The organism is Microbacterium sp. Y832, from assembly GCF_057669765.1.
Map to the genome: position 1 here is coordinate 288358 of NZ_JBYHFM010000001.1, position 230026 is coordinate 518383.

At 69.3% G+C, this 230026-nt stretch carries 206 protein-coding genes, 1 tRNA gene, 1 pseudogene and 1 riboswitch (2 of these 209 running past the window's edge); of the genes and pseudogenes, 123 read left to right on the forward strand and 85 right to left on the reverse strand.

Annotation, left to right across the window (positions count from 1 at the left end; all coding sequences use genetic code 11):
* The 7 genes from AC25YV_RS01080 to AC25YV_RS01110 all read right to left on the reverse strand — a co-directional run.
* Positions 1-490: the 5' end (the start) of an ABC transporter ATP-binding protein gene (locus AC25YV_RS01080; RefSeq protein WP_488121976.1), read on the reverse strand. Its footprint begins 1421 nt before the window's first position; the window shows 490 of its 1911 coding nt (coding positions 1-490); the start codon lies at positions 488-490; its stop codon lies beyond the left edge, outside the window.
* A gap of 145 nt (positions 491-635) precedes the next feature.
* Positions 636-992 (reverse strand): Fe-S protein, encoded by a 357-nt coding sequence (locus tag AC25YV_RS01085; RefSeq protein WP_488121977.1) that lies wholly within the window; start codon positions 990-992, stop codon positions 636-638.
* A gap of 55 nt (positions 993-1047) precedes the next feature.
* Complete coding sequence (gene ribH / locus AC25YV_RS01090; protein WP_488121978.1) at positions 1048-1524, reverse strand: 6,7-dimethyl-8-ribityllumazine synthase; 477 nt, start codon at positions 1522-1524, stop codon at positions 1048-1050.
* Positions 1521-2798 (reverse strand): GTP cyclohydrolase II, encoded by a 1278-nt coding sequence (gene ribA, locus AC25YV_RS01095; protein ID WP_488121979.1) that lies wholly within the window; start codon positions 2796-2798, stop codon positions 1521-1523. The genes ribH and ribA overlap by 4 nt, the downstream gene beginning before the upstream one ends.
* Positions 2795-3460 (reverse strand): riboflavin synthase, encoded by a 666-nt coding sequence (locus tag AC25YV_RS01100; protein ID WP_488121980.1) that lies wholly within the window; start codon positions 3458-3460, stop codon positions 2795-2797. The genes ribA and AC25YV_RS01100 overlap by 4 nt, the downstream gene beginning before the upstream one ends.
* Positions 3460-4530, reverse strand: a complete 1071-nt coding sequence (gene ribD, locus AC25YV_RS01105; RefSeq protein WP_488121981.1) for a bifunctional diaminohydroxyphosphoribosylaminopyrimidine deaminase/5-amino-6-(5-phosphoribosylamino)uracil reductase RibD — start codon at positions 4528-4530, stop codon at positions 3460-3462. The genes AC25YV_RS01100 and ribD overlap by 1 nt, the downstream gene beginning before the upstream one ends.
* A gap of 79 nt (positions 4531-4609) precedes the next feature.
* A riboswitch (FMN riboswitch) is annotated at positions 4610-4769 on the reverse strand.
* Between the two features lie 53 nt (positions 4770-4822).
* Entirely contained in the window at positions 4823-5782 is a 960-nt protein-coding gene (locus tag AC25YV_RS01110) for a sugar-binding transcriptional regulator (RefSeq protein ID WP_488121982.1), read from the reverse strand.
* 86 nt (positions 5783-5868) lie between these two features.
* Between AC25YV_RS01110 and AC25YV_RS01115 the strand changes: the two genes are divergently transcribed.
* Positions 5869-7581, forward strand: coding sequence for a glycerol-3-phosphate dehydrogenase/oxidase (locus AC25YV_RS01115; protein ID WP_488121983.1), 1713 nt, complete (start codon positions 5869-5871; stop codon positions 7579-7581).
* 63 nt (positions 7582-7644) lie between these two features.
* A complete protein-coding gene (gene glpK, locus AC25YV_RS01120) occupies positions 7645-9177 on the forward strand; it encodes a glycerol kinase GlpK (protein ID WP_488121984.1) in 1533 nt (510 codons plus the stop codon).
* Between the two features lie 24 nt (positions 9178-9201).
* Here the strand turns inward: glpK and AC25YV_RS01125 are convergent, their stop codons facing one another.
* Genes AC25YV_RS01125 through trpS form a run of 3 tightly spaced genes read right to left on the reverse strand, consistent with a single transcriptional unit; the run spans position 9202 to position 11700 of the window.
* On the reverse strand, positions 9202-10062 hold the full coding sequence (locus tag AC25YV_RS01125; protein WP_488121985.1) for an Fpg/Nei family DNA glycosylase: 861 nt from the start codon (positions 10060-10062) through the stop codon (positions 9202-9204).
* A gap of 12 nt (positions 10063-10074) precedes the next feature.
* Complete coding sequence (locus tag AC25YV_RS01130; protein ID WP_488121986.1) at positions 10075-10653, reverse strand: GNAT family N-acetyltransferase; 579 nt, start codon at positions 10651-10653, stop codon at positions 10075-10077.
* A gap of 42 nt (positions 10654-10695) precedes the next feature.
* Positions 10696-11700, reverse strand: coding sequence for a tryptophan--tRNA ligase (gene trpS / locus AC25YV_RS01135; protein WP_488121987.1), 1005 nt, complete (start codon positions 11698-11700; stop codon positions 10696-10698).
* Between the two features lie 213 nt (positions 11701-11913).
* Between trpS and AC25YV_RS01140 the strand changes: the two genes are divergently transcribed.
* Together AC25YV_RS01140 and ppsA are read left to right on the forward strand one after the other, a co-directional pair.
* Positions 11914-12789, forward strand: a complete 876-nt coding sequence (locus AC25YV_RS01140; protein WP_488121988.1) for a pyruvate, water dikinase regulatory protein — start codon at positions 11914-11916, stop codon at positions 12787-12789.
* A gap of 21 nt (positions 12790-12810) precedes the next feature.
* A complete protein-coding gene (gene ppsA / locus AC25YV_RS01145; RefSeq protein ID WP_488121989.1) occupies positions 12811-15192 on the forward strand; it encodes a phosphoenolpyruvate synthase in 2382 nt (793 codons plus the stop codon).
* Here the strand turns inward: ppsA and AC25YV_RS01150 are convergent.
* The 6 genes from AC25YV_RS01150 to sdhC form a co-directional block, all read right to left on the reverse strand.
* Entirely contained in the window at positions 15174-16025 is an 852-nt protein-coding gene (locus AC25YV_RS01150) for an exodeoxyribonuclease III (protein ID WP_488121990.1), read from the reverse strand. The two genes, ppsA and AC25YV_RS01150, sit on opposite strands and share 19 nt — an antisense overlap.
* A 34-nt stretch (positions 16026-16059) precedes the next feature.
* Positions 16060-17292 (reverse strand): YihY/virulence factor BrkB family protein, encoded by a 1233-nt coding sequence (locus tag AC25YV_RS01155; protein ID WP_488122287.1) that lies wholly within the window; start codon positions 17290-17292, stop codon positions 16060-16062.
* A 63-nt stretch (positions 17293-17355) separates the two neighbouring features.
* Positions 17356-18102: a succinate dehydrogenase iron-sulfur subunit gene (locus tag AC25YV_RS01160; RefSeq protein ID WP_488122288.1), complete on the reverse strand. Its 747-nt coding sequence runs from the start codon at positions 18100-18102 to the stop codon at positions 17356-17358.
* Positions 18103-18154: 52 nt separating this feature from the next.
* On the reverse strand, positions 18155-19960 hold the full coding sequence (sdhA, locus tag AC25YV_RS01165; protein ID WP_488121991.1) for a succinate dehydrogenase flavoprotein subunit: 1806 nt from the start codon (positions 19958-19960) through the stop codon (positions 18155-18157).
* A 50-nt stretch (positions 19961-20010) separates the two neighbouring features.
* Positions 20011-20469, reverse strand: a complete 459-nt coding sequence (locus AC25YV_RS01170) for a succinate dehydrogenase hydrophobic membrane anchor subunit (protein WP_488121992.1) — start codon at positions 20467-20469, stop codon at positions 20011-20013.
* Positions 20469-20900, reverse strand: a complete 432-nt coding sequence (gene sdhC, locus AC25YV_RS01175) for a succinate dehydrogenase, cytochrome b556 subunit (protein ID WP_488121993.1) — start codon at positions 20898-20900, stop codon at positions 20469-20471. The genes AC25YV_RS01170 and sdhC overlap by 1 nt, the downstream gene beginning before the upstream one ends.
* Before the next feature lie 173 nt (positions 20901-21073).
* Between sdhC and AC25YV_RS01180 the strand changes: the two genes are divergently transcribed.
* From AC25YV_RS01180 to AC25YV_RS01215, 8 genes are all read left to right on the forward strand, one after another.
* A complete protein-coding gene (locus AC25YV_RS01180; RefSeq protein ID WP_488121994.1) occupies positions 21074-22189 on the forward strand; it encodes a mannose-1-phosphate guanylyltransferase in 1116 nt (371 codons plus the stop codon).
* Between the two features lie 128 nt (positions 22190-22317).
* Positions 22318-23442 (forward strand): BMP family lipoprotein, encoded by a 1125-nt coding sequence (locus tag AC25YV_RS01185; protein WP_488121995.1) that lies wholly within the window; start codon positions 22318-22320, stop codon positions 23440-23442.
* A 110-nt stretch (positions 23443-23552) separates the two neighbouring features.
* On the forward strand, positions 23553-25067 hold the full coding sequence (locus tag AC25YV_RS01190; RefSeq protein WP_488121996.1) for an ABC transporter ATP-binding protein: 1515 nt from the start codon (positions 23553-23555) through the stop codon (positions 25065-25067).
* Positions 25064-26386 carry an ABC transporter permease gene (locus tag AC25YV_RS01195; protein ID WP_488121997.1) on the forward strand — a complete coding sequence of 441 codons (1323 nt, stop codon included), beginning with the start codon at positions 25064-25066 and terminating at the stop codon, positions 26384-26386. The genes AC25YV_RS01190 and AC25YV_RS01195 overlap by 4 nt, the downstream gene beginning before the upstream one ends.
* On the forward strand, positions 26383-27666 hold the full coding sequence (locus tag AC25YV_RS01200; RefSeq protein WP_488121998.1) for an ABC transporter permease: 1284 nt from the start codon (positions 26383-26385) through the stop codon (positions 27664-27666). Before AC25YV_RS01195 ends, AC25YV_RS01200 begins: the two co-directional genes overlap by 4 nt.
* 8 nt (positions 27667-27674) lie before the next feature.
* Complete coding sequence (locus AC25YV_RS01205; protein WP_488121999.1) at positions 27675-28076, forward strand: cytidine deaminase; 402 nt, start codon at positions 27675-27677, stop codon at positions 28074-28076.
* A complete protein-coding gene (locus tag AC25YV_RS01210; RefSeq protein ID WP_488122000.1) occupies positions 28073-29404 on the forward strand; it encodes a thymidine phosphorylase in 1332 nt (443 codons plus the stop codon). Before AC25YV_RS01205 ends, AC25YV_RS01210 begins: the two co-directional genes overlap by 4 nt.
* Before the next feature lie 56 nt (positions 29405-29460).
* Positions 29461-30576: an adenosine deaminase gene (locus AC25YV_RS01215; protein ID WP_488122001.1), complete on the forward strand. Its 1116-nt coding sequence runs from the start codon at positions 29461-29463 to the stop codon at positions 30574-30576.
* A gap of 56 nt (positions 30577-30632) precedes the next feature.
* On the opposite strand, the gene AC25YV_RS01220 is transcribed toward AC25YV_RS01215, so the two are convergent.
* From AC25YV_RS01220 to AC25YV_RS01250, 7 genes and pseudogenes are all read right to left on the reverse strand, one after another.
* Positions 30633-31361, reverse strand: a complete 729-nt coding sequence (locus tag AC25YV_RS01220) for a TSUP family transporter (protein WP_488122002.1) — start codon at positions 31359-31361, stop codon at positions 30633-30635.
* Between the two features lie 60 nt (positions 31362-31421).
* Positions 31422-32573, reverse strand: a complete 1152-nt coding sequence (locus tag AC25YV_RS01225; protein ID WP_488122003.1) for a mannitol-1-phosphate 5-dehydrogenase — start codon at positions 32571-32573, stop codon at positions 31422-31424.
* A complete protein-coding gene (locus tag AC25YV_RS01230) occupies positions 32573-33010 on the reverse strand; it encodes a PTS mannitol transporter subunit IIA (protein ID WP_488122004.1) in 438 nt (145 codons plus the stop codon). Before AC25YV_RS01230 ends, AC25YV_RS01225 begins: the two co-directional genes overlap by 1 nt.
* A gap of 92 nt (positions 33011-33102) precedes the next feature.
* Entirely contained in the window at positions 33103-34716 is a 1614-nt protein-coding gene (locus AC25YV_RS01235; protein WP_488122005.1) for a PTS mannitol transporter subunit IIBC, read from the reverse strand.
* The gene (gene ptsP / locus AC25YV_RS01240; protein ID WP_488122006.1) at positions 34713-36386 is read right to left on the reverse strand and encodes a phosphoenolpyruvate--protein phosphotransferase; all 1674 of its coding nucleotides are present in this window, start codon (positions 36384-36386) and stop codon (positions 34713-34715) included. Before ptsP ends, AC25YV_RS01235 begins: the two co-directional genes overlap by 4 nt.
* A 3-nt stretch (positions 36387-36389) precedes the next feature.
* Positions 36390-36665, reverse strand: a complete 276-nt coding sequence (locus tag AC25YV_RS01245) for an HPr family phosphocarrier protein (protein ID WP_488122289.1) — start codon at positions 36663-36665, stop codon at positions 36390-36392.
* Positions 36666-36842: 177 nt separating this feature from the next.
* Positions 36843-37022: pseudogene (locus tag AC25YV_RS01250) on the reverse strand (PTS sugar transporter); the annotation flags it as partial.
* A gap of 132 nt (positions 37023-37154) precedes the next feature.
* Here AC25YV_RS01250 and AC25YV_RS01255 point away from each other — a divergent pair.
* Positions 37155-39071 carry a BglG family transcription antiterminator gene (locus AC25YV_RS01255; protein WP_488122007.1) on the forward strand — a complete coding sequence of 639 codons (1917 nt, stop codon included), beginning with the start codon at positions 37155-37157 and terminating at the stop codon, positions 39069-39071.
* A 129-nt stretch (positions 39072-39200) separates the two neighbouring features.
* Here AC25YV_RS01255 and AC25YV_RS01260 read toward each other — a convergent pair whose 3' ends face one another.
* From AC25YV_RS01260 to AC25YV_RS01270, 3 genes are all read right to left on the reverse strand, one after another.
* Positions 39201-40574: an MFS transporter gene (locus AC25YV_RS01260; protein ID WP_488122008.1), complete on the reverse strand. Its 1374-nt coding sequence runs from the start codon at positions 40572-40574 to the stop codon at positions 39201-39203.
* Positions 40575-40713: 139 nt separating this feature from the next.
* Positions 40714-42429, reverse strand: a complete 1716-nt coding sequence (locus tag AC25YV_RS01265) for a phospho-sugar mutase (RefSeq protein WP_488122290.1) — start codon at positions 42427-42429, stop codon at positions 40714-40716.
* 17 nt (positions 42430-42446) lie between these two features.
* Entirely contained in the window at positions 42447-43280 is an 834-nt protein-coding gene (locus AC25YV_RS01270; protein ID WP_488122009.1) for a purine-nucleoside phosphorylase, read from the reverse strand.
* A gap of 102 nt (positions 43281-43382) precedes the next feature.
* Here AC25YV_RS01270 and AC25YV_RS01275 point away from each other — a divergent pair, with 102 nt between their 5' ends.
* Complete coding sequence (locus tag AC25YV_RS01275; RefSeq protein WP_488122010.1) at positions 43383-44831, forward strand: NAD(P)H-quinone dehydrogenase; 1449 nt, start codon at positions 43383-43385, stop codon at positions 44829-44831.
* Positions 44832-44876: 45 nt separating this feature from the next.
* Here the strand turns inward: AC25YV_RS01275 and AC25YV_RS01280 are convergent, their stop codons facing one another.
* Together AC25YV_RS01280 and AC25YV_RS01285 are read right to left on the reverse strand one after the other, a co-directional pair.
* A complete protein-coding gene (locus AC25YV_RS01280) occupies positions 44877-46664 on the reverse strand; it encodes an acetyl/propionyl/methylcrotonyl-CoA carboxylase subunit alpha (RefSeq protein ID WP_488122011.1) in 1788 nt (595 codons plus the stop codon).
* A 75-nt stretch (positions 46665-46739) separates the two neighbouring features.
* Positions 46740-47408, reverse strand: a complete 669-nt coding sequence (locus AC25YV_RS01285) for a Maf family protein (RefSeq protein WP_488122012.1) — start codon at positions 47406-47408, stop codon at positions 46740-46742.
* Positions 47409-47458: 50 nt separating this feature from the next.
* Between AC25YV_RS01285 and AC25YV_RS01290 the strand changes: the two genes are divergently transcribed.
* Genes AC25YV_RS01290 through AC25YV_RS01305 form a run of 4 tightly spaced genes read left to right on the forward strand, consistent with a single transcriptional unit; the run spans position 47459 to position 51792 of the window.
* The gene (locus tag AC25YV_RS01290) at positions 47459-48769 is read left to right on the forward strand and encodes a class I SAM-dependent RNA methyltransferase (protein ID WP_488122013.1); all 1311 of its coding nucleotides are present in this window, start codon (positions 47459-47461) and stop codon (positions 48767-48769) included.
* Positions 48770-48779: 10 nt separating this feature from the next.
* Positions 48780-49475 carry a response regulator gene (locus AC25YV_RS01295; protein WP_488122014.1) on the forward strand — a complete coding sequence of 232 codons (696 nt, stop codon included), beginning with the start codon at positions 48780-48782 and terminating at the stop codon, positions 49473-49475.
* Positions 49472-50761 carry a sensor histidine kinase gene (locus AC25YV_RS01300; protein ID WP_488122015.1) on the forward strand — a complete coding sequence of 430 codons (1290 nt, stop codon included), beginning with the start codon at positions 49472-49474 and terminating at the stop codon, positions 50759-50761. Before AC25YV_RS01295 ends, AC25YV_RS01300 begins: the two co-directional genes overlap by 4 nt.
* Positions 50758-51792: a hypothetical protein gene (locus AC25YV_RS01305; protein ID WP_488122016.1), complete on the forward strand. Its 1035-nt coding sequence runs from the start codon at positions 50758-50760 to the stop codon at positions 51790-51792. Before AC25YV_RS01300 ends, AC25YV_RS01305 begins: the two co-directional genes overlap by 4 nt.
* A 406-nt stretch (positions 51793-52198) precedes the next feature.
* Here the strand turns inward: AC25YV_RS01305 and AC25YV_RS01310 are convergent, their stop codons facing one another.
* The gene (locus AC25YV_RS01310; RefSeq protein WP_488122017.1) at positions 52199-52423 is read right to left on the reverse strand and encodes an acyl-CoA carboxylase subunit epsilon; all 225 of its coding nucleotides are present in this window, start codon (positions 52421-52423) and stop codon (positions 52199-52201) included.
* Positions 52420-54009, reverse strand: coding sequence for an acyl-CoA carboxylase subunit beta (locus AC25YV_RS01315; protein WP_488122018.1), 1590 nt, complete (start codon positions 54007-54009; stop codon positions 52420-52422). The genes AC25YV_RS01310 and AC25YV_RS01315 overlap by 4 nt, the downstream gene beginning before the upstream one ends.
* 209 nt (positions 54010-54218) lie before the next feature.
* On the opposite strand from AC25YV_RS01315, the gene AC25YV_RS01320 reads away from it, so the two are divergent.
* The 10 genes from AC25YV_RS01320 (at position 54219) to AC25YV_RS01365 (ending at position 66347) form a co-directional block, all read left to right on the forward strand.
* A complete protein-coding gene (locus tag AC25YV_RS01320; protein ID WP_488122019.1) occupies positions 54219-55016 on the forward strand; it encodes a biotin--[acetyl-CoA-carboxylase] ligase in 798 nt (265 codons plus the stop codon).
* 123 nt (positions 55017-55139) lie between these two features.
* Positions 55140-55706: a PH domain-containing protein gene (locus AC25YV_RS01325; protein WP_488122020.1), complete on the forward strand. Its 567-nt coding sequence runs from the start codon at positions 55140-55142 to the stop codon at positions 55704-55706.
* A 41-nt stretch (positions 55707-55747) separates the two neighbouring features.
* Positions 55748-56884: a 5-(carboxyamino)imidazole ribonucleotide synthase gene (locus tag AC25YV_RS01330; RefSeq protein ID WP_488122021.1), complete on the forward strand. Its 1137-nt coding sequence runs from the start codon at positions 55748-55750 to the stop codon at positions 56882-56884.
* A 144-nt stretch (positions 56885-57028) separates the two neighbouring features.
* Positions 57029-57496, forward strand: coding sequence for a 5-(carboxyamino)imidazole ribonucleotide mutase (purE, locus tag AC25YV_RS01335; RefSeq protein ID WP_488122291.1), 468 nt, complete (start codon positions 57029-57031; stop codon positions 57494-57496).
* Entirely contained in the window at positions 57493-58935 is a 1443-nt protein-coding gene (locus AC25YV_RS01340) for an LCP family protein (RefSeq protein WP_488122022.1), read from the forward strand. The genes purE and AC25YV_RS01340 overlap by 4 nt, the downstream gene beginning before the upstream one ends.
* A gap of 62 nt (positions 58936-58997) precedes the next feature.
* A complete protein-coding gene (locus AC25YV_RS01345; protein WP_488122023.1) occupies positions 58998-60116 on the forward strand; it encodes a glycosyltransferase in 1119 nt (372 codons plus the stop codon).
* Between the two features lie 96 nt (positions 60117-60212).
* Entirely contained in the window at positions 60213-62666 is a 2454-nt protein-coding gene (locus AC25YV_RS01350) for an FG-GAP repeat domain-containing protein (protein ID WP_488122024.1), read from the forward strand.
* Between the two features lie 128 nt (positions 62667-62794).
* The gene (locus tag AC25YV_RS01355) at positions 62795-63673 is read left to right on the forward strand and encodes an ABC transporter permease (protein ID WP_488122292.1); all 879 of its coding nucleotides are present in this window, start codon (positions 62795-62797) and stop codon (positions 63671-63673) included.
* Positions 63670-64413 (forward strand): ABC transporter ATP-binding protein, encoded by a 744-nt coding sequence (locus tag AC25YV_RS01360; RefSeq protein WP_488122025.1) that lies wholly within the window; start codon positions 63670-63672, stop codon positions 64411-64413. The genes AC25YV_RS01355 and AC25YV_RS01360 overlap by 4 nt, the downstream gene beginning before the upstream one ends.
* A complete protein-coding gene (locus AC25YV_RS01365) occupies positions 64410-66347 on the forward strand; it encodes a DUF6541 family protein (RefSeq protein ID WP_488122026.1) in 1938 nt (645 codons plus the stop codon). The genes AC25YV_RS01360 and AC25YV_RS01365 overlap by 4 nt, the downstream gene beginning before the upstream one ends.
* Here the strand turns inward: AC25YV_RS01365 and AC25YV_RS01370 are convergent.
* Together AC25YV_RS01370 and AC25YV_RS01375 are read right to left on the reverse strand one after the other, a co-directional pair.
* Positions 66331-66699 carry a DUF2304 family protein gene (locus tag AC25YV_RS01370; protein WP_488122027.1) on the reverse strand — a complete coding sequence of 123 codons (369 nt, stop codon included), beginning with the start codon at positions 66697-66699 and terminating at the stop codon, positions 66331-66333. The genes AC25YV_RS01365 and AC25YV_RS01370 overlap by 17 nt on opposite strands.
* Before the next feature lie 7 nt (positions 66700-66706).
* Entirely contained in the window at positions 66707-67411 is a 705-nt protein-coding gene (locus tag AC25YV_RS01375; protein ID WP_488122028.1) for a glycosyltransferase family 2 protein, read from the reverse strand.
* A gap of 70 nt (positions 67412-67481) precedes the next feature.
* Between AC25YV_RS01375 and AC25YV_RS01380 the strand changes: the two genes are divergently transcribed.
* The 10 genes from AC25YV_RS01380 (at position 67482) to AC25YV_RS01425 (ending at position 78876) form a co-directional block, all read left to right on the forward strand.
* A complete protein-coding gene (locus tag AC25YV_RS01380) occupies positions 67482-68642 on the forward strand; it encodes a glycosyltransferase family 4 protein (protein WP_488122029.1) in 1161 nt (386 codons plus the stop codon).
* Between the two features lie 71 nt (positions 68643-68713).
* Positions 68714-69322: an acyltransferase gene (locus AC25YV_RS01385; protein ID WP_488122030.1), complete on the forward strand. Its 609-nt coding sequence runs from the start codon at positions 68714-68716 to the stop codon at positions 69320-69322.
* The gene (locus tag AC25YV_RS01390; RefSeq protein ID WP_488122031.1) at positions 69319-70416 is read left to right on the forward strand and encodes a DegT/DnrJ/EryC1/StrS family aminotransferase; all 1098 of its coding nucleotides are present in this window, start codon (positions 69319-69321) and stop codon (positions 70414-70416) included. Before AC25YV_RS01385 ends, AC25YV_RS01390 begins: the two co-directional genes overlap by 4 nt.
* Positions 70416-71402 (forward strand): Gfo/Idh/MocA family oxidoreductase, encoded by a 987-nt coding sequence (locus AC25YV_RS01395; RefSeq protein ID WP_488122032.1) that lies wholly within the window; start codon positions 70416-70418, stop codon positions 71400-71402. Before AC25YV_RS01390 ends, AC25YV_RS01395 begins: the two co-directional genes overlap by 1 nt.
* A 46-nt stretch (positions 71403-71448) precedes the next feature.
* Positions 71449-73230 (forward strand): ABC transporter ATP-binding protein, encoded by a 1782-nt coding sequence (locus tag AC25YV_RS01400; RefSeq protein WP_488122033.1) that lies wholly within the window; start codon positions 71449-71451, stop codon positions 73228-73230.
* Positions 73227-74300, forward strand: a complete 1074-nt coding sequence (locus tag AC25YV_RS01405) for a glycosyltransferase (protein WP_488122034.1) — start codon at positions 73227-73229, stop codon at positions 74298-74300. The genes AC25YV_RS01400 and AC25YV_RS01405 overlap by 4 nt, the downstream gene beginning before the upstream one ends.
* Positions 74297-75448, forward strand: a complete 1152-nt coding sequence (locus AC25YV_RS01410) for a glycosyltransferase family protein (RefSeq protein WP_488122035.1) — start codon at positions 74297-74299, stop codon at positions 75446-75448. Before AC25YV_RS01405 ends, AC25YV_RS01410 begins: the two co-directional genes overlap by 4 nt.
* Positions 75445-76569: a glycosyltransferase family protein gene (locus AC25YV_RS01415; RefSeq protein WP_488122036.1), complete on the forward strand. Its 1125-nt coding sequence runs from the start codon at positions 75445-75447 to the stop codon at positions 76567-76569. The genes AC25YV_RS01410 and AC25YV_RS01415 overlap by 4 nt, the downstream gene beginning before the upstream one ends.
* A 53-nt stretch (positions 76570-76622) precedes the next feature.
* Complete coding sequence (locus AC25YV_RS01420; protein WP_488122037.1) at positions 76623-77777, forward strand: glycosyltransferase; 1155 nt, start codon at positions 76623-76625, stop codon at positions 77775-77777.
* A gap of 22 nt (positions 77778-77799) precedes the next feature.
* Complete coding sequence (locus AC25YV_RS01425; RefSeq protein ID WP_488122038.1) at positions 77800-78876, forward strand: glycosyltransferase family A protein; 1077 nt, start codon at positions 77800-77802, stop codon at positions 78874-78876.
* Positions 78877-78883: 7 nt separating this feature from the next.
* On the opposite strand, the gene AC25YV_RS01430 is transcribed toward AC25YV_RS01425, so the two are convergent.
* Complete coding sequence (locus AC25YV_RS01430) at positions 78884-80317, reverse strand: hypothetical protein (RefSeq protein WP_488122039.1); 1434 nt, start codon at positions 80315-80317, stop codon at positions 78884-78886.
* Between the two features lie 82 nt (positions 80318-80399).
* On the opposite strand from AC25YV_RS01430, the gene AC25YV_RS01435 reads away from it, so the two are divergent.
* Positions 80400-80900, forward strand: a complete 501-nt coding sequence (locus tag AC25YV_RS01435) for a GNAT family N-acetyltransferase (protein WP_488122040.1) — start codon at positions 80400-80402, stop codon at positions 80898-80900.
* On the opposite strand, the gene pseI is transcribed toward AC25YV_RS01435, so the two are convergent.
* Genes pseI through pseB form a run of 3 tightly spaced genes read right to left on the reverse strand, consistent with a single transcriptional unit; the run spans position 80874 to position 84022 of the window.
* Positions 80874-81920: a pseudaminic acid synthase gene (gene pseI / locus AC25YV_RS01440; protein ID WP_488122041.1), complete on the reverse strand. Its 1047-nt coding sequence runs from the start codon at positions 81918-81920 to the stop codon at positions 80874-80876. The genes AC25YV_RS01435 and pseI overlap by 27 nt on opposite strands.
* Positions 81917-83041: a UDP-4-amino-4,6-dideoxy-N-acetyl-beta-L-altrosamine transaminase gene (gene pseC / locus AC25YV_RS01445; protein WP_488122042.1), complete on the reverse strand. Its 1125-nt coding sequence runs from the start codon at positions 83039-83041 to the stop codon at positions 81917-81919. Before pseC ends, pseI begins: the two co-directional genes overlap by 4 nt.
* Entirely contained in the window at positions 83042-84022 is a 981-nt protein-coding gene (gene pseB / locus AC25YV_RS01450) for a UDP-N-acetylglucosamine 4,6-dehydratase (inverting) (RefSeq protein ID WP_488122043.1), read from the reverse strand.
* A gap of 1 nt (position 84023) precedes the next feature.
* Here pseB and AC25YV_RS01455 point away from each other — a divergent pair, with 1 nt between their 5' ends.
* The 5 genes from AC25YV_RS01455 to AC25YV_RS01475 all read left to right on the forward strand — a co-directional run bounded on the left by AC25YV_RS01455 (position 84024) and on the right by AC25YV_RS01475 (position 89467).
* Positions 84024-85151, forward strand: coding sequence for a hypothetical protein (locus AC25YV_RS01455; RefSeq protein WP_488122044.1), 1128 nt, complete (start codon positions 84024-84026; stop codon positions 85149-85151).
* 11 nt (positions 85152-85162) lie between these two features.
* Complete coding sequence (gene wecB / locus AC25YV_RS01460; protein ID WP_488122045.1) at positions 85163-86236, forward strand: non-hydrolyzing UDP-N-acetylglucosamine 2-epimerase; 1074 nt, start codon at positions 85163-85165, stop codon at positions 86234-86236.
* Positions 86236-86937, forward strand: a complete 702-nt coding sequence (locus AC25YV_RS01465) for a cytidylyltransferase domain-containing protein (RefSeq protein ID WP_488122046.1) — start codon at positions 86236-86238, stop codon at positions 86935-86937. Before wecB ends, AC25YV_RS01465 begins: the two co-directional genes overlap by 1 nt.
* Before the next feature lie 101 nt (positions 86938-87038).
* Complete coding sequence (locus AC25YV_RS01470) at positions 87039-88331, forward strand: nucleotide sugar dehydrogenase (protein WP_488122047.1); 1293 nt, start codon at positions 87039-87041, stop codon at positions 88329-88331.
* Between the two features lie 26 nt (positions 88332-88357).
* A complete protein-coding gene (locus AC25YV_RS01475) occupies positions 88358-89467 on the forward strand; it encodes an acyltransferase family protein (protein ID WP_488122048.1) in 1110 nt (369 codons plus the stop codon).
* Here the strand turns inward: AC25YV_RS01475 and rfbD are convergent.
* The 3 genes from rfbD to rfbA are packed head-to-tail and all read right to left on the reverse strand — an operon-like array spanning position 89456 to position 92744.
* Entirely contained in the window at positions 89456-90877 is a 1422-nt protein-coding gene (rfbD, locus tag AC25YV_RS01480; protein ID WP_488122049.1) for a dTDP-4-dehydrorhamnose reductase, read from the reverse strand. The genes AC25YV_RS01475 and rfbD overlap by 12 nt on opposite strands.
* Positions 90877-91875: a dTDP-glucose 4,6-dehydratase gene (gene rfbB / locus AC25YV_RS01485; protein WP_488122050.1), complete on the reverse strand. Its 999-nt coding sequence runs from the start codon at positions 91873-91875 to the stop codon at positions 90877-90879. Before rfbB ends, rfbD begins: the two co-directional genes overlap by 1 nt.
* Complete coding sequence (gene rfbA / locus AC25YV_RS01490) at positions 91875-92744, reverse strand: glucose-1-phosphate thymidylyltransferase RfbA (protein ID WP_488122051.1); 870 nt, start codon at positions 92742-92744, stop codon at positions 91875-91877. Before rfbA ends, rfbB begins: the two co-directional genes overlap by 1 nt.
* Before the next feature lie 121 nt (positions 92745-92865).
* Here rfbA and AC25YV_RS01495 point away from each other — a divergent pair, with 121 nt between their 5' ends.
* Entirely contained in the window at positions 92866-94800 is a 1935-nt protein-coding gene (locus AC25YV_RS01495) for a DUF6541 family protein (protein WP_488122052.1), read from the forward strand.
* Here AC25YV_RS01495 and AC25YV_RS01500 read toward each other — a convergent pair.
* Together AC25YV_RS01500 and AC25YV_RS01505 are read right to left on the reverse strand one after the other, a co-directional pair.
* Positions 94775-95758 carry a glycosyltransferase family 2 protein gene (locus AC25YV_RS01500; protein ID WP_488122053.1) on the reverse strand — a complete coding sequence of 328 codons (984 nt, stop codon included), beginning with the start codon at positions 95756-95758 and terminating at the stop codon, positions 94775-94777. The genes AC25YV_RS01495 and AC25YV_RS01500 overlap by 26 nt on opposite strands.
* Positions 95751-96200, reverse strand: a complete 450-nt coding sequence (locus tag AC25YV_RS01505; RefSeq protein ID WP_488122054.1) for a GtrA family protein — start codon at positions 96198-96200, stop codon at positions 95751-95753. Before AC25YV_RS01505 ends, AC25YV_RS01500 begins: the two co-directional genes overlap by 8 nt.
* Positions 96201-96320: 120 nt before the next feature.
* On the opposite strand from AC25YV_RS01505, the gene glf reads away from it, so the two are divergent.
* Genes glf through galE form a run of 4 tightly spaced genes read left to right on the forward strand, consistent with a single transcriptional unit; the run spans position 96321 to position 100064 of the window.
* Entirely contained in the window at positions 96321-97457 is a 1137-nt protein-coding gene (glf, locus tag AC25YV_RS01510) for a UDP-galactopyranose mutase (RefSeq protein WP_488122055.1), read from the forward strand.
* A gap of 24 nt (positions 97458-97481) precedes the next feature.
* Positions 97482-98291: an ABC transporter permease gene (locus AC25YV_RS01515; protein WP_488122056.1), complete on the forward strand. Its 810-nt coding sequence runs from the start codon at positions 97482-97484 to the stop codon at positions 98289-98291.
* Positions 98291-99034 (forward strand): ABC transporter ATP-binding protein, encoded by a 744-nt coding sequence (locus AC25YV_RS01520; RefSeq protein ID WP_488122057.1) that lies wholly within the window; start codon positions 98291-98293, stop codon positions 99032-99034. The genes AC25YV_RS01515 and AC25YV_RS01520 overlap by 1 nt, the downstream gene beginning before the upstream one ends.
* A 46-nt stretch (positions 99035-99080) precedes the next feature.
* Entirely contained in the window at positions 99081-100064 is a 984-nt protein-coding gene (galE, locus tag AC25YV_RS01525; protein ID WP_488122058.1) for a UDP-glucose 4-epimerase GalE, read from the forward strand.
* 7 nt (positions 100065-100071) lie between these two features.
* On the opposite strand, the gene AC25YV_RS01530 is transcribed toward galE, so the two are convergent.
* From AC25YV_RS01530 to AC25YV_RS01545, 4 genes are read right to left on the reverse strand one after another with little or no spacing between them, the layout of a single operon-like run.
* Positions 100072-101064 carry a glycosyltransferase family 2 protein gene (locus tag AC25YV_RS01530; RefSeq protein WP_488122059.1) on the reverse strand — a complete coding sequence of 331 codons (993 nt, stop codon included), beginning with the start codon at positions 101062-101064 and terminating at the stop codon, positions 100072-100074.
* Positions 101061-102971, reverse strand: a complete 1911-nt coding sequence (locus tag AC25YV_RS01535; protein ID WP_488122060.1) for a glycosyltransferase — start codon at positions 102969-102971, stop codon at positions 101061-101063. The genes AC25YV_RS01530 and AC25YV_RS01535 overlap by 4 nt, the downstream gene beginning before the upstream one ends.
* Positions 102972-103017: 46 nt before the next feature.
* Positions 103018-104343: an O-antigen ligase family protein gene (locus AC25YV_RS01540; protein ID WP_488122061.1), complete on the reverse strand. Its 1326-nt coding sequence runs from the start codon at positions 104341-104343 to the stop codon at positions 103018-103020.
* Complete coding sequence (locus tag AC25YV_RS01545; RefSeq protein WP_488122062.1) at positions 104340-105740, reverse strand: O-antigen ligase family protein; 1401 nt, start codon at positions 105738-105740, stop codon at positions 104340-104342. Before AC25YV_RS01545 ends, AC25YV_RS01540 begins: the two co-directional genes overlap by 4 nt.
* 41 nt (positions 105741-105781) lie before the next feature.
* Here AC25YV_RS01545 and manA point away from each other — a divergent pair, with 41 nt between their 5' ends.
* The 4 genes from manA (at position 105782) to AC25YV_RS01565 (ending at position 111761) form a co-directional block, all read left to right on the forward strand.
* The gene (manA, locus tag AC25YV_RS01550; protein WP_488122063.1) at positions 105782-106918 is read left to right on the forward strand and encodes a mannose-6-phosphate isomerase, class I; all 1137 of its coding nucleotides are present in this window, start codon (positions 105782-105784) and stop codon (positions 106916-106918) included.
* A 165-nt stretch (positions 106919-107083) separates the two neighbouring features.
* The gene (locus AC25YV_RS01555) at positions 107084-107410 is read left to right on the forward strand and encodes a WhiB family transcriptional regulator (protein ID WP_488122064.1); all 327 of its coding nucleotides are present in this window, start codon (positions 107084-107086) and stop codon (positions 107408-107410) included.
* A gap of 98 nt (positions 107411-107508) precedes the next feature.
* Entirely contained in the window at positions 107509-110355 is a 2847-nt protein-coding gene (locus AC25YV_RS01560; protein ID WP_488122065.1) for a glycosyltransferase, read from the forward strand.
* Positions 110352-111761, forward strand: coding sequence for a DUF5719 family protein (locus AC25YV_RS01565; protein ID WP_488122066.1), 1410 nt, complete (start codon positions 110352-110354; stop codon positions 111759-111761). The genes AC25YV_RS01560 and AC25YV_RS01565 overlap by 4 nt, the downstream gene beginning before the upstream one ends.
* Positions 111762-111767: 6 nt before the next feature.
* Here the strand turns inward: AC25YV_RS01565 and AC25YV_RS01570 are convergent, their stop codons facing one another.
* Positions 111768-112208 carry a metallopeptidase family protein gene (locus AC25YV_RS01570; protein ID WP_488122067.1) on the reverse strand — a complete coding sequence of 147 codons (441 nt, stop codon included), beginning with the start codon at positions 112206-112208 and terminating at the stop codon, positions 111768-111770.
* A 319-nt stretch (positions 112209-112527) separates the two neighbouring features.
* On the opposite strand from AC25YV_RS01570, the gene AC25YV_RS01575 reads away from it, so the two are divergent.
* On the forward strand, positions 112528-112734 hold the full coding sequence (locus tag AC25YV_RS01575) for a DUF3499 family protein (protein WP_488122068.1): 207 nt from the start codon (positions 112528-112530) through the stop codon (positions 112732-112734).
* A gap of 28 nt (positions 112735-112762) precedes the next feature.
* Here AC25YV_RS01575 and AC25YV_RS01580 read toward each other — a convergent pair whose 3' ends face one another.
* Entirely contained in the window at positions 112763-113617 is an 855-nt protein-coding gene (locus AC25YV_RS01580) for an RDD family protein (RefSeq protein ID WP_488122069.1), read from the reverse strand.
* A 16-nt stretch (positions 113618-113633) separates the two neighbouring features.
* Here AC25YV_RS01580 and AC25YV_RS01585 point away from each other — a divergent pair, with 16 nt between their 5' ends.
* Genes AC25YV_RS01585 through katG form a run of 3 tightly spaced genes read left to right on the forward strand, consistent with a single transcriptional unit; the run spans position 113634 to position 117485 of the window.
* Positions 113634-114629, forward strand: a complete 996-nt coding sequence (locus AC25YV_RS01585) for a stage II sporulation protein M (RefSeq protein ID WP_488122070.1) — start codon at positions 113634-113636, stop codon at positions 114627-114629.
* A gap of 45 nt (positions 114630-114674) precedes the next feature.
* On the forward strand, positions 114675-115133 hold the full coding sequence (locus AC25YV_RS01590) for a Fur family transcriptional regulator (protein ID WP_488122071.1): 459 nt from the start codon (positions 114675-114677) through the stop codon (positions 115131-115133).
* Between the two features lie 33 nt (positions 115134-115166).
* Positions 115167-117485 carry a catalase/peroxidase HPI gene (katG, locus tag AC25YV_RS01595; RefSeq protein ID WP_488122072.1) on the forward strand — a complete coding sequence of 773 codons (2319 nt, stop codon included), beginning with the start codon at positions 115167-115169 and terminating at the stop codon, positions 117483-117485.
* 63 nt (positions 117486-117548) lie between these two features.
* Here the strand turns inward: katG and AC25YV_RS01600 are convergent, their stop codons facing one another.
* From AC25YV_RS01600 to AC25YV_RS01625, 6 genes are all read right to left on the reverse strand, one after another.
* Entirely contained in the window at positions 117549-118367 is an 819-nt protein-coding gene (locus tag AC25YV_RS01600) for an aquaporin (protein ID WP_488122073.1), read from the reverse strand.
* 273 nt (positions 118368-118640) lie between these two features.
* Entirely contained in the window at positions 118641-119942 is a 1302-nt protein-coding gene (locus AC25YV_RS01605) for a DUF58 domain-containing protein (protein WP_488122074.1), read from the reverse strand.
* 2 nt (positions 119943-119944) lie between these two features.
* Positions 119945-120931: an AAA family ATPase gene (locus AC25YV_RS01610; protein ID WP_488122075.1), complete on the reverse strand. Its 987-nt coding sequence runs from the start codon at positions 120929-120931 to the stop codon at positions 119945-119947.
* The gene (locus AC25YV_RS01615; RefSeq protein WP_488122076.1) at positions 120928-122097 is read right to left on the reverse strand and encodes a DUF4350 domain-containing protein; all 1170 of its coding nucleotides are present in this window, start codon (positions 122095-122097) and stop codon (positions 120928-120930) included. The genes AC25YV_RS01610 and AC25YV_RS01615 overlap by 4 nt, the downstream gene beginning before the upstream one ends.
* Positions 122094-122768 (reverse strand): DUF4129 domain-containing protein, encoded by a 675-nt coding sequence (locus AC25YV_RS01620; RefSeq protein WP_488122077.1) that lies wholly within the window; start codon positions 122766-122768, stop codon positions 122094-122096. The genes AC25YV_RS01615 and AC25YV_RS01620 overlap by 4 nt, the downstream gene beginning before the upstream one ends.
* A complete protein-coding gene (locus tag AC25YV_RS01625; protein WP_488122078.1) occupies positions 122765-124051 on the reverse strand; it encodes a glycerophosphoryl diester phosphodiesterase membrane domain-containing protein in 1287 nt (428 codons plus the stop codon). The genes AC25YV_RS01620 and AC25YV_RS01625 overlap by 4 nt, the downstream gene beginning before the upstream one ends.
* A gap of 156 nt (positions 124052-124207) precedes the next feature.
* Between AC25YV_RS01625 and mtrA the strand changes: the two genes are divergently transcribed.
* The 5 genes from mtrA (at position 124208) to hpf (ending at position 129801) form a co-directional block, all read left to right on the forward strand.
* Positions 124208-124888, forward strand: coding sequence for an MtrAB system response regulator MtrA (mtrA, locus tag AC25YV_RS01630; RefSeq protein WP_488122079.1), 681 nt, complete (start codon positions 124208-124210; stop codon positions 124886-124888).
* 7 nt (positions 124889-124895) lie between these two features.
* Positions 124896-126608, forward strand: a complete 1713-nt coding sequence (gene mtrB, locus AC25YV_RS01635; RefSeq protein ID WP_488122080.1) for an MtrAB system histidine kinase MtrB — start codon at positions 124896-124898, stop codon at positions 126606-126608.
* Positions 126605-128281 carry an LpqB family beta-propeller domain-containing protein gene (locus AC25YV_RS01640; protein ID WP_488122081.1) on the forward strand — a complete coding sequence of 559 codons (1677 nt, stop codon included), beginning with the start codon at positions 126605-126607 and terminating at the stop codon, positions 128279-128281. Before mtrB ends, AC25YV_RS01640 begins: the two co-directional genes overlap by 4 nt.
* A 14-nt stretch (positions 128282-128295) precedes the next feature.
* Positions 128296-129078, forward strand: a complete 783-nt coding sequence (locus tag AC25YV_RS01645) for a ComF family protein (protein ID WP_488122082.1) — start codon at positions 128296-128298, stop codon at positions 129076-129078.
* A 66-nt stretch (positions 129079-129144) separates the two neighbouring features.
* Positions 129145-129801: a ribosome hibernation-promoting factor, HPF/YfiA family gene (hpf, locus tag AC25YV_RS01650; protein WP_488122083.1), complete on the forward strand. Its 657-nt coding sequence runs from the start codon at positions 129145-129147 to the stop codon at positions 129799-129801.
* Between the two features lie 87 nt (positions 129802-129888).
* Here the strand turns inward: hpf and AC25YV_RS01655 are convergent, their stop codons facing one another.
* From AC25YV_RS01655 to AC25YV_RS01665, 3 genes are all read right to left on the reverse strand, one after another.
* Complete coding sequence (locus AC25YV_RS01655) at positions 129889-131235, reverse strand: hypothetical protein (protein WP_488122084.1); 1347 nt, start codon at positions 131233-131235, stop codon at positions 129889-129891.
* Positions 131236-131336: 101 nt separating this feature from the next.
* A complete protein-coding gene (locus tag AC25YV_RS01660; protein WP_488122085.1) occupies positions 131337-133121 on the reverse strand; it encodes a DEAD/DEAH box helicase in 1785 nt (594 codons plus the stop codon).
* Between the two features lie 128 nt (positions 133122-133249).
* Positions 133250-133864 (reverse strand): PadR family transcriptional regulator, encoded by a 615-nt coding sequence (locus tag AC25YV_RS01665; RefSeq protein WP_488122086.1) that lies wholly within the window; start codon positions 133862-133864, stop codon positions 133250-133252.
* Between the two features lie 266 nt (positions 133865-134130).
* On the opposite strand from AC25YV_RS01665, the gene secA reads away from it, so the two are divergent.
* A complete protein-coding gene (gene secA, locus AC25YV_RS01670) occupies positions 134131-136941 on the forward strand; it encodes a preprotein translocase subunit SecA (protein WP_488122087.1) in 2811 nt (936 codons plus the stop codon).
* Positions 136942-137017: 76 nt separating this feature from the next.
* Positions 137018-138241 carry a pyridoxal phosphate-dependent aminotransferase gene (locus tag AC25YV_RS01675; RefSeq protein WP_488122088.1) on the forward strand — a complete coding sequence of 408 codons (1224 nt, stop codon included), beginning with the start codon at positions 137018-137020 and terminating at the stop codon, positions 138239-138241.
* Positions 138242-138309: 68 nt separating this feature from the next.
* On the opposite strand, the gene AC25YV_RS01680 is transcribed toward AC25YV_RS01675, so the two are convergent.
* A complete protein-coding gene (locus AC25YV_RS01680) occupies positions 138310-138750 on the reverse strand; it encodes an Rv3235 family protein (protein ID WP_488122089.1) in 441 nt (146 codons plus the stop codon).
* A 131-nt stretch (positions 138751-138881) separates the two neighbouring features.
* Here AC25YV_RS01680 and AC25YV_RS01685 point away from each other — a divergent pair, with 131 nt between their 5' ends.
* Positions 138882-139466, forward strand: coding sequence for a hypothetical protein (locus tag AC25YV_RS01685; RefSeq protein WP_488122090.1), 585 nt, complete (start codon positions 138882-138884; stop codon positions 139464-139466).
* Between the two features lie 8 nt (positions 139467-139474).
* Here AC25YV_RS01685 and AC25YV_RS01690 read toward each other — a convergent pair whose 3' ends face one another.
* Positions 139475-139756, reverse strand: coding sequence for a helix-turn-helix domain-containing protein (locus tag AC25YV_RS01690; protein WP_488122091.1), 282 nt, complete (start codon positions 139754-139756; stop codon positions 139475-139477).
* Between the two features lie 98 nt (positions 139757-139854).
* On the opposite strand from AC25YV_RS01690, the gene AC25YV_RS01695 reads away from it, so the two are divergent.
* The 3 genes from AC25YV_RS01695 to AC25YV_RS01705 are packed head-to-tail and all read left to right on the forward strand — an operon-like array spanning position 139855 to position 143195.
* Complete coding sequence (locus tag AC25YV_RS01695) at positions 139855-140484, forward strand: CpaB family protein (protein ID WP_488122092.1); 630 nt, start codon at positions 139855-139857, stop codon at positions 140482-140484.
* Positions 140481-141683: a CpaE/TadZ family protein gene (locus AC25YV_RS01700; RefSeq protein ID WP_488122093.1), complete on the forward strand. Its 1203-nt coding sequence runs from the start codon at positions 140481-140483 to the stop codon at positions 141681-141683. The genes AC25YV_RS01695 and AC25YV_RS01700 overlap by 4 nt, the downstream gene beginning before the upstream one ends.
* 24 nt (positions 141684-141707) lie before the next feature.
* Positions 141708-143195 carry a sensor histidine kinase gene (locus AC25YV_RS01705; protein WP_488122094.1) on the forward strand — a complete coding sequence of 496 codons (1488 nt, stop codon included), beginning with the start codon at positions 141708-141710 and terminating at the stop codon, positions 143193-143195.
* Positions 143196-143254: 59 nt separating this feature from the next.
* On the opposite strand, the gene AC25YV_RS01710 is transcribed toward AC25YV_RS01705, so the two are convergent.
* Complete coding sequence (locus AC25YV_RS01710; RefSeq protein ID WP_194425087.1) at positions 143255-143503, reverse strand: WhiB family transcriptional regulator; 249 nt, start codon at positions 143501-143503, stop codon at positions 143255-143257.
* A gap of 203 nt (positions 143504-143706) precedes the next feature.
* On the opposite strand from AC25YV_RS01710, the gene AC25YV_RS01715 reads away from it, so the two are divergent.
* A complete protein-coding gene (locus AC25YV_RS01715) occupies positions 143707-144120 on the forward strand; it encodes a histidine kinase (RefSeq protein ID WP_488122095.1) in 414 nt (137 codons plus the stop codon).
* A 3-nt stretch (positions 144121-144123) separates the two neighbouring features.
* Here the strand turns inward: AC25YV_RS01715 and bcp are convergent, their stop codons facing one another.
* Genes bcp through aroA form a run of 3 tightly spaced genes read right to left on the reverse strand, consistent with a single transcriptional unit; the run spans position 144124 to position 147017 of the window.
* Positions 144124-144588, reverse strand: coding sequence for a thioredoxin-dependent thiol peroxidase (gene bcp / locus AC25YV_RS01720; protein ID WP_488122096.1), 465 nt, complete (start codon positions 144586-144588; stop codon positions 144124-144126).
* Between the two features lie 21 nt (positions 144589-144609).
* Positions 144610-145650 (reverse strand): ribosome small subunit-dependent GTPase A, encoded by a 1041-nt coding sequence (gene rsgA / locus AC25YV_RS01725; RefSeq protein WP_488122097.1) that lies wholly within the window; start codon positions 145648-145650, stop codon positions 144610-144612.
* Positions 145647-147017, reverse strand: coding sequence for a 3-phosphoshikimate 1-carboxyvinyltransferase (gene aroA / locus AC25YV_RS01730; RefSeq protein WP_488122098.1), 1371 nt, complete (start codon positions 147015-147017; stop codon positions 145647-145649). The genes rsgA and aroA overlap by 4 nt, the downstream gene beginning before the upstream one ends.
* A gap of 154 nt (positions 147018-147171) precedes the next feature.
* On the opposite strand from aroA, the gene AC25YV_RS01735 reads away from it, so the two are divergent.
* Both AC25YV_RS01735 and AC25YV_RS01740 read left to right on the forward strand, forming a co-directional pair.
* The gene (locus AC25YV_RS01735; RefSeq protein ID WP_488122293.1) at positions 147172-147774 is read left to right on the forward strand and encodes a sigma-70 family RNA polymerase sigma factor; all 603 of its coding nucleotides are present in this window, start codon (positions 147172-147174) and stop codon (positions 147772-147774) included.
* Positions 147771-148013 carry a zf-HC2 domain-containing protein gene (locus tag AC25YV_RS01740; RefSeq protein WP_488122099.1) on the forward strand — a complete coding sequence of 81 codons (243 nt, stop codon included), beginning with the start codon at positions 147771-147773 and terminating at the stop codon, positions 148011-148013. The genes AC25YV_RS01735 and AC25YV_RS01740 overlap by 4 nt, the downstream gene beginning before the upstream one ends.
* A gap of 16 nt (positions 148014-148029) precedes the next feature.
* Here the strand turns inward: AC25YV_RS01740 and AC25YV_RS01745 are convergent, their stop codons facing one another.
* Together AC25YV_RS01745 and AC25YV_RS01750 are read right to left on the reverse strand one after the other, a co-directional pair.
* A complete protein-coding gene (locus AC25YV_RS01745; protein ID WP_488122100.1) occupies positions 148030-148701 on the reverse strand; it encodes a GOLPH3/VPS74 family protein in 672 nt (223 codons plus the stop codon).
* 54 nt (positions 148702-148755) lie between these two features.
* A complete protein-coding gene (locus AC25YV_RS01750) occupies positions 148756-149925 on the reverse strand; it encodes a sensor histidine kinase (RefSeq protein WP_488122101.1) in 1170 nt (389 codons plus the stop codon).
* A gap of 248 nt (positions 149926-150173) precedes the next feature.
* On the opposite strand from AC25YV_RS01750, the gene AC25YV_RS01755 reads away from it, so the two are divergent.
* Complete coding sequence (locus AC25YV_RS01755; RefSeq protein ID WP_488122102.1) at positions 150174-150836, forward strand: response regulator; 663 nt, start codon at positions 150174-150176, stop codon at positions 150834-150836.
* A gap of 59 nt (positions 150837-150895) precedes the next feature.
* On the opposite strand, the gene AC25YV_RS01760 is transcribed toward AC25YV_RS01755, so the two are convergent.
* Entirely contained in the window at positions 150896-154597 is a 3702-nt protein-coding gene (locus AC25YV_RS01760; RefSeq protein ID WP_488122103.1) for a multifunctional oxoglutarate decarboxylase/oxoglutarate dehydrogenase thiamine pyrophosphate-binding subunit/dihydrolipoyllysine-residue succinyltransferase subunit, read from the reverse strand.
* A 173-nt stretch (positions 154598-154770) separates the two neighbouring features.
* Between AC25YV_RS01760 and guaB1 the strand changes: the two genes are divergently transcribed.
* From guaB1 to AC25YV_RS01775, 3 genes are all read left to right on the forward strand, one after another.
* Entirely contained in the window at positions 154771-156225 is a 1455-nt protein-coding gene (gene guaB1, locus AC25YV_RS01765; protein WP_488122104.1) for a GMP reductase, read from the forward strand.
* 168 nt (positions 156226-156393) lie between these two features.
* Entirely contained in the window at positions 156394-157725 is a 1332-nt protein-coding gene (locus tag AC25YV_RS01770; protein WP_488122294.1) for a hemolysin family protein, read from the forward strand.
* The gene (locus AC25YV_RS01775; protein ID WP_488122105.1) at positions 157722-158780 is read left to right on the forward strand and encodes a hemolysin family protein; all 1059 of its coding nucleotides are present in this window, start codon (positions 157722-157724) and stop codon (positions 158778-158780) included. The genes AC25YV_RS01770 and AC25YV_RS01775 overlap by 4 nt, the downstream gene beginning before the upstream one ends.
* Positions 158781-158807: 27 nt before the next feature.
* On the opposite strand, the gene AC25YV_RS01780 is transcribed toward AC25YV_RS01775, so the two are convergent.
* The gene (locus AC25YV_RS01780; protein WP_488122106.1) at positions 158808-159881 is read right to left on the reverse strand and encodes an NADH:flavin oxidoreductase/NADH oxidase; all 1074 of its coding nucleotides are present in this window, start codon (positions 159879-159881) and stop codon (positions 158808-158810) included.
* A 29-nt stretch (positions 159882-159910) separates the two neighbouring features.
* On the opposite strand from AC25YV_RS01780, the gene AC25YV_RS01785 reads away from it, so the two are divergent.
* From AC25YV_RS01785 to AC25YV_RS01805, 5 genes are read left to right on the forward strand one after another with little or no spacing between them, the layout of a single operon-like run.
* Positions 159911-160735, forward strand: coding sequence for an ADP-dependent NAD(P)H-hydrate dehydratase (locus AC25YV_RS01785; protein WP_488122107.1), 825 nt, complete (start codon positions 159911-159913; stop codon positions 160733-160735).
* Between the two features lie 32 nt (positions 160736-160767).
* Positions 160768-162000 (forward strand): glycosyltransferase 87 family protein, encoded by a 1233-nt coding sequence (locus AC25YV_RS01790; protein WP_488122108.1) that lies wholly within the window; start codon positions 160768-160770, stop codon positions 161998-162000.
* Complete coding sequence (locus AC25YV_RS01795) at positions 161997-162311, forward strand: thiamine-binding protein (RefSeq protein ID WP_488122109.1); 315 nt, start codon at positions 161997-161999, stop codon at positions 162309-162311. The genes AC25YV_RS01790 and AC25YV_RS01795 overlap by 4 nt, the downstream gene beginning before the upstream one ends.
* Before the next feature lie 47 nt (positions 162312-162358).
* Entirely contained in the window at positions 162359-163573 is a 1215-nt protein-coding gene (locus tag AC25YV_RS01800) for an MFS transporter (protein WP_488122110.1), read from the forward strand.
* A gap of 33 nt (positions 163574-163606) precedes the next feature.
* Positions 163607-164347 carry an NUDIX hydrolase gene (locus AC25YV_RS01805; RefSeq protein WP_488122111.1) on the forward strand — a complete coding sequence of 247 codons (741 nt, stop codon included), beginning with the start codon at positions 163607-163609 and terminating at the stop codon, positions 164345-164347.
* On the opposite strand, the gene metX is transcribed toward AC25YV_RS01805, so the two are convergent.
* Positions 164348-165550: a homoserine O-acetyltransferase MetX gene (gene metX / locus AC25YV_RS01810; protein WP_488122112.1), complete on the reverse strand. Its 1203-nt coding sequence runs from the start codon at positions 165548-165550 to the stop codon at positions 164348-164350.
* Positions 165551-165612: 62 nt separating this feature from the next.
* Positions 165613-166935 carry a bifunctional o-acetylhomoserine/o-acetylserine sulfhydrylase gene (locus AC25YV_RS01815; protein WP_488122113.1) on the reverse strand — a complete coding sequence of 441 codons (1323 nt, stop codon included), beginning with the start codon at positions 166933-166935 and terminating at the stop codon, positions 165613-165615.
* A gap of 133 nt (positions 166936-167068) precedes the next feature.
* Here AC25YV_RS01815 and AC25YV_RS01820 point away from each other — a divergent pair, with 133 nt between their 5' ends.
* Positions 167069-167857 (forward strand): SDR family oxidoreductase, encoded by a 789-nt coding sequence (locus tag AC25YV_RS01820; protein WP_488122114.1) that lies wholly within the window; start codon positions 167069-167071, stop codon positions 167855-167857.
* An 8-nt stretch (positions 167858-167865) separates the two neighbouring features.
* Positions 167866-168573 carry a uracil-DNA glycosylase gene (locus tag AC25YV_RS01825; protein ID WP_488122115.1) on the forward strand — a complete coding sequence of 236 codons (708 nt, stop codon included), beginning with the start codon at positions 167866-167868 and terminating at the stop codon, positions 168571-168573.
* On the opposite strand, the gene AC25YV_RS01830 is transcribed toward AC25YV_RS01825, so the two are convergent.
* The 7 genes from AC25YV_RS01830 to AC25YV_RS01860 are packed head-to-tail and all read right to left on the reverse strand — an operon-like array spanning position 168570 to position 174928.
* Positions 168570-168896, reverse strand: a complete 327-nt coding sequence (locus tag AC25YV_RS01830) for a protealysin inhibitor emfourin (RefSeq protein ID WP_488122116.1) — start codon at positions 168894-168896, stop codon at positions 168570-168572. The genes AC25YV_RS01825 and AC25YV_RS01830 overlap by 4 nt on opposite strands.
* Complete coding sequence (locus tag AC25YV_RS01835; RefSeq protein WP_488122117.1) at positions 168877-169941, reverse strand: M4 family metallopeptidase; 1065 nt, start codon at positions 169939-169941, stop codon at positions 168877-168879. Before AC25YV_RS01835 ends, AC25YV_RS01830 begins: the two co-directional genes overlap by 20 nt.
* Positions 169942-169979: 38 nt before the next feature.
* Positions 169980-170765, reverse strand: a complete 786-nt coding sequence (locus AC25YV_RS01840) for an ABC transporter ATP-binding protein (RefSeq protein ID WP_488122295.1) — start codon at positions 170763-170765, stop codon at positions 169980-169982.
* A 26-nt stretch (positions 170766-170791) separates the two neighbouring features.
* A complete protein-coding gene (locus tag AC25YV_RS01845; protein WP_488122118.1) occupies positions 170792-171580 on the reverse strand; it encodes an ATP-binding cassette domain-containing protein in 789 nt (262 codons plus the stop codon).
* A complete protein-coding gene (locus AC25YV_RS01850; protein ID WP_488122119.1) occupies positions 171577-172482 on the reverse strand; it encodes an ABC transporter permease in 906 nt (301 codons plus the stop codon). Before AC25YV_RS01850 ends, AC25YV_RS01845 begins: the two co-directional genes overlap by 4 nt.
* Positions 172479-173429 (reverse strand): ABC transporter permease, encoded by a 951-nt coding sequence (locus AC25YV_RS01855; RefSeq protein WP_488122120.1) that lies wholly within the window; start codon positions 173427-173429, stop codon positions 172479-172481. Before AC25YV_RS01855 ends, AC25YV_RS01850 begins: the two co-directional genes overlap by 4 nt.
* On the reverse strand, positions 173426-174928 hold the full coding sequence (locus AC25YV_RS01860) for an ABC transporter substrate-binding protein (RefSeq protein ID WP_488122121.1): 1503 nt from the start codon (positions 174926-174928) through the stop codon (positions 173426-173428). Before AC25YV_RS01860 ends, AC25YV_RS01855 begins: the two co-directional genes overlap by 4 nt.
* Positions 174929-175082: 154 nt before the next feature.
* Between AC25YV_RS01860 and AC25YV_RS01865 the strand changes: the two genes are divergently transcribed.
* From AC25YV_RS01865 to AC25YV_RS01875, 3 genes are read left to right on the forward strand one after another with little or no spacing between them, the layout of a single operon-like run.
* Positions 175083-175559: a carboxymuconolactone decarboxylase family protein gene (locus tag AC25YV_RS01865; protein ID WP_488122122.1), complete on the forward strand. Its 477-nt coding sequence runs from the start codon at positions 175083-175085 to the stop codon at positions 175557-175559.
* Entirely contained in the window at positions 175556-176296 is a 741-nt protein-coding gene (locus AC25YV_RS01870) for a tyrosine-protein phosphatase (protein ID WP_488122123.1), read from the forward strand. The genes AC25YV_RS01865 and AC25YV_RS01870 overlap by 4 nt, the downstream gene beginning before the upstream one ends.
* Before the next feature lie 54 nt (positions 176297-176350).
* Positions 176351-176833: an SIP domain-containing protein gene (locus AC25YV_RS01875; RefSeq protein ID WP_488122124.1), complete on the forward strand. Its 483-nt coding sequence runs from the start codon at positions 176351-176353 to the stop codon at positions 176831-176833.
* Positions 176834-176857: 24 nt separating this feature from the next.
* On the opposite strand, the gene AC25YV_RS01880 is transcribed toward AC25YV_RS01875, so the two are convergent.
* The 4 genes from AC25YV_RS01880 to AC25YV_RS01895 form a co-directional block, all read right to left on the reverse strand.
* On the reverse strand, positions 176858-177325 hold the full coding sequence (locus AC25YV_RS01880) for a Fe-S oxidoreductase (RefSeq protein ID WP_488122125.1): 468 nt from the start codon (positions 177323-177325) through the stop codon (positions 176858-176860).
* Complete coding sequence (locus AC25YV_RS01885; protein WP_488122126.1) at positions 177322-178143, reverse strand: arginase family protein; 822 nt, start codon at positions 178141-178143, stop codon at positions 177322-177324. The genes AC25YV_RS01880 and AC25YV_RS01885 overlap by 4 nt, the downstream gene beginning before the upstream one ends.
* Positions 178144-178287: 144 nt before the next feature.
* Entirely contained in the window at positions 178288-179025 is a 738-nt protein-coding gene (locus tag AC25YV_RS01890; protein WP_488122127.1) for a PspA/IM30 family protein, read from the reverse strand.
* A 70-nt stretch (positions 179026-179095) separates the two neighbouring features.
* Positions 179096-181087 carry a TPM domain-containing protein gene (locus AC25YV_RS01895; protein ID WP_488122128.1) on the reverse strand — a complete coding sequence of 664 codons (1992 nt, stop codon included), beginning with the start codon at positions 181085-181087 and terminating at the stop codon, positions 179096-179098.
* A gap of 190 nt (positions 181088-181277) precedes the next feature.
* On the opposite strand from AC25YV_RS01895, the gene AC25YV_RS01900 reads away from it, so the two are divergent.
* The 4 genes from AC25YV_RS01900 to AC25YV_RS01915 all read left to right on the forward strand — a co-directional run bounded on the left by AC25YV_RS01900 (position 181278) and on the right by AC25YV_RS01915 (position 185066).
* A complete protein-coding gene (locus AC25YV_RS01900; RefSeq protein WP_488122296.1) occupies positions 181278-182135 on the forward strand; it encodes a DUF3097 domain-containing protein in 858 nt (285 codons plus the stop codon).
* Between the two features lie 107 nt (positions 182136-182242).
* Positions 182243-182920 (forward strand): tRNA (guanosine(46)-N7)-methyltransferase TrmB, encoded by a 678-nt coding sequence (gene trmB / locus AC25YV_RS01905; protein WP_488122297.1) that lies wholly within the window; start codon positions 182243-182245, stop codon positions 182918-182920.
* A gap of 5 nt (positions 182921-182925) precedes the next feature.
* Positions 182926-183792: a CPBP family intramembrane glutamic endopeptidase gene (locus tag AC25YV_RS01910; protein WP_488122129.1), complete on the forward strand. Its 867-nt coding sequence runs from the start codon at positions 182926-182928 to the stop codon at positions 183790-183792.
* Between the two features lie 86 nt (positions 183793-183878).
* Entirely contained in the window at positions 183879-185066 is a 1188-nt protein-coding gene (locus tag AC25YV_RS01915) for a metal-dependent hydrolase family protein (protein WP_488122130.1), read from the forward strand.
* Between the two features lie 223 nt (positions 185067-185289).
* Here the strand turns inward: AC25YV_RS01915 and AC25YV_RS01920 are convergent.
* A tRNA-Arg gene (locus AC25YV_RS01920) sits at positions 185290-185365 on the reverse strand.
* 178 nt (positions 185366-185543) lie between these two features.
* On the opposite strand from AC25YV_RS01920, the gene AC25YV_RS01925 reads away from it, so the two are divergent.
* The 9 genes from AC25YV_RS01925 (at position 185544) to prfA (ending at position 198866) form a co-directional block, all read left to right on the forward strand.
* Positions 185544-188066, forward strand: a complete 2523-nt coding sequence (locus AC25YV_RS01925; protein WP_488122131.1) for a LuxR C-terminal-related transcriptional regulator — start codon at positions 185544-185546, stop codon at positions 188064-188066.
* A 24-nt stretch (positions 188067-188090) separates the two neighbouring features.
* Positions 188091-189752, forward strand: coding sequence for an arginine--tRNA ligase (locus tag AC25YV_RS01930; RefSeq protein ID WP_488122132.1), 1662 nt, complete (start codon positions 188091-188093; stop codon positions 189750-189752).
* 4 nt (positions 189753-189756) lie between these two features.
* A complete protein-coding gene (locus AC25YV_RS01935; protein WP_488122133.1) occupies positions 189757-190533 on the forward strand; it encodes an LmeA family phospholipid-binding protein in 777 nt (258 codons plus the stop codon).
* 182 nt (positions 190534-190715) lie between these two features.
* On the forward strand, positions 190716-192086 hold the full coding sequence (gene lysA / locus AC25YV_RS01940; RefSeq protein ID WP_488122298.1) for a diaminopimelate decarboxylase: 1371 nt from the start codon (positions 190716-190718) through the stop codon (positions 192084-192086).
* A complete protein-coding gene (locus tag AC25YV_RS01945) occupies positions 192083-193423 on the forward strand; it encodes a homoserine dehydrogenase (protein WP_488122134.1) in 1341 nt (446 codons plus the stop codon). The genes lysA and AC25YV_RS01945 overlap by 4 nt, the downstream gene beginning before the upstream one ends.
* A 1-nt stretch (position 193424) precedes the next feature.
* Positions 193425-194513, forward strand: a complete 1089-nt coding sequence (thrC, locus tag AC25YV_RS01950; protein WP_488122135.1) for a threonine synthase — start codon at positions 193425-193427, stop codon at positions 194511-194513.
* Positions 194510-195448, forward strand: coding sequence for a homoserine kinase (gene thrB, locus AC25YV_RS01955; RefSeq protein WP_488122136.1), 939 nt, complete (start codon positions 194510-194512; stop codon positions 195446-195448). Before thrC ends, thrB begins: the two co-directional genes overlap by 4 nt.
* Positions 195449-195632: 184 nt before the next feature.
* Positions 195633-197705, forward strand: coding sequence for a transcription termination factor Rho (gene rho, locus AC25YV_RS01960; protein WP_488122137.1), 2073 nt, complete (start codon positions 195633-195635; stop codon positions 197703-197705).
* Positions 197706-197783: 78 nt separating this feature from the next.
* A complete protein-coding gene (prfA, locus tag AC25YV_RS01965) occupies positions 197784-198866 on the forward strand; it encodes a peptide chain release factor 1 (protein ID WP_488122138.1) in 1083 nt (360 codons plus the stop codon).
* Between the two features lie 73 nt (positions 198867-198939).
* Here the strand turns inward: prfA and epsC are convergent, their stop codons facing one another.
* Positions 198940-199509, reverse strand: coding sequence for a serine O-acetyltransferase EpsC (gene epsC, locus AC25YV_RS01970; RefSeq protein WP_488122139.1), 570 nt, complete (start codon positions 199507-199509; stop codon positions 198940-198942).
* Between the two features lies 1 nt (position 199510).
* Positions 199511-200449 carry a cysteine synthase A gene (gene cysK, locus AC25YV_RS01975; RefSeq protein WP_488122299.1) on the reverse strand — a complete coding sequence of 313 codons (939 nt, stop codon included), beginning with the start codon at positions 200447-200449 and terminating at the stop codon, positions 199511-199513.
* A 101-nt stretch (positions 200450-200550) separates the two neighbouring features.
* Between cysK and prmC the strand changes: the two genes are divergently transcribed.
* From prmC to AC25YV_RS02085, 22 genes are all read left to right on the forward strand, one after another.
* Positions 200551-201420 carry a peptide chain release factor N(5)-glutamine methyltransferase gene (gene prmC / locus AC25YV_RS01980; RefSeq protein WP_488122140.1) on the forward strand — a complete coding sequence of 290 codons (870 nt, stop codon included), beginning with the start codon at positions 200551-200553 and terminating at the stop codon, positions 201418-201420.
* A 44-nt stretch (positions 201421-201464) separates the two neighbouring features.
* A complete protein-coding gene (locus tag AC25YV_RS01985) occupies positions 201465-202160 on the forward strand; it encodes an L-threonylcarbamoyladenylate synthase (RefSeq protein ID WP_488122141.1) in 696 nt (231 codons plus the stop codon).
* A complete protein-coding gene (locus AC25YV_RS01990; RefSeq protein WP_488122142.1) occupies positions 202157-203317 on the forward strand; it encodes an MraY family glycosyltransferase in 1161 nt (386 codons plus the stop codon). The genes AC25YV_RS01985 and AC25YV_RS01990 overlap by 4 nt, the downstream gene beginning before the upstream one ends.
* Entirely contained in the window at positions 203314-203841 is a 528-nt protein-coding gene (locus AC25YV_RS01995) for a Cg1360 family ATP-synthase-associated protein (RefSeq protein WP_488122143.1), read from the forward strand. Before AC25YV_RS01990 ends, AC25YV_RS01995 begins: the two co-directional genes overlap by 4 nt.
* A gap of 130 nt (positions 203842-203971) precedes the next feature.
* Entirely contained in the window at positions 203972-204763 is a 792-nt protein-coding gene (gene atpB / locus AC25YV_RS02000) for a F0F1 ATP synthase subunit A (protein ID WP_488122300.1), read from the forward strand.
* 46 nt (positions 204764-204809) lie between these two features.
* Entirely contained in the window at positions 204810-205046 is a 237-nt protein-coding gene (gene atpE / locus AC25YV_RS02005) for an ATP synthase F0 subunit C (protein ID WP_141882353.1), read from the forward strand.
* Between the two features lie 29 nt (positions 205047-205075).
* Positions 205076-205627 (forward strand): F0F1 ATP synthase subunit B, encoded by a 552-nt coding sequence (locus AC25YV_RS02010; RefSeq protein WP_488122144.1) that lies wholly within the window; start codon positions 205076-205078, stop codon positions 205625-205627.
* Positions 205627-206418 carry a F0F1 ATP synthase subunit delta gene (locus AC25YV_RS02015; protein WP_488122145.1) on the forward strand — a complete coding sequence of 264 codons (792 nt, stop codon included), beginning with the start codon at positions 205627-205629 and terminating at the stop codon, positions 206416-206418. The genes AC25YV_RS02010 and AC25YV_RS02015 overlap by 1 nt, the downstream gene beginning before the upstream one ends.
* 82 nt (positions 206419-206500) lie before the next feature.
* Positions 206501-208141 carry a F0F1 ATP synthase subunit alpha gene (atpA, locus tag AC25YV_RS02020; protein WP_488122146.1) on the forward strand — a complete coding sequence of 547 codons (1641 nt, stop codon included), beginning with the start codon at positions 206501-206503 and terminating at the stop codon, positions 208139-208141.
* Between the two features lie 20 nt (positions 208142-208161).
* Positions 208162-209058, forward strand: a complete 897-nt coding sequence (locus AC25YV_RS02025) for a F0F1 ATP synthase subunit gamma (RefSeq protein ID WP_488122147.1) — start codon at positions 208162-208164, stop codon at positions 209056-209058.
* 22 nt (positions 209059-209080) lie between these two features.
* Positions 209081-210529, forward strand: coding sequence for a F0F1 ATP synthase subunit beta (atpD, locus tag AC25YV_RS02030; protein WP_488122148.1), 1449 nt, complete (start codon positions 209081-209083; stop codon positions 210527-210529).
* A 2-nt stretch (positions 210530-210531) separates the two neighbouring features.
* Positions 210532-210792, forward strand: a complete 261-nt coding sequence (locus AC25YV_RS02035) for a F0F1 ATP synthase subunit epsilon (RefSeq protein WP_488122149.1) — start codon at positions 210532-210534, stop codon at positions 210790-210792.
* A 67-nt stretch (positions 210793-210859) separates the two neighbouring features.
* Entirely contained in the window at positions 210860-211609 is a 750-nt protein-coding gene (locus AC25YV_RS02040; protein ID WP_488122301.1) for a YaaA family protein, read from the forward strand.
* 151 nt (positions 211610-211760) lie between these two features.
* Positions 211761-212594, forward strand: coding sequence for a large exoprotein (locus AC25YV_RS02045; RefSeq protein ID WP_488122150.1), 834 nt, complete (start codon positions 211761-211763; stop codon positions 212592-212594).
* Positions 212595-212723: 129 nt separating this feature from the next.
* Positions 212724-213716: an aldo/keto reductase gene (locus AC25YV_RS02050; RefSeq protein WP_488122151.1), complete on the forward strand. Its 993-nt coding sequence runs from the start codon at positions 212724-212726 to the stop codon at positions 213714-213716.
* Between the two features lie 126 nt (positions 213717-213842).
* A complete protein-coding gene (locus AC25YV_RS02055; RefSeq protein WP_488122152.1) occupies positions 213843-215576 on the forward strand; it encodes an ABC transporter ATP-binding protein in 1734 nt (577 codons plus the stop codon).
* Entirely contained in the window at positions 215573-217648 is a 2076-nt protein-coding gene (locus AC25YV_RS02060; RefSeq protein WP_488122153.1) for an ABC transporter ATP-binding protein, read from the forward strand. Before AC25YV_RS02055 ends, AC25YV_RS02060 begins: the two co-directional genes overlap by 4 nt.
* A gap of 58 nt (positions 217649-217706) precedes the next feature.
* Positions 217707-218477, forward strand: a complete 771-nt coding sequence (locus AC25YV_RS02065; RefSeq protein WP_488122154.1) for a PP2C family protein-serine/threonine phosphatase — start codon at positions 217707-217709, stop codon at positions 218475-218477.
* A 93-nt stretch (positions 218478-218570) separates the two neighbouring features.
* A complete protein-coding gene (locus tag AC25YV_RS02070) occupies positions 218571-221417 on the forward strand; it encodes an FtsK/SpoIIIE domain-containing protein (RefSeq protein ID WP_488122155.1) in 2847 nt (948 codons plus the stop codon).
* 32 nt (positions 221418-221449) lie between these two features.
* On the forward strand, positions 221450-223015 hold the full coding sequence (locus tag AC25YV_RS02075) for an APC family permease (RefSeq protein WP_488122156.1): 1566 nt from the start codon (positions 221450-221452) through the stop codon (positions 223013-223015).
* 23 nt (positions 223016-223038) lie between these two features.
* Positions 223039-224268 (forward strand): saccharopine dehydrogenase family protein, encoded by a 1230-nt coding sequence (locus AC25YV_RS02080; RefSeq protein WP_488122157.1) that lies wholly within the window; start codon positions 223039-223041, stop codon positions 224266-224268.
* A 74-nt stretch (positions 224269-224342) separates the two neighbouring features.
* Positions 224343-224786, forward strand: coding sequence for an N-acetyltransferase family protein (locus AC25YV_RS02085; protein ID WP_488122158.1), 444 nt, complete (start codon positions 224343-224345; stop codon positions 224784-224786).
* A 32-nt stretch (positions 224787-224818) separates the two neighbouring features.
* On the opposite strand, the gene ald is transcribed toward AC25YV_RS02085, so the two are convergent.
* Positions 224819-225934, reverse strand: a complete 1116-nt coding sequence (gene ald, locus AC25YV_RS02090; RefSeq protein WP_488122159.1) for an alanine dehydrogenase — start codon at positions 225932-225934, stop codon at positions 224819-224821.
* A 55-nt stretch (positions 225935-225989) separates the two neighbouring features.
* Positions 225990-226979, reverse strand: coding sequence for an asparaginase (locus tag AC25YV_RS02095; RefSeq protein WP_488122160.1), 990 nt, complete (start codon positions 226977-226979; stop codon positions 225990-225992).
* Positions 226980-227030: 51 nt separating this feature from the next.
* Here AC25YV_RS02095 and AC25YV_RS02100 point away from each other — a divergent pair, with 51 nt between their 5' ends.
* Positions 227031-227528 (forward strand): OsmC family protein, encoded by a 498-nt coding sequence (locus AC25YV_RS02100; RefSeq protein WP_488122161.1) that lies wholly within the window; start codon positions 227031-227033, stop codon positions 227526-227528.
* Here the strand turns inward: AC25YV_RS02100 and AC25YV_RS02105 are convergent.
* On the reverse strand, positions 227497-228273 hold the full coding sequence (locus AC25YV_RS02105; protein WP_488122162.1) for a lysophospholipid acyltransferase family protein: 777 nt from the start codon (positions 228271-228273) through the stop codon (positions 227497-227499). The genes AC25YV_RS02100 and AC25YV_RS02105 overlap by 32 nt on opposite strands.
* A 110-nt stretch (positions 228274-228383) precedes the next feature.
* On the opposite strand from AC25YV_RS02105, the gene AC25YV_RS02110 reads away from it, so the two are divergent.
* Both AC25YV_RS02110 and dxr read left to right on the forward strand, forming a co-directional pair.
* Positions 228384-229331 (forward strand): FKBP-type peptidyl-prolyl cis-trans isomerase, encoded by a 948-nt coding sequence (locus tag AC25YV_RS02110; protein WP_488122163.1) that lies wholly within the window; start codon positions 228384-228386, stop codon positions 229329-229331.
* Between the two features lie 53 nt (positions 229332-229384).
* Positions 229385-230026, forward strand: the 5' portion of a protein-coding gene (dxr, locus tag AC25YV_RS02115; RefSeq protein ID WP_488122164.1) for a 1-deoxy-D-xylulose-5-phosphate reductoisomerase. The gene runs 441 nt beyond the window's last position; 642 of the gene's 1083 nt are visible here — the first part of the coding sequence; its start codon is at positions 229385-229387; its stop codon lies beyond the right edge, outside the window.

Below are 230026 nucleotides of genomic sequence, written 5' to 3' on the forward strand. Positions count from 1 at the left end.
GCAGGGCGTTGCCGATCGCGTCGGCGAGGCCCTGCGTGAGCGCCGAGTAGAGCAGCGTCGTGTCGCTGCCGACGCGCGAGACGAGGTCTCCCGTGCGGCGGGCATCGAACTCGCTGATCGGCAGGTGGAAGATGCGGGCGATGAGTTTGCGGCGACTGGAGTAAACCACGGCCGTGCCCGTGCGCTGCAGCAGGTAATGCTGCCACGCCGTGATGAGCGACGACACGACGACGAAGCCGATGAGCACCCACAGCAGCAGACCGAGGTCGAGGCTGCGCTGCACGCGGTCGATCACCTGGCCGACCAGCAACGGCTGGGCGAGCATCGTGATCGAGCCGAAGACGCTCAGGATCGACACGACGATCAGGGTGCGCTTGTGCTCGAAGAGATAGGGCAGCAGCTGGCCGAAGCTGGCGCGCGGCCCGTCGTCTTTCACGCGGGGCGAGCGACGCGTCGGACGGGCGGGGCGGGAAGGTGCGTCGGAGGACATGCGGCTACCTCGTTCGTGATTCGGTCACCTTCGACCGTACTTCGTGCCAGGGGCGGTTTCGTCGCTCCCGTGCAGATGGCACGGAACCCGCAGGAAAGAACGGATGCCGCGAGCCTGAGGCCCGCGGCATCCGTTCGATCCGTGGTCAGCGCCAGATGACGGCGATGGCGGCGTTCGCGAGGGTGAGGATGCCGATCGGCCAGAACAGCGCGGGCGCGACCGCGCCGTTGCCCTTGCGGGCACGGGCACCGCCGATGCCCATGAGTGCTCCGATGATGAGCAGCACGACCAGCTTGATGGCGATCTTCGTGTAGTTCAGGTCGTACGAGATGCCCCACGGGGCGGCGAGGGCAAGGCCTGCGAGGGTGGCCAGGACCAGACCGAGGCTCATGGCCCGGTTGACCTGGAACCGGCGCGAGAACGCTTCTACGGCCCACCCTCCGAAGAGCAGGGCGAAGCCGGTGATGTGCAGGAAGATGACGATGAGTCGGAGGGTCTCCATGCCGACACGCTAGCGCCGCGCGCGTGCGGCCAGCAACAGGGTCCCGCCGCGTCGCTCAGTCGCGCAGGTCGCGCAGAACGAGCGCCGTGCGCAGGGCGGCGTCAGCGGCTTCGTGGCCCTTGTCCTCTTTCGAACCGGGCAGGCCCGCGCGGGCGAGGCCCTGCTCTTCGTCGTCGAGCGTCAGCAGACCGAACCCGATGGGCTTGCCCGTGTCGAGTGCGACGCGCGTGAGCCCGTCGGTCGCGGACGCCGAGACGTACTCGAAGTGCGGCGTGCCTCCGCGGATGATGACGCCGAGAGCGACGACGGCGTCGGCGCCGGCATCGAGCGCGGCCTTCGCCACGACGGGAAGCTCGAACGACCCGGGCACCCGAACGAGCCTCCAGCTCGCCCCGGAGGCTTCGAGCACGCGCTGCGCCCCCGCGATGAGTCCGTCGGTGATGACGTCGTGCCATGTCCCGGCGACGACGACGACATGGAGCCCTCGAGCGTCGATCGGCTGGCTCGCCTGGGGGGCGCCCTCGCGGCTCATCGCTCGGATCCGTCGTGAAGGGCGGCGAGCGCGTCGCGCAGCTCGTCGGCATCGAGGATGTGGCCCATGCGGTCTCTCTTCGTCTCGAGGTACTGGTGGTTGTTCGGCCCGACGCCGACGATGAGCGGAACCTGCTCGACGACGTCGAGTCCGAGTGCGCGCAGCTGCGCCGTCTTGTTGGTGTTGTTCGTCAGGAGACGCACCTGCTCGACGCCCAGGTCCGCGAGGATGCCGGCTGCCGCGGCGTAGTCGCGGGCATCGGCGGGCAGGCCCAGCGCGAGGTTGGCGTCGACGGTGTCCAGGCCGCGCTCCTGCAGGCTGTACGCGCGGAGCTTGTTGATGAGGCCGATGCCGCGTCCCTCGTGTCCGCGCATGTAGATGACGATGCCGCCAGCCTTCGCGATGGTGGCGAGGGCGGCCGACAGCTGCGGCCCGCACTCGCACTTGAGTGAGCCGAATGCTTCGCCGGTCAGGCATTCCGAGTGCACGCGCACGATCGGGGCCGCCTCGGTCAGATCGCCCGAGACGACGGCGACGTGGTCGGTGCCGGTCGCGCGGTCCTTGTATGCGAGAAAGCGCAGATCGCCGTGCGCCGTCGGCACATTCGCCTCGGCGCGCAGGCTGACCCGGCGACGGCGCACGACCGGGGTGTCCGGGTCGAGCGGCTCGTGCTCGTTGAGGTAGGCGATGAGCTGCTCGATCGTGATGACGGGCACGCCGTCACGTTCGCCGAGTTCCTTGAGGGCGGGCAGACGCATCATGCTGCCGTCCTCGTCGACGACCTCGCCGATCGCGCCGACCGGCTGGAGGCCTGCGAGGCGCATGAGCTCGACCGCCGCCTCGGTGTGGCCCGCGCGCTCGCGGACACCGCCGTCGACGGCGCGCAGCGGCAGGATGTGCCCGGGGCGGATGACGCTCGAGGGTGTGGACTCGGGGTCGGCGAGGACATTGAGCGTGTGCGCGCGGTCGGCGGCGCTGATTCCGGTCGACACGCGATCGGCGGCGTCGACGCTCACGGTGTACGCCGTCGAGCGGGCGTCCTCGTTGAAGGCGACCATGGGCGGAAGATCGAGGCGGTCGGCCCACTCGGCGGGCATCGGCGCGCAGATGAAGCCGCTCGACCAGCGCACCGTCCAGGCGAGCCACTCGGGAGTGGCCAGCTCGGCCGAGATGACGATGTCGCCTTCGTTCTCGCGGTTCTCATCGTCGGCGACGATGACAGGTCGGCCCTCCGCCAGAGCGGCGAGGGCATCGGGGATCGTGGACAGGCTCACAGCGAGCCTCCTTCCGTCGGTGCGGAGTCGAGAGCGGGAGAGGCGAAAGAGAGAAGGCGCTGCACGTGGCGCGCCAGGATGTCGGTCTCGAGGTTCACGCGGTCGCCCACGACGCGCTCGCCGAGCGTCGTCGCCGTGAGCGTCTCGGGGATGAGGGAGACCTCGAACCAGTGCCCTCCGCCGCCCGCAGCTGAGCCTGCTGAGGCGTCCGAGGCGCCGCTCACCGTGAGCGAGATCCCGTCGACGGCGATCGAGCCCTTGTCGACGACGAGCGGTGCCAGGTGGTCGGGGAGCCCGATGCGCACGACGCGCCACTGCTCGCCCGGGCGCACGTCGAGCACCTCGCCCGTGCCGTCGATGTGGCCCTGCACGATGTGGCCGCCCAGTCGTCCGTGCGCCGCCGTCGCCCGCTCGAGGTTGACGCGGCGGCCGGGAGCGACGCCCTCCAGCGTGGACATGTCCAGAGTCTGCTTCATCACGTCTGCGGTGAACCAGTCCTCGCCCTGGTCGATGACCGTGAGGCACACGCCGCTCACCGCGATCGAGTCGCCGTGTGCGGCATCCGACACGCTCTGTGGGCCCCGAACCGTGAGGCGTACGCCGTCGCCGGATGGTGCGACGGCCGTGACCTCGCCGATCTCTTCGACGATTCCCGTGAACATCAGCTGTCTCCTTCTTGCAGAGTGTGAGCGTGTGTCGGTCGCTGGTTCCGGACCGGTTTCTGGGGGGTCGCGACCACCAGCAGGTCGTCGCCGAGCCGTTCGACCGATGCGACGGCCAGCCGCCGCGCGTCGTCGATCGTCTGCACTCCGATGTCGTCGAGCGCGAGGCGCGCACCGCCGAGCAGCACCGGAGCGACGTAGGCGAGGATCTCGTCGGCGAGGCCCGCCCGCACGAACGCGCTCGCGAGCGTGGGCCCGCCCTCGACGAAGACATGGTGCACTCCGAGAGCGCGCAGTTCATCGAGCACCGCGGCGAGATCACGGCCGTCGCGCTGCATGACAGGGAGCGGATGCCGGTGCACGGCCGCCGTCGTCGGGAGGGTGCGCGTTCCGAGGACGACGGGACGCGGCTGGTGGTCGTAGAGCGACCCGTCGCCGCGTCGAGCAGTGAGGGCGGGGTCGTCGGCGAGGAGTGTGCCCGTGCCGACGACGATCGCGTCGACCAGGGAACGGCGCCGGTGCACGTCGTCGCGAGCCTCGGGGCCGGTGATCCACTTGCTCGTGCCGTCGTCGGCCGCCGCGCGCCCGTCGAGGCTCTGCGCCCACTTCACGCTCACGTGCGGGCGCCCGAGGCGCTGCACCGTGAGCCACGATGCGAGCAGCTGGGTCGCCTCTTCGGCACGCAGGCCGGACACGACGTCGACGCCCGCGGCGCGCAGTCGCTCGGCGCCGCCCGCCGAGGCCTCACCCGGGTCATCGACGGCGTAGACCACGCGCGCGATGCCGGCGTCGATGAGTGCTTGCGAGCACGGTCCCGTGCGGCCGGTGTGATTGCACGGCTCGAGGGTGACCACGGCGGTCGCACCGCGCGCCGCGCCCGGCGCGAGAGCGGCGAGCGCGTCGACTTCGGCGTGACGGGTTCCGGCGCCGTGATGGGCGCCCTCGGCGAGCACATCACCCGCCGGCGAGAGGATCACCGCGCCCACTTGCGGGTTGATGCCCCGGGGACCGCGCAGGGCGAGCGCCAGGGCTCGTGCCATGGCCGTGCGTTCCGCGTCGTTCGTCGTCATCCGTCTCACCGCTCAGCAGATCCTGATCGACGGGTCCCGGACAGACGGGTAGGCGAGGCAGGCCGGATACCGGTTCGCCTCACGTGCTGCCTCCCATCCGGACTAGCGGGTTTCCCCGCATCACCGTCGGTTCCGGATTTCCACCGGATCGGTCGTGGCGCGGCATCCTCTCGGATGCGAACCACGACTCGCGGACTGTCACCGCCGGTTCGGATTCTCACCGACCCCGGAGCACGTCGATGCTCACGAGTGTAGTCAACGCCGCGGGCGCCCAGTCATTCCCGCGTGCCGGTCAACTCGTCAGGGCGCGAGCCGTCGCCTCGTCGATCACCAGGTCGGTGACCAGCTGCGCAGCGAGCGCCCCGCGGATGCTGTCGAGCTTCGACTCGCCCGACACGATGCACAGGCGCCGCGGGATGCGTCGGAGCACGTTCAGCGCGGGTCCCGTCGCGCGGTCGTTGAGGGCGATGCGGTCGCTCGACCCGTCGACGCGGAAGAACACCGTCGCGACGTCGCCCACGACCCGCTCGGTCTCGAGCTCGGCCAGGTCGTCGGGTTCGAGGTAGCCGCCCGAGTACACGTGGCTCGGCACGCGCGAATCCGCCGAACCGGTGCTGAAGACGATGAGGTCCATCGTGTTCTGGATCGCCAGGATGCGACGGGTGCTGCGCTCTCGCCACATGGCCTGCTTGGTCGCGGCCTCGTCGAAGAAGGCGGGCACCGGGAACTGCTGGGCGCTGCCGCCGTAGGCCGCCGCGAACCGGCTGAGGATCTCGCTCGCATACAGCAGGCCCGTCGTGCGGGTGTTGCCCGAGCCGTTCAGCTGCACGAACGTCGTGCCGTGCACAGCCTTCGGCACGAGCCGGCGGCTCACGGCGGCGGTCGTCGCGCCCCACGCCACGCCGATCGTCATATCCGGCTGCACGAGCTCGCCGAGCAGGTGCGCACCGGCGGCGGCGACGCGTTCGAGCCGGTCGACGTCACTCGCGTCGTCGGGAACGGGCACGACGTGCGCAACGACGTCGTAGCGCTCGGCGAGGTGCTCTTCGAGCAGTCGGGGCGCGGCGAAGGGGGAGCGGATGCGGATGTCGACGATGCCGGTCGCACGCGCGTGCGACAGCAACCGCGACACGGTGGAGCGTGACGTCGCGAGCTCGGTGGCGATGGCCTCCATTGTGCGGTCCTGCACGTAATAGAGGTGCGCCGCCGTGAGCGCGCGCTGCGCGGTGTTCACGTCTATCGGATCGTCCATCGCTCGATTGTGCACGTATGTGCATTCCGGATGCAACAACGATCAGCGGTGCGAGGATGGAGGTCACACGGGCACCGGGAGGAACCATGCAGCAGCGCGGATTCGACGAGCTGGCGAAGCGGCCGTACGCCGACGTCCTCATCATCGGCGGTGGTGTGAACGGCATCGCCACCTTCCGAGATCTCGCCCTGCAGGGCGTCGATGTCGCTCTCGTGGACCGCTGTGACTTCATCAGCGGCGCCTCAGCGGCCTCGTCGCACATGATCCACGGCGGCATCCGCTATCTCGAGAACGGCGAGTTCCGCCTCGTCCACGAAGCCGTCACCGAACGCAACGTTCTGCTGCGCACCGCACCGCACTACGTCCGGCCGCTGCAGACCACGATCCCGATCTACTCGACCTTCTCGGGCATCCTCAGCGCACCGTTGCGCTTCCTGCGCCATGGTGCGGGCCGCGCGAGCGAACGAGGGGCCGTGCTCATCAAGATCGGCCTCGTCATCTACGATTCGTTCTCGCGCGGCGGCGGCCGCGTTCCGCGGCATACCTTCCGCGGTCGCAAGCGCTCGCTCGCCGACCTGCCGCAGCTCAACCCGAACGTGCGCTACACGGCGACGTACTGGGATGCCTCGCTACACGACCCCGAGCGCCTCGCCCTCGACCTGCTCCGCGACGGCCGAGAGGCCGGCCGCGACCGCGCCCGCGCCGCGAACTACACGGCGGCGGTCGGCGTCGACGGCGAGAAGGTCACGCTTCGCGACGTCGATTCCGGAGAAGAGATCGCGTTCGCGGCATCCGTCGTCGTGAACGCGTCGGGACCGTGGACCGACATCACCAACCTCGCGCTCGGCGATCCCACGTCCTACATGGGCGGAACGAAGGGCTCGCACATCGTCATCGACGACCCGGAGCTGCTCGCCGCGACGGGCGGGCGCGAGCTGTTCTTCGAGCACAAAGACGGCCGCATCGTGCTGATCTACCCCCTCAAGGGGCGCGTGCTCGTGGGAACGACCGACCTCGAGCACGACATGGCCGACCCGATCGTATGCACGGAAGACGAGGTCGATTACTTCTTCGACCTGATCGCCCATGTGCTTCCCGGCGTCGCCGTGGACCGTTCGAAGGTCGTGTACCGCTTCTCAGGCGTCCGGCCCCTTCCCGGGCACGGCGACCTCGCCCCCGGTTTCGTCTCGCGCGACTACCGCATCGAGTCGGCGCCCCTCGCGGGTGACACGGGCCCCCGTGTGCTCAGCCTCGTCGGCGGCAAGTGGACGACCTTCCGCGCGTCGGCCGAGCACCTCGCCGACCGCGCGCTCGAACTGCTGGCCCACCCGCGGCGACGCTCGACGAAGGGTGTCGCGATCGGCGGTGGCCGCGGTTTTCCGCAGACCGAGCGCGCGCGGCGTCAGTGGGTCGAGCTCAACGAGAAGGGCCTCGGCACGGCTCGGGCCGCCGTGCTGCTCGATCGGTACGGCACCGTCGCGGCCGACGTCATCGAGGCGATCGTCTCGGATCCCGACGACCGGCTGCTCGAGGCGGCCGCCGGATACAGCTCGGCCGAACTGCGCCACCTCGTTCGCACCGAGCAGGTCGTGCACCTCGACGACGTGCTGCAGCGCCGCACGAGCCTCGCCTTCACGGGCGCGGCGACCGAAGCGGCCGCGATCGAGATCGCCGACGTCATCGCTCCGCTTCTGGGGTGGGATGCCGAGGCTCAGCGCCGTGAGGTCGACCGAGCCGTCGCGCGCGTGCACGCCGCCGACCCGACGTGGGACGCCTCGCGCTCGACCGCGCGGAACTGATCACACCCCGCGATAGCCTGAGCCGTGCGTCCGCAGACGGGCGCGCGTGACGAGGAGGACGACGTGAGCCGCCACATCCTGGCCATCGATCAGGGCACGACATCGACGCGTGCCATCGTGTTCGACGACGAGGGCCGGATCGTCTCGACGGCGCAGCGTGAGCACGAGCAGATCCTGCCCCGTGCCGGCCGCGTCGAGCACGATCCGATGGAGATCTGGACCAACGCCGAGTGGGTCGTCTCGACCGCGCTCTCCGATGCGTCGGTCGATGTCGCCGGTCTGGGGGTCACGAATCAGCGCGAGACGGCGATCGTGTGGGATCGTCGCACGGGCCGACCCGTGCACAACGCGCTCGTCTGGCAGGACACGCGCACCCAGCCGCGCATCGATGCGCTCGCCGCCGACGGGGGGATCCAACGATTCGCCGAGGTGACAGGGCTGCCTCTGGCGACCTACTTCTCGGCGTCGAAGATCGCCTGGATCCTCGACAACGTCGCCGGTGCGCGCGAAGCAGCCGAAGCCGGACACCTGCTGTTCGGCACCCCCGACACGTGGCTGATCTGGAACCTGACCGGAGGCAGCGCCGGCGGCGCGCTCCACGTCACCGACGTCACGAACGCGAGTCGCACGCTGTTGATGGACCTGCGCTCGCTCGACTGGTCCGACGACATGCTCGCCGCGTGGGGGATCCCGCGGTCGATGATGCCCGACATCCGCTCTTCGTCCGAGGTCGTCGGCGAGGTGCAGCTGCCCGGTGTGGCACGCGGCATCCCCATCGCGGGAATCCTCGGCGACCAGCAGGCTGCGACGTTCGGACAGACGGCGTTCGATGCGGGGGAGTCGAAGAACACCTACGGCACGGGCAACTTCCTGCTCGTGGGTACGGGCACCGAGATCGTTCGCTCTAAGCACGGGCTCATCACGACCGTCGCCTACCGCTGCGGCGACGAGCCCGCTCGGTATGCGCTCGAGGGTTCGATCGCCGTGACCGGATCACTCGTGCAGTGGCTGCGCGACAACCTCGGGATCATCCGCAGATCCGAAGAGGTCGAGGCCCTCGCGAAAACGGTCGACGACAACGGCGGCGCGTACTTCGTGCCGGCGTTCTCGGGCCTGTTCGCGCCCTACTGGCGCCCCGACGCCCGCGGAGCCCTCGTCGGGCTGACGCGCTACGTCAACAAGGCGCACATCGCCCGCGCGGCGCTCGAATCGACTGCCTTCCAGACGCGCGACGTCATCGAGGCCGTCGTCGCCGACGCCGGCCGGCAGCTGACGGAGCTGCGCGTGGACGGCGGCATGACCCGCAACGACATGCTCATGCAATTCCAGGCGGACATCCTCGGGATGCCGGTGGTCCGGCCCGAAGTCGTCGAGACCACGGCGCTCGGCGCGGCCTATGCGGCCGGCCTTGCAACGGGCGTGTGGGCGTCGCGCGACGAGCTGCGCGCGCACTGGCGCGAGGACGCCCGGTTCGAGCCGCGCATGGGCGCGGACGAACGCAGCCGTCGCTACCGCCAGTGGAAGAAGGCCGTGACGAAGTCGCTCGAGTGGGTCGACGAGGACGCACGGGTGCTGATGGGCACGACCGCGGGCTGACCCGCGCTCGCCCCCGAGACCGGTCTACTTCAGCAGGCGCGAGAGCCGGCGGTCGGCGAGAAGCTTGCCGCCCGTCTGACAGGTCGGGCAGTACTCGAGCGAGTTGTCGGCGAAGAAGACGCTGCGCACCTCGTCGCCGCACACGGGGCAGCGCTCGCCGCGGCGGCCGTGCACCTGCATGCCGCGTCTCTTGGCATCTTTCAGGTCGGCGGGAGGTTTGCCCGACGCCTCGGCCCGCGCATCGGCGAGGGTGGACTGCATCGCGTCGAAGAGGCGATCGATGTCGTCGGAGGTGAGGTTCGAGCCGAGGGCGTACGGCGACATGCGCGCCGCGTGCAGGATCTCATCGGAATAGGCGTTTCCGACGCCCGCGATGACCGACTGGTCGCGCAGGAGGCCCTTGATCTGGGTGCGGCGCCCCTCGAGCAGCGCGCCGAACGAGGCGCGATCGAAGCCGGGGTCGAGCGGATCGGGCCCGAGCCGTGCGATGCCGGGCACGTCGGCAGGGTCGCGCACGACGTAGACGGCGAGGGACTTCTTGGTGCCGGCCTCGGTGAGATCGAAGCCCGACCCGTCGTCGAACCCGACGCGCAGCGCGATGTGCGTCTTGCCGGGGCGGATGACGGTCGCCGGCAGCGCGTCATACCAGCGCAGCCAGCCGGCCTTTGCGAGGTGGAAGACCAGGTGCGGCCCTGACGTGGAGAGGTCGAGGAACTTGCCGTGACGTGCGGCATCCGTCACTTCGGTGTCGACGAGCGCCGTGATCGGCGGATCGTACGTCTTGAGCGCCGCGATGTTCGCAACCGAGGCCTTCGTGATCGTGCGTCCGGTCAGGCGGTCGCGCAGAAAGTCGACGAGCCCCTGCACCTCGGGCATCTCGGGCATGCGGACATCCTGTCACGCACCGCCGACGCCGTCGAGCACGGCCCAGGGCTGCGGCGTGCGGTCGTCGTCGACGAGCAGCCCGGCCATCCAGCCGTCGTCGCGACCGAGTGAATTGACGAGGGCGCGGCGGCGCAGACCTTCGTAACGGAAGCCGAGCGTGCGGGCCGCGCGCGCAGAGGCGATGTTGCCGACGGCGGCGTTCCACTCGATCCGCACGAGTGCGGCGCCGTCGGGCGCGAAGCCCCAGTCGATGACGGCGCGGGCGGCTTCCGTGAGCAGCCTGCGGCCGCGCGACCACGGCGACACCCAGTAGCCCAGCTCGCCGTTGCCTTTGCCGTCGAGCCGGTAGAGCCCGATCATGCCGGCGAGGGTCGCACCTTCGCGCATCGCCCACGTGAGATGTGCGCCGCTGGCCCAGTCCTCTGCGACGCGGGGGACGAACTCTTCGGCGTCGCGGCGCTCGTACGGCGAGGGAACCGTCGTGTACCGCTGCGTGTCGGGATCTTGGCACGCCGTGTAGATCGCATCGACGTCGGCGGGCGTGGGCAGGGACAGCTCGAGTCGAGCGGTGCGAAGGACGACGGGTTCCACGCCGTAACCCTACTGCCGGCCTCGTGGTCGGGTCGGTTCGGGTCAGCGGCGGCGGAGCAGACCGACGCGATCGTAGACGGTGTCGAGTGTCGCGTTCGCGACGGTCTCGGCCTTGGCAGCGTTGGCGGCGAGCACGCGATCGAGTTCGGCGGGGTCGTCGAGCAGATCGAGCGCGCGCTGGCGCACGGGGCCGAACTCCTCGACGATGACCTCGGCGAGACCCTTCTTGAAGTCGCCGTAGCCGCGACCGGCGTATTCGTCTTCGATCGAGGGGATCTGGCGGCCCGTCAGGGCGGCGTAGATCACGAGCAGGTTCGACACGCCGGGCTTGTTCTCGCGGTCGTAGCGCACCGAGCCCTCGGAGTCGGTCACAGCCCGCATGATCTTCTTGGCAGATGCCGACGGCTCATCCAGCAGCCACAGCACCCCCGCGTCGGACTCGGCCGACTTCGACATCTTCGCCGTCGGGTTCTGCAGGTCGTAGATCCGTGCCGTGTCGCGCTGGATCACCGGAACCGGCACGCGGAAGGTCTCGCCGTACCGCGCGTTGAACCGCTCGGCCAGGTCGCGCGTCAGCTCGACGTGCTGCTTCTGGTCATCGCCGACGGGCACGATGTCGGTCTGGTACAGCAGGATGTCGGCTGCCATCAGCACGGGATAGGTGAAGAGGCCGACCGAGGTCGCCTCCGAGCCGTAGCGCGAGGTCTTGTCCTTGAACTGCGTCATGCGACCGGCTTCGCCGAACCCCGTGATCGTCGACAGGATCCACTGCAGTTCGGCGTGCGCGGCGACGTGCGACTGCACGTACAGCGTCGACTTCGACGGCTCGATGCCCGCCGCGATGTACTGGGCGGCCGTGCGCCGGGTCTTCTCGCGCAGCTCGGCCGGGTCGTTGGGCTGCGTCAGTGCGTGCAGGTCGACGACCGAGAACACCGCGTCATACGACTCCTGCAGGTCGCGCCACTGCATGAGCGCCCCGATGTAGTTGCCGATCTGCAGGGAGTCGGCCGAGGGCTGCATGCCGGAGTACAGGCGGGGTTTGCTCATCCTTCGATCCTAGAGCGGCGGATGCTCCCTCCCTGCAGCGGCCGCCCGGGCGGTCCGGGGTGGCGGGGCGCGGGGCGCGTTCTTGAGGGTCGCGAAAGAACAATCATTCTTGACGCGGCGGCAGTCGGTAAATCGGCCGAAACCGGCGGCCCCACCCCATACGCTGGGGCCCGTCGGCGCCCGCGTCGGCCTTGTCCGCCGCAGAGGAGCAGCGTGATCGACCCCGACAACATCGACCCGGCCGTGTCCGTCGCGCCGACCACCGGCCCCGTGCCGCTCGCGCGACGTGCCGTCTACTTCGTGTCGGACTCGACGGGGATCACCGCCGAGACGGTCGGCAGCGCCCTGCTGGCCAACTTTCCCGGCGTCGAGTTCGAGCGGCACACGATCCCCTTCGTCGACACGATCGAGGGCGCCCGCGCCGTCGCTTCCGACATCGACCGCGCGGCCGAGCGCGGTGCCTCGCCGCTTCTGTTCACGACGGTCAAGCAGGCGCCGCTGCGCGCCGTGCTCGCCGGCACCAAGGCCGTCACGATCGATCTGCTCGCCGGGCATCTGACCGAGCTCGAGCGTGCGCTGGGCACGACAGCGTCGGAGCAGCTGGGCCAGTACCACGCCGTCGGCGACATGCACCGCTACCTCGCGCGCATGCGTGCCGTCGAGTACGCGATCGAGCACGATGACGGGCAGTCGATGCGCGCCCTCGACATGGCCGATGTCATCATCATCGCCCCGAGTCGCTGCGGCAAGACGCCGACCACGATGTACCTCGCGCTGCAATACGGCCTGCTCGTGGCGAACTACCCGATCACCGACGACGACTACCCGACCGAGGGCCTGCCGCGCACGGTCGCTCCCCATGCCGACCGGTGCTTCGGCCTGACGACCACGCCGCTGCGCCTCAGCCAGGTGCGGCACGAGCGTCGCCCCGGTTCGCAGTACGCGAGCCTCGAGCAGTGCACGCTCGAGCTGCGCCGCGCCGAAGACCTCTACCGGCGCAACCGCGTCCCCTTCCTCAACTCCGCGACGAAGAGCGTCGAGGAGATGTCCGCCGTCATCATGCAGACCATGAGGCTGCGTGGTGCGTAACACCCCCCGAGAGGTCACCGAATGAGCAGCATCCTCTGGTTCCAAGACATCGGCATGCCCGACCTGCCGCAGGTGGGCGGCAAGAACGCCTCGCTCGGCGAGATGGTCTCGCACCTGTCCGAGGCGGGAGTCAAGGTTCCCGGCGGCTTCGCGACGACCTCCGACGCGTATCGGGCCTTCCTCGCACACGACGGCCTGGCCGACCGCATCCGCACCGCCGTCGAGGCGATCGACGTCGACGACGTCGCGGGGCTCTCGCGGGTCGGATCCGAAGTGCGCAGGTGGGTCGAGGCGCAGCCGTTCCCGGCCGACTTCGAGCGGGACATCCGGGCCGCGTACGAGCAGCTGATCGCGGGCGACCCTGAGCCCGACCGTGTGACGTGGGCGGTGCGCTCCAGCGCGACGGCCGAGGATCTTCCGGATGCCTCGTTCGCAGGGCAGCAGGAGACCTTCCTCAACATCGGGGGGATCGACAACGTGCTGAAGGCCATCTCGCACGTGTTCGCCTCGCTGTACAACGACCGTGCGATCGCGTACCGCGTGCACCACGGCTTCGACCACCACGACGTGGCGCTGTCGGCCGGCGTGCAGCGCATGGTGCGCTCGGACGTCGCATCGTCGGGGGTCATGTTCACCGTCGACACCGAGTCGGGCTTCGACCGCGCCGTCTTCGTCACGGGTGCGTACGGTCTCGGCGAGGCGGTCGTGCAGGGTGCGGTGAACCCTGACGAGTTCTATGTGTACAAGCCCGCCCTGCGCGCGGGGCGCCCCGCGATCCTCAAGCGCCAGGTGGGCGAGAAGGCGATCGCGATGCGCTACACCTCGGGCACCGAGGTGGGGGGCACGACGGCGTTCGAGAACGTGCCCGAGGCGGACCGCCGACGCCTGTGCCTGACCGACGCCGAGGTCGAGGAGCTCGCACGCCAGTCCCTCACGATCGAAGAGCACTACGGCCGCCCCATGGACATCGAGTGGGCCAAGGACGGCATCACGGGCGAACTGTTCATCGTCCAGGCTCGCCCCGAGACGGTCGTCTCGCGCGCCGACGGCAACGTCATGCGCCGGTTCGTGCTGCGCGAGCGCTCCGAGGTGCTGGTGACGGGCCGTGCGATCGGGCAGAAGATCGGCGCCGGACCTGTTCGGGTGTTGCGCGACATCGCCCACATGGAGCAGTTCCAGGCCGGTGACGTGCTCGTGGCCGACATGACCGACCCCGACTGGGAGCCGATCATGAAGAAGGCCTCGGCGATCGTCACGAACCGCGGCGGGCGCACGTGCCATGCCGCGATCATCGCGCGCGAGCTCGGTATCCCGGCCGTCGTCGGAGCGGGCGACGCGACTCGGCGGCTCACCGACGGTGCAGCCGTCACGGTCTCGTGCGCCGAAGGAGACGACGGGCTGGTGTACAACGGTGCGCTCGAATTCATCGAGGAGGAGACCCGTCTCGACGCGATGCCCGAGCTGCCGGTCAAGATCATGATGAATGTGGGCACGCCCGACCAAGCGTTCTCGTTCGCGAAGCTGCCCAACCGCGGCGTGGGCCTTGCCCGGCTCGAGTTCATCATCAACCGCCAGATCGGCATCCACCCGCGTGCGCTGCTCGAGTTCGAGTCCCTGCCCGCCGACCTCAAGAGCGACATCGGAGACCGCATCGGCGCGTACGACTCGCCGCGCGACTTCTTCGTGAAGCGTGTCGCCGAGGGGGTCGCGATGATCGGGGCGGCGTTCGCGCCCGAGCCGGTCATCGTGCGGATGAGCGACTTCAAATCGAACGAGTACGCCAATCTCGTCGGCGGCGACCGCTACGAGCCGCACGAGGAGAACCCCATGCTCGGATGGCGCGGGGCATCGCGGTACGTCTCGCCGGACTTCCGGGAGTGCTTCGACATGGAGTGCGAAGCGATGCGCTACGTGCGCGACGAGATGGGGCTGACCAACGTCAAGCTCATGATCCCGTTCGTGCGCACGGTCGCCGAGGGGCAGGCCGTCATCGACCTGCTCGCCGAGAACGGGCTCGTGCAGGGCGAGAACGGCCTCGAGGTCATCATGATGTGCGAGATTCCCTCGAACGCTCTGCTGGCCGACGAGTTCCTCGATATCTTCGACGGCTTCTCGATCGGCTCGAACGACATGACGCAGCTCACGCTGGGCCTGGACCGCGACTCATCGCTCATCGCGAGCACGTTCGACGAGCGCGACCCGGCCGTGCGCAAGATGCTGGCGATGGCGATCGAGGCGTGCACGCGCCGCGGCAAGTACATCGGCATCTGCGGACAGGGGCCCTCGGATCACCCCGACCTCGCGGAGTGGCTGCTCGCGCAGGGAATCGAGTCGATGTCACTCAACCCCGACACGGTCGTCGAGACGTGGATGAGACTGGCGGGTCAGCGCCCCAGCGCGTAGTCGGCGACGACGGGCGCGTGGTCGCTCCAGCGGGTGTCCCACGACGGGGCGCGCACGACGTGATAGTCGCTGGCGCGCTCCGCGAGGGCGGCCGTGGCCAGGTGGTAGTCGATGCGCCAGCCGGTGTCGTTGTCGAACGCCTTGCCGCGGTTCGACCACCACGTGTACGGGCCGTCGACCTCACCGGCGGTGCGCCGGCCGATGTCGACCCAACCCAGGCCCCGGCCGGCTGATCCGTCGACGCCGACGATGTCAGCGCCCTCTTCGCCGAGGAAGCGGTCGAAGTACGCGCGCTCGCGCGGCAGGAACCCGGACTTCTTGACGTTGCCGCGCCAATTGCGGATGTCGAACTCGCGGTGGCCGACGTTCAGGTCGCCCATCACGAGCGCGAGTGGTGATTCTGCGGCCAGGCGCGGCAGCCGGTGTTCCATGGCGTCGAGGAAGGCCCACTTGGCATCCTGCTTGGGGGTCTCGGCTTCGCCCGTCGGCACGTAGGCGCTCACGATGGCGAGGCGTTCGCCGTCGACGTCGAAGTCCACTTCGATCCACCGGCCGGCCGAATCGAGCAGCGGTTCGTCGCCGAGTACGCGGCGCACGTCGACCGAGTCGGTGCGCGATGCCACGGCGACGCCGGCGCGACCCTTCGCGAGCGCTTCGTCGTTGGCGATCTGCCAGCCGGGCAGGGCCTTCACGAGCTCGTCGCGAGGCGCGCGCACTTCTTGCAGCGCCATGATGTCGATATCGGCCTCGGCGAGCCACTCGAGCATGCCCTTGCGCGCGGCGGCGCGGATTCCGTTGACGTTGACAGAGGCGATGCGGATACGGCGAGACACGCCCGCCAGCCTATCCGCGGGCGCCGACACGGGCTCACTCGAACAGCGAGGCCCGCTTGGGTTCGGCGGGAGCATTCGCTTCGAGTTCGGTGAGGTTCGCCTTGGCCTCGTTCACGGCGCGGTCCGCGAGCCATGCCCGATACCAGGGGGCGCCCATGCGGGCATCCTGGGCCTTTCGCAGCTGCACACGAGCCGCGATGACGAGGGCGCGGTGCTCTTCGGCGAGACGCTCGGCTTCGGTCTGGTGCAGCAGCGGTGCGTTCTCATCCTTCGCGGACACGGCCATCCACGCCGACGCGACGAGGATGATGCAGCCGATGATCCGGAACCACAGCAGCAGACCCACGAAGATGGCGAAGGTCGCCAGCAGCGGGTTGCGGGGCGTGTAACCCAGCAGCAGGCCTGCACCGACCTGCAGGGCGGTGACGGCACCGCCGCCCAGCAGTGCGCCGGGCCAGATCTGCCGCCAGTGCAGCGACGTTCCCGTCAGGAACTTCACCAGGGCCGCGAGCGCGCCGGTGTAGAGCGCGAACGAGACGATGATCGACGCGAACCGCACGCCGAACTGGTACCAGAGGGTGTGGGAGCCCACGCCGAACAGGTCGAAGGCGAGGGCGAGCGCCCACGTGCCGACCGACGTCGCGGCCGACCCCAGCAGCAGCGCGACGCCGAAGATGGCGGCCGCGACCAGATCCCCGGCCTTCAACAGCAGATAGCTGCGGCTGTCGGGCGGGATGCCGAAGATGTCGCGCACGGCGCGACGGGCGAAGGTGACGAAGCCGATCGCGGTCCAGATGAGGGCGCCCAGGGCGATGAGACCCGTGATCCCGAGCACGCCGGCGCTCGTGCGGGCGATCTCGGTGACCTGCTCGGTGGTGAACAGGCCCTGGTCCGTCGTGTCCGAGATGAGCCCAGGGATGTAGCCGTTGATGATGGCGATGAGTCCGTTGACAGCGGCTTCGCTCGCCCCGAGCCAGAGACCCGTGCTCGCGAACGCGACGTAGATCGCGGCGAAGATCGCGAACAGCGCCTGATAGCTCACGCCCGCGGCCAGCAGGAAGCCGTTGTGCTGCAGGAAGTGACGCCACACGCGCACGGGGAACCAGCCCAGCGTGCGCTTCGTGATCTGCGTCGCCTTGTTGAGGGGCGTGTCGAAGCGCTCACGCAGGTTTCCCTGCGTGGCCTCCCAGCGCTCGCGGAACGATTCTTCTGCCGTCGCCGACCTGTCGTCGGGAGGTGACGGTGGGCGACGAGAAGACACGATCATCACCCTAACCAGCGTGCGCGGGGGCGATGCACGAGGCGGGGCGCGGTCGCACGCGCGAAACGCTCAGGAACCGCCGCGGAGGATGGCCTGCTTGACCTCGGCGATCGCCTTCGTGACCTCGATGCCGCGCGGGCAGGCCTCGGTGCAGTTGAAGGTCGTGCGGCAGCGCCACACTCCCTCTTTGTCGTTGAGGATGTCCAGACGCACGTCTCCTGCGTCATCGCGCGAATCGAAGATGAAGCGGTGGGCGTTGACGATCGCGGCCGGGCCGAAGTACTGTCCGTCGGTCCAGAAGACGGGGCACGACGAGGTGCACGCAGCGCACAGGATGCACTTCGTGGTGTCGTCGAACACTTCGCGGTCGACGATCGACTGGATGCGCTCCTTGCCGGGCTCGGCCTTCGTGCCGGGGATGAGGAACGGCTGCACTTCGCGGTACGACGCGAAGAACGGCTCCATGTCGACGATGAGGTCCTTCTCGAGTGGCAGGCCCTTGATCGCCTCGACGTAGATCGGCTGCGAGATGTCGAGATCCTTGATGAGCGTCTTGCACGCGAGCCGGTTGCGACCGTTGATGCGCATCGCGTCGGACCCGCAGATGCCGTGCGCGCACGAGCGGCGGAAGGTCAGCGAGCCGTCGACTTCCCACTTGATCTTGTGCAGCGCATCGAGCACGCGGTCGGTCGAGTACAGCTCGACGTCGTAGTCCACCCAGCGCGGCTCTTCATCGACCTCAGGGTCGAAGCGGCGGATGATGAAGGTCACGAGGAACGACTGGATGCCGGAGTCCTGCGCGGCATTCTGTGCGATCTCCTGCGCGTCGGCGTCGGTGCGCTCGATGACGTCAGTGGCACTGGTCACGTCAGTACTTCCTCTCCATCGGCTGGTACCGGGTGATCACGACGGGCTTCCAGCTCAGCGCGATGTGGTCGTCGGCCTTCGAAGAATGCGGGTCGCCCGACAGGTACGCCATCGTGTGCTGCATGTAGTTCTCATCGTCGCGCTTCGGGTAGTCATCGCGCATGTGCCCGCCACGGCTCTCCTTGCGGTTGCGGGCGGTGACGACGACGACCTCGGCGATGTCGAGCAGGAACCCGAGCTCGACGGCCTCGAGCAGGTCGGTGTTGTACCGCTTGCCCTTGTCATCGACGTGGATGTTCAGGTAGCGCTCGCGCAGCTCTTCGATCGTGCCGAGCACCTCGGTGAGCGACTCGTCGGTGCGGAAGACCTGGGCTTTGCGGTCCATCTCGTCCTGCAGAGTGCGACGGAGCACGGCGATGCGCTCGGAACCGGGGTTGTTGCGCAGGCCCTCGATCATCTCGCGGACCTCTTTCGCCGGGTCCTCGGGCAGCGGCACGAACTCGGCCGTCTTGACGTACTCGACGGCCTTGCGGCCGGCGCGCTTTCCGAACACGTTGATGTCCAGCAGCGAGTTGGTGCCCAGACGGTTCGACCCGTGCACCGAGACGCAGGCGCACTCGCCGGCGGCGTAGAGGCCCGGCACGACGGTCGTGTTGTCGCTCAGGACCTCGGCGTCGACGTTGGTCGGGATGCCGCCCATCGCGTAGTGCGCGGTCGGCATGACGGGCACGGGCTCGACGACGGGGTCGACGCCGAGATACGTGCGGGCGAACTCGGTGATGTCGGGGAGCTTTGTCTCGAGCACTTCGGCGCCCAGGTGCGTGCAGTCCAGCAGCACGTAGTCCTTCTCAGGACCGGCGCCGCGGCCTTCGGCCACCTCTTGCACCATGCAGCGGCTGACGATGTCGCGGGGTGCAAGGTCCTTGATGGTCGGGGCGTAGCGCTCCATGAAGCGCTCACCCGACGCGTTGCGAAGGATGGCGCCCTCGCCGCGGGCACCCTCGGTGAGCAGGATGCCGAGGCCGGCCAGGCCCGTCGGGTGGAACTGGAAGAACTCCATGTCCTCGAGCGGCAGGCCCTTGCGCCAGATGATCCCGACGCCGTCGCCCGTGAGGGTGTGCGCGTTCGAGGTCGTCTTGAAGATCTTGCCGAAGCCGCCCGTCGCGAAGACGACCGCCTTCGAGTGGAAGACGTGCAGGTCGCCCGTGGCGAGGTCATACGCCACGACACCCGCGATCTGCGTCGCGCCGGCGGCATCCTTGACCGTGATCAGATCGAGGACGTAGTACTCGTTGAAGAAGTTGATGCCGAGCTTGACGCAGTTCTGGAACAGCGTCTGCAGGATCATGTGGCCCGTGCGGTCGGCGGCGTAGCACGCGCGGCGGACGGGGCTCTTGCCGTGATCGGCCGTGTGGCCGCCGAAGCGCCGCTGGTCGATCTTGCCCTCGGGGGTGCGGTTGAACGGCAGGCCCATGTTCTCGAGGTCGATGACGGCGTCGATGGCCTCTTTTGCGAGGATCTCGGCGGCGTCCTGATCGACGAGGTAGTCGCCGCCCTTGACGGTGTCGAACGTGTGCCACTCCCACGAGTCCTCTTCGACGTTCGCCAGCGCCGCGGCCATGCCGCCCTGCGCCGCGCCCGTGTGGGAACGCGTCGGGTACAGCTTCGTGATGACCGCGGTGCGGGCACCGGGGGCCGCTTCGATGGCGGCGCGCATGCCGGCGCCGCCTGCGCCCACGATCACGATGTCGAACTCGTGATAGTGGACGCCGTCCTTGACGTAGCTGTCAGTGGTCTGGGTAGTCACGTGATGGATGCCTCTGCTGTATGGATGCGTGGAGTGCGGGTGCAGCCGACTCAGGGCTGGGTGCTGCAGAACTCTGCGAGCACGCTTCCGTCACTCAGGTTGGGGATGCACGGGTCGAACGTGAACACGACGAGCGTGCCGAGGACGATGAGGAATCCCGCCGAAAGCCACAGTGCCCACACGAGCACCCGGCGTGTCTTCGGGTGGGTCACGTAGTCGTTGACGATCGTGCGCATGCCGTTCGCGCCGTGGATCAGCGCGAGCCACAGCATGATGACGTCCCACCACTGCCAGAACGGCGTGGCGAACTTGCCGGCGATGAACGCGAAGTCCAAACCGTGGATGCCCTCGCCGAGCATGAGGTTCACGAACAGGTGGCCGAAGATCAGCACGACCAGCAGCACGCCGGACACGCGCATGTAGATCCAGCCGGCCTTCTCGAGGTTCGGTCCCTTGCGGCGGACGGCGGCGCGCGGGGCGCGGGGGTCAGCGATGGTTGCAGCACTCATCAGTGGCCTCCTGTCTCTGCGAAGGCGAGCATGAGGTGGCGCGGCGTGAAGCCGAGCATCGTCACGACCCACAGGCCGAGGACGCCCCACCACAGCTGACGCTGGTGGCGCGTCGCCCACGACCAGAAGTCGACGAGGATGATGCGCAGGCCGTTGTAGGCGTGGTACGCGACGGCGCCGACGAGGGCGACCTCACCGAGCGCCATGACGGGGTTCTTGTAGGTGCCGATGACGGCGTCGTATGCATCGGGAGACACGCGGATGAGCGCGGTGTCGAGCACGTGCACGAGCAGGAAGAAGAAGAGGGCGACGCCGGTGATGCGGTGAAGCACCCACGACCACATTCCTTCGTTGCCTCGGTAAAGCGTCCCCCGGGGGACGCGAGAAGTCGTCTCTGTTATCGACGGTGTCTCGCGGGCTGGTGCCGACACGGCCGTCCTCCCTGGATCGATCTCGAGTGGGGGCGGAATCGATGCCCCGGATGATCGTTCACTGCCGAACCGACCACCGGCGTCACGCGGGCGCTCCTGCCATCATATTGCCGCCTGAGAGGACGAGGCGACGTAGGGCACCCTTAGCCCCCCATCCGGATAGCCTGGAGCGTATGACGGAGCCCATCGCCGACTTCTACGCCGTGATCCCCGCAGGGGGCATCGGCAGCCGGCTCTGGCCGCTGTCGCGTGCCGAAGCGCCCAAGTTCCTGCATGACCTCACGGGCGCGGGCCACTCCCTTCTGCGCGCGACGTGGGACCGCCTCGAGACGATCGCCGGTGCGGACCGGATCGCGGTCGTGACGGGGCGCGCCCACCGTGCAGCCGTCGAGGCCGACCTTCCCGGCATCCCGGATCGGAACGTCTTCCTCGAATCGGAGCCGCGCGATTCCACCGCCGCGATCGGCCTCGCCGCCGCCGTGCTGGTGCGTCGCGAGCCGGACGTGCTGATCGGCTCGTTCGCCGCCGATCACGTGATCCGCGTGCCGCACCTGTTCGACTGGGCGGTGCGTCAAGCCGTCGCCACGGCGCGCGAGGGCTACATCGCGACGATCGGCATCCAGCCCAGCGAGCCGTCGGTCGGCTTCGGCTATATAAAGAAGGGCGACGGGCTCATCATCGACGGTGCGCCCGAGGCGGCGCTCGTGGTGAGCTTCGTCGAGAAGCCCGATCTCGACACGGCCAAGGAGTATTTCGCCGAGCGGTCCTACCTGTGGAACGCGGGCATGTTCATCGCGCGCGCCGACGTGCTGCTCGCCGAGATCGAGGCGAATCGCCCCGAACTGCACGCGGGCCTGCTCGAACTCGCCGAGGCATGGGACGACCGCGAGGCGCGGGGCCCTGCCGTCGACCGCGTGTGGCCGACGCTCGAGAAGATCGCGATCGACTACGCCGTCGCCGAGCCGGCCGCCGCGAAGGGACGCCTCGCCGTCATCCCGGGGCACTTCGACTGGGACGACGTGGGCGACTTCGCGAGCCTGTCCAAGCTCAACTCCGGTGGCCGCACCGAGAACCTGGCGATCCTCGGCGAGAACGCCCGCATCCTCTCGGACACCTCCAGTGGCATCGTCGTGAGCCAGACCGGACGGGTCATCAGCGTCATCGGCGTCAAGGACATCGTGATCGTCGACACGGAAGACGCGCTCCTGGTGACCACGACCGAGCACGCCCAGCGGGTCAAGGGCGTCGTCGATGCATTGAAGCTCACGGGGCGCGGCGACGTGCTCTGACCCCGTCGGGTTGCGTCTTTGTAACCTTTCGGCGTCAACCCCCTCCCGCGGTGTACGAGTGCGCCATCGGCGTGGGTACTCTTTACCGTCCCCGCGAGAGACGCGGGGCTACGGATGTGGAGGCTGAGTTGACCATCTCACGCACCAAGAAGCTGGGCGGGCTCGCTGCAGCAGCCGGCATCGCCCTCGTTCTGGCCGGATGCGGCGCCGCGCCCGAGACCGACGGCGAAGGCACCGAGGCACCCGAGGCCACGTCGGACTTCGTCCCCTGCCTCATCTCCGACGAGGGCGGCTGGAACGACAAGTCGTTCAACCAGTCGGCCAAGGAGGGCATGGACCGTGCCGCCTCGGAGCTGGGCGTCACGCCCATCGAGGTCGAGTCCAACTCTGCCAACGACTACGCACCGAACCTCGAGAACCTCGTCGCCGAAGGCTGCACCTTCATCGTCTCGGTCGGCTTCAAGCTGTCGGCCGACACGATCGCCTCGGCGCTGGCCAACCCCGAGCTCGAGTACGCCATCATCGACGACTGGGCCGACGCCGACGGCGACGGCACGACCGACGCGCCCAACATCAAGCCGCTCATGTTCGACACGGTCCAGGCCGCGTACCTCGGTGGCTACGCCGCCGCCGCGTGGTCCAACGCCGCGGGCGTCGACAAGGTCGGCACGTTCGGTGGTATCCCGATCCCGCCCGTCACGATCTTCATGGACGGCTTCGTCGACGGTGTCGCGAAGTACAACGAGGACAAGGGCGTCGACGTCGCGACCTACGGGTGGGACGTCGCAACCCAGGACGGCGCGTTCACGGGCGCCTTCGCCGCGAACGACGGCGCCAAGCAGACCGCACAAGGCATCCTCGACCAGGGTGTCGACGTGATTCTGCCTGTCGGTGGCCCCATCTACCAGAGCGCGGCAGCAGCCATCAGCGACGGCGGCGGCAACGTCGTCATGCTCGGTGTCGACTCCGACCTCGCCGTGGCAGACCCGAGCGTGGCCGACATGGTCCTCGTCTCGATCCTCAAGCGCATCGACCAGTCGGTCTACGACGCCACGATCCAGGCAGCAGCGGGCGACTTCGACCCGGCCCCCTACGTGGGCACTCTCGAGAACGAGGGCGTGGGCCTGTCCGGCTTCGGCGCTTTCGAGTCGCAGCTGCCCGACGGTCTGCTCGACGAGCTCGACTCGCTGCGTGAGCAGATCGTGTCGGGTGAGCTCAAGGTGACCTCGCCCGCGTCGCCCATCGGCGGCTGAGCAGACGCCAGTACCAGAACAGCGGCCGGGTGGATGCGTCATCCACCCGGCCGCTGTTCTTCCCGGACGCTTCTTCCAGGGCCGCCGAGCGACTAGATAAGGTGCACAGTATGAAGCTCGAGCTCCGAGGCATCACGAAACGGTTCGGCAGCCTCGTCGCGAACGACCACATCGATCTTGTGGTGGAGCCCGGCGAGATCCACGCGCTCCTCGGTGAGAACGGCGCCGGCAAGTCCACCCTGATGAACGTCCTGTACGGCCTCTACCAGGCCGACGAGGGCGAGATCCTGCTCGATGACGTCGTGCAGCATTTCCGGGGCCCGGGCGACGCGATGGCCGCCGGTATCGGCATGGTCCACCAGCACTTCATGCTCATCCCCGTCTTCACCGTCGCCGAGAACGTCATGCTCGGCCACGAAGAGACCAACCGCATCGGGGCACTGGATCTGAACCAGGCGCGCCAGCACGTGCGCGATGTCGCGGCACGCTTCGGGTTCGACGTCGATCCCGATGCCCGGGTGGGCGATCTGCCCGTGGGTGTGCAGCAGCGGGTCGAGCTCATCAAGGCACTCTCGCGCGACGCGCGCGTGCTCGTGTTCGACGAGCCGACGGCGGTGCTCACACCGCAGGAGACCGACGAGCTCATGGGGATCATGCGCCAGCTGCGCGACGAGGGCACCTCGATCGTGTTCATCACCCACAAGCTGCGCGAAGTACGCGCCGTCGCCGACCGCATCACCGTCATCCGCCTCGGGAAGGTCGTCGGCGAGGCATCCCCGACCGCGACCAACGCCGAGCTCGCCTCACTCATGGTCGGACGCGCGGTCGAGCTCACGGTGCAGAAAGAGGCGCCGCGGGCGGCTGACGGCGGGCTCGAGGTTCGCGACCTGCGGGTCGTGACACCCACGGGCACCGTCGTCGTCGATGATGTGTCGTTCCACGCCCGACCGGGGGAGATCCTCGCGATCGCGGGAGTGCAGGGCAACGGCCAGACCGAGCTGATCGAGGCCCTCGTGGGCCTGGCCGCCGGGGTGAGCGGCTCGATCTCGCTGAACGGCACCGAGCTGGCAGGCAAGAGCGTGCGCGCCATCCTGGATGAGGGCGTGGGCTTCGTGCCCGAGGATCGCACGGCTGACGGCCTCGTCGGCACCTTCTCGGTCGCCGAGAACCTCATCCTCGACCGCTCGAATGATCCCGAGTTCGTTTCGGTCGGCACGATCCGCCGCGACGTGCTCGACGACTTCGCCCGCGCACGCATCCAGGAGTACGACATCCGCACGCAAGGAGCACACACCTTCGCCGGCACGCTCTCGGGCGGCAATCAGCAGAAGGTCGTCATCGCGCGCGAGATGAGCCGCGAGCTGTCGCTGTTCATCGCGGCACAGCCCACGCGCGGCGTCGACGTCGGATCGATCGAGTTCATCCACCGGCGCATCGTCGAGACGCGGGATGCCGGCATCCCGGTCGTCGTCGTCTCGAGCGAGCTCGATGAGGTCGCCGCCCTGGCCGACCGCATCGCGGTCATGTACCGCGGCCGCATCATCGGCATCGTCCCCGGTGACACGCCGCGTGACGTGCTGGGCCTGATGATGGCGGGCGAGACGCCCGAGGGGGTGGCGGCATGACCGATCAGACACCGGGCGTAGGCCCCGAAGTGCTCAAGGGGTTGCCGCCGGAACAGCTGCCCGCGGTTTCCGGCCCGCTCACGGGAACTCCCGACGTCGAGCCACCGCCGCGGCAGAACGTCTTCATCAAAGAGCTGCTGCGAGGCAGCGCCGTCACGACGATCCTCGCGATCGTGGCCGCGATGGTCGTCGGCGGCATTCTCATGGCGATCACGAACAGTGAAGTGCAGGCGACGGCGGGGTACTTCTTCGCCCGGCCCGGCGACATGCTCGGCGCGGTCTGGAACGCCGTCTACGGCGGATACGAGGCGCTCTTCCGCGGCTCGATCTACAACGCACGCGCGGACGACTTCGCGACGGCGATCCGCCCGCTCACGAACACCCTCGGCTTCGCGGCCCCGCTCATCGCGGCAGGCCTCGGCGTCGCCCTGGCGTTCCGCGTCGGCCTGTTCAACATCGGCGGCCGCGGACAGATCCTCATCGGCGCCGCGACAGCGGCGCTGCTCACCTTCCACCTCGAGCTTCCGGCGGCCGTGCACATCCCCCTCACGCTCGCGGCGGGTATCGCCGGTGGCGCGATCTGGGGTGGCATCGTCGGCATTCTGAAGGCCAGGACGGGTGCCCACGAGGTCATCCTCACGATCATGCTCAACTACGTCGCGTTCTATCTCGTGACGTGGATGGTGCGCACACCCGGCGTGCTGCAGCGCGCTGCCGAGGACCAGCCGATCTCGGACCCGACTCCTGTCACCGCCCAGTTCCCCGAGCTGCTCGGACCGCGGTTCCCGCTGCTGGACTGGGGCTTCATCATCGTGATCGCCGCGACGGCCTTCGTGTGGTGGCTCGTCGAGCGGTCCTCTCTCGGATTCCGCCTGCGTGCCGTCGGCGAGAACCCGCACGCGGCTCTCGCGGCGGGCATCTCGGTGCAGCGCATGTACATCTACGCGATGCTCTTCGCGGGAGGCCTCGCGGGGCTCGCCGGCATGAATCAGATCCAGGGCGCCGTGACGACCGGCTTCGACGGACTGATCGACGCCGGCATCGGCTTCGACGCGATCACCGTCGCCCTGCTCGGGCGCAGCCGCGCGTGGGGCGTCTTCGCCGCCGGCATCCTGTTCGGAGCACTGCGGGCGGGCAGCTTCACGATGCAGGCGTCGCAGGGGATCCCCGTGGACATCGTGCTCGTCGTGCAGTCGCTCATCGTGCTGTTCATCGCAGCGCCGCCGCTCATCCGCACGATCTTCTTCCTACCCAAGACCGACGCCGAGAAAGCCGCCAAGGCCCGGGCGAAGGCCGCCAAGAAGGCGGTGACGGCATGACCTCGACGACGCAGGACCTCGCGGGAGGCGCGATCCAGCTCGCCACCGTGCGCGTGCGGCACATCAAGTTCGCGGTCACGCTCGCGATCGTCACGGTGCTGCTCGGGCTGCTGTTCCTCTTCGCACCCCGCGACGGCACCAGTACGTTCCGCCTCGGCGACCCGAGCTCGTCGATCGCCCTGCCCAACGTGGGCGTGCCGACGGCAGCCACGTGCTGGGGCGTGTTCGTCGTGCTCGTGCTGCTGACGCTCTGGTCGGTATGGGACGCCTACGGCTACCGGCGTTCGAGCGTGTGGCTCGCGATCGCCTACGGCGTGCTCGCGGTGTTCGCCTTCCTGACGTGGGCGGCGGCGGGCGGGCTCGTGCCCGTGACGGGGCTGCTCTTCGGGGCGGTGTCGCTCTCGGTGCCGCTCGTCTTCGGCGCCCTCGGCGGCGTCATCGGCGAACGCGTCGGCGTCGTCAACGTCGCGATCGAGGCGCAGCTGCTGCTCGGCGCGTTCAGCGCCGCGCTGCTGTCGAGCCTCACCGGAAGCCCCTTCGTGGGTCTCATCGGCGCCATGATCGGCGGCATGCTCGTCGCGGCAGTTCTCGGCGCCTTCGCGATCAAGTACCTCGTCGAGCAGGTCATCGTCGGCGTCGTGCTGAACGTGCTCGTGACGGGGCTCACGGGCTTCCTCTACGGCGTCCTGCTCGTGCCGAACACCGCCGAGCTCAACACGCCGATCCGCTTCACGCGCATCGAGATCCCGCTCCTCAGCGAGATCCCGCTCATCGGGCCCGTGCTGTTCAACCAGACGTTCATCGTCTATCTCATGTACGTCGTCGTCGCGGTCGTCGCCTGGGCGATGTACCGCACGCGCTGGGGTCTGCGTCTGCGGGCCGTCGGCGAGCACCCGCAGGCCGCAGACACGGTGGGTATCAAGGTCAACCCCTCGCGGTTCTGGAACCTCGTGCTCGCCGGGGCGATCGCCGGCATCGGCGGCGCGTACTTCACGCTCGTGTCGGTGCCGCAGTTCGGCAAGGAGATGACGGCGGGGCTCGGCTTCATCGCCCTCGCGGCCGTGATCTTCGGGCGGTGGGATCCGCTCCGTGCGACGCTTGCGGCACTACTGTTCGGGTTCGCGACCAACCTGCAGAACCTGCTGACGGTGTTGAAGACACCGATCCCGAGCGAATTCATGCTCATGCTGCCCTATCTCGTGACGATCCTCGCGGTCGCCGGGTTCGCGGGGCAGATCCGAGGGCCCGCTGCGGCGGGCAAGCCATACATCAAGGGGTGAGCACGGCGATGACCGACATCGACTGGGACGAACTGCGCGCAGCGGCGACCGCCGCGATGCAGCGCGCCTACGCGCCGTATTCGCGTTATCGCGTCGGCGCGGCGGCGCTCGTGTCGGACGGCCGCATCGTGCAGGGATGCAACGTCGAGAACGCGTCGTACGGCGTCGGGCTGTGCGCTGAGTGCGGCCTCGTGAGCGAGCTGCAGATGTCCGGCGGCGGCCAGCTCGTCGCGTTCGTGTGCGTCAACGGCGAGGGCGAGACGATCATGCCGTGCGGGCGCTGCCGGCAGCTGCTGAACGAGTTCGCGCTGCCGGGGATGCTGCTCGAAACGGTGTCCGGCATCCGCACGATCGACGAGGTGCTGCCTGACGCGTTCGGTCCGCGCGACCTCGAGGCGGTGGCCCAATGAGTGCCGGTAAGGTGTCTGAGCCCGCCGAAGGGTCGCCTTCCGCCGTAGAGGCGCACGACGCCGTCGACATCATCCGTGCCAAGCGCGACGGCGGTGCCGTGCCCGAGCGTGCGCTGCGCTGGATGGTCGACGCCTACACGCGCGGCTACGTCGCAGATTCGCAGATGGCATCCTTCGCGATGGCAATCCTGCTCAACGGCATGACGCGCGACGAGATCCGCGTGCTGACCGATGCCATGATCGCGTCGGGCGAGCGCATGAGCTTCGCGGACCTCGGCAAGCCCACGGTCGACAAGCACTCGACGGGCGGCGTCGGCGACAAGATCACGCTTCCGCTTGCTCCGCTGGTCGCATCGTTCGGTGTCGCTGTGCCGCAGCTGTCCGGCCGCGGACTCGGGCACACGGGCGGCACGCTGGACAAGCTCGAGTCCATTCCCGGATGGCGCGCCGCGCTGTCGAACGACGAGATGCTCGCCCAGCTCGCCGACGTCGGAGCCGTCATCTGCGCCGCGGGCTCAGGCCTCGCCCCCGCCGACAAGAAGCTCTACGCGCTGCGTGATGTCACCGGCACGGTCGAGGCGATCCCGCTCATCGCATCGAGCATCATGTCGAAGAAGATCGCCGAGGGCACCGATTCGCTCGTGCTCGACGTCAAGTTCGGCTCGGGCGCTTTCATGCAGGACGTCGACCGCGCGCGTGAGCTCGCCCGCACGATGGTCGCGCTCGGCACCGACTCGGGCGTCGCGACGACCGCGCTGCTGACGGACATGAACACGCCCCTCGGCCTGACGATCGGCAACGCCAACGAAGTGCGCGAATCGGTCGAGGTGCTCGCCGGCGGCGGTCCCGCCGATGTCGTCGAACTCACGGTCGCCCTCGCCCGCGAGATGCTCGCGCTCGCCGGCCAGCCCGATGCCGATGTCGAGCGTGCGCTGCAGGACGGGCGCGCGATGGACACCTGGCGCGCCATGATCCGCGCGCAGGACGGCGATCCGGATGCCCCGCTGCCGCAGCCGAACGAGACGCACACCGTCACCGCGCCCGAAGCGGGCTTCGTCTCTCGCATCGAGGCTCTGCCGTTCGGCATCGCGGCGTGGCGGCTCGGAGCCGGTCGAGCGCGCGCAGAGGACCCGGTGCTGCACGCGGCGGGCATCGACCTGCACGTCAAGCCGGGCGATGAGGTCGCCGCGGGGCAACCGCTCTTCACGCTGCTGGGTCACGACGCCTCGCGCTTCGACCGCGCGCTCGAAGCGGTCGAGGGGGCGTGGCAGATCGCGCTCGAACCCCCCGCGCGCACGCCGCTCGTCTTCGAGCGCATCACGGCGTGAGCCACCGGCAGCCCGATCCGAACTGAACCCACCGCACGACCCGAGGAGCCCACGCCATGCCCATCGAACAGAACGGCGACGCCGTCGTACAGGGCGTCTCGCTCCGCGGACTGCCGAAGGTGTCGTTGCACGATCACCTCGACGGCGGCGTGCGCCCCGAGACGATCGTCGACCTCGCCGATGAGCACGGCATCGATGTGCCCGAGACCGACGCGGCGGACCTCGCCGAATGGTTCGCTGCGCGCAGCGACGCCGGATCGCTCGAGGAGTACCTCACGATGTTCGAGGTCTCGACCGCGGTCATGCAGACACGAGAAGGGCTGACCCGCGTCGCGCGGGAGTTCGTCGAAGACCTCGCGTCGGACGGCGTCGTCTACGGCGAGATGCGCTGGGCGCCCGAGCAGCACCTGACCCGCGGGCTCACGCTCGACGAGGCGGTGGCGGCCGTGCAGGAGGGCATCGAAGAAGGCGAGGATGCCGCCGAGGGTCGCGGTCACGACATCCGGGTCGGTCAGCTGCTCAGTGCGATGCGCCAGACCGACCGCTCGCTCGAGGTCGCCGAGCTCGCGGTGAGCTGGCGCGAGCGCGGAGTCGTCGGCTTCGACATCGCCGGCCCCGAAGAGGGCTATCCCGCGTCGCGTCACCGCGCCGCCTTCGACTACCTCGCCGAGGCGTTCTTCCCCGTCACGGTGCACGCTGGCGAAGCGGCGGGCCTCGATTCGATCCGCGGTGCGCTGCTGGACGGCCGCGCCTTGCGGCTCGGTCACGGGGTGCGCATCGCCGAAGACCTCGAGCTCGTCTCGAGCGCCGGCGACGAGGTGTACGTGCGCTTCGGCGACCTTGCGCGCTGGGTGCGCGACCGCGAGATCGCGCTCGAGCTGTCGCCGTCGTCGAATCTGCAGACGGGGGCGAGCGCGGCGTGGGGGCGCACCCTCGAGGACCACCCGTTCGACCTGCTCTACCAGCTCGGCTTCGCGGTGACGGTCAACGTCGACAACCGCACGATGAGCGGCACGTCGCTGACGCGCGAGCTCGCGCATCTCGTCGAGACGTTCGACTACACCCTCGAAGACATCGAGGCGTTCCAGCTCAACGCCGCCGCGGCGGCATTCCTCGCCGTCGAAGAGCGCGAAGAGCTCATCGAGATCATCGGCGAGGGCTTCACGCGCTGACCGGACCGCGGCATCCGCTCCTGCAGAGACGGGGCGGATGCGCGGCCGGCGCGCGGTCAGGGCAGGCCGAGAAGAGCGAGGATGCCGCGCGCCAGGACGACCGTCGCGCCGGCCCAGGCGATCGCGAGCATCGCCCGACGCGCGGTGCGTGGCGCGACGAACCGGGCGAGCAGGCTTCCGATCAGGATGCCCACAACCGTCGCCGCGACCAGGAGGCAGATATCTCCTGTGGGCGAGACCGGCAGACCCCGAAGCAGCACGGAGACGGCGCTCAGCGCGACGAAGATCACTTGCACGCTCGCCGCGAAGCGGCGCTGCTCCCACCGGTCGCCCACGGCGTAGGCGGCAAGCGCCGGGCCTGACAGGCCGCTTGCGACGTGCATGAAGCCCGCCGCACTGCCGGCCACGACGGCACCCTTTCTGCCCCGCAGCGGCGCCGAAAGGGCGGGCACCCACCCGGCGGTGAGCGCGAAGTACGCCATCCCGGCGATGAGCAGCAGCACCGCGGCATCCGGGATCGCGCGCACGAGGAACGCGCCGAGCGGAGCGGCGAGCAGCCCCGGCCAGATGAGCCACGCGGTGCGACGCCAGTCGACCTCGCGCCACACGAGCGGCACGGCGCTGAGCGCGGCGACGAGGGCCAGCAGCACCGCGATCGTGACGCCTTCGAGCGGCCCGTAGACGAGCACGATGGGGCCGACGAGCACGAGCACGAAGCCGAGCCCGGTGATGCGCTGTATGACGGCGGCGACGAACGCGGCGGCACAGGCGAGGGCGAGGGTCACGGGCGAGGAGTTTACGGCCTCCCGGTGACGCGCCCGTGACGACGCCGAGCCGCGCGTCCGTCAGCCGAGTTCAGCCTGTCGCGCCGCGACGACCTCCTGCACGCGGGCGAAGAGCGGATGCGCGGGTTCCAGGCCCGTGACCGACTCGGTGAACGTCGCGGCATCCTGTTCCCGCAGCTGTCGCTGCATCTCGACCGACTGCGGGTCGTCGGCATCGTCGAAGGCGAGTGCGGCGCCCATCGCCCTGACGAGCGCGTCGACGCCGAGGCCGCGTTCGGCCGCCTCGGCCGCCGGCCCGACGAACCGCTCGTGCCGCGACAGCTTGCGCAGCGGCTGGCGCCCGACGCGCCACACCGTGTCCGGCAGCGCGGGGTTGCGGAAGCGCCGCAGGATCGTGGCCCGATACTGGGCCTGCACGGACGGGTCGAGTCCGTGTTTGGCGACGAGCAGCGCCGACGTCTCTTCGAGCGTCGCCTCGACCTTGGCTGCGATCGCCGGGTCGGCGAGGGCGTCCGAGATCATCTCGACGCCCGCCTGGGCGCCGAAGTACGCCGTCGTGGCGTGACCCGTGTTGACCGTGAACAGCTTGCGCTCGATGTACGGCGCAAGGTCGTCGACGAAGTGCGCGCCGGGTATATCGGGCACGGAGTCGCCGAACGGGCCCCGTTCGATCGCCCACTCGAAGAACGGCTCGACCGTCACGTCGACTCCGCCGCCCGCGGGCTGTCCCGGGACGATGCGGTCCACGGCCGTGTTGGCGAAGACGGCGCGACCCGAAATGGCATCCCACGCGTCGCCGGCCTGCTCGCGGATCTTGTCGCGCAGGATGTCGGTCGCATTGATCGCGTTCTCGCACGCCATGACCTGCAGGGGCGGCGAGGACGGGTCGCGCAGCGCGAGCCCCGCCAGGACGAGCGGCGCGACGAAGGGCAGCACGGACGGCCCCACGGCCGTCGTGACGACGTCGGCCCCGGCGACCTCTTCGATCACCTGGTCGGCATGCTCTGCGCTGTTGATGGCGCGGAAGCCGGTCACAACCGTGTCGCGGCCGCCGTCGCCGACTTCGTGCACGGTGTACTGCGAGACGGAGTTGAGAGCATCGACGAGGGGAGCGGAGACATCGGAGAACACGAGCTCGTACCCGGCCTCGTGCAGCAGCATGCCGACGAAGCCTCGGCCAATGTTTCCCGCGCCGAACTGGACGGCCTTCATCAGACGCCTGCCGCCGAGACGAGGGCGTACAGCTCGTCGGGCGTCTGGGCGGCCTTGAGCCGGGCGACGTCGTCCTCTTCGGAGAACAGGATCGCGATCTGCGACAGGATCTCGAGGTGCTCGTCGCCCTTGCCGGCGATGCCCACGACGAAGGTGACCGGCTCACCGCCCCAATCGACACCGCCGTCGTACCGAACCACCGACAGTGCCGAGTCGAGGATTTCGTCCTTCGTCTCGTTCGTGCCGTGCGGGATCGCCAGCTCGTTGCCCATGTAGGTCGACACGGTCTGCTCGCGCTGCTGCATCGCGTCGAAGTAGGCGCCGGTGACGGCACCGGCTGCTTCGAGGATGTCAGCGGCTTCCTTCATCGCCTCTTCGCGCGTCGCGCTGCCGCTGTGGATCCTGACCTGCTCGGGGTTCAGTACGTCACGTGCCATTTCGGTTTCCCTTCGTCGATGGACGGATGCCGCGCGCCGAGGCTGCAGAACCGGGGGCATGACGCCGGCCCGGCCCTGCAGCGGTCTCGGGGCTACGTCCCATCCTGATGCTGGTCGCGCACCAGGTCTACGACCTCGTCGTACTTCGGGGAGTTCATGAAGTTGTCGACCGACACGTGCATCGCGCCCGGCACCTGCTTGCGCGCGCGGTCGGTGAGCTGGTTCTGGGTGATGACGAGGTCGGCGCTGTCATCGAGGTTCGCGATCGCCTTGTTGGTGACCGCGACGTCGTCGATGCCCGCCTTCTTCATCTTGTTCCGCAGCACACTGGCACCCATCGCCGACGATCCCATACCGGCGTCGCACGCGAACACGACGCTGCGCACCTGCTTCGTCGCGACGATGCCGCCGTCGAGCTGTCCGCCGGTCTCGGCCTCGGTCTCGAGCTTGTCCACGGCCTCCTGCGCTTCGCGGACCGCTTCGGGGTCCTTGCCGTCCGAAACGCGCAGCGCGTCGAGGGCGACAGAGGATTTGCCCTTGATGGCCGCCGTCTTCGAGACGGCGGTCGAGAATTGGTCGGCCTCGGCGAGCAGGTCGCGCTTGCGTGAGGCGCGCAGGATCACCGATGCCACGAGGAAGGTCACGGTGGCCGCGAGCACGACCGACAGCAGCACGACGAGCAGGTTCGGCACACCCGCGCCGACGGCCGCCGCGCTGACGGCGAAGATGCTGCCCGGGGCCGCAGGGAAGACGAGTCCGCCGCCCAGCAGCATGTTCGTCGTGACGCCCGTGGCGCCACCCGCGATGAGAGCGAGGATGAGGGTCGGCTTCATGAGGGCGTAGGGGAAGTACACCTCATGGATGCCCCCGGCGAACTGGATGATCGCCGCGCCCGGCGCCGAGGCGCGAGCCGCGCCGATGCCGAAGAACGCGAACGCCAGGAGCAGGCCCAGACCCGGACCCGGGTTGGCCTCGAGGAGGAACAGGATCGACTGGCCGTCCCGCTCGGACTCGGTGAGACCGAGCGGGGTGAGCACGCCGTGGTTGATGGCGTTATTGAGGAACAGCACCTTCGCCGGCTCGATCAGAATGCTCGTCAAGGGCAGCAGGTTCAGCTCGACGAGCCAGCTGACGGCGTTGCTGAGCACGGTCATCAGGCCGTTCACGAGCCACGCGATCGGGTAGAACCCGACGATGGCCATGATGAACCCCCAGATGCCCGCCGAGAACATGTTCACGAGCATCTCGAAGCCCGAGCGGATCTTGCCGTCCCACAGGCTGTCCAGCCAGCGCATCGTCCACGCCGCGAGCGGCCCCATGATCATCGCGCCGATGAACATGTGCACCTGGCCGAGCTGGTTGTCGGCGGGGAGGTCGGCGTTGACCTGCGCGATCAGCAGGTCAGAACCGGCGATCGCGCCCATCGTCGCGATGACGCCGACGACGCCGCCGCGCTGCTTGTAGACGATGTAGCCGCCCGTGTAGCCGATGATGAGCGGCAGCAGGTAGTGGATGAAGGGCCCCACGATCGATGCCAAGTCGGCATTGGGGGTGAATCCCTTCTCGATGAAGAACATCGTGAAGATGCCCCACGCGATGAGAGCGGGGATGTTCGGCATGATCATGCCGGAGAGGAACGTTCCGAAACGCTGCACGCCTACGCGGGCACCGCCGGCGGCCTTTGCAGGGGTCGAGGCCGTCGTCATGACTCTGTCTCCTTCTTCCGGGTGGCGGCCGTCCGGGCCGCGGTTCGTGCCGATCCCGCGTCGTCCGTGGCGAGCGCGGAGGCGGCGATGTCTCGGGCATCGGCGATCGTGTACTGCAACAGGGTGGCTCGCACGTCGGCCAGCGCCGTCGGCGCCATCGACAGCGACGTCGCGCCGAGCCCGACGAGCACGACGGCCAAGAGGGGGTCGGCCGCGGCTTCGCCGCAGATCCCCACGGGCTTGCCGTTCATCCGACCGGCCTCGCCGACCTCGCGGATGAGCCGCAGGACGGCGGGGTGCCAGGGGTCTTGGAACGCCGCGACCGAGCCGAGCAGCCGGTCGGCCGCCAGGGTGTACTGCGTCAGGTCGTTCGTGCCGATCGAGGCGAAGTCGGCGTGGGCGAGCACGCGGTCCGCCATGAGCGCCGACGACGGCACCTCGACCATGACGCCGGCGGTCTTGATGCCGTAGTCGCGGGCGACGCCGACGAAGTACTCCGTCTCTTCGACCGTCGCGACCATGGGGGCCATGACCCACAGGTCGGCGCTGGTGGCGGCATCCGCTTGGGCCAGGGCCGTCAGCTGCTCGTGCAGGATGTCCTCGCTCGCGCGGAGCGCGCGGATCCCGCGCAGGCCCAGGGCGGGGTTGTCCTCGTGCGCGTCGTTGAGGAACGCCAGCGGCTTGTCGGCGCCCGCGTCGAGCACGCGCACGACGACCTTCTTGCCGGGAAAGGCCGCGAGCAGCTTCGTGTACGCCTCGCGCTGCTGCTCGACCGTCGGCGCCTGGTTCGCGCTCAGGAACAGGAACTCGGTGCGGAACAGCCCGACGCCCTCGGCGCCCAGTGCGACCGCCTCGGCCGCACTCTCGGGTTTGCCCAGGTTCGCCAGCAGCGGGATCGCCGTGCCGTCGGCGAGGGCTCCATCGGTGATGGGCGCCGACGACGCCGCCGCCCGCGCGTCGGCGCGGTTCGCCGCGCGATCGAGCTCGTCGGCGGTCGGCTGCGTCGTGATGACGCCGGCGGCGGCATCCACGATCACCGTCTCGCCGTCGGTCAGATCCTGAGCCCCGACGGCTCCGACGATCGCGACGATCGACTTCTCGCGGGCGAGGATCGCGGTGTGCGAGGTCGGCCCGCCCTCGGTCGTGATGAGAGCGAGCACCTTGTCGAGGTCGAGCAGGGCCGTGTCCGCCGGCGCGAGGTCTTTCGCCACGAGCACGAACGGGTGCCCCGGGTCGGGCACCCCCGGCGCGGGCACACCGCGCAGCCGTGCGATGACGCGCTGCGCCACGTCGTCGAGGTCGGCGGCTCGCTCGCCGAGGTAGCCGCCCATAGCGACGAGCTGTTCGCGGAACGACGCGAAGGCATCGTACACGGCGAACTCGCCCGTCTTGGCGTCAGCCAGGCGGGCGTCGATCTCGGACTCGAGCGACGGGTCCTCGGCCATCATCGCCTGGGCCTCGAGCACGTCCCGGGCCGCGCCGCCGGCTTGCGCGCCGCGTTCCTCGAGCTCGCGTGCGACAGAGGCGACGGCCTCGCGCACGCGCGTCCGCTCTTCTTCGGGGCTGCGCTCGCTGGGTGCGTCGCTCGGCGGGGGGAAGGGCTCGGCCATGCGCGCGACGGTCCCCTGGGCAACGCCCAGCCCGATACCCACTCCGCGAATCTCCGGCATGGCCTACTCCGCGTCGTGGTCGGTCGAGAGCAGCTCGGCGAGCCGGTCGAGAGTGGCTTCGGCGCTGTCGCCGTCGGCGGTGAGGGTGACGTAGTCGCCCTGTTCGATGCCCAGGGCGATGACGCCGAGGATGCTCGCGGCGTTGACCGGCCCGCCGGCATCCTTCGCGATCGTGACGGGGATCGCGGCGTCTTTCGCGGCCTGAGCGAACAGCTTCGCCGGACGAGCGTGAAGTCCGTGCGACGACCCGATCCGGACCGTCCTGGTGATGGAGGGCATGATCTGTGTCTCGTCTCTCTCGTACGGTGCGATGGGCATGGGGCGCAGCGCGGGGTCTCCGACCGAATCGCGGACGATCTGCAGCGTGCGCGAGCCGTCGATGTCGGCGAAGATGTCCGGCGGCAGCAGCACGACGGTGGTCCCGCGATAGGCGGCGTCGAGCTCGATGCGCTCCAGATCGTGTTCGAGATGCGGGCCCACCAGCACGACGTCGGCGGCATCGAGATCGATCGGCAGGGACTTCTCGGTACCGGCGAAGGCGGTGCAGGCGAAGCCGCTGTCGTGCGCCGCGTGGCGCAGGCGCTGAGCGACGAAGGTGCTCGACGCACCCGCACCGCAGACCACGAGGATCCTCATCGACCCGACCTCCCTGTGACGCCATTCTGGTGAAAAGCCGGGGCAGCGACAACCACCCCTTCTTCCGCGGGGGCGGAAACGGGCCACGGTGCGCGTGGTTGACTGGGCGTGGCCTGCCACCGAAGGAGCACCGTGACCAGAGCGCGACAGGACCGCCTGCTCGGCCTGCTCGCGCGCGACGGCCAGTGGGCGACCGCGGCGAGCCTCGCCGATGCGCTCGGCGTCACGCCCCGCAGCATCCGCTCATATGTCACGGCGCTCAACGCGCGGGTGCCCGACGGTGGTGCCGTCGAGTCGGGGCCGCACGGGTACCGGGCGGGGCCGTATGCTGCGGCCGCACTGCGAACGACCGGCGGTGTCGATGCCCCCCGAGACCGGCTGCACACGCTCGTGCGGTCGCTGCTGGATGCGCCCGAAGGCATCGACGTCTTCGAGTCCGCCGACGCGCTGCACGTCAGCCCCGCGACTCTCGACGCCGACCTCGCGCGCGTGCGCGGACTCCTCGGCGGCACCGAGCTGACGCTGGAGCGTTCTGCGGCGCAGGCGCGGCTGCGGGGCACCGAGATGGCGCAGCGGCGGTTGCTGTCGCGGCTCGCGCACGACGAGATGGAGGCGGGCTCGTTCGACCTCGAGGCGCTGCGGCGAACGCTCGGCGAGGGGTCGATCGGCGCGCAGGCGTTCGGGCCGTTCAAAACCGACCTCGTCACGCAACTCGGCGCGCTCGGGTACTTCGTCAACGAGTTCGGCATCGCCGATGTCGTCATGCACATCGCGATCGCCGCCGACCGCGTATCGCGCGACCGCGGACTCGACGGCGCCGGAGCGCAGGGCCCCGCGCAGCAGCAAGTCGCGGAGATCCTCGCGGCGCTGTCAGAGCAGCACCTGGGGGTGACGCTCGGGGCCGGAGACGTGCAACATCTCGCGACGCTCGTCCTGACGCGCGTCGTCGCGCCCGGGGAGGGGGAGCCCGGTGCACAGGCGCGCGCGCGGCTGGAGCCCGACGTGCACGAAGCCGTGCGCGCGGTTGTCGAGGGGGCGGCATCCGAGTTCCTCGTCGACATCGCGCACGAGGACTTCATCCTGCGGCTCGCGCTGCACGTGCAGAACCTGCGGCACCGCGCGCGGGAGCGGGCGTGGTCGCGCAATCCGCTGACGCGGTCGCTGAAGTCGACGTACCCGATGATCTTCGAAGTCGCCGTCTACATCGCGTCGGGGCTGCACGAGCGCCTCGACATCCCCCTGCTCGACGACGAGATCGCCTACATCGCGATGCATGTCGGCGGACGCCTCGAGCGCAGCCGCCGCGCCGACCAGCTGCTGACGGCGACGATCGTGTGCCCCGGATACTACGAGCTGCACGAACTGCTGCGCTCGTCGGTCGACCGCTCGCTCGGGCAGGCGATCGAGGTCGTGGGCGTCGAGACGCGCGCCGACCCCGACTGGGCCTCGATCGACACCGACCTCGTTCTGACGACGATCGACCCTCCGGCACCCGGGGAGCGGACCGTGCGAATCCAGCCGTTCCTCACGGGCGCCGACGTCGAGCGGGTGCAGTCTGCGGCGGTGCGGATCCGGCGGGGACGACGGCTCGCGCGGCTGCGCGACGAGCTGTCGCGGTACTTCTCGCCCGAGGCGTTCGTTCATGGGCTCGGCGGCGGCTCGTCGGAGGCCGTGATCCGACGTCTGGGGGCGCTCCTCGTGGCGAAGGGCGTCATCGACGACGATTACGTCGAGCGGGCGATCCAGCGAGAAGAGCTGTCGTCGACGGCGTTCACCGACGCGCTCGCCGTGCCGCACGCGCTCGGGATGACCGCGACGCGCACCGCGATCGCGATCGGCATCGCCGACCCGTCGATCGAATGGGGCGAGGGCCGTGTGCAGGTCGTCGCGCTCGTGGCGTTCTCCGAGACCGACCGCGAGGCGTTCCAAACCGTGTTCGAGCAGTTCGTCGAGGTGTTCAGCGAACGCGACTCGGTGCAGCGCATCGTGCGCCGCGGCACGGACTTCGCCTCGTTCCTCGATGAGCTGGTCGCTGTCGTGGATGGGTGACGCCGGGTCGGTCGGCGTCTACGGGGCCGGTGGCTCCCGTTCGTCTGCCTCGAACGGTCGGCTTCCGGGCGATTCGAACGCAGAATGTGACATCTGAACGGCCGGGGCGGGCCGAGAACGGCCCCGGTCTCAGGAGCGCTCGTCGTCGTCGTGCATGACGGCATCGACGGCGGCGGCTCCGGCGGCCGGAGTGGCTGCGGCCGCGGCTTGGCGTGCAGCCTGGATCGCGCGCTGCCCGGCCGGCAGGCCGATCGCGAGGCCCACCACGATGAAGGCCAGGATGCCCGCGGCGATCAGCAGCAGCTCGATCGACACGACGTCGGCGAGGGGCCCGAACACGACCATGCCGAGCGGCATCCCCACGGCCATGACGATGCCGACGAAGCCGAACACACGGCCCTGCCGCTCCGGTTCGACGGTCTCTTGCAGGAGCGTCATCGACGGGGTCGAGAAGAACGGCACGGCGAGTCCGACGAGGAACATGAATCCGAAGAACAGCCAGATGTTGAACGACAGCCCGAGACCGATCGACAGCGCCCCGAAGACGAGCGACGAGACGACGATCATCCCGATTCGGCTGCGGTGTGCGAAGAACGAGGCGACGACGATGCCGCCGAGCACCATTCCGACGCTGAACGACACCTCGAGGATCGCGAGGTTGACGACATCCTGTGTCGGACCCGCCGGGAACGAGCGCACGAGCATGAGCGGCGTGAGGTTGGACGGCGCGACGGCGAGCACGAAGATGATCGCGAACAGCACGAGCAGCCAGCGCACGAACGCGTGATGGGCGATGTAGCGCACGCCGTCGACGAGGTCGGCGAAGTACCCGGTCTGCACATCCCCCGTGCGTCGCACGGGTTTGACGGGGATGAACGCGAGCAGTCCGATGCCGAGCGCGGCGGTCACGACGTCGATGAAGAAGATCGGGATGAGCGAGGCGGCCGAGCCTCCGTACGCCACCGACGCCCACGCGTACAGGGCGCCGCCGACCGCGGGGGCGAGCAGAGCCATCGCCGATTGGATCGACCCGTTGATGCCGTTGACCCGCATGAGGTTGCGCGTCGGAACGATCTGCGGGATCAGGGCCGACACGGCCGGCGTCTGGATGCCGGCGCCCGCCGAACGGATCGCCATCGTCAGGAAGATGAGCCACACGGCGTCGTAGCCCCTCATCATGATCAGGGCGAGCGTGAGCGTCGTCACGGCGATGGCGGCGTCGGCGGCCATGATGAGGTACTTGCGGTTGTGGCGATCGGCCCACACACCGCCGAAGATCGACACGACCGCCTGCGGCAGAAAGCCGAACAGCGCCGCGAGGGTCATGATGAGCCCCGACTGGTACGTGATCGTCAGGTACCAGAAGACGGTGTACTGCACGAGCATCGAGCCGAACAGGCTGAAGGTCTGCCCCCCGAGGAACAGGATGACATTGCGCAGCCAGCGGGGAGGATCGGATGCCACCCCCGCGGGCGCGTCCGACGTCGTCGTGTCGTCGCTCATGCCGTGCCCCCCTTGTTGCGTCCTCACCTGAAGACCGGGTGGCACGATAACACGCACCCCGGACACGCGGGGCCGCTTTCCGTCAGGAGACGGCATCCGACCACCGAGACGGCGCGTGAGTGGCGGACCCCCCGCCCGGTCAGCCGAGCGTGTCCAGCAGCGCGCGGGCGCCGGAGGCGAGGGCGCTGATGCGGGTCTGGGCATCGGTGGGGGAGTCGCCGCGCACATCGAGGTAGAGCTTGAGCTTGGGCTCGGTTCCGCTCGGGCGCACGAGCACGCGCGAGCCGTCCGCGAGCCACAGGCGCAGCACGTCGCCCGGCGGCAGGCCGTCCACGCCCTCGAGCAGGTCGTCGATGCGCTCGACGGCGACATCGCCGATCGCCACCGGGGGCTCGGCCCGCAGCGCGCCCAGGATGCGCGCGATCGCCGACACGTCGTCGACCCGGATCGCGATCTGGTCGCTCGCGAACGAACCGAAGGTCTCGTCGAACTCGTAGAGCAGATCGGTGAGCGAACGCCCCTCGGCCCGCGCGTCGGTCGCCAGCCCCAGGATCGCGACGGCGGCGGAGATCCCGTCCTTGTCGCGCACCGTTTCGGGATTGACGAGATAGCCGAGTGCCTCCTCGAACCCGAACACCAAGCCGGGAGCCCGTGAGATCCACTTGAACCCCGTGAGGGTCGCGTAGAAGTCCAGCCCGTAGTGCTCGGCGACGACCGCGAGGCCGGGCGATGACACCAGCGAGCAGGCCAGGGAGGCGCCGTCGATGCCGGCCGCGAGCCGCGCGGCCCGCCATCCCAGAAGCAGCCCGACCTGGTTTCCGCTCAGGCGCCGCCAGCCGCCCTCGGCCTCGGCATCCGGAATCGCGACCGCGAGCCGGTCGGCGTCGGGGTCGTTCGCGATCACGAGCTCGGCGCCCGCGGCGCGGGCGGTCTCGAACGCGAGATCCATCGCACCGGGCTCTTCGGGATTGGGGAACGACACCGTGGGAAACGCGCCGTCGGGCTCGATCTGGGCCCCGACGAGCATCGGCAGGGGGTATCCGGCCTCGCCGAGGATGCGTTCGAGGGTCTGCCATCCGACGCCGTGCATCGCGGTGTACACCCACGAGAACCCCTCGGCGCCCGGCCCCGCGGGGGCGACCGCCGCCGTCGCGGCGACGTACTCGTCGATGACCGCCTCGGACGCCGTCTCGTACGCGAGCGAGCGGGGGATCGCGGCGAGGTCGCCCTCGTCGGCGATGCGCTGGATATGCGCCGCGATCTCGGCATCGGCGGGCGCGACGATCTGCGACCCGCCGTCGGCACCGCCGAGGTACACCTTGTAGCCGTTGTCATCCGGCGGGTTGTGGGATGCCGTCACCATGACGCCCGCCGCCGCGTCGAAGTACCGCACGGCGAAGGCGAGCACGGGGGTCGGCAGCAGGCGCGGCAGCAGGATGACCCGCAGCCCCGCTCCCGCGAAGATCTCGGCGGAGTCCCGGGCGAACACGTCGGAGTTGCGTCGTCCGTCGTACCCGATGATGACCGTCGGGGTCTCGTCGGCGCCGGCGTGCTCGCGTAGATATGCCGCGAATCCCGCGGCGGCCTGCCCCACGAGCACTCGGTTCATGCGGTTGCTGCCCGCCCCGAGTCGACCGCGCAGGCCTGCGGTGCCGAAGGCGAGGCGCGTCGAGAAGCGGTCCGCGAGTGAGGCGGATGCTGCCGGGTCGCCCTCGTCGGCGGCGTCCAGGAGCGCCCGCAGTTCGGCGCGGGTCTGGCCGTCGGGGTCCTGGGCGAGCCAGGCGACGGCTCGCGCTCGCAGTGCGTCGTCGAGTCGGGGGGCGGCATCCGTCCCCGCGGATTCGGACGCGACCATGTCCGGCTCGGCGCCGCTCATAGGGCGCCGATGACGCGGGCGAGCAGCGACGAGATGACGGGCTCGGCCGCGCGGCCCGCCTCGATGACCTCCTGATGACTGAGCGGAGTCGTCTGGATGCCGGCCGCCATGTTCGTGATGAGCGACAGCCCGAGGATCTCCATGCCGGCCTGTCGCGCGGCGATCGCTTCGAGCGCCGTCGACATGCCGACGATGTGCCCGCCGATCGTCTTGGCCATGCGCACTTCGGCGGGCGTCTCGTACTGGGGCCCGCGGAATTGGCAGTACACGCCCTCATCGAGCGTCGGGTCGATCGACAGTGCGACGTTGCGCAGGCGCATCGAGTACAGATCGGTCAGGTCGATGAACGTCGCGCCCTCGAGGGGAGACGCGCCGGTGAGGTTGATGTGATCGCTGATGAGCACGGGCTGGCCGGGGCTCCATGTGTGCCGGATGCCGCCTGCCCCGTTGGTGAGCACCATGATCCGCGCGCCCGTCGCGGCGGCCGTGCGCACACTGTGCACGACGCGACGCGGCCCGTGGCCCTCGTAGAAGTGTGTGCGGGCGCCGATCACGAGCACATTGCGGCCCTTGTCGGTGCGGACACTGCTCAGCGTGCCGACGTGCCCCTCGAGCGCGGGCCGGCTGAAGCCCGTGACCTCGGTCGCGGGAAAGCTCGCCGTCGTCTCGCCGATGAGCTCGGCGGCCCTGCCCCAGCCGCTTCCGAGCGTCAGGGCGATGTCGTGCTGCTCGACGCCGGTGAGCCGCGCGATGTCGGCGGCCGCCTCGGCGGCGACGGCGAACGGATCGGCACTCGGGTCATCGAGCGGGTTCGCGATGGTGTCTGGCATGCCCCCCACTCTAGGAACGCAAGCGCGTCGCGGCTATACACGTCGGTGACCGGAGTGTCGCCCCGGTCATGGGCGCGCCATCCGTCGGGAAGAATAGATGCCATGTCCTTGAGCTTCGAGCGCACCCAGTCCGTCGCGATCCTCGGCGGCGGGCCGGGCGGTTACGAGGCGGCGCTGGCAGCGAGGCAGCTCGGCGCCGACGTGACCCTCGTCGAACGCGCGGGGGTCGGCGGCTCGGCTGTCATGACCGACGTCGTGCCGTCCAAGTCGCTCATCGCGACCGCAGACGCCGCTGTCGCGATCGCCGGGGCGAGCGACCTCGGAGTGCAGCTGTTCGCAAAGGGCGACACCGGGAAGCCGCTCAAGCCCGAGATCGCGATCAACATGCGCGCCGTCAACAAGCGGCTGCTCTCTCTCGCTCGGCAGCAGTCCGATGACATGCGCGCCGCGCTCGTCGAGGCCGGCGTCCGCCTCATCTCGGGGCACGGCCGGCTTGAGGGCGAGAACGCCGTCGTCATCTCGACCGACGTCGGGGGCACCGACTTCGACCGCATCGAGGCAGACACCCTCGTCGTCTCGGTCGGCGCGTCGCCGCGCGAGCTGCCGAGCGCGATGCCCGATGGTGAGCGCATCCTCACCTGGACCCAGCTGTACGACATGAAGGCGCTGCCCGAGCATCTCATCGTCGTCGGCTCCGGCGTCACCGGTGCAGAATTCGCGGGTGCGTACATGAACCTCGGTGCGAAGGTCACGCTCGTCTCGAGCCGCGACCAGGTGCTGCCCGGCGAAGACACCGACGCCGCAGCGGTGCTCGAGCGCGTGTTCAAGCGCGGCGGAATGACGCTGCTGTCGAAGTCGCGCGCCGACAAGGTCGAGAACCTCGGCGACCGCGTCGTCGTGACGCTGAGCGACGGACGCACGGTCGAAGGCAGCCACTGCCTCATGGCCGTCGGATCGGTGCCCAACACGGCAGGCATCGGACTCGAGCAGGCCGGCGTGCAGATGACCGAGTCCGGGCACATCCAGGTCAACCGAGTCGCGCGCACCTCGGTGCCCAACATCTACGCCGCCGGCGATTGCACGACCTTCGTGCCGCTCGCCTCGGTCGCCTCGATGCAAGGTCGGACGGCCGTCTTCCACGCTCTGGGCGATGTCGTCATTCCGCTCGAGCGCCGCCGGATCGCCTCGAACATCTTCACCGCCCCCGAGATCGCCACGGTCGGCTGGCAGGAGAAGGACATCCTCGACGGGCGGATCGCCGCCGTCGTGCACAAGCTGCCGCTCGCGGCGAACCCGCGGGCGAAGATGATGGGTATCAAGGACGGCTTCGTCAAGCTCATCGCGCGGCAGGGGTCGGGCAGTGTCGTGGGCGGCGTCATCGTGGGGCCGCGGGCATCCGAGCTCATCTACCCGATCGCGATCGCCGTCGAACGGCGCCTGACGATCGACCAGGTCTCGCGCGTCTTCACCGTCTACCCGTCGCTGTCGGGCAGCATCACGGATGCCGCCCGCGCCATGCATGTCGTGGATCACACGGTGTACGGGGCCTGAGCCCGCGCATCCGTCTCCCCGCCGGGCGGGGCGTCCCGACCGGCCTTACGGTGCGGTGATCGTGAGCAGCAGGTGGCCGGCCGACACGGTCGCGCCGGCCGCGGCGTTGATCGAGCCGATGACGCCGTCCTTGTGGGCCTGGATGGGCTGCTCCATCTTCATCGCCTCGAGCACGATGACGAGGTCGCCCTTGACGACCTGTTGGCCGTCCTCGACCGCGACCTTGACGATCGTGGCCTGCATCGGGGCCTTGACGGCGTCACCCGAGGCTCCTGCCACAACCGTCGTCGTGTGCGAGCGGCGAGACGGGGGTGCGGCGGCGGGGCGTCCGGTGGCGCCGGACGTCGCGGTGATGCGGTCCGGAAGGCTCACCTCGAGGCGCTTGCCGCTCACCTCGACGACGACGGTGTGGCGCGGCTCGGCGGCCTTCGGAGCCTCGAGCTCCCCGTCCCACGGGGGGATGTCGCCGGCGAACTCGGTCTCGATCCAGCGCGTGAAGACGCCGAAGTGGCCGTCCTCAGCGGTGAAGGCCGGGTCGCGCACGACCTCGCGATGAAACGGCAGCACGGTCGGCAGGCCGGTGATCTCGAACTCGTCGAGTGCTCGGCGCGCTCGCTCCAGAGCCTGGGCGCGGTCGCGGCCGGTCACGATGATCTTCGCCAGCAGCGAGTCGAAGGCGCCCGAGACGCTGTCGCCGGCCGTGACGCCCGAATCGAGGCGGATGCCGGGACCGCCGAACGTCTTGAAGACGTGAATGGGTCCGGGCTGGGGCAGGAAACCGCGCCCCGGGTCTTCGCCGTTGATGCGGAACTCGATCGAGTGGCCCTCGGCGACGGGGTCGTCGTAGCCGATGTCCTGACCCTCGGCGAGACGGAACTGCTCGCGGACGAGGTCGATGCCGGTGACTTCTTCGGACACGGGGTGTTCGACCTGCAGGCGTGTGTTGACCTCGAGGAAGGAGATCGTGCCGTCGGCGCCGATGAGGAACTCGCACGTTCCCGCGCCGACGTAGCCGACTTCGCGGAGGATGGCCTTCGACGATTCGTACAGGATGCGGTTCTGCTCGTCCGTGAGGAACGGCGCCGGAGCCTCCTCGACGAGCTTCTGGTGGCGGCGCTGCAGCGAGCAGTCCCGCGTCGAGATGACGACGACGTTGCCGGCGGCATCCGCGAGGCACTGCGTCTCGACGTGACGCGGCTTGTCGAGGTACTTCTCGACGAAGCACTCGCCGCGACCGAAGGCGCTGACTGCTTCGCGAGTCGCCGACTCGAACTGCTCGGGGATCTCTTCCTTCGTGCGCGCGACTTTGAGGCCGCGCCCGCCGCCGCCGAAGGCGGCCTTGATCGCGATCGGCAGACCGAACTCATCGGCGAAAGCGATGACCTCGTCGGCGCCCGAGACGGGGCCCGGCGTGCCCGGTGCGAGCGGCGCGCCGACCTTCTCTGCGACGTGGCGGGCCGTGACCTTGTCGCCGAGCGCTTCGATCGCGTCGGGGGACGGGCCGATCCAGATGAGGCCGGCGTCCGAGACGGCGCGCGCGAAGTCGGCGTTCTCGGCGAGGAACCCGTAGCCGGGGTGGACGGCGTCTGCGCCCGAGCGGCGCGCGACCGAGAGGATCTTGTCGATCGAGAGGTACGTGTCGGCGCTCGTCGAGCCGTCGAGTGCGTACGCCTCGTCGGCGAGTCGCACGTGCAGGGCGTCGCGATCCTGATCGGCGTAGACCGCGACTGACGAGATGGCGGCGTCACGTGCGGCACGGATGATGCGAACGGCGATCTCGCCGCGATTGGCAATGAGGACCTTGGTGATCTTCGCCGGAGCGGTCTGAGGCATGGATGTCAGCCTACCGAGGGTTGTGGGCGCGCTTTTGAGTACTCCCTACAAGAACCGTCGAAAAACGTGGGAGTCCTACGACAACGTCGGATCGTCGTCGGCCCCGTTCCACAGCGACGTCCACTCGACGTCGAGTTCGCGCACGAGCCGTCGGATCGTCGAGAGCGACATGCCCACGACGGTCGAGGGGTCGCCTTCGACCCGCTCGATGAAGGCGCCCCCGAGCGAGTCCACCGTGAAGGCGCCCGCGACGTGCAACGGCTCGCCCGTGGCGACGTAGGCCGTGATCTCGGCATCCGTCACGTCCTGTGCAAAGGTGACCGACGCCGCCGCCACGGCGTGCACCTCGCGCGGCGGCCGCCCGGGCTCGACGCGCACGACGGCGTGTCCCGAGTGCAGCACGCCCGTGCGGCCGCGCATCGCGCGCCAGCGGGCGACGGCGTTGGCGGGTGTGTGCGGCTTGCCGAGCACATCGTCGCCGAGTTCGAACATCGAGTCCCCGCCGATCACGAGCCCGTCGAAGTCGGGCGTGTCGTCGGCCAGGCGCGCCGCGACATCGGCGGCTTTGCGGCGCGCGAGCAGCAGCACGTGCTCGTGCGGTGACAGCGTCCGCTCCTCTGCCGTCTCGACGGCGGCGACGACGGCTTCTTCGTCGACGTCGGGCGCGAGGGTGTGCGCGGTGATGCCCGCTTGTCGCAGCAGCATGAGACGGGCGGGCGATGTCGAGGCCAGGCATACGCGCATCTCCCCAGGGTAGGGCCCGGACGCCGGCGTCTTTGGGGGAGAATCGGGGGATGGACTCCGGCGAACTGCTCGATCTCGACATCACGGGCGTCGCCCACGGCGGCGTCTTCGTCGCCCGACACGAGGGCCGCGTCGTCTTCGTGCCCGACGCCATCCCGGGCGAGCGCGTGCGCGCACGGCTGACCGACACGTCCAAGAACTCGTTCTGGCGTGCCGAGACGCTCGAGGTGCTGGATGCCTCGCCCCACCGTCGTGCCCACGTGTGGCGTCAGGCAGACGTCGACACGCCGCCCGAACAGCGCCCCGGCGGCGCTGACTTCGGCCACATCGACCTCGCCCATCAGCGCGAGCTCAAGCTCGACGTGCTCACCGACGCGCTGCGCCGTTTCGCCGGGCTCGACCTGCCCGTCGCGATCCGCGCCGCCGACGGCCCCGAGCCCGAGACGGCCGACGGCACCGGATGGCGCACGCGCGTCAGCCTGCACGTCGACGACGAGGGGCGGGTCGGCCCGTATGCCGCGCGCAGCCACCGGGTCATCCCCGTCGACGACCTTCCGTTGGCGACCCCCGCGGTCGCGGAGGCGGCGCGGAACCTGTCGCAGGACAAGCCCGGGCGCATCGACCTCGTACAGCCCGCAGGCGGGCGGGTGCGCGTCATTCCGCGCCCCGAGACGACGCGCACCGGTTCTCGCCGCCGTGGCCGCACTCCCGCGCCCGCGGCCGCCCCGACGCGCGGCAATCCCGCCCGCGAGGTCGTCATCGAGACCGTCGGGGGTCGTGACTTCCGGGTCGACGCCGGCGGCTTCTGGCAGGTGCACCGTCTCGCCGCCGGATCCCTCACGGACGTCGTCGCGCGCACCCTCGAGGGCGCTGTCGACCCCGACGCCTGGCACCTCGACCTGTACGGCGGCGTCGGACTCTTCGCAGCGACGCTCGCGAGCCTCGGTGGCCCCGCGACCCGGGTGACATCGGTCGAGTCCGACGCGCGTGCGACCGACCACGCGGGCGAGAACCTCGCGGAGTGGGTCGGAGCCCGGGCGGAGACCGGCCGCGTCGACCGCTGGCTCACGCAGCTCGAGGGCACGACATCCGCCATGGAACGCGATCGCCTCGCGAGCGGAGTCGTGCTGCTCGACCCGCCTCGCGCCGGCGCCGGGCGCGCCGTCGTCGAGTCGATCGCGGGGCTTTCGCCGGCGACCGTGGTCTACGTCGCGTGCGACCCCGTTGCGCTCGCGCGCGACCTGGCGACGTTCCGCGACGCGGGCTACGAGACCCGCAGCGTCGAGGCGCTCGACCTGTTCCCCAACTCGCACCACGTCGAAGCCGTTGCGACCCTCACCCGGGTCGCGAGTCTGCCCTAAAGTAAGGGGGATGACGCGCGTCGCCCTTATCGACGACCACGAGTCCGTGCGCCTGGGACTCGAGGCGGCTTGTGCACGCGAAAAGACGAAGGACATCGTCTTCTCGGGCTCCAGTGTGACGGAGTACCTCAACTGGCGCGCGTTCAGTCAGTCCGCTCCGGCCGACGTCGTCGTGCTCGACCTCACCCTCGGCGACGGGACGACCGTGACCGAGAACGTCACGAAACTGATCCGCGACGGCTCCAGCGTCATCATCCACTCGGTCGCCGACCGCCCGGCGGCGGTGCGCGAAGCACTCGCCGCGGGTGCCGCAGGAGTCGTGAGCAAGTCCTCGCGTATCGATGACGTGCTCGCCGCGATCCACACCGTCGCGCGCGGCGAACCCCTCAACAACGTCGAGTGGGCCAGCGCCGTCGAGGGTGATCGCGAGTTCGCTGACGCCCAGTTGTCTGCCCGCGAGCGTGACGTGCTGCGCCTGTATGCGGCGGGGCTTCCGCTCAAGGTCGTCGCCGACCGGCTCGGCGTGGCGTATTCGACGGCGAAAGAGAACATCACGCGCGTGCGCGTCAAGTACGTCGAGGTGGGCCGCCCCGCCCCCACGAAGGTCGACCTGCTGCGTCGTGCGATGGAAGACGGCATCCTCGCCGACGCCGGAGGCGACGCCGCTCCCGCAGGCCCCGCGACCCCGCCGAGGCGCTCGCGGTGACGAGCGAAGGTTCCTCGGCCCTCGATGACGCATGGGGCCACATCCCGCGGTCGCGCGAAGCGACGGCCGGTATCGGCGCATTCACGCGCCAGCGCGTCGAGCGCATCATCTCGGTGTCGTCCGGTGTCGGATCGCTCATCCTCGGCGCCCAGGCGGCGGTGACGGCGATCGGTCAGCGCGACCAGATGGGCAGCTGGCAGGTGCCGCTGCTGATCGTCGTGTTCACGCCGCTGATCATCATGGTCATCGCGTGTCTGACCGGCCGAGGCGTGCGCATCGCGGCCGGCGTGTTCGCCGTCGTCTATGTCGCGATGCTCGCTGTCTGGCCGCTTGCGACGACCGACTCGACGCTCGCGCCCACCGAGGCGCCCTGGATCTGGTACCTCGTCAACATCGCGACGCTGGCGGCCGTGCTGGCGTTCGCGCCGCCGCTGCAACTGGTGTGGACGGCGCTGGCCCCGTTGCTGTTCGGCTTCGTGCGGCTCGTTCAGGGTGACTTCAGCCCCGAAGTATGGTTCGCCGTCGGCATCGATGTGTCGTTCGCGCTCATCCTCGGAGGCGTGCTCTTGACCCTCGGGTGGGTGCTGCGTTCCATCGCCATCGGCGTCGACGACGCGCGCGGAACCGCGGTCGAGTCCTACGCGCGTGCCGCGGCGGCCGATGCTGCCGAGCAGGAGCGCGTCGCGGTGGCGGCGCTCATGCACGACAGCGTGCTGGCGGCCCTGATCGCCGCCGAACGAGCAGACGGGCCGCGCGCGCGGACCCTGGCCGCGGGCATGGCGCGCGAAGCATTGACCCGGCTCGCCAATGCCGAGCAGGATGCCCGCGAAGGCAGCGACGCCCCACAGGACTCGGCGTCGCTGGCCGATGACATCGAGGCCGGGGCAGGAGAGGTGGGGGTGCGCCTCACCGTGCAGCGCAGCGTCGCCGAAGACGCCCCCTGCGTGCCCGGACGAGTCGCCCGCGCCCTCGTCCTCGCCACGACGCAGGCGATCGCCAACGCCGTTCAGCACGCCGGTGCCGTCGGCCTCACCGTCACGGTCGCCGGCTCGAACGAGCGCGTGCGCATCGTCGTGCGCGATGCGGGCGAAGGGTTCGACATGGCCGGCGTCCCCGATGACCGGCTCGGCATCCGCGGGTCGATCATCGCCCGGGTCGCCGCCGTCGGCGGCACGGCTCAGCTCGAATCCAGCGCCGCCGGCACGGTGGTCGTGCTCGAGTGGCCGGCGCCTCTCCTGTCCGGTGCGGCTGAGCACGAGACAGCCCAGGGGGAGGCCGACGCGTGAGTGTCCGCAACATCCTGTCGGCCTTGGCTGTGGCGTTCACGGCGTACATCGCGGCGCGCGCGCTGGCGCTCACCGTACCCGTGCCCCTGCCGCTCGCGCTCTTCGCGGCGGTCCTGCTCTACCTCGTCACGACGTGGCTCTGCATCTACTGGTACCCCGCATCCGCCCGAGACGGTGCGAACGATACCGCCGGGCACGGTCGCGCGGAGCGGCTGCCCGTCTGGGCGGCGGTTCTCGCCTTGGGCACGACGGCGATCGTACCGACGGCGATCGCGATCGGTGTCGGCGACGGCAACCGTACGCAGCCGTTCGCGACCTGGTACCTCGGCGGCCTCGGCGCGCTCATGGTCATCGTCATGGTGCGCCGCCGCCCGTGGGTCGCGTGGTCGGGCATCGCGATCCTCGCGGTGAGCTCGATCATCTGGATGGGATTCGGGCAGGCCCTCGCTCTCGGACTCGTGGGCTCGGTCGTGTGGGTCATCGTCGCCCACCTCGTGCGCTTCTCGCTCGACCGCGCCGCGCACGACACGACCCAGCTCGCGCAGCTGCAGCGTGCGGCATCCGCGTGGCAGGCGTCGCAGCTCGTGCGTCAGCGCGAGCGTCGCGTGCAGGTGCAGCGGGCTCTCGCCGTGGCCGGCCCCGTGCTGACGCGCGTCGTCTCGACGCGCGGCCTGCTCGACGAAGAGGACCGGCTCGAGGCCCGGTTGGCCGAGGGGCGCCTGCGCGACGAGCTGCGCGGACCTCGCCTGCTCGATGACGCCGTGCGCTCCGAGCTCGAACGCGCCCGCCGCCGGGGTGCCGTCGTCACGGTGCTCGACGAAGGTGGTCTCGACGGGCTCGACGAAGAGGCGCTCGCGGTGATCCGCGGTCAGCTCGCCGAGACGCTGCGCAGTGCAGCATCCGATCGCCTCTACATCCGCACGTCTCCGCACGAGAGCATCGCCGTGACGGTGGTGGGTCGATCGAGCTCCGAGTACGGACTCAGCGACGAAGACGGCGTCGACCTCTGGCGCGAGATCCCGCACTCCTGACGCAACCGCGCCGCGCTGGGGCGAGTGTGCGAATGGGTAACTCGTTCACTTGACGCAGATTGCGCTGTGCGCCCGGGATGCGGTGCAGATGGCGGCGAACGAATTCCCGCAGCGGCGCGAGCGCGATCCCGGCACAGGGCGGCGCACGCTCGGTGGCAGAGGTTTCACTCCCCGCCTCGGTGGGGGAGGGTAGACCGAGACGAGGAGCGATGAAGCAGAGAGAAGGCGAGGGGCGGCGAAGCCGCCCGCCCCTCGCCAAGTGCGAGCAGTTACCCGAAAACCGCCCGCAAGGTCGAACCTAAGCAACCCACGAAGGGAGTAGATCGACCGAACGCGTAATGCGTTCCAGCAACTCAAGTATCTGTCGCTGTAAACGTGCTGTCTGTAGGTATTTCGGGGGACACGCTCAGAAGGTCGCGCGCCAGCCCAGTTCGCGCGCGAGGGGTCGACGCAGCCCACGGGCGGTCACCGACCACGCCGGACGGCGCGCGATGTCATCGACCACGGCGGTGGCGCTCTCCTGTGTGTACGCGTCGGTGACGACGGCGATGAGGGCCGCCAGTTCATCGGGCGAGGGAGAACCGCGCCGCACGTCCATCGCGACGGATTCGGGACGCTCGTCGCCGGTCACAGCGGGATGTTCCCGTGCTTCTTGGGCGGCAGGGACGCGCGCTTGCCCCGCAGCGCCCGCAGCGCTTTCGCGATCGAGACGCGGGTCTGCGCCGGCTCGATGATGCCATCGAGCTCGCCTCGCTCGGCGGCCAGGAAGGGCGAGGCGACGTTGTACGTGTACTCGTTCGCGAGACGCGTGCGCACGGCGGCGACGTCTTCGCCGGCCTCCTGGGCCTTCTTGATCTCACCGCGGTACAGGATGTTGACCGCACCCTGTCCGCCCATCACTGCGATCTCGGCGGTCGGCCAGGCGAGGTTGATGTCGGCGCCGAGCTGCTTGGAGCCCATCACGATGTAGGCCCCGCCGTAGGCCTTGCGCAGGATCACGGTGACCAGCGGCACGGTCGCCTCGGCGTAGGCGTAGAGCAGCTTCGCGCCGCGGCGGATGACTCCCGTCCACTCCTGGTCGGTGCCGGGCAGGTACCCGGGAACGTCGACAAGCGTGACGATCGGGATCGAGAACGCGTCGCAGAACCGCACGAAGCGGCTCGCCTTCTCTCCGGCTTCGATGTTGAGCGTGCCGGCCATCTGCGACGGCTGGTTCGCGATGATCCCGACCGAACGGCCCTCGATGCGGCCGAAGCCGATCACGATGTTCGGCGCGAACAGCGGCTGCACCTCGAGGAACTCTTCACCGTCGACGATGCGGCGGATGACCTCGTGGATGTCGTACGGCTGGTTGGGTGAGTCGGGAATGACGGTGTTCAGCTTGAGGTCGGCATCCGTCGTCTCGAAATCGAACTCCGACTCGTAGTCGGGCAGTTCGGCGAGGTTGTTGTCGGGGAGGAAGCCGAGCATCGTCCGCACGTAGTCGATCGCGTCGTCTTCATCTTCGGCGAGGTAGTGCGCGACACCCGAGCGCGTGTTGTGCGTGTACGCGCCGCCGAGCTCTTCCATGCCGACGTCTTCGCCCGTGACGGTCTTGATGACGTCGGGGCCCGTGACGAACATCTGGCTCGTCTTGTCGACCATGACGACGAAGTCGGTGAGCGCGGGGGAGTACACCGCACCGCCCGCGGCGGGGCCCATGATGATCGAGATCTGCGGGATGACACCCGAGGCCTGCGTGTTCAGCCGGAAGATCTCGCCGTATTTGCCGAGGGCCACGACGCCCTCCTGGATGCGCGCGCCGCCCGAGTCGAGGATCCCGACGATCGGGATGCCGCTGCGGAGGGCGAACTGCATGACCTTGATGATCTTGTCGCCGGCGACCTCGCCGAGCGAACCGCCGAAGGTCGAGAAGTCCTGCGCATAGACGGCGACCGTCCGGCCGTGGATCGTGCCGGTGCCGGTGACGACCGAGTCGCCGTACGGGCGGGAGCGGTCCATGCCGAACGCAGACGTGCGGTGACGCACATACTCGTCGAGCTCGACGAAGCTTCCGGGGTCGACGAGCAGCTCGATGCGCTCACGGGCGGTGCCCTTGCCCTTCGCATGCTGCTTCTGCTTCGCGACCGCCTCGGGATCGAGGACGGCCTCCTGGTAGCGGGCTCGGAGGTCGGCGATCTTGCCGGCGGTCGTCGAGAGGTCGGGCTGCTCGGTCACGGATTCAACCCTAGTGGGGGGCGTTCGCAGACCGTTGGAGGGTTCGCACAAGCACCCGTGGAATCCCCTGTCGCGATCGACGGATGCCGTGCAGCGCAGCCCGGATCTGCCGTAGCACCGCGATCACCGAGCTGACGTCACTTCGCAGAGGGGTGCCTTGGCGTGTCAACCCGGGGTGGAGCGCGCCATGCGCGAGTAGCGTGGCGTCCATGTCTATCCCTGGCGAGGGCTACCCCCTCACTGCCGCGATCAGTCCCCGCGTGCAGGTCGTCGAGACGACCGACTCCACCAACGCCGACGTCGTCGCGCACGTGACCGAGGCGCCGGGCGAGTGGCCGCACCTGTCGGTGCTGCTCACGACCGACCAGCGCTCGGGCCGAGGCCGCCTCGACCGCACGTGGACGACACCTCCGGGAACGGCGCTGGCGGTGTCGACGCTGATCGACGCGACGCGGCTGCCGATGGCTTCTCGCGGATGGGTGCCCCTCATCGCGGGCGCCGCGATGACCCGGGCGATCGCGGCGCAGATCGACGACAGCACGCACTCGGTCACGCTGAAGTGGCCCAACGATGTGCTCGTCGACGGCGGCAAGATCTGCGGCATCCTCGCCGAGGTCGTGCCGGGCAACCCCGATGCGATTGTGATCGGCGCGGGTGTGAACACCCGCATGCCCCGCGTCGACCTGCCTGTCGACACCGCGACATCGTTCGCGGCGATCGGTGCCGACTGCGACGAGGACCGACTCGTCGCCGACTACCTGACGGCGCTCGACGAGCAGCTCACGGCCCTCGCCGACGCGCTGGGCAATGCGGTGACGGCCGGCATCGCGGGCAACATCGAAGCGCTGTGCTCGACGATCGGGCACGAGGTCGTCGTGCTGCTTCCGGACAGCTCACGTCTCATCGGCCGCGCCGCGCGTCTGGACGCCGAGGGGCGCCTCGTCGTCGTGGGCGGCCTCGCTGTCGAGACCGCCGTGTCCGCCGGTGACGTTCTGCACGTGCGCTGATCGCCCCGGTCGCCGAGCCCACTCGGTTCGCGGGGCGGTTCGGCCGGCGCTGCGACCGGAATTCGTGCCCTCGACCGTCGTGGCGCCGTGGCCGGACGCGTTGGCCCCGCCACAATAAGAGGCATGACCCAGCCGATCTACGGCGGGCGCCCTCTCACGCCGGCGCCGGGAGCGCCGACGCCCGAGTTGCGCGTGGCGCGGTTCCGCTCGCACGCGCGGCGCCTGACGTGGTCGGCGCTCGTGCTGATCGGCGTCGCCGGCGCCACCGGCTATCTCTACGACAACCTTCCGGCCGGCTACGAGAATTGGATGCTGCTGACCGCCGCGGGCGTCACCGTGTTCCTGCTCGTGCTGCTGCCGTTCCTCGTGTGGTGGACGCACGTGTACACGATCACGACGCGTCGCGTCATCGAACGCCGAGGGCTGCTCGTGACGCACCGGCGTGAACTCGCGCACGTCCGGGGGTACACGATCCGGGCGAGGCGCGGCATCCTTCAGCGTCTGTGGGGCACGGGCACGCTCGTGCTCTCTAACGGCATGGACGAACCGCTGCGGCTCGTGAACGTGCCGAACACGGCGCTCGTGCATGAGGCGCTCGTCGACCAGGTCGAGGTGAACCAGATCCTCGCCCACCGCGATGCCCAGCCGCCGCTGCCTCCCGGCACGCCGCCCATGCCGCCGCTGCCCTGACCGCGTCACGCACCCCGCGCCGTCCTGGGATGATGGGTTCCATGACATTGCGCGTCGGAGTCGTCGGTGGCGGACAGCTCGCCCGAATGATGATCGCGCCCGCCGTCGAGCTCGGCATCGAGCTGCACGTGCTGGCCGAGGATGAAGGGATGTCGGCTTCGCTGGCCGCGACCGCCGTCGGGGATTATCGCGATGCCGAGACCGTGCTGGCGTTCGCGCGCGAGGTCGACGTCGTGACGTTCGACCACGAGCACGTGCCGCAGGACGTGCTCGCGCAGCTCGTCGAGGCTGGGGTGCAGGTGCATCCCGGTCCTTCGCCGCTCGGTGTCGCGCAGGACAAGCTCGTCATGCGCGCGAGGCTCGAAGAGCTCGGGATGCCGCAGCCCGACTGGGCCGGCGTGAGCGATGCCGTCGAGCTGCAGGCCTTCCTCGACGAGCACGGGGGTCGCGCCGTCGTCAAGACTCCGCGCGGCGGCTATGACGGCAAAGGCGTGCGCGTCGTGTCCGCGGCGACCGAGGCCGAGGACTGGTTCGCAGCGCTCGCCGAAGACGCACGCGGGGGCGTCCTGCTCGTCGAGGAGCTCGTCGACTTCTCGCGTGAGCTCGCGCAGCAGGTCGCGCGACGCCCGTCGGGAGAGATGCGCGCATATCCCGTCGTCGAGACCGTGCAGCGTGACGGGGTCTGCGCCGAGGTGCTCGCGCCTGCTCCTGCGGCGGCAGCCCGCCTCACCGAGGTCGCACGCGACATCGGCGTCGCGATCGCCGAGGGTCTCGGCGTGACCGGGATGCTGGCTGTCGAGCTCTTCGAGACGACCGACGAACGACTGCTCGTGAACGAGCTGGCGATGCGTCCGCACAACAGCGGCCACTGGAGTCAGGACGGTGCCGTGACGAGCCAGTTCGAACAGCACCTGCGTGCCGTCGCCGACCTGCCGCTGGGCGACCCGTCGCCGCGCACACCGTGGACGGTCATGGTCAACATCCTCGGCGGTCCCGCCGAGGATGGCTTGGACGAACGGTTCGCGGTGGCGATGGCCGAGCATCCTGCCGCCAAGATCCACACGTACGGCAAAGCGCCGCGCCCCGGCCGGAAGGTCGGCCACGTCAACGTGGCCGGGACCGATCTCGACGATGTCGCCTACCAGGCTCGCGCCGCCGCCTCGCACTTCCTGGACTGACCGCGCCCGTCCCGCCGTCGCATGAGGCCGAAACGAGGCACAGCGCGGGGCGTGCCGTTGCGGCGAGTTTTCAGCGACGCGCCCTAGCCTGGTCGAGTGACCCGGCCGCTGCATTCCTCTGATGAGCCCCTGGTCGGTGTCGTCATGGGCTCCGACTCCGATTGGCGCGTCATGAGCGACGCCTCCCAACTGCTCACCGATTTCGGGGTCGCGCACGAGGTCGAAGTCGTCTCGGCCCACCGCACCCCCGACAAGCTCATCCGCTACGGCCGCGAAGCGCGAGCCCGTGGCATCCGGGTCATCATCGCCGGAGCGGGCGGCGCCGCACACCTGCCGGGCATGCTCGCCTCGGTCACCGCGCTTCCCGTCGTCGGTGTCCCCGTGCAGCTCGCGACGCTCGACGGCCTCGACTCGCTCCTCAGCATCGTGCAGATGCCCGCCGGCATCCCGGTGGCGACCGTGTCGATCAACGGTGCGAAGAACGCAGGGCTGCTCGCCGTGCGCATGCTGGGCGTGGCGGATCCTGCGCTCGCAGACGCCGTCGAAGCGTATGCGCGCGACCTCGAGGGGCAGGTCGAAGAGAAGAACCGGCGGCTGAAGGGCTCCCTGTGAGCGTGACGAGTCCGCCGCGACCCGGCGCCGCTGCGCCCCACCGCACCGCGAGGCTCGTCGAGGAACGACCGCTGCGCAACCCGGATCTGCGCTCGCCCGCGTTCATGTCGCGGCGCGGCTGGTGGCTCGTGCTGTGCAACTTCCTGATCCCGGGTTCGGCGCAGGTGCTGGCGGGCAACCGTCGGCTCGGCCGGTTCGGACTCGCCGCGACCGTGGCGCTGTGGGTGGCCGTCGTCGTCACCGCCCTGTGCGCCCTCCTGTGGCAGAGCTTCTTTCTCACGATCGCGACGAACTGGTTCGCGCTGCTCGCGGTGCAGGTCGTGCTCATCGGGTACGCCGTGCTGTGGGTCGTGCTCACGGTCGACACGATCCGGCTCGTGCGGCTGGTCAAGACGGGTGGCTTCGCGCGGTTCGGCATTGCCCTCTTCGCCGTCGTGCTGCTCGTCGTCTCGGGGGGTTCGGCGGCCTATGCCGCCCACATGGCCGGGGTCGCGCGCGACACGATGGGCGACATCTTCGGTCAGAGCGGACCGGCGGTCCCGCCCGACGACGGCTATTACAACATCCTCCTGCTCGGCGCCGACAGCGGCGAAGGCCGAGACTCGATGCGCTTCGACAGCATCTCGGTCGTGTCGGTGAACGCCGACACGGGGGCGACGACGATCACCGGTATCCCGCGCGACATGCCGAACTTCCCCTTCGCTCCCGGCCCGATGCAAGACAAGTACCCGAACGGGCATGCCAGCCATACCGACCCCAACTGCGGGTGGGGCAGCGGGATCAACCAGCTGCGCACCGAGGTCGAGGTGTGTCAGGACGGCAATGCCCTGTATCCGGACGCCGCGGCCAACGGGTCGGCGCCGGGGGTCGAGGCGACGAAGGATGCCGCAGAGGGAATCCTCGGCATCACGATCCCGTACTACGTCTTCATCGACATGCACGGCTTCGCGTCGCTCATCGACGCCCTCGGCGGCGTCGACATCATGGTCGCAGAGCGCCTGCCCAAGGGTGGCGGACCGGCGTACCCCGGGCAGCCGGTCGAGGAGTGGGCGATCGGCTGGATCGAGCCGGGAACCCAGCACATGGACGGTGACACCGCCCAGTGGTACGCCCGCTCGCGGTACACGACGAGCGACTTCGACCGCATGGAGCGTCAGCGCATCCTGCAGCAGGCGATGCTCGCGCAGTTCACTCCCCAGACCGTGCTGACGCGCTTCCAGGATCTCGCGAACGCGAGCGCCGACATCGTCGAGACCGACCTGCCGCAGTCGTTGATCCCGTTCCTCGCCGAGCTCGCGATCAAGGCCCGGGAGCAACCCGTCACCACGATCGAGCTGACACCCGGTCACGGCATCGACGAGTACAACCCCGATTACGCGCACATCCAGGAGCTCGTGCGCACGGCCCTGCACCCGCCCACTCCGACGCCTGCCGAGTAGGCGTTGCGAGACCGTCCGTGCCGTTCCCCGGCAACGGCGGTGCGCGCGGTTAGGCTCATCGCATGGTGGCGACGCTGCGGGTGATGCTGGACCAGATGGTCGCGCCCACAGACCCCGATCTCGCGGAAGCCTCGCGCGAACTCGCCCGTGCGCTCATCGCGGGTACTCCCGATCGCTGCGAGGTCGAGGCCGTCGTTCCGGCGGGGCCGGAGTTCGAAGGGCTGCCGGGCCTGGCGGATGTGCGGCGACTCGCGCTGCCGCGCCGTGAGCTCGCGACGGCGCTGCAGATGGGCATCGCTGTCGGGATCGGCGGGGGCATGATCCACTCCCCGACGCTCCTGGCTCCGCTCGTGCGTCATGACCGGATGCACGACAACGATCAGACCGTCGTGACGGTGTGGAGTCTGGCTGCGTGGGAGACCCCCGACGAAGTGGGGCGCAGCGTCGCGTCGTGGCAGAAGGCGATGCTCAAGCGCGCCGTCAAGCATGCCGACGCCGTCGTCGTGCCGACCCACTCGCTCGCCGACGACATCCGCCGGATCGCGCCGAAGCTCGGTGACCGCGTCCGCGTCGTCGCGGGCGCGTCGCCCCGCGGGTTCGCCGTGCCGACCGACGATGTGGGCCGCCGTCGCGCGCTCGACCTGCCGGAAGGCTTCGTGCTGCTCTCGGGTGGACCGAAGCCGTCGTACGCGCTTTCGGCGGGGCTCGCCGCTGTTGCCGCATCGGGCGTGGACCTTCCTGTCGTCGTGATCGACGTCGACGAGGGACACGAGCCCGCCGTCGCCGATCTCGCCGCCGCGGCGGGGCTCCCCGAACGCCGACTGCACGTCCGCGGCGCGCTCGACCCCGCCGACCGCGCGTCGGTGTACGGTGCATCCGTCGCCTTCGTGGCGCCGTCGCGCCGGGCTGCGTTCCCGTGGCGGGTCGTCGACGCACTCACGCTCGGCGTACCGGTCATCGCATCCGACTCGGCCGTTCATCGCGAGGTGATCGTCGATGGCGGCGTGCTCGTCGAAGCGTCCGCCGACGAAGACGGCGAAGCCCTCGGGGCCGCACTCGCCGGGGCTCTGGCCTCGACCGCCGCCGCCGACCGGCTCGCGGTGCTCGCGGGCGACCGGGGCAAGGTCTTCTCGTGGAGCGGGGCGGCCGACAAAGTCTGGGCTCTGCACGCGGACCTCTGACGGGAGTGAGTCGGGAAACGCACGACTCCTCGGCGTGTCGCCCGTCGAAGGTGCGTTCATGTTGTAGTCATCCGTCACATCAGTCACACTGTCCCCATGAGTTTTGAGCGGGGAGCGGGCGCGCCAACGTCCCGGAGAACCATCGCGATCGCGCTGTCCGCAGCCCTCGCACTCGTCGTGAGCCTGCTGGCCGCTGCGCCGGCATCGGCCCAGGCGAGCGCGGTCTCCGTACCTGCGAGCGCCGCCGCGCAGACAGCTCTCGCGGGTATCCGTCCAGCGGCCGATCTGTCGAAGTTCCAGCCCGGCAACATCATCAGCGACGCGGTCTTCTACAACAAGAACACCATGACCGAAGCGCAGATCCAGGCGTTCCTGCAGTCGAAGGTGCCCTCGTGCGTGGCCGGATACACGTGCCTCAAAGACAAGTACGACACGTCGCGCACGACGACCGCCGACGCCATGTGCGGCGCGTACTCGGGAGGCGGCCGTGAGCGTGCGTCCCGCATCATCTACAAGGTCGCGCAAGCCTGCGGCATCAACCCGCAGGTGATCCTCGTCACGCTCCAGAAGGAGCAGGCGCTCGTCACCCACCGTGACCCCAGCGAGTGGCGCTACACGATCGCGATGGGTCAGGGCTGCCCCGACACCGCGGCGTGCGACACGCGCTATTACGGGTTCTTCAACCAGGTGTACGGCGCCGCGTGGCAGCTCAAGCGCTACGGCAACCCGCCCGGAACCAGCAATCACTTCAACTGGTATGCGCCCGGAAAGACCTGGAACGTGCGGTTCCACCCCAACGCATCGTGCGGTTCGACGCCGGTCTACATCCAGAACCAGGCGACGTCGGCGTTGTACTACTACACCCCCTACCAGCCGAACGCGGCGGCGCTGCGGGCCGGTTACGCGGCGGCGAGTGACGCGTGCTCGTCGTACGGAAACCGCAACTTCTACAACTACTTCACCGACTGGTTCGGCTCCACGCAGGGCCTGCCCGCTGCGGCCCTGGTGTCCTTGGACAGCTCCGCTCACGTGACCGCTCTCGGCGCTGACGGCACGATCTGGGCGTACCCGTTCACCGGCACGGGCAAGTGGGGGCCGCGCAAGGCTGTTGCGCAGGACGCCAACGGCATCGCGACTCTGCTCTCGCCGGGTGATTTCGACGGCGACGGACGCCGTGATCTGATCGGGGTGGATGACACCGGCAAGGCGTACCTGTGGCGCGGCGACGGCGGATCGACCTACCGACCGCCGGGATCGATGCTCGTCGATTGGAAGGACGCCGTTCGCATCACCGATGCCGGCGACTTCGACGGCGATGGAATCCCGGACGTCTTCACGACGACGCCGAAGGGCGCGCTCGTGCTGTGGCGCGGAACCGGCGCGGGCACGTTCCGGCAGCCCGTGCAGGTCGGCAACGGATGGAGCGGGATGAACCTGCTCTCCGGCGGTGCTGACCTGTCCGGCGACGGAATTTCCGACCTCATCGCGAGGGACGCCGCGGGCAAACTGTGGCTGTACCGAGGGAACGGCGCCGGCGCTTTCTCCAGCAAGTCGCAGATCGGCAACGGCTGGTCGTCGATGAAGGCGGTCTTCGTTCCCGGCAGCTTCGCCGGCTCCTCGCTTCCGGACCTCTTCGCGGTCAGTGCCACGGGTACCTTGCTCTCCTACACCGGCACCGGCAACGGCGCGATCCGCTCCGGCGGCACGGTCGGCAAGGGCTGGGGCGGGATGGCGGCCGTGCTGGGGAACGGAAAGGCTTCGGCTGTGCTGCGCACCCACCAGGGCGGGGCAGGCGACCTCAATGGTGACGGAGCACGAGACCTGCTCGCGCTGACCGCCAGCGGCGATCTGCGGTCCTACCAGGGCAACGGCGTCGGTGGGTGGGCCGGCACATCCACGGTCGCCACCGGCTGGTCAGCCACCGACCGTCTCGTGACGCTGGGTGACTTCACCGGCGACGGTGAACCCGACATCGGTCGGATCGACTCGCGCGGCGTCTTCACGATGCTCCCGAGCACGGCGTCCGGCAAGCGGGGCGGGGCGATCGTCATCGGGAACGGGTGGGCGTCGATGACGCACGTCGTCGGCGGTCTCGACTTCGACGGTGACGGTGCGCTGGATGTGCTCGCCGTGGACGGCTCCGGGCGGATGAGTCTCTACCGCGGTGACGGTCGTGGCGGATGGAAGGACGAAAACAGGCCCGTCGTCGGCACCGGCTGGCAGATCAACGACCTGCTTTTCACCCCCGGCGATTGGGACGGAGACGGTGCGCCGGATCTTCTCGCTCGGCGTGCGGACGGCGGATCGCTGTGGCTCTACCCGTTGAGCGGCAACTCGACGTTCCTCGATCCGCGAAGCATCGGCAACGGGTGGTCGGTCATGCAGGGGCTGACGAGCCCCGGGCAGTTCGACGGCCGCGGAGGCGCGGACATCATCGCGTACGGCTCGGACGGCAAACTGTATCTGTACGGCGGCGACGGCAAGGGCGGCTGGCTCGGGTCGCGTGCCCAGCTCGGCGCAGGCTGGGCGGGGATGGCGCGTATCGGATGACCGAGCGGTGCCTGCGATCAGGGGATCATCGAAGAGAACACGTACACTGAACAGGTTTGGAGCGGGGACCCGCCTCTCTCCGGCTGAAGGTCCGATCTGTGAGCGATAGTCCCGATTTGTTCTCCGCTGTGCCGCGGTCCGAATTCGCTGTCCCCGGACGCAGCCGCGGCCTGACGGACATCTTCCGTTGGCATTACCTGCTGCGCCTCCTGGTGCGCACCGGTGTGACCACCCGTTATCGCAACAGTGTGCTCGGGTGGACTTGGTCCTACGTGAGGCCGGCAGCTCAGTTCCTCGTCTTCTTCGTCGTGCTCGGGCTGTTCCTGAACCTCGACAAGGGCGTCCCGAACTACGCGATCTATCTCTTCAGCGGCATCGTCGTCATCAATCTCTTCAGCGAGGGATTCAAGAACGCCACGACGTCGATCGTGAACAACGCCCCGCTGGTGCGAAAGGTCTTCCTCCCGCGCCAGCTGTTCGCGGTGTCATCGCTCTTCGTCGCGTTCGTCCATTTCCTTCCCCAGGTCGGGCTGCTGCTGGTCGTCTGTATCTTCTTCGGCTGGATCACTCAGATCTCCATCCTGAGCATCCTGGCGATCCTGGCCGGGACGCTCTTGATCATGTTGTTCGCGCTCGGGCTCGGCCTGTTCTTCGGTGCGATCAACGTGCGCTTCCGTGACGCCGAGAACATCGTCGAACTCATGCTGCTCCTCGCGACGTGGGCATCGCCGGTGCTGTATTTCTGGACGATGGTGAGCGAGGTCCTTCCCGACTGGCTCATGCGCGTCTACATGCTCAACCCGATCACGCAGGCTGTCGAGCTCTACCACTTCGCCTTCTGGCGCCCCATCACCGAGCGCAGCCACCCGGAGGCCATGAGCACTCTGCCCGTGCCGCCGGATCTCGTGACGAACTCGCTGTGGACATTCCTCATCGCCCTCGTGGCACTCGTGATCGGTCAGGCGGTCTTCCGCCGGCTCGAGGGAAGGTTTGCGCAGGATCTATGAGTACGCCTACCGCACCGCTGTCGCGACCCAGCATCATCGCCCGCGATGTCCGCAAGACCTTCCTCCTGAACCACGCCTTCTCGCTCAAGGACACCATCGTCGCGTGGGTCCGCCGGCGTAAGACGACGAGTGTCTTCGAGGCGCTCAAGGGCGTCGACCTCGTCATCGAGGAGGGGGAGTCGGTCGCCATCCTCGGGCTGAACGGCTCGGGCAAATCCACCCTGCTCAAACTCATCTCGGGCGTCATGCAGCCCGACGGCGGTGAGGTCCTCACGCGTGGTCGCGTAGCCGGGCTCATCGAGGTCGGTGCGGGCTTCCACCCCGAGCTCTCGGGCCGGGAGAACGTCTTCCTCAACGCGGCGATCCTCGGGATGAGCCGCAAAGAGATCGAAGCGCGCTACGACGACATCGTCGCGTTCAGTGAGATCGAGCAGTTCATCGACCAAGAGGTCAAGCACTACTCATCCGGCATGTTCATGCGGCTCGCGTTCTCGGTCGCGATCCATGTCGAGCTCGACGTCCTCCTCGTCGACGAGATCCTCTCGGTCGGCGACGCCCCGTTCCGCGAGAAGTGCCGGCTTCGTTTCCAGGAGCTGATCGCGGCACGCAAGACTCTCGTCGTGGTGAGCCACGACATGGAGATGGTTCGCGAACTCTGCGTGCGCGGAGTCGTGCTCAACAAGGGACAAGTCCTCTACGACGGCCCGGTTGAGGGTGCGATCGCTCTCGTCGACTCATGATCGGCGAATGGCTCGTCCAGACGCCCGCCCTGCTCGTCGCGGTCGGCGTCTTCTTCGTGCCGGGCCTTGCCGTGGTGGCCGCGCTCCGGCTGCGCGGCCTCGCCCTCGTCGCGCTCGCGCCCGCCGCGAGCACAGTCGTGCTCAGCGCACTTGCGATCGTCTTCGGAGCGCTCGGCATCGCCTGGGCGCCGTTGACGATCGTCCTCGGAGTCCTGGCGGTCGTCGTCGTGGTGTGGGTCGCCGCGATCGCCCTGGGGCCTCGACGCGCTGTCGCTTCGTCGGGTTCGCGGGCACTCCTCTGGGTGGGGCTGTCCGTCGGGGCCGTCCTCGGGGCGGGGCGGGTCGGGTTGTACATCGGCGACCCCATCGCGATCTCGCAGTCGAACGACGCCGTCTTCCACCTGAGCGTGCTGCGGTGGATCCTCGAGACCGGAACGGCTTCGTCGTTCGATCTCACCGGCGTCGTGGACGCCGGCGGTTTCTACCCCGGCGCGTGGCATGCGGTCACGTCGTCCGTCGCGCTGCTGTCGGGTGCGGACGTCCCCGTCGCGGTGAACGCCGTGACGATGGTCACCGCCGTCGTGGTGTGGCCGGTCGGGATCGCGTGGCTCGTCCGACTGGCGACGTCGTCCCAGGTCACCGCAGCGGTCGCCGCAGCGCTGTCGCCGGCACTGCTCACGTTCCCGATGCTCATGGTGCAGTGGGGCGTCCTCTACCCGAACCTGCTCAGCGTCGCGCTGCTCCCCGCGGCTGCGGCCGCCGTGATCGCGGTGCCGGGGTGGATCTCCGGCCGCGGCCCCGTCGATGCTGGTGGCCGCGGTGCCGTGCTGTCCGCCGCTGTTCTGGTCGGAGTGCTCGGCGCCGTCGCGCTCGCCCAGCCGGCGACCCTGCTGGCCTGGCTGATTCTGGCGGTCGCCTTCGCCACGGGCTGGGCGCTGCCCCGGGCTCTTCGCGCACACGGGCGGCGGCGTGCTCTGTTCTGGACCGGCCTCGCGGCGGTGTGGATCCTCGCCGCGGTCGTCTGGTTCATGCTCACCCGCTCGACGACGGGGTCGCACTGGCCTCCGTTCCGGGGCAAGGTCGCAGCCGTCGTCGATGTCGTGTTCAACGGACAGGTCATGCTCCCGTTCGGCATCGTGGTGAGTGTCCTCGCGATCATCGGCCTCGTCATCGCCGTGCGCCGTCCGCAGCTGCGGTGGCTCGCGGCCTCCTGGCTCGTCTTCGGCGGGTTGTACATCGTCGCGGCGTCGATCGGGCAGCCGTTCCTGCGCCAGTGGCTTCTGGGCGCCTGGTACGCCGACCCGTACCGTCTCGCGGCGCTCGCGCCCGTCGTCGTCATCCCGCTCGCGGCGATCGGTCTCGTGGCGGCGGTCACGTGGATCGCCGGACGCCTGCGCAGACCGCGTCTCGTCGGCGGGGTCGCCGTCGGTGCCGCGTCGGTGATCGTGCTCGTCGGCCTGGTGGCTGCGCCTGTCGTGCTGATGCCGAAGGTCATCGAGAACGAATGGGACGAGGAGTCGCGGTACGAGATCGGGAGCGACACCTGGCTGTCCTCGGACGAGCGCGAACTCCTGGAGAGGCTTCCCGAGCATGTGCCCGAGGGCTCCCGCGTCATCGGAAACCCCTCGACAGGGACAGGCTTCGGCTACGTCATGAGCGGTGTGGACGTCTATCCGCGGACGTGGTCACATCCGCGCAATCCGACGTGGAGCACGATTCAGACCGGTCTGCGAGATGCCGGAACCGACGACGCCGTGTGCGACGCGCTCGAGATCCTCGGCAGCCCCGAGTTCGTCCTCGACTTCGGTGAGGGTGAGGCGACTCCGGGCCGGTTCGTCCTGCCGGGAATGACCGATTTCGAGGGGCAGCCCGGATTCGAACTCGTCGATAGCCAGGGCGACGCGTCGCTGTGGCGGATCACTGCCTGCCGATAGGTTCCTCAGCGGTGCCGGATCCTTCGGCTCGTTCGGCCTCGATCAGGGCGATTCGACGCGCGAGAAGCGTCACCTGTCGCTGCGTCGCGAGGTTACGGCGGTGCTGAGTGTAGATGAAGGCGAAGAAGGCGAGGACGAGCGCGTACAGCAGCAGGTCGGTGCCGCGTCCCACACCCACGAAGTTTGCGACCCACGAGAGCCACTGCGGAAACAGGATCGACAGGATCGCCGCAACGACGAAGAGCCCCATGAGCATGCGCCGAATCGCAAGGTGGCTGTCGGCACCCGTGCGACGCATGAGCAACCCGCCGAGCACGACGACACCGGCGATGAGCAGCAGCTGAATCCACATACGAGCCCTACTTGATGATCAGGTCGACCAGGATGTTGACGGAGTTGAGCACACTCTGTCCCTTGGCCTTCGAGTAGTCGGTGTAGAGCAGTTCGACGGGGTGCTCACGCCACGGCAGCCCCGTCCGGCCGATCTGCAGCACGATCTCGGTGGCGTGGGCCATGCGGTCCTGGTTCAAGTGGATCTGCGCAGCGGCATCGCGCCGCAGGACCCGGAGGCCGTTGTGCGCGTCCGAGAGACGCAGTCCCGTCGACATGTTCGTCACCCAGACGGCGGTCTTCAGGATGACCTTCTTCATGACGCCGGGATTGGTGCGGTCATCGAGGAATCGGGAGCCGAAGATGATCGCCGCGCCGTGCGCGCGGGCGTCGGCCACCATGGCGACGGCGTCTTGGACCCGGTGCTGACCGTCGGCGTCGAACGTGACGATGTACTGGCAGGACGCATGAGAGAGCGCGTATTCGATCCCCGTCTGAAGCGCGGCTCCCTGCCCGAGGTTGATGGGATGCCGCACGACGACCGCGCCCGCTTGTTCGGCATTGCGCACCGAATCGTCGGTGGAGCCGTCATCGACACACACGATGTGGGCGAAATGCGGACGCAGGCCGCTGATGACGTCCGCGATGACGGATGCCTCGTTGAAAAGCGGGATCACGACCCACGTTTCCGGATCGGGCGACACGGGAACGCCCGGCTCGACGGAAGAAGTCATGGCCTCCATTCTGTCAGAGCCACCCGCGGCGCCCTTGCCGATCGGATGCCTCGCCTAGGATCGTCACGTCATGCGGATCACTCTCGTCACCCGGATCTTCCTGCCGGAACCGTCCGCGGCCAGTCAGCGTCTTGCCGCGCTGGCCGGTGCGCTCGCCGAGCGGGGCGACCAGGTGACCGTGCTCACGAGCACGCCACCGCGTGTGCGCAGGGCGGACCCGTCGCCTACGGGCTACCGCATCCGACGCTGGCCGGTCCTGCGCGATCGTGCCGGGTATGTCCGCGGCTACCTGCCCTATCTCAGCTTCGATGTTCCGGCGCTGTTCCGCGTGCTCTTCTCGCGCCGCGCAGACGTCGTCATCGTCGAACCGCCACCCACGACCGGGATGGCGGTGCGGATCGCCTGCGCGCTGCGGCGCACGCCCTACGTCTACTACGCGGCCGACGTCCTCTCGCTCGCGGCGGCATCGACGGGCGCACCCGGGGTGGTGCTGCGCGTCGTGCGGTGGCTCGAGTCCCACGCCCTGCGCGGTGCGGCCCACGTCGTCGCGGTATCCGACGGGGTGGCTCACGCCGTGCGCGAACTCGCACCGACCGCCCGGGTATCCGTCGTCGGCCACGGGGTCGATCCGGAGTCGTTCCGGGCTGACGTCGTTCCACAGCAGCCCGAGGTCGATGCCGCGTACGTCGGCACCGCGAGCGAATGGCACGGTGCCGGAGTGTTCGCGGCGGCGCTGAAGGCTCTGGATGCACGCGGTGTGCGGCCGCGGGTCGCATTCGTCGGGCAGGGGAGCGACTGGGAAGAGCTCGCGACAGAGCTCGCGGATCTGCCGCATGTCACTTTCGGTCCGCCCGTCGATGCAGAGTCGGCCGCCCGACGCCTCCGGGGGGCGCGCGTCGCGCTCGCTTCCCTTCGACCGCACATCGGCTATGACTTCGCGGTGCCCACCAAGATGTACTCCGCGCTCGCCGTGGGTACCCCCGTCGTGCTGTCGGCACCCGCGAGCCTGGGGGCGGTCGTCGAGAACGCCGATCTTGGGTGGGCGTGTGATGAGTCTCCCGCCGCTGTCGCGGACGCCATCGAAGAGGCCGTGGCATCCGAGCCGTCCCCGGACCGGCGGGCTGAGATCGCCGAGTGGGCGGTCGCGAACGTCTCGGCGACGGCCGTCGCCGGCCGTGTGATCGACGCGATCGACGAGGCCGCGGCCCGCGGGCGCCGACGCACAGGGTGAGAACCGGCTCGGCGAGTAGACTTCATGCAGTACCGGCGGCCCCGAGTTCGCCGCGGGTAGGAGCTTTCACTGTGACCGAACAAGACGCCGTCCGAATCGTCGATTCGGCTGATGTCTCTGCCGACGCGCGGATCGGTGCGGGCACGTCCATCTGGCACCTCGCGCAAGTGCGCGAGAACGCACAGCTCGGTCGCAAATGCGTCATCGGCCGCGGCGCGTACATCGGTGCGGGTGTGACGATGGGCGACAACTGCAAGGTGCAGAACTACGCCCTCGTCTATGAGCCCGCGCGCCTGGCGGACGGTGTCTTCATCGGACCGGCCGTCGTGCTGACCAACGACACGTACCCGCGCGCGATCACCCCGGACGGGGCGCTCAAGAGCGCGGACGACTGGGAGCCGGTCGGCGTCACGATCGAACGCGGCGCGTCGATCGGTGCGCGCGCGATCTGCGTGGCTCCGGTCACGATCGGTGCGTGGTCGACGGTCGCCGCCGGAGCCGTGGTGGTCAAGGACGTCCCCGCCTTCGCGCTCGTCGCGGGTGTCCCCGCGCGCAGGATCGGCTGGGTCGGCCGAGCCGGAGTGCCGCTCGTCGAGAGCGGCGATGGAGCCTGGGTCTGCCCGTCATCGGGAGATCGATACAAAGAGATTGACGGAATTCTTCACGAGGAGGTCGTATGACCGAGTTCATCCCGCCCGCCAAGCCCATCATCGGCGACGACGAGCGAGAGGCCGTCGACCGCGTCCTTCGTTCGGGAATGGTCGCACAGGGGCCCGAGGTCGCCGCGTTCGAAGAGGAGTTCTCCCAGCACTTCCTCGCGGGGCGCCCCGCCGTCGCGGTGAACTCCGGCACGTCCGGCCTCCACCTGGGTCTGCTTGCCGCAGGGGTCGGAGCGGGGGATGAAGTCATCGTGCCGTCGTTCACCTTCGCCGCGACCGGCAACTCCGTCGCGTTGACCGGAGCGACTCCGGTCTTCGTCGACATCGAACCGGACACCTTCTCGCTCGACCCTGTGGCCGTTGAAGCCGCCATCACGGACAAGACCCGTGGCGTGCTGCCGGTGCACCTGTACGGTCACCCCGCTCGCATGCGTGAGCTGGAAGAGCTGACGTCGCGCCGCGGTATCGCCCTGTATGAAGACGCAGCGCAGGCTCACGGTGCATCGCTCGACGGCCGTCAGGTGGGGACGTTCGGCGAGTTCGCGATGTTCTCGCTCTATCCGACCAAGAACATGACAAGCGGCGAGGGCGGAATGGTCTCCGCCGCGACGCCGGAGATCGCCCGCATGCTCAAGCTCCTGCGCAACCAGGGCATGGAGAAGCAGTACGAGAACGAGGTCGTCGGCTTCAACGCCCGGATGACCGACATCCACGCCGCAATCGGTCGGGTGCAACTGACCAAGGTCGACAGCTGGACGGCGACCCGTCGCAGCAATGCGGCGTTCCTCGATGCCAACCTGCGCGGCGTGATCATTCCCCCCGTCGCCGAGGGTGCCGTGCACGTCTACCACCAGTACACGGTGCGCGTTCCCGAAGATCGTGACGGCTTCGTGCGCGCCCTTCGCGAGGAGCACAACGTCGGCAGCGGGGTGTACTACCCCATCCCGAACCACCGGCTCCCATCGCTCGCACACTTCGCGCCGGGTCTCGACCTTCCCGAGACCGAGCGAGCTGCGCGCGAGGTCGTCTCGCTGCCCGTCCACCCGTCGCTCTCGCAGGACGACCTCGATCGCATCGTCGCGGCGGTCAACGCCGTCGCAGGGGCAGGCGCCTGATGGCCGTGCTGCGGGCAGGGCTCCTCGGCGTCGGGATGATGGGACGCCACCACGCGCGGGTGCTGCGTGAACTCGACGGCGTCGAACTCGTCGCGATCGCCGACCCCGGCGGTGATCCCCACGGCGTCGCAGGTTCACTCGAGGTGCTGCCCGATATCGAAGCGCTGATCGCGGCGGGGATCGACATCGCCGTCGTCGCGGTGCCGACGCGGTTCCATGAGGATGCGGCGCTCAAGCTCGCCGCCGCCGGTGTGCATACCCTGGTCGAGAAGCCGATAGCGGATTCCATCGACGCAGGACAGCGCATGGTCGACGCGTTCGCGGACGCGGGGCTGGTCGGTGCCGTCGGCCACATCGAGCGCTTCAACCCCGCGCTTCAGGAGATGCGTCGGCGGATCGAAGCGGGTGACCTCGGCGCCGTCTACCAGATCCAGACTCGTCGCCAGGGGCCCTTCCCCGCACGCATCGCCGATGTCGGAGTCGCGAAGGATCTCGCCTCGCACGACGTCGACCTCACCGCATGGGTCGCCCAGAGCGACTACGCGACACTCTTCGCGCAGACGACGTTCAAGAGCGGGCGCGAGTACGAAGACATGATCACCATCACCGGACGGCTCGAGTCCGGGGTCATCGTCAATCATCTCGTCAACTGGCTCAGCCCCATGAAGGAGCGGCTCACCGTCGTGACGGGCGAGAAGGGCGCGTTCGCCGCCGACACGTCCACGGGCGACCTCACCTTCTTCGCCAACGGCACGGTCCCGTTGGAATGGGAATCGATGGCCGCCTTCCGTGGGGTGTCCGAAGGAGACGTCACGCGCTACGCGTTCGCCAAGCGCGAGCCTCTCCGGGTGGAGCACGAAGCCTTCCGCGACGCGGTGCTCGGCAAGCCGAGTGACGTCGTCACGATGGCTCAAGGTCAGCGGACCCTCGTCGTCGTCGAGGCCGCTCTGGAATCAGCGAGGACGAACACCGCGGCGGTGCTCTGATGCTCGCATCCCCTGCTCATTTGTCGCGGTTCGGGCGGATCACGTCGTGAAGCGCGTCATCGAGACCCTCCGCGCGCTCCTTCCGCACCTCCCGGCGGGCGCACGGCGGTTCATGGTCGTGTACATCGTCCTGACGTCGGCGCTCGCGGTGCTGGACATCGCCGCGCTGATGCTCCTGGCGGTCGCGTTCAGCTCGATGATGCAGGGCAGCGGAATCACCCTCCCGGTCATCGGCAAGATCGAGCAGGACGGCGCCATCGGGCTGCTCGTCATCGTCTGCGTGCTGATCGTCTTGAAGTCGGCCCTCGCCACGTGGCTGCAGTGGGTCGCCACGCGCCGCTTCGCGAGGTACGAACTCGAGATCGGCGCGACGCTGTTCAACGTCTACATCCGTGCACCGTGGACGGAGCGCCTCCGTCGCAACACGGCGCAGCTCGTGCGCATGGCGGATGTCGGCATCGCGTCGGTGATCGGCGGATTCCTGGTGCCGCTCAGCATGATCCCCGCGTTGGTCACGACCTTCGTCGCCGTGCTCGTGGCTCTGCTCATCAGCCAGCCGTTCATCGCTCTCGTGACGCTCGCCTACCTCGGCATCATCGCGACAGTGCTGTTCTTCCTCGTGACCAGGCGGGCGACCATCGCCGGACGCGTCAACCGCGACTACTCCTTCCGCGTCGCAGCGCTGATGTCCGACATGGTCGGCGCCCTGAAAGAGATCACCCTTCGCGGTTCTGCGGCATCCGTCGCCTCTGTCGTGCATGAGAACCGAGCCCGCGCCGTACGGGCGCGCGCGAACCTCAGCTTCCTCGGCGCTGTTCCTCGCTACGTCTACGACGCAGCCCTGGTGGGCGGTTTCCTGCTCATCGGGGGCGTCGCATGGGCGATCGGCGGGCCGGCTCAGGCATTCTCATCGGTCGCGCTCTTCGGTGTCGCAGGGTTCCGCATCGTGCCGTCGCTGACCGGGTTCCAATCGATCCTGACGCAGTCTCAGTCGAGCATCCCGGTCGTCACGGCGGTCCTCAAGGACATCGTCGCCGCTGAGGCGACGAGGGACGACACCGCGGGCACCCGGCCGCTCGTGGGAGACCCGGTCACGCTCCAGCTGCAGGGCGTCGGGTTCACCTACCCGTCGGGCGGCGCCCCCGCCGTCCACGACGTCGACATGACGATCCCGATGGGCTCGAGCGTCGGCCTGGTCGGCTCGTCGGGTGCCGGCAAATCGACACTCGTCGACATCATCCTGGGCCTTCTCGTGCCGACCGAGGGTTCGGTGACCATCGACGGTCAGCCCCTTCCCGACGTGCTGGCCGCCTGGCGCTCGCGCGTGGGATACGTGCCGCAAGAGGTGTCGCTCTTCACCGGCACCGTCGCGCAGAACGTCGCTCTGACCTGGGGCGATGACTACGACGAGGCCAAGGTGCGGCGCGCGCTCGAACGCGCTCAGCTGCTCGACGTCATCGAGGCGCGCAAGGGCGGCATCCACGCGCAGATCGGTGACCGGGGGATGTCGCTGTCGGGCGGGCAGCGCCAACGGCTGGGCATCGCCCGGGCGCTGTACGGCGAGCCTCTCGTGCTGGTCATGGACGAAGCGACGAGCGCGCTCGACACCAAGACCGAGTCCGCCGTCGCGCACGCGATCCGGCAGCTGCACGGTGAAGTGACGGTGATCGCGATCGCCCACCGGCTCTCGACGATCCGCGACAGCGATCAGGTCTGCTTCATGCGGGACGGCACGATCGTGGCCCACGGCAAATTCGACGATGTCGTTCGGGCAGACCCGGACTTCGCCGAGCAGGCGATGCTCGCGGGGCTCGGGGTCACCGAGTGAGCACGGCGCCCGTCGTCGACGTCGTCATCGCGGTGCACGACCCGCGTCGGCGCGTGGATCGTGCCGTCGAATCCCTCATCGGCGCAGGCACGCGTGTGCGCGTGACGGTGGTCTGTCACGGCATCCCGGCAGACGCCGTGACACCACGTGTGCCGGCTGCGGACAATGTCCGCGTGGTCGAGTTCGCCGACGGGATCCCGTCGCCCTCCGGGCCCTTCAACCACGGGCTGCGGCTGGCGACGGCACCGTACGTCATGATCATGGGGTCGGACGACTTCACCGAACCCGGTGCTCTCGACACGTGGATCGACTCGGTGCAGGCGACGGGTGCAGACATCCTCCTCGCCCCTTTGCGCTACCAGAACGGCGCGCTCCTTGCCAACCCGCTCGCACGCCCCTGGCGACGGCTCAGACTCGACGCGGTGCGGGATCGGCTCTTCCACCGCACGGCACCACTCGGGCTCATCCGCCGCGACCTCGTGCCCGATGACGGACCGCTCTCGGAAGGCATGCCCGTCGGCGGCGACCTCGCCTGGAGCAGCGCCCTGTGGACGTCGGGCCGGGTCATCTCGTTCGATCGGACGCAGCCTGCGTACGTCATCGGTGCGGATGCCGACGAACGCGTGACGACGAGCCCGCGGGATATGCGCACCGTGCTCGCCCCCGTCGACCGCCTGCTGCAGAGCTCGTGGGCCGCGAAGCAACCCGCACACGTGCGGGCGTCGCTCGTGGCGAAGCTGGTGCGGGTCAACATCCTCGGTGCTCTGCACGCGCGGCCCGCCGCGGATTCCTGGCCGGCGGATGCGCGGGCGTCACTGGCGGACACGATCGGATCTCTCGCGGCATATTCCGCGCGCGGGTTCGAGGATCTTCCGCGCGGTGACCGCGCGCTGCTGGACGTCGCCGCGTCGTCGTCATCGACGGCGCGGGATCTGGAGAAGGCGATCGCACGCCGCCGCACCGCGGGGCGGATCGACCAGCTCGTGCCGCGCAGGATCACGCGGGTGTTCGGAAGGGAGAGCGTATTGCGCAGGTACGCACGCTACGCGATCGACAGGAGCCCACGATGACGACGGAATCCGCCAAACCGAGCCTGTTGATCCTCTCGTTCTCGCCGCTGGAGTCGGATGCGCGGGTACTGAAGCAGATCGAGCTCTTCCGTGATCGATACGCCGTCACCACGTGCGGCATCGGCGAGTTCGAGCGGGAAGGCATCGACCACATCCGCATTCCCGACGGCCTCGCCGCACGTGAGCTGGAAGGGAAGCTGATCACGCTTCGTCAGTACCGTGCCGCGTACTGGCGCATCCCCGCCGTGCGCTGGGCGGCGAAAGCGCTGCGCGGCCGGCGGTTCGACGTCATCCTGGCCAACGACGTCGAGGCGGTCCCGCTCGCGCTCCGGCAGCGCCCCACGTTCGGTGTCCACGCCGACCTGCACGAGTACAGCCCGAGGCTGCACGAGCAGAACGAAGCATGGATGCGCCTGATCAAGCCGTTCTGGGATTGGGTGTGCCGGCGTTACGTCAGCCGGGCCTCATCATGGAGCACGGTCAGCGGGGGCCTCGCCCGCCAGTATGAGATCGATTTCGGCTTCGCGCCCGTGGTCGTCACCAACGCGACGCCCTATCGCGACGTCGAACCGCGTCCTGTTCACGCTCCGATCCGGCTCGTCCACTCGGGCGTGTGCCTGCGGAACAGGGATCTGCTGGAGACGATCCGAGGGGTCCAGAAGTCGTCTGCGGACTGCACTCTCGACCTGTACCTCATGCCCAATGACCCCGTCCATCTGGAAGAGCTGCGGGCGGCGGCCGACGAGGTTCCCGGCCGCGTCCGAGTCAATGCGCCGGTCCCGTACAGCGAGCTCGTGACGGTGCTGCAGGACTACGACATGGGCATCTTCATCCTGCCTCCGAATTCATTCAGCCACGAGTGGGCGCTGCCGAACAAGCTGTTCGACTTCGTGCAAGCGCGGCTGGGGATCGTCGTGGGTCCTTCCCCGGAGATGGCCGACTACGTTCGGCGGTACGGATTGGGCCTGGTGACCGACGGCTTCGACGTCGACGACATCAGCCGGGCGCTCGATGGGCTCACGCCCGAGGCGGTCGCCGATTTCAAGCGGGCTGCGCAGGAGTCGGCGCGGGAACTCGGCGCAGAAGTGCAGATGCAGATCTGGGACCGGCTCATCGGCGACCTCGTTGAACGGGGCGAACGCCGATGAGGAAGACAATGCTCATCCTGTCGTTCTCGCCGATCTCCTCGGATGCGCGGGTGCTGAAGCAGATCGAACTCTTCCGCGACGACTGGGACGTCGTGACGTTCGGCTACGGTCCAGCCCCCGACGGCGTCGTCCGTCACGTGCGACTGCCCGACGACCGCGTGTACTGGCGGTACGACCGGTTGGCCCTGGTCGCACGCCTCTACCGACGTGGGTACTGGCATAACCCGGCTGTCGCCTATGCGCGAAAGGCCCTCGTGGGCGAGACCTTCGACGTGGTGATCGCGAACGACATCGATACCGTCCCACTGGCCCTCGCTCTGGCCCCCCGGATCGGCGTGCACGCGGATCTCCACGAGTATGCGCCGCGTCAGAAGGAAGACAATCAGCGGTGGCGACTCTTCGTCGCACCGTTCATCCGTTGGATCTGCAGACGTCACCTTCCGCGAGTCGCGTCCATCACCACCGTCGCCAACGGCATCGCGGCCGAATACCGACGGTGCTTCGGCGTGGACGTGGAGGTCGTGACCAACTCCGCCCCATATGCACGGATCGAGCCGACGCCCGTCGATGATCCCATCCGGCTCGTCCACAGCGGCGCATGTCTACCGGACCGCGGAATCGAGCAGCTCGTCGCGGCCGTGATCGAGGCTCGAACGGAGGTTTCGCTCGACCTCTACCTCATGCCGAACGACCCGCCACTTCTCGAGAGCATTCGCGCCATCGCCGACAGCAATCCGCGGATCACGCTTCACCCACCCGTGCCTTATGCGCAGTTGGTCGAGACACTGAACCGATACGACGTCGGAGTGCACGTGCTTCCGCCCGTCAATTTCAACAACGCCTGGGCGTTGCCGAACAAGATCTTCGACTACGTGCAAGCGCGTCTGGGAGTCATCGTGGGTCCCTCCCCTGAGATGGAAGCGCTCGTGAGAGAGCGTGGGATCGGAGCAGTCGCCGATGATTTCACGACGGCAGCACTGACTCGCGTGCTCGACGACGTGGACAGGGAGACCGTCGCCGGCTGGAAATCAGCTTCGGATGCGGCCGCGTTCGATCTCTCGGCGGGCGCGCAGGTCGAAGTCTGGCGGCGCGCGATCGAGAGAATCGCCGGGGAGGCCTAGGAATGGCTCTTCCCGCTGGTCTCGGTGCCCTCGCGGTCCGCGCGGCTCGGAGGATGCCCGAGCCCATGCTGATGCGGGTTCTGCCGGGGCGGCTGGGGTTCGAGCCCGCAGCCACGGTGCGCGGCCCGGAACCCGCGGAAACCGGCACGAGACTCTTCATCGGTCCCGTCAACTTCGCCGGACAGGGCTGGCAGTGGGCGCGCGCGGCAGAGCAGCATCTCGACGAAGTCTCCGCCGTGTCGATGGCGTACAGCGCCGGCACGGGGTTCCGTTTTCCGGTGGACCAGAATGTGCCGGCATCCACGTATCTGATGTCACGGCGTTGGCAGCGACGCCAGCGTGCGGATGTCTCCGCCCGGTTCACGCATGTCATCGTCGAGGCCGGGCGCCATCTGTTCGGCGACGTCTATCACGAGTCCGTGGCCGACGAGATCCGCTGGCTCCAAGCGCGAGGGCTCCGGGTGGCGATGCTGACGCACGGCAGCGACATGCGCTCGCCCGAGCTGCACGCTCGCACGCACGAGTTCTCTCCGTTCGTCACGGGGGAGTGGGCGATGACGCCGCGCTTGATCGAAGAGACGGCGCGCAACCGTGCGCTTCTCGATGACGTGAAGGTCCCCGCGTTCGCCTCGACGCCGGGGATGCTCATCGACGTGCCGGAGGGTCGGTGGCTTCCCGTCGTGATCGAGACCCAGCGCTGGAAGACGGAGCGCGCGCCCCACGCTGAGGTGCCCCTCGTGGTCCACGCCCCGAGCAATCCGTGGATCAAGGGCACCGCCATGGTGGAACCGGTGCTGCACAAGCTCGCCGCCGAGGGGGTGATCCGCTACGAGCGGGTCGAGGGGGTCCCCGCGGCAGAGATGCCCGCCCGGTTCCAACGCGCCGACGTCGTCCTGGACCAGGTGCGGGTCGGTGACTACGGGGTTGCGGCCTGCGAGGCGATGGCGGCGGGTCGCATCGTCGTGGGCAACGTCGACGATCAGGTGCGCGACCACGTGCGACGGACGACGGGTCGCGAGCTGCCGGTCGTGCAAGCGGATCCGCGCACCCTCGAAGACGTCTTGCGGGACATCGCCGGTCATCCCGAAGCGCTCCAGGGCGTGGCCACCGCCGGTATCGATTTTGTCTCGGCGGTCCACGACGGGCGCATGTCCGCAGAGGTGCTGGCTGACTTCCTGGGGGCGGACCCGAAGCCGGCGCGGCCCTGACGCCGATTGGTAGGCTCGTCGGGTGCCGGAGCCGGATGTCGACCACATCATCGCGGTCCACGACCTGCGCCGCCCCATAGAGCGCGCCGTGGGCTCGGTGCTCGACGGCACGCGAAGTTCCGTCCGCGTGACGGTCGTCTGCCACAACCTCCCCGTGGCCGATGTCTCGACGGCGCTCGGCCGGTATGCCGACGACGACCGGCTGCGGCTCCTGGGCCTCGACGACGGCATCCCCAGCCCGTCGGGACCCTTCAACCTCGGCCTCGAGCAGTCGACGGCACGGTTCACGTCGATCATGGGCTCTGACGATGAACTCTCGCCCGGAGCGATCGACTCCTGGCTCGCCCTCGCAGACGACACGGATGCTGACGTCGTCATCCCCCGCGTATCGGTGGTCGGGCGCGGTCCGACGCTGACGCCGCCCGTGCGCGTCGGACGCCGGCGGGCATTGCAGGGCGTCGCGGACCGGCTTGCGTATCGGTCGGCGCCGCTCGGTCTGGTCTCGCGGCCGCGCTTCGGGGATCTGCGCTTTCCCGCCGGGGTCGCGTCCGGCGAAGACGTGGAGTACAGCACCCGACTGTGGTTCTCGGGCGCGAACATCTCCTTCGACCGACGCGGTCCGGCCTACCTCGTGCACGAAGATGCGCCCACGCGTGTGACCACCGCTCGCAAGCCCGTCGCCGCTGACGTGGCTTTTCTCGACGGCCTGCTCACGAGCGCGACGTTCGCTGGGCTGTCGGCGGCGCAGCGCGACGCGTTGATCACGAAGATTCTGCGCAACAACGTGATCCAGTGGGTCTTGGCCAGGCCTGAAGCCGCCCTCTGGAGTGACGACGATCTGCGTGTCCTCGGCGAGACCGTGCGTCGTTGTGCTGCGATCGCTCCGCGGGCGTTCCATCCGCTGTCTCGCACCGATCGGGAGATCCTCGACTCGTTCACCAGCGCGCCACCTCAGCTCTCACGCGCGTTGACGTTGCTGCCTCACCGCACCGCGCTCAAACCGCGCAACCTCGCGCCGCGTGATGTTCGTTTCCTGTTCGCACGCGAAGCGCCCGTTCGCTTCGGCCTCGCGTCGCGGCTGCTTGCCCGAGGGAGCTGACCCGTGATCAGGTCGCGGCGAACCGGCAGAACGACGCGACGGATCCCGATTGCCAGACCGCCTCGGTGAGCGCAGCCTCGAGGGCATCCGGCTCGGACTGGATACGAGCGGCAGCCTGGGCGGCGTCTGAGAGGTCGGACGCGATGCGCAGCGGAAACACGCTGGCATCGGCGTAGTGCTCGGCGAGCACGGAGTCGACGACCGCCACGTGGCTGCCGTAGGCCAGCGCTTCGAAGAGCATCGTGCTGGAGAACCCGACGACGGCTCGGCTGGTTGCCAGCGCTGCTGAGGCATCAGCGCTCAGATCGAGTTCGATCCGAGGACGCTCGAGCGCCGTCGCGTGCCGCTGCGCGGCGCTCGCGCGCTCCACGGGGTGCGGCCGCAGCGCTACCGTCCAGTCAGTGGGCAGAGCGTCATGCAGTGCGATGAGCGTACGATCCACGAGGACATGCTCGAAGTTGCTCGAGACGAAGAGGACCCGTTTGGGTCGCTCGTTCCACGATGTCGTGGCGAGGACGGCGGGGTCGAGCGAGGGCTTGCCCACGGGAATGAACCGCCCCGGGAACCGGATGGTCCGGCCCCACATCTCGCCATAGCCGAGGAGCGCGTCCGGCAGGCATTTCTCCAGGTCGTCGCGGTGCATCGCGGCGCCGAAGTTGTACGCAGCATGACTGCTGCCGATCCAGCCGTGCTGCAGTTCGGCGACCTCGATGCCCCGCTCGTGGGCGAGCATGATCTCGCTCGCCCGGGTGCCGTACGAGGCGGTCTGCATGTAGATCCGTCGCGGCCGCACGCGATCGAGCAACCGGCCGAACTCCCAGCGCGCATGGGGGGCCCGATCCGCCCGGCCGAGCACGTCGGCGATGGCGCGCTCGCGTCCCGAGTCGGTCACAGGGTGGTCCAGCGCCGCGAAGGCCGCGCGGAGGGCGGCTTCGAGGCGTGCGCGTTCCTGGGCAGGCAGGGGCCGAGCCCGTGTCGCGCGCGTCGTACGCTCGATGGCACGTGCATAGGAGTAGGTGCGCGGGTTCGCGGGGCGGGTGTCGCTCTGGCTGAGCCGGTCGACATACGCATCCTGCACGACGACGGCGTCGGTCCCGAGCGCACGGGCGAAATCGTCGCTCAGCCAATTGTGGAAGCCCTCGGGCCCGGGCACCCTCGTCCATCCGGAGACGACGAACAGGTGGTCAGCATGCGGCGCCCGTCGAGACGACCAGGGGTTCGGCAACGCCTGGCGCGCCGTTGTGAGGACCCGCTGCCGAAGCGGCCGGAGCGGTTGCGGGGGCAGTGTCGTGCCGATGTCTGTCTCGGCGAGTGCACGCGAGACCGGCCAGCGCGCGAGCGGCCACAGGGGGAGGTCGATCCCCGAGATCCGCTCGAACAGCGCATCGGGTGCGGCGTCCTCGAGGTCGAGGAGCGCACGCATCCCGGCGGTCTCAGCCACAGCGGTCTCCTTCGCGCGGGAAGAGGGCAACGGCTCAGTTTACCCGCGCGAGGGCGTCGACACGGCTCGCTACGCTGTCCTGATGAGTCATTCCGCACGGCGCGTACGGCTCCGCGCTGCCGCGGCGGCGGATGCGGAGATGCTGCTGGCGTGGCGCAACGACCCGCTGACACGCCGGATGTCGCTGCAGACCGACGCGGTGTCTCCCGCGGATCACATCCCGTGGCTCGAGGCGAGCCTTGCGTCGCCGCGTCGGGAGATCGTCATCGGGGAGGACGCCGAGACCGGGCTGCCGATCGGCACATGTCGCTTCGATGTCGACGAGGATTCGCCCACGGCCGAGGTCAGCATCACCGTGGCCCCGAGCGCGCGCGGTCGCGGATTCGCCAAAGCGCTCTTGAGCGGGGCGATCGATCGTTTCGCGCGAGACCACGCCGACATCGTGACGCTCACCGCGATCATCCGGCCCGCGAACGCAGCATCCGTTCAGCTTTTCGAGGCCGCCGGATTCTCTCGCGTCCACGAGGGCAGCGAGGCGGACACCTATTCGCGGCCGTCAGGCGCCGGCGAGCAGGTCCCATGACAGCGGTGTGCCGAGTGCGGCATCCGCGCTGAAACGGCGACCGAGAACCGTCGGGAGGTGGACAGGGGCGAGGCCGCCCGCCGGACGGACCGAGCGGACGTTGGCCTCTGTCACGACGTCACCGGCGCGCACGTCGGCGCTCACCCACAGCGAGGGGCGCAGGCGCAGCGATTCCGCCTCTGCCGCTGTCGACCACGCGCTCGCCGATCCCAGCGCGGCGACGGCGGCGCGAGATTCCGTGACGAGCATCCTCAGTTCGTCCGGCTCGAGCGAGAAGGCACTGTCGACGCCGACGTCTGCGCGTGAGAGCGTGACGTGCTTCTCGATCACGCGTGCGCCCAGCGCAGCGGCTGCGACGGATACCCCGATACCGAGAGTGTGGTCGGAGAGCCCGACCTTCACGCCGAACAGGTCGCGCATCGCGGCCATACGGCGAAGGTGCGCGTCCTCTGCGCGGGCAGGATACGAACTCGTGCAGGCGAGGAGCGTCAGGTCGTCACCGCCCGCCGAGCGCGCGGCATCGACCGCTGCGGCGACCTCTTCGATCGTGGCGGTGCCCACCGACATGATGACGGGCTTGCCGGTCGCCGCGATCCGCGCGATGAGCGGCAGATCGACGATCTCGAGCGAGGCGACCTTGTAGAGCGGAGTGTCGAGGCTCTCGAGGAAGTCGACCGCAGACTCGTCGAAGGGGGTGCTGAAGGGCACGAGTCCCAGTTCGCGAGCGAGGGTGAAGATCGGCTCGTGCCACTCGTAAGGCGTGTGCGCTTCGGTGTAGAGGTCGTACAGCGTGCGGGAGCCCCACAAGGCGTGGCCCTCTGAGACCCGGAAGGCGGGGGTGTCGACGTCGAGGGTGATCGTGTCGGCGGTGTACGTCTGGATCTTCACGGCCTGAGCGCCGGTCGTCGCGACAGCGCGGACGATGTCGAGCGCCCTGTCGAGAGAACCGTTGTGGTTGCCGGAGATCTCGGCGACGACGAGCGGAGGGTGGTCGCCGGTGTCGGGAATGAGCGGGGTCATGCGATCACCTCACGCAGGGCATCGATGACGCGGCTCTGGTCGTCATCGGACAGCGCCGCGAACATGGGCAGCGATATCTCTTCGCGGTAGTACTGCTCGGCGACGGGGCACATTCCGCGCTGATAGCCGAGATCCTCGAAAACAGGATGCCAGTACACGGGGACGTAGTTCACCTGCACCAGGATGCCGCGTGCGTGCAGTTCCTCGAAGATGCGACGACGGTCAGCGGCCGGCACGCGAAGCGGGTAGAGGTGCCACATCGGGTCGGCGCCGCTCCGGCGAGTCGGGAGGGTCAGTCCGAGATCGGCGAGCTCGGTCGAGTAGCGGTCGAAGATCGCCGAGCGACGGGCCTTGAACATCGCCAAGCGTCGAAGCTGACTCGTGCCGAGCGCGGCGAGCACATCGGGAAGACGGTAGTTCAGGCCGAGCGAGTGGACTTCCTGGTGCCAGGGGCCTTCGTCGCGGTGGCGCTGCAGCGCGCGGTCACGGACGAGACCGTGGGTGCGGAAGGCGCGCGCGCGATCAGTGAGAGAGACGTCGCCAGAGGCGACGGCGCCGCCCTCGGCTGTCGTCAGGTTCTTGGTGGGGAAGAAGGAGAACGTCGTGAGGTCCGCGAGCGAGCCGACGGGGCGACCGTCGAGGGTCGAGCCGATCGAATGCGCCGCGTCTTCGAGAAGGAGAGCGCCGGCGTCATGAGCGATGCGTCGCAGGGCGTCGGCGTCGATCGGATGCCCCGCATAGTCGACGCCCGCCACGACGCGCGTCGTGGGTGTGATCGCCGCTGCGACGGCGTCGGGATCGATGTTGCCCGTATCGGGTTCGACATCGGCGAACTCGATACGAGCCCCCAGCTGAGCGGCGGTCGCGGCGGTCGCGACGAACGTCAGCGGCGTCGTCAGAACGACGTCTCCCTCTCCGACGCCGGCCGCAGCGTAGGCAGCATGCAGCGCGGCGGTCCCCGACGAGACCGCGACGGCGTGCGCGGTGCCGGCTGCGTCTGCGACGGCCTGCTCGAACTCGCTGACGGCGGGGCCGGTCGTCAGCCAATCGCTGCGCAGAGCCGCCGTGACCGCCTCGATGTCGGACTCATCGATCCACTGGCGCCCGTACGGGACGGCCATTCAGCTCATCCCGTCCACGAGTTCGCGGATCTCCTCCACCGAGAGCCACTGGTCGTTGCTGTCCGAGCGATAGGCGAACCCATCGGCGACCGGTTCGCCTTCGGGCTTGATGAAACCCCAGTCAGCGATCGTGGGCAGAACGATGTAGCGGTCTCCGGCGAGGATCGTGCGACGGCTGTCGTCCGCCGAGATCATCTCTTCGTGAAGTTTCTCTCCCGGCCGGATTCCGACGTCGTGGCGAGGTGCGCCCGGCGCGACAGCCTCGGCGATGTCGAGGATCCGCGTGCTGGGGATGCGCGGCACGTAGAGCTCACCGCCGTTCATCTGGTCGAAGGAATCCACGACGAACTGCACCGCCTGAGGCAGCGTGATCCAGAAGCGGGTCATCCGCTCATCCGTGATGGGCAGCGATTCGCCTCGCTCGGCGAGTCCGCGGAAGAACGGGACGACGGATCCCCGTGAACCCATGACGTTCCCGTACCGGACGACCGAGAAGCGCGTTTCGTAGCCGGCCGCGTAGTGATTGCCGGATTGGAAGAGCTTGTCGGCGGCGAGCTTGGTCGCACCGTAGAGGTTGAGGGGGCTCGAGGCCTTGTCGGTCGAGAGCGCGACGACCTTCTTCACGCCGGCGTCGATCGAGGCCTCGATGACGTTCTGCGAACCGATGATGTTCGTTCGGACGAATTCGAACGGGTTGTACTCGGCCGTGTCGACCTGCTTGAGGGCGGCAGCGTGCACCACGTAGTCGACGCCGTGCATCGCACGGCGCAGCCGGTGCTCGTCGCGGATGTCGCCGATGAACCACCGCAGTCGGGGGTCGTCTCCGAGCAGCAGACGGGTCTCGTACTGCTTCAGTTCGTCACGTGAATAGATGACGATCCGGCGAGGATCGAAGTCTGTCAGGATGCGACGGATGAACGCCTTGCCGAACGAGCCGGTGCCGCCGGTGACCAGGATCGACGAACCATTGAGGATGGACATCGTGAAACCTCTCGCTCGTGCCGCGGGCTCACAGACGGCTGCGACCAACCAAGCGTACCCGGGGTCGCATCCGCACGAGACAGGGGCGAACCGGCGGCACCGGCCTCTTCATGTCGTGCTGCGTGCCGACGCCGGCCGCACGCAGGGCACCGGTCACGTCATGCGGTTGCTGACGCTCGCCGAGGCGCTGCTGGCACGCGGGCACCGTGTGACTCTGGCGACAGCGGAGATCGAGATTCCGTGGCTTTCGGCGGCTGTGACGGCGTCGCGAGTGGATGTTGTCGACTCGCCGCGCGACGAGATCGACATCGAGGCTCTGACGGCGCTCGAGCCGGACTGGGTGGTCGTGGACAGCTACCTCGTGCCGGCCGACTCGGTATCCGCGTTGAACGACGTCGTGCCCGTGCTGCTCCTCGCCGACGGAGACGCCAGAGGTGCACGAGCATCGCTGTATCTCGATCAGAACCTCGGCGCACCTCTTCTGCCCGGCGCAGATGCGCAGGCGCAGTTGATCGGGGGCGAGTTCGCTCTTGTGCGGCGTGCCATCCGTGAGGTGGCACACCCCGACCCCGCCGAGATCCGGCATCGACCGCCCGAGATCGTCGTGGTGCTCGGGGGAACCGACCCCGATGATCGGACGGTCGAGGTCGCTCGCGCGTGTGTCGCTCTCGTCGGTCGCGCCGCCTTCACTTTCGTGGCACCCGTTCGTCAGCATCACCGGCTGAACGAACTCGGCGGCGAGAGCGCGCTGTGGCGCGTGCTTCCCCCGACGCCCGAGCTGCCCGCTCTGCTCGCACAAGCCGACGTGACGATCTCGGCCGGAGGAACGAGTGCGTGGGACATCGCCACGATCGGAACGCCGAGCCTTCTGCTTGCGACCGTGCCGAATCAGCAGGCCTCGCTGGCCGCGGCCGTTTCGGCCCAGATCGCGCTCGGCTTCGATGTCGTGAACTCGCCACCGGCCGCGGACGAGATCGTGCGGGCGGTGGTGCCCCTGATCGACGATGAGGCGCTTCGTCGCCGACTCGTGTCTGCCTGCCGCGACCTGTTCGACGGTCGTGGTGCCGAACGTGTCGCCGTCGCGCTGGAAGAGCGAAGCCGCCCCAGGCGTGCAGACCCGAACGCGTAGACTCCATGTCCGTGAAGGTGATGAGCGTCGTCGGCGCGCGCCCCCAGTTCGTGAAGCTCGCACCCATCGCGCACGCGGCAGCTCGCGCGGGTGTCCACCATGTCATCGTCCACACGGGGCAGCATTACGATCCGCTCCTGTCGGACGTCTTCTTCCGGGATCTCGATATTCCTGCGCCGGATGTGCACCTCGGCGTGGGGTCCGGCTCGCACGGCGTGCAGACGGGCGCGATGCTCGGCGCGTTGGACGCCGTCATCCTCGAGCATCAGCCGGACTGGGTTCTGGTCTACGGCGATACCAACTCGACCCTGGCGGCCGCGCTGAGCGCGGTGAAGCTGCACTATCCCGTTGCTCACCTGGAAGCGGGTCTGCGATCGTTCAACCGCCGCATGCCCGAAGAACACAATCGTGTCTTGACGGATCATGCCGCAGACCTCCTGCTCGCTCCCACCGAGGTCGCACTCTCGCACTTGGCGGATGAAGGGCTGTCCGACCGGGCAGTGCTCGTCGGTGACGTCATGACCGACGTTCTGTATGCCGTGCGGGATTCGGTCCGCGCCACGCCGTCGGCGCTGAGCGAGTTCCAGCTCGAAACCGGCGGCTTCTACTTGGCGACGATCCATCGAGCCGACAACACGGATGACCCGGTCCGCCTTCGGCAGATCGTGACGGCGCTTTCCGAGCTCGACCGTCCGACGGTCCTCCTGGCGCATCCTCGCGTGCGGGCGCGAGCGCGGGAAATGGGCGTGGAACTGGCTCAGGGATCGCTTCGCGTGTCCGATCCGCTCCCGTACGCCGAACTGATCTCGATGGCACTGGCCTCGGCGGGTGTCGTGACGGACTCGGGCGGCCTGCAGAAGGAGGCATTCCTTCTGCGGGTGCCGTGCACGACGGTGCGGACCGAGACCGAATGGACCGAAACCGTCGACCTGGGCTGGAACCGCCTTGCCCAGACTGCCGACGAGATCGCTGCGGCGGTCATGAGGCCGCGCCCGGCGGATACGACAGCTGAACCCTACGGAGACGGACACGCTGCCGATCGGGTGATCGCCGAACTCGACCGCGCCGCGGGGTCGAGGTCCTGATGGTCTTGGCTCTCGTTCAGGCCCGCATGAGTTCGTCGCGTCTGCCGGGCAAAGTGCTGGCTGACCTCGACGGCGAGCCCATGATCGTGAGGCAGCTCGCCCGCATCGCCCAGGCCGAGACGGTGGACCGGACCGTGGTCGTCACTTCGGTCGACCCGAGCGACGATGTGCTGGTCGAAGCTCTCTCATCGCGAGGGGTCGAGGTCTTTCGCGGCGCGCTCGAAGACGTGCTCGGACGCTACCTCGCCGCGGCGGAATCGCTCGGCGCAGAACGCATCGTGCGGTTGACGGCCGACTGCCCCCTGACCGACCCCGACGTGATCGACGCCGTCGTGCGCGCCCACGACGAGCGCGAGGTCGACTACGCGTCGAACGTCCTTCAGCGCACCTACCCGCGCGGACTCGACGTGGAATCGGTGACCACAGCGGCACTGCGGCGAGTGGCCGACGTCGCGACGGAGCGGGAGCGCGAACACGTCACCCTGGGCATCTACAGTCGCCCGGACCGATTCACCTTGACCTCGGTCGTTCAGGCTGAGGATCGCTCCGACCTGCGGTGGACGGTCGACACCCCCGCCGACCTCGCGTTCGTGCGGGAGGCTTACGCGCGACTGCGGCCCGCCGGGGGCCTGTTCTCGTCAGCGGACATCTACGAGCTGGTGAGTCGCTTCCCCGAACTCGACCATCGCGAGGCGTCCTAGCTGTCGCGGCGCGCATCTCCCCGATCTTTCTGAAGAGGCCGGCGTCTGGTCCGGATACGGGCATACCCGACCCGATCCCGTGCCGCAATAGACTGGAACCCATGCGCATCGCCGTTGTGGCCCTCGGAAAGATCGGCCTTCCCCTCGCTGTACAGTTCGCCGACTCGGGGCATGAAGTCATCGGCGTCGACGTCAACCCCGCGACCGTCGACAGCGTCAACGCGGCGCGCGAGCCCTTCCCCGGCGAGGCGCACCTGCAGGAGAAGCTCAGCCACGTCGTCCCCGCCGGTGGCCTGCGCGCCACAACGGACTACTCCGAGGCGATCCCGGGCGCTGACGCCGTCGTGGTCGTGGTGCCGCTGTTCGTCAACGACACGACGTGGGAGCCCGATTTCGCCTGGATGGATTCCGCCACGCGCTCCCTGGCCGAGCACCTCACGCCGGGCACACTCGTCTCCTACGAGACGACCCTTCCGGTCGGAACCACGCGCGGTCGCTGGAAGCCCATGCTCGAAGAGGGATCGGGTCTCGTCGAGGGCGAGGACTTCCACGTCGTCTTCTCACCCGAGCGGGTGTTGACCGGTCGGGTGTTCGCCGACCTGCGCAAGTACCCCAAGCTCATCGGCGGTCTGTCGGAGGAGGGCGCCCAGCGTGCCCGCGAGTTCTACGAGGCCGTGCTGCAGTTCGACGAACGCGACGACCTTCCCCGGCCGAACGGCGTATGGGACCTCGGGAGCGCCGAAGCGTCCGAGATGGCCAAGCTCGCCGAGACGACCTACCGCGACGTCAACATCGGGCTCGCCAACCAGTTCGGGCTCTTCGCCGCTCAGTACGGCATCAATGTCTACGAAGTGATCGAGGCCTGCAACTCGCAGCCGTACAGTCACATCCATCGTCCCGGCATCGCGGTCGGCGGCCACTGCATCCCGGTGTACCCGCGCCTGTACCTCGCGACTGATCCGGACGCCGACATCGTGCGCACGGCACGCATCCTGAACGCCTCGATGCCGGAGCGCATGGTGGCCCAGGCCGAGGGCATCCTGGGATCGCTCGACGGACTTCGCGCCGTCGTGCTCGGCGCGTCGTATCGCGGGGGAGTCAAGGAATCGGCTTTCTCGGGTGTCTTCCCGACCGTCGAAGCGTTGGCGTCGCGCGGAGCCACGGTGACCGTGCACGATCCGCTCTACTCGGACGACGAGCTGCGCGCACTCGGCTTCGAGCCGCACACGCTGGGCGATCCCGTCGATCTCGCCGTGCTGCAGACCGACCACGCAGCGTACCGGTCGCTCTCGCCGGAGCAGCTCCCGGGCATCCGCCTGATGGTCGACGGACGTAACGCGACGGACGCCGCTCTCTGGGCGGGCATCCCGCGGATCGTCGTCGGCTCCGCCTGACCGCCGCCGCTCGACCCGCCGACGACGTGCCCTCTGTCATCCGTGAGACGGCCGAGCGGACGAGCCGTATCGACTGGGTGGACACGGCCAAGACGATCGCGATCGTCCTGGTGGTCGTCTATCATGTCTCGGGCTGGCTCTTCGGCTTCATCTTCGAAGGTGCAACCCACCCCCTTGCAGCTGCGTGGCGCACACTCAGTGTGGCGCTCGTTCCCGTGCGCATCCCGCTCTTCTTCCTGGTCTCGGGACTTCTCGCCACCCGCGCTGTCCACCGCAGCTGGCGAGACCTCGGCCGGACCCGGCTGCTCGACCTGCTGTGGCCGTTCTTCATCTGGACGCTGCTCATCTCGCCCTTTTGGAGTCTTCGCCTGCACGCCGAAGGCTCGCCCCACCTCCGCCCCCTCGCGGACGCGCTCGTCTTCGGTGCCGGCCACCTCTGGTTCCTCCCGGCGCTGATCGTCTTCCTCGTCATCGCGAAGCTCGCGCGGGGCTTCCCGGTCCTCGCCATCGTGTCGACGGCTCTGCTCGCCTATGTGCTGCGCGGCCCCATCATGGCCTGGGCGAACGAGTCTCTGTACCCACCGCTCGCGCTGGATCTTTCGCGCTGGACGGTCTTCCTCGTGTGGTTCCTCGTGGGCTGTTTCGGTCACCGCCTCGTGATCCGCGCCGGCAGACACCCGATCTTCTTGGTCATCGGGCCGTCGCTTGTTTTCGGCGCGATTCTCCTCGCGGACGGCATCCCGCTGGGCGTGGCCAAGGCGCCCTTGCTGAGCATCTCGGGCGTGGGCGCGGTGATCGGGATCAGCGTGCTGATGAGCCGCTCACGTCCGGTGCGAAGACTGTCCCGGTACCTCGCATCGCGCACCCTGGCGATCTATGTCGGTCACGCGTTCCTTGTGGAAGTGCTCGCCGCCGGACTCATTGCGCTTCGACAGGTGTGGCCGGGGTTCGCCGTCGACTCGTCCGCAGTGATCGTCCTGTTCGTGCCCGTGACGACCGTGCTGCTCGTCTGGGCGAGCACCGCGATGCACGACTTCGCGATGCGTAGCCCGCTGCGCTGGCTTTACCGTCCACCTGCATGGGGGGAGCGACGGCGCGAGACCGACCTCGCCCGCCATGAGAGCTCAGCGGCGTAGCCACGCCCCGAGCGCATCGCGCGCATCCGCCGGTGTGAACCCGGTCGCTTCGATCTTCGCGATGTCGAGCACACTGTTGCGCGGCCGGGGAGCGACGGGCATCCTCGCTGACGCGAAGTAGTCCTCGGTGGAGCACCCGGTCACACGACCGGGATCGTGACCGGTCAGTGCGAAGACCAGACGGGCGACGTCGGCCCAGGAGGTCGGTTCGCCCGCTCCCGTGAGGTTGTAGGTGCCGTATGGAGCATCGGTCTCGACCAGATGGCGGATGCCGCGGGCGATATCGCTCGTGAAGGTCAGACGCCCGACCTGATCATCGACCACCCGGGGATTCACATCGTCGGCTGCCAGGCGCGCCATCGTCCGGACGAAGTTGCCCCCGTCGCCGATGACCCACGAGGTGCGCACGATGTACTGACGCGGCGTGACGCTGACCGCGAGATCGCCCGCCGCCTTGGACTGCCCGTAGACGCCGAGTGGACAGAGGGCGTCGTCTTCGCGGTAGGCGCCGGGGGCGCTGCCGTCGAAGACGTAGTCGGTCGAGACATGAACGAGGACGATGCCGTGGCGCGAGGCGACACGGGCCAGCGTGGCGACGCCGACGGCATTCGCGGCCCACGCGTCACGGCGCCCCTGGTCGGTCTCGGCGAGATCGACCGCCGTGTACGCCGCCGCATTGATGATCGTGCCGTACTCGCGCCAGCGGCGGGCAGAATCGATGTCCGGCGAGGCCAGGTCGAGGTCAGCTCGCGTGGCGTACTCGATGTGCGCGGCATCCCCGAACTCGGCGCGAAGCGCCTGCCCCAGCTGGCCGGCAGCCCCCAGCACGAGGATCTTGCGCGGCGGGATCGGTGTCACCTCGTCCAGACGCGGGTGCGCAGTGTCCTTCGCAGAGATCTCGGCGTCTTCGAGCGGGATCGGCCACGAGATTGCGGCGGCCTCATCGGCGAGATTCAGGAACGAGTACGCCGCGGCGGGCGACCAGTGGTCGTTCACGAGGTACGTGTACGCGGTGTCGGGCTCGAGCGTCTGGTAGGAATTGCCGACACCCCGCGGCACGAAGATGGCGCGAGACGGGTCGAGCTCGGTCGTGAAGACCGCTCCGAACGTCGGCCCTTCACGGAGATCGACCCACGCGCCGAAGATCCGCCCCGTCGCGACGGACACCCATTTGTCCCACGGCTCGGCGTGGATTCCGCGGGTCGTGCCGACGGCGTCGTTGAACGAGATGTTGTTCTGCACGGGCCCGAAGTCCTCGAGGCCGAGCGACGTCATCTTCTCGCGCTGCCAGTTCTCCTTGAACCAGCCGCGCGCATCGCCGTGGACCGGCAGGTCGAACACGATGAGCCCCGGAATCGGGGTCGGAGTGACCCGCAGTTCCTTCCCGAACTCCACGTCGTCGACCGTCATCACTGTCCCTTGGAGGCGTAGAACGCTTCGACACCGTCTTTCGCCGGCGCCCACCACGATTCGTTGTCCTGATACCACTGGATCGTCGCGGCCAGTCCCGTCTCGAAGTCGCCGTACGTCGGCGTCCACCCGAGTTCGGTGCGCAGCTTCGTGTAGTCGATGGCGTACCGCAGGTCATGCCCGGCGCGGTCGGTGACGTGATCGTATGCGTCCTGAGGCTGCCCCATGAGCCGAAGGATGAGTTCGACGACGTCCTTGTTGTTCTTCTCGCCGTCTGCCCCGATGAGGTAGGTCTCGCCGATGACTCCCTTGTCGAGGATCGTCAGCACCGCCGACGAGTGGTCGTCTGCATGGATCCAGTCGCGTACGTTCTCACCCTTGCCGTACAGTTTCGGACGGATGCCGCGGATGACGTTGGTGATCTGCCGGGGGATGAACTTCTCGACGTGCTGGTACGGCCCGTAGTTGTTCGAGCAGTTCGAGATCGTCGCACGCACGCCGAAGGATCGCACCCAGGCGCGGACGAGCAGGTCGCTGCCGGCCTTGGTCGATGAGTACGGGCTCGACGGGTTGTACGGCGTCTGCTCGGTGAAGCGCTCCGGGTCGTCCAGCTCGAGGTCGCCGTAGACCTCGTCGGTCGAGATGTGATGCAGTCGGCGGTCGTGCTTGCGCGCGGCTTCGAGGAGGGTGTACGTGCCGACGATGTTCGTGTCGAGAAACGGTCGCGGGTCGTGCAGCGAGTTGTCGTTGTGCGATTCGGCGGCGTAGTGCACGACGGCGTCGACCTCGCTGAAGAGGTCGTCCACCAAGGGGGCGTCCGTGATGTCGCCGAGCACGAAACGCACTCGGTCCTCGGGCAGCCCGGCAAGCGAGGCGCGGTTGCCGGCATACGTCAGCTTGTCCAGCACAGTGACGTGGTGATCGGTGTGGGCGACGACGTGGTGCACGAAGTTCGAACCGATGAACCCGGCTCCGCCGGTCACGAGCAGCTTCGACATCAGCGCCCTCTTTCCAACGTCGCGAGCAGATAGGTTCCGTACCCCGACTTGACGAGCTTCTGCGCGCGCTCGCGGAATTCATCGTCCGAGAGGAAGCCCTGTCGCCACGCGACCTCTTCGGGCGCCCCGATCTTCATGCCGGTGCGCCGCTCCATGGTTCGGACGTAATCCGCGGCATCGGTCATCTGGTCGAAGGTGCCGGTGTCCAGCCACGCCGTCCCGCGGGGGAGCACCTCGACCGACAGGGCGCCGCGTTCGAGGTAGGCGCGGTTGACGTCGGTGATCTCGTACTCGCCGCGAGCGCTCGGAGTCAGCGATCGAGCGATCTCGACGACGTCGTTGTCGTAGAAGTACAGACCGGGAACCGCGTAATTGCTCTTGGGCTCGGACGGCTTCTCTTCGAGCGAGACCGCGGCGCCGGACTCGTCGAACTCGACGACGCCGTAGGCCTGCGGGTCCGAGACCCAGTAGGCGAAGACCGCGCCGCCCTGGATGTCGGCGAACCGGGACAGTCTCGTGCCGAGCCCGGGCCCGTACAGCAGATTGTCGCCGAGGACGAGAGCGACGTTGTCGTCGCCGATGAAGTCCGCCCCGATCGTGAACGCCTGCGCGAGGCCGTCGGGCGAGGGCTGCTGCGCGAACGTGATCGAGACCCCGAACTGGGATCCGTCTCCGAGCAGTCGCTCGAAGTGGGCCGCATCGTGCGGAGTCGTGATGACGAGGATGTCACGGATGCCGGCGAGCATGAGCGTCGACAGCGGGTAGTAGACCATCGGCTTGTCGTACACCGGCACGAGCTGCTTCGAGACGCCCAGGGTGATCGGGTGCAGTCGAGTGCCGGAGCCACCAGCGAGGATGATGCCTTTCATCTGCCCATCGTGACACAGCGGTAGACTTGCCCGTTGCCTTGCCCGCCGAGCCGAAAGGCCCGAGGAGTCCCCGTGAATATGATCGAGACCTGCCCAGGCGACCGAGGGGCTCACTGCTGACATGTGGTTCGCTCAGTGGGGGTCCGTGCTCGTGGTGTTCGGCGTCCTTTTCGCGCCAGGCCTTCTGATCGGAGCGCTCCTGCGCTTGCGCGGCTTCGCGCTCGCCGCGGCCGCGCCCCCGCTCAGCCTCGCCGTGATCGGTCTGACCACGATGGTGGCGGTCGTCGTCCCCTTCCGCTGGTCGCTTCTCCCGGTGGCGGTCACGACCGTCGTCGTCGCCGCTGCGGCCTGGGTGATCGGGCGTCGCTTCGTGCCCGTGCCCGCCGCGTCGCCCGCGGTCCACTGGTCGCGGCGGTGGGCGCCGTGGATCGCCGTCGCGCTCGGAGCAGCGCTGCTGATCCCGCGGCTGCTCACGGTGTTCGGCGACCCGGAGTCGATCTCGCAGACGTTCGACAACATCTATCACCTGAACGCCGTGCGGCACATGCTCGATACGGGCGCCGCGGCCCCGACCGAGCAACTCATCCCGGGCTTCTATCCCAGTCTCTGGCACGCGGTGACCGCGCTCGTCGCGGGGCTGACGGGCGCCTCGGTGGCGGCAGCCACGAACCTCACCGCCCTGCTCGTCGCCGGACTGGTCTGGCCCCTCGGCTGCGTCTATCTCGTGCGCCAGATCTCGGGACGACAGCCCGCACCGCTGCTCGTCGCCGGAGTCCTCGCCGCGGGCATGGCCGGTTTCCCGCTGCTCATGCTCGATTTCGGGGTGCTGTACCCGAACGTCCTGTCGATCGCGCTTCTGCCTTCCGTGCTCGCGGCGCTGATCGCGGTGGCGCGCGTGGGCGCCGACCTCGGCGGCAGTCGTGTCGTGGCATGGGTGCTTCTGCTGGCGTGGATCCCCACTCTTGCTCTCGCCCACCCCAGCACGCTCATGGCGTTCTTCGCCATCGGGTTCTGGCCGGCCGCTGCCGCGGGCCTTCGGTACTTCCGCAGTGCACGCGAACGACCACGTGTGCGCGTGTGGGCCTCAGTGCTGCTGTGGGCGGCGGGCCTGGCTGTCGTCGCCGCGATCCTTATCGTTGCCCGTCCCACGATGGAGCAGGCGTTCTGGGGTCCCTTCACGTCCTTCGGCGGCGCGGTGGTCGAGGTGCTCACGAACTCGCACAAGGGATTGCCTGTCGAGTGGGCGCCGACGCTCCTCATGATCGTGGGGATCATCGTCGTGCTCGTCGGGATGCGCTCGAAATGGTGGCTCGTCGCGGGCTGGGCGACGCTCGCCGTCATCTATGTCGTGGGCGCCGCCGCCCCGTACAGTCTTCTGCGCTACGGGCTCACCGGAACCTGGTACAGCGACATGTACCGTGTCATGGCGCTGTTCCCGGTCGTCGTGATCCCTCTCGCGGCGGTGGGCTTCGGCGCCCTGGTCACCATGATCACCCGATACACGCGTTCGCGCACCCAGCAGGCACGGCTGCGGAACGAACTCGCGATCACGGGCATCCTGGTCGTCGGAGTGATCCTCGCCACGCAACTGAGCGCACCGATGGCTCGTTCGACCGCTGCCGCGCGATGGATGCACACGATCTCGGACGACTCGCCGTTGCTGACGCTCGACGAAGTCGCCTTGCTGGAGCGGGTCGACGACCATGTTCCGGAGGACGAAGTGATCGTCGGAAGCCCCTGGACCGGCACGTCGCTGGCGTATGCGATCTCCGATCGCCGAGTGCTGATTCCGCACATCTATCAGGAGCTCGACGCCGACATGACGACGATCCTTCTCGGGCTCAACCGTGCGCAGGATGATCCCGAAGTGTGCGCGGCGCTCGAGAGGACAGACACGCGCTGGGTACTCGATTTCGGCACGCGAGAGATCCACAATGCCGAGCATCCCTACCCGGGTTTGGACGACCTCGAGTCAGCCGGGGTGGTCGAACTCGTCGACAGCGAAGGCGACGCGGCCCGCCTCTATCGGATCACCGCTTGTCAGGCTCCGCGCTGAGATCGCGGTAGGGCTGCAGGTCGGGCCGTGACGGCGTCAACTGGATATCCAGTTGCAGCGCTGTCAAGAGCATCTGCGATCCGATGACGAGCGGAAGCGCCGCCAGCATGACCGTCGCCGCGGTGGCCACGACCGACGCCGCGATCTGGGACATGACCCAGATGCTGAACCCGAGCCCGAACGCCACGAGGAAGAGCCCAGCGAAGAGCAGCAGAGCGATCGGCGAGAATGACCAGAGCACGTAGCGATACCAGATCCGCGTCCAGAATCCGACGGTCAGTCGGTGCATGAGCTCGGGCACGACCTTGCTCAGCCGGATGCTCGACACCTCATCGCCGTAGACCGCGGGGATGGGCACGTCGGTCGCCGAGACCTGCAGGATGTTCAGGTGGATGAGGAGGTCGTTCTCGAAGCTGTAGCGCTTGGCCACACGCTCGAGGGGCACTCGGCGCAGCACCTCGGTGCGGACGGCCGTGTAGCCGTTCTGCGGGTCGAAGAGGTTCCAGTAGCCGGAGGCGAACTTGGTCATGAACGACAACATGATGTTGCCGAGCACGCGGTACCGCGGCATCCCGGCGAACGACTCCGGCGCGTAGAAGCGATTCGCCTTGGCGAAGCCGTAGCCGTCGTCGGTCACCTTGTCCAGGAGAGAAGGCAGGTGCGCGGGATCCATCTGTGCGTCACCGGCCATGATGACGTCGATGTCGGCGCCCAGTCTCATCGCTTCGGTGTGGCCGGTGATGATCGCGCCGCCCACGCCCTGATTGACCTCGTGGCGGATCAGTGCGACCCGCGGGTCGTCGACGCGTCGGACGACGCCGCTCGTGTCGTCGGGACTGCAGTCGTCGACGATGACGATGTGGTCGACGAAATCGGGCATGGTCTCGATGACCTGCGCGATCATCTTCTCTTCCCGGTAGGCCGGTACGACTGCCGCGATCGTGGCGCCCTTATACATCGTGATCGTCCTTCGTGTTCGTGGTGCCCGGTCGTGCGAAGACCCAGAAGCGGTAGGCGAAATAGTTCCATACCGTCGTCGCTGCGACCGCGACGACCTTGCCGATCACCCACGGAACGCCCAGCGCGGCGAACCCCGCAACGATACCGGTGGTCGCCACCGTATTGAACGCGACGAGCAGGGTGTAACGACCCACGCTCGGCGCGACCTTCGCGTCAGAGCTGAACGCGACGATCCGCTGGAGCGAATAGGTCACGACGAAGCTGGCAAGGAATGCGATCGGCGTGGCGATGGCCAGCGGCACATGGAACGCATCGTGCAGCAGCCACAGCAGGCCGATATCGACGAGGAAGCAGAACCCGCCGACGACCAGGTAGCGCACAGCGCTGTTCGCCCACAGGCGCGCGAGCAGGGTCGAACGCGCGGGCTGGGTGGGGGGCACCCGCCAATCTTGCCAGAGCGAGCCTGTGCCGGAACCGGACGCACAGCATGACTCACCTAGACTTGGGCGGTGCGGCCGTGACCGGCCGTGTCCTCCGTTGTCAGCCGAAAGGCCACCCGCATGGATCTTCTCATCGTCGGCTCAGGCTTCTTCGGCCTCACGATCGCCGAGCGAGCGGCGGCAGCAGGCCGCAAGGTCACCGTCATCGACCGCCGTCACCACATCGGCGGCAACGCATACAGCGAGAACGAGCCCGAGACGGGCATCGAGGTGCACCGCTACGGAGCGCACCTCTTCCACACGTCGAACCCGACCGTGTGGGAGTACGTCAACCGCTTCACGCAGTTCACGAACTACGTCCACCGGGTCTACACGACCCACAAGGGCATCGTCTTTCCGCTGCCGATCAACCTCGGCACGATCAACCAGTTCTTCCAGGCCGCGTACACCCCGGACGAAGCCCGCGCGCTCGTTCAGGAGCAGGCCGGCGAGTTCGATGTGAAGAACGCCGCGAATCTCGAAGAGAAGGGCATCGCGCTCATCGGCCGTCCTCTCTACGAGGCGTTCATCCGCGACTACACCAAGAAGCAGTGGCAGACCGACCCCACCGAGCTGCCGGCCGAGGTCATCAGCCGATTGCCCGTGCGGTACACCTACGACAACCGCTACTTCAACGACACGTGGGAAGGCCTTCCCGTCGACGGCTACACCGCCTGGCTCGAGCGGATGGCCGACCACCCCAACATCGACGTGAAGCTCTCGACCGATTACTTCGACGAGACCCAGCCGCTCAACAAGCGCGACACCGTCGGCCAGGTGCCCGTCGTCTACACGGGGCCCGTCGACCGTTACTTCGACTACGCGGAGGGCTCGCTGTCGTGGCGCACGCTCGACTTCGAGCAGGAAGTGCTCTCGATCGGTGACTTCCAGGGCACATCGGTCATGAATTACGCCGACGCCGAGGTGCCGTTCACCCGCATCCACGAGTTCAAGCACTTCCACCCCGAGCGCGCCGACCGATACCCGACCGACAAGACCGTGATCGTGCGGGAGTTCTCGCGCTTCGCGACGCGCGACGACGAGCCCTACTACCCGGTCAACACCCCCGAAGACCGCGAAGGCCTGCTCGCCTACCGCGAGCTGGCGAAGGGCGAGAACGGCGTTCTCTTCGGCGGACGACTGGGTACGTACCAATACCTCGACATGCACATGGCCATCGGCTCGGCGCTGTCGATGTGGAACAACCAGCTCGCCTGAGCGCGCGCCTCTAGACTCGACGACGTGACGTCCGCCACCGTCGGCGCCCCCGGATCCCCGCGGCGCTACCTGCACTCGCTGTGGCTGTTGTCGGCTCGCGACCTGCGCGTCCGCTATGCCACGAGTGCGCTCGGCTACCTGTGGTCGGTGCTCGACCCGCTCGTGATGAGCCTCATCTACTGGTTCGTCTTCACGCAGGTCTTCCAGCGCACCGTCGGCCAGGCGCCGTACATCGTGTTCCTCATCACGGCCCTTCTGCCGTGGGTGTGGTTCAACGCATCCGTCTCAGACTTCACCCGCGCCTTCAACAAAGATGCGCGGCTCGTGCGATCGACGGCGATTCCCCGCTCGATCTGGGTCATCCGCATCGTCCTCAGCAAGGGCGTCGAGTTCCTCTGCGCGCTCCCCGTCCTCGTGGCGTTCGTCGTCGTGGCGGCGCTCACGAGCGCGGACCCGCTCGAACTCAACTGGGGGCTCCTGCTGTTTCCCGTCGCCGTCCTGCTGCAGACGTTGCTGCTGGTCGGGGTCGGTCTTCTCATCGCCCCGCTGTGCGTGCTGTACTCCGATCTGGAGCGCACGACGAAGCTGGTCCTGCGGATGCTGTTCTACGCGTCACCCATCATCTACTCGGTGTCGGACCTGCCCGGGATCTTCCCTCAGCTCGCCGCGTTCAACCCCCTCTCAGGCATCTTCACGCTGTACCGCGTCGGGTTCTTCCCCGACGTCTGGGACACCCTGAGCGTCCTTCTCAGCGTCGCCATGTGCATCGTCCTTTTCGTCGTCGGTCTGCTCGTCTTCCGCCGGCTCGAGCGTCCCCTGCTGAAGGAGCTGTGATGGCCGCCTCCGAACTCGCCATCGAGGTGCGCGACCTCGGAGTGCGCTTCCGCCGCAACCGCCGGGGGCGCCGAAGCTTCAAAGACCTGTTCGCCGATTCGTCCCGCCGCAGTCGACCGGGGGAGTTCTGGGCGCTGCGAGACGTCAGCTTCGATGTGCTGCCGGGGGAATCGATCGGGGTCGTCGGGCGCAACGGACAGGGCAAGTCCACCCTGCTGAAGCTCGTCGCGGGCGTGATGCTCCCCGACGAGGGCAGTGTGACCGTGCACGGCGGCGTCGCTCCGCTCATCGAGATCACGGGCGGATTCGTCGGCGACCTCACGGTGCGCGAGAACGTGCGCCTGACGGCGGGTCTGCACGGAATGCCGAAAGCCGAGGTCTCGCGCCGGTTCGACGACATCATCGATTTCGCCGAGCTCGCCGACTTCGTCGACACTCCGTACAAGCACCTCAGCAACGGGATGAAGGTGCGTCTGGCCTTCTCGGTCGTGTCGCAGCTGGAAGAGCCCATCCTCCTCGTCGACGAAGTGCTGGCGGTGGGGGACAAAGCGTTCCGCGAGAAGTGCTACCGGCGTATCGACCAGCTGCTCGCCGAGGGGCGCACGCTGTTCTTCGTGTCGCACAACGAACGCGACCTTCGGCGATTCTGCGTCCGCGGTCTCTACCTCGACAAGCACGGTCTGGCGATGGACGCACCCATCGCCGAAGTGCTCGACCGATACAACGCGGACCACCCGGCGTAGGTCCTGTCACTCGGCAATGTCCTTGGAACAAGAACGGGAGCGTGGCGTGAAGATCCTCATCACCGGAGGTGCCGGCTACATCGGCAGCACCATCGCCTCGGCATGTCTCGACGCCGGAATGGCACCGGTGATCCTCGACGACCTCTCGACGGGGCGCGAAGCCTATGCTGAGGGCCGCGCGTTCTACCGGGGGGATATCGCCGATGCGGCGCTGATCGATCGGATCGTCGACGAGCACCCCGGCATCGACGCCGTTGTCCACTGTGCGGCGCGCACGGTCGTCGCGGACTCGGTCGCCGACCCGCTGGGGTACTACGAAGTCAACGTCGCGCGGTCCGTCCGTCACTTCCAGCATCTGGAGCGCCACGGCATCCAGAGGATCGTCTTCAGCTCATCGGCATCCGTGTACGCGAGTGAGTTCGGGACGGGGCTCGATGAGTCAGCGCCGGTCGCCCCGGCCAGCCCGTACGCCCGAACCAAGCTGCAGGTCGAGCAGGTGCTGTCGGATGCTGCGGCCGGGGGCGCGCTCCGAGCGCTGTCGCTGCGGTACTTCAACCCGATCGGGTGCGACCCCCGTTTGCGGACCGGCCCCACCGCCGAACGGCCGACGCACGCGCTGGGCCTGCTGCTGGCCGCATGGCGCACGGGTCAGCCCTTCACCGTGACGGGCACGGACTGGCCCACACGCGACGGGTCGGGGCTGCGGGACTTCGTGCACGTGTGGGACCTCGCCCGCGCACATGTCGAAGCCGTGCGCCGGTTCGACGACGTCACCTCGTCCGAGACGCCGTCGAGGATCCTCAACGTCGGCACGGGCCACGGCACGACGGTGCGCGAACTCGTGCGCGCCTTCGAGTCCGTCGTCGGGGGCGGGTTGGACGTGCGCGAAGGACCCCGGCGCCCGGGTGACGTCGCCGGAGGCTACGCGATCGTCGACCGCGCCCATGAGGCGCTGCAGTGGCGTGCGGAGCGCACGGTCGAAGACGCGATCCGCGACGCCGTGGCGTGGGAGACGCAGCGCGCTGCCTGAACGGGCGTCAGCTCGCTGCGGTGAGCGGCTCCATCGGGCGCCACGACGCGTCGCGAGCGATCGCCCGGCCGTCCTTCAGCCCTCGGAAGAGGTTCGACGTGCCGCGCACCTTGCGCTCCACGGCGATGAGACGGATGAGTTCCTTCGCGAACGTCAGTGAGGTGCCCAGTCCGAACAGCACCGGGTTGTAGACCCCGTGCGCGCGGTAGTACTGCTTGATGATCGCGCGGTTGCGCATGATGTAGTACCGGTAGTTGTCGCTCGAGGCGTTCATGTGGCGGATGCCCATGTCCCACTGCTTGATCTCGCGCGTGCGGCGCAGGACGAATTCGTCGACGATGACCGATGTCGTCTTGCGTGATGCGAGCCAACCGTAGGTCTGGTCGTCCCAGTAGATGAAGAAGCGCGGGTCGGGAAGACCGATCTGCTCGACGATGTCGCGGTGGATGAACATGCCCTCGAAGCATCCGGAGTTCATCTCTTTGAAGCCCGAGGAGTCGAACTTCGACGGCGCGAAGGGGATCGGGATCCCCAGGCGCTCGGCGATGCGGTACTGCCAGTAGAACTCGCTGCCGTCGTAGTCGTACCGGCGGCCCTGGATGCTCTTGAAACGCGGTGCCCAGGCGCCCATCTTGGCGAGGCCGTCGGGGATCACCTCGACGTCGTCGTCCATGAGCCAGATCCAGTCCGAGCCCAGCTCGAAGGCGACGCGCATGCCTTCGCTGAAACCACCCGACCCGCCCGTGTTGGTGTCGAGCCTGCGGTAGACGAGGTCGGTGCCGACCCGTTCGCGGAACGACTCGACGACCTCGGTCGTGTCATCGGACGACGCGTTGTCGACGATCACGACGTGGCCCGGCTTGGGATCCATGCGCTCGATGCTCTCGAGCAGGCGAGTGAGCAGTCCCGAGCGGTTGAAGGTCACGATGGCGATCGTCGCCGACGCCGGGTCGAACGAGGCCGCAGAGCTGCGGACGGGGTTCTGCTCGGGAGCCGTCATGACTCGACTCCGAACGTGCGTGCCCATGCGTCGCGCGACGTGAGCTCCGGTGCGGCGGCACGGTACTGCTTCGCGAGGCGCGGCCACTCCCGGCGGAGCCGCCGGTGCAGACGGACGCTGTCCACCAGCATCCGGCGGAAGTTGGCGCGGTCGCGCGTGTAGATGTTCTTGCCGGATCCGTCGGCCGAGTTGACGAGCGCGCTGTCGTAGAGCGGCACGCGCCACCAGTGGGCATCCTGCTTGCCGAACTCGACCTCGGGCTGCGCGATGTTCTCGGGCTTCGGGGCGTGCAGCCAGTGCGCGACGATCGTCGACAGCGTGAACCAGCGCAGGCGCAGACCCGTGGGGCTGTCGAAGGTGTTGCGCACCGTCCGCTTGAAGGCGAGCCGGCCGCGCCGCGCCCGCAGGGGAACGCCGGACGCCTTGTGCACGACCGTCTCGGGGAACGACGACGCGAGCTTTCGCGCCGCCGGCATCGCCGTGGCGAGGTTCGCCCGCATGTGGGAGGGCCCCTCGAGGATGTCGCGCAGCGCTCGATGCCGAAGGGCGACGGGGTAGTACTGCATCATCATGAGGTGCTTGAGGTCGACACGACTGCTGTGCCGCAGCAGGGTGCCGCCGCCGGGCATCGAGGAATGCAGGAGTGCGGCCACGATGCGGTTTCGCGCGTGGAAGTAGGCCTGCCAGTCGATCGAGTCGTCCTTGCCCACCCACGACACGTGCCACAGGGCGACTCCGGGCATGGAAACGGTGGGGAAACCGGCATCCCTGGCGCGCAGGCAGAACTCCGCGTCATCCCACTTGATGAAGGCGGGCAGCGAGAGCCCGACTTCGCGGATCACGTCGAGCGGGATGAGGCACATCCACCAGCCGTTGTAGTCGGCATCCAGGCGCATGTGCAGCTGGGGGGACTGGCGCAGGTTGGCGACACTGAAGTCGTGCGGCAGTCGCTCCTGATAGAGCGCGCGCCACATGAAGGGCTCTTCGTCGACCACCTCGGCCCACGCGTGCAGCTTCGGGCGGTCAAGCAGATCGAACATGTGGGCGCCGACGATCGTCGGCACGGTCGCGAACTGTCCGAGCACGATCGAGCGGCGCAGGGACTCGGGCTCGATCCGCACGTCGTCATCGAGCAGCTGGACGAAGTCGCTCTCGGGCCGCTCGAGGGTCTCGAGCATCGCCCGCGCGAAACCGCCCGAGCCGCCGAGGTTCGGCTGCGTGATGACCTGCAGCGTCTCGCCGAGCGCCGCAGACACCTCGTCGTACTCGGGCTGGGCGTCCACGCGCCGATCGCCCTGGTCGATGAGGAAGATGCGGTCGACGAGTTCGAGCACGTCGGGGGCGTCGGCGAGGTTCTGCAACGTCCAGATGCAGTAGTCGGGCTTGTTGTACGTCGTGATGCCGATGGACGCCTTGCCCGTGCGGGCCGGCTCCTGCTCGGTCGTCCACTCAGCGCCTTCGAACTTCGCGTCTTCCTGGTCGGCGACGATGTCGAACCAGATGAACCCGCCGTCGCTGTACTGATCCAGCACCAGGTCGAAGCGGCTCGTCGTCGAACCTGCGACCTCTCTCGTCTCGATGCGCTGGCGCACCCCCGACCCGTTGGAGCGGTAGACGAGGATCGTGGCGTCTCCGCTCGTGCGCACCACGAGGGTCACCGCGCGCACCGGCGTCCAGTGCTGCCAGTACGAGGCGGGGAAGGCGTTGAAGTAGGTGCCGAACGACACGCGTCGGCCCGCGACGATGCGCGCCGTGTTGCGGCCGAGGATGTTGCCCAGCTGCGCGCGGCTCGATACCCGGACGGGCTCTTCATCGATCACCGACCACGTCTCGGGGTCCACATAGAGAGGAAGAAGGTCAGGGTCGCGATCCGTGGGAAAGACGACGTTCTGCAGGACGTGTGTCACGTGAGAGTCTCCGGCGGTGCTTGGGGCGGCGGACCGACAGCAGATCCTACCCCGCCGCGTTCGGGGGATCCTGGACGTGCGGCAGGCTCGGCGCTGCGGACACGCCTATCCGCTCGCGCCACGAGCGGGACTGCCCCGCGCGCACGGCGCACAGAACGAGCAGCATCCACCCGATCCCGATCAGGGTGAAGCTCTCGAAGAAGGAGTCGATGAGCAGCGCGACGAGCACGAGCGGCGTCCAGGCGTAGATGACCGAGCGCCGCTCGCTCGCGTCGAGCCACGAGCGCACGAGCGCGACGCCGGCAAAGCCGAGGAACAGCACGAGCCCGACCCAGCCGAGCTGCAGCAGGACGTCGAAGTAGGCGTTGAGGCCCGTCGCGTGCGTGTCGTCGAGCAAGAAGTTGATCGAGCCGAACGGCACGCCGTCCTGCGGCCACGGGCCGTACCAGCCCCAGCCCTGCACGGGTCGCGTCCGCAAGTAGTCGACCATGACGTTCCACAGATCGACGCGCGTCGAGAAGTCGCTGCCGGCACCGAGCCACGCGATGATCGGATGCCGCAGCAGATAGCCGACGACGACGCCGACGACGACGAGCCCTCCCAGCACCCACTGCAGAGCGCCGCGCTGGGCGGGGCGGGTGTGCCGCACGAGAGCGAGCGCGCCGACGGCGACGCCGACGCCGACGGCGAGCACGAGCACGGTGGGGGAGTCGGAGAGCGCGGCGAGCATGCCGGCGAGGACGACCGAGTACAGCGACAGTCCCGCCCGCACCGACTGTGTGCGGTATTCGACGAGGAAGGTGATGAGCGCGATGACGGCCACGAAGCCCAGCATGTTGCGCGTGCCGAAGATGCCCTGCACGGGCCCGAGCTCGGCGATCGCGCCCTGCACGCCGAGAAAGCGGAACGGGATGTCCAGCAGGATGCCCGAGAGGATCTCGACGCCGAGCGAGATCGAGAGCAGCACGCGCAGCACATCGGCGACGGCTCGCACCGTCTGCAGCGTGTCGCGGATGTGACCCACGACGACGGCGAGGAAGGCGATTGCGGCGAGCGACACCCAGCCCCACCACGACTCCGCCTGGTCGAAGGCCCACAGGATGCTCACGAGCGCCCAGCCGAGGAACACCACGAGCGTCGTCGGCACGAGCCGCACGAACGAGATCTCGCGTCGACGCGCGACGAGCACCCCGCCGCCCACGATACACAGCCCCGCGACGATCGTGGCGTAGGTCACGGGGCTCATGAGCCGCTCGATCGCGAAGGACGAGAAGACCGCCGCGAGTGCGGTGAGCGTGTAGGCGCGCGCGAAAGCCGCTGAGCCCAGCAGCGCGCCGAGCCAGCGCCGCTGCGCGCTCGCGGCGGCCGTCACGACCCCTGCTTCGTCGGCTCGCCGCGCTCGATCGCCGCGCTCTGCTCGGCCGGGCCGACGCCGATGTGCGGCGACTGCTTGATCTTGAAGCCGAGCATGACCAGCAGCATCCACCCCCACAGCAGCAGCGGGGCGGACTCGGCCACGCCCTGCACGAGCAGGATCGTTCCGACGAGGGTCGGCAGCAGCGTGAGCGGCGAGTAGGGCCGGTCGGCGCGCAGATCCCACCGCGGACGGTCGACGGCGAAGAACCACGTGCGCCACACGTAGGCGAACATGACGAGCGAGAACAGCACGACCCCGACGATGCCGAGCTGCAAGTAGATGTCGATCCAGACGTTGTGCGCCTGCATGACGGTCTCGCCGTGGTCGACGATCCAGCCGTCGAATGCGGGGTCCCACGGCATCCACGGCGTCGCGAAGCCCCACCCGGCGAAGGGGCGCTCGCTTGCGCGCTCGGTGACGGCCTGCCAGATGGCTTCGCGGCCCGTCAGGTCGGAACCGCGCCCGATCGCCTCGAAAAGCCGATCGCGCAGCAGCCACAGGCCGAGCCCTCCGCCGAGACCGACGACGGCGTAGCCGATGTAGTAGCGGGTGCGCTCGCCGGGCCGGGTCGTCGTGCGCATGAGCAGCACCGTCGTCAGGACGAGCACCACCGCTGCTGCCGCGACGAATGCGGTCGCCGACGCCGCACGCACGAAGAGGAACGCCGCCAGCAGCATCCAGCCGATCAGCAGCGTGCGGCGCGGGGCGCGGGCGGCGAAGCGTATGGCGAACACGACGATCGCGAGCAGGGCGAGGGGCCCGAGCAGGTTCGCGTTGCCCATGATGCCCTGGATCCGGCCGCCGTCGAAGAGGTTGTTGCGTGACCAGTACAGGATCGGGTCGACCGGCTCATCGCGGGGCACGAACCCGGGCAGCAGCGGCACGCGCACGAAGACCGACACCCACAGTTCGAACAGCAGCGAGAGGGCGAGCGTCCATTTCAGGGCGGATGCCACGGCGCGAACCAGTTCTCGCCACGTCAGCACCGCCCCCACGAAGAACCCCTGCACGGTCGTCACGTACAGCAGCAGCAGCGTCAGGGCCGTCGTCGCGGGCCACGCCGACCAGAGGATCGACGCCGTCGCCCACACGATGTATGCGACGGCGAACCACGGCAGGCGGCGCCACTGCACGGGCGGGCGCAGCAGGAACCAGAGCAGGATCGACACGAGCATGCCGCCCACACCGACGACGGCGGCGAAGAGCTCGCCGAAGGCATGCACCCATGCGGCCCCGGCGAAAGCCATGACGAGCACGAAGATGCACCAGCCGCGCAACAGCAGATGCCCGGTCTTCTCTCGGACCGGGGCTGTCGGCGGTGCCGATGCCGGATGCTTCGAATACACGGCCATCGCATACCAAGGTACTCGGTCGCGCGGATACGCTCGGGCGCATGCTCACTCTTCTGTCGAACACACCCCGCGACTACGCGTGGGGCTCGACGACGCTGCTGGCCGAGCTGCGTGGACTCGCTCCGTCGGACGCACCCGAAGCCGAGCTGTGGTTCGGTGATCACCCCGGCGCGCCGGCGCGGGCAGCTGACGGCTCGCCGCTGGACGCATGGCTCGCAGAGCGGGGAGCGCAGCCGCTGCCCTACTTGCTGAAGCTGCTGGCGGCGGCGTCGCCTCTGTCGATCCAGGCGCACCCGTCGAAGGGGCAGGCCGAAGCGGGCTTCGCGCGGGAGGAAGCGGCCGGGATCGCCCGTGATGCCGCTGAGCGCACGTATCGCGACCGCAACCACAAGCCCGAGCTGATCGTCGCCCTGAGCGACGAGTTCCACGCTCTCGTCGGCCTGCGCGCCCTGCCCGACACGCGGCGCCTCTTGGGCGAGATCGGGGACGCGACGGCGGGGCTCGCTGCGCGCCTGGACGGCTCCGTCGAGGCGACGAGCGATGCGATCGCCTGGCTGCTGTCGGATGCCGCCGCCGACGACGTCCGTGCCATCATCGGCGCCGCGCGGGCGAGGCCGGCCCGCGGTGCGTTCGCCGGTGAACTCGCGCTCGTCGCCCGCCTGGACGATGCGTATCCCGGTGACCCGGGGATCGTCGTGGCGCTGCTCATGAACCTCGTTGCACTGCGCCGCGGCGAGGGCGTCTTCGTCGCGGCCGGTGTGTTGCATGCCTACCTCGAGGGCCTCGGCGTCGAGATCATGGCCACGAGCGACAACGTGCTGCGCGGGGGTCTTACCCCCAAGCACGTGGACGTCGGCGAGCTCGTCGCGGTGCTCGACGCGCGCACAGGGCCACCGCCGATCGTGAGACCGATCACCGAGGCGCCCGGCGTCGAGCGGTACCCCGCGCCCGTGCCGGACTTCGCGCTGCGCCGGCTGCGGCCGGGCGGCGCGTCGCTCGAGGTGGGGATCGACGGCGTCGCGATCGTCCTCGCGACGGCGGGCTCGGTCACCGTCACCGCCGGGATGAGCGGCGGCTCCGTCGTGCTGAGACCAGGCGACGCTGTCCTCGTGACCGCCGACGAACGCACCCTCCGCGTCTCGGGCTCGGGGGAGATGTACGTCGCGACGCCCGCGTGATCACGCGGTTGTTACCGGAAGGCGACACGCCGTCGGCGCGTCGTGAAGGTTCAACCCGTGCATGAGGCTTTAATATCTGCGACTTGACCGCGGCGAACTACAAGGGTGTAATTATCCCTAGCGCGGCACGATGTCGTGTGTAGGAGCCTCCGGGGGGAGAACGACATGACCGGTTCCCAGTACCGCTCTGCGGTACCCGACAACTGGTTCGTCGACCCCGTCAACCTCGGAGTGCCCGGCGTTCGCCGTGCCGTCGCAGGCGACGACGACAACCCGCTCTCGTGGCAGACCGACGCCCTCTGCTCGCAGACCGACCCCGAAGCGTTCTTCCCCGAGAAGGGCGGCTCGACCCGCGACGCCAAGCGGATCTGCACGACATGCGACGTGCGGGATCAGTGCCTCGAGTACGCGCTGCAGAACGACGAGCGCTTCGGCATCTGGGGCGGCCTCAGCGAACGCGAGCGTCGCAAGCTCAAGCGCCGGGCCGTCTGATCGGATCTCGCCCGAGCTGTCTTCCCCGGCGACGGGATCGCGGCGAACGGCGCGTGCGGCGCGACGGACGCGCGAGCCGCGCCTAGGCTGACCAGGCCATGCCCGCACGTGTCCACGCTCTTCTCGTCGTGCGCCCCGACGGCCGAACGCCCGCAGCGCACCACCTGCGACGCACCGTCGGAGCCCTCGCGGCGCAGACGCGCCCCGTCGACAGTCTGACGATCGTGATCTGCGGCACCGACCCCGGTGTCATCGAGGCGGCTCGCGATTCGCGGGCCGGCCTCGTCATCGAGGCACCGGCATCCACCCGCTTCGCCGAGGCGCTCGCGCTCGCCAAGCCCGCGCCAGGCGCGGACGCCGTGTGGCTTCTCGCCCAGGACACGACGCCGGACAAGCAGGCCCTCGCCCGCCTCGCGGGGGTGCTCGAGCGGTCGCCGTCCGTCGCGTTCGCGGCACCCAAGCTCGTGCGCGCCGATGATCGTAGCGAGATCGTGTCGCTCGGGGTGGGCATGACGCGCTTCGGACGCTCGGTCGGCCTCGCCGACGGCGAGCTCGACCAGGGCCAGCACGACGCCGCCGACGATGTGCTCGGCACCGACGTGCGCGGTGTGCTCGTGCGCGTCGACGCGTGGACCTCGATCGGAGGGCTCGACCCCGCCCTTCACGGCGCCGACGAAGGCCTCGACCTGGGCGTTCGCGCCCGGCTCGCCGATTCACGCGTCGCCCTGGCCCCCACAGCGATCGTGGCGGTCTCGAACGACGGCGTGGCCGGTCTTCCGGCGCCCGTCACACGGCAGACTCGGCGTCGCATCGCCTTCGCCGAGCGCGTCGCGCAGCTGCATCGTCGGCTCGTGTACGCCCCGCTGTGGGCGGTTCCGCTGCACTGGCTCTCGCTGCTCCCGCTCGCGCTGCTGCGCACGATCCTCCATCTCGTACGCAAGCAGCCCGCGCGCATCGGGCCGGAATGGGTTGCCTCGGCGCTGGTGATGGTGCAGTTCGCCGGCATCGCCCGCGCCCGTGCGCACCTGCGGCGCACGCGCCGACTGCCGTGGAGCCAGCTCGCCCCGTTGCGCGTCACTAATGCACAGCTGCGCGCGCGCCTCGGCGATGACCCCATCGAACCCGGCGGACGCCTGCGCGGAGATCTGCGGTTCTTCTCCGGCGGCGGGGCCTGGCTCGTGCTCGGCGCTCTCGTCGTGTCGATCGCGGCGCTTCCGATGCTGCTCGCCTGGCCCGTGCTCGGCGGCGGCGGCCTGCAGCCGCTGCGCTCGACCGTCGCGCAGCTGTGGGCAGACACGCTCTACGGCCAGCGCGGACTCGGCCTCGACACGATCGCACCCGCCGACCCGTTCGCGACGGTCATCGCCATCGTCGGCACGCTGTGGCCGGGCGATCCGTCGCGCGGCCTCGTGCTGCTGTGGCTCTTCGCCCTGCCCCTCGCAGCCCTCGGCGGCTGGTTCGCCGCGACGCGCGTCACCGACCGCGGGGTGCTCCGCGTGCTCGGCGGTGCCCTGTGGGCCCTCGCCCCGACGTTCCTCATCTCGCTCACGCAGGGCCGCCCCGCCGCCGTCATCGCGCACCTGCTGCTGCCGTGGCTGTTCTGCGCCGCCGCCGTCGCGCACCGCTCGTGGCCGGGTGCGGGGGTCGCATCCCTCGCTCTGGCCGGTGTCATCGCGTGCGCCCCGTCGCTGGCCCCGGCGCTCATCGTGCTCTGGGCCGTCACGATCGTGCTCGCGGTCGCGCTGCGCGCCGGGCGCGGTGTCGCCCGCCTGATCTGGGTGGTCGTGCCGACCGTCGCGATGGCCGGACCGCTCGTCTGGCATGCCCTGCGCACGAACGGCGCGTGGGGCCTTCTCGCCGACCCCGGCGTGCCGTGGTCAGGGCCCCAGGTCGGGCCGGATGCCGCCGGTCGCGGCCTGCTCGCCGCGGGCATCCCCACCTCCGATGTCGCGGGGTGGGCGGGATTCCTCGGCGACGCGCCGACGTGGTGGGTGCCGCTGCTGGCCGCCCCCTTGGCGATCCTCGCCCTGGCTGCACCTCTCACTCAGCGGTGGGCGGCCGGCATGACCCTGCTCGGCATCGCCGCGCTCGGCACCGGCACCGCCTTCGCCGCGGTCGGCATCTCGGTCGCGTTCGCGCAGTCCGAGGCCGTTCCGCTGTGGCCGGGCACGGGCCTGAGCCTCGCGTGGCTCGGTGTCGTCGGAGGGGCGCTCGTGACCCTTGACGCGGGCCTCGCCCCGAAGGTCGCCCTGCTGCGCGGTGGCCTCGTCGTTCTCGCGGGCGCCGGCATCGTGGCGCTCGCCGTGCCCGCGCTCACCTCGGTCACCCGCGACACGACGCTGCTCACCAACGGGCCCGCGAGCACCCTTCCCGCATACGTCGCGGCGCGCGGCGCGGACGACCCCGACGTCGGCACGTTCGTGCTGACCCCGCAGAACTCCGGCGCCCTGTCGGCGCGGGTCGTGTGGGGCGGCAGCGAGACGCTCGGCGCGCAGAGCACGGTGCTCGCGACCCGCACCGAACCGTCGGAGCAGGACCGGCAGATCGCCCAGCTCGCCGCCGGTCTCACGACCGGCGCAGCCGATGACCCCGTCGCCCAGCTCGCGTCACGCGGCGTGAGCTTCGTGCTGCTCGCGCACGGCGCCGAACCCGAATCCGACGCGGCCCGCGCGTTCCGCCTCGCCGCCGAGTCTGCCATCGACCAGCGTGAAGACCTCGAAGCCGTCGGCGAGACCGCGCGCGGCTCGCTGTGGCGGGTCGAACTCGACGTCGCGCCGCGGCCCGAACCCGGCGAATCCGTGGATCGGACGTCGGGCGGGATCTTCGCCGTGCAGCTCGCGCTCGTCGCGATCGCCGTGCTGCTTGCCGCACCGACCGCCGCATCGCGCCGTGACGCACGACGCACGCCGCGCGTCGTCGGACCGCACTGGGAGGAGGGCCGATGAGCGATCGCCGCTTCTTCCGCTGGGCGTCCACGAGCGCCCGGATGCTGGCCGGCACCGTCGTCGCCGCGACGGCCGTCGTCGCCGTCGCGACCGCCGTGACGCTGCCCTGGCCGACGCTCGAGCGCGAACCCGTCGCCATCACGGCCAAGCCCGCGCCCGCCGACACCGTCATCTCGTGCGCGGGCGGTCTGCTCGCCCTCGGGCGAGACCTCGACGCACCGAGCGAACTCGCCCTCGCAGCGGCGCAGAGCGTGACGGTCGGAGGGCTCCCTGGCACGCCGCAGCCCGAGGCGCGGATGCTGACGGGCGTCGCACCCGGCGCAAGCCCCGAGGCCTACACGGCGCCCCCGCAGGGCGACCAGCGCACCGACATCGCGGCCTCGGGCTCGATGCTGGCCGACGCCGACGATCTGGCCGGGTTCGCGGCATCCGCGTGCCGGCCGCCGCTCATGGAGTCGTGGATCGTCGCAGGATCAGCTGCGACGGGATCGGCGGACTTCGTTCTGCTGTCCAACCCCGGAACGGTCGCAGCGACCGTCCAGCTCACGGTCTACGGCGCGACGGGTCCGGACACGCCCCCGGGCGGCGCGGACCTCGTCGTCGCCGCCGGCGCGCAGCGCGCCGTGCCGCTGGCGGGCCTCGCGCGCGGCGAGACGAGCCCCGTCGTGCGGGTGAGCGCGGTCGGCGCCCCCGTGCAGGCCTCGGTGCAGTCGAGCCTGACGCGCGTGCTCGAACCCGTCGGCGCCGACCAGACCGGCGGAGTCGGCGCGACCGCGACCGTCCAGCGCATCCTGGGTGTCGTCGTGACCGAGTCCGACGTGGCGAGCCCGATCGGCGCCGGGACGATCCTGCGCGTGCTGGCGCCCAGCGCCGACGCCGAGGCGACCGTCATGGTGCGCGCCGTGGGCGGCGACCAGCAGATGCTCGAGCCCCTCGTCGTGCCGCTTGCGGCCGGTGTGCCGACCGAGGTCGGCCTCGGTGGGCTCGCCGAAGGAGAGTACGACGTCGAGGTCCTCGCGGACTCACCCGTCGTCGCCGGCCTGTGGCAGGCGTCGGGCTTCGGTGCGGGGTCCGACTTCGCCTGGCTTCTGCCCTCGCCCGAGATCACGGTGCCGAGCCTGTTCGCCGTGCCCGACGGTCCGCCGGCCCAGCTCACGGTCGCCAACCCCGGCGGCGAGCCCGTGGCTGTCATGGTGGCTGAGAGCACCGGTTCGTCGGCCGAGGAGCTGGTGCTCGATGGCGGTGGGAGCGTGACGCTGAGCGTGCAGTCGCGCACGGTCTACACGCTCGACAGCGGCGGTGCCCCCGTGCTCGCGGCGGTCACGATGAGCGGACCGGGCGCGCTCGCCGGATTCCCGGTGTGGCCCGCAGACGCCGCCGCACCCGCTGTCCGCGTGTACCCCTGACGCCGGTCAGAAGAAGCGGAAACGCTCGGGGCCGAGATCCCACGGATCGCGGTCGAGGTACTCGGCCGCCGCGCGGAACACCGCGCTCTCGATCATCATGCGGCGGTGCAGTTCATCGTCGCGGTGCAGGTGGCTGAGCCGCTCGATCGGCAGCCGGAAGAGAATGATCCGCTTGTCGGCACCCAGCACGAGCCATCGCGGGATCCCGTCGGCATCGGATGCCGCGGGCATGTCAGCGATCTCGAAGCTGACCTCGCGCAGCTCGGGCCAGGCCGACCGCAGAAACTCCGCCGCCGTTCCGACCGCGAGGTCGAAGCGCTCGACGCGTGTGTCGAGCGGGGGAAGCGGCGGCCGAACGACGGCGCTGCGTCCGAGGCGCCCGTGCCGGCCGTGACGTGCCGGACGACGGGCAGGCTTCGACACACTCGAGGAACGACGCCATGCCATGCGCCCCATCCTATGGCGGCCGTGCGGGGGTGGGCTTATCGTCATCCCGCCGCGGGCGGCGGTTCATGTGCCTCACTCTGCTGCCGGGCCGCTGGTTCGGCAGCGTTCTGTGACAACTGAACGACGGATGCCGTGGCGAGGGCGGTCCTCCCGAGGTTCACATGTCTCACTTTGCGCCCCGAGGCGTGCATCGTCGACGTTCTGCGACACATGAACGTCGTGTGACGCCTGCACGGGGAGATGGACGTCGGGGAGCCCGGGCCTCGCGGCGCGGCGCGGCATCCGGAATCGGCGTCGGGGCGCGACTAGTGTCGGAGCGATGCGCGAGAGACTCTGCTCCAAGGTGGGATGCGCCCGCGAGGCTGTGTCGACCCTGACGTACGACTACAACGACCAGATGGCGGCGGTCGGTCCGCTCGGGGCGTCGGGTGACCCGCACGCGCACGATCTCTGTGCGATCCACACCGATCGGCTGTCGGTGCCGAAGGGCTGGGTCGTCGTGCGGCACGAGACGCTCCGCGGCTGATCCGCAGCGGATGCCCCCACTCGCGGGATCAGCGGACGGGGAAGCCGCGCGGGACCACGGGGGCGCCGGAGGCGAGGGCCGCGACGCGCTGATCCTCGAGCACGAGCGCCCGCAGTTCACGGTCACGCCGGAGTGCGGCGACGCCGCACACGAACGACTCGGGGTCCACGGGCGGCACGGGTGAGACGTAGGCCGCCGCCTCGGACGCGAGGGATGCAGCCAGGCGTGCCCGCGCCGGAGGCTCGATCTCGGGAGCCTGTCGCGCGAATTGCGCGATGCGCCGCGCGAGCCGGTCGGGCAGGCGGGCGACGTCGGCGACGGCTCCCCACTCGGCGAGGGCGGGCGGGAGGCCCGGCGCGGGGGCGGGGAGGCGCGGCGTGCGGGTGCGCTCGGAATAGGTGCCGGCGAGCAGGTCGCCGAGGCGCTGCGACCGCGGCGTGAACGCGCCCACGATCGCGGCGAGCCCTCCGAAGGTGAACCACAGCTCGAGCACGCCGACGAGCGCGCGGATGAATGCCTGACGGAACCCTGTCGCGCCGCCGTCGGTGCGCACGATCCGCCCACCGACGGCGAGCTTGCCGAGGCTGCGTCCGCGCGTGAACGTCTCGACGGCCGTCGGGATCACGACCAGCACGAGGACGACCATCGCGATCGTCACCATCTGTGCTGCCGAGTCGCCGAAGAGGTCGATCCCGAACAGGAACGTCGCGACGAGGAAGAACGTGAGCAGCAGTACGAGCCCCACGACGATGTCGATGAGCGCGCCGAGCGCGCGCAGAAAGAACCCGACGGGCTGCACGTCGAGGGCGACGGCCTCGCCCGTGAGCACTTCGTCCTGGTGGATCGTCGTCATCCGGGAGTCGGGCGCGACGGTCGGAGGCATGCGTACAGTTAACCGCATGGACCTCGACGCCCTCACAGCCGCACGCCGGCAGGAATGGGAGCGTCTCGACGAGCTGAGCCGGGCCCGTCGGCTGAGCGGTGCGCAGGCCGATGAACTCGTCGCGCGCTATCAGGCCGCATCCGCCGATCTGGCCGATCTGAAGACCTCGGCGGGCCGCACACCGCAGGGCGATCTCGTCTCGACGATCCTCTCGCGTGCCCGGCTTGCGCTGACGGGCACGCCCGAGAACGTGCTGAAGCAGATCCCACGGTTCTTCGCGCTGCAGCTTCCGGCGGCGCTCTACCGCGTGCGCTGGACGACCCTCGTCATCGCGCTCGGCTTCATCGCGATCGGCACCCTCGTGGCGTTCTGGGTCTCGTCCGACCCCGCCCTCATCGCGACCCTCGGGCCTCAGCTGCAGCTCGAGGAGTATGCCGAGAACGACTTCACCGCCTACTACAGCGAGAACCCCGCGGCGGTGTTCGCGGGCACCGTCTGGACCAACAACGCGTGGATCGCGGCGCAATGCGTCATGTTCGGCATCACGGGGATCTGGCCGCTCATGGTGCTCGTGCAGAACGCGATCGGCGTCGGCACGGCGGCCGCGATCATGCTGGCGTTCGACCGCGGCGATGTCTTCCTGCTGTACATCCTTCCGCACGGCCTCCTCGAGCTGACGTGCATCTTCGTCGCCGGGGCCGCAGGGCTGCACATCTTCTGGGCCTGGGTGGCGCCCGGGCGGCAGTCCCGTGGCGCCGCGCTCGCCGCGGCGGGGCGCTCGCTCGCGACGATCGCGATCGGGCTCGTCCTCGCGCTCGCCGTGGCGGGTCTCATCGAGGGCTTCGTGACGGCGCAGCCGTGGCCCTGGCCGCTCAAGATCGGCATCGGCGCGCTCGCGCTCGCGGCCTTCGTGTTCTACATGGTCGTCGTCGGCGGTCGCGCCGCCCGCCGAGGTGAGTCGGGCGATCTCACCGAGTATGAAACGGGCACGCCGACCCTCGTCGCGGGATGATGCCTTACTTTGAATAACTCAAAATAAAGCGCTAGGATTGGGGGCATGAGTGCACCCGCGGCTGACATCGATGAGATGGATGCCGCCGCGCTCATCCGCACCGTCGGCTTGCGCGTCACCGAGCCCCGCCGTGCCGTGGTCGAGGCGCTTCGTGACCACCCGCACGCCAGCGCCGAGGCGGTCTTCCAGGTCGTCGCGAACACGGTGCCGCAGACGAGCCTGCAATCCGTCTACAACGCCCTCGCCGACTTCGCCGAAGCCGGCCTCGTGCGCCGCATCGAGCCCGCGGGCAGACCCGGCCTGTTCGAGCTACGTGTCGGCGACAACCATCACCACCTCGTCTGCACGACGTGCGGCGGTGTGCGCGATGTCGACTGCGCGATCGGCGAGGCCCCGTGCCTGACGCCATCGGATACGCACGGCTTCGCCCTGCACACGGCCGAGGTGACGTACTGGGGCGTGTGTCCCGACTGTGCGGCCGCTGCATCCGCCCCCACCTCTTGACTCACCCCGACATGAAAAACGAGGAAGGAAAACATGAGCGACATCGATGACACGATGCCCGGTATCGGCGAGAACCCGACCGACATCGACCAGGCCGTCACCCCGATCGACACGCCCGTCGACGAGCGCGAGGACGGCGAGACCCGCCCGCGCCCGAACGAGGACGCGAACGGATGCCCCGTCATCCACGGCGACAGCCAGCCGCACCCCGCGACGGGGTCGGCGAACCGCGTGTGGTGGCCGAACCAGCTGAACATCAAGATCCTCGCGAAGAACCCGCCCGCGCGGAACCCGCTCGACGAGGACTTCGACTACAAGGAGGCGTTCGAGAGCCTCGACCTGGCCCAGGTGAAGGCCGACATCGAGAAGACGCTCACGACGAGCCAGGACTGGTGGCCCGCCGACTTCGGTCACTACGGCCCGCTCATCGTCCGCATGGCGTGGCACGCCGCCGGCACCTACCGTGTCACCGACGGTCGCGGCGGCGCCGGCACCGGACAGCAGCGCTTCGCGCCGCTGAACAGCTGGCCCGACAACGTCAACCTCGACAAGGCCCGCCGTCTCCTCTGGCCCGTCAAGAAGAAGTACGGCCAGAGCCTCTCATGGGGCGACCTGATGATCCTCGCGGGCAACGTCGCGCTCGAGTCGATGGGATTCAACACCTTCGGCTTCGCCGGTGGACGTCCCGACGTGTGGGAGCCGGACGACGACGTGTACTGGGGCCCCGAAACGACGTGGCTCGGCGACGAGCGCTACACGGGCGACCGTGACCTCGAGCGTCCGCTGGCCGCCGTGCAGATGGGTCTCATCTACGTCAACCCCGAGGGCCCCAACGGCAACCCCGACCCGCTCGCGTCGGCACGCGACATCCGCGAGACCTTCGGCCGGATGGCTATGAACGACGAAGAGACCGTCGCGCTCATCGCGGGTGGTCACACCTTCGGCAAGACCCACGGCGCGGCGCCCGACACGAACCTCGAGGAGAACCCCGAGGCTGCGGGCCTGGAGCGCCAGGGTCTCGGCTGGAAGAACAACTTCGGCACCGGCAAGGGCGACGACACCATCACGTCGGGCCTCGAGGTGACGTGGACGTACCACCCCACGCGCTGGGACAACGAGTTCTTCCACATCCTCTACGCGTACGAGTGGGAGCTCATGCGCAGCCCCGGCGGAGGCCACCAGTGGCGCCCCATCAACGGCGCCGGCGCGGACATGGTGCCCATGGCGCACTCGTCGGCACGTCGTGAGCCCCGCATGCTCACGAGCGACATCGCCCTGCGCACCGACCCCGAGTACGACAAGATCTCGCGCCGCTTCAAGGACGACCCCGTCGCTTTCGGCGACGCGTTCGCCCGTGCGTGGTTCAAGCTCACGCACCGTGACATGGGCCCCGTCGCGCGTTACCTCGGCCCCGAGGTGCCCACCGAAGAGCTCATCTGGCAGGACCCCGTGCCCGCCGTCGACCACGAGCTGATCGACGACGCCGACGCGGCCGCGCTGAAGGCTCAGATCCTCGAGTCGGGTCTCACGGTCACCGAGCTCGTCTCGACGACGTGGGCTGCGGCATCCACCTTCCGTGGCAGCGACAAGCGCGGCGGCGTCAACGGCGCTCGCATCCGCCTCGCGCCGCAGAAGGACTGGGTCGTCAACAAGCCGTCGCAGCTGAAGCGCGTGCTCGATGTGCTCGAGGGCATCCAGTCCTCGTTCAACGACGGTCGCACCGACGGCAAGCGGGTCTCGCTCGCCGACCTCATCGTGCTCGCGGGCAACGCGGGTGTCGAGAAGGCCGCGAAGGATGCCGGTGTCGACGCCACGGTGCCGTTCCACGCCGGGCGCACCGACGCCACGCAGGAGCAGACCGACGTCGAGTCGTTCCGCTTCCTCGAGCCGGCAGCCGATGGCTTCCGCAACTACCAGGCCACGACCGCGATGAGCATGCCGGCCGAGTACCTGCTGCTCGACAAGGCGAACCTGCTCACGCTCACGGCTCCCGAGATGACAGTGCTCGTCGGCGGTCTCCGCGTGCTCGGCGCCAACTGGGACGAGTCGGAGTACGGCGTGTTCACCGACCGTGTCGGTGTGCTCACGAACGACTTCTTCGTGAACCTGCTCGACCTCGGCACGACGTGGAAGCCGCTTGACCCCGGCTCGCACGCGTTCGAGGGACGCCGCGACGGTTCGGACGAGGTCTTCGGCCGCGGCACGCGCGTCGACCTGCTGTTCGGCTCGAACTCCGAGCTGCGCGCCCTCGCCGAGGTGTACGCCTCGGATGACGCGCACGAGAAGTTCGTCCGCGACTTCGTCGAGGCGTGGGGCAAGGTCACCGAGCTCGACCGGTTCGACCTGAGCTGACGCACATACGCGAAGCGGCCCGTCCCGATGTTCTCGGTGCGGGCCGCTTCGTCGTTGCGCGGGTCAGCGTCCGCGGCGCTTGGGCCCGCTCGCGTCGGGCACGCGTGCCTCGGACTGCAGCGCGGGCAGCTTGACCGGCTCGAAGAGCGCCCGGTGCAGCCAGCCCGCGAGGAGTCCGCCGATGAGCGGGAACACGATGAACACCCACAGCTGGGCGAGCGCGTCGATGCCGCCGTAGATGGCGGTCGCGATCGAGCGCGCCGGGTTCACCGAGGTGTTGTCGATGGGGATCGAGATGAGGTGGATGGCGGTGAGCGTGAGGCCGATCGACAGCCCCGCGACGTTGCCGCCGCCCCGCTTGGTGTGCGTGATGCCGAGGATCACCATGACGAAGATCGCCGTGAGGATGACCTCGGCGATGATCGCCGCACCGAGCCCGAACCCGCCCGGTGAGAACGCCCCGTAGCCGTTGCTCGCGAATCCGCTGTCCTGGCGGGCGGCGAGCCAGTCCGCTGGGCCGAACAGCCCGATGAGGACGATGAGCGTCGTGCCCACGGCGCCGCCGACGAGCTGAGCGATGATGTAGCCGGGCGCGTCCTTCCACGCGAAGCGACCCGCGGCGGCAAGACCGACCGTGACGGCGGGGTTGAAGTGCCCGCCCGAGATGTTGCCCCACGCGTAGATGCCCGCCATGAGGGTCAGGCCGAAGGCCAGGGCGACGCCCACGAAGCCGACGCCGAGCGAGGTGCCGTTGGCTCCCGTGCCGAAGTCGGCCGCGAACAGCGCCGTGCCGATCGAACCGAAGACGAGCAGGAACGTGCCGAGCGCCTCGGCGACAAGTTTGTTGGCCGTTGTGAGTGGTGTGACAAGAGCGTCCGACATGACGGCCTCCTTTCCTCGATCCGGAGCGTAGACCCTGCACAGTGATTTCTCAGCCCCCGGCGCGCTCATGTGGCCGAGCCGATGCATCCGTCTCATGTGGCTCGGTGCCGTTCGTTTGCCTCAGATTGTCTGGGAACCGGCGACCGGGAGCAGGTTGCGGCACATGGGCACATGAACGCGTGGCCGTTCCAGCTCGTTTGCCTCAGTGTGTCCGGGAACCGGCCGAAGTGAGCAGAGTGCGGCACAGGAAGCCACCTCAGCGGCGCCCAGGTGTCAGAGGCGCCCCGCGGCCTTGAGGGCGAGATACCGATCGGCGACGCGGGGCGGAAGGGCCTCGGGGGTGTCGGTGATCGCTTCGGCCCCGGCACGGGCCATCGCACTCGCGACGCGCGCGGTCTCGCGCGCCGCGCGCTCGGCGGCGGCTTCGCGGTAGACGTCGGCGGCGTCGGGCCGCGCGACGGGTTCGGGCCGCTCGTCGGCGACCGTGCCCACCAGCACATGCGCGCGCTGCGCGAGCGCGGGCAGCGCGCCGAGAAACCCGCGCGACGCGTCGACGGCGTCCTGAGCGGTCAGCACGACCACGAGCGCGGGGCGCGACGTCATGGCACGCACCTGGGCGAAGGCGGCATCCCAATCGGTCTCGATGAGCTGCGGCTCGACGGGCGCCATCGCATCGACGAGCGCGGGCAACAGCCCCGGGCCGTCGACACGCGTCACGCGTGCCCGGATCGTGCGGTCGAACATGACCAGGTGCACGTGGTCGCCCGCGCGATTCGCGAGCGCGGCCAGCAGCAGCGCCGCCTCCATCGCGGCGTCGAGCCGTACGCCGTCGCCGACGCGGGCGGCGGCCGTGCGACCCGTGTCGATCACGATGACGACGTGTCGATCGCGCTCGGGCCGCCACGTGCGGATCATCGTCGTCGACGAGCGCGCCGTCGCCCGCCAGTCGATCGAGCGCACGTCGTCGCCGGGCACGTATTCGCGCAGGCTGTCGAACTCGGTGCCCTGGCCACGCACCTGCACGCTCGTCGACCCGTCGAGCTCGCGCAGCCGCGCGAGTCGCGACGGAAGGTGTCGGCGCGACGTGAACGGCGGCAGAACGCGGATGCTGCCGGGCTCATCCAGACGCCCCTGACGGCCCGCGAGGCGCAGCGGCCCGTCGGAGCGCACGACGACGAACGACGAACGCAGCTCGCCTCGGCGCCGCGGACGGAGCGGGATCCTCAGCGTACGGCTCTCTCCCGGAGGGATCGAGATGGCCGAGCGCTCCAGCGGGGCCCCCGCGGTCGGCTGCCACGCGTCGCGCACACGACCCCGGATGCCGCGCCTCCCGGTGTTGCGCAGGCGCAGCGTCGTCGCGACCTGCTCGCCCAGCAGCGTGCGCCCCGGGGCGGAGCGTTCGACGGTGAGAGCGCGCGGATTCGGTGCGGCTGCGGCATCCGCGATCGCCAGGATGACGCACAGTGCCAGCCACCCTGCCGCCGCGATCCACGCATCGACGCCGCCGAGGGCCAGCACGATGACGGGGATGACGCCCAGTGCGACGAGGAGCGGGAGACGGCCGGTGAGATACATGTCTAGATGGGAACCCGGGTCTGCTGCATCACCGATGCGAGCACGGCGTCGACCGAGACGCCCTCGAGCTCGGCGTCGGGGCGCAACCGGATCCGGTGACGCCACGTCGGCACGAGCATCGTCTGCACGTGGTCGGGCGTGATGGCGGGGTAGCCGCCGAGCCATGCCCATGCCTTCGCAGCGGCGAGCAGTGCCGTCGACGCACGGGGGCTCACGCCCAGCTGCACCGACGGGCTCTGCCGGGTCGCGCGCGCGAGATCCACGACGTATCCGAGCACATCGTCGGACACGGTGACGGCTGCCGCGGCCTCGCGTGCAGCGCGCAGCTGGTCGGCCGTCGCCGCCGTCTGCACTCCCGCAGCGGCGAGGTCGCGGGGGTTGAAGCCCTCGGCGTGGCGGCGCAGGACATCGAGCTCGGCGTCGCGGCCGGGAACATCGACGAGCAGCTTGAGCAGGAACCTGTCGAGCTGCGCCTCGGGCAGCGTGTAGGTGCCCTCGTGCTCGACGGGGTTCTGCGTCGCGGCGACGAGGAACGGGTCGGGTAGGCGGCGGCTCACACCGTCCGTGGACACCTGGCGCTCTTCCATCGCCTCGAGGAGCGCAGACTGCGTCTTGGGCGGTGTGCGGTTGATCTCGTCGGCGAGCAGCACGTTCGTGAAGACCGGACCCTCCCGGAACTCGAACTCGCCCGACTTCGCGTCGTAGACGAGTGAGCCCGAGACGTCGCCGGGCATGAGGTCGGGGGTGAACTGGATGCGCTTCGTGTCGAGACCGAGCGCCGTCGAGAAGGCCCGCACGAGCAGCGTCTTCGCGACACCGGGCACGCCCTCCAGCAACACATGGCCGCCCGCCAGCAGGGCGATCAGCAGGCCCGTCACGGTGCCGTCCTGGCCGACGACGGCCTTGCCGACTTCGAGGCGCACGCGGTTCATCGTCTCGCGCAGCGCCGCGTCCTCGTGCGGTGCGGGCGTCGAACTCGTCTCGGTCATGGCAGGTTCCTTTCCGGTCGGACGGCCGCATGCACGGCGTCTTCGAAGTCACGCAGACGGCCGCGCAGAAGCAGCAGGTCGCTGTCGGTGCGCGGGACGTCGTCGATGAGCAGGGCCCGCGCCTCACCGCGGGGCATTCCGATGCGCGTCGCGGCGGCGTCGGCGATCTCGGGTGCGGATGCCGACGGGCCGAGCGCGAGCGCGCGGCCGATCCGCCCCAGCGCGCCGATGCGAAGCTGGTCTGCCGCGTGTCCGGCATCGCCGGCGCGGGCGTACAGTCGGCCGCGCCCGTCGGTCGTCTCGGACGCGCGGACGGTGACGGGGAGGCGCTCGGCGACGAGCGGACCGAAGCGGCGCCCGCGCCAGATCCCGGCGGCGATGCCGGCGGCGAGGAGCACGACGATGGCCGGGCTCACCCACGGGGGAGTGAGGTCGCCCAGCGTCTGGTCGCTGGCGGCGAGATCGGTGTCGGTGAGGCCCGGCACGTACCAGACGACGAGCGGATGCCGCCCCATGAGGTTGAGCGCGAGGGCGGCGTTTCCGTCGTCGGCGAGGTACTCGTTCGTGAACAGCATCTCGCCGTCGACGGCCGAGATGCGGCGCTCGCCGTCGGCTTTCACGAGCAGCCCCTGACCTTCGCCGGCCGGGTAGCACGCCGTCGTGTCGGCACCGGAGGTGAAGACGCGGCCCGGTGCGACGGGCCCGGCACGCTCGGCGTCGGGGAGGTCGCACGCCGGCGCGACGGCGTCGTCGGCCGCGAAGCCCGCCGTCGAGGAGCCTTCGAGGAAGAGCCGCAGCTCGCGCGAGCGCGGTTCGACCAGCACGAGGTCAGTCGCGGCGTCGCCGAGCGTCTGGACGGCCTCGTCCGAGAGCGCAGGAGCCGCGGGCAGCACGAGGGTCGCATCGCCCGTCGCCAGAGCTGAGGCCGCTTCGGTGCGGTCACGGGACACGACGACCTCGACGCCCTGGTCCTGCAGCAGCTGAACGACGGCCCGCGTGCCGAGCATGCCGGCGGACTCGGGGTCGAGTGCGCCGCGCTCGGACCATTCGCCCAGCTGCACGATCCCGCCGCCGGTGCCGCCGACGACGAGGAGGACGACGCCGAAGCCGATCCATGCGCCCCACCGGCGCCGGCGCGTGCCCTCGCGCACCTCGACCGACGTCACGCGCCGGCTCCGACGGTGGCGGATGCGGGCGCGCGGGCGGTGCGGAGCGCTTCATCGACGTCGGCCACCCGGGCGTACAGGTCGGGCGTGCCGGGGCGGCGCAGGTATCGCACGTCGTCGAACGCCGTGGCCGCTGCCTCGAGCGGCCCGGCCGAGGCCGGGAAGACCGCCGACGCGGCGCGGGCGAAAGCGTGCACGGTGGCGCCGGGCGGGGTCTCGACGAGGCCGCGCTCGTGCAGTCCGCGCGCGAGCGCGCGCATGCGCAGCACGGTCGCGGGATCCCATTCCTGCTTCGACGCGTGGGATGCGGCGGCGCTGCGCAGATCAGCGGCCGAGCGGTCGTCGGTGTCGCCGAACAGCACGCCTCGGGCGGCGGGCAGTCGTCGCGTCGAGCGCGGCATGCCCCACACGAGGAAGGCGACGACGATGAGGAGGACGATGATCACGGTCACGATCACCGCGAGCACGAGACCCCACTCGCCGCTCACCGGGGTGGAGAAGAGGCGCTCGAGGAACTGGGCGACGGCGCGGGCAGCACGGTCGAAGAAGGTGGGCTCTGCTTCGAGGTACGCGGGATCGGCGAGTTCGCGCTCGGCCCACTCGCGGGCCTCGTCCCCGTCGGGAATGAGGGGAAGGTCGGCGAGCCGGGTCAGCGTGGCAGCGAGCGTCACGGGGCCTCTCGGCCCGCCTCGGACGAGGGCGAACCGGGGGCGGACCACTGCGTCGGGGCCGGTGCGGGGGGTGCGGCGTAGGGCGGCTGGCCCGCAGCGGGGAACGGCGGCGCGGCATACCCCGGCTGGTCCGGGTAGCCCTGCGGCGGGCCGTAGCCCTGCTGCTCGGGGTAGCCCTGCGGCGCGCCGTAGACGGGCTGTGACCCATACGCCGGGTATGCGGGAGCGAGGTACGGCGACGGCATGTCGCGGCCGATGTGGGCGGTATAGGGGTCGGGCAGGCCGGCGGCGCCGGCATCACGCCTCTCGACGTACTCCTGAAGGTCGAGGTCGAGGCCTTCGCGGCGCATGCGGCAGTCGACGTAGATGAGCGCTGTCGCGGTGGACTGCACGACGAGCGCGATCGACTGGACGAGCAGAGCAACGGCGTACGTCAGCACGAACGTGATGATCATGCTGATGACGTAGGTCGCCTCGTTCTCTCCGGTGGGTGAGATGACGACGCCGATCCCCGCGGACAGGAAGGAGAACGGCAGGCTCACGACCTGGCCGACGACACCGAAGATGGCGCTGATGAGCACGATGATGCCCAGCGCAGGCCAGAAGCGCCCGCGCGTCAGAGACCAGGAGCGTCGCACGGCGCTGCGGATCGTGGCGCGCTCCATCAGGATGACCGCCGGCACGAGCAGCAGCTTGATCATGAGCCACCAGTACAGTGGAACCGCACCGAGGACGAGCAGGATGCCGAGCACGATCGCGACGGGCCACGCGACGAACCCGACCGCGATGACGACACCGGCCAGAACGGCGACGGCGAGCAGGGCGGCGGTTCCGATGATGAGCGACCACCCGATGACGCGCCACACGACGGGCTTCACGTGGCGCCAGAGCGCACCGAGCGTGCGCTTCTCGGCGACGACGGCGTGACTGACCTCGACCACGACGACCGCCTGCACGATGACGGTCAGTGCGGTCGCGGCCAGTCCGAGCACGAAGCTCGCGACGACGGTGAGCGCGATCGACCCGGCCATGATCGCCTCGAACTCCTCGCTTCCGGGGCGCACGGTGTCCAGGCGCGAGAACGACGCGAACGAGATGAGACCGATCACGACGAGGATCAGGAGGAACGCGGCGGTCTGCACGACGAGGGCGAAGCCCAGCAGCACGCGGGGGTTCTGACGCAGCGCGACGAAGGATCGACCCAGGATGGTGCCGAAGCCGAGCGGATGCAGCGGAACGATGCCCGGGCGGGATGCGGGCGTCCAGGCCGGGTAGGCGGTCACGGCTGGTCCTCCTGAGGGCTCGGCGGGCCGGGGTTGATCCATCGTGTCACACCCCGCCGTGACGCTCCGCGTCTGCACGGCCGGTGTCGACTACTCTGTGGGGATGCATGGGTGCTCCCCGATCAGCGCCCCGCGGACGCAAAGGACGAGTGGGTCATGACTTCACGCATCCTGGTGGTCGATGACGACACCGCCTTGGCGGAGATGATCGGCATCGTGCTGCGCACCGAGGGGTTCGAGACCGTCTTCTGCGCGGACGGCGCGAAGGCCGTCGACACGTGGCGCGACGAGCGCCCCGATCTCATCCTTCTCGACCTCATGCTCCCGGGAATGGACGGGATCGAGATCTGCACGCGCGTGCGGGCCGAGTCCGGCATCCCGATCATCATGCTCACGGCACGGACCGACACCGCCGACGTCGTCAAGGGACTCGAGTCCGGCGCCGACGACTACATCGTCAAGCCCTTCAACCCCAAAGAACTCGTCGCACGGATCCGCACGCGGCTGCGCCCCGTCGCGCAGACCGAGAGCGACGTGCTGCGCATCGGCGACCTCACGGTCGATGTCGCCGCGCATGAAGTGCGTCGCGGCGAAGACCTCATCGCCCTCACGCCTCTCGAGTTCGAACTGCTCGTCGCGCTCGCCGCCAAGCCGCAGCAGGTGTTCTCGCGAGAGATGCTCCTCGAGCAGGTGTGGGGCTATCACTACAAGGCGGACACGCGCCTTGTGAACGTGCACGTGCAGCGCCTGCGCGCGAAGGTCGAGAAGGACCCCGACAACCCGAAGATCGTCACGACAGTGCGCGGCGTCGGCTATCGCGCCGGAGCACTGGCCTGAGGCGCCCATGAGTTCGGTGGACACCGGCGGGTTCGTCCACGTCCCTGTGCTGGACTGGCGCAATTGGCGTGCGTGGCCCGACAACCTCGCACGGCTCTGGCGGCGGTCTCTGCGGTTCCGCACGGTGCTCGTGACTCTCGCCCTCACGGCGCTCGCGGTTCTCGTGGCGTGCGTGTGGATGGCGATCTCGGTGCAGCGCGACCTGTTCGACTCGCGCCGGGAGCAGATCCTCACCGACGCGCTGCGCGCGACGACCGCCGCGCAGGAGACCCTCGACTCCGCCGTCCTCGGCGACGCGGCGCAACTGCAGAATCTGCTCTCGACGACGGGCACCGACCTCATGGCACAGGCCGCGAGCGACGGCATCCGGATCGTGCGGATCGACACGGCCCCCTCCCAGATCGCGCCACAGGACCTCGCCGTCGGCACGTCGTTCGAGCAGACCATCACCCCCGAGCTCGCCGAGCAGGTCGAGGCGGACTCCGGTCAGCAGTGGTGGCAGTCGGTCGCCCTGCCTCAGAGCGGCGGATCGGCCGTGCCCGGCATCGTCGTCGGGCAGCAGGTGTCGATCCCCGTCGCCGACATCGGCCCCTACGCCGTGTATCTCGCGTACGATCTCGGCCCCTCGTCGCAGACGCTCGGGTTCGTGCAGGCGACCCTGTGGGGCGTCGGCGTTGCGCTCGTGCTGATCATCGGCGGCATCGCCTGGTTCGTGCTGCGCTCGGTCACGACGCCCATCGGCGAAGCCGCGGAGACCAGCGCCAAGCTCGCCGCCGGACGCCTCGATGTGCGCCTGCCCGTGCGCGGCGAAGACGAGCTCGCGACGCTCGGGCGGTCGTTCAACGCGATGGCCGACAGCATCGAGTCACAGATCAAGGAGCTCGCCGACCTGTCGCTCGTGCAGCAGCGCTTCGTCTCCGACGTCTCACACGAGCTGCGTACTCCGCTCACCACGATCCGCCTCGCCGCCGACATGATCAACGATCATCGCGACGAGTTCGATCCGGGCACCGCCCGCGCCGCCGAGCTGCTCAACGCTCAGGTGCAGCGCTTCGAGCTACTGCTGATCGACCTGCTCGAGATCAGCCGCTACGACGCCGGCTCGGTGCAGCTCGAGCTCGAGCCGACGAGCCTCGCGCACCTCGCCGAAGACGTCATCGGCTCGATGGAGCAGCTCGCCGAACAGCACGGCAGCGACGTGCGCCTGGTCGCCCCGGGTGGATACACGCTGGTCGACATGGATCCGCGGCGCATCCGGCGTATCGTGCGCAACCTGCTCGGCAACGCGATCGAGCACGGCGAGGGCCGACCCATCGTCGTCACGGTCGACAGCGACGGGGGAGCGGTCGCGCTGAGCGTGCGCGACTACGGTCTGGGGATGAGCCCCGAGTCGGTCGAGCACGTGTTCGACCGGTTCTGGCGTGCTGACCCGTCGCGCAAGCGCACGATCGGCGGCACGGGCCTCGGACTGTCGATCGCGCTCGGCGACGCGCGATTGCACGGCGGTGAGCTGGAGGTGTGGTCCGAACTCGGCAAGGGCACGAACTTCGTGCTCACCCTGCCTCGGCAGAAGGGGCGCCTGACGGCGCCCTCGCCGCTTCCGGTCGAGCCGGTCGACGACGGCGGCACCGCCCTCGATGACCTCGGCCTCACGCAGCCGATCGAGGTGCTGCGCGATACGGCGGGCACGGATGCCGCAGACACAGGGGGCAGACGATGAAACGCCGCCGCATGCTCGTCGCCGCGATCGCGGTGCTCGCCGTCGCCCTCTCGGCGTGCGCGGGCCTGCCCACCGGCGGCAGTGTCAATCAAGGGCTCGCGGGCGGGGGCAGCGTCGACCCGCCCGACATCTCGCTCATCCCCGACAGGCCGCAGTCGGGAGCGACCCCCGATCAGATCGTCGACGGATTCCTGCGCGCAGGGTCGGGGGTCGCCGATGACTGGGCTCGCGCGCAGGAGTTCCTTGCGCCGCAGTTCCGCGGCGAGTGGGATCCCAACGCGGGTGTCACGATCGACGTGCTCGGCGCGCGCGAGACCCGCCTGCTCGATGACGACACCGTGACGGTGCTCGTCTCGCAGGTCGCGCGCGTCGACGAGAAGGGCTCGTACGAGCGCGTCGAAGAGGGTCCGACGACGCTGACGTTCGAGCTGGTCCAGCAGGATGACGGTGAATGGCGCATCGCCGAAGCACCCGACGGCATCGTGCTCGACCGGTCGCTGTTCACCTCGATCTTCAGCAACTACTCCCTCGCCTACTTCGACACGACGTGGACCTACCTCGTGCCCGATGTGCGCTGGTTCCCCCGGTCCCGGGTGGCCTCCCGGATCGTGGCGGCACTGGTCAACCGCCCGCAGAGCGATTGGCTCGCGGCATCCGTCAGAACAGCCTTCCCCGAGGGGGTTTCGGCTGTGCCGTCGGTCACCGTCGCGGCGGGCGGTGTCGCGACGGTCGGGCTCACAGAAGAGGCGCTCGCGCTCGATCAGGAGACGCGCGACCGCATGCAGACGCAGCTCAAAGAGAGCCTGCGGACGGCGAACATCACGCAGGTCGAGATGGTCGTCGGCACGACGGCGCTGAGTGCCGAGCCGGTGCCGGTGCGCCGCACGGCCGTCTCCGGTCCTCCCCTCGTCAAGACCGACGCGGGCTTCGGGTTCCTCTCGGGCGACGAACTGCTGCCGATCCCGGGACTGTCGACGACCGTCGCCGAGCTCGACGCGACCGCGGTGCAGGTGACGGGGGACCGCGACCTCGCGGCTGTGCAGCGCGCCGACGGCTCGATCTGGCGTGTGCCGGCGTCGGGTGCGCCGAGCCTCGTCGATGACCGCCCACAGCTCGTGGCGCCGTCCGTCGACCCCTTCGGGATCATCTGGAGCGTCCCCCGGGGCGCCCCGCAGGCCATGCGTGCGCAGCTGCCTGACGGCAGTGCCATCACCGTCGCCGAAGCATGGCCCGAGACGACCCAGATCGCCGCGATGGCCGTGTCGCGCGACGGCGCGCGGATCGCGGGGCTGGTGACCGCCGGCGGACGCACCGCCGTGTGGGTGTCGGGCATCCTGCGCGGCGACGGCGGCGTGCCCACGAGCCTCGGCGCACCGGTCGTGCTCGCGATCGCCCCCGATGAGGGTCGCGCGCTGTCGTGGCTCGATGAGACGACGCTCGGTGTGCTCATCGACGGTGGCGAGAGCGCCTCGGTGCTGACCCAGCTCGTCGGCGGGCCCGGTGCCACGACTTCCGCTCCCGCTGAGGCGGTCTCGATCGCAACGGGCGCGACGCTCGCCTCGACGCGGCTGCGCGGTCTCGACGGCTTCCTCTACACGCGCAGGGGTCCGAACTGGCAGGAGAGCGGCGCGGGTGTGCTCGTGCTCGCGACGCAGCAGGGTATGCCCGAGTAGCAGCTCCTCCCCAGGTGCAGGCCGTACCGGTCTACGCCCGCACGGCCCGCGTGCGACGGTTCGGGCGACGGGATGCTGCGAGGCTCACCGTCGTGCATCCCTCATCGCCCGTGCGGCGCGCGCTCGCCGACGCCCTCACTCTCCTGCTGCCGGTCGACTGCGCAGGATGCGGCGTGCCTGACGTCGCGCTGTGCGACGCGTGCCTCGCTCAGCTCGCTCCCGCCGTCGAGCGGCGGGTGATCTCGGACGCGATGCGAGGCACGGGGGCTGCGGGGCTGCCGGTCTGGAGCGGGCTGCCGTTCGACGGTGTCTCCGCGCGAGTGCTGCGCGCGCTCAAAGAGGAGGGGCGCACGGGGCTCGCACGGTCGCTTGCACCCGCGCTTCGCGCGGCGGCGGGGGCCGTCTCGGGCGCCGGAGTCCTCGTCGTACCGGTGCCGACCTCGCGCGCCTCCTTCCGTCGCCGCGGCTACCACGTCGTCGAGCTCGTGGCCCGCCGGGCGGGCCTGCGGGTCGATCGCCGTCTGCGGCTCGTGCGGCAGCCGGCCGATCAGCGCGGACTCGATGAGCAGGCGCGGCGTCGCAACGTCGCGGGGAGCCTCGTCGCCCGGCCGGCGGTATCCGCTCGCATCGTCCTCCTCGACGACGTCGTCACGACGGGGGCGACGCTCGCCGAGGCTGCTCGGGCGCTTCGCGAGGCCGGCGCAGATGTGATCGGCGCCGTCACGATCGCCGCAACCCCACGGCGTTCGCTGACAGGGGAAACCGCATGGGTGACACGGCAGGGCTCGCGCCGATAGCGTGGACAGGACAAGGCGACTGATGGTCCGCCCTTGACCGGGCGGACCGGAACAAGGAGGTCAAGGATGGAAACCAACATCGCCGGCGTGGGAGTCAGCATCTCGGATCGCTTCCGCAGCGTGGTCGACGAAAAGGCCGTCCGCATAGAGAACCTCGCTCCCAAAGCGCAGCGACTCGACGTCAAGGTCACGCATCACACGTATCACAACGGGCGCGTCGAAGACGAGACCGTTGAGCTCACCGTGATCGGCAAGGGCCCGGTCGTACGTGCAGAGGCTGTCGACGGCGACAAGTTCGCGGCACTCGATTTGGCGGTCGACAAGCTCACCGAACAGCTGCGGCGTGCGAAGGACAAGCGGATCGACGCGCGTAAGCACCCGCGCGGCGCGAAGCTCGACAAGGAGACCGGATCGCTGCAGGGCGTGGACATTCAGCCGGCCTCGGTCGAAGTGCTGCGCGCTGTCGCCACGGGTGAGGTTCCTGTCGTCCCGCAGGAGGACGACGAGGAGTACACGCCCGTCGTCATCCGCACGAAGGAGTTCGCTCCGGAGTGGATGACCGTCGAGGATGCCGTCGATCGCATGGAACTCGTCGGGCACGACTTCTTCCTGTTCATCAACGCGAGCACCGATCACCCGAGCGTCGTCTACCGCCGCAAGGGCTGGGACTACGGTGTCATCTCGCTGACGACGATGGCCGCTCCCGAGGCCGTCGCCTCGTAGCCGCTCACCGATTCACACGGATGCCGCGGGCCGAGGCTCGCGGCATCCGTCTGTGTTCTGCCGGTTGCCGGCGCGGCCGGAGCGTCGTCAGTCGAACATGCCGTCGAGCAGGCTGCCGATCACGAGACCGCCCAGGATGCCGCCCATGACGCCGTTCCCGCCCTCGCCGCCGCGGCGACCGCCACCCCAGTTGCCGCCCCATTGGTCCTGCTGGGGGCGGGACGCGTCGATGTCGCGCTGCGCGAGCTGCAGAGCCTCGCCGGCGAGGAACGCCACGCGACGCGCCATCGCCATCGCCTGCTCGCGATGGTCCTCGTCGATCGTCGTGACGATGGACGCCGAGGCGCCCAGGTAGCGGTCGAGGTCGAGGCGCACCCGCTCCGCCTCGGCGAGACGCGTGCGGGCATCGGCGCCGATCCAGCCGCGGTGCCCGGCGATGACGTCGCGCGCGACGGCGAGCTGCCGGTCGGAGTCGTCGATGCTGTGGCGCACGTGCTCGAGCGGCGGGATAGGTCGTGCGGCACGCTCGCGCGCCGCGGCGATCGCCGCATCGAGCCCTTCGTTCGCCGTACGCAGGCGGGTGAGCAGAGCGAACGGGTCGGTGTTGACTCCCGCGCCGGGGAGCGAGTTCAGTGCCTTCTGGAGCTCGGCGATCGCGGCGGAGACGCCGGGGGAGCGCGGCTCCTTCAGCGCGACGACGATGTCCTCGCGGGAATCCTCGATGATCGCGGCGAGCGTCGACTCGGCGCGCAGCGCTTCGACCTCGAATGTCTCGACGGCGTCGAGCAGCGTCGCTGCGCGACGCACCGACTCGGTCGAGGCCTCCAGCGCGAGATTCGCCTGTTCCCGCTGCTCCGCTTCGCGGCGCCGTTCGGCGACGCCGGCGCTGTGCTCGGCGAACCCGAGCAGCTGATCGGCCTCTGCGGGGTTCGAGGCGACCTGTGCGAGAGCCTCGGGGGCGTAGCGCATGGCGAGCCGAGCAACGGTCTCGCGGGCGCCGGGAATCCGCGTGCGCAGGTGTGCGGCATCCGACCTCACCTTTGCGACGATCTCGGGAGCGCGGCGCGCGCGCGCGATGCGCTGGGCGAGGGACTCGGTGCGGTCATCGAGCAGGTCCTCCGCCCACTCGCACAGCTGAATGATGCGCGCGTTGCGGGTGCGCAGCTCTTCGGGGGTGTCGGGGATCTCGTCGTGATTGAGCTGGTGTAGGTGGAAGGCCTCACCGAGGTGCTCCTTCACAGCGGCGAGCGCCTCGCGCAGCTCCTTCGTCGAGTCCGGGCCGAGCTCGGCCTCGGCGAACGCCAGTTCGTCGTTCGTGACGCGGATCCGCTCGTCGGCGGCCACGAGCGCCGTGCGCGCCTTGCGGGCGAGGTCGGCGTCCTGGGCCTGCAGTTCTTCGTTGACGCGCTTGCGTTTGCCCCAGAATCCAGCCATGACATCGATCCTACGGGCGGTCGCCGAACGTCGGCCCCGCGGTGGGGTCGTATGAGCGTCCGCCGAGGGCGAACCGCGACGACGGATCGTCGCGGTTCGGCTCAGACGTCGTCAGCGGTCTTGTGGCGAGGCTTGCGGGCGGGGCGATCGTCGGACGCGTCTTCACCGGATCCGCGGTCGTCTCGATGCGAGCCCTCGCGGGGACGGTCATCCCGGCGTCCGCGGTCGTCACGGTCGTCACGGCGGCGCGCGGGGCCACCCGTGTCGGGGCGCAGCTCGATCAGCCGGCCCGAAATGCGGGTGTCGGCCAAGCGCGACAGCGTGTCACGGGGCAGATCAGCCGGAAGCTCGACGAGCGAGAAGTCCGGGCGGATCTGAATCGCGCCGAAGTCGTCTCGGCGCAGCCCGCCCTCGTTGGCGAGGGCGCCGACGATCTGCCGAGGCTCGACGCGGTGACGCTTGCCGACGGCGATGCGGTACGTCGCCATGCCGTCGCGCGAGCGGCGCGGTCCGCGGTCGCTGCGCTCGGGGCGGTCGGACCGTTCGCGGTCGTCGCGGCTGCGGGCGGGCCTGTCGGGCTCGGCCTCGAGCAGCAGGGGCACCTCGCCCTGCGCGACGACGGCCAGTGCGGCGGCCACATCGACCTCGGGCACATCGTGGTGGCGCACGTAGTGGGCGACGATGTCGCGGAACCGCTCGATCCGTTCGGTTTCCGCGAGCGCGGCGGTGATGCTGTCGTCGAACCGCGAGAGCCGTGTGACGTTGACCTCGTCGACGCTCGGCAGCTGCATCTCGGTGAGATCCTGGCGCGTGGCCCGCTCGATCGCGCGGACCAGCCCACGCTCGCGCGGGGTGACGAAGCTGATGGCGACGCCCGAGCGTCCGGCGCGGCCCGTGCGGCCGATGCGGTGCACGTACGACTCGGTGTCGGTCGGGATGTCGAAGTTCACCACGTGCGAGATGCGCTCGACGTCGAGGCCTCGAGCGGCCACGTCGGTCGCGACGAGGATGTCGAGCTTGCCCGACTTCAGCTGGTTGACGGTGCGCTCGCGCTGCACCTGGGCCACGTCGCCGTTGATCGCGGCGGCGGAGTACCCGCGCGCGCGCAGTTTCTCGGCGATCTCCTCGGTGACGCTCTTGGTGCGGCCGAAGACGATCATGCCGTCGAAGTTCTCGACCTCGAGGATGCGCGTGAGCGCATCCATCTTCTGCGCGAACGAGACGATGAGGTAGCGCTGCGTCGTGTTGGACGACGTCGTCGTCTTGGACTTGACGGTGATCTCTTCGGGATCGTTCAGGTACTGCTGCGAGATCCGACGGATCGCGGCGGGCATGGTCGCCGAGAAGAGAGCGACCTGCTTCGTGTCCGGGGTGTCGGCGAGGATCGTCTCGACATCTTCGGCGAAGCCCATCTTGAGCATCTCGTCGGCTTCATCGAGCACGAGGAAGCGCAGCTCGGACAGGTCGAGCGTGCCCTTTTCGAGGTGGTCCATGATGCGACCGGGGGTACCGACGACGATGTGCACGCCGCGGCGCAGCGCAGAAAGCTGCACGCCGTAGCCCTGCCCGCCGTAGACCGGCAGCACGTGGACGCCCTTCAGATGCGACGCATACTTCTCGAACGCCTCGCACACCTGCAGCGCGAGCTCGCGGGTCGGGGCGAGCACGAGTGCCTGCGGCGTCTTCTGAGTGAGATCGAGCCGGTCGACGATCGGCAGGGCGAACGCTGCGGTCTTTCCGGTTCCGGTCTGTGCGAGTCCGACGACATCGCGGCCGGCGAGCAGGGTGGGAATCGTCGCTGCCTGAATCGCCGACGGCGTTTCATATCCGACATCGCGCAGAGCCTTGAGGGCGGGCTCGCCCAGTCCGAGGTCGGCGAAAGTCATCGGCGCGGGCTCGACAGGAGCCTCGGCGTGGAGTTGGTCTTGATCTTTTGGCACAGTTCAGGGTACCGGGGTCGGGCTGTGAAGCGTCCAGGTGCCGCGCCCGGCCCCGCGAATGCGTCGGGCCGGCTCTACCTCACAGCTAACGCCACCTCGTCGCGCACCGCGAGCGGGCGCCCGCGCTTGGGTCGCTCGGTCGACAGTGCCAGCTCCAGGGAGTGCTCGGGGTGCGTCGCCAGTCGCTGCTCGACGTGCTCGAGCCACCGGATCTCAGCCTCGGCGGCGAAGATCATCGAGTCCACCACGAGCGCCCAGGCGAGCTCTTCGGGTCCGTCAGCGTTCGGCCCCGCGTATGTCGCCTGCGTGAGGGCGTCCAGTTGGGCGAGTGACGAGCGTCGCTGCGCGTGGATGACCGCGGCGACATCGACGCCGGGCAGGGTCGCGGCGACCGCGAGCTTGATCGCGAGCTCGTCGCGCGTGCCCCGGCCACGTTCCACGGGCGAGTCGAGCCAGTTGCGCGCGGCCGCCGCGCCGGCATCCGTGATCTGCCAGTAGACGTGCCCGTGCTCGTCCACGTCGCCCTTTGCGACCAGGCCGTCACGCTCGAGGCGGTCGAGCGTGTTGTAGATCTGACCGACGTTGAGCGGCCAGGTCGAGCCCGTGCGCCGGTCGAACTCTGCCCGCAGCTGATAGCCGTAGCACGGCCCCTGATCGAGGATCGCGAGCAGACTCTGCCGTACGGACATGATGACTCCTTGCATCAGAATCGCAGCGCGTCAATACCTGCGCGCCGCGACGAGCGGGCATGAAACCGGTGTGAACGCCCGGGGTGGATGCATACCCTGTATGTAGTTTCTGAGAATACATATTCCGGATGCTCCGGAGCGGCGACACGCACACAGCCCACGCAAAGATCACAGCCCAGTAACATGGGCAGGTATGCCCGGGCGCAGTGCGCGCCCGCCCGGCACTGGTGCCGACCGGTGCCCGACCCGACAGATGGAGATGCCCCGTGGCCAACCCTCTCGAGAAACTGCTCCGCGCCGGCGAAGGGCGAATCCTTCGTCGACTTCAGCAGGTTGTGAAGGCCGTCAACGCCCTCGAAGAGGACTACGAGCACCTCAGTGACGAGGAGCTGCGCAGCGAGACGACCGAACTGCGCGCGCGGTACGAAGCGGGCGAGTCGCTCGACCAGCTCATGCCCGAGGCCTTCGCCGCCGTGCGCGAGGCGGGCAAGCGCACCCTCGGCCAGCGCGCCTACGACGTGCAGATCATGGGCGGCGCGGCGCTTCATCTCGGCAACATCGCCGAGATGAAGACGGGTGAGGGCAAGACGCTCACGGGTGCGTTCCCCGTCTACCTGAATGCGATCGCCGGCAAGGGCGTGCACGTCATCACGGTCAACGACTACCTCGCGTCGTACCAGGCCGAGCTCATGGGCCGCATCTACCGCGCCCTGGGCATGACGACAGGAACGATCGTCGCCGGCCAGAACCCCGAGGTTCGGCGCGAGCAGTACAACGCCGACATCACGTACGGCACCAACAACGAGTTCGGGTTCGACTACCTGCGCGACAACATGGCGTGGCGCAAGGAAGACCTCGTGCAGCGCGGTCATTTCTTCGCGATCGTCGACGAGGTCGACTCGATCCTCATCGACGAGGCGCGTACGCCGCTCATCATCTCGGGCCCCTCTTCGGGTGAGGCCAACCGCTGGTTCCTCGAGTTCGCGAAGATTGCCAAGACCCTTGAGCCCGGCGTCGACTACGAGGTCGATGAGAAGAAGCGCACGATCGGTGTGCTCGAACCCGGCATCGAGAAGATCGAGGACTACCTCGGCATCGAGAACCTGTACGAGTCGGCGAACACCCCGCTCATCTCGTTCTTGAACAACTCGATCAAGGCCCTCGCGCTGTTCAAGCGCGACACCGACTACGTCGTCATCAACGACGAGGTCATGATCGTCGATGAGCACACGGGCCGCATCCTCGCCGGCCGACGCTACAACGAAGGCATCCACCAGGCGATCGAGGCGAAGGAGAACGTGCCGGTCAAGGCCGAGAACCAGACCCTCGCCACCGTCACGCTGCAGAACTACTTCCGCCTGTACGACAAGCTCGCCGGCATGACGGGTACCGCCGAGACCGAAGCGGCCGAGTTCATGTCGACCTACAAGCTCGGCGTCGTCCCCATCCCGACGAACAAGCCCATGATCCGCAAGGACCAGTCCGACCTCGTCTACAAGAACGAGCAGATCAAGTTCGCCCAGGTCGTCGAAGACATCGCCGAGCGCCACGCGAAGGGCCAGCCGGTGCTCGTCGGCACCGTCAGCGTCGAGAAGAGCGAGTATCTGTCGCGGCTGCTCGCCAAGAAGGGCATCAAGCACGAGGTGCTCAACGCCAAGAACCACGCACGTGAGGCCGAGATCGTCGCCCGCGCGGGGCGCCTGGGCGCCGTCACGGTCGCGACCAACATGGCCGGGCGTGGAACGGACATCATGCTCGGTGGAAACGCCGAGTTCCTCGCTGTGCAGGAGATGAAGGCCAAGGGCCTCGACCCCGTCGAGACGCCCGAAGAGTACGAAGCCGAGTGGGATGCCGTCTACGAGGCGACCCGTGACGTCGTCGCCGTCGAGGCGACGAAGGTCGCCGAGGCGGGCGGGCTCTATGTGCTCGGCACCGAGCGGCACGAATCGCGCCGCATCGACAACCAGCTGCGCGGTCGTTCTGGCCGCCAGGGTGACCCCGGCGAGAGCCGCTTCTACCTGTCGCTCACCGACGATCTCATGCGGCTGTTCCAGTCGGGTGCGGCCGAGGCGATCCTGTCGCGGACGAACTTCCCCGATGACGTCGCGATCGAGTCCAACATGGTCAGCCGTGCCATCAAGAGCGCACAGAGCCAGGTCGAGGCGCGCAACGCCGAGATCCGCAAGAACGTCCTCAAGTACGACGACGTGCTCAACCGCCAGCGCGAGGCGATCTACACCGACCGCCGCCAGATCCTGCACGGCGACGACATCGCCGACCGCATCACGCACTTCATCGAAGATGCGATCGACGAGGTCATCAAGGAGCACACCGGCTCGGGTCACAACGAGAGCTGGGACTTCGATGCGCTGTGGACCGAGCTCAAGACGCTGTACCCCGTGAGCGTGACGATCGACGAGGTCGTCGCCGAAGGTGCCGGCCGCAAGGGTGGGATCACCGCCGAGGGCCTCAAGCGGGAGATCCTCTCGGACGCCATGATCGCGTACCGCAAGCGCGAGGAGTCGCTCGGTGAGCCCGCGATGCGCGAACTCGAGCGTCGCGTCGTTCTGCAGGTGCTCGACCGCCGCTGGCGCGACCACCTCTACGAGATGGACTACCTCAAGGACGGCATCGGCCTGCGTGCCATGGCCCAGCGCGACCCGCTCATCGAGTACCAGCGCGAGGGCTTCGAGATGTTCCAGACGATGATGGGACAGATCAAGGAGGAGTCCGTCGGCTACCTCTACAACCTCGAGGTCGAGGTGCGTTCGCAGGGTGACGAGGTCACCGGGGTCGAGGCCAAGGGCCTGGGCGAGGCATCGGTCGACGCGCAGCGCCTGCAGTACTCGGCGGCGAACGACGCCGGCGAGGTCGAGGTGCGCAACGAGCGCGGTCAGGTGCAGCGCGCCGCGACCGAGAAGCTGCGCCAGACGGCAGCCGCCGCCGGTCCCGGCCAGCCTGCGCCGGCCCAGCCCGCGGGCCCCCGCGGCGCCTTCGGGCAGCGCACGGAAGCCGAGGCTGCTCCCGGCCCGGCTCCGCAGAACCGCGCCGACCGTCGGGCGAACAAGAAGAAGTAGCCCGCGTCTTTCCGTGACGCGGTCATGAGGAGGTCGGGGTGGGCGGGGCCGCAGAATCGGGCGCTAGTCTGAATCGATGAGTCTGCGCCCCCTCGACCAGTCCCGCAAGCTGAAAGACGTCCTGTACGAGATCCGCGGGCAGGCGCTCGTCGAGGCCGACCGGCTCGAGGCCGAGGGGCACGCGATCCTCAAGCTCAACACCGGCAACCCCGCCGTGTTCGGGTTCGAGGCGCCGTTTCAGATCGTGCGCGACATGATCGACTCGATCCCCGAGGCGCACGGCTACAGCGACAGCAAGGGCATCATGTCCGCGCGGCGGGCGGTGGTGTACCGCTACGAGCAGGACCCGACGTTCCCGCCGTTCGGGCCCGAGGACGTCTACCTCGGCAACGGTGTGTCCGAGCTCATCACGATGGTCATGCAGGCGCTGCTCGACGAGGGCGATGAGGTACTCATCCCCGCCCCGGACTATCCGCTGTGGACCGCGATGACGAGCCTCGGCGGTGGAACACCCGTGCACTACCTCGCCGACGAGCAGAACGGCTGGCAGCCTGATCTCGACGACATCCGGGCGAAGGTCACACCACGCACGAAGGCGATCGTCGTCATCAACCCGAACAACCCGACGGGTGCCGTGTACTCGCGTGAAGTGCTCGAGGGGATCGCGCAGATCGCGCGGGAGCACTCGCTGCTGGTGCTCTCGGACGAGATCTATGACCGCATCCTGTTCGACGATGCCCTGCACATCCCGATGGCCTCGGTCGCGCCCGACCTGCTCGTGCTCACCTTCAACGGCCTGTCCAAGACGTACCGCGTCGCCGGGTACCGGTCGGGCTGGCTCGTCGTCACCGGCCCGAAGGACCACGCCCATGGGTTCATCGAGGGCGTGACGCTGCTCGCCTCTACGCGGCTGTGCCCGAACGTTCCCGCGCAGCACGCCGTGCAGGCCGCTCTGTCGGGTGTGCAGTCGATCGACGCGATGCTCGCGCCCTCTGGGCGTCTGCACGAGCAGCGGGATACCGCGTGGCAGGGTCTCGAGGCGATTCCGGGCGTCTCGTGCGTCAAGCCTCGCGGGGCCCTGTATGCGTTCCCCCGGTTGGATCCCGAGGTGCACGAGATCCATGACGACGGCAAGCTCGTCTACGACTTCCTCGTCGCCGAGCATGTGCTGCTCGTCCAGGGGACGGGCTTCAACTGGGCCTCGCCCGACCACTTGCGGATCGTCACGCTGCCCGAGGCCCGGGTTCTCGCCGAGGCCATCGAACGCCTCGGCAACTTCCTCTCGTCGTACCGCCAGTAGCACCTTCCGCGGCTCTCATCCGTCCACGGCGTGACGCCGGCCCGGATCACGCGCGAGACCGCGACCGGTCAGAGCAGTGCGAGAGAGGTGGCGCGCCAGCGCCCGTCTCTGCCTTCGAGACGTAACGCGACGGCGCGCGTGCGCGCGGGGCCCTCCACGATGACGACCGATTCGACGACGCCGTCAGCGGGGGACTGGTGCCGCACCGAGGTGAGCGCGTGTACGGGGCGGCGGGCCGGGATGCCGCGCGCCGACCTCGCCCGCGCGGCGAGGTTCGCCCGGGCGAGGAGCGTGCGGTAGGCGTCCTCGGTGAGCCAGCGCGCGAGCTGGTCGACGTCGCGGACCCCGGCGAAGACCTCGAGCACGCCCCGCGTGAGGTTGCGCAGGAGAGGCTCCGGGTCGGGGAGAGCGGCGGATGATGTGCGCTGCGGCGCGAAGAACTTCGACAGCTCCCATGCGTCGGCGGGCGGGACGAAGGCGCGGGCGGTGCCCGCGGGCGACGTTGCCATGGCGGTGCCTTACTTGGCCAGGGGGGATGCCATGGAGAAGTACAGCACACCGGCGACCGTCTCGACGAACCGGGTCAGCGAACTGTGGACAACTCGTGACCGCCACATACCGGTGCCGGTACTGTGCCCGAATGCGCTGGGACCGCTTCTTCGACGATCTCGAAGACCAGATCGCCTCGGACTGGGAGGCTGACCGTGCCGCGCTCGCGACCGAGACCGAGCGGCTCGAGCGGTCGCGTCTGTCGCTGCACGACCGCCTCGCCGCCCTCAACGGCGACGATGTCGCGCTCGACCTCTGCGACGGCACCGCACTCACGGCCACGGTGCGAGCGATCGGCGCAGACTGGGTCGCCCTCCACGCCACGGACGCACCGGGCAGAGCCCTCGTTGCGCCCTTCGCCTCCATCCGCAGCATCGGTATGCCGCACGCCGACCTGCTGCGCAGCGCTCGGGCCGCACCTCCCGACCGCGTCGCGCAACGCCTGACCCTCGGGTATCTGCTGCGTGATCTCGCGCGGCGCCGCACCGGCGTCGTGATCCGGTCGAGCGGCGAACGCCTGCTCACCGGCACGATCGACCGTGCCGGTGTCGACCACTTCGACCTCGCCGTGCACGCGCCGGGCGAACCGCGTCGCGCAGACGCCGTGGCGGCACACCGCATCGTGCCTGTCTCGGCGGTCGTCTGGCTGCGGCTCGAGGGGCAGATCGAGTTCTGAGCGCGATCTCAGTCGGTGTGGCGGATCGGCCCCGTGCCCCACAGCTCGGGAAAACTCGCCTCTTGCGACTGGTTCCACAGAGCGGCCCGTCGCTCGATCTCGGCCTGTCCGTCGAGATACTCAGCGATGCTCGCCTGTTCGATGCGCCACTGTGCGGATGCCCCGACCCGCACGCCGCGCAGTTCGGCGCGGTGCACGAGGTCGAGCACCTCGCCAACCGAGACGCCGAGGATGTCGGCCGCCTGCGCGAGGGCGAGCAGACGCATCGCGGGCGCCGGAGTCTGGGGCATCCCCCCATTATCGAGGGCATCCACACCATGCCAGGAGTCCGGCGCGGGCCTGTGGATAACGACGCGGCGGTGCGTGCGGGGTGTCTCACCATGGAGCGATGACCGCTGTCGAACATGCCCGCGCGCGCCGTCGCGCTCCCTGGGCAGACGTCCGTTTCCTTCTCGGCATCCTGCTCATCGTCGCCTCGGTCGGCGGCGTCTGGTTCGTCGTCACGTCCGCGCGCCAGACGGACGTGATGCTCACCGCTGCCCGCACGATCGTCGTCGGCCAGACGATCTCGGACGACGACGTGCACATGGTCGACGTCGGCCTCGGGCAGGCCGACGCGACCTACCTCGCCGCGGAAGCGTTCGAGCCGGGATCCGTCGCGACCCGCACGGTGCCGCGGGGTGAGCTCATTCCGCGCGCGGCGCTCGGAGACCCCTCGGCGCTGCGCACGACAAGCGTCGTCGTGCGCAGCGCCGCCGAGGTTCCCGCCGCCGTCGGGCCGGGATCCGTCGTCGAAGTGTGGGCTGCGCCGCTCCTCGAGCGGGGCCTTTACGACACTCCGCGCATCCTCGTCGCCGACGCGACTGTCGCGCACGTCGAGCGCGACGAGTCGATGATGGGCGGTGGGGCCGCATCGGTCGAGCTCGCGATCCCGCGCGCCGATGTCGCGGCGGTGCTCGCGGCGATCGCGGATCAATCCGCCGTGTCGGTCGTGCCGTCGATGGGGAGCAGCCGATGAAGGTCGTCGTGGCCGTCGACGAGCCGCAGGGGTCGCGCCTTGCGGCCGGGCTCGCCCGGGAGAACATCGACGTCGTCGCCGTGGTCGCGGCATCCGCACCCTCGCTGGACACGAGGATCGCGTCTCGAGCTGACGTCCTCGTGCTCGAGGCGCATCGGGCATCCGCGACGGCGGCGCTCGTCGCGGCGTGCGACCGCGCCGGCGTGCGTATCGTTCCGGTCGGGTCGACGACGGATGCCGCGCGCACGGCGGAGCTGTTCGGATTCGAGACCGTTCACCCGATCGACGTCGAGCCGTGGCGGCTCGCTGCCGTCGTGGCGGCGCCCCGCGTGCCTGCTGCAGCGGCCGAACCGACCGCGCCCTCGCGAACGATCGCCGTGTGGGGGCCTGCCGGGGCACCCGGCCGCACGACGGTGTCGATCGAGCTCGCCGTCGAGCTCGCGCGCGGTGGCCGCCGGGTCGCGCTCGTCGACGCCGACACGCACGCGCCCTCGATCGCCATCGCGCTCGGCCTGCCCGATGAGGGGCCCGGCTTCGCGGCGGCGTGCCGGCAATCCGAGATCGGCGGGCTCGATCCGCGAGAACTCCTGCGGATCAGCCTGCCGCTGGGCGGCACGGGTGTCGATGTCCTCACGGGCATCAACCGTCCGTCGCGATGGCCCGAACTGAGCGCGAACCGGGTCGCCGACGCGCTCGCGGTGTGCCGGGCGTGGGCTGATTACACCGTCGTCGACGTCGCGGCATCGCTCGAGCGCGACGAAGAGATCGTCAGCGACCTCGCCGGCCCCCGGCGCAACGCCGCGACCCTCGCCGCGCTCGAATCCGCCGACGCCGTCGTCGCCGTCGCCAAGGCCGATCCCGTCGGCGTCGCGCGCTTCCTGCGCGCTCACGACGAACTGCGCGCGAGTGTCGGGGCCACGCGCATCGCCGTGCTCGCGAACGGTCTGCGCCCCGGCGCCCTCGGCATCGACGCGCGCGGGCAGGTGCGACGCACGCTCGACCGCTTCGGCGGCATCCGCGATGTCTGGTTCCTGCCCCAGGACCCTCGTTCGGCCGATGCGGCGCTACTGGCGTCGCGACCCATCGCCGAGGTCGCCCCGAAGTCGCCCCTGACCCTTGCGCTGCGCCGTTTCGTCGGTGAGGCGGTCGCGCCCGCGCCCGAAGCGACGCGTGCGCCCTCGCGTCGCCGCGCGGCCTGAGGCCGCACGCCCTACGCTGGGAGCGTGTCGACCCTCAGCGATCTCGTCTATGCCCAGGGCCGCTCCAGCGCGGCAGACGTCGAATGGCTTCACCGCCTGGCAGGCGATGGGCAGCTGCTCGCTGACCTCGCCTTCGCCGACATCGTCATCTGGGTGCCCACACCCGACGACTCGTTCGTCGCCATCGGGCACACCCGGCCGAGCGGCGCGGCGACGCTGTTCTACCGTGACATCGTCGGCGACCGCGTGCGCCCCCAGTGGCGCACACAGGTGCGCGATGCCTTCCAGACCGCGCAGATCGTCGACTCGGCATCACCGGACTGGTTCGAGGAGACACCCACGCGGGTGCGCGCCGTGCCGATCGTGCGGCGGGCCAACGGCGAGGAGCCGCAGACGATCGGCGTGCTGACGCGGCACACGAACCTCGGCGAAGCGCGCACACCCAGTCGCCAGCAGATCACCTTCAACGACTGTGCCGACGACGTGTTCAGCATGATCGCCTCGGGGGAGTTCCCTGATCTCGAAGCCCCTGCCGCGCCGCGGCGCGGTGCTCCGCGTGCGTCAGACGGACTCATCCGCCTCGACGTCGACGGGATCGCGACGTTCGCGAGCCCGAACGCGCTGTCCGCATTCATCCGCCTCGGATTCGACGACGAGCTCGAGGGCGAGTCGCTCATCGAGGTCGTGTCGCAGATCCTCCCGACCAAGCGCCAGTTCGACGAGACGCTCCCGGTTGTCGTGACCGGTCGCGCACCGTGGCGCGCCGACCTCGAAGCGCGGGGGGTCACCGTGTCGCTGCGCACGATCCCGCTGCGCCACCACGGCACGCGCATCGGCGCGATCGTGCTGTGCCGCGACGTGACCGAGATCCGGCACCAGGAGCAGGAGCTCATCACGAAGGACGCCACGATCCGTGAGATCCACCATCGCGTCAAGAACAACCTGCAGACGGTCGCGTCGCTGCTGCGCATCCAGGCGCGGCGCTCGCACTCGGAAGAAGCGCGCGAGGCTCTCACGCAGGCCATGCGCCGCGTCACGGCGATCGCCGTCGTGCACGACACGCTGTCCGAAGGGCTCGCCCAGAACGTGGACTTCGACGACGTCTTCGAGCGCGCGCTCAAGCTGATCGCCGAAGTCGCCGCCGCCCCGAGCACCCGGGCGCGCACCCGCACGACGGGTCGCTTCGGGACGCTGCCGAGCGAGTATGCGACGCCTCTCGCCCTGGCGCTCACCGAACTCGTCACCAACGCCGTCGAACACGGCCTCGCGGGCAAGGAAGGTGAGGTCGAGATCGTCGCCGAGCGTACCGACGAGCACCTGGCGGTCACGGTGCGCGACGACGGCGTGGGCCTGCCCGAGGGGCAGGTCGGACGCGGCCTCGGCACGCAGATCGTGCGCACCCTGATCCAGGGCGAGCTCGGCGGGACGATCGACTGGCACACGGCAGTCGGTGCGGGCACCGAGGTCACGATCGATATCCCGCTGCGGTACATCGACCGTCCTCGCGGGTGAACGAAGGACCCCGCGGGCCAGGAAAGACCCGCGGGGTGAAAGTCAGCTGCGGCTGAGCGTCAGGAGGCGCGGCGCGCGCGTGCAGCGCGGCGCTTGAGCGCGCGGCGCTCGTCCTCAGAGAGTCCGCCCCACACGCCAGAGTCCTGGCCGCTTTCGAGGGCGTACTGCAGACAGACCTCGGTGACGGTGCAACGTGCACACACGGCCTTGGCCTTCTCGATCTGGTCTACGGCCGGACCGGTGTTCCCCACGGGGAAGAACAGCTCGGGGTCGACGGTGAGGCAGGCGGCTTTGTCGCGCCAATCCATGGTTGCGCTCCTTGTAGGGGTTTTGCGTGGGTACTCGTTCGGGTCGGGTACCCTGTGGAGGTGCGAGAGTGATCTCGCCCCACGTCGCTGTGGGAGCACACGGCTAAAGCAATCGTCCCATAGCACATGAGGATGATCAAGACATTTCTCATCGAGTTTCCTGTATAACGTCGCGTGAGCCTGCATCCACCGAAAGAACCTGAATGATGCGCACACATCCCATCAGCTTGATCGCGGCCGTTCTCGTGGGTCTGGAGGGGCTCGGGGTGCTCGCGCTCGCCGTCGCCGAGGTCGGCGCGCTCCTCGCCGGCGACACGGAGGCCGTCAGCAGCGCACTCGCGCTGCTCGTGCTCACCGTGATCGGTGCGGTCGCGATCATCGCCTTCGCGCTCGCGATCTATCGGGGTCGCTCGTGGGGGCGCTCGGGTGCCATCGTGACGCAGCTGCTCATCCTCGCCGTCGCGCTCGGGGTCGCCACGGGCGCGTGGGCGAGCCCCACCGTCGCCCTCGCCATCGCCGTGCCCGCCGTCATCGTGTTCGTGCTGCTGGTCATCGCTGCACGCATCGCCAGTCGTGAGGAATCCGAGAGCGAGGCCGCGCCAGGCGCGGTGGAGTGAGCGTCAGACTCCGAGAAGCGAGCGCACGCGCGCGACGTGTCCCGTCGCCTTGACGTTGTACAGCGCCTGTTCGATGAGCCCCTCGGCGTCGATCACGAACGTCGAGCGGATGACACCCTCGACGACCTTGCCGTAGTTCATCTTCTCTCCCCACGCACCGTAGGCGGCGTGCACCGAGTGGTCGGGATCGCTCAGGAGGTCATAGGGAAGCGCGTCGCGTTCGCGGAAGCGGCGCAGCGCCTCGGGTTCGTCACGCGAGATGCCGAGCACCGTGTATCCGGCCTGCTGCAGGGGTGCGATGCTGTCGCGGAAATCGCACGCCTCGGTCGTGCACCCGGGCGTCATGGCCTTCGGGTAGAAGAAGAGGATGACTTTGCCGCCGCGCAGCTCGCGCAGCGAGACGGTCGTGTTGTCCTGGTCGACGAGTGAGAAATCGGGGGCGGTCTGGCCGGGCTCGAGTCGGGTCACGAAACCAGTCAACCACTCGCGTCAGGACTTGGCGAACGTCTCGAGCAGGCGCTGCAGCGAATCCAGCCGCGCGGCCCCCGTCGGTCCGAGCCTGCCCGCCTCGACCGCTTCGATGATTGCGCAGTCCGGTGCATCCGGAAGGTGCGTGCACCCGCGTGGGCACTCTTCGGCGACGACGGCGAGGTCTGTGAATGCCTTCAGGATGTTCGCCGTGTCGACGTGCCCGAGGCCGAACGAGCGCACGCCCGGGGTGTCGATGACCCATCCCGTCCCGGCCGGTCCGCGGTAGCGCAGGGAGACCGTCGAGCTCGATGTGTGACGGCCGCGCCCCGTGACGAGGTTGACATGCCCCGTCGCGCGCTTCGCGTCGGGCACGAGAGCGTTGACGAGGGTGGACTTGCCGACGCCCGAGTGCCCGACGAAGACGGTGGCGTGCCCCGCGATCGCCTCGCCGACCCGCTCGACCGGCATCTCGTCGCGGGCGCTCGTGAAGACCTCGAGATCGAGGCCCTCGAAGTGCGTGAGGAACTCGCTCGGGTCGGCGAGGTCGGTCTTCGTCACGACGAGCAGCGGCCGGATGCCGGCATCCAACGCCGCGACGAGGTATCGGTCGACGAGCCGGGCACGCGGTTCGGGGTCGGCGGCTGCCACGACGACGAGCATCTGGTCGGCGTTGGCGACGACGACCCGCTCGACCTGGTCGGTGTCATCGGCGCTGCGGCGCAGCAGTGACGTGCGCTCCTGGATTCCGATGATGCGCGCGAGCGTTCCTTCATCGCCCGACGCATCGCCCACGACACGCGCGCGGTCGCCGGTCACGATGGGGGTCTTGCGCAGCTCACGGGCGCGTACGGCGAGCACCATGTGCTCGGTGGGTTCGTTCTCGTCCACGAGCACGTGGTACCGACCCCGGTCGACACCGAGCACGCGTGCGATCCGCGCGTCCTCGTGCGCGGGACGCCGCTTCGTGCGGGGTCGGTTGGCCTTCGGATTGGGCCGGACACGAAAGCTCTGCTCGTCGAAATCCGGCTCGTCGTCTTCGTCTGTTCCGAGCCAGCTCACGATGCCTGCTGCGCCTGCGAGTCGTGCGGTGCCTCATCGTCGCCATCGAGCATGCGGCGCCACATGTCGGGGAACTGGGGCATCGTCTTGGCGGTCGTGCCGATGTCATCGACCTCGATATCGGGCACGGCGAGCCCGATGAGGGCACCGGTCGTCGCGAGCCGGTGATCGTGGTGAGCCGGCCACACTCCGCCGTGCAGCTCGCGCGGCACGATCCGGATGCCGTCTTCCATCTCGTGCGCTTCGCCGCCGATGGCGCGAAGGTTGCCGATGAGTGCGGCGATGCGGTCGGTCTCGTGCCCGCGGATGTGGCCGATGCCGTACAGCGTGGTCGGCGCCTCGGCGAACGCGGCGAGAGCGAAGATCGTCGGGGTGAGCTCGCCCGCCGCCGACAGGTCGAGGTCGACGCCCTGGATCGCGGTGCCCGCTGACACGGTGAGCGTGCCCGCCCGCCGCGACGTGCGCGCGCCCATGATGGAGAGGATGTCGGTGAGCAGGTGCCCCGGCTGCGTCGAGTGCGCGGGCCACCCCGTCACGGACACCGAACCACCGGCGATCATCGCCGCTGCGAGGAACGGCGCCGCGTTGGACAGGTCGGGCTCGATCGCGACCTCTTTGCCGCGCAGGGGCCCGGCAGGCACGACCCATTCTCCGGGCGCGGGGCGCTCGACGTGCACGCCGCGATGTCCGAGGGCCTCGATCGTCATGTCGATGTGCGGCATGCTCGGCAGTCGGTCGCCGGCGTGCACGAGGTGCAGGCCCACATCGAAGCGCGCCGAGGCCAGCAGCAGCCCGGAGACGAACTGGCTCGAGCCGCTTGCGTCGATCGTGATCTCGCCGCCGCGCACCCGCCCGTGTCCGCGCACCGAGAACGGCAGCGACCAGGTGCCGCCGTCGTCGATGTCGACTCCGACGTCGCGCAGCGCCTTGATCATGGCGCCCATGGGGCGATGCAGCGCGTTCTCATCCGCGGTGAGGGTGATCTCTCCCGCTGCGAAGCCGGCCAGCGGCGAGATGAAGCGCATCACGGTGCCGGCCTGCCCGCAGTTGATCGTCGTGTCGCCGCGCAGCGGCCACGTCGGCGTCACGACGAGGTCGTCGCCGTAATGGCCCTCGCCGGGCACGTGCTCGATGTCCACGCCGAGGACCCGCAAGGCCTTGATCATGTGCGCCGAATCCTCGGAGTGCAGGGGCGCGGTCAGGCGACTGGGGGATTCTGCGATCGCGGCGAGGATCAGCTCTCGGTTGGTGAGCGACTTCGAGCCGGGCACGGTCACGGTGGCGCGCAACGGGCCGTCGGCCTGGGGGGCGTGCCACCGGCCGCGAGAAGAGGTCACAGAAGAAGGGGAATACCCATCAGCAGTCATCGAGTTCTACCCTACTGAACCTCGCCGCTCACGCCGCGAGAAGACGACAGATCGGAACGGAACTCGAGTGAACGCCACGCTGGACCGCCGCACGGCAGAATCCGTCGACGAACTCGAGCGGGCGTGGAGTGCTGTCCCCGTAGACTGGCGCCTGATGACCGAGCAGGCAGACAAGGCGCACGATCCGCGCACCCAGTTCGAAGAGCAGGCGCTGCCCTTCATGGATCAGCTGTATGCGGCGGGGATGCGCATGACGCGCAATCCCGCGGACGCGGCCGACCTCGTGCAGGAGACGTTCGTGAAGGCGTTCGCCTCGTGGAACACCTTCACGCAGGGGACCAACCTCAAGGCCTGGCTCTACCGCATCCTGACGAACACGTACATCAACACGTACCGCAAGAAGCAGCGCGAGCCGTATCAGAGTGCGATCGACGAGCTCGAGGACTGGCAGCTGGGTGGGGCCGAGTCGACGACCGCGACGAGCGCGCGCTCGGCCGAAGCCGAGGCAATCGATCACATGCCGGCATCCGTCGTGAAGGATGCGCTGCAGTCGATCCCCGAGGACTTCCGGCTCGCGGTCTACCTCGCCGACGTCGAGGGCTTCGCCTACCAAGAGATCGCCGACATCATGAAGACCCCCATCGGCACGGTCATGAGCCGTCTGCACCGTGGCAGACGGCAACTGCGTGACCTGCTCGCCGACTACGCGAAGGAACGCGGCATCGACACCGAGGCCGCGGCTAGGAGAAAGCAATGACCGACTGCGGGTGTGAAAAAGCACGCAAGGATCTCGAAGAGTACCTGCGCAACGAGGTCTGCAAGACGCAGCATTCCGAGATCAGGGAGCACCTCGAGAACTGTTCCGAATGCCAGAGTGAAGCGCTCGTCGCGACGACCCTGACCGAGGTCGTCGCGCGCGCCTGCAAGGAGACCGCTCCCGAAGATCTGCGCGACCAGGTGCTCGCGCGCCTGCGCGATCTGCAGGCGTCCCACTGACGGCGGTCTGCAACCCCTAGAAGCGCCAGGCGGCAGCAGCGGGTGCGGTCGCTGCCGCCGCCGCTGTGGCGGCCGCGCTCGCGGCTCCGGCGACGATCGAGATGCCGTAGAGCACGCGCGCGACCTGCTCGGCCGTCGTGTTCTGCGCGATCCGATCGCGAGCAGCGTGGGCGTCGCGGCCGCCGACGATGCGATCGAGCACTCCTGCGCCATCCAGAAGCGTGACGACGGTCGCGACGCGCTGGTCCATGTCGATGTGCCCGGATGCCGCACTGCGCAGTTCGTCGCGGGCATCTTCTGCGACGCGCTCATCGGCCAGGCGCACCCGTGTTCGGGGCACGAGTCCGAGCACGCGTCCCTCATCGCGCACGAGGAGCCCTCGTGAGACGAGGCGGGTCACGGCATCGTCGTACGAACGCCTGCCCACCTGCGAGACGAGGCCGGGCGTGAGGGGGGTGTCCGGTGGCAGGGCGTCCGCGATGGCGTCGAGGGCCGCGGCATCCGCTCGGGGGACGATACGCACGTCCGTGCGGTCCGATGCGGTCGCGGCGAAGTCGATGACGCCGTCGAGCACGAGGTCGACGAGGACCGCACCGCCCACGAGGGCCTCGGCGCCGTCGCTGCGGTGGAGGCATCCGCGTCGGTCTGCCGTGAGCAGGAGGATCTGCTCCGTGATCGAACGGTCCATGCCTTTGAGCGTACGAAGCCGTCCTCAAGGGGACAATGCGACGAAAGTAGGGGGTCAGTGCGGGGGGAATCGGGCCTCGAGCAGCCAGTCACCCTCGTGCGGGCCCGCTGAGAAGGCACCCCCGCGCAATGCCGTGCGCTCGCGCATGCGCGCCGTGCCGTAACCGCTGCCGGGCAGCCTCGGTGCGCTGACCGTGGCGGAGACGGTGTTCTTGACGTGCAGCAGGATGCCCTCATCCGGATCCGCGGCAACGCTCAGCTCGACGCGCTGCGGAGCAGGCGCGTGCTTCATGACGTTGGTCGCGGCTTCGCGGATGATGCGCTCGATGGCGCTCACCGTCAGGAGGTCGAGCTCAACGGTCGCCGCCGGGTCCACACGGACCGCGACGTCGTAACCCGCTTGGTCGAGCTGCGAGCGGAAAGCCTCGACCGCAGACTCGACGCTATGGTCCGCCAAGCGCGCCGACTCTTCGCGCGCGTCTGCTTCGAGATCCACGACGCGGCGCAGATCGACCAGGGCCTGCTTCGCCGACGCGAGGATCGCCTCTTGAGAGCGTGATCGCTCGTCGGGATCATCGGTGCGGTCCAGCAGCCGTGCGTGCATCGCGATCACGGTGAGGTCGTGCGCAACGACATCGTGCAGGTCATCGGCGATGCGCTGCCGCTCCTCGCGTACGAGCTCGACGTTCATCCGCCGAGCATCCACGAGTTCATCGCCGATGCGGCCGGCGCGGGCCTCGAGGGCGCGCAGCACGACTCCGACGGCGCTCGCCCCGGCGGCGACGATGAGCACGGCACTGAACATCGCAACGGAGTCCGGGCGCTGATCGAAGCGGTGCACCCCGGCGGCCGCAGTGAAGAAGAGGACGAGATAGGCCGCCTGCATGGGTGCGGGGCAATACCGCACAACCACGAGGCAGCCGATGGCGAGCCCTACGAGTGCGACCTGCTGCTCGTCGACGAACGGCGAGAACGCCATGAGCGCGAACAGGGCGAGTGCGGTCAGCGTCGCGTTCCACAGCAGCGGGACGAACGCGAGCGTGAGAAGGACGTCGAAGACGAACGACACGGGGTCGTCGAACCCGTCGAACGCCCACAGCAGCAGAGAGGCGACGACGGCCGCCGTCACGACGCCGATGACCGCGACGCGCTCGACGCGCGTGGGCCGTTGCGCGCCCACGGTGCGAGACAGTGGGCGCGCACGCGCTGTATAGGGGCGGGTCACCGCTTCATTATCCTGAAATCGGAGGCACCCCGTCGCGGCGCAGCCGTCAGCTGCAGGCGCCGATGAGACGACAGATCGCGCTCCAGATGGACGTGGTGAACATAGGGTCTCCTCCTCTCAGCTCGGGTGCTCGAGGCCTACGGTGATTCTCGCGGGCCGCCGGGACGCGCCGCATCCGACGCACGCCGAGGGTGCCTGCGACTTTTGTAGGGGGTGGGACGACATTTCACCGCCCATATGATGGGCGGGTGGCCTCGATCACCGTCCTCGTTGCCGATGATGAGTTCCTTCTCCGCCGTGCGCTGACGATGTTCCTCGACGAGGCCGACGACATCGAGGTGATCGGAACAGCCGTCGACGGTGCCGATGCGGTCGAGCAGGCCCGGACGTTGAGGCCCGATGTCGTGCTCATGGACATCCACATGCCGAAGCTCGACGGCGTGGCCGCGACGACGCAGCTGACCCGCGAGGTGCCCGAGACCAAGGTGCTCGCCGTCACGACCTTCGGCACGATGCAGACCGTGCTGCCGATGCTCGTCGCCGGCGCGACGGGCTACCTTCTCAAGGACTCCGACCCGCAGGACATCGTCTCGGCGGTGCGCGAGGTGCACCGGGGACTGCGCGTCCTGTCGCCCGCGGTGAGTTCGCTCCTCGTCTCGACGATCGTCGAGGCGTCTTCGGCCACCCCTGCCGCCGCTCTCTCGCCTGAAGAGCGACTCACCCCTCGCGAGGCTCAGATGGTCGAGCTGCTCGCACAGGGCCTGTCCAACGGCGAGATCGCGCGACGTGAGAGTGTGTCCGAAGCAACCGTGAAGTCCCACCTCAGCAACATCATGGCGAAGTGGAACGTGCGAGACCGCGTGCAGGTTCTGATCCGCGCCGTGCGCGCCGGCGTGGTGCGGTTGGACTGACCGGCAACCATACGCAGAAAGGCCGCCCCGGAGGGCGGCCTTTCTTGGATCTCTGCGGATCAGTCCTTCGCGAGTGCCTCCTGCAGGAGCGCGGCCTGCTCGGTCGCGTGCACCTTGGGCGAGCCGGTCGCGGTCGACGCGGCGGCGGGGCGGGACACGCGACGGATCGTGCGTCCGTTCAGCTGCGGCACGACGTCGAGGGCGATGAACGGCCACGCGCCCTGGTTCTCGGGCTCATCCTGCACCCAGACGAGCTCGGCGTCGGGGTACGTCGAGATGACGGCCTGAAGCTCGTCGATCGGGGCCGGGTAGAACTGCTCCAGGCGCACGAGCGCGATCGACGGGTTCGGGTTCTTATCGAGCTCGGCCTTCAGATCCCAGTGGATCTTGCCCGAGTGCAGCAGCACCCGCGTGACGGCGCTCTTGTCGAGGCCGCGCACGTCGTCGAGCACGGGCTCGAAGCGCCCGGTGGTGAAGTCCTCGACCGAGCTCGTCGCGCCCCGCAGTCGCAGCATCGCCTTCGGGGTGAAGACGACGAGCGGCCGACGAGGGCGGGCGTACGCCTGACGGCGCAGCAGATGGAAGTACGAGGCGGGCGTCGAGGGCCGCGCCACCGTCATGTTGTCTTGCGCGCACATCTGCAGGTAGCGCTCGATGCGCGCCGACGAGTGGTCGGGTCCTTGGCCTTCGTAGCCGTGGGGGAGCAGCAGCACGACGCTCGACTGCTGGCCCCACTTCTGGTCTGCAGACGAGAGGTACTCGTCGACGACCGACTGGGCGCCGTTGGCGAAGTCGCCGAACTGGGCCTCCCACAGCACGAGGGCGTCGGGACGCTCGACCGAGTAGCCGTATTCGAAGGCCATCGCGGCGTACTCGCTCAGCAGCGAGTCGTACACCCAGAAGCGGCCCTGGTCGCCGCCCAGGTTGGCGAGCGGGATCCACTCCTGCCCGTTGGCACGGTCGTGCAGCACGGCGTGGCGGTGGACGAAGGTGCCGCGGCGCGCGTCCTGACCGACGAGACGGACGTTGGTCTTCTCGAGCAGCAACGAGCCGAACGCCAGCAGCTCGGCGAAGCCCCAGTCGATCGAGCCGTTGCGGCTCATGTCGAGGCGCTTGTCCAGAAGCTGCTGCAGCTTGGGGTGGACCGTGAAGCCCTCGGGCTTGTTGACGAAGGCGTCGCCGATGAGGTGCACGACATCGCGCGAAACCCCGGTGGTCTCGGGCTCGCCGACGGGGGCCGGGGCCTCGGCATCCATGATGATCGGGTTGGATCCCGTCTCGGCTTCGTGCGTCTCGGTGAAGGCGATCTCGAGGCGGTGCTGGAAGTCCTGCTTCGACTTCTCGTATTCCTCTTCGGTGATATCACCGCGACCGACGAGAGCCTCGGTGTAGAGGCGGCGCACCGAGCGCTTCGCCTCGATGAGGTTCGTCATGAGCGGCTGCGTCATCGACGGGTCATCGCCCTCGTTGTGACCGCGACGGCGGTAGCAGACGAGGTCGACGACGACGTCGCGGTGGAACCGCTCGCGATAGGCGAACGCGAGCTGCGCGACCCGGGTGACGGCCTCGGGGTCATCGCCGTTCACGTGGAAGACGGGGGCCTGGATCGTCTTGGCGACGTCGGTCGCGTACACCGACGTGCGCGCATCCTGCGGCGTCGTCGTGAAGCCGACCTGGTTGTTCACCACGACGTGGATCGTGCCGCCCGTGCGGTAGCCGCGAAGCTGCGACATCTGCAGCGTCTCGACGACGACGCCCTGGCCTGCGAAAGCCGCATCGCCGTGCACGAGGATCGGCAGCCACGCGAACGTGCCGATGGGCTTGCGGTCCTGCTTCGCGCGGACGATGCCCTCGAGCACGCCGTCGACGGTCTCGAGGTGCGACGGGTTGGCGGCGAGGTAGACCGGCAGCTCCTGCTTGCCGTCGGCGACGAAGGTTCCCTCGGTGCCGAGGTGGTACTTGACGTCACCCGAGCCGCTCTTGGAGCCGATCGCGACCGAGCCCTCGAACTCACGGAACACTTGGCCGTACGTCTTGCCGGCGATGTTGGTGAGCACGTTGAGGCGGCCACGGTGGGCCATGCCGATCGCGGCGCCCTCGAGGCCCGCGGCAGCGGCACCCTGGAGGATCTCGTCGAGGAGCGGGATGAGCGATTCGCCGCCTTCGAGGCTGAAGCGCTTCTGGCCGACGTACTTCGTCTGCAGGAAGGTCTCGAACGCCTCGGCCTGGTTGAGCTTGTCGAGGATCCGCATCTGCTCGTCGTGGCCGGGCTTCTGGTACTTGACCTCGAGGTTCTCTTGGAACCACGCGCGCTGGGTCGGGTCCTGGATGTGCATGTACTCGACGCCGATCGTGCGGCAGTACGAGTCCCGCAGGACGCCGAGGACATCGCGCAGCTTCATCTGCCGCTTGCCGCCGAATCCGTTCGTGACGAACTCGCGGTCGAGGTCCCAGAAGGTCAGCCCGTGGCTCTCGATCTCGAGGTCGGGATGCGTCCGCTGGACGTACTCGAGCGGATCGGTGTCGGCCATCAGGTGACCGCGCACTCGGAACGAGTTGATGAGCTCCTGCACGCGTGCCGTCTTGTCGACGCGCTCGGCGAGATCGACGTTGATGTCGTTCGCCCAGTGGATCGGGTCGTACGGGATGCGCAGGGCGGCGAAGATCTCCTGGTAGAAGTCGCGCCGGCCCGTGAGCAGCTCGTGCACGATCTTGAGGAACTCGCCCGATCCGGCACCCTGGATGACGCGATGGTCGTAGGTGCTCGTCAGCGTGATCGTCTTGCCGATGCCGAGGTTCACGAGCGTCTTCTCGCTCGAACCCTGGAACTCGGCCGGGTACTCGAGGGCGCCGGCGCCCACGATGCACCCCTGGCCCTTCATCAGACGCGGGACGGAATGCACCGTGCCGATGCCGCCGGGGTTGGTGAGCGAGATCGTGGTGCCCTGGAAATCGGCAGCCGTGAGCTTGTTGGCGCGGGCGCGCTTGACGAGGTCTTCGTATGAGGCGAGGAACTCGTTGAAGGTCAGCGTCTCGGCGCGCTTGATGCTGGGGACGAGCAGCGCTCGTGAGCCGTCGGGCTTGGGCATATCGATCGCGATGCCCAGGTTGATGTGCGCGGGCGCCACGACCGACGGCTTGCCGTCGACCTCTGCGTAGAAGACGTTCTGGCTCGGGAACAGCTTGAGCGCCTGGATCATCGCCCAGCCGATGAGGTGGGTGAAGCTCACCTTGCCGCCGCGCGTGCGGGCCATGTGGTTGTTGATCACGATCCGGTTGTCGATCATGAGCTTCGCCGGCACCGTGCGCACGCTCGTCGCGGTCGGGACCGTGAGCGACTCATCCATGTTGGCGGCGAGGGTCTTGGGAAGACCCCGCAGCGGCGTGATCTTGTCCTCGACTTCCGAGTCGTCGGCAGCGGGCTCGACCGTTGCCGGCGAGACCTTGGGCGCCTGCGCGGGGATCGGCTGCGCGGCGGCGGGCCGGGCGGTCGTCTTCGCCACCGGCTGCGATCCGATGACGGGGATCGGAGCCGTGAGCGGGGCGGGTTCGTCACCTGCCGGGCGTGAGGCGACGTGGTCCGTCGCTGTCGAGGGGGCGCCCGCACCAGCGGGTCGGTAGTCCTGGAGAATGGGCCACCACGCCTTGTCGACGGAGTTGGGGTCGATGGTGAACTGTTCGTACAGCTCCTCGACGAGCCACTCGTTCGCCCCGAACTCTCCTTCGTTCGAAACCCCGGTGCCCGTCGCCTGAGTCGACACTCTCGATCGCCTGCTTTCATCGGTGAAGTGGTGAAGATGTGGCGCCAAACACATCGCGCGCACGACTGTCAAGCCTAACCCAGTCTGAGTAGCCGAACTCGGTGTCACGGCGTGGCTTCCGCGAAAAACCTCTCATCTTTCACGCTCAGGAACAGTCACTACCCTCGGTGCACATGGAGTTCTACGGTGAACAGCCAGCGGTCGATCTGACGTATTCGGACGTTTTCCTCCTGCCCCGCCGGTCGGCGGTGACGAGTCGGCTCGATGTCGATCTCTCGCCCGGCGACGGCACGAGTGCGACGATTCCGCTGGTGTCGGCGAACATGAACTCGGTCACGGGCGCGCGACTGGCCGCGACCCTCGCCCGGCGTGGCGGCCTCGGCGTGCTGCCGCAGGACATGCCGCTGCAAGAGCTCGATGCCGCCATCAGGTGGGTCAAGGCGCAGCCGGTGATGTGGGACACCCCCCTCGTGCTGCCCCCCGAGGCGACCGTCGCCGACGCGTTGCGCCTGCTGCCGGCGACGGAGGGCCACGGCATCGTCGTGGCCCGCGCATCGACGTCGATCGACGTCGACGACATCCTGGGCGTCGTGCCGGCGACCCGGCTCGCCACGGCGCTCGCCGACGCGCGCCTGGGCGATCTCGCCCGCCACCGCGTGGCATCCATCGACGCGGAGTCGGTGCAGGACGCCCGGCACGCGTTCGACCTCATCGTCGCCGCTGAAGCCGAGACGGTCTGCGTCATCGACCACGGCCGCCTCGTCGGCACGCTCTCGCGGCGCAGCGCCCTGCGCTCCACCATCTACCGCCCCGCCGTCGACGGGGACGGGCGGCTCATCGTCGCCGCCGCCATCGGGATCAACGGCGATGTCGCCGCAAAGGCGAAGGCCCTTGTCGCCGCGGGCGTCGATGTGCTCGTCATCGACACCGCCCACGGACACCAGGACGGCATGCTGCGCGCGCTCCACACCGTCGCGCAGCTCGACCTCGGCCTGCCGCTCGTGGCGGGAAACATCGTCACTCCCGAGGGGGCGTACGACCTCGTCGCGGCGGGCGCGACGATCCTCAAAGTCGGCGTGGGCCCCGGCGCGATGTGCACGACGCGCATGATGACGGCGGTCGGGCGCCCGCAGTTCTCTGCCGTGCTCGAGACCGCTGAGGCCGCCCGCGTCGTCGGCGCCCGGGTGTGGGCCGACGGGGGAGTCCGGTACCCGCGCGATGTCGCGCTCGCGCTGGCCGCCGGTGCGGCGTCGGTCATGATCGGCTCGTGGTTCGCCGGCACGATCGAGGCCCCCGGCGAACTGCTCGTCGACGAATCGGGACGGGCCTACAAGGAGTCGTGGGGGATGGCCTCGACCAAGGCCGTGCACTCGCGCTTCGCGCGGCTCGACCCGTACGAGCTGGCCCGCAAGGAGCTGTTCGCCGAGGGCATCTCGTCGTCGAGGATCTACCTCGATGCGCTCCGCCCCGGGCTCGAAGACCTTCTCGACATGATCACCTCGGGCGTGCGCTCCTCGCTCACGTACGCCGGCGCGGCGACGATCGCCGAGTTCCACACGCGAGCTCGGGTGGGGCTGCAGTCCGCCGCGGGCTACGAGGAGGGCAAGGCGCTCCCCGTGAGCTGGTGAGGCGCGGGAGGTCTGCTGCTTCGTGCACCGCCAGGCGCCGAGAATGTCGGTGCCGAGACTGGCGCGGCTGAGACAACTGTCACGTAGACTTGCGCGCACGATGGACGACCCCCCCAGTAGACGTACGCCCCACGTTCCCGTACACCGCTCGAAGAGGGGTGACACGTGATGGACTATGTCCTCTTGGGCGTGGGGCTCCTGCTCACGATCGGGACCGGCCTGTTCGTCGCGAGCGAGTTCGCCCTGGTCAACCTCGACCGCGCTGAGCTCGAGAAGCGCCGGGCAGCCGGCGAGACGCGCCTGTCGCTGACGATCAGCGCGCTGAAGATCACCTCGACGCACCTGTCCAGCGCGCAGCTGGGCATCACGCTCACGACGCTGCTCACGGGTTACACGATGGAGCCGGCGATCTCGAACCTGCTGCGCCCGGTCTTCGCGGCGTGGGGGTGGCCCGAGGGGTTCGCGAGCCCGTTCGCGGTCGTCGTCGCGGTGGTCTTCGCGACCATGCTGTCGATGATCGTCGGCGAACTTGTGCCGAAGAACTTCGCCCTCGCCGTGCCGCGACAGACCGCCAAGCTCGTGATCCCGTTCCAGACGGCGTTCACCGCGGTCTTCCGCCCCGCCATCGTCGTGCTCAACGGCAGCGCCAACGGCGTGCTGCGAGCCATGGGCATCGAGCCCAAGGAAGAGCTGTCCGGCGCGCGCACCGCTGAGGAGCTGTCGAGCCTCGTGCGTCGCTCGGCGAGTGCCGGCGTGCTCGAAGAGGACACCGCCTCGCTGCTGGATCGCACCCTGACCTTCGCGCGGCTGTCGGCGTCCGACGTCATGACGCCCCGGCCGAGTGTCCATGCGCTCGCCGCCGACGACTCCGCCGAAGACGTCATCCAGCTCGCGCGCCGCACGGGCCACAGCCGCTTTCCTGTCTATGACGAGTCGATGGACGACATCACCGGCATCGTGCACCTCAAAGCCGCCGTGGGGGTGCCCCGCGAGCGCCGACGCGACGTGCCCGCCGCTGCGCTCGCGACCGAACCCCTGCGCGTGCCCGAAGCCGTGCACCTGGACGTCCTCATGTCCGAACTGCGCGCCCGGGGCTATCAGATGGCCATCGTCGTCGACGAGTACGGCGGCACGGCGGGTGTCGTGACGCTCGAAGACCTCGTCGAAGAGATCGTGGGCGAGGTGCTCGACGAGCACGACCGGCGCCGGGCCGGTGTCGTGCGCCTGCAGGACAGCGTCATCTTCCCCGGTGAACTGCGACCCGACGAACTGCTCGATCGCACGGGCATCCGGATCCCCGAGGGAGATGTGTACGACACCGTGGGCGGCTACGTCATGAGCGTTCTGGAGCGCGTGCCCGTCGTGGGCGACTCGCTGCAGACCGAGGACGGCACGATCGACGTGCAGCGGATGGACGGGCGCCGCGTCGACCGCATCCGCTTCACACCCGCGCCAACACCCCTTGCGCCCTCCACGGAAGAAGGGGGTGATCGTCGATGAACGATTGGGCCGGAATCGCCTGGCTGTTCGTGCTGCTCATCGTCAACGCCTTCTTCGTCGGAGCCGAGTTCGCCGTCATCTCGGCCAAGCGCTCCCAGATCGAGCCGCGTGCCGAGAAGGGCTCGCGCTCGGCGAAGACCGCGCTGTACGCGATGGAGCATGCGACGCTCATGCTCGCGACGAGTCAGCTCGGAATCACGATCTGCTCGCTGCTGATCCTCAACGTGTCCGAGCCGGCGATCCACCACCTGCTCGCCGAGCCGCTGGCTCTGACGGGCCTCGCGGCGGGCACGGTCGATGTCATCGCGTTCATCATCGCGCTGCTCATCGTGTCGTACCTGCACGTCGTGTTCGGCGAGATGGTGCCGAAGAACCTCGCCTTCTCGGTGCCCGACCGCGCCGTGCTCATGCTCGCGACGCCGCTCGTGTGGGTGTCGAAGATCTTCTACCCGATCATCGTGTCTCTCAACTGGGTCGCGAACCACGTGCTGCGCCTGTTCCGCGTCGAGCCGAAGGACGAAGCCGCCTCGACATTCACACTCGACGAGGTCGCGACGATCGTGAACCAGTCGCGCATCGAGGGCATGCTCGATGACACATCGGGCGCCGTCTCGGCGGCACTGGAATTCACCGACAAGAAGGCGAAGGACATCGCCGTGCCGCTGGACGGCCTGGTGACCCTGCCCGAGCGCACGACGGCCGCCGAGATCGAGCGCGCGGTCGCCAAGCACGGCTTCTCGCGGTACGTCATCGTCGATGACTCGGGTGAACCGGTCGGCTATGTGCACCTTAAGGACATCCTGCGTGTCGCTGAAGGACCGGATGCCGCCACCGAGGTCGCCCGCCCGCTTCCGGCCAAGCGCATCCACCACATGGTGCCGGTGCTCGAGACGACCGATCTCGAAGACGCACTCGCCGTCATGCGCCGGGCGGGTCGCCACCTCGCGCGCGTGCGCGATGCCGACGGCACGACGACGGCGGTGCTGTTCCTCGAGGACATCATCGAAGAGCTCATCGGCGAGGTGCAGGACGCGACGCGTCGCCGCAGCTACTGACAGCGGGTGCCTGGCGCCCGCCGCCTCTCAGAGGGTGCGGCGGGCGCGGGCGTACTGCGCGGGCCAGTACGGCAGGTCGACGCCGAGCTCGACCGACGCGCGCAGCGCGAAGTGCGGGTCGCGCAGCCACTCGCGCGCGGCCATGACGGCATCCGCGTCGCCGGCCTGCAGGATCGCCTCGGCCTGCGCGCCGTCGGAGATGAGGCCCACCGCGCTCACGGGCACGCTCGCTTCGCGCCGCACGTGCGCCGCGAGCGGCACCTGATAGCCGGGGCCCACCGGGATGCGCTCGACGGCCACCGCGCCGCCGCTGGAGATGTCGAAGAAATCCGCGCCGCGGTCGGCGCACCAACCCGCGACGGTCGCCGTCTCTTCGACGCTCCACCCGCCGGCCGACCAGTCGGTCGCGGACAGGCGCACGACCAGTGCGACATCGGGGGTTTCGGCGCGCACGGCGTCGACGATGCGCAGCAGCAGGCGAGCGCGGTTCTCGAGGGATCCGCCGTAGTCGTCATCGCGGCGGTTGGCCAGCGTCGAGAGGAACTGGTGCAGCAGGTAGCCGTGAGCGCTGTGGATCTCGAGGACATCGAACCCCGCCTCGGCTGCGCGTCGCGCGGCACCGGCGAAGTCGGCGACGACCTTGTCGATCCCCGCGACATCGAGCGCATCCGGCATGGCGTAGCCGTCGAACGCGATCGCCGACGGCGCCACGGTGCGCCATCCTCCGTCGCTCGGCCTCACACTGCCGCGCGTGCCCACGATGAGCGGCGACCACGTCGAGGCCTTCCTGCCCGCGTGCCCGAGCTGAATGCCCGCGAGTGCGCCGCGCGAGCGGATCGCGACGGCGATCGGTGCCCAGGCATCCCGCTGCTCGTCGTTCCACAGCCCCGCGTCGTCGGGTGAGATGCGCCCCTCGGGCGACACCGCCGTCGCCTCGGCCATGACGATGCCGGCCCCGCCCGAGGCGAACTGAGCGAGGTGGACGTGGTGCCACTCCTGCGGCAGGCCGTCGACGGCGCTGTACTGGCACATCGACGCCACCCACAGCCGGTTGCGCGCCGTGTGGCGGCCGATCGTAAGAGGAGAGAACAACAGGGTCATGGGGAGGGCTCCGCGGATAGGGTGTCGGCATGGCTCGAGAGTGGACCGAGCAGGACGTCGTCGGCGTCGTGCGCATGCCCACGCGCTCCGATGACAAGTATTCCCGGGGTGTGCTGGGCGTGCGCACCGGGTCGGAGATGTACCCCGGTGCGGCCGTGCTCGGCGTCGAGGCGGCATGGCGCACGGGCCTGGGAATGGTGCGCTACTTCGGCGTGGCCGCTGATCAGGTGCTGGCGCGGCGCCCCGAGACCGTCACGGCACCGGGGCGCGTGCAGGCGTGGCTCATCGGCTCGGGCACCGACTCCGCGACCCGCTACCCTGCCGAGACATCGACGATCCGCGGAATCCTGGCGCAGACCGACCCCGTGGTGCTCGACGCGGGCGCGCTGGACCTCGCCCCGGGTGCGACGGCACCCCTCATCGTGACCCCGCACGCGCGGGAGCACTCTGCGCTGCGCAGCTCGCTCGACCTCGGCGAGGGCACGGGCGATCGGCGCAGAGATGTCGCCGAGACGGCGCGCGCTCTGGGGGGTGTCGTGCTGCTCAAAGGCGCGACGACGCTCATCGCCGACGGCATCGAGGTGATCTCCGTCGAGGTCGATGCGCCCTGGCTCGCGACGGCCGGAACGGGCGATGTGCTCGGCGGCGTCCTCGGAGCCCTCGTCGCTGCTGCTCACGCGGTGCCGGATTCCGCGCCGCCGCTGCCGCACCTCGCAGCGTCTGCCGTGTGGCTGCACGGTCGCGCCGCGCAGGTCGCGGGATCCGCTCTCGGCCCGCGGGGTGGACCCCTCACAGCGCTCGATGTCGCCGCAGCGCTGCCGCGCGTCGTCGGCGACCTGCTCGCGCGCTCCTGAGCGCCACGGTGGTCACCACCTACGATGGGAGCGTGTCGAGGCGGGCAGGGCTGTGGGTCGCGTTCGCGCTCGTGCACATCACCGTCGCGTGGCTCGGCTTCGTCATGCCCCACCAGCCCATGGGCGATGTGTACCTCGTCTACGAGCCGTGGGCGCTGCAGGCTCTCGACGGGCGCGGAATCCCGGGCATCGCCGAGGATTGGATCTACCCGCCGGTCGCGCTGATTCCCCTTCTGGCCGCGCAGGGGCTCGAATGGATCGCGGGATACGAGATCGCGTGGGCGCTGCTCGTGACGCTGTGCGACGGGCTCGCCTTCGCTCTGCTCGTCGGACGCGCCCGCTCACGCGGACGCCGGCTCGCCGCATGGTTCTGGCTCGCCTTCGCGCTGCTGCTCGGTCCTGTGGGCATGTACCGTCTCGATGCGATCACGGTGCCGCTCGCGCTCGCGGGATGCCTGTGGCTCATCCAGCGTCCGTGGCTCGCCTCGGTGCTGCTCGCCGTCGCGACGTGGGTCAAGGTGTGGCCTGCCGCCCTGCTGGCCGCCGCGTTCTTCGCGGCGCGGCGCCGGGTGGCAGTCGTCGGCGGGGCCCTCGTCGTGAGCGCCGTCGCGCTTGTGACGGTCGCCGTACTCGGCGGAGCACCGCACGCCCTCGGCTTCGTGACGGCGCAGACGGGGCGGGGTCTGCAGGTCGAAGCACCTGTCAGCATGTTCTACCTCTGGCTCGCGGCGGCCCGAACGCCCGGTGCATCCGTCTACTACGACCCTGACATCCTGACGTTCCAGGTGACGGGGCCTCAGGTCGATGTCGTCATCGCCGTCATGACGCCGCTTCTGATCGCCGTGCTCGCCGCCGTCGCGGTGCTCGGGGCGATCGCCGCGCGGCGGGGGACGCCCTTCGTCGCGCTCTTCCCGCCGCTTGCGCTGGCCTTCGTGCTCGCCTTCATCGTCTTCAACAAGGTCGGCTCGCCGCAGTACCTCACGTGGCTCATCGCGCCCCTCGCCGTGGGCCTCGTCATCGCGCGCGACCGCTGGCGCCGCCCGGCCGCGCTCGGCCTCCTGCTTGCCGCGCTGACGCAGGTCGTCTACCCGCTCGCGTACGGCGAGGTGCTCGCGGCTGTACCGGTCGCCGTCGGCATCCTCACCGTGCGCAACGTGCTGCTGGTCGTGCTCTTCGTCTGGGCGCTCGGACGGCTGGTGCATCTGGTGACAGCCCGCCGCACGACATCGCCTGCTCTTTCCACTCAACCGGAGGTAACACCATGATCATCGCCTTCTCGGTCGCTCCCAGCGGCACCGGCTCGGCCGACGGCTCGGTGCACGACGCCGTCGCTGCCGCCGTGCGCGTCGTGCGCGCGAGCGGTCTGCCGCACCGCACGACGTCGATGTTCACCGAGATCGAGGGGGAGTGGGACGAGGTGTTCGATGTCGTGCGGCGCGCGACCGAGGCCGTCATGCCCTTCGGGTCGCGCGTCTCGCTCGTACTGAAGGCCGACATCCGCCCGGGCTGGACGGGCCAGCTCGACGCCAAGGTCGAGCGCCTCGAATCCGCGCTCGAAGCGGACGCGACCGACTGAGTCGCAACGATTCGCCGGGGCCGCCGCGTCCCCGCTAGCATGACGCGGTGATCTCCTCTCCGCTGAGGAGGGGGGCCGCGAGGTGGGCGCTCCTCTCCCTCGCCATCGGCAGCTTCGGCATCGGCATGACCGAGTTCGTCGTCATGGGCCTGTTGCCCGACATCGCGCAGGATCTGCTGCCGGCGACCTGGTCGGCGAGTCAGGACGACGCGATCGCGCAGGCCGGCTGGCTCATCACGCTCTACGCCCTCGGCGTCGTCGTGGGTGCTCCCACGATCGCCGGCGTGGTCGCGAAGTACCCGCGCCACCGCGTCATGATCGCCCTCGCCCTCGCCCTCACTGTGGGAAACGCCCTCACGCTCGTGATGCCGACCTTCGAGCTCGTCGCCGCGTCGCGCTTCGTCGCGGGCCTGCCGCACGGCGCCTACTTCGGCATCGGCGCGCTCGTCGCCGCTGACGTGCTCGGCCCCGGCAAGCGTGCCAAGGGGGTCGCGTTCGTGCTGACGGGCCTCACGCTCGCGAACGTCGCGGGGGTGCCGCTCGGCACGTTCCTCGGGCAGCAGGCGGGCTGGCGCGCGGCGTTCCTCGTCGTCGTGGCGATCTTCGCCGTCGCCACGATCGCGATCGCCCTGTCGGTGCCGCGGCACGACGCCGACCCGGGTCGCACCTTCCGTGCCGAGCTGAAGGTGTTCCGGATCGGCCAGGTGTGGCTCGCCCTCGCGATCGGATCGGTCGGCTTCGGCGGGTTCTTCGCCGTGTACAGCTATGTCGCGCCGATGGTGACCGATCTGACGGGATCGCCGGCGTGGGTCGTGCCCATCGTGCTCGTGCTGATGGGTGTCGGCATGACGGTCGGCAACATCATCGGCGGTCATCTCGCCGACCTCGACGTCAAGCGCGCCATGCTCGGCGGGCTCATCGCCCTCGCGTGCGTCTTGACGCTCGTCGCGCTCACGTCGCAGTGGATCTGGACGCTCGGGATCTTCGTCTTCCTCACGGGGCTCGTCTCATCGGTGCTCGTGCCCACGATCCAGACGCGCCTGATGGATGTCGCCGAGGACAACCAGTCGATCGCTGCGGCAGTGAACCACTCCTCGCTGAACCTGGGCAACAGCATCGGGGCCTTCGTCGGCGGCGTCGTCATCGCGGCGGGCTGGGGCTTCGCGGCGCCCGCGTGGGCGGGGGTCCTGCTCGCCGTCGGTGGGGTCGCGCTCGCCGTGGTGAGCCTTTCGCTCGAGCGGACGTCGGTCGGCGCGCGGTGAGGCGCCGCGGCGCGGGCGTCGTAGGCTGGCCAGGTGACCGACGACCGAGCTGCACGCGTGCTCTCTGACGCTGTCGACGGAGCCCGCGCGCGACGCCCGGGTGACGCGGCCGACCCCGACATCCCCGTCGCCGCGACAGTGGTGGTCGCGCGTGACGGCGACGACGGCGCCGAGGTGCTCATGATCCAGCGCCCCGACCGGGGCTCGTTCGGCGGAGCGTGGGTCTTTCCCGGCGGCAAGCTCGACGATGCGGACCGCACGAGCGACGACGAGCCGGACGAGGACGTCGCCCGCCGCGCCGCCGTGCGCGAGACGTGGGAGGAGACGGGGCTCGCGCTCGCCGCCGCCTCGCTCGTGCCGCTGTCGATCTGGGATCCGCCGCCCGGCATCCCGCTCCGTATCCGCACGTGGTTCTTCGTCGCGGCGGCATCCGATGTCGAACTCGTCCTGTCCGAGCACGAAGCCGTCGCTGCGGAGTGGGTGCGGCCCGGCAGCATGCTCGAACGCCACGCGCGGGGCGAGGTCACCCTGTATCCGCCGACGTGGGTGACGCTGCACGGGTTCGAACACGAGATCTCGGTCGAGGGAATGCTCGGAGCCGCGCGCCTGGCCGGACTGCAGCGCTTCGACTCCGTTGCGCGAAAGGGCCCGAACGGGCCGTTCCTGCTCTGGCCCCAAGACGCCGAGTTCGACCCGGATGCCGCCGACCCCGGTACGGCACGCCACCGGCTCGAGGTGGGCGCGCTGCCCTGGATCTACACGCGCGCCGGCTGATCAGGTCGCGAGCAGTCGCCGCAGGTGCGCTCCGACGGCGGCGGTCTCGATGAGGAAGCCGTCGTGCCCGAAGTCGCTCGCCAGCACGACGACGCCGTCTTCGATGAGCGTGCGGATGCCGCGCCCGATGCGCTGCTGACCGTCGGCGGGGAACAGCCGGTCGCTGTCGACGCCGAGCACGAGGCTGCGCGCCGTGACCCGCGCGAGGGCGTCTTCGACACCGCCGCGATCGCGCCCGATGTCGTGCGAGTTCATCGCCTCGACGAGGGTCAGGTAGGTGTTGGCGTCGAAGCGGCGCGTGAACTTGTTGCCGTGGAAGTCGAGGTACGACTCCACCGCGAACCGGCCGCCGTGGCCCAGCGGGCTGACGACCGACTGCCACGACCGCTGGAAGCGCTGATTGAGCTCGGTGGGGGAACGGTAGTTCAGCAGCGCCATGCGACGCGCGAGCGCGAGCCCGCGATGCGGTCCGTCGCCGTCGCCTGAGTCGTAGTACTCGCCGTTCTGGAAGCGGGGATCGATCCGGATCGCCTCGAGCTGCACCGAGTTGAGGGCGATCTGGTCGGCGGTGTTGATGGGCGGGGCCGACAGCACGGCGAGGCGCTCGACGCGCTCGGGGTGGCCGATCGCCCATTCGAGAGCGTGCATCCCGCCCATCGATCCGCCGACGACGGCGGCCCACCGGTCGATGCCGAGGGCGTCGGCCAGCGGCACCTGCGCTGCGACCTGATCGCGAGTGGTCAGGTACGGAAAGCGTCCCGCCCACTCGTAGCCGTCGGGCGCGATGCTCGAGGGGCCGGTCGAGCCCTGGCATCCGCCGAGCATGTTGGGGGCCACAACGAACCACCGGTCGGTGTCAATCGGGCAGCCGGGGCCGACGATCGATTCCCACCATCCCGACGTGGGATGACCGGGACCGGCGGCGCCGCGGACGTGGCTGTCACCCGTGAGCGCGTGCAGGATGAGCACGGCGTTGTCGCGCTGCGGCGACAGCTCGCCCCACGTCTCGTACGCCAGTCGGTAGCCGGGCAGCTGCGCGCCGCCCTCGGTGCGGAACGCGCCGAACGCCGCGAACTGCCGGTCGCCGACGGGGTCGCCGTCGCGCCACGCACCCGTCGCGGGCGGCCTGCCGAGCAGCAGCCGCGCATCCGCCTCGGTGACGGGGGCCGAGGGGACGGTGTCCTCCGAGGTCTGCCAGTCCATGGCTGCCATTCTCTCCCGCCTGCGACGTCCTCCCGCCGCGTGTTACGCCGCCGCTCTGCCGTTCAGGCGCGTGCGGCCTCCGAGACGCGGCGGGCGGCGGCGAGTGCCTGCTCGAGGTCGGCTTTGATGTCGTCGATGTTCTCGAGCCCGACCGAGAGGCGCACGAGGCCGGGGGTCACACCGCCGGCGAGCTGCTCCTCGGGGGTGAGCTGGGAGTGGGTCGTCGAGGCAGGGTGGATGACGAGCGACCGCACGTCGCCGATGTTCGCGACGTGGCTGAACAGCGTGAGCGAGTTGACGAACTCGCGGCCCGCATCGACGCCGCCCTTGAGCTCGAACGAGAGCACGGCGCCCACGCCCTTGGGCGCATAGGTGTTCGCCGCCGCGTACCACGGTGACGTGGGAAGCCCCGAGTAGTTCACGGATGCGATGTCGTCGAGGCCCTCGAGCCACTCGGCGACCTCCTGCGCGTTCTGCACGTGGCGCTCGATGCGCAGCGACAGCGTCTCGATGCCCTGGATGAGGTTCCAGGCGCTCTGCGGCGCGATGGCGGGACCCAGATCGCGCAGCAGCTGCACGCGCGCCTTGATGATGTAGGCGAGGCTGTCGCCGACGGCTGCCGTGTAGCTCGCGCCGTGGTAGCTCTCATCGGGCTCGGTGAGGCCCGGGAACTTCTCGACGTTCTTGGACCACTCGAAGGTGCCGCCGTCGACGATGACACCGGCCATCGTCGTGCCGTGCCCGCCGAGGAACTTCGTCGCCGAGTGCACGATGATGTCGGCGCCGTGCTCGAACGGCTTGATGAGGAACGGCGTCGCGATCGTGTTGTCGACGATGAGCGGCAGGCCGTTCTCGTGGGCGATGTCGGCCACGGTGCGGATGTCGAGGACGTTGATCTTTGGGTTGCCGATCGTCTCGGCGAACAGCAGCTTCGTGTGGGGACGGATCGCCCGGCGCCACTCGTCGGGGTCGTCCTGGTTGTCGACGAAGGTCACCTCGACGCCGAGTTTCGCGAGCGTGAACTTGAACAGGTTGTAGGTGCCGCCGTAGATCGAGCTCGACGAGACGAAGTGGTCGCCGGCTTGCGCGATGTTGAGGATCGCGAACGTCGTCGCCGACTGGCCGCTCGCGAGCAGGAGCGCACCCGACCCGCCCTCGAGCGCCGCGAGACGCTGCTCGACGACGTCCTGGGTGGGGTTCTGGATGCGGGTGTAGATGTTGCCGAACTCGGCGAGCGCGAACAGGTTCGCGGCGTGCTCGGTGTTGTCGAAGACGTAGGCAGTGGTCTGGTAGATCGGCGTCGCGCGCGACTTCGTCGTGGGGTCGGGCGAAGCGCCCGAATGGATCTGCTTGGTCTCGAAGCGCCAGTTCTCGGGTGCGGACATGAGTGCTCCTGTGGTTCGGGTGTGGCCGGTGAAGGGGCGACGCGAGTCGCGATCTCATCCGAGGGTATGGCGGCGGCGGGCACACGCCAACGAGCGAGAAATGTTACGTAACAACCACGAGTAGCGTGGAGGCATGGTTACCAGGCGTGCAGTCGTGACGGGTGCGAGTTCGGGGATCGGCGAGGCGGCGGCGCGTGCGCTGCGCTCCCGTGGCTGGGATGTCGTCGGGGTGGCTCGCCGAGCCGAGCGGCTCGCTCGGCTCGAAGACGAGATCGGCATGGCCGCGTTCGCGGCGGATCTCACCCGCGACGGTGATGTCACGGCGCTGGCCGACTGGCTCGCCGAGACGGGTCCTGTGCACGCGCTCGTGCACGTGGCCGGCGGCGCGCGCGGAACCGATCGCGTCGAAGACGGCCGCGTCGAGGACTGGCAGTGGATGTTCGATGTGAACGTGCTCGCCGCGCAGCGCACGGTCGCGGCGATCCTGCCGCTGCTGCGGGATGCAGCGGCAGCCGATGGTCACGCCGACACCCTGTTCGTCACCTCGACCGCCGCCCAGCAGGCCTATGCGGGCGGCGCGGGGTACAACGCCACCAAGGCCGGCGAGGCGATGCTCGTGCACGCGCTGCGCCTCGAGCTGAACGGCGAGCCGATCCGCGTCATCGAGATCGCGCCGGGCATGGTGTTCACGCCCGAGTTCACCGTCAACCGGCTCGGGGGTGATCGCACCGCGGCCGAGCGCGTGTACGAGGGTGTGCCGGATCCGCTCACCGCCGATGACGTCGCCGACGTCATCGCGTACGCGCTCGATGCGCCCGGTCACGTGAATCTCGACCTCGTGACGATGCGCCCTGTCGCGCAGTCTGCACAGCATCTGCTCGCGCGCGGCACCCTCGCGGTGCGCGCGAGCCGCGACGACTGAGCACCGCGGTGGCGATGACACTGCCCGAGCTCGCGGCAGCGGGTCTGATGGATGCCGGATGGGCTGAGGCGCTCGCCCCGGTCGCCGACGACATCGCGGCGGTCGGAGAGCGGCTGCGCGACGAGGTCGCGGCAGGGCGCGGCTACCTGCCCGCGGGGGACCGGGTGCTGCGCGCGTTCCAGCGCCCGCTCGCCGACGTGCGCGTGCTCATCGTGGGGCAGGACCCGTATCCGACGCCTGGTCATGCGATCGGGCTCTCGTTCGCCGTCGAGAGCGATGTGCGGCCGTTGCCGCGCAGCCTGACGAACATCTACCGCGAACTCGAGGCCGACCTGGGGCTGCCGCCCGCGCCGCACGGAGACCTCTCGGCGTGGAGCAATCAGGGCGTCATGCTGCTCAACCGCGTGCTCACCGTCGCTCCGGGGCAGGCCGGCTCGCACCGCGGCTGGGGGTGGGAGCGGGTCACCGAGCACGCCATCCGCACGCTCGTCGCCCGCGATGCGCCGCTCGTGGCGATCCTGTGGGGGCGGGATGCCGCGGGCCTGCGTCCCCTGCTCGGTGCGACGCCCGTCGTCGAGTCACCGCACCCGTCGCCGCTGTCTGCGAGCCGCGGCTTCTTCGGGTCGCGGCCGTTCTCACGCGCCAATGCGCTGCTGGAGCAGCAGGGTGCGGAGGCCGTCGACTGGCGCGTGATGTCGTCGGCGAGCGCGAGTTAGCCCGCCGACGACGCGCGACCCCACGCGCGCACGGCGTCGACGAGTGCGCGCCACGCGCCCGTGAGCTCGTCGTCGGGAAGCTCGGCCGTGTGGTCGCGCTCGTCGTCGCAGCGGGCGTGGATGTGCCAGACGAACCGGTCCGCTCCGTGAGAAGGAGCGCACTCGTCGGGCACGGCATCCCACGGGCACTGCTCGATGAGCGCGACGAGGACGCGTGCCTCGTCGGGTCGGGGTTCGGCGCGCCACGCACGGCGCAGGCCTGCCATCCCGCCCGTACGGGTGACCTCGACGACCGGAGCCGGGTCAAGCTGGGGGTGTTCCATCCGCGTCGACGCCGACGCCCGACCAACCGGTGCGGACGGCGGCGACCTCCTCTGACTCCTCACCGTACTCCGCGACGGCGGCGCGCACCGTCGCGCCGGCGAACGTCACGAAATCGGCGTCGGGCCCCACGGTGCCCGAGACGAGGGCGCGGTACCAGATGAGCCCCGCACGCTCCCATGCCCGCCCGCCGAGCGCCGTCGCGACGAGGTAGAACGCGTGATTGGGGATGCCGGAGTTGATGTGCACGCCGCCGTTGTCGCCGGTGGTCACGACGAAGTCGCGCATGTGCGCCGGCTGCGGGTCGCGACCGAGAACATCGTCGTCGTACGCCGTTCCCGGCGCGGAGAGCGAGCGCAGCGCGTGGCCCTGGACGGCGTCGGTGAAGATGCCCTCGCCGATGAGCCACGTCGCCTCGTCGGCGTTCTGCTCGAGGTGGTGCTGTTCGGCGAGGGCGCCGAACACGTCGGCGACGGATTCGTTCAGCGCGCCGGACTGGTCGCGGTACTCGAGCCCGCCCGCCGACTCGACGATGCCGTGCGCGATCTCGTGCGCGATGATCGTCAGCGACCGAGTGAAGCCCGTGAACACCTCGCCGTCTCCGTCGCCGAACACCATGCGCTCGCCGTTCCAGAACGCGTTGTCGTAGTCGGTGCCGTAGTGCACCGTCGCGAGCAGCGCGCCGCCGAGACCGTCGATGCCGTTTCGGGCGAAGGCATCCCACAGGAAATCGAACGTGACGCCGAGGCCGTCGAATGCCTCGTCGACGGCGGCGTCGCCCGACGCGGGGTCGTCTTCGCCGCGCACGCGCACTCCGGGCAGCGTCTCGCGGTTCTGAGCATCGGAGATCGTGCGGTCCGGCCCGGGCGACGTCTCGAACACGAGCGAGCCGTTCTCGTCGATCGAGAGCTCGAGCCGCGTGCGCTGGGGCCGGTAGTCGCGCGACGCGAGGAGCGTCGCTCGGGCGGCGGCCGCGGCGCGTGCCCACTGCGGCTCCTGCACCGCGGCGATGCGGGCGAGCAGATACGGGGGGACGATGGCTCTCATGGTGCGACAGTAGCGCCCGCCCCCGACAGCGAGGCAGCTCAGGCGCCGGGATCGATGACCGGGATCGACGCCAGCAGTCGCCGCGTGTACGACACCTGCGGCTGCAGCAGGACCTTCTCGGTCGGCCCCTCCTCGACGATGCTGCCGTCCTTCATGACGATGACCTCGTCGCAGAGGTTCTGCACGACGCCGATGTCGTGAGAGACGAGCACGAGGGTGAGGCCGTCGCGTTCGCGCATCTCGGCGATGAGCGCGAGGATCTGCGCGCGCACCGTGACATCCAGCGCCGACAGCGGTTCGTCGCCGATCAGCAGTCGCGGCCGGTGCACGATCGCGCGGGCGAGGGCGATCCGCTGCCGCTGGCCGCCAGAGAACTCGTGCGGGAACCGCGCCGTCATGTCGGCCTCGAGCCCCACCTGCGAGAGCACATCGCGCACACGCGCGCGGCGGTCTCCTTCAATGCCCAGCGCCCACAGCGGCTCACCGACGATCCGGCCGATGCTCATGCGCGGGTCCAGCGACGCGTATGGGTCTTGGAAGACGATCCCGGTCTGGCGGCGCAGCCAGTGCAGGGCCCGCGCTGAGGCCCGCGCATCGACGGGGCGCCCGTCGAACTCGACCGTGCCCGCCGTGGGGGTGTCGAGGGCGAGCAGCAGCCGCACAAGCGTCGACTTGCCCGACCCCGACTCGCCGATGATGCCCAGTGCCGAACCCTCGCGCACGTCGATGTCGGCGTCATCGAGCGCCGTCGTGAATGTGCGCCTCTCGAACAGCGTCTGCTTGGCCACGGCGTGCCGGCGGGTGAGGCCGCGCCCGCGCAGCAGGACGCCTGGTTCTCCGCGGTGAAGGCTCACGTGCCACCCCCGGGTCGCCAGAGCGTCGCGGTCGCATCGCGCAGAAGGCCTTCCGTGACGATGGATGCCGGCGCGCTCAGCAGCTGTGCCACGGGGGCGTCCTCGACCACCCGGCCATGCTCGAGCACGATGCCGTGCGTCGCGATCCGCGACAGCACCGCGAGGTCGTGCGTGATGAAGACGAGCGACATGCCGTCGTCTTTCACGAGGGAGTGCAGCAGTTCGAGGATCTCGGCCTGGATCGTGACGTCCAGGGCCGTCGTCGGCTCGTCGGCGATGAGCAGGCGTGGGCGGCAGGCGAGCGCCATCGCGATGGCGACGCGCTGGCGCTGTCCGCCGGACAGCTGATGGGGATAGCGCGAGACGATGCGCGCGGGGTCGGGGAGCGCGACGCGCGCGGCCTCGGCGATGGCGCGAGCCGCGGCCTCCTTCTTCGACGCACCCTCGTGGATCCGCACCGATTCAGCGATCTGCCGGCCGACCGTGCGGATCGGGTTGAGGGCCGTGCGTGGTTCCTGGAAGACGATGCCGATCTCGTCGCCGCGGATCTCAGCGAGTTCGCGGTCGCTCAGTTCGAGCAGCTCACGGCCGTTCCACCGGATCGATCCGGTTGCGCTCGCTTCGTCGGGGAGGAGCCCCAGGATCGCCAATGCCGTGAGGGACTTGCCCGATCCGGATTCGCCGATGAGACCGACGCGCGATCCGTCGGGAACCGCGAACGACACGCCGTCCACGACGCGGCGCCCGTCGATCTCGATCACGAGATCGGTGACCTCCAGGCTCACGCGACCACCTCCGGTACGGGAACGCGAGCGGCGCGGCGGGCTGCGCGGCGGCTGAGGGTCGGGTCGGTCGCTTCACGCAGACCGTCGCCGAGCAGGTTCAGGCCGAGCACGGTGATCGTGATCGCGAGTCCGGGCCACACGACCGAGAGCGGATGCACCGTGATGTACGCCTGCAGATCGCGCAGCAGTACACCCCACGACGGCTCGGTGACGGGTGCGCCGAACCCGAGGTAGGACAGCCCCGCCTCGGCGAGGATGGCGACCGCCATGCCCCACGACAACTGCACGATGAACACGGGGGCGACGTTGGGCATCAGATGATGCAGCAGGTTCTGCGCGGGGTTCAGCCCCGACGCGCGCCCCGCCAGCACGAAGTCGCTGTGCAGCACGCGACGGAGCTCGGGCCGGGTCACCCGCGCGATGTTGACTCCGAACCCGATCCCCACCGCCCAGATGACGACCCACAGGCCCCCGCCCCACACCGCCGAGATCATCATGGCGATGATGAGCACGGGGAAGGCGATCAGGATGTCGACGAAGACGGCGACCGCTTCGCGCACCCACCGTGCCGTGAGGGCTCCGAGCGCGGCGAGCGAGACGCCGATGACGGTCGCGATGACACCTGCACCGACGGCGACGACGACCGCGGTGCGCGAGCCCGCCATGATGAGGCTCAGGATGTCGCGGCCTGATCCATCGGTGCCGAGCACGTGCGGCCAGCTCGGCGCCGCCCAGCGGTTCGAGATCTCGACCTGCTGCGGATCGAACGGCGTCCAGAACCCTGCGACGAGCGCCGTCGCGGCGATGACCGCGACGACCAGCAGACCGAACCGCCCCGTCGTCAGCCGCCAGAGTCGACCGAGCCACGCCCAGCGGCTCGGTGCGGCAACCACCTGCGTCACGATGCCTCCCGTTGGCGCGGGTCGATCGCGCGGTGGGCGAGGTCGACGAGGAACCCGACGATCAGCACGAAGCCGGTGAGCGCGAGAAGCTCGCCCTGCACCTTGGGCAGATCGCGTGCACCGACGTCGGCCACGAGCATCCGTCCGATGCCCGGAAGGGTGAACAGCTGCTCGATCACGACGGCTCCGACGATGATGCCCGCGACCTGCAGCCCGAGCACCGTGATGACCGACAGCCCGACGACCGGGAGCCCGTGCCGGATGAGTGCTGCGTTGCGGGTGAGGCCCTTCGCGGCGGCGGTGCGCACGAAGTCCTGGCCGACGGCCTGCAGTGTCGCGCTGCGCACGAAACGCAGCAGCATGGCGCCCTCGACGATGCCGATCGTGAGCGCGGGCAGGAGGAGCGAGCGAAACGCCGCCGACGGGTCGTCCCAGCCCGACCGCGGGAAACCCTGCGCGGGCAGCCAGCCGAGCCACACGGCGAAGACGACGACGAGCATCATTCCCGCCCACACGACCGGGACGGCGGCCAGCAGCTGTGCGCCGACGTTCAGGGCCGTGCCGTCGGCGCGGCCGCGGCGCATCGCCGACAGCACACCGAACGGCACGCTGATGAGCAGCGCGATGATGAGCGACATGATGCCCAGGGGCACCGTCACCTGGGACTTCTCGACGATCTCGTCGACGACGCCCGACCCGGTCAGCAGCGACGTGCCCAGGTCACCGCGGAAGATTCCGCCGATCCAGTCGAGGTATTGCGCCGTGAGGGGCCGATCCAGGCCGAGCTGCTCGCGGATGGCGGCGACCTGCGCGGGCGAGCTGCCCATGCCCGCGATGAGCTGCGCGATGTCGCCCGGAAGCACGCGCAGCGTCAGGAAGATCAGGACGCTGGCGACGAACAGCCCGACGATGAGCAGGGCGGACCGCGTCAGCGCGTACCGGATCACCCGTCGCTCTTGGTCAGCTCTGCCAGATTGAGACGCTCGTTCACGTTGATCGAGGGCATACTCGCGATGTTAGTGCCCACGGCGACGACGGACGCGCCGTTGAACAGCCAGTCCGCAGCTGCGTCCTCGGACACGATGCGACCGGCCTCGGCCAGCAGTCGCGACGCCTCGGCCTCGTCGACGGCGGCGAGGGACTCGGCGAACAGGGCCTGCACTTCGGGGTTGTCGTACGTGAAGTAGTAGTCCGGGTCGGCCCAGTTCTCGAAGTCGCGCGCCTCGGTGTGCAGCACGAAGCTGAGCTCGTAGTCCTTGTTCTCGTAGACGTCGGTCTGCCACGTCGGGAAGTCGACGGACTCGACTTCGAGCGTGATCCCGACCTCGTGCAGGTTGGACACGAGGATCTGGGGAATGGTGGTGGCGTAGAAGTTCGGGATCGTCAGGGTCAGATCGAGCTCTTCGGCGCCGGCTTCGGCGAGGAGCTCGCGCGCGGCATCCGGGTCGTACGGGGCGACGTCGGCGAGGTCGGACCACCCCGGGTCGAGCTCGGGGATCGGGCCGTAGAGCGTCGTGCCCGATTGGAAAGCCTCGATGAAGGCGTCGTTGTCGATGGCCTGGCGGATCGCCTGGCGGACACGCTTGTCGGCGAGCGGGCCCGACGTCTGGTTCATCGCGAGCGTGCCCTTGTCGGTGGACTGGCCGATCACGACGGTGAAGTCGCCCGCTGCCTCGACCTGCTCGGTGAGGTTGGCGTCGAAGCCGGTCAGGACATCGATCTCGTTCGCAAGAGCGGCGTTGAGAGCGGCCTGGTTGTCGGGGATGTAGTCGAAGACGACCTCGGCTACACCGGCCGCCTTGCCCCAGTAGTCGACGTTGCGCTCGAACGTGATGCTGTCGCCCTGCCGCCACGTGGCGAACCTGAACGGGCCGGTGCCGTTGGCCGACGTCTTGTAATCGACGGTGTCGTCCTGCTTGAGGATCACTCCCGAGCGACCGGTGAGGTTCCACAGCAGACTCGAGTCGGGCTCGTCGAGGGTGAGGGTGACCTCCTGGCCGTCGGCCGTGATCGACGAGACGTTGGCGAGGCGCGCAGAGTCCCGCCATGCGGGGGTGGCTTTGCGGGTCTGAAGCGACCACACGACATCCTGCGGCGTCAGTTCTTGGCCGTCGTGGAAGACGACGCCCTCGCGGACGGTGAAGGTGTACTCGAGCCCATCGGGGGAGATCGTCCAGTCCGAGGCGAGTGCAGGCACGATCTCCTGCTGCGGGGTGCGCGAGACGAGCCCCTGGTAGATGTTGTCCATCAGGATCTGGTCGAGCGCGGCGCCCGCCGTCTGACGGATGTCGAGGTTGCCCGGCTCGAGAACGAGCCGGATCGCGACCGACGCGTCCGCGTCGGGCGAGCCGGTCGATGTGGGCGCCGGAGCGGGGCTCGCGCACGAACTGAGGAGCAGTGCTCCGGTGACGATGAGGCCGGCGGCGAAGCCTGTGCGGCGGTGCATGCGATTCCTTTCGGAGGGGCATCCGATGCTGTGCGGATGCGGGCCTCGAGGGTGTGATCGGCAGTTTCGACCAGTGCGGAGACAAGCCTAGAGTTCTCTGGCCCCGTAGCGACAATCCAGGACGCCTGAGAGGGGCCGTGGGTACGCTGGCCGCATGACTCCTGAGCCGCGGGTGCACTTGTCCAGATCAGCACGCGAGGCCTACGCCGCGCTCGACGGGCTCGCGAAGACCGTCGGCGACCTCGCCTCCGACGCGGGGCTGGATGCGCGCATGAAAGAGATCGTGCAGATCCACGCGTCGCAGCTGAACGGCTGCGCCTACTGCGTGCGGGTGCACGTCGACCGCGCCGTCGCGGCGGGTGTCGACGCCGACGTCATCGCCCAGATCGCGACGTGGCGGGAGTCCGGTGTGTTCAGCGGGCGCGAGCGCGCGGGCCTCGAGCTGGCCGAGTCGTTCACCTTCATCCACGAGGACGGCATCCCCGACGACGTGTACGACCGGGTGGGGAGCATCCTCAGTGAGAAGGAGTACGTCGCGCTCAGCTGGCTGCTCGTGACCATCAACGCCTTCAACCGTGTGACGATCGCCGGACGCTACCCCGTGCCGCCCCGCGGGGGCGACGCGGCGTGATCGAGGGCGAGCCCCGCCGCGACGGCGAGAGTGTCGTCGTGTCCGGAGCGACGAACTTCCGTGACGTCGGCGGTCTGCCCGCCGGCACGGCGCAGACACGGTCGGGCACGCTCTTCCGTTCCGGAAACCTCGCCCGCGTCGACGACGCCGGCCGCACGTCGCTTTCCGCTCTCGGCATCCGGCGCGTCATCGATCTGCGCGACGAAGACGAGGTGACCTCGGCGCCGAGCCTCATCGACGGCCTCGGCATCGAGGTGCAGCGCGTGCCGCTGTTCCTCGGCTCGGTCGCGTCGTTCTTCGAACAGGATCTCAGCCTCGTCGAGCTGTATCGGCGGCTGATCGAGGACTCCTCCGCGGGCGTCGTCGAGGTCGTGCGCGGAATCGTCACGGATCAGCCCGTGCTCGTGCACTGCACGGTGGGCAAGGACCGCACGGGGGTGACGGTGGCTCTCACGCTCGCTGCCGCGGGAGTGGATCCCGACGCCGTCGTGAGGGACTACGCGCGAACCGAGACGCTCCTGCCCGCGCGGCGCAACCGGCAGGTGCTCGCCTGGCTGCGCGCGCAGTATCCGAGGGCGGTGCACCTCGAAGAGCTCGCGACGCGCTCGCCCACCCACGTCATGCGCGACGCGCTCACTCGCATCGATGAGGTGTACGGATCGCCGGCGGAGTATCTGCGCGCGCACGGCCTCGGCGATGACGAGATCGTCGAGCTGCGCCGCATCCTCGTCGAATGAGAGTCCGCTGAACATAGGTTAGGCAAGCCTACATTCGGGTATAGTCGGAGCATCATGAGCACTCCGGTACACGAGACGACGCACAGCGCGTCGGCATGCCGCGCCTCGCGTCACACGCGCGTTCAGCACCTCATCACCGCCGACGAGACCTCGCTCGCCGAGCTCGAGACTCTTCTCGCGACGCTTCCGCTGTGCTCGACGGGTCGCGTCTTCATCGAGATCCCGGATGCCTCATGGCAGGCCGACATCCACGTTCCCGCGCGTATGACGCTCACCTGGCTCGACCGCTCGCGCCGTTCGGGCGACCCCGGCACGGGGCGCGGCTGCGTCGCGGGCCAGGCGCTCGCGCGTGCCGTCACGGCCTGGGCCGACGAGATGCTGTGCGACGCCGACGATGCGACGCGCATCCACCTGCTGGGCGGCTACCTCGGCACGGCCGACATCGTCGACCACCTCACGACGCGCAACGGCATCACGGCCGACGCGATCCACACGCCGGCCAGGTACGGGCTCGCAGACGCCCGCCGCGCGCACTGACACACGCCCGGGCGTGATTCGACGCTACGGGCGACGGTGCTCGCGCACCGGGATGTAGTTGCCGTCGGAAAGACCGGCTTCGATCTCGAACCGATTGCGCAGGGGGTTGCGTCCGGCGAGGGCGTAGAGCACGGGCATCAGGAACCCGTACCGCTGCCACTGCCGCTTGTGCACGACCTCGTGTCGCAGCAGCCGCTCGGTGACTCGCCCGTCGCCGGTCAGGAAGCATCCGCCGACGCAGACCCCGCCGCGCGCGAAGGCCCACCAGGGCAGCCCACGGAAGACCCACAGCCCGGCGCGCTTCTCGATGCGGCCCGTGCTCCACAGCGTGCCCCACACCCACCCCACGGCCGTGCCGTACAGGTAGCCGAGCCGGCTGATGGGGGAGTCGAGCAGGATGCGGGGGATGAAGCGGTCGATCGTCTTCCCGCGCGCGACGGCGCGCTCGGCGGCTTGCTCCCAGCCTGCCGGCGGCGGGGGGATCGGGCTCACGCGAGTGCCCCGATGATGCGCAGCAGGGTGCCGAGGTCGTCGTCGGCGGTCTCGGCGGAAGCGGGCGCATAGCCGGTGAGTGACGAGCCCCCGAGGGGCAGAGCGGCGCGCACGGCCGCGATCGCGGCGGTGAGCTCTGCGACGGTGACACCGAAGGGCTCGGGCTGGGCGTTCCCCGTCAGCTCGGCGGGGTCGAGCACGTCGACGTCGACGTGTACGTAGACGGCGTCCGCTCCCGTGGCACGGACCGCGTCGGCCAGCGCGGCGGGGTCTCGCAGGGCCGGGACCGGCAGCATCCGCAGGCCGAGGTCGTCGATCGCCATCGCTTCGGTCTCGTCGAACGATCGTGCCCCGGCGAGCACGATGCGCTCGGCCGGCACAGTGCCGACCGCGAGTGCGAGGCTCTCTTCGCCGTCGCCCATGACGGAGCGCAGCACCATGCCCGAGAAGGCGCCCGAGGGCGACGAATCAGGTGTGTTGAAATCGGCATGCGCATCGAACCAGACCACGGCGAGCGTCGGCGCGTGCGTCGCGGCGTGCGCGATGGCGGCGGGAGCGACCCCGCAGTCTCCGCCGATGAGCAGCACGGGTTCGGTGACCGGTTCGAGCGCGGCGGCGATCTGGTCGCGCACGCGGCGCAGCGAGCTGAGACGCCGCACGCCGGTGCCCAGGGACTCACCCGCTTCGGCGGGCACGTCGATGATCGTCGTCGCCGAACGCGGCAGATCGGCGGCGATCGCCTGCGCGCCGTCGATGAGCTGCATCGCGCGCGAAGAGGGGCTGCCCTGCCATTGCGGCACCACGATGTAACGCGTCATCTGCCTATCATCCTCCACTGCGGAGACACATCCGGGTGCCGGGTTCGTCGCTGTCCGCCCCCCACGCAAGAAACCCGCACTCGCGCGCGCATGGCGTGCGTGAGTGCGGGCTTCCTCGGCGTCAACCGACGCGCGGGGTCGGTCTCAGTCTTCGAGCGCGGCCTGCGGCGAACCGCCGACCTTGAGCGCGGCCAGCCGCGCCTCGACCTCGGTGAGCTCACCGATGTCATCGAGCTGGTTGAACTGCGCGTCGAGGGTCGACGCGGCGAGCTCCTGCTTGCCGGCGGCGAGGGCCTCCTGGCGGCGCACCTTGTCTTCGAAGCGACCGAGCTCGCTCGTGGGGTCCATGACGTCGATCGACTTGACGGCGTCGTGCACCTTGTTCTGCGCCTCGGCGGTCTTGGACCGCGCGAGCAGCTCGGAGCGCTTCGACCGCAGCTGCTCGAGCTTGTGCTTCATGCCGTTGAGGCCGTCTTTGAGCTTGTCGACGACTTCGTTCTGCGACGCGATCGCCGGGGCGATGGCGCGCGCCTCGTTCTCTTCGCTGATCTGGCGCTGCAGCGCGATCTTGGCGAGGTTGTCGAACTTGTCGGCATCTGCGGCGTTGCCGGACGCGCGCAGCTCGTCGGCCTTGCGGCTCGCCGCGAGGGCCTTGTTGCCCCACTCCTGCGCGGCCTGGATGTCTTCCTGGTGGTCGCGCTCGAGCAGGCGCAGGTTGCCGATGGTCTCGGCGATGGCTGACTCGGCGTCAGCGATCGAGTTGGTGTAGTCGCGCACCAGCTGATCGAGCATCTTCTGCGGGTCCTCGGCCTGGTCGAGGATTGAGTTGATGTTCGCTCGGACGAGCGTCGAGATGCGACCGAAGATGGACTGCTTGGCCATCAGGTGTCCTTCCTATCAAGGGTTGGTTCGAAGTCGAGAGAGATCGGATGCCGGTGTCGGACGGGCGCGGTCAGAATCGTCCTCCTCCCCGGCGCGAGCGTGTACCGCCCCCGCCGAAGCTGCCGGTGCGGAACCCGCCGCCTCCTCCGCGACTGCGGCTTCCGCCGCCGAAGCCGCCGGAGGAGCGGCCCGGCGATCCGCCGCCGCTGAGGAGCGAGTTGATGACGATGCCGCCGAGCATGGCGCCGAGCATGTTGGCGCCGCCCGAACCGCCGCCGAGCATGCCGCCGCCCTCATAGCCGCCGACGTCGCTCTGCGCGTACTGGATGGCCTGCGCTGCGAGCTGGTTCGCGCGCTGCGCCGACTGCATCGCGCGATCGGGGTCGGCCTGCTGCAGCTGCTGGGCCTGCACGAGCGCAGCGCCGGCTTCTGCGAGGCGTGTGCGCGCCTGGGCGCCGATCGCGCCGCGGCGGGCCGTGATGTAGTCCTCGGCGGTCGAGACCTGGGCCTGGGCCTGCATGATGACCTGGCCCACCATCTGACGGGCGCGTTCGGCTTTCGCTGCGGCATCCCGCATGTCCTGAACGAGCGCGTCTATCTGCTCGTTGGCTGCCTCGAGCCCTTCGAGGGCGAACAGCGGTCGTCGGTTCGTGCCCGAGAGGTGCCCGCGGGCGCTTTCGATCTGCTGACGGGCGACGGCGATCACGGGAGCGAGCCGCCCGTCGGTGTCGGGAAGGGCAGATGCTGCGGCGACGTCGCGTTCGAGTTCGGCGACGAGTCGCGCGGCGCTCGTCTCGCCCTCGGCGAGATCGGCGCCGAGCTTGTCGATCGCCTGCTCGAGGAGCGCGGCCTGCCCGATGGCTTCTTCCGCCGCGCGAATGCCGACGGCAGCTTCGGCGCCGTTCCCGGCCGCGATCGCGGAGGCCGCGGCCGAGAGCTGCTCATCGGCGAACGCGATCCGCTGCCGGGCCTGCTGGGGATTGTCGGCGACGGTCACGAGCGCCTCGGGCGCGTACGAACCCGACAGCGTCTGCAGGTGCGCCGTCGCGTCGTCGAGCGCCGCCGCGACCTGGGTGCGCTCATCCTGCACGCGGGCGAGCGCTTCGGGCGCGTTCTGCTCGAGCTTGCGCAGCTCGTCGAACGCAGCGGCCTTCGCGTCGAGGTTCGCGTTCGCCTCGTCGCACAGCCGGATGATCTCGATGTTCCACTCGCGCGTCTGCTCGGCGGTGTCCGGGGTGTCGTCGTCGAGCTGCTGCTTGAGGGTGAAGGCGCGCGTGAGGCTCTCTTTCGCCGACGCGAGCGCCGTGGCGAACTCGGCCGCGGCGGCGTCACCGAACTGCGCTGTGGCGAATCCGAGCTCCTGCTCGCTCGTGCGGATCGCATCGTCCGTCTGCACGAGGGTAGACGCCGCGCGTCGTTCGAGCTCTTCCGTGCTGATCTGTTCGACGGGGCGGCTCTGCGAGCTCTTCTTTCGACGGGAGCGGATGACGAGCCACACGATGACACCGATGGCGCCGACGACCATGACGCCGATGACGATGTTCACGCCCGTCGAACTGCCGCCGGATGACGCTGCGCCGCTGCCGCCGCCCGCGGCATCCTGCAATCCGTCGGCGGCCGCGATGGCGGCGCCCGCCCAGTCCTCGTCGACGAGTTCGGGGTAGATCCGCTGCTGCTCGATCGTGCTGAGCGTGTCGAAGCTGATGGGGCCGGAGGAATCCCCGGAGAGGTAGTAGTTGCGCTGCTCGACGGCGATCGCGAGCAGATACTGGTTGGGGCCCAGCCCGTTGGATGTCGCGGTCGCATTGGCCCACTGCTCAGCATCGCTCGGGCTGGTGAAGCGGTCGACGTACACGACCCACAAGCTCACGGGCGAGTCTGCGGCCAGCTGCTCGAGGCGCTGCTGCACGGTGGCGGACTCGGCCGGCGACAGCACGCCGGGGTCGTCGTAGACGAAGCTGTCACCCAGCGGAACCGGGTCGGTCGCCCACGCGGTGGTCACGGGGCCCATGAAGGCCAGAACGAACGCCGTCGCGAGGGCGGCGGTCCATCGCAAACGCATCGGATCCCTCTCCCCGGGCGATGAGAACACGCCCCTCAGCGAGTCTATTCAGCACCACCTGCGACACGGTAGGCCAGCCCGCCCTCGCGCACACGCGCACAGCGAACGAGAGGCAACGCTCTCGTGGGCGGCGGGTCGCTCCTGCCGGTCGTCACGGCTCGCGTAGCCTTGCGCACTCGGAGGGCGCATGATGGACGATCGCTATGGCACGGACGTGCTCGCAGCCGGATGGCGCGAGCGCGCCGTGAAGCCGGTTCCACGGGTCGAGGCCGAGCGGGACCTCGTTGTCGAGGTCGCCGACGACGGATACTGCGGAGCGGTGGTCGGTCTCGCCTCCGGGCTCGTCGAGCTCGAGGATCGCGGCGGCCGCCGCCGGCTTTTCCCCCTCGGCGCGGGATTCCTGATCGACGGTGCCGACGTCGTGCTCGTCGCTCCGACGCGTAAGGCTCCGGCGCCCCGCACGCGGACCGCGTCGGGATCGTTCGCGGCGCCGGACAGTCGTGCCCGCGTCGCGCGGGCCAGCCGCATCCTCGTCGAAGGACGACACGACGCCGAGCTCGTCGAGAAGGTGTGGGGCCACGATCTGCGCGTCGAGGGCGTCGTCGTGGAATACCTGCAGGGCGTCGACCTGCTCGCCGAGGTGCTGGAGGAAGACCCGCCGTCGCCCGAACGCCGCTACGGCGTGCTCGTCGACCACCTCGTGCCCGGCTCGAAGGAGACGCGCATCGCGCAAGCCGTCGAGCGCGGACCCCACGGCGCGCATGTGCGCATCGTGGGTCATCCCTATGTCGATGTCTGGCAGTGCGTGCTCCCGGCCTCCGTCGGCATCCCGCGCTGGCCCGATGTGCCGCGCGGCATCGACTACAAGACCGGCGTCTGCCGGGCGCTCGGCTGGCCCGCCGACGACCAGGCGGATCTCGCCCGCGCGTGGCAGCGCATCCTCGCCTCGGTGACCACCTTCCGCGACCTCGATCCCGCGCTCCTGGGCCGGGTCGAGGAACTCATCGACTTCGTGACGCTCGAGCCCGAGACGCCCGGCGGACGCTGAGTCGGCGCAGAGCCGGCGCTGCGGGTCGGTAGCCTGGAACGGTGTCCGACCCCGCCGCCCCGCGCTTCCGTGATCGCCCTGTCTCTTTCGTGCGACGCAGCGGACGCATGACCGACGGGCAGGACCGTGCGTGGGCAGAGCTCGCGCCCCGCCTCGTCCTCGACGTCGAACGGGATTCCGCGGTCACGAGCGTGCGGCCGGGTTCGGCCATCGACCCCGAGGCGGTGTGGGGGCGGCGCGCGCCGCTTATCGCCGAGATCGGCTCGGGCCAGGGGCACGCCATCATCCACGCCGCGTCCTCGCGCCCCGAGGATGACTTCCTCGCGATCGAGGTCTTCCGCGCGGGACTCGCACGCACGATGCTCGACGCCGAGCGAGCGGGGCTGGACAACCTGCGACTCGTCGAGGCGAACGCGCCCGAAGTGCTGCAGCACCTGCTGCCGGCGGCATCCGTCGATGAACTGTGGGTGTTCTTCCCCGACCCGTGGCACAAGAACAAGCACACGAAGCGCCGGCTGGTCACCGACGAGTTCGCGGCGCTCGCCGCCGGTGCGCTGCGGCCCGGGGGGATCCTGCGGCTCGCGACCGACTGGGAGGACTACGCCGTGCAGATGCGCTCCGTGATGGATGCCGCGCCGGCGTTCGAGCGATCGTTCGAGGGGGAGTGGGCTCCGCGCTTCGGAGGACGCGTGCTGACGGCGTTCGAGCGCAAGGGTGCGCGCGCGGGGCGCGCCATCCGCGACCTCGCCTACCGGCGGACCGCCGAGCTTCCGCTCGAGGACTGAGGACCATGCCCGCTCATTCCGCCGCCGCGCCCGCGATGACCCTGCCCGCGTGGTCGTGGAAGCTGCTTCCGGCGCTTCTGACGTGCCTGGCCGCCCCTGCGTTCTTCGTCGTGCGCGTTCCGTGGCTGGGCTGGCTGCTGCTCGGGGCGGGACTGCTCGGCGCATGGCTCGAGTCTCGTCGTGGTGCCGGGGAGGCAGCATCCGTTCGCTCGCCGAGTCTCGTGCGCGACCTGTCGCTCATCGCGGTGGGCCTGCTGATCGTCAGCGTCATTCCGCTCCACGCCGAACTCGACAACGCCGCGATGCTGCGGTTTACGCTCGCGCTGGGCGGTGCCGTCGTCGTGCCCTACGCGCTGTCCCGCTGGGTGTATCGCGACCACGCGATCCGCTTCCCGTGGCGCGGGGGCGGCCGGTGGACGACGTTCCAGTGGGTCTGGCTCGCGATCGTGCTGTTTCTCGGCTGGCTGATCCTGCCGTACTACTTCATCACGTCGGGCGTCTACCAGAACTGGCCGGTCGTGGACACCCCCGACCTCATCGCGCGTCTGTTCGTGGGCGTCGGCGCCGTGGGCATCTGGGACGAGCTGTTCTTCATCTGCACGTGCTTCGCCCTGCTGCGCCGGCACTTCCGATTCTGGCAGGCGAACGTACTGCAGATGATCGTCTTCGTGTCGTTCCTGTGGGAGCTCGGCTATCAGGCATGGGGCCCGATCCTCACGATCCCCTTCGCGATCCTGATGGGCTACATCTTCATGAAGACGCGCTCGCTGACGTACGTCGTGTCGGTGCACCTGCTCTTCGACGCCGTGGTCTTCGCCGTGCTCGTGCACGCGCACAACCCGGGGATGCTCGACGGACTGTTCCTCGTCTGAACACTCGCCTGACCGGCGACACCGTTGGCTGGCGGTAGCGTGCTGTGAAGAGCCGATCACCGCATGACCCGAAGGGTGCGAACCGAATGCACGCGAAATCCTTGACCATCCGTGGCGCGAACGTCTGGACCGGACACGGCTTCGAGGTGCGCGACATCGCCATCGTGGACGGACTTGTCGCCGACCGGCCCGTCGAGGGGGCCGACGTCTTCGACGGCGGTGGATCCTGGGTCGTCCCCGGCTTGATCGACGCGCACTTCCACGCTTACGCGACCAGCATGGATGGATTCGAGAACGAGCGCGGCATGCTCAGCTATGCCGCGATCAACGGCGCTCGACGCCTCGAGCGCGCTCTGCGGCGCGGCTTCACGACCGTGCGCGACGTCGCGGGCGGCGACATTGGACTCGCGCACGCGATCGATGCAGGCCACTTCGCGTCACCGCGCTACCACTTCACCGGCCCCGCGCTCAGCCAGACCGGCGGTCACGGCGATCCGCGCTCCGCAGACGTCGACGTCTGCTTCTCGCATGGGCACATGTGCGAGGTCGTGGACGGCGTCGACGCGCTCCGCATCGCCGTGCGCGAGCGGCTGCGCACGGGCGCGCACGCCATCAAGGTCATGACCTCCGGCGGCGTGTTCACGATGACCGATCCCATCCGGGTGCCGCAGTACTCGCCCGAGGAGCTTCGTGTCGTGACCGAAGAGGCGCGCAGGCGCGGAAGCTACGTAGCCGCGCACGCCTATTCGTCTGAGGCGGTGATGCACTCCATCGACAACGGCGTGCGCTCGATCGAGCACGGCAACCTCATCGATTCGGCGACCGCCGCCCGCATGGCCGAGCGCGGCGCCTTCCTTGTGCCGACGCTCGCCGCGTACTACGCGATGGACAAGCGCGGCGCCGAGATCGGCCTCGACGAGGTCCGGCTCGCGAAGAACGACGAAGTGCTCTCGAAGGGACAGGAGGCCGTGCAACTCGCACGTGCCGCCGGTGTGCGCGTCGGCTTCGGCAGCGACCTGATGGGAGACCTCGAAGACGAGCAGCTCAGCGGAGTCCGGCTTCAGGTCGAGGCGAGCGGGGCAGAGGCGACGCTGAAAGCCATGACCGAGGTCAACGCCGAGCTGATCGGCGATCCGCGGCTCGGTCACCTCGGTGTCGGCGCCTTCGGCGACGCTCTGGTTCTCCACGCCGATCCCATCGAAGAGCCGGCCGCACTGTGGGAGCCCGCCGCGCGCCGCGCGACGGTGCGGGCGGGCGCCGTTTTCGCCCCCTGAGCAGGGGCCCAGAACACGAGTGTCCTCGCGTCCCGTGAGCCCGACTCACGGGACGGAAGAATCTAGAACACAGAAGTCGGCTGACTCTCGACGTCTACGCGGACCTGTTCGACGACGATCTTGACCATGTCGCGACCCGGCTCGACGAGGCGAAGCGCGCGGCAAGTGTGGTCAAGAGAAAGGGGCCGCGAGGACTGAATGCCCCGCGACCCCTTGTCCCCACTGGTGCCCCCGGAGGGATTCGAACCCCCGACTTTTGGTACCGGAAACCAACGCTCTATCCCCTGAGCTACGGAGGCGCACCGATCGAGGTTATCACCGACGCGCCCGGGGCCGTGTCGCCGGACCCGGCCCCGGTGACGAAGGCGCGGGGCTGTAGTCCTGGGGTCATCGCCTCAGGGCGTGTACCGTGCTGGCCTACGACGCGAGGAAGCGTCGGTGGGACGACCGAGCGGTACCGCGTGAAGGAGCGCGTGCATGAGCACTCGGAACGAACTCTTCCTGACGGCGGTCGACGTGCTGCACAGCGGCCGCAGCCTCGACGTCGAGGGTGAGCACGGGTGTGGGCGCACGCACTTCCTCACGCGCATCCGGGACTACTTCACCGCTCTCGGGTGGCGGACCATCGCGATCGACGGTCAGACGGCGTTCGCGAAGACTCCGCTCGTCGCGCTGGCGATCGCGGGGTTCGCCGGCCCTCAGGATGCCCGGGGCGCGAGCATCCCGGCGTCTGTCGCGGCGCTCGCGGATGCCGTCGTTCCCGAGCGCACGATCATCGTCCTCGATGACGGCGACCTGCTCGACGAAGCCTCGGGCGGCGTCATCCGGGCCGTGCAGGCGCGGGCCCACCTTCCCGTGCTCTCGTCCCGACTCATCCACCGGCCGCGGGATGCGTCCCTCAAGCCCGTCGGGGCCTTCACGACGACCTACGCCATGCGGTTGCCGGGCATGGCGTACGGCGAACTCGAGACGGCGCTGGAGTCCCACCTCGGGTTCCGGATCGAGCCGGGGTCGCTCAGTCGCGTGTTCGCGAAGTCCGGCGGCAATATCGGCCTGGCCGCCGCGGTCGTCGACGCTGCCCGGCGAGACGGGCGCTTCACGGTCGAGAACGGGGTCGGACGCGCGACGGGGTCGCTGTGGAGCCCGTCACTGCGGCTCATGGCCGACGTCATCCTGCATCCGCTCGAACCGGCGGCCGTCGATGCGCTCGAAGTGCTCGCGGTGCTCGGTCCCGCCACGATCTCGACGGCGGCCACGGCGGTGGGACTCGACATGATCAGCGAGCTCGAGGCGCGCTCGTTCCTCTCGGTCGTCGATGTCGGCGGCAGCAAGGTCGTGTCGGTCAGGCCCCCGATCCTCGTCGAGCACTTCCGGCACGATGCGCTCGCGGGCCGCCGGTCGGCGATGCTCGCCCGACTCGACGACCTGCTGGCAGCCGGACCCGCCTTCGACCCGCAGCGGCCCGACATGTCGCGAGACTCGGCGGTCTTCGTGCGGCTCGTGCACGAGCAGACGCGCCGCCGCACGCTGCAGGCGCGTGAAGCGTGGCGCACCGACCCAGGCTTGGCGACCGCGACGGCGCTGCTCACGGCACTCGAGGTCGACGGTGCCCACGACGTCGATGAACTGGATGCCCTGATCGGCTCGGTGCGCGGCATGGACGGCTCCGAGCGCGAACAGGCCGAGTGGCTGGCAGCGAGGTACGCCGTGCACGGCGACACCGCCACCGCCGTCCGCGAGCTGCGTGCGCGCGCCGCTGATCTGCCGCGCGAGGGCGGCCTGCTCCTGGCGCGCGCCGCGGAACTGGAGACGTCGTTCCTCACGGTGCCCGACGACGACCCGCTCATCGGCGTCGACCCGCAGCCGATGTCGCCGTCCGCCCGCGCCGCGGTCTATCGCGCTCGTGCCTTCTGGCTGCTCGCGCGCGGCCGCAGCGACGAGGCCGAAGCGGCTCTCGCCGAGAGGACGGCGTCGGATCCGCCCCCCGATCCCATCGTCGACGCGCTCGTCGTCATGGTGCACCTCGCCGCCGACCGGATCGCCACGGCCGACCGCCTTGCCAGGCACGGGCTGGCTGCCGCTCAGCGCGACGCCGATGCGCCCCGCATCCGGATCCACGCCTTCCTCGCCACACTGACGGCGCTGCTGGACCACCGTCTCGACGACGCCGATCAGCTGCTCGCCGAGTCGTCCTTCCTGGGACTGCCGACGCGATACCCGCCGCTGTCATTCATCGGCCTCAAGACGATGGCCGCCGAGATGGCCGCCCGACGCGGGCAGCGCTCGCTCATGGAGCAGTCGCTTGCCGACATCGATGCCGCAGGCCTGTGCGACGGGCCGCTCCTCGGGCAGTGCTCGGGCCTCGCGCACGCGCGCCTCGCCGCCGTCGAAGAGGGCACCGTCGCCGCCGCGCGGGCGTGCTTCGATGCGGGGGATGCCATGTGGCAGCGCGGCGCGGTGCTCTCTGCCGCTCGGGCCTATCTCGAGGGCATGCAGTACGCGCCGACGGAGAGCAACTGGCAGCGGGTGGGCACGCGCGCGTGCGCCGCGACCGCTCCGGCGCTCGTGCGTCAGGCCGCCTTCGTCGTGGCGCTCGTCGACCGCGACGTCGACGAGGTCGTGCGGCTCGTCGAGGAGCTCGACCAGGCGGGTCGCGGACGCGAGGCCTTCGTCTGCGTCGACCTGGCGGCGGGCGTCTTCGCTCAGGGGCCGGATGCGGCGAGTCTCGCGGCGCCCATCGAGGGTCTGCGAGAACGTCTGCGCACCGATGACGACGACGATCGTGTCGCCGTCGCGATGTCGCCCGACGACCTCACACCGCGCGAGCTCGAGGTGGCCGAGCTCATCGCGTCGGGTCTGTCGAACCGCGTCATCGCCCAGGCGCTCGTCGTGTCGGTGCGCACCGTCGAGTCGCACGTGTCACGGCTGCTGCGCAAGACCGGGCTCAAGCGCCGCCAGGACATCAAGCCGTTCCTGCTCGGCCAGGCGATCAGCGTGTGAGTGCGCCCGTAGAATAAGCGGGCTATGGATCCCGAAGCCCTCTCCGCCGCTCTGCTCGCCGTCATCGAACCGCTCGCCGAGGCGCGGCGCCCCGGTTCGTCCGAGGGTCTGACGGCTGCCGACCTTCCCCTGGAGCGACCCAAGAACCGCGATCACGGCGATTGGGCGTCGAACGCCGCGCTCAAGCTCGCCAAGGTCGTCGGTGCAAACCCGCGCGAGTTCGCCGGTGAGATCGCGGCGGGCCTTCAGCAGGTCGACGGGGTCGCGAGCGTCGAGATCGCCGGCCCGGGCTTCATCAACATCCGATTGGATGCCGCCGCCGCCGGCGCCCTGGCCAAGACGATCGTCGAAGCGGGCGCAGCGTTCGGATCGAATGAGTCTCAGCGCGGCAACACGATCAACCTCGAGTTCGTGAGCGCCAACCCGACGGGCCCCCTGCACATCGGGCACACCCGCTGGGCCGCCCTCGGCGATGCGATCGGCCGCCTGCTCGCCGTCAGCGGAGCCACGGTCGCCCGCGAGTTCTACATCAATGACGCCGGCGCTCAGATGGAGCGGTTCGGTGCCTCGGTGCTCGCCGCCGTGAAGGGCGAGCCGACGCCCGAGGGCGGATACGCGGGTGCGTACATCGACGACCTCGCTCAGCGCGTGAAGGAGCGGCATCCGGATCTGCTCTCGCTCGATGAGGCCACGCAGCTCGCCACCGCTCGCGACACCGCGTACGAGCTGCAGCTGGCCGCCCTGCAGTCATCGCTCGAGCAATTCAACGTGCACTTCGACGTGTGGTTCTCGGAGCGCACGCTGCACGCGACCGACGGCGGGCCGAGCCTCGTCGACACGGCCGTCGACCGCCTGCGCGCGCAGGGTCACGTCTTCGACGAGGACGGTGCTGTCTGGGTGCGCACGACCGACTTCGGCGACGACAAGGATCGCGTCATCCGCCGGTCCAACGGCGAGTACACCTACTTCGCCGCCGACGCCGCCTACTACCTGAACAAGGGCGACCGCGGCTTCGCGCACAAGATCTACCTGCTCGGAGCCGACCACCACGGCTACGTGCATCGCCTCAAGGCCCTCGCCGGCGCTGCCGGAGACGACCCCGAGACCGACATCGAGGTGCTCATCGGGCAGCTCGTGTCGATCAACGGTGCACGCCTGTCCAAGCGCGCCGGCAACATCATCGAGCTCGACGACCTGCGGGAGTGGCTCGGCACCGATGCCCTGCGCTACTCGCTCGCGCGCTACCCTGCCGATTCGCCTCTCACGCTCGACCCCGAGATCCTGCGCAAGCGCACGAACGACAACCCCGTCTTCTACGTGCAGTACGCCCACGCCCGCACGTTCAACGTCGCGCGCAACGCCGCGGCGTCCGGAGTCGACCGCTCCGAGTTCGCCCCCGAGCTGCTCGATCACGAGACCGAGTCGGCGCTGCTGGGCGCGCTGCAGGAGTTCCCCCGCATCGTCGCTTACGCCGCTGACGTGCGTGAGCCGCACCGCGTGGCCCGCTACCTCGAAGAGCTCGCGGGGCTCTACCACCGCTGGTACGACAACTGCCGCGTCATTCCGCTCGGCGACGCGCCGGTCGAGAGCGTGCACCGCACGCGCCTGTGGCTCAACGACGCGACGGGACAGGTGCTGCGCAACGGACTGACACTGCTCGGCGTCTCGGCACCCGAGCGGATGTAGCGGCGTGGCCTCGGATCCGGCTGTTTCTGCGCGCCGCCGGCGCCGCGGTCGCGGCTGGCTCATCGCGGCCGTCGTCGTCGTGCTCCTCGCCGTCGGGGCATGGATCATCGGTGAGGCGGTCGCCCGCAGCATCGTCGAGCGCACGATCCGCACGCAGGTGATCGTGAACCTCCAGCTGCCGGCCGACCAGGTGGTCGATGTCGATATTCCCGGCGCCGTCCTGCCGCAGTTGATCGCCGGACAGCTCAGCGAGATCGGCATCCGCTCCGATGACGTCGAGCTGGGCGCCTTCCGCGGCGACGTCGAGGTCGAAGCGTTCGACGTGCCGATCAGCGGTGGTGACATGCGCGATGCGACGGCTGTCGTGCGGGTCGATGCCGACGACCTGCGTCACCTCATGGCGAGCGTCGAGGATTTCCCCGTCGATGCTCTCGGCATCGACGCCCCCGACGTGACGGCGTCGATCGAGCTGTCCCTCTTCGGTGCGGCGGTGCCGATCGGAGTCTCGTTGACCCCCAGCGCTGAAGACGGCGAGCTCGTCCTCACGCCGTCGTCGATCCAGGTGGCCGGCGCCGACGTCACCGCCGACGAGCTCCGCCGCCAGTTCGGCATCCTGTCGAACTCGGTGCTGCGGGACTGGCCGGTCTGCATCGCGCAGTACGTCCCGGCCGGCATGACGCTCACGGACGTCACGGTCGACGGCGACGAGCTCGTCGCCCGCTTCACGATCGCCGACGCCATGCTGAGCGACCCGGCACTGCGCGAGAACGGTACCTGCTGACGATTCGGCTGTCGAAGGGCGTGCTCTAGACTGCTAGCACTGCCCGGCGTGTGCGTCGACCGCTCGAGGCAGCCGCCGATTCCGGGCGATCCCCGGTGGCGCCGCGCCGTAGCTTCCACCCGATTGGTTCCCCCGTGTCCATCGCCTCCTCCTCCCGCACGCCGGCACCTGCCTGGCTGTCCATGCCTGACGGCGCCGATGCGCTCGCCGCAGGGGTGTGGCCCGAGAGCGCGACCCGCGACGCCGATGGTGTTGTGCAGGTCGCCGGGGTGCCGATGACCGAACTCGCGGCCCGGTTCGGCACGCCGCTCTACGTGTTCGATGAAAACGAGGTGCGCTCCCGCGCCCGGGGGGCGCTCGCGGCCTTCCGCGATGCCGCCGCCCCGCACGGTGCGTCGGTGCGCGTCTACTACGCCGGCAAGGCCTTCCTCTCGAGCGAGGTCGTGCGGTGGGTTCTCGACGAAGGGCTCTCGGTCGACGTCTGCACGGGCGGCGAACTGGCTGTGGCGCTCGCTGCGGGAGCCGACCCGAAGCGACTCGCCTTCCACGGCAACAACAAGTCCCGTGCCGAGCTCGACCGCGCCGTCGAGGTCGGGATCGGCTCGATCGTGCTCGACAGCATCGACGAGATCGACCGGCTCGCCGACATCGTCGCGCGCCGCGGCGCGACGCAGCGCGTTTTCATCCGGGTGAACAGCGGTGTGCACGCCGAGACGCACGACTTCCTCGCGACGGCCCACGAAGACCAGAAGTTCGGGTTCACCCTCGACAGCGCCCCCGACATCGCCGACCGTGTGCGGGCGACTCCCGGACTCGAACTCGTCGGGCTGCACGGCCACATCGGCTCGCAGATCTTCGGCACGGCGGGGTTCCGCGAATCCGCTGCGCGCCTGGTCGAGCTGCACGCGCGCCTGCGTGAGGACGGCGACCTGCCGGTGCTCAACCTCGGCGGCGGTTTCGGCATCGCCTACACCTCTGCCGACGATCCGACCCCGATCGCCGAGCTCGCGGCCGGGATCGTCGAAGCCGTCGCGAGCGAGTGCGCGACCCGCGGCATCCCGATGCCCGATCTCGCCTTCGAGCCCGGGCGCGCGATCGTGGGGCCCGCCGGAGTGACGCTGTACGAGGTCGGCACGACCAAGCCCGTCGCCCTCGACGGCGGCGCGACGCGCCTGTACGTGAGCGTCGACGGCGGCATGAGCGACAACGCCCGCCCCGCGCTCTACGGCGCGCAGTACTCCGCCCGCATTGCCTCGCGGCGCAGCGACGCGGCCCCCGTGCTGACCCGCGTCGTGGGCAAGCACTGCGAAGCCGGCGACATCGTCGTCGACCACGAGTATCTGCCGGGCGACATCGCCGCGGGCGATCTGCTCGCCGTTCCGGCGACCGGAGCGTACTGCTACTCGCTGGCCGGCAACTACAACTACGTACCGCGCCCGCCCGTCGTGGCGGTGCGCTCCGGGCACGCCCGCGTCATCGTGCGCGGCGAGTCGATCGATGATCTGCTCGCCCGCGATGCAGGGCTGCCCACCTCAATGGGAAGGAACGCATGACCGACTACCGCCGCCTTCGGGTCGCCCTGCTGGGTGCGGGAGCTGTGGGCTCCCAGGTCGCCGCGCTGCTGCTGCGGCACGCAGATGAGCTCGCCGACCGCTCCGGTGCCGTGCTCGAGCTCGCCGGCATCGCCGTGCGCGATCTCGACGCCCCCCGCGAGACCGACCTGCCCCGCGAGCTGTTCACGACCGACGCCGAGACCCTGATTCTGGGTGCCGACATCGTCATCGAGCTCATGGGCGGTATCGAACCGGCGCGTACGTACATCCTGCAGGCGATCAACTCCGGCGCCGACGTCGTGACGGCCAACAAGGCGCTCCTCGCAACGCACGGCCCCGAGATCTTCGACGCGGCCGACCAAGTGGGCGCATCGGTCTATTACGAGGCCGCCGCCGCGGGGGCCATCCCGATCATCCGCCCGCTCCGCGACTCGCTCGCCGGTGACCGCGTGCAGCGCATCATGGGCATCGTCAACGGCACGACCAACTACATCCTCGACCGCATGGACACCGAGGGGGCCGAGTTCGCGGACGTCCTGGCTGACGCGCAGGCGCTCGGCTACGCCGAGGCGGATCCGACCGCTGACGTCGAGGGCTTCGACGCGGCGCAGAAGGCGGCGATCCTCGCGTCGCTCGCCTTCCACACGACCGTTCCGCTGGACGCCGTGCACCGCGAGGGCATCACGACGATCGACAAGTCCATGATGGATGCCGCGCGCAACGCCGGCTACGTCATCAAGCTGCTTGCCGTGTGCGAGCGGATCACGTCCCCCCAGTCATCCGGTGGCGACGAAGCCGCGAATCGGGATGCGATCTCGGTGCGGGTCTATCCGGCGCTGGTTGACCGTGCGCATCCGCTGGCGAGCGTGCACGGCGCGAACAACGCCGTCTTCGTGCAGGCCGAAGCCGCCGGCAACCTGATGTTCTACGGCGCCGGAGCCGGTGGCGTGCAGACCGCCTCCGCCGTGCTCGGCGATGTCGTCTCGGCGGCGCGGCGCCACATCGCAGGCGGTGTCGGTGTCGGCGAGTCGACTCGGGCGAACCTGCCCATCGTGCCGATCGGCAACGTCACGACGCGCTACCAGATCACGCTCGAGGTCGATGACCGTCCCGGCGTGCTCGCGACTGTCGCCGGCGTCCTGAGCGAGGGCCGCGTGTCGATCGCGACCGTCGAGCAGACCGTCCTGCGTGAGCCGAACGGCGGACCGGGCGTTGCCCGCCTCGTCATCGGCACCCACAAGGCACTGGAGCAGGATCTCAGCGAGACGGTCGACCGGCTCGCCGAGAGCGGCGTCGTCGAGCGCGTCGTCTCGGTCCTGCGCGTGGAAGGAAACTGACATGGCACACCTCTGGCGCGGAGTCCTCCGCGAATACGCCGACCGTCTCGGCGTCACCGACGCCTCGACCGTCGTCACCCTCGGCGAGGGCGGCACGCCGCTCATCCCGGCCCCGTCACTGTCGCGCCGCACGGGCGCCGACGTCTGGGTCAAGTTCGAGGGCATGAACCCCACGGGCTCGTTCAAGGACCGCGGCATGACGGTGGCGCTCTCGCGCGCCGTCGAGCACGGAGCCAAAGCCGTCATCTGCGCGTCGACGGGCAACACGTCGGCCTCGGCTGCCGCATACGCGGCGCACGCCGGCATCACGGCGGCCGTGCTCGTGCCCGAGGGCAAGATCGCGATGGGCAAGCTGAGCCAGGCCGTCGTGCACGGCGGGCAGCTCATTCAGATCCGCGGAAACTTCGACGACTGCCTCGAGATCGCCCGCGAGCTTGCCGACGAGTATCCCGTGCACCTGGTCAACTCGGTCAACCCCGACCGCATCGAGGGCCAGAAGACGGCGGCCTACGAGGTCGTCGAACAGCTCGGCGACGCCCCCGACTTCCACTTCATCCCCGTCGGCAACGCCGGCAACTACACGGCGTACTCCCGCGGCTACCGCGAAGAAGCCGCACGCGGCGTCGCGACGCGCGTGCCGCGGATGTTCGGCTTCCAGGCTGAGGGATCGGCCCCGCTCGTGCGCGGCGAAGTCGTCAAGAACCCCGAGACGGTCGCCAGCGCGATCCGCATCGGCAACCCGGCCTCGTGGGAACTCGCTCTCGAGGCGCGGGACGCGACGAACGGCTGGTTCGGCGCCATCGACGACGAGCGCATCCTCGCGGCGCAGAAGCTCCTCGCAGGAGAGGTCGGTGTGTTCGTCGAGCCCGCCTCGGCGATCAGCGTCGCCGGCCTCCTCGACCGTGCCGAGGCCGGCGCGGTTCCCGCGGGTGCCCGCGTCGTGCTCACGGTCACGGGCCACGGACTGAAGGACCCGCAGTGGGCGTTGCGCAACGCCGACGGCTCGACCGTCGAGCCGACCGTTGTCGACGCGGCGACGTCGGAGGTCGCATCCGTTCTCGGTCTGTCGCGCACCAAGGCGACCGCGTGACACTTCCCGAGGGGCCGCTGGTCGTCCGCGTCCCCGCCACGAGCGCGAACCTCGGTCCGGGCTTCGACACGCTCGGTCTCGCGCTGAGCGTGTACGACGAACTGCTCGTGACGGCGCTTCCTGAGGGCCAGCTCGAGATCGACGTGCACGGCGCGGGGGCCGGCGACGTGCCGCGCGACGCGTCGAACCTCGTCGCTTCAACGATCGCGTACGCGTTCGATGCAGTCGGACAGCGGATGCCGGGGCTGCGGATCGAGTCTCACAATGTCATCCCGCACGGGCGCGGACTCGGTTCGTCGGGCGCCGCCGTCGTGTCGGGACTGCTTGCCGCGAAAGGCCTGCTCGAGGGCGTCGCCGATCTCGACGACGACATGCTCCTGCGGCTCGCGACCGAGCTCGAGGGGCACCCCGACAACGTCGCGCCGGCGCTGTTCGGCGGACTCACGATCGCGTGGGTCGACGAGGGTGGACCGCAGCACAAGAAGCTGCTCGTGAACCGCGGTGTCGCGCCGCTCGTGCTCGTGCCGGAGTTCACGATGTCGACGAAGGTCGCCCGCAGTCTTCAGCCGCTGCAGGTGCCTCGCGAAGACGCCGTCTTCAACGTCTCGCGTTCGGCGCTGCTCATTGCGGCGCTCACGCAGAGCCCCGAGCTGCTGTTCGCGGCGACGGCTGACCGGCTGCACCAGAACTACCGCGCGCAGGCCATGCCCGAGACGGACCGGCTCGTGCGGCGTCTGCGTGAAGCGGGATACGCCGCCGTCGTCTCGGGTGCCGGTCCGAGCGTGCTCGTGCTCGCCGACGGCCCGGGGGCGCGGCTGGACGCGGCCGCACTGGCGGCGCAGTCCAGCGACACTCCCTGGGAGGCGCTCATGCTCGCCGTCGACGTCAAGGGTGGTACAGTGAGGGAGCACGCGGAGGACTCCACGCAAACGTGAATCTGGCCTCCGTCGCATTCTGCGAAACCACCGCACGCCTTCCGTTGATCGGTCTCTGAGTTCGTCTCGAGCAGCTCCGTCAGGATCCGCACACGAGTCCGCTGAGGACCACACGGAATGGCAACCAGCCGTATGTCTCGGCGCGCGTTCGTGCATATCCATTCGTATTCACAAGGGAGCACTCGTGGAGTCCATCTCCGAGATCCACACCGACGCCCAGGCCGACCAGCGCACGGACGCGCAGACGCCGGACGCCGCGACGACCGAAAAGACCGCTGCCGCCGCGAGCGCAAGCACGCCTGCGGCAGCAGCGGATGCACCGGCGGCCGAGGCCGCTCCGGTGACCAAGCCCGTCCGCAAGCGCGCCCCGCGTCGGGCGAAGAGCAGCGACGTGCCGCCCGCGGCCGAAACGCCGGCAGCCGAAGCGGCGCCCGCCACCGACACGGCAGCGCCCGCCGCCGTGACTCCGGTCGAGGCCCCGGCTGCGGACGCGCCGGCTGACGCAGCTGCCGAGGCGCCCGCCGTGAAGGCGCCCGCCAAGCGCGCCCCGCGCCGGTCGCGTGCGACCAAGGCCGACACCGACAAGGCCGCCGCTGACACCGCCGCCGCCGAGGCGGCCGAGGCAGACGCGCCGAAGACCGAAGCAGTCCCCGCCGACGAGACGCCGGCCATCGCCGAGCCGTCCGAGCAGGCACCGGCCAAGAAGGCCGCCGACCGGCGCTCCGCCAAGGGTGCCGACAAGGCCGCGGCCGAAGCACCTGCTTCCGCCGAGAACGACGCTCCCTCCGCCGACAAGGTTGACTCCGACGGCGAGAAGAACGACGACGGCGACCAGCAGAACGAGGGCTCGGGGCGCGGGCGCAGCCGCAGCCGCAGCCGCAGCCGCAACCGCAACGGCAAGGACCCGCAGGGCCAGAACCCGCCGCAGGGCCAGAACGCCCCGCAGGCTCACGCCGAGGCATCCGATTCTGATGACGACGGCGACAAGGGCAACGGACGCAACCGCCAGCGCAACAAGCGCCGCGTTCAGTCCGGCGGCCAGGGCGACGAGTTCGAGACCGAGATCGGTGAAGACGACGTTCTGATCCCGATCGCGGGTGTTCTCGACGTGCTCGACAACTACGCCTTCGTGCGGACGTCGGGCTACCTGCCCGGTCCGAGCGATGTCTACGTCTCGCTCGGCCAGGTCAAGAAGTACAACCTGCGCAAGGGTGACGCCATCGTCGGCGCGATCAAGCAGCCGCGCGAAGGCGAGCAGTCCAGCCGTCAGAAGTACAACGCGCTGGTCAAGGTCGACTCGATCAACGGTCTGTCGGTCGAGGATGCCGCGACCCGCGTGGAGTTCGGCAAGCTCACGCCCCTCTACCCGCAGGAGCGCCTGCGCCTCGAGACGGCGCCCGAGAAGCTCACGCAGCGCATCATCGATCTCGTCGCGCCGGTCGGCAAGGGCCAGCGTGGGCTCATCGTCGCACCGCCCAAGGCCGGCAAGACGATCGTGCTGCAGCAGATCGCCGACGCCATCGCGACGAACAACCCCGAGGTCCACCTCATGGTCGTGCTCGTCGACGAGCGCCCGGAAGAGGTCACCGACATGCAGCGCACGGTCAAGGGCGAGGTCATCGCCTCGACCTTCGACCGCCCTGCCGAGGACCACACGACCGTCGCCGAGCTCGCCATCGAGCGTGCGAAGCGTCTCGTCGAGCTCGGTCGCGACGTCGTCGTGTTGCTCGACTCGATCACTCGCCTGGGTCGTGCCTACAACATCACAGCGCCGACCTCCGGCCGCGTGCTGTCCGGTGGCGTCGACGCGTCGGCGCTGTACCCGCCCAAGCGCTTCTTCGGCGCCGCGCGCAACATCGAGAACGGCGGATCGCTCACGATCCTCGCCACGGCTCTCGTCGAGACCGGGTCCAAGATGGACGACGTCATCTTCGAGGAGTTCAAGGGCACGGGAAACAGCGAGCTGCGGCTTTCGCGCCAGCTCGCCGACAAGCGGATCTTCCCGGCCGTCGACGTCAATGCGTCGTCGACGCGTCGCGAAGAGATGCTGCTCTCGGCCGACGAGGTCAAGATCACGTGGAAGCTGCGTCGCGCCCTCGCGGGCCTCGACACCCAGCAGGCCCTCGAGGTCGTGCTCGGCAAGCTCAAAGAGACGCAGTCCAACGTCGAATTCCTCGTGCAGATGCAGAAGTCGATCCCGGCTCCCGCTCGCGATGCGCACGGCGGCGGCCACGCCCACGACAACAGCATCCGCTGACCGCACTCTGAGCGTGTCGCTGGTTCGCTGACCGGTTCCTGAGCCTGTCGCGTTCCCCGAACCCGTCGAAGGGTGGAAATGTTCGAGTCGGTCAAGGGCCTGATCGAAGAGCACCGTGCCGTCCAGGAGGAGCTCTCCGATCCGGCCGTGCACGCTGATGCTGCCCGTGCGAAGCGCGTCAACCGGCGGTACGCCGAGTTGTCGCGCATCGTGAAGGCGTACGAGGACTGGGTCGCGGCATCGGACGACGTAGATGCCGCGCGCGACCTCGCGAAGGAAGACGACGCGTTCGCCGAAGAGGTGCCCGCGCTGGAAGGGCAGCTCGCCCAGGCGCAGGAGCGTCTGCGGCGGCTGCTGATTCCGCGCGATCCCGACGATGCGCGCGATGTCATCATGGAGATCAAGCAGGGCGAGGGCGGTGCCGAATCGGCGCTGTTCGCGGCCGATCTGTTGCGCATGTACGTGCAGTACGCCGCCTCGATGGGGTGGAAGACCGAGCTGCTCGAACGCAATGAGTCCGATCTGGGCGGCTACAAGGACGTGCAGGTCGCGATCAAGGGCTCGCCCTCGGACCCGTCGCAGGGTGTGTGGGCGCACTTGAAGTACGAGGGCGGCGTGCACCGCGTGCAGCGGGTGCCCGCCACCGAGTCGCAGGGGCGCATCCACACATCGACCACCGGGGTGCTCGTGTTCCCCGAGGTCGATGAGCCCGAAGAGATCCAGATCGATCCGAGCGATCTCAAGATCGACGTCTACCGCTCCTCGGGTCCGGGCGGGCAGTCGGTCAACACGACCGACTCCGCCGTGCGGATCACCCACGTGCCGACCGGCATCGTCGTGTCGATGCAGAACGAGAAATCCCAGCTGCAGAACCGCGAGGCGGGGATGCGGGTGCTCCGGGCCCGGCTGCTGGCCAGGCAGCAGGAAGAGCTCGACGCGGCGGCATCCGACGCCCGTCGCTCGCAGATCCGCGGCATGGACCGGTCCGAACGGATCCGCACGTACAACTTCCCCGAGAACCGCATCGCGGATCACCGCACCGGTTACAAGGCCTACAACCTCGACCAGGTCATGGACGGCGCCCTCGGACCGATCGTCGAGTCGGCCATCCACGCCGACGAAGAGGCGCGCCTGGCGGCCCTGGCCCCCGACGCCGACTGACGTTCCGGCGCGCGGCATGGCGACGCCGCGCTGGTCGCAGCGCGCAGCGGTGGGATCCAGGCCCGACCCGGCGTCAGATCGAGTATTCGGGCGCCATCAGGATCGAGCGGGTCTCTTCGCCGACGCGGCGGGCTCGCGGCTTCGCGGGCACGCCGACCAGCACGCTGTCAGGCGGGGCGTCTTGCGTGACGACGGCGTTGGCTCCGACGACGGAGTGGGCGCCGATCGTGATGGGGCCGAGGATCTTGGCGCCCGCACCGACGGCGACGCCGTCGTGGAGCGTGGGATGGCGTTTGCCGCCCTCGCGCTGACGGCCGCCGAGCGTCACGCTGTGGTACAGCATGACGTCATCGCCGACTTCGGCGGTCTCACCGATCACGACGCCCATGCCGTGGTCGATGAAGAAACGGCGCCCGATCGTGGCACCGGGATGGATCTCGATGCCCGTGAGCCAGCGCGTGATCTGCGAGCCCGCGCGCGGCACGAAGCGCAGGCCGCGCCGCCAGAGGGCGTGCCACACACGGTGCGCCCAGATGGCGTGCAGGCCCGAGTACAGCACGGCGATCTCGAGGTCGCCCCGCGCCGCGGGGTCGCGCAGGCGTGCCGCGGCGATATCCTCGCGGACGCGAGCCAGTGGCCCCATGTCAGTCCTCGCGCAGGTCTTCGAACAGCGCCGTCGTGAGGTAGCGCTCGCCCGTGTCGGGCACCACGACGACGATCTTCTTGCCGGCGTTCTCGGGACGCTTGGCGACTTCGAGCGCGGCCCAGACGGCGGCACCGGCCGACATGCCGACGAGCAGCCCTTCCTTCGCTGCCAGGTCACGCGCGAGCGCGAGCGACGGCTCGAACTCGACGTCGATCACCTCGTCGATGACGCCGCGGTCGAGGATGGCCGGGACGAAGTTCGGGCCGATGCCCTGGATCTTGTGGGGGCCGGGGTGGCCCTCGGTGAGGATGGGGGAGTCCTTCGGCTCGACGGCGACGATCTGCACGCCGGGCTTGCGCTCCTTGAGCACCTGGCCGACGCCCGTGATGGTGCCGCCCGTGCCGATGCCGGCGACGAACACGTCGACCTCGCCGTCGGTGTCACGCCAGATCTCTTCGGCGGTCGTCGCGCGGTGGATCGCGGGGTTCGCCTCGTTCTCGAACTGGCGCACCCACACGGCGCCGGGCGTCTCTTCGACGATGCGCTTGGCCTCGTCGACCGCGAGGGCCATGCCCTTGGTCGGGTCGGTCAGCACGAGCTCCGCGCCGAACGCCTTGAGCAGCATCCGGCGTTCCTTGGACATCGACGCGGGCATCGTGAGGATGACGCGGTAGCCGCGCGCGGCGCCGACCATCGCGAGCGCGATGCCGGTGTTGCCACTCGTCGACTCGACGATCGTGCCGCCGGGGGTCAGCTCACCCGAGGCCTCAGCGGCGTCGATGAGCGCGATGCCGAGGCGGTCTTTGACGCTCGACGCGGGGTTGAAGTACTCGAGCTTGGCGTACACCTCGGCTACGGCGCCTTCGGTGACCCGATTGAGGCGAACGAGCGGGGTGTTGCCGAACGCGGTCGTGATGTCGGAGTGCATACCGGGCATGTCGGGCCTTTCGGGGAGGATCGTGACCGTCATCCAGCCTAGGGGAGCGCACGGCACCCGGGCCGAGTATGACGCCAAGCCACAGATAAACTGGGCCGCTCATGGATACACCTTCCGCCCTCTCCGCCGTCGTCCGTCGCGGTGTCGAGGCGCTTGCCCAGGCCGGCGTCGCCGATCCGGTCGTCGATGCCGAACTCCTCGCAGCACACGTGCTGGGCAGCACCCGCGGAGGCGTGCAGGCCGCGATCGTGCGCGGCGACGGGATCCGGCAGGCGGATGCCGAGCGCTACGACGAGCTCATCGCTCGACGCGCGACGAGAGAGCCGCTCCAGCACCTGACCGGGACGGCACCCTTTCGTCACCTCGAGCTCAGAGTCGGCCGGGGCGTCTTCGTGCCGCGGCCCGAGACCGAGATCGTCGCCCAGCTCGCGATCGACGCCCTGCGCGCCGCGGCATCCCCCGCGCCGATCGCGGTCGATCTCGGGACCGGCAGCGGCGCGATCGCGCTCGCGATGGCGACCGAAGTGCCGCATGCCGAGGTGCACGCGGCCGAGAACTCCGCCGATGCCTTCGGCTGGACGACGCAGAATTTCGACGCTGTCGGCGCCGGCAACGCGCACCTGGTCTTCGCCGATCTTGCCGAGGCGTTCCCCGAGCTCGACGGCACGGTGTCGGTCGTGGCATCCAATCCTCCGTACGTGCCGGATGCCGCGATCCCGAGGGATCCCGAAGTGCGCGAGTACGACCCCCCGGCCGCGCTCTACGGGGGAGAGGACGGCCTCGACGTCGTGCGCGTGCTCAGCACGGTGGGACTTCGGCTCGCGCACCCGGGCGCCATGATCGTGATCGAGCACGGCGAGTGGCAGGGCGCCGCGATCCGGCAGCTGCTCGCCGCCGACGGATGGCGGTCCACCGCGACCCACCCCGACCTGACGATGCGCGATCGCGCGACGACGGCCATACGGCCCTGAAGCACAGGGGAACACCGGCCGGCGCTGATTAGACTGTCCGGGTCATGTCCTCCCTCTTCGACTGCCGCGATGAGTCGCAGCTTCTCCCCGGCATGCGCGAGGCGCGCCGCGCCATAGCGCGCGGCGGGCTGATCGTGCTGCCCACCGACACCGTCTACGGAGTCGGCGCCGATGCGTTCTCCGCTTCCGCCGTGCAGCGGCTGCTCGACGCGAAGGGAAGGGGGCGCCAGTCGCCTCCGCCCGTGCTCGTTCCCGGTGTCGACACGCTGCGGGCCCTCGTGGCCGAGGTGCCCGAGCCGGTCGAGCGCCTGGTCGAGCAATTCTGGCCCGGCGGCCTCACGATCGTCATGCCGGCCCAGCGGTCGCTCACGTGGGATCTCGGCGAGACGCACGGCACCGTCGCCGTGCGGATGCCCGACCACCGCATCGCCCTCGAGCTGCTCGCCGAGACGGGGCCGCTCGCGGTGTCCAGCGCGAACCTCACGGGCAAGTCCGCCGCTGTCCTCATCCACGAGGCGCAGCAGATGCTCGGCGACTCCGTCGAGGTCTATCTCGACGGAGGGCCGTCGGCGACAGGGGTCGCCTCGACGATCATCGACGCCACGGGCCTCGTGGGCGCAACCGAGCCCGTCGTGCGCGTCCTGCGCGACGGCGCCATCGGAAGAGCGCGCCTGCGCGCCGTCCTGGGCGACCTGCTCGAACCCGACCCCGAGGAGCACGGCGACGGCGAGATCGCGTGAAGCAGTACATCTTCACGATCATCTTCACCGCGGCGCTGACCTTCGCGCTGTCGTGGGGCGTGTGGCGATTGAGCCTGAAGTACAAGCTGTACTCGGGCATCCGGGAGCGCGACGTCCACAAGCAGCCGACGCCTCGCCTTGGCGGTATCGCGATGTTCCTCGGCGTGACGGCGGCCTTTCTCGTCTCGGCGCAGAACCCCTTCTTCGAGCTCGTGTGGGCAGCCCCGGAGCGCATCTGGGCGATCCTCGCGGCGACGCTGCTGATCGTCGTGGTCGGCGTCGCCGATGATCTCTGGGACCTCGACTGGATGATCAAGCTCGGGGCGCAGTTCCTCGCCGCGGGCTGCATCGCGTGGTTCGGCGGCCTGCAGATCTACGCACTGCCGATCGGCGGCATGACCGTGTGGTCGAGCTGGATGAGTTTCACCCTCACCGTCTTCGCGATCGTCGTCGTCATGAACGCCGTCAACTTCATCGACGGCCTCGACGGCCTCGTCGCCGGGGTGTGCCTCATCGCGAACGTCGTGTTCTTCGCCTACTCCTACCTCTTCGCGCGCGACACCGGCGCGAGCACCTACTTCAACCTCGCGTCGTTCATCGCCGCCGTGCTGATCGGCGTCTGCATCGGGTTCCTGCCGATGAACTGGAGTCCCGCGAAGCTCTTCATGGGCGACTCGGGTGCACTGCTGCTCGGGCTGCTCATGGCGACCTCGGCGGTTGCGATCACGGGTCAGCTCGAGCCGTCGATGCTCGACCCGGACGAGTTCGGCCGCTCGCAGCTGCTCGGTGCCTTCATCCCGATCCTCTTGCCGATCGTGGTGGTGCTGCTGCCCCTCCTCGACTTCGGCCTCGCCGTCATCCGTCGCATCAGCAAGGGCAAGTCGCCCTTCTCGCCGGACCGCAAGCACCTGCACCACCGCATGCTCGACATGGGCCACACCGATCGCGACGCCGTGCTGATCTTCTACGCGTGGACGGCCGTGGTGAGCCTCGGCTTCCTGCTGATGTACATCGGCACGCAGTCCGATTGGCCGGGGGACTACCTGTTCGGGGTCGCCTTCGGCGTCGTCGGCGTCGCTGTGTGCCTCGTGTTGACCTTCCTTCCCTCGCGCCGGCGCTCGCCGGTCGCAGCCAGACCCCAGGAGAACGCCCGATGAACACCAGCCCGGTTTCGAGCACCCCGATCCTGCGCGCCACCCTGCTGTGGTCCGCCGCGCTGACGGCCGTCCTCGCCGTGCTCGGCGCTGTCCTCGGCTTCGTCGTCGCCGGTACCGACGGGTTGTGGAGTGCGCTGGCGGGGGTCCTTCTGGCAGCGATCTTCCTCGCCATCACGGGGACGAGCATCCTCATCGCCAACCGCTGGTACGGCGACCCGATCTATGTGCCGCTCTTCTTCGGCATCGTGATGGGCGGCTGGATCCTCAAGTTCATCGTCTTCATCGTGCTGCTGCTCGTTCTGCGCGGCCAGCCGTGGATGGAACCCACCATCTTCTTCGTCGCGGTCGTCGCCAGCGTGCTGGCTGCGCTCGCGATCGATGTCGTCGTGATGCTGCGCATGCGCATCCCGCACGTGAGCGATGTGACCCTGCCGACCTCGAATCCGGAGGACGCGCCCGCCGCCGAAACGGGGTTCGACGCCAACACGGGGACCGAAGCGGATTCAGGGGGCTCCAAGGTTTGATAGGCTGAATCTCGCGCCCGCCCGCTCGGTTTCCGAGTGCTTGCGGAGTGACGCTCACCGACCATCGTCGCAACGGTCCTAGACCGGTGCCCCGAAGCTGGAGCCCGCGCTGATTACTCAAGCTGCGACCCTGATCGCCCACGCCACCGTGGACGAGGGACCCGAGTTCCACGGACCCTCGATCACGGAATTCTTCCCCGAAGCGATCTTCACGATCGGCGGGTTCGAGTTCAACCGAATCCACATGGTCCAGATCCTCGCGACCATTGCGGTCGTCCTGGTCTTCTGGATCGGCACCCGGCGGATGAAACTCGTCCCCGGCCGTTTCCAGAGCCTCGTCGAGATGGGGCTGGACTTCGTCCGCGTCAACATCGCCGAGGACCTTCTGGGTAAGAAGGACGGCCAGCGGTTCCTGCCCATCCTCACGACCATGTTCTTCATGATCCTGTTCATGAACCTGACCGGGGTCATCCCGTTCTTGAACATGCCGGGAACGGGCATCATCGCGGTGCCGCTGCTGCTCGCACTGGTGAGCTACTTCACCTTCATCTACGCGGGTATCAAGAAGAGCCCCAAGAACTTCTTCAAGAACGCGCTCTTCCCCTCGGGGGTCCCGCCGGTTCTCTACATCATCGTCACGCCGCTCGAGTTCATCTCGACGTTCATCATCCGGCCCGTGACGCTGACCCTCCGACTGCTCATGAACCTCATGGTCGGTCACCTCATGCTGGTCCTGTTCTTCGCAGCGACCCAGTTCTTCCTCCTGGACCTCGGCGGGTGGTGGTCGGCTCTGGCTGCAGGCTCCCTCGCCTTCGGCTTCGCCTTCACAGCTTTCGAGCTGCTGGTCGCCTTCCTCCAGGCATACGTCTTCGCCATCCTCACCGCGGTCTACATCCAGCTCGCGGTGGCTGAAGAGCACTGAGCGGGCAGGCTCGCGCCTACCCACCCAACCGAAAGGAAACACCCCCGTGGACGCAACTACGGTTCTCGCCCAGGTCTCCGGTTCCATCGCGACCGTCGGCTACGGCCTCGCCGCCATCGGTCCCGCCATCGGCGTGGGCATCGTCGTCGGCAAGACGATCGAGGGCGTCGCCCGTCAGCCCGAGCTGGCCGGCCGCCTGCAGGTCCTCATGTGGATCGGTATCGCCTTCACCGAGGCGCTCGCCTTCATCGGCATCGCCACCGCCTTCATCTTCGGCTACTGATCCGCCCCCACCAGTCTTAAGGAGACAGGATGCTGAACGCTCTTGTCACGTACGCCGCGGAAGAGGGCGAGTACAACCCGCTCATCCCCGCGTGGTACGACATCATCTGGTCAGCGGTTTGCTTCGTCGTCATCCTCTTCGTCTTCTGGAAGGTCGCCCTTCCCAAGATGAAGGCGATGCTCGACCAGCGTGCCGTTGCGATCGAAGGCAACATCGCCAAGGCCGACGAGGCACAGCGCAAGGCCGAGGCCGCGCTGGCCGAGTACACGGCTCAGCTCGCCGACGCCCGCAAGGAAGCCGGAGAGATCCGTGACGCCGCGCGTGAGGATGGCAAGAAGATCGTCAGCGAGGCGAAGGAGAGCGCGACCGCCGAGGCGGCCCGCGTGACCGCAGCCGCGCACGCACAGATCGAAGCCGAGCGTCAGAGCACCCTGGTGTCGCTGCGCAGCGAGGTGGGCACACTCGCCCTCGACCTCGCCGGCGGAGTCATCGGCGAAGCGCTCTCGGATGACGCGAAGGCTCAGGCGGTCGTTGACCGCTTCCTCGCCGACCTCGAGGCGTCCGAGGGAGCAAAGGCGTAATGGGCAGCGCGACCACTCAGGCCCTCGCGGCGACGATGGCGGCGCTCGACGCCGCGTCGGGAGTCGATCTCGACGTCGCCCGCGAGCTGTTCGCCGCGGCGCGTGCTGTCGGCGACTCGTCGCAGCTGAGCGGCGCGCTGGCCGACTCCGCCGCACCGCCCGCTGCACGGCGCAAGGTCGTCGAGGACGTCTTCGGCGCGATGGTGTCGGCCACGACGGTGTCGTTGCTGACCAGCGCGGTTGATCAGCGCTGGTCGTCGGCGTCGGATCTCGTCGACGGCATCGAAGAGCTTGCCGTGCGCGTCGCAGCGAACGCGACCGTCGGAGTCGACATCGAGGGGGAGCTGTTCCGGTTCTCCCGCACGGTCGCCGCGAACCCCGAGCTCGAACTCGCCCTCGGGAGCCGTCTCGGCGATCGGTCGGCGAAGGGGGCCCTCGTCGAGAAGCTCCTCGGCTCACGCGCGAACCCGGCGACGACGCTCATCGTCTCCTCGCTCGTGCAGCAGCCGCGCGAGCGACGCGTGCGCCGGATGCTCACGTGGGCCGAGCGACTCGTCGCCGACCAGCGTGGCCGCAAAGTCGCAACGGTCTTCTCGGCGGTGCCGCTGAGCGAGGCGCAGTCCACTCGTCTCGCCGCGCTGCTCGCGCAGCGCTATGACGCGGCCGTGGCGCTGAACACCGTCGTCGATCCCTCCGTGGTCGGCGGCCTGCGCGTGCAGATCGCCGACGATGTGATCGACGCGAGCGTCTCGTCACGACTGGCAGACCTGCGGCAGCGGCTCGCGGGGTAGTACAGACTTCCCGCCGGTTCAGCCGAGCCGGCGGAGACTTCGGGGCCGACGCCCCACACCGTAGTGAAACAAAGGGAAGACAATGGCAGAACTGTCAATCAGCCCCGACGTCATCCGTGACGCGCTGAAGGATTTCGTCGCCGCGTACGAGCCCACCGGGGCCGCGGCGACCGAGGTCGGCACCGTCATCGACGCCGCCGACGGCATCGCCCACGTCGAGGGCCTGCCCGGCGTCATGGCGAACGAGCTCGTGACGTTCGCGAACGGCACGCTGGGCCTCGCTCAGAACCTCGACGAGCACGAGATCGGTGTCGTCGTACTCGGCGAGTTCTCCGGCATCGAAGCCGGTCAGCAGGTCACGCGCTCCGGCGAGGTTCTGTCTGTCGCCGTCGGCGACGGCTTCCTCGGCCGTGTCGTCGACCCGCTCGGCAACCCGATCGACGGTCTCGGCGAGATCTCGCCGATCGACGGCCGCCGCGCGCTCGAACTGCAGGCGCCCGGCGTCATGCAGCGCAAGAGCGTGCACGAGCCCCTGCAGACGGGCATCAAGGCGATTGACGCCATGATCCCGGTCGGCCGTGGCCAGCGCCAGCTCATCATCGGTGACCGCCAGACCGGCAAGACCGCCCTGGCGATCGACACGATCATCAACCAGAAGGCCAACTGGGCTTCGGGCGACCCGTCGAAGCAGGTGCGCTGCATCTACGTCGCGATCGGTCAGAAGGGCTCGACGATCGCCTCCGTCAAGGGAGCGCTCGAAGACGCCGGCGCCATGGAGTACACGACGATCGTCGCGGCTCCGGCATCCGACCCCGCAGGCTTCAAGTACCTCGCGCCGTACACCGGTTCGGCCATCGGCCAGCACTGGATGTACGACGGCAAGCACGTCCTGATCATCTTCGATGACCTGTCGAAGCAGGCCGAGGCCTACCGTGCCGTGTCGCTGCTGCTGCGTCGCCCGCCGGGCCGTGAGGCCTACCCCGGTGACGTCTTCTACCTGCACTCCCGTCTGCTCGAACGTTGCGCGAAGCTCTCCGACGAGCTCGGCGCGGGTTCGATGACGGGTCTGCCGATCATCGAGACGAAGGCCAACGACGTCTCGGCGTACATCCCGACCAACGTCATCTCGATCACCGACGGCCAGATCTTCCTGCAGTCCGATCTGTTCAACGCCAACCAGCGTCCCGCTGTCGACGTCGGCATCTCGGTCTCGCGAGTCGGCGGTGACGCTCAGGTCAAGTCGATCAAGAAGGTCTCGGGCACGCTCAAGCTCGAGCTGGCCCAGTACCGCTCGCTCGAGGCGTTCGCGATGTTCGCGAGCGACCTGGATGCGGCATCGCGTCGCCAGCTGGCGCGCGGTGCGCGACTGACCGAGCTGCTCAAGCAGCCGCAGTACTCGCCGTACCCCGTCGAGGAGCAGGTCGTCTCGATCTGGGCCGGAACCAACGGCAAGCTCGACTCCCTCGAGGTCGAAGACGTGCTGCCCTTCGAGCGCGAACTGCTCGATTACCTGCGCCGGAACACCTCGATCCTCGACACGCTCCGCGAGACGAACGTGCTCGATGACGCGACCGCCGCCGAGCTCGAGAAGAAGACCGACGAGTTCATCCTCGAATTCCGTGCGGGCAAGGGTCAGGCGATCGGGAAGCCGGGACACGAAGAGGTCGCTGCTGCTGCGGCTGACGACGTGAACCAGGAGAAGATCGTCAAGGGCCGCCGCTAACCGCGGGCTGGACAGGAACCATGGGCGCACAACTGCGGGTCTACAAGCAGAAGATCAGTTCTGCTCAGACGACCAAGAAGATCACGAAGGCGATGGAACTCATCGCGGCTTCGCGTATCCAGAAGGCGATGGCGCGTGTTCGCGCGTCGACGCCCTTCGCGAGGGCCGTGACACGGGCCGTCTCCGCCGTGGCGACACACTCCAACATCGATCACCCGCTGACCGTCGAACGCGAGACGATCCGCCGCTCCGCCGTCGTGATCTTCACGTCGGACCGGGGCCTGGCGGGCGCGTTCAACTCGCAGATCCTCCGCGAGGGTCTCGAACTGGCCGAGCTCCTGCGTCAGCAGGGCAAGGAGCCGGTGTTCTACCTGGTGGGCCGCAAGGCCGTCGGATACTTCCAGTTCCGTCGGATGGATGCCGCCGCTGAGTGGACGGGCGACACGGACACGCCGCACTTCTCGACGGCGGAAGAGATCGCAGCCGTGCTGCTGGACTCTTACGACCGTGGCGGGCAGGATGGCGGGGTCGACGAGATCCACCTCGTGTACAACCGCTTCGTCAGCATGATGACCCAGTCGCCCGAGCAGGTCCGCCTGCTCCCGCTCGAGGTCGTCGAAGCCGAAGAGCCGACCGCGGCGCAGGTGTACCCGCTCTACGAGTTCGAGCCGGACGCATCCGTCGTGCTCGATGCTCTGCTGCCGGTGTACATCCAGAGCCGCGTCTTCAACGCTCTTCTGCAGTCGTCGGCGGCGAAGCACGCTGCGACGCAGAAGGCGATGAAGTCCGCGAGCGACAACGCCGACAAGCTCATCACCGACTACACGCGCCTGCGCAACAACGCTCGCCAGGCCGAGATCACGCAGCAGATCGCCGAGATCGTCGGCGGCGCCGACGCGCTCTCGTCCGGCAAATAGATCCCACGAAAGAGAAGAAGCCATGAGCCTCACCGCTGAAAAGACGGACACCTCCGTCGTCGGCCGCGTCGCGCGCGTCACCGGCCCGGTCGTCGACATCGAGTTCCCGCACGATTCGATCCCCGACATCTACAACGCGCTGAAGACGACGATCGTCATCGACGGCGAGTCCAACGAGATCACGCTCGAGGTCGCTCAGCACCTCGGCGACGACCTCGTCCGGGCGATCGCCCTCAAGCCCACGGACGGCATCGTCCGCGGCCAGGAGGTGCGCAACACGGGCGAGCAGATCACTGTTCCGGTCGGCGATGTCACCAAGGGGAGGGTCTTCAACGTCACGGGTGACATCCTCAACGCCGAGCCCGGCGAGAAGATCGAGATCACCGAGCGCTGGCCCATCCACCGCAAGGCGCCGAACTTCGACCAGCTCGAGTCGAAGACGCAGATGTTCGAGACCGGCATCAAGGTCATCGACCTGCTCACCCCGTACGTCCAGGGTGGAAAGATCGGCCTCTTCGGCGGTGCCGGCGTCGGCAAGACCGTCCTCATCCAGGAGATGATCCAGCGCGTCGCGCAGGATCACGGTGGTGTGTCTGTGTTCGCCGGTGTCGGTGAGCGCACGCGTGAGGGCAACGACCTCATCGCCGAGATGGACGAGGCGGGTGTCTTCGACAAGACGGCCCTCGTCTTCGGCCAGATGGACGAGCCGCCGGGAACGCGTCTGCGTGTCGCCCTGTCGGCACTGACGATGGCGGAGTACTTCCGCGACGTTCAGAAGCAGGATGTGCTGTTGTTCATCGACAACATCTTCCGCTTCACGCAGGCCGGTTCCGAGGTCTCGACGCTGCTCGGCCGCATGCCGTCCGCCGTCGGTTACCAGCCGAACCTCGCCGACGAGATGGGTGTGCTCCAGGAGCGCATCACCTCGACCCGCGGTCACTCGATCACGTCGCTCCAGGCGATCTACGTCCCCGCCGACGACTACACCGACCCGGCACCGGCGACGACGTTCGCCCACCTGGACGCCACGACCGAGCTCTCGCGTGAGATCGCGTCGAAGGGTCTTTACCCGGCCGTCGACCCGCTGTCCTCGACGAGCCGTATCCTCGACCCCCGCTACATCGGTGAGGACCACTACCGTGTGGCGACCGCCGTGAAGCAGATCCTCCAGAAGAACAAGGAACTGCAGGAGATCATCGCGATCCTCGGTGTCGACGAGCTCTCCGAAGAGGACAAGATCGTCGTGTCGCGTGCACGTCGCATCCAGCAGTTCCTCTCGCAGAACACCTACATGGCCAAGAAGTTCACGGGTGTCGAGGGTTCGACGGTTCCGATCAAGGAGACCATCGAGTCGTTCGACGCCATCGTCAAGGGTGACTTCGACCACGTCGCCGAGCAGGCGTTCTTCAACGTCGGCGGCATCTCCGACGTCGAAGAGCAGTGGGCGCGGATCCAGAAGGAGAACGGCTGATCATGCCGCTCAACGTGAGTCTCGTCTCCGCCGACGCGGAGGTCTGGTCGGGAGAGGCGTCGCTCGTCGTCGCCAAGACCGTGCTGGGCGAGATCGGGTTCATGCCCGGTCACGAACCCGTGCTCGCGATCCTCGCCGAAGGCCAGGTGCGCATCACGGAGACCGCTGGGACGAAGATCGTCGCGAACGCCGAATCCGGCTTCCTCTCGATGTCGGGTGACGAGCTGACGATCGTCGCGGGCAACGCGGCGCTCATCTCCTGAACACAGATACCTCGAACGCCGCCCGGTCCGCCGGGCGGCGTTCGCCTTTTCCTGGGGCCAAGTGACCGTGCTGATACTGCTGCCGCCGTCTGAAACCAAGCGCCCGGGCGGGACCGGCGCCCCGCTCGACCTGTCGCGGCTCGCGATGCCCGACCTGCTGCCGCAGCGCGAGCGCGTCACGGACGCCCTCGTCAGCCTCTCGGACAACCCCGACGAAGCGGCGCGCGTGCTCAAGCTGAGTGCCCGTCAGCGGGGTGAGGTCGAGGTGAACGCTGCCCTGCGCCGCGCCCCGACGATGCCGGCCGTCGACCGCTACACCGGCGTGCTCTACGACGCCCTGGATGCGGAGTCGCTCGACGGCGCCGCCCGGCGCTGGCTCGGGCATCACGTGCTGCTCCACTCGGCGCCTTTCGGACCCGTCGGAGCGCTCGATCCGATTCCGCCCTACCGCCTCGCGGCGGGGGCCTCACTGCCCGGGCTCGCGCCGCTGCGACGCGAGTGGGCGGATGCCGTCATGTCGGCGTTCGTGCAGACCTCCCCGTCGTTCGTGCTCGACATGCGCTCCGAGGCATATGTCGCGCTCGGACCCGTGCCGATGGGGGTCGAGTCGGCCTATGTGCGGGTCGTCACGGAGGGCGACGATGGCGCCACACGCGCCTTGAACCACTTCAACAAGCGCGCGAAGGGTCTGCTCGTACGCCGCCTCGCGACGGTGCGGCCGCGGATCCAGTCCCGTCGCGGGTTCGTGCGCTGGAGCGAAACGGCGGGTCTGCGCGTGAGCGAAGGCGCCGCCGGCGAGCTCCACCTCTTCGCCTGAACCACGCCCGCCCACGGGGGTGATCCCCCCGAAACGCCGGTCGTACGTGCCCGGCGGTGCGGAGTATCGCTAGCATGTACGCCGCGGGCGCTCTGCTCGCCGGTGCCGTGGGAACACGCGTGTCGACACCAGCGGTCTAGGAGGCCGTCCTTTGTCTGACTACTACGATTACGACGGGGCCTGGGCTTTCGCGTGGCTCCTGCTGATCCTTCCCTTTCTCCTGATCTTCGCGCTCGCGGGATACCTTCTCTCGTCGTGGTTCCTCATGCGGATCTTCGACAAGGCCGGCGTGCAGGGCAAGTGGCGCGCCTGGGTGCCCGTCTACAACCTCATGGTCCTCGCCAAGCTCGGTGACTTTTCTCCGTGGGTCATGCTCGGTGCGGTCGTCGCCTCGTCGGTGCTCGGACAGATTCCGGTCATCGGATGGGTCTTCGGACTCGTCGCCCTTGCAGCCGGCATCATGGTCGGGTGGCGCGTCGGGCTCAAGCTCGACAAGGACTGGCCCTTCCTGCTGCTGTGGCTCATCCCGGGTGTCGGCCCGCTCATCTGGCTCGGGGTCCTCGCCTTCACGTCGTCGCCGTGGAACCCGGGCATCCGTCCCGCGCCGTGGGTGAACTCGTTCCTCAAGGACAACGTGGTGTGGCAGGGCATTCCGATTCAGCCCGGTGCGCCCGTCGGTGGCGGTGCCTACGGTCAGCCGGGCGCCGGCTACCAGGCCCCGCACGCCGGTTACCAGCCCCCTCCGGGCTACCAGCCGCCCGCCGGTTATGCGCCTCCGCCCGCACCGCCTGCCGGATACACCTCACCCCCCGCACCGCCCTCGGGGTACACGCCGCCGCCCGCACCGCCGGCACCGCCCGCACCGCCCGCGGCCCCGGTCTCGGCCGACTCGCCCGCGGCGCCCGAGGCCCCCGCCTCGCCCGAGCCCCCCGCATCGCCGGAACCCCCGGTCACGCCGGACGCTCCTGACTCGCCTCGCCCCTGACATCGATGACCCCCGCTCTGCGGGGGTCATCGTCTTTGGACCCGACGGCGTCGGTGTCCCGAGGTGGCTGGGCCACTGGCTGGCTCCGCCTCTCGGCGCTGCGGCGCGCACGCCGCTAGCCTCGGGTGCATGACATCCGACATCCCTGCGCGCCGCGTCGGCGCCTCTGGTCTGCTCGTCTCTTCGGTGGGCCTCGGCTGCAACAACTTCGGGCGCGAAGGCACCCGGACCGAGACTCTCGAGGGCACCCGCGCCGTGCTCGACGCGGCGATCGCCGCAGGCGTGACCTTCCTCGACACGGCGGACATGTACGGGCGTGACCCGGGGCTGTCCGAGAGTCTCATGGGCGAGGCGCTCCAGGGTCGACGCGACCATGTCGTGCTGGCGACGAAGTTCGGTCATCACGCGCGCGACATGGGCTACCCGGTCTCGGGGGCGAAGGCGTCACGGGCGTACGTCCGCCGCGCCGTCGAAGGGTCGCTGGCACGGCTCAAGACGGACTGGATCGACCTGTACCAGCTGCACACACCCGATCCCCAGACGCCGATCGAAGAGACCCTCGACGCTCTCGGCGACCTCGTGCGCGAAGGAAAGGTCCGCTATATCGGCCACTCGAACTTCGCGGGCTGGCAGATCGCAGAGGCGCACTACGTCGCCGCGGAGCGTGCCGGCATCCCGTTCGTGTCCGCACAAAATCACTACAGCCTGCTGGCACGGGCGGCTGAGCGCGAAGTCCTGCCGGCCGCCGAGCGTTTCGGGCTGGGGTTCCTGCCCTACTTCCCGCTGCACAACGGGCTGCTCACCGGCAAGTTCTCGCGCGGACACGCCCCCGCCGATTCACGGATCATGCGCCAGCGGGAGCACGTGTGGCGGGATGCCCCGTGGGATGCGCTCGAGGCCTATCGGGCATTCTGTGACGAGCGCGGCATCACGATGTTGCAGGCGACGTTCGGGTGGCTGCTCGCGCGGCCCGGCCTTGCCAGCGTCATCGCCGGCGCGACGAGCCCCGAGCAGGTCGAGGCGAATGCTGCGGCCGTGACCGCCTGGACCCCGACCGCCGACGACATCGCGGCGATCGATGCCCTGTTCCCGCTGCCCGAGGATCCCGGCGCTCGCGTCTGACTCGGCCCCGCAGGACGAAGCGCGTCGGTGTCGAGCCGGCGGCGCGGACGGCTTGGTCTTGCCCCCGGAGAGGCGTAGCGTATGTCGAGCTGCGCTCTCTCCCTCAGGGAGTAGGAAAGGACCTTCGTGCTCGGTAAGCTCCTGGCGCGCTATCTGCGCCCCGCCTGGCCGCTCATCGTCGCCGTCGTGTTCTTCCAGCTCGCGCAGTCGATCGCCTCGCTCCTGCTGCCGACGCTCAACGCCGACATCATCGACAAGGGCGTCGTCGTCGGGGACATCCCCTTCATCTGGTCGACCGGCGCCGTCATGCTCGGCGTCAGCCTCGTGCAGATCGTGTGCGCGATCATCGCGGTGTACTTCGGTTCACAGCTCGCGATGGGAGTCGGCCGCGACCTGCGCGCCGACTTCTTCCACCGCGTCGTCGCCTTCTCGCAGCGCGAGATCGGGCGCTTCGGCGCGGCATCCCTCATCACCCGCAACACGAACGACGTGCAGCAGGTGCAGATGCTCGTGCAGGTGTCGGCGACGCTCATGGTGTCGGCGCCCATGCTCGCGATCGGCGGCGTCATCATGGCCGTCAGCCAGGACGCGGGCCTGTCGTGGCTCATGGCGGTCGCCATCCCCGTCCTCCTGATCATCGTCGGGCTCATCGTCTGGCGCATGGTGCCCGCCTTCACCCGCATGCAGGCCCGGATCGACCGCATCAACCAGATCATGCGCGAGCAGCTCACGGGCATCCGGGTCGTCAGGGCGTTCGTCCGCGAGCGCGAAGAGGCCGCGCGGTTCACCAAGGGCAGCGCCGACGTCATGGAGACGGCGCTGCGCGCGGGCAACCTCATGGCGCTGATGTTCCCCGCCGTCATGCTCGTGATGAACCTCTCCAGCGTCGCCGTCATCTGGTTCGGCGCGTTCCAGGTGCAGAACGACGGCGTGCAGATCGGCACCCTCTTCGCCTTCCTCACCTATCTCATGCAGATCCTGATGGGCGTCATGATGGCGACCTTCATGTTCGTGATGATCCCGCGCGCAGCCGTCTGCGCCGATCGCATCGGAGCCGTACTCGACACGACTCCGTCCGTCGCCGCTCCCACTCGTGCGATCACCCCGCCCGTCGCCGCCGGCCGCATCGAGTTCGATGGCGTCGACTTCGCGTACCCCGGTGCCGACGACGCGGTGCTGCGCGACATCTCGTTCACGGTCGAGCCCGGCACGATGACGGCGATCGTCGGCTCGACCGGGTCGGGGAAGTCCACCCTGATCGGCCTGGTGCCGCGCCTGTTCGACGCGACCGCGGGCAGCGTCCGGATCGACGGAACCGACGTCCGCGACTACGACCCCGACGACCTCTGGGCGCGGATCGGACTCGTCCCGCAGCGAGCCTTCCTCTTCTCGGGAACCGTCGCATCCAACCTGCGCTACGGCGACGAGCACGCGACCGACGAGCAGCTGTGGCAGGCGCTCGAGACGGCGCAGGCCCGCGACTTCGTCGAGGCGCTTCCCGAAGGGCTCGACGCCCCCATCGCGCAGGGCGGCACGAACGTGTCGGGCGGGCAGCGTCAGCGCCTCGCGATTGCGCGGGCCCTCGTCCGTCGTCCCGAGATCGCCGTGTTCGACGACTCGTTCTCGGCCCTCGACCTGAGAACGGATGCTGCGCTGCGCAAGGCGCTCCTGACGGATCTGCCCGGGACCACGAAGCTCATCGTCGCGCAGCGCGTCTCGACGATCCAGCGCGCCGACCAGATCGTGGTGCTCGATCACGGGCGCATGGTCGGGGTCGGCACGCACGATGAACTCCTGCGCACCAGCGACACGTACCGCGAGATCGTCGAATCCCAGATGTCGGTCGAGGAGGCGGCATGAGCGGCCCCGGTGGCGGCCCGCGTCGCGGACCCATGGGTCACGGCGCCGCCCAGAGTGTGGGTGAGAAGGCGCAGAACTTCGGTCCCAGCGCGAAGCGCCTGCTTGCGACGCTGCGCACCGATCTGCCGCAGCTCATCGTCGTGCTCGTGCTCGGCGTCGTCTCGGTAGCGCTCTCGGTCGTCGGGCCGAAGATACTCGGCGAGGGCACGAACGTCGTCTTCGCCGGTTTCATCTCGATGCAGACGCCCGAGGGCCTCACGAAGCAGCAGGTGATCGACCGGCTCGTCGCCGAGGGAGACACCCAGCAGGCCGAGATGCTCGGGGCGATGGACTTCGTGCCCGGCGCCGGCATCGACTTCAGCCGCCTCGCCTGGATCCTCGCCGCCGTGCTCGCGGTCTACCTCTTCGCCGCCATCTTCGGCTGGCTGCAGGCGCGCATCCTCAACGTCGTCGTGCAGCACGCGATGCACCGCCTGCGGCTGCAGGTCGAGGACAAGATCCATCGGCTGCCGCTGTCGTACTTCGACCGCGTACAACGCGGCGAGCTTCTCAGCCGCGTCACGAACGACGTCGACAACATCGGCCAGACGATGCAGCAGACCCTCTCGCAGGTCGTCGTGTCCCTGCTCACCGTCATCGGCGTGCTCGTGATGATGTTCATCATCTCGCCCCTGCTCGCGCTCATCGCGCTCGTCACGATCCCGCTGACGATCGTCATCACGGTGCTCGTCGCGAGGCGCTCGCAGAAGCTGTTCGTCGCGCAGTGGAAGAACACCGGAATCCTCAACGCCCGCGTCGAGGAGACCTTCTCGGGGCACGCCATCGTCAAGGTGTTCGGTCACCAGCGCGAAGCCGAAGAGCTCTTCCGCGCAGAGAACGAGGAACTGTACCGGGCGAGCTTCGGTGCGCAGTTCGTCTCGGGCATCATCATGCCGGCGATGATGTTCATCGGAAACCTCGTGTACGTCGCGATCGCCGTCGTCGGTGGCCTGCAGGTGGCATCCGGTCTGCTCTCGATCGGCGATGTGCAGGCGTTCATCCAGTACTCCCGGCAGTTCACCCAGCCGCTGAGTCAACTCGGCTCGATGGCGAACCTCCTGCAGTCGGGCGTCGCGAGCGCCGAGCGCGTGTTCGAACTGCTCGACGAGAGCGAGCAGGAGCCCGATCCCGATCCCGCCGAGACAGCGCCCGAGTCGGCGAGCCGGCTCGCGTTCGAGGATGTGTCGTTCCGCTACGTGGCGGACAAGCCGCTCATCGAAGGCCTGTCGCTCGAAGCGCGACCAGGATCGACCGTGGCGATCGTCGGGCCGACCGGCGCCGGAAAGACGACCCTCGTCAATCTCATCATGCGGTTCTACGACGCCGATTCGGGCCGCATCACGCTGTCGGATCCCGAGTCGGGTGACACTCCGGTCGACATCCGGCTGATGACGCGTGACGATCTGCGCTCGCGCACCGGCATGGTGCTGCAGGACACATGGCTGTTCGCCGGCACCATCCGCGAGAACATCGCGTATGGGTATCCGGATGCCACCGAAGACGAGATCATCGCGGCGGCCAAGGCCGCCTATGTCGATCGCTTCGTGCACGCGATGCCCGACGGCTACGACACGGTGCTCGATGACGAGGCGACGAACCTCAGCGCGGGGGAGCGTCAGCTCGTCACGATCGCGCGAGCGTTCATCGCCGATCCGAGAGTCCTCATCCTCGACGAGGCGACGTCGTCGGTCGACACCCGCACGGAGCTGCTGATCCAGCGGGCGATGTCGAAGCTGCGCGCAGACCGCACGGCCTTCGTCATCGCGCACCGCCTGTCGACGATCCGCGACGCCGACCTCATCCTCGTGATGGAGGACGGTGCGATCGTCGAGCAGGGGACGCACGACGAGCTGCTCGCGGCCAGAGGCGCGTACTGGCGCCTGTACAACGCCCAATTCGAGGCTCCGATCGATGACCCGGAAGACACCGCCCCGATCACGGCGCCCTCGCCGACGACCGGGCCGCTGTCCACCGGGCAGATCATCACCGAGGTCGAAACCGATGGTGCCGCGGGGGAACCCACTAGGATATGAGCACGCCGGTCCCGCCGCTCCGGCGGACCAGGCGACCGGTTCACGGGGAGGACGGCCAGTGCCCGACACAACGACGCAGTCCTGCGCCGTCACGGTCCCCGGTGGTCGAATCGATCTGTCGTGGGCCGCGCTCACGCATCGTGGACGCCGTCGCGAGATCAACCAGGACGCCGTCCTCACCCACTTCCCGCTCTTCATCGTGGCCGATGGGATGGGCGGGCACATCGGGGGCGAGATAGCGAGCGCGAGTGCCGTCGACCGGCTCGGCGCGCTCGGTGAGTCGGTCACGCCCAAGGCGATCGAGAAGGCCCTGGCCCGTGCCGTGAAGGACATCTCCGCGCACCCCGAGGCGACCGACGAGGGCACCGGCACGACCGTGACCGGCCTGTACCTCGACGTGTCCGGTGTCGCGCCGCACTGGGTCACGCTCAACATCGGCGATTCGCGCGTCTACCTTCTGCGAGACGGCACGATCGCGCAGATCACGACCGACCACTCGGTCGTGCAGGAGCTCATCGCGGCGGGCCGGCTGAGTCCTGAAGAAGCCGAGAACCACCCGTACGGCAACGTCATCACCCGCGCCGTGGGGCCGAGCGACGGTGTGACGCCCGACTACGTGAGACTCGAAGTGGCGGACGGGGACCGCTTCGTCATCTGCTCGGACGGCCTCACGAAAGAGCTGACCGACTACGGGATCCAGCACTTCCTCGCCGAGAACGCCGACCCTGCGGATGCTGCGCGAGCCATGCTCGATGCGGCGCTCGAGAACGGCGGACGGGACAACATCACGATCATCGTGCTCGACGTCGTGCGGACGAGCACCGACTGAGACGGTTCCTCCCCAGCCGGGGCAGCGCACGCCGTCGTGCACATTCGCTCTGTGCGTCCCGTCGAGTGTCGGCGACAGGCGTGGAATGGGCCGGTGACGATCGCCACCGCACCCCGCCGAGCCCTGGCCGACGAACTCGACGACGCCGAGCCGCTCATTCTTCCCGACGCGTGGACACCACCCGCGCGTCCGCCGCTACCGCTCATCGCCTCGGCCGTGCCGGTCATCGGCGCCGTCGTGCTGTGGCTCGTGACGGGGTCGCTCTTCGCGCTCCTGCTGGCGGGGCTCGGGCCACTCATCGCACTCGCGAGCGTCGTCGACGGGCGGCGGGCCGCGCGGCGTGAGAAGAAGCGGGCCGCCGAAACGGCGGCGCTCGCGCGAGGCCGTGTCGCGAGGTCGGTCGAGCGTCGGCATGACGCCGAGCGTCGACGCCGGTGGGCGCGGCATCCCGATGTCGCGAGGTTCGCGGCGCGCGACGGCGACGTGTGGCGCGAACTCTCGGATCGGTCGGCCGCGCTCGTCGTGGGCACAGGAGAGGTGCCGAGTGGCCTGAGCGTGAGCGGAGGCGCCGGCGACGCAGACGCCTCCTCGCTGCGGGCCCGAGCCACGCGCCTGCCGGGGGCGCCCGTGCTCATGGCGGCCGATGACGGGCTCGCCATCACGGGCGGTCCGGCGCTCGCTTCGGCCGTGCACCGCGCGCTGGTGCTGCAGCTGTGCCTCGCGACGGCACCCGGCGCTCTGCGGCTCGTGGGGGCGATCCCGGCCGACCTCGCCTGGATGCGCGAGCTGCCGCACTGCCACGCTCCGACCGGACGAACACTCGCCGTGACGGCCGAGCCGATGTCGCCGCCGGCCGACATCACGATCGCCGTCGTCACGCCCGGAGCCGACCCGCCACCGGGTTGTCGCGGCCGCTTATCGGTATCGTCACCCCACCGCGCGATGCTCGACGACGGAACGGGAACCCGCGAGGTCGCGGTCGAAGCCGTCGGTATCGAGCAGGCGACCGCGATCGCGGGGGAGCTGGCCGGCCGTGCCGCGCGCACGCTCGGCTTCACGCCGCACGGCGACGAGCCGGTGCGCTTCGCCGACCTCGCGGGTAGCCCTTCCGCCCCGGGCAGGGGCACGCTCGACGCCGTCGTCGGCCTCGCGGGCGGGCATCCGTTCGCGGTCGATCTCGTCGCGGACGGCCCGCACGCGGTCGTGGCCGGGGTCACCGGCTCAGGCAAGAGCGAGCTGCTCATCACCTGGGTGCTCGCGCTCGCAGCGGGTCGTTCGACGCGCGATGTGAGCTTTCTGCTGGCGGACTTCAAGGGCGGCACGGCGTTCGACGCGCTGCGAGCACTGCCGCACGTCACCGGCGTCATCACCGACCTCGACGGGTCCGGTGCTCGGCGGGCGATCGAGAGCCTGCGGGCCGAGATCCGGTGGCGGGAGGCCGAGCTCGCGCGGATCGGTGCGCGCGACATCCTCGACGAGCGTGTGGACCTACCCCGTCTCGTTGTGGTCGTCGATGAGTTCGCGGCTCTGCTCGCCGAGCATCCTGAACTGCACGCCGTCTTCGGCGACATCGCCGCGCGCGGACGAGCGCTCGGGCTGCATCTCATCCTCGGGACGCAGCGTGCCGCGGGCGTCATCCGCGACAGCCTGCTGACGAACTGCCCGCTGCGCCTCAGCCTGCGGGTGACCGATGCCGCCGACAGTCGCGCGCTCATCGGCACCGACGATGCCGCGGTTCTCCCCGGTGGTGTCGCGTCGCGCGGCGTCGCGCTGATCCGGCGGGCTGCCGACGCGCACCCGCAACGTGTCCGCGTCGCGCTGACGGGCGGCGATGACATCACCGCCGTCGCGCGGCGGGCGGTGGGCCCGGCCCCCCGGCGGCCGTGGCTGCCCGACTTGCCGACCATGATCTCGCTCGCGCGGACGAAGGCCCTGGTGACAGATCCGGACGCCGCCGATCTGCTCATCGGCGTCGCGGACGAGCCGGAGCGGCAGCGGCAGCGCGCGGTCGGACTCGGGCTTGCTGATCGCGGCCTGCTCGTGGTCGGCGGCCCGGGCTCGGGCAAGACGACGGTGCTCGACACGATCGCCGAGCAGGCGCGCGCCGTGCGCCGCATCTCGGGCGATGGCGAGTCCATGTGGGATGCCGTCGCGGCCCTCGTCGACGACCCACCGCCGCCCGGCACCGTCGTCATTGTCGACGACCTCGATGCCGTACCGGCCCGCTTGTCGCCAGAGCATGCACAGCTCGTGACCGAACGGCTCGAGATGCTCTTCCGCGGTGCGGGTGCGGCAGGCATCCTCGTCGTCGCGGCGACGCAGCGCCTCGTGGGTGCCACCGCCCGCCTCGGCGAGATGCTGCCGAGGCGCCTCGTCCTCGCCACGACATCGCGCGCCGAGCACCTCGCAGCCGGCGGTGATCCCTCGTGCTACGCGGTCGACGCTCCGCCTGGACGGGGCCGGCTCGGAGCCCTCGCCGTGCAGGTGGCGCTGCCCGACGGCATCCGTACCCGTGCGTCGGGGGCTCCAGATGCCCCCTGGGTCCCACGCGCGTCGCTCACAGGACTCGTGACACGGCGCCGCGCGGCGGCGCGAGCGGCGCTCGAGGCGTGGGCCGACACCGGCGTGCGCTCGCTCTCGCTCGACGAATACGCTGCCGACCCCTCTGTGACGGCCTACGGCCCCGTCGTGCTCGTCGGCGACCCCGATGACTGGCAGCGCGAGTGGCGGCTGCTCGCCCGCGTGCGGGCCGATCACGAGCTGGTCATCGACACCTCGTGCGCCGCCGAATACCGCGTACTGAGCGGATGCCGCGATCTGCCGCCGTACGCGGTCCCCGGCGCGGGACGCGCCTGGCTGATCTCGCAGGGCGGTGACGCCGTGCGGATCGTCCTTGAAGGGCGCGGCATCCGGTCAGAACGTCCCGGGCCGACTCCTTGACCGCCCACAGAGCGCGGTCGTACGTTCGGGGTGTGGTCACAACCCCGATCCATCTGGAACGACCCGAGGGGAAAGGGCTCGCCGCCGGCACACTCGGCCTGTGGGGATCCACCGTCATCGGACTGGCCTCGACCGCGCCCGCTTATTCGCTCGTCGCGACACTCGGCTTCGTCGTGCTGGCGGTGGGTGCACAGGCGCCGATCGCCTTCGTGATCGCGTTCATCCCGATGCTGTTCATCGCCTTCGCCTACCGCGAGCTGAACAATGCGGTGCCCGACTGCGGCACCACCTTCACCTGGGCGACGAAGGCGTTCGGCCCGTGGGTGGGCTGGATGGGAGGCTGGGGCGTCGCCGTGGCAGGAATGGTGGTGCTCGCCAACCTCGCGCAGATCGGCGGCATCTACTTCTGGGCACTCGTCGACGGCATCGTCGGCACGAGCGAGAACGCCCTCCTCTCTGACAACGTGCCCCTCGTGACGGCGACAGGTGTCATCTTCATCGCCCTCATGACCTGGATCAGCTGGCGCGGAGTCGAGATCGGCGAGCGGATCCAGAATGTGCTGCTGGCCATCCAGTACCTCGCGCTCGGGATCTTCGTCGTCGCGGCGCTCTGGCAGTTCTTCGCCGGCACGGCGCCCAACCCGACGCCATTCGACTGGCAGTGGTTCAACCCGTTCGCCTTCTCGGAATGGAGCGGTTTCACCGAAGCCGTGTTGCTCGCCCTGTTCATCTACTGGGGCTGGGACACGTGCCTCGCCCTCAACGAAGAGACGAAAGACCCCCAGCGCATCCCCGGGCTGGCCGCCCTGCTCACGTGCGTCCTTCTGCTCGTCACCTACGTGCTGGTCACGATCGCGGCCATGATGTACGCCGGTCTCGGTGAGTCGGGGACCGGGCTCGGCAACGAAGCCAATGCCGACGACTTCTTCCTCGCGGTCAAAGACGGACTGCTCGGCCCCGTCGGCTGGTTGCTCGTGGTCGCCGTGCTCATCTCGGCGGTGTCGTCGACGCAGACCACGATCCTGCCGACGGCGCGCGGCACGCTGTCGATGGCGGTCTACCGGGCTCTGCCGGCGCGCTTCAAGGCGGTGCATCCCGTGTACAAGACGCCGTCGTTCTCGACGCTCGTGATGGGGATCGTGGCGTCGCTGTACTACATCGGCATGACTCTCATCAGCGACAATATCCTGCAGGACTCGATCCTCTCGCTCGGCCTCGCGATCGCGTTCTACTACGCCGTGACCGGCTACGCATGCGTGTGGTATTTCCGGCGCGAGCTGTTCACGTCGGCCCGCAACGTCGTCTACCGGCTCGTGCTGCCCCTGCTGGGTGCGCTCATGCTCACGTATGCGTTCGTGCAGTCGGCGATCGACATGTGGGACGTCGACTACGGCTACACGGTGCTGTTCGGCATCGGCGGAACGTTCGTGATCGGAGTGGGCGCCCTGGCCGTCGGCGTCATCCTCATGCTCGTGTGGTTTCTCTTTCCGCGGTCGAAGCGGTTCTTCCGCCGTGAGAGCCTCAACCGCGACACCCCGGTGCTCGTGCCCGACGCGCCGGGCGAGGTCACCCGCTCCGTCGACGGCGGAATCGCGTGACCGCGACCGTGACAGGAGACAGCATGCGCATCCTCATCATCGGCGCGGGCGGCGTCGGTTCCGCGGCAGCCCGCATCGCCATCCGGCGGAGCTTCTTCGACACGCTCGTGATCGCCGACTACGACCCCGCTCGTCCGCAGGCGCTCGCGGCGGAACTCGCCGATGACCGGATCGTCGCGGCCCAGGTCGATGGGTCCGACGCGGACTCGGTCGCAGCGCTCCTCCGCGCGCACGACGTGACCCACGTGCTCAACGCCGTTGATCCGCGCTTCGTCATGCCGATCTTCGACGGCGCGTTCGCGGCCGGTGCGACGTACCTCGACATGGCGATGAGCCTGTCGCAGCGGCATCCGGAACGGCCGTTCGATCTGACCGGCGTCAAGCTCGGCGATGAGCAGTTCGCGAAAGCACAGCAATGGGCGGATGCCGGACGGCTCGCCCTCGTCGGCATCGGCGTCGAACCGGGGCTCTCGGACGTCTTCGCGCGCTACGCCGAAGACCACCTCTTCAGCGAGATCGACGAACTGGGCGTGCGCGACGGTGCGAACCTCGTCGTCGAGGGGTACGACTTCGCTCCGTCGTTCTCGATCTGGACGACGATCGAGGAATGCCTCAACCCGCCGGTCATCTATGAGAAGGACCGCGGCTGGTACACGACCGAGCCGTTCTCCGAGCCGGAGGTCTTCGACTTTCCCGAGGGCATCGGCCCCGTCGAGTGCGTCAACGTCGAGCACGAGGAAGCGCTGCTCATGCCGCGGTGGACCGGCGCGAAGCGGGTCACGTTCAAATACGGCCTCGGCGACGAGTTCATCGAAGTCCTCAAGGTGCTGAACAAGCTCGGACTGGACCGCACAGACAAGGTCGACGTGAAAGGGACCAGCGTCTCGCCGCGCGACGTCGTCGCGGCGTGCCTGCCCGACCCCGCCACGCTCGGCGACAGGATGACGGGCAAGACGTGCGCGGGGGTGTGGGTGAGAGGCGCAGGCAAGGACGGCGCTGCGCGATCGACCTACCTGTACCACGTCGCCGACAACGAGGTCACGATGCGCGAGGACAACTCGCAGGCCGTCGTGTGGCAGACCGCGATCAACCCCGTCATCGCGCTCGAGCTGCTCGCGACGGGTGCCTGGTCGGGGGTGGGTGTGCTCGGTCCTGAGGCGTTCGATGCCAAGCCGTTCCTCGACCTGCTCGCCGCGCCCGCACCCGAGGGCTACGGGTCCCCGTGGGGCATCCAGGAAAAGCCCGTCGGCTGAGCGTCGCGCGTCGTCAGGCGCCGGGGCCCTGGGAGGGGCGGGTGCAGCGAGGCACGACTCGTTACGCTGGTCCGATGACCTCGACTGCACCCCTTGAGCGCGCCGATCACGCCGAGTGGCTCACGCTGTGGAACGGCTACCTCTCGTTCTACGGCGCGACTCTCGACGACGCCACGACAGCAGCGACGTTCGACCGCCTCATCGACGACAGCTCCGGGATGCACGGGGCGATCGCCCGCCAGGATGGCGTGGCAGTCGGGATCGTGCACTGGCTGACACACGCCGCCACATGGACGACGACGGACTACTGCTACCTCGAGGATCTGTTCGTCGCGCCCGATGTGCGCGGCGGCGGCGTCGGCACAGCCCTCATCGAGCATGTGCGCGCGTGGGCGGAGCGCAACGGGTCGGCGAAGGTCTACTGGCTCACCGCGGAATCGAACGCGACGGCCCGTGCCCTCTACGACCGCGTCGCGACCCGGACGGGCATGATCCACTACGAGATAACGCTCGACTGATCCCTGCGCCGAGCGAGGCGGCTGGATCCGGGTCAGGCCAGCGCGTCCGCCAGGGGAACGAGGTCGAGGGAGTGGGCGTTCGCGACGCCCGCGTTGACGACGGCGCCGCCGACGGTGTTGAGACCGGCCGCCAGCGCGGTATCCGAACGCAGCGCATCGCGCCAGCCGTGCCGTGCGATCTGCCGGATGTAGGGCAGCGTCGCATTCGTGAGGGCCGAGGTCGAGGTGTTCGGCACGGCGCCGGGCATGTTGGCGACGCAGTAGAACACGCTGCCGTGCACGGGGAACGTGGGGTCGGCGTGCGTCGTCGGACGCGTGTCGGCGAAGCATCCGCCCTGGTCGACCGCGATGTCCACGAGCACCGATCCCGGACGCATCCGCGCGACCATGTCGTTCGTCACGAGCTTGGGCGCCTTCGCACCGGGAATGAGCACCGATCCGATGACCAGATCCGACGCGACGACGGCGCGATCGAGGTCGAAGGGGTTGGATGCCGCGGTCTTGACGCGCCCCTGAAAGTGATCGTCGAGGTAGCGCAGGCGCTGCACATTCGTGTCGAAGATCGTGACGTCGGCACCGAGGCCCACGGCGATCACGGCGGCGTTCGCTCCCGCGACGCCACCGCCGATCACGGTGACGGTGGCGGGGCGCGTGCCCGGCACGCCCGACATGAGCAGCCCGAGTCCGCCCGCCGAACGCATCAGCGTCGCCGCGCCGACGGTCGGCGCGAGTCGGCCCGCGACCTCGCTCATCGGCGCAAGAAGGGGCAGGCCTCCGCCGACCAGCTGCACCGTCTCGTACGCGATCGCGGTGACACCGTCAGAGATCAGACGCTCCGTGAGGGGCCGATCCGCCGCGAGGTGCAGGTAGGTGAAGAGCACGAGGTCATCGCGGAAGTAGTCGTACTCGCTCGCAATCGGCTCTTTGACCTTGAGGAGCAGTTCGGCGCGTGCCCAGACCTCGGCGGCATCTTCGAGCATCGTCGCACCGGCGGCTTCGTACTCGGCGTCGGGCATCGACGAGCCGAGGCCGGCTCCGCGCTGCACGAAGACCTCGTGGCCCACGGCGACCAGGTCGTGGACGCCCGCCGGCGTCATGGCGACGCGGTATTCGTTGTTCTTGATCTCGGTGGGGATGCTGATGCGCATTATGTGTTCCTCTCCGCTCCGCCGTTGGAGCGCTTTGTGCTCTGGGTGAGAGCGGTCAGACCGAGGGGCGGATGGCCCCGACGGTGGTGCCGCCGCCGTGGACGGCGAGCGGGAGCTTGGACATGGTGTCGGCGACGTCTTGAGACGACAGCGCGCCGGCACGCTCGAGCAGCCGCAGCGCGACGGCCGTGCCGGCGCGGCCCGAGCCGTCGAGCACCTTGACGACCGTGGTCGTGCCATCGGGAGCGACCATCGTCATGACACCCTCGGCGCCGCTCTTGGCGAAGACCCCGAGCCGCTCGATCGCGACCGTGTCGGGGCGGCCGGGACCATCGATCGTCCACGGGTGTGCGCGCACCGCCTGCACGAGCGCGCCGGCGCTGCGGTGCAGGGCGAACGGCGATGTCGTCGAGGCCGTGCCGATGCGGTGCACGGCACGAGCGAATCCGAAGACGGTCAGAGCATAGATCGGGGCACCGCAGCCGTCGACCGCGCTCGCCGTGATCTTCTCCCCGGTCAGGCGCTCGATGACTTCGCGGATGTGCATCTGGACCGGGTGATTCAGGTCGAGGTACGAGGCGGTGTCCCAGCCGTTCGCGACGCACGCGGCGAGCATTGCGGCGTGCTTGCCCGAGCAGCTCATGCGAACGGATGTCGGCTGCCCGAGGTCGCGCACGAGCTCATTGCGCGTCGCGGGGTCGATCGGCCACGCGGCAGGGCAGCCGAGGTCGTCTTCGCCGAGTCCGACGGCCGAGAGCATGGCGCGCACGACGTCGACGTGTCGGTCCGTGCCGGAGTGGCTCGCCGTGGCGAGACCGAGCTGCTCGCCCTCGAGCGTCGCCCCCGCGGTGAGGCATGCGAGGGCCTGCAGAGGCTTGAGGCTGGAGCGGGGGAGGAACAGTGCCGAGGCGTCGCCGAGCTTTTCGACGACGGTGCCGTCGGGGGCCAGGGTGATGGCGACTCCGGCGTGCCGGGATTCGACGAAACCGCTGCGTTCGACGACGGCGAGCTCGACGGCTCCCGTCAGTGGAAAGGTCTGCGGCATCCGGAAATCCTATCGCCGTGCGGGGGGTATGCGCGTGCCAGACTGTGTCGCATGTGGGGCGAGCATCGGTACTCCGTACGAAGCACGTGGACGGGCGACCGCGGAACGGGCACGTCGGGCTATCGCGACTACGACCGCAGTGTCACGCTCGAGGTCGACGGCAAGCCCACGCTGCTCGCCTCGGCCGACAAGCCCTTCCGCGGGGATCCGACGCGCTGGAACCCTGAAGACATGCTGCTGTCCGCGCTGAGCGAGTGCCACCTGCTGGCGTACCTGCACGCGTGCGTACAGGCGGGCGTCGTGGTCGTCGCGTACGAAGACGAGGCGACGGGCGTCTTGGAGCTCGACGGTCGCGGCGGGGGAGCCTTCCGTGAGGTCGTGCTGCGCCCGCGGGTCACGGTCGCCGACGCGTCGATGACGGATGCCGCGACGGCAGCCCACACGCAGGCGGCGCAGTGGTGCTTCATCGGCAACTCGGTGAACTTCCCCGTGCGCCACGAGCCGTCGGTCGAGGTCGTCAGAGGCGCTCGTGGGGGAGGACCTGCTTGATCCGCTCGATCGGGCTCTGCGCGGGCAGCTCGTTGTAGGCGTTGGCGAGCTCTTGGCCCGACAGTGCGTGGATCGCCGCCATGATCTCGTCCGTCGCGATGCGCCGGGCGCGACCCGACGTCGCGGGCCCCGCATGCGACAGATCGAGGGGCTCGCCGAACTTCACGGTGATGCGGTGCTTGAGCGACGGGGCCGAGGCGCCGACCGGCATGACCTTGTCGGTGCCGATGAGGCCGACGGGAACGACCGGTGCGCCGGTCTGCAGGGCGAGGAAGGCCACGCCCGTGCGGCCCTTGTACAGGCGCCCGTCGAGTGACCGCGTGCCTTCGGGATAGAGCGCGACGGCGCGGTCGTCTTCGAGCAGCTGACGCTGCTGATCGAGGGCATCGAGGGCGGCCTGTCCGGCGCCGCGCTGCACGGGAATCGCGCCGATCGCCGTGAAGAAGGTGCGCGAGACCCATCCTTTGGCGCCTGTGCCGTCGAAGTAGCTGGACTTCGCGAGGAAGTGCACGGGGCGGGGGGCTGCCACGGGGATCGCGATCGAGTCGATGAAAGACAAATGATTGCTCGCGAAGATGACCGGACCGGTGCGCGGCACGTTCTCTTTGCCGATGACACGGGGGCGGTACATGATTCGTGCGAGGGGGGTGAGCACCATGCGCCCGAGCGCGTACGTCGCCCCCATGCGGCGCGCCGGCTCACCGGCAGCGCTGTCGGCGGGCTCAGGTACGTCGGCAGAAGTCACCGAACGAGATTACTCCCGACCGCATACCGGGCTGGGCATGTCCTTCACAGCCGGAGCAAAGGAGAATGGTGAAGGATGGAACCTCCGCCTATCGAACACGAGGTTCCTCCGTGCGCATCCGCTCCCTCGCCGCTGTATCCGTCTCCGCCGTCGCGCTGCTCGCTCTCGCGGGCTGCTCGTCTCCCGACCCCGCAGCGACGCCGACGTCGACCGCGGACGCGGGCGGCGACCTGTGCGCGGTCGCCCAGCCTTCCGGCCCGATCGTCGAGTCGCTCGAGGTGGGCGGTGAGGTCGGCGAGTCCGCGACGATCGAGTTCGACGGCCCGCTGACCGTCGAGACCGCCGAGCGCCTCGTGATCGAAGAGGGCGATGGCGACCCGCTCTCGGACGGCGACCTCGTCACGTACGCTCTGACCGTCTTCGACGCGACCAGCGGCGAGGAGACCGGCACCGAGGGCTACGGCGAAGATCTGCTGCCCGTGCAGGTTTCGGTCGGCACCGGCCCCGACCAGTTCTTCGGCTGCGCCACCGTGGGCTCGCGCATCGCGATGGCTCTTCCCGAGTCCGAGGGCTCGCCCGCCGCCATCTGGGTTCTCGACGTGCTCGGCACGAGCGAGTCGGTCGCCTGGGGCGAAGAGCAGGACCCCGTCGACGGCTTCCCCACGGTCGAGCTCGACGAGTCGGGTGCCCCGACCGTGACGCTGCCCGAGGGCGACATTCCGACCGAGTTCGAGAAGGCCACGCTCAAGAAGGGCGACGGCGCCGAGGTCAAGGAAGGCGACGCTGTGCTCGTTCAGTACCACGGCGTCTCGTGGAACGACGGCGAGGTCTTCGACCAGAGCTGGGGCAGCCAGCCGTTCAGCTTCTCGACCAGCGGTGGTGTCGTGCAGGGCTTCGCCGACGCCGTCATCGGCGAGACCGTCGGTTCGCAGGTCATCGCGGTGCTCCCGCCCTCGGCCGCGTACGGAGAAGGCGAGATCAACGAGGAAGACCTCGTCGGTCAGACCCTGGTCTTCGTCGTCGACATCCTCGCGGCCGCCTCTCCTGCCGCTCAGTGACACAAGCGCGGGTCGGCTGGGTGACCATGCCGGCCCGCGTCTAAGCTGACGGGATGCGTCGCGTCCTGATCCTCGGCTCCACCGGTTCGATCGGAACGCAGGCGCTCGACGTCATCCGCGGCAACCCCGGTCGTTTCGAGGTCGTGGGGCTGTCCGCCGGATCCAACCGCACCATGCTCGCGGCGCAGGCCGACGAGTTCGGCGTCGAGCACACGGCCCTCGGTGCCGTCGAGGCAGAGCAGCTCGTGCGCGACATCGACGCCGACGTCGTGCTGAACGGGATCACGGGCTCAGTGGGCCTCGGGCCGACGCTCGCTGCGCTGGAGGCCGGACGCACGCTCGCCCTGGCCAACAAGGAATCGCTCATCGTCGGCGGTGCGCTCGTCACCTCGATCGCCGCACCCGGTCAGATCGTGCCGGTCGACTCGGAGCACTCCGCCATCGCTCAGGCCCTGCGCGCCGGCGAGCGTCACGAAGTGCGCCGCCTCGTGCTCACGGCATCCGGGGGCCCGTTCCGAGGCCGCTCGCGCGACGAGCTCGACGCCGTGACGCCGGCCGAAGCGCTCGCCCACCCCACATGGGACATGGGGCGCGTCGTCACGACGAACTCCGCGACACTCGTGAACAAGGGTCTCGAAGTGATCGAGGCGCACCTGCTCTTCGGGGTGCCGTACGGCGACATCGAGGTGGTCGTG

Coding starts and splice junctions, on each gene's coding strand:
- AC25YV_RS01325 (WP_488122020.1), top strand. CDS start 55,140: ATGACCCAGCCGATCTACGGCGGGCGCCCTCTCACGCCGGCGCCGGGA.
- AC25YV_RS01125 (WP_488121985.1), bottom strand. CDS start 10,062: ATGCCCGAGATGCCCGAGGTGCAGGGGCTCGTCGACTTTCTGCGCGAC.
- AC25YV_RS01500 (WP_488122053.1), bottom strand. CDS start 95,758: ATGTATAAGGGCGCCACGATCGCGGCAGTCGTACCGGCCTACCGGGAA.
- AC25YV_RS01205 (WP_488121999.1), top strand. CDS start 27,675: ATGACCGACATCGACTGGGACGAACTGCGCGCAGCGGCGACCGCCGCG.
- AC25YV_RS01925 (WP_488122131.1), top strand. CDS start 185,544: ATGAGCACTCGGAACGAACTCTTCCTGACGGCGGTCGACGTGCTGCAC.
- AC25YV_RS02095 (WP_488122160.1), bottom strand. CDS start 226,979: ATGCCGCAGACCTTTCCACTGACGGGAGCCGTCGAGCTCGCCGTCGTC.
- AC25YV_RS01875 (WP_488122124.1), top strand. CDS start 176,351: ATGAGCACTCCGGTACACGAGACGACGCACAGCGCGTCGGCATGCCGC.
- mtrB (WP_488122080.1), top strand. CDS start 124,896: ATGAGTTCGGTGGACACCGGCGGGTTCGTCCACGTCCCTGTGCTGGAC.
- AC25YV_RS01370 (WP_488122027.1), bottom strand. CDS start 66,699: ATGTGGATTCAGCTGCTGCTCATCGCCGGTGTCGTCGTGCTCGGCGGG.
- hpf (WP_488122083.1), top strand. CDS start 129,145: ATGGAAACCAACATCGCCGGCGTGGGAGTCAGCATCTCGGATCGCTTC.
- AC25YV_RS01360 (WP_488122025.1), top strand. CDS start 63,670: ATGAGTACGCCTACCGCACCGCTGTCGCGACCCAGCATCATCGCCCGC.
- AC25YV_RS01610 (WP_488122075.1), bottom strand. CDS start 120,931: ATGACCGAGACGAGTTCGACGCCCGCACCGCACGAGGACGCGGCGCTG.
- AC25YV_RS01265 (WP_488122290.1), bottom strand. CDS start 42,429: ATGGTCGCGTCCGAATCCGCGGGGACGGATGCCGCCCCCCGACTCGAC.
- AC25YV_RS01985 (WP_488122141.1), top strand. CDS start 201,465: ATGTCCTCCCTCTTCGACTGCCGCGATGAGTCGCAGCTTCTCCCCGGC.
- AC25YV_RS01710 (WP_194425087.1), bottom strand. CDS start 143,503: ATGGATTGGCGCGACAAAGCCGCCTGCCTCACCGTCGACCCCGAGCTG.
- AC25YV_RS01210 (WP_488122000.1), top strand. CDS start 28,073: ATGAGTGCCGGTAAGGTGTCTGAGCCCGCCGAAGGGTCGCCTTCCGCC.
- AC25YV_RS01735 (WP_488122293.1), top strand. CDS start 147,172: ATGACCGAGCAGGCAGACAAGGCGCACGATCCGCGCACCCAGTTCGAA.
- AC25YV_RS01545 (WP_488122062.1), bottom strand. CDS start 105,740: ATGGCCGTGTATTCGAAGCATCCGGCATCGGCACCGCCGACAGCCCCG.
- glf (WP_488122055.1), top strand. CDS start 96,321: ATGGATCTTCTCATCGTCGGCTCAGGCTTCTTCGGCCTCACGATCGCC.
- AC25YV_RS02035 (WP_488122149.1), top strand. CDS start 210,532: ATGCCGCTCAACGTGAGTCTCGTCTCCGCCGACGCGGAGGTCTGGTCG.
- AC25YV_RS01110 (WP_488121982.1), bottom strand. CDS start 5,782: ATGGACGATCCGATAGACGTGAACACCGCGCAGCGCGCGCTCACGGCG.
- AC25YV_RS01320 (WP_488122019.1), top strand. CDS start 54,219: ATGTCTATCCCTGGCGAGGGCTACCCCCTCACTGCCGCGATCAGTCCC.
- AC25YV_RS01180 (WP_488121994.1), top strand. CDS start 21,074: ATGACGGAGCCCATCGCCGACTTCTACGCCGTGATCCCCGCAGGGGGC.
- AC25YV_RS01885 (WP_488122126.1), bottom strand. CDS start 178,143: ATGACGCGTTACATCGTGGTGCCGCAATGGCAGGGCAGCCCCTCTTCG.
- AC25YV_RS02010 (WP_488122144.1), top strand. CDS start 205,076: ATGCTGAACGCTCTTGTCACGTACGCCGCGGAAGAGGGCGAGTACAAC.
- AC25YV_RS01350 (WP_488122024.1), top strand. CDS start 60,213: ATGAGTTTTGAGCGGGGAGCGGGCGCGCCAACGTCCCGGAGAACCATC.
- AC25YV_RS01835 (WP_488122117.1), bottom strand. CDS start 169,941: ATGAGAGCCATCGTCCCCCCGTATCTGCTCGCCCGCATCGCCGCGGTG.
- AC25YV_RS01190 (WP_488121996.1), top strand. CDS start 23,553: ATGAAGCTCGAGCTCCGAGGCATCACGAAACGGTTCGGCAGCCTCGTC.
- AC25YV_RS01200 (WP_488121998.1), top strand. CDS start 26,383: ATGACCTCGACGACGCAGGACCTCGCGGGAGGCGCGATCCAGCTCGCC.
- AC25YV_RS01675 (WP_488122088.1), top strand. CDS start 137,018: ATGAGTCTGCGCCCCCTCGACCAGTCCCGCAAGCTGAAAGACGTCCTG.
- AC25YV_RS01740 (WP_488122099.1), top strand. CDS start 147,771: ATGACCGACTGCGGGTGTGAAAAAGCACGCAAGGATCTCGAAGAGTAC.
- AC25YV_RS02060 (WP_488122153.1), top strand. CDS start 215,573: ATGAGCGGCCCCGGTGGCGGCCCGCGTCGCGGACCCATGGGTCACGGC.
- AC25YV_RS01590 (WP_488122071.1), top strand. CDS start 114,675: ATGAGTGCACCCGCGGCTGACATCGATGAGATGGATGCCGCCGCGCTC.
- AC25YV_RS01195 (WP_488121997.1), top strand. CDS start 25,064: ATGACCGATCAGACACCGGGCGTAGGCCCCGAAGTGCTCAAGGGGTTG.
- trpS (WP_488121987.1), bottom strand. CDS start 11,700: ATGAGCAAACCCCGCCTGTACTCCGGCATGCAGCCCTCGGCCGACTCC.
- AC25YV_RS02015 (WP_488122145.1), top strand. CDS start 205,627: ATGGGCAGCGCGACCACTCAGGCCCTCGCGGCGACGATGGCGGCGCTC.
- AC25YV_RS01910 (WP_488122129.1), top strand. CDS start 182,926: ATGCCCGCTCATTCCGCCGCCGCGCCCGCGATGACCCTGCCCGCGTGG.
- AC25YV_RS01215 (WP_488122001.1), top strand. CDS start 29,461: ATGCCCATCGAACAGAACGGCGACGCCGTCGTACAGGGCGTCTCGCTC.
- lysA (WP_488122298.1), top strand. CDS start 190,716: ATGCCTGACGGCGCCGATGCGCTCGCCGCAGGGGTGTGGCCCGAGAGC.
- AC25YV_RS01655 (WP_488122084.1), bottom strand. CDS start 131,235: ATGGCTGGATTCTGGGGCAAACGCAAGCGCGTCAACGAAGAACTGCAG.
- AC25YV_RS01380 (WP_488122029.1), top strand. CDS start 67,482: ATGCGGATCACTCTCGTCACCCGGATCTTCCTGCCGGAACCGTCCGCG.
- AC25YV_RS01375 (WP_488122028.1), bottom strand. CDS start 67,411: ATGACTTCTTCCGTCGAGCCGGGCGTTCCCGTGTCGCCCGATCCGGAA.
- AC25YV_RS01585 (WP_488122070.1), top strand. CDS start 113,634: ATGGACCTCGACGCCCTCACAGCCGCACGCCGGCAGGAATGGGAGCGT.
- trmB (WP_488122297.1), top strand. CDS start 182,243: ATGACCGACGGGCAGGACCGTGCGTGGGCAGAGCTCGCGCCCCGCCTC.
- katG (WP_488122072.1), top strand. CDS start 115,167: ATGAGCGACATCGATGACACGATGCCCGGTATCGGCGAGAACCCGACC.
- AC25YV_RS01770 (WP_488122294.1), top strand. CDS start 156,394: ATGGACTATGTCCTCTTGGGCGTGGGGCTCCTGCTCACGATCGGGACC.
- AC25YV_RS01235 (WP_488122005.1), bottom strand. CDS start 34,716: ATGACGACGGCCTCGACCCCTGCAAAGGCCGCCGGCGGTGCCCGCGTA.
- AC25YV_RS01155 (WP_488122287.1), bottom strand. CDS start 17,292: ATGATCGTGTCTTCTCGTCGCCCACCGTCACCTCCCGACGACAGGTCG.
- AC25YV_RS01465 (WP_488122046.1), top strand. CDS start 86,236: ATGGTCTTGGCTCTCGTTCAGGCCCGCATGAGTTCGTCGCGTCTGCCG.
- AC25YV_RS01600 (WP_488122073.1), bottom strand. CDS start 118,367: ATGTCGGACGCTCTTGTCACACCACTCACAACGGCCAACAAACTTGTC.
- AC25YV_RS01225 (WP_488122003.1), bottom strand. CDS start 32,573: ATGAAGGCCGTCCAGTTCGGCGCGGGAAACATTGGCCGAGGCTTCGTC.
- AC25YV_RS02100 (WP_488122161.1), top strand. CDS start 227,031: ATGTGGGGCGAGCATCGGTACTCCGTACGAAGCACGTGGACGGGCGAC.
- AC25YV_RS01295 (WP_488122014.1), top strand. CDS start 48,780: ATGACGCGCGTCGCCCTTATCGACGACCACGAGTCCGTGCGCCTGGGA.
- AC25YV_RS01115 (WP_488121983.1), top strand. CDS start 5,869: ATGCAGCAGCGCGGATTCGACGAGCTGGCGAAGCGGCCGTACGCCGAC.
- AC25YV_RS02080 (WP_488122157.1), top strand. CDS start 223,039: ATGCGCATCCTCATCATCGGCGCGGGCGGCGTCGGTTCCGCGGCAGCC.
- pseI (WP_488122041.1), bottom strand. CDS start 81,920: ATGACCCCGCTCATTCCCGACACCGGCGACCACCCTCCGCTCGTCGTC.
- AC25YV_RS01390 (WP_488122031.1), top strand. CDS start 69,319: ATGACCGAGTTCATCCCGCCCGCCAAGCCCATCATCGGCGACGACGAG.
- rfbA (WP_488122051.1), bottom strand. CDS start 92,744: ATGAAAGGCATCATCCTCGCTGGTGGCTCCGGCACTCGACTGCACCCG.
- AC25YV_RS01575 (WP_488122068.1), top strand. CDS start 112,528: ATGCGCGAGAGACTCTGCTCCAAGGTGGGATGCGCCCGCGAGGCTGTG.
- purE (WP_488122291.1), top strand. CDS start 57,029: ATGGGCTCCGACTCCGATTGGCGCGTCATGAGCGACGCCTCCCAACTG.
- AC25YV_RS02085 (WP_488122158.1), top strand. CDS start 224,343: ATGACCTCGACTGCACCCCTTGAGCGCGCCGATCACGCCGAGTGGCTC.
- AC25YV_RS01100 (WP_488121980.1), bottom strand. CDS start 3,460: ATGTTCACGGGAATCGTCGAAGAGATCGGCGAGGTCACGGCCGTCGCA.
- AC25YV_RS01605 (WP_488122074.1), bottom strand. CDS start 119,942: ATGTATCTCACCGGCCGTCTCCCGCTCCTCGTCGCACTGGGCGTCATC.
- AC25YV_RS01820 (WP_488122114.1), top strand. CDS start 167,069: ATGGTTACCAGGCGTGCAGTCGTGACGGGTGCGAGTTCGGGGATCGGC.
- AC25YV_RS01495 (WP_488122052.1), top strand. CDS start 92,866: ATGTGGTTCGCTCAGTGGGGGTCCGTGCTCGTGGTGTTCGGCGTCCTT.
- rfbB (WP_488122050.1), bottom strand. CDS start 91,875: ATGTCGAAGCTGCTCGTGACCGGCGGAGCCGGGTTCATCGGTTCGAAC.
- AC25YV_RS01280 (WP_488122011.1), bottom strand. CDS start 46,664: ATGCCTCAGACCGCTCCGGCGAAGATCACCAAGGTCCTCATTGCCAAT.
- AC25YV_RS01795 (WP_488122109.1), top strand. CDS start 161,997: ATGATCATCGCCTTCTCGGTCGCTCCCAGCGGCACCGGCTCGGCCGAC.
- AC25YV_RS01230 (WP_488122004.1), bottom strand. CDS start 33,010: ATGGCACGTGACGTACTGAACCCCGAGCAGGTCAGGATCCACAGCGGC.
- AC25YV_RS01665 (WP_488122086.1), bottom strand. CDS start 133,864: ATGTCCGTACGGCAGAGTCTGCTCGCGATCCTCGATCAGGGGCCGTGC.
- AC25YV_RS01415 (WP_488122036.1), top strand. CDS start 75,445: ATGAGGAAGACAATGCTCATCCTGTCGTTCTCGCCGATCTCCTCGGAT.
- ptsP (WP_488122006.1), bottom strand. CDS start 36,386: ATGCCGGAGATTCGCGGAGTGGGTATCGGGCTGGGCGTTGCCCAGGGG.
- AC25YV_RS01470 (WP_488122047.1), top strand. CDS start 87,039: ATGCGCATCGCCGTTGTGGCCCTCGGAAAGATCGGCCTTCCCCTCGCT.
- AC25YV_RS01420 (WP_488122037.1), top strand. CDS start 76,623: ATGCCCGAGCCCATGCTGATGCGGGTTCTGCCGGGGCGGCTGGGGTTC.
- AC25YV_RS01680 (WP_488122089.1), bottom strand. CDS start 138,750: ATGGCAACGTCGCCCGCGGGCACCGCCCGCGCCTTCGTCCCGCCCGCC.
- AC25YV_RS01530 (WP_488122059.1), bottom strand. CDS start 101,064: ATGACGGCTCCCGAGCAGAACCCCGTCCGCAGCTCTGCGGCCTCGTTC.
- aroA (WP_488122098.1), bottom strand. CDS start 147,017: ATGACTGCTGATGGGTATTCCCCTTCTTCTGTGACCTCTTCTCGCGGC.
- atpA (WP_488122146.1), top strand. CDS start 206,501: ATGGCAGAACTGTCAATCAGCCCCGACGTCATCCGTGACGCGCTGAAG.
- cysK (WP_488122299.1), bottom strand. CDS start 200,449: ATGCCCGGTATGCACTCCGACATCACGACCGCGTTCGGCAACACCCCG.
- AC25YV_RS01565 (WP_488122066.1), top strand. CDS start 110,352: ATGAGCGATCGCCGCTTCTTCCGCTGGGCGTCCACGAGCGCCCGGATG.
- AC25YV_RS01435 (WP_488122040.1), top strand. CDS start 80,400: ATGAGTCATTCCGCACGGCGCGTACGGCTCCGCGCTGCCGCGGCGGCG.
- AC25YV_RS01685 (WP_488122090.1), top strand. CDS start 138,882: ATGCGCTGGGACCGCTTCTTCGACGATCTCGAAGACCAGATCGCCTCG.
- AC25YV_RS01560 (WP_488122065.1), top strand. CDS start 107,509: ATGCCCGCACGTGTCCACGCTCTTCTCGTCGTGCGCCCCGACGGCCGA.
- AC25YV_RS01890 (WP_488122127.1), bottom strand. CDS start 179,025: ATGGCCAAGCAGTCCATCTTCGGTCGCATCTCGACGCTCGTCCGAGCG.
- ppsA (WP_488121989.1), top strand. CDS start 12,811: ATGAGCAGCATCCTCTGGTTCCAAGACATCGGCATGCCCGACCTGCCG.
- AC25YV_RS01895 (WP_488122128.1), bottom strand. CDS start 181,087: ATGCGTTTGCGATGGACCGCCGCCCTCGCGACGGCGTTCGTTCTGGCC.
- pseC (WP_488122042.1), bottom strand. CDS start 83,041: ATGGCCGTCCCGTACGGGCGCCAGTGGATCGATGAGTCCGACATCGAG.
- pseB (WP_488122043.1), bottom strand. CDS start 84,022: ATGTCCATCCTCAATGGTTCGTCGATCCTGGTCACCGGCGGCACCGGC.
- AC25YV_RS01915 (WP_488122130.1), top strand. CDS start 183,879: ATGCACGCGAAATCCTTGACCATCCGTGGCGCGAACGTCTGGACCGGA.
- rfbD (WP_488122049.1), bottom strand. CDS start 90,877: ATGACGGTCGACGACGTGGAGTTCGGGAAGGAACTGCGGGTCACTCCG.
- AC25YV_RS01995 (WP_488122143.1), top strand. CDS start 203,314: ATGAACACCAGCCCGGTTTCGAGCACCCCGATCCTGCGCGCCACCCTG.
- AC25YV_RS01945 (WP_488122134.1), top strand. CDS start 192,083: ATGACCGACTACCGCCGCCTTCGGGTCGCCCTGCTGGGTGCGGGAGCT.
- AC25YV_RS01330 (WP_488122021.1), top strand. CDS start 55,748: ATGACATTGCGCGTCGGAGTCGTCGGTGGCGGACAGCTCGCCCGAATG.
- AC25YV_RS01410 (WP_488122035.1), top strand. CDS start 74,297: ATGACGACGGAATCCGCCAAACCGAGCCTGTTGATCCTCTCGTTCTCG.
- atpD (WP_488122148.1), top strand. CDS start 209,081: ATGAGCCTCACCGCTGAAAAGACGGACACCTCCGTCGTCGGCCGCGTC.
- AC25YV_RS01085 (WP_488121977.1), bottom strand. CDS start 992: ATGGAGACCCTCCGACTCATCGTCATCTTCCTGCACATCACCGGCTTC.
- guaB1 (WP_488122104.1), top strand. CDS start 154,771: ATGGAGTTCTACGGTGAACAGCCAGCGGTCGATCTGACGTATTCGGAC.
- thrC (WP_488122135.1), top strand. CDS start 193,425: ATGGCACACCTCTGGCGCGGAGTCCTCCGCGAATACGCCGACCGTCTC.
- AC25YV_RS01815 (WP_488122113.1), bottom strand. CDS start 166,935: ATGTCCGCACCCGAGAACTGGCGCTTCGAGACCAAGCAGATCCATTCG.
- epsC (WP_488122139.1), bottom strand. CDS start 199,509: ATGGGGCCACTGGCTCGCGTCCGCGAGGATATCGCCGCGGCACGCCTG.
- AC25YV_RS01520 (WP_488122057.1), top strand. CDS start 98,291: ATGGCCGCCTCCGAACTCGCCATCGAGGTGCGCGACCTCGGAGTGCGC.
- AC25YV_RS01865 (WP_488122122.1), top strand. CDS start 175,083: ATGACTCCTGAGCCGCGGGTGCACTTGTCCAGATCAGCACGCGAGGCC.
- AC25YV_RS01745 (WP_488122100.1), bottom strand. CDS start 148,701: ATGGACCGTTCGATCACGGAGCAGATCCTCCTGCTCACGGCAGACCGA.
- AC25YV_RS01830 (WP_488122116.1), bottom strand. CDS start 168,896: ATGGAACACCCCCAGCTTGACCCGGCTCCGGTCGTCGAGGTCACCCGT.
- AC25YV_RS01690 (WP_488122091.1), bottom strand. CDS start 139,756: ATGCCCCAGACTCCGGCGCCCGCGATGCGTCTGCTCGCCCTCGCGCAG.
- mtrA (WP_488122079.1), top strand. CDS start 124,208: ATGACTTCACGCATCCTGGTGGTCGATGACGACACCGCCTTGGCGGAG.
- AC25YV_RS01860 (WP_488122121.1), bottom strand. CDS start 174,928: ATGCACCGCCGCACAGGCTTCGCCGCCGGCCTCATCGTCACCGGAGCA.
- AC25YV_RS01715 (WP_488122095.1), top strand. CDS start 143,707: ATGATGCGCACACATCCCATCAGCTTGATCGCGGCCGTTCTCGTGGGT.
- AC25YV_RS01395 (WP_488122032.1), top strand. CDS start 70,416: ATGGCCGTGCTGCGGGCAGGGCTCCTCGGCGTCGGGATGATGGGACGC.
- AC25YV_RS01570 (WP_488122067.1), bottom strand. CDS start 112,208: ATGGCATGGCGTCGTTCCTCGAGTGTGTCGAAGCCTGCCCGTCGTCCG.
- AC25YV_RS01555 (WP_488122064.1), top strand. CDS start 107,084: ATGACCGGTTCCCAGTACCGCTCTGCGGTACCCGACAACTGGTTCGTC.
- AC25YV_RS01275 (WP_488122010.1), top strand. CDS start 43,383: ATGTCCTTGAGCTTCGAGCGCACCCAGTCCGTCGCGATCCTCGGCGGC.
- AC25YV_RS01245 (WP_488122289.1), bottom strand. CDS start 36,665: ATGCCCTCCATCACCAGGACGGTCCGGATCGGGTCGTCGCACGGACTT.
- AC25YV_RS01700 (WP_488122093.1), top strand. CDS start 140,481: ATGAAGGTCGTCGTGGCCGTCGACGAGCCGCAGGGGTCGCGCCTTGCG.
- metX (WP_488122112.1), bottom strand. CDS start 165,550: ATGGACTGGCAGACCTCGGAGGACACCGTCCCCTCGGCCCCCGTCACC.
- AC25YV_RS01270 (WP_488122009.1), bottom strand. CDS start 43,280: ATGCCAGACACCATCGCGAACCCGCTCGATGACCCGAGTGCCGATCCG.
- AC25YV_RS01930 (WP_488122132.1), top strand. CDS start 188,091: ATGGATCCCGAAGCCCTCTCCGCCGCTCTGCTCGCCGTCATCGAACCG.
- AC25YV_RS01695 (WP_488122092.1), top strand. CDS start 139,855: ATGACCGCTGTCGAACATGCCCGCGCGCGCCGTCGCGCTCCCTGGGCA.
- AC25YV_RS01290 (WP_488122013.1), top strand. CDS start 47,459: ATGGACTCCGGCGAACTGCTCGATCTCGACATCACGGGCGTCGCCCAC.
- AC25YV_RS01260 (WP_488122008.1), bottom strand. CDS start 40,574: ATGAGCGACGACACGACGACGTCGGACGCGCCCGCGGGGGTGGCATCC.
- ald (WP_488122159.1), bottom strand. CDS start 225,934: ATGCGCATCAGCATCCCCACCGAGATCAAGAACAACGAATACCGCGTC.
- AC25YV_RS01580 (WP_488122069.1), bottom strand. CDS start 113,617: ATGCCTCCGACCGTCGCGCCCGACTCCCGGATGACGACGATCCACCAG.
- AC25YV_RS01775 (WP_488122105.1), top strand. CDS start 157,722: ATGAACGATTGGGCCGGAATCGCCTGGCTGTTCGTGCTGCTCATCGTC.
- AC25YV_RS01285 (WP_488122012.1), bottom strand. CDS start 47,408: ATGCGCGTATGCCTGGCCTCGACATCGCCCGCCCGTCTCATGCTGCTG.
- AC25YV_RS01345 (WP_488122023.1), top strand. CDS start 58,998: ATGGTGGCGACGCTGCGGGTGATGCTGGACCAGATGGTCGCGCCCACA.
- AC25YV_RS01640 (WP_488122081.1), top strand. CDS start 126,605: ATGAAACGCCGCCGCATGCTCGTCGCCGCGATCGCGGTGCTCGCCGTC.
- AC25YV_RS02050 (WP_488122151.1), top strand. CDS start 212,724: ATGACATCCGACATCCCTGCGCGCCGCGTCGGCGCCTCTGGTCTGCTC.
- AC25YV_RS01660 (WP_488122085.1), bottom strand. CDS start 133,121: ATGACTTTCGCCGACCTCGGACTGGGCGAGCCCGCCCTCAAGGCTCTG.
- AC25YV_RS01900 (WP_488122296.1), top strand. CDS start 181,278: ATGGACGATCGCTATGGCACGGACGTGCTCGCAGCCGGATGGCGCGAG.
- AC25YV_RS01780 (WP_488122106.1), bottom strand. CDS start 159,881: ATGACCCTGTTGTTCTCTCCTCTTACGATCGGCCGCCACACGGCGCGC.
- AC25YV_RS01365 (WP_488122026.1), top strand. CDS start 64,410: ATGATCGGCGAATGGCTCGTCCAGACGCCCGCCCTGCTCGTCGCGGTC.
- prfA (WP_488122138.1), top strand. CDS start 197,784: ATGTTCGAGTCGGTCAAGGGCCTGATCGAAGAGCACCGTGCCGTCCAG.
- ribD (WP_488121981.1), bottom strand. CDS start 4,530: ATGACGACGAACGACGCGGAACGCACGGCCATGGCACGAGCCCTGGCG.
- AC25YV_RS01785 (WP_488122107.1), top strand. CDS start 159,911: ATGGCTCGAGAGTGGACCGAGCAGGACGTCGTCGGCGTCGTGCGCATG.
- manA (WP_488122063.1), top strand. CDS start 105,782: ATGCTCACTCTTCTGTCGAACACACCCCGCGACTACGCGTGGGGCTCG.
- AC25YV_RS01170 (WP_488121992.1), bottom strand. CDS start 20,469: ATGAGTGCTGCAACCATCGCTGACCCCCGCGCCCCGCGCGCCGCCGTC.
- ribH (WP_488121978.1), bottom strand. CDS start 1,524: ATGAGCCGCGAGGGCGCCCCCCAGGCGAGCCAGCCGATCGACGCTCGA.
- prmC (WP_488122140.1), top strand. CDS start 200,551: ATGGATACACCTTCCGCCCTCTCCGCCGTCGTCCGTCGCGGTGTCGAG.
- AC25YV_RS02025 (WP_488122147.1), top strand. CDS start 208,162: ATGGGCGCACAACTGCGGGTCTACAAGCAGAAGATCAGTTCTGCTCAG.